Origin of the sequence: Plantactinospora sp. CA-290183, from assembly GCF_050936375.1 — a bacterium.
Classification (GTDB): Bacteria; Actinomycetota; Actinomycetes; order Mycobacteriales; family Micromonosporaceae; genus Plantactinospora.
Window position 1 is genome coordinate 565356 of sequence record NZ_JBNJMX010000001.1, and the last position, 227244, is coordinate 792599.

210 protein-coding genes, 4 tRNA genes, 6 pseudogenes and 1 riboswitch (2 of these 221 running past the window's edge) are annotated in these 227244 nt (G+C 71.9%); of the genes and pseudogenes, 156 read left to right on the plus strand and 64 right to left on the minus strand.

Annotated elements, in window-relative coordinates; genetic code table 11:
- From ACQEUR_RS02710 to ACQEUR_RS02735, 6 genes are all read left to right on the plus strand, one after another.
- Positions 1-25, plus strand: partial view of a DUF3152 domain-containing protein gene (locus ACQEUR_RS02710; protein ID WP_433024659.1) — the 3' end only. Its footprint begins 869 nt before the window's first position; 25 of the gene's 894 nt are visible here — the last part of the coding sequence; its start codon lies beyond the left edge, outside the window; the stop codon is at positions 23-25.
- Between the two features lie 115 nt (positions 26-140).
- Positions 141-1019 carry a DUF3152 domain-containing protein gene (locus tag ACQEUR_RS02715; protein WP_433024661.1) on the plus strand — a complete coding sequence of 293 codons (879 nt, stop codon included), beginning with the start codon at positions 141-143 and terminating at the stop codon, positions 1017-1019.
- A 150-nt stretch (positions 1020-1169) separates the two neighbouring features.
- The gene (gene moeZ / locus ACQEUR_RS02720; RefSeq protein ID WP_433024663.1) at positions 1170-2351 is read left to right on the plus strand and encodes an adenylyltransferase/sulfurtransferase MoeZ; all 1182 of its coding nucleotides are present in this window, start codon (positions 1170-1172) and stop codon (positions 2349-2351) included.
- 241 nt (positions 2352-2592) lie between these two features.
- Positions 2593-3477 (plus strand): ABC transporter ATP-binding protein, encoded by an 885-nt coding sequence (locus ACQEUR_RS02725; RefSeq protein ID WP_433025906.1) that lies wholly within the window; start codon positions 2593-2595, stop codon positions 3475-3477.
- A gap of 58 nt (positions 3478-3535) precedes the next feature.
- Positions 3536-4387: an ABC transporter permease gene (locus ACQEUR_RS02730; RefSeq protein ID WP_433024665.1), complete on the plus strand. Its 852-nt coding sequence runs from the start codon at positions 3536-3538 to the stop codon at positions 4385-4387.
- Entirely contained in the window at positions 4387-4629 is a 243-nt protein-coding gene (locus ACQEUR_RS02735; RefSeq protein ID WP_433024667.1) for a helix-turn-helix transcriptional regulator, read from the plus strand. Before ACQEUR_RS02730 ends, ACQEUR_RS02735 begins: the two co-directional genes overlap by 1 nt.
- A 7-nt stretch (positions 4630-4636) precedes the next feature.
- Here ACQEUR_RS02735 and ACQEUR_RS02740 read toward each other — a convergent pair whose 3' ends face one another.
- Positions 4637-5881, minus strand: a complete 1245-nt coding sequence (locus tag ACQEUR_RS02740; RefSeq protein ID WP_433024668.1) for a glutamate-5-semialdehyde dehydrogenase — start codon at positions 5879-5881, stop codon at positions 4637-4639.
- 84 nt (positions 5882-5965) lie between these two features.
- A complete protein-coding gene (proB, locus tag ACQEUR_RS02745) occupies positions 5966-7201 on the minus strand; it encodes a glutamate 5-kinase (protein ID WP_433024670.1) in 1236 nt (411 codons plus the stop codon).
- A 13-nt stretch (positions 7202-7214) separates the two neighbouring features.
- Between proB and ACQEUR_RS02750 the strand changes: the two genes are divergently transcribed.
- The gene (locus ACQEUR_RS02750) at positions 7215-7523 is read left to right on the plus strand and encodes an MGMT family protein (protein WP_433024672.1); all 309 of its coding nucleotides are present in this window, start codon (positions 7215-7217) and stop codon (positions 7521-7523) included.
- A gap of 64 nt (positions 7524-7587) precedes the next feature.
- Here the strand turns inward: ACQEUR_RS02750 and ACQEUR_RS02755 are convergent, their stop codons facing one another.
- Positions 7588-8238, minus strand: a complete 651-nt coding sequence (locus ACQEUR_RS02755; RefSeq protein ID WP_433024674.1) for a hypothetical protein — start codon at positions 8236-8238, stop codon at positions 7588-7590.
- Between the two features lie 130 nt (positions 8239-8368).
- Here ACQEUR_RS02755 and ACQEUR_RS02760 point away from each other — a divergent pair, with 130 nt between their 5' ends.
- The gene (locus ACQEUR_RS02760) at positions 8369-9334 is read left to right on the plus strand and encodes a TAXI family TRAP transporter solute-binding subunit (protein ID WP_433025909.1); all 966 of its coding nucleotides are present in this window, start codon (positions 8369-8371) and stop codon (positions 9332-9334) included.
- 58 nt (positions 9335-9392) lie between these two features.
- Here ACQEUR_RS02760 and ACQEUR_RS02765 read toward each other — a convergent pair whose 3' ends face one another.
- Both ACQEUR_RS02765 and ACQEUR_RS02770 read right to left on the minus strand, forming a co-directional pair.
- Positions 9393-10769: an ATP-binding protein gene (locus ACQEUR_RS02765; protein ID WP_433024676.1), complete on the minus strand. Its 1377-nt coding sequence runs from the start codon at positions 10767-10769 to the stop codon at positions 9393-9395.
- Positions 10770-10782: 13 nt separating this feature from the next.
- Complete coding sequence (locus ACQEUR_RS02770; RefSeq protein ID WP_433024678.1) at positions 10783-11439, minus strand: response regulator transcription factor; 657 nt, start codon at positions 11437-11439, stop codon at positions 10783-10785.
- Positions 11440-11663: 224 nt separating this feature from the next.
- Here ACQEUR_RS02770 and ACQEUR_RS02775 point away from each other — a divergent pair, with 224 nt between their 5' ends.
- A complete protein-coding gene (locus tag ACQEUR_RS02775) occupies positions 11664-14258 on the plus strand; it encodes a M14 family zinc carboxypeptidase (RefSeq protein WP_433024680.1) in 2595 nt (864 codons plus the stop codon).
- A 117-nt stretch (positions 14259-14375) separates the two neighbouring features.
- A complete protein-coding gene (locus tag ACQEUR_RS02780) occupies positions 14376-15092 on the plus strand; it encodes a TMEM175 family protein (RefSeq protein ID WP_433024682.1) in 717 nt (238 codons plus the stop codon).
- Between the two features lie 41 nt (positions 15093-15133).
- Here ACQEUR_RS02780 and ACQEUR_RS02785 read toward each other — a convergent pair whose 3' ends face one another.
- From ACQEUR_RS02785 to ACQEUR_RS02795, 3 genes are all read right to left on the minus strand, one after another.
- A complete protein-coding gene (locus ACQEUR_RS02785) occupies positions 15134-15982 on the minus strand; it encodes a hypothetical protein (protein WP_433024685.1) in 849 nt (282 codons plus the stop codon).
- A gap of 1 nt (position 15983) precedes the next feature.
- Positions 15984-16556 (minus strand): SigE family RNA polymerase sigma factor, encoded by a 573-nt coding sequence (locus ACQEUR_RS02790; protein WP_433025912.1) that lies wholly within the window; start codon positions 16554-16556, stop codon positions 15984-15986.
- Positions 16557-16666: 110 nt separating this feature from the next.
- On the minus strand, positions 16667-17665 hold the full coding sequence (locus tag ACQEUR_RS02795; protein WP_433024688.1) for a hypothetical protein: 999 nt from the start codon (positions 17663-17665) through the stop codon (positions 16667-16669).
- Between the two features lie 266 nt (positions 17666-17931).
- Between ACQEUR_RS02795 and ACQEUR_RS02800 the strand changes: the two genes are divergently transcribed.
- From ACQEUR_RS02800 to ACQEUR_RS02815, 4 genes are all read left to right on the plus strand, one after another.
- Positions 17932-18678 (plus strand): lytic polysaccharide monooxygenase, encoded by a 747-nt coding sequence (locus ACQEUR_RS02800; RefSeq protein WP_433024691.1) that lies wholly within the window; start codon positions 17932-17934, stop codon positions 18676-18678.
- A gap of 176 nt (positions 18679-18854) precedes the next feature.
- Positions 18855-19439 (plus strand): DUF305 domain-containing protein, encoded by a 585-nt coding sequence (locus tag ACQEUR_RS02805; protein ID WP_433025915.1) that lies wholly within the window; start codon positions 18855-18857, stop codon positions 19437-19439.
- A gap of 51 nt (positions 19440-19490) precedes the next feature.
- Entirely contained in the window at positions 19491-20069 is a 579-nt protein-coding gene (locus ACQEUR_RS02810) for an NADH-quinone oxidoreductase subunit B (protein WP_433024694.1), read from the plus strand.
- 15 nt (positions 20070-20084) lie between these two features.
- Positions 20085-21401 carry a DUF2252 domain-containing protein gene (locus ACQEUR_RS02815; protein ID WP_433024697.1) on the plus strand — a complete coding sequence of 439 codons (1317 nt, stop codon included), beginning with the start codon at positions 20085-20087 and terminating at the stop codon, positions 21399-21401.
- Positions 21402-21406: 5 nt separating this feature from the next.
- Here ACQEUR_RS02815 and ACQEUR_RS02820 read toward each other — a convergent pair whose 3' ends face one another.
- Positions 21407-22453, minus strand: coding sequence for a glucose 1-dehydrogenase (locus ACQEUR_RS02820; RefSeq protein WP_433024700.1), 1047 nt, complete (start codon positions 22451-22453; stop codon positions 21407-21409).
- Between the two features lie 121 nt (positions 22454-22574).
- Between ACQEUR_RS02820 and ACQEUR_RS02825 the strand changes: the two genes are divergently transcribed.
- From ACQEUR_RS02825 to ACQEUR_RS02870, 10 genes are all read left to right on the plus strand, one after another.
- Positions 22575-23315 (plus strand): NADH-quinone oxidoreductase subunit C, encoded by a 741-nt coding sequence (locus tag ACQEUR_RS02825; protein WP_433024703.1) that lies wholly within the window; start codon positions 22575-22577, stop codon positions 23313-23315.
- Positions 23315-24280, plus strand: a complete 966-nt coding sequence (gene nuoH / locus ACQEUR_RS02830) for an NADH-quinone oxidoreductase subunit NuoH (protein ID WP_433024706.1) — start codon at positions 23315-23317, stop codon at positions 24278-24280. Before ACQEUR_RS02825 ends, nuoH begins: the two co-directional genes overlap by 1 nt.
- Before the next feature lie 371 nt (positions 24281-24651).
- Positions 24652-25206: a NuoI/complex I 23 kDa subunit family protein gene (locus ACQEUR_RS02835; RefSeq protein ID WP_433024709.1), complete on the plus strand. Its 555-nt coding sequence runs from the start codon at positions 24652-24654 to the stop codon at positions 25204-25206.
- Positions 25203-25706, plus strand: coding sequence for an NADH-quinone oxidoreductase subunit J family protein (locus ACQEUR_RS02840; RefSeq protein WP_433024712.1), 504 nt, complete (start codon positions 25203-25205; stop codon positions 25704-25706). Before ACQEUR_RS02835 ends, ACQEUR_RS02840 begins: the two co-directional genes overlap by 4 nt.
- A complete protein-coding gene (gene nuoK / locus ACQEUR_RS02845; RefSeq protein WP_433024715.1) occupies positions 25703-26113 on the plus strand; it encodes an NADH-quinone oxidoreductase subunit NuoK in 411 nt (136 codons plus the stop codon). Before ACQEUR_RS02840 ends, nuoK begins: the two co-directional genes overlap by 4 nt.
- Entirely contained in the window at positions 26110-28023 is a 1914-nt protein-coding gene (locus ACQEUR_RS02850) for an NADH-quinone oxidoreductase subunit 5 family protein (protein WP_433024718.1), read from the plus strand. The genes nuoK and ACQEUR_RS02850 overlap by 4 nt, the downstream gene beginning before the upstream one ends.
- Complete coding sequence (locus tag ACQEUR_RS02855) at positions 28020-29561, plus strand: complex I subunit 4 family protein (RefSeq protein ID WP_433024721.1); 1542 nt, start codon at positions 28020-28022, stop codon at positions 29559-29561. The genes ACQEUR_RS02850 and ACQEUR_RS02855 overlap by 4 nt, the downstream gene beginning before the upstream one ends.
- A gap of 16 nt (positions 29562-29577) precedes the next feature.
- On the plus strand, positions 29578-31128 hold the full coding sequence (locus ACQEUR_RS02860) for an NADH-quinone oxidoreductase subunit N (protein WP_433024724.1): 1551 nt from the start codon (positions 29578-29580) through the stop codon (positions 31126-31128).
- Between the two features lie 130 nt (positions 31129-31258).
- Positions 31259-32140, plus strand: coding sequence for a zinc metalloprotease HtpX (htpX, locus tag ACQEUR_RS02865; RefSeq protein ID WP_433024727.1), 882 nt, complete (start codon positions 31259-31261; stop codon positions 32138-32140).
- 221 nt (positions 32141-32361) lie between these two features.
- Positions 32362-33630: an MFS transporter gene (locus tag ACQEUR_RS02870; RefSeq protein WP_433024730.1), complete on the plus strand. Its 1269-nt coding sequence runs from the start codon at positions 32362-32364 to the stop codon at positions 33628-33630.
- A 14-nt stretch (positions 33631-33644) separates the two neighbouring features.
- Here ACQEUR_RS02870 and ACQEUR_RS02875 read toward each other — a convergent pair whose 3' ends face one another.
- The gene (locus tag ACQEUR_RS02875) at positions 33645-34139 is read right to left on the minus strand and encodes a YajQ family cyclic di-GMP-binding protein (protein ID WP_433024733.1); all 495 of its coding nucleotides are present in this window, start codon (positions 34137-34139) and stop codon (positions 33645-33647) included.
- 145 nt (positions 34140-34284) lie between these two features.
- On the opposite strand from ACQEUR_RS02875, the gene ACQEUR_RS02880 reads away from it, so the two are divergent.
- A tRNA-Tyr gene (locus tag ACQEUR_RS02880) sits at positions 34285-34368 on the plus strand.
- 657 nt (positions 34369-35025) lie between these two features.
- On the opposite strand, the gene ACQEUR_RS02885 is transcribed toward ACQEUR_RS02880, so the two are convergent.
- From ACQEUR_RS02885 to ACQEUR_RS02900, 4 genes and pseudogenes are all read right to left on the minus strand, one after another.
- A complete protein-coding gene (locus tag ACQEUR_RS02885; protein ID WP_433024736.1) occupies positions 35026-36414 on the minus strand; it encodes a tyrosine-type recombinase/integrase in 1389 nt (462 codons plus the stop codon).
- The gene (locus ACQEUR_RS02890; protein WP_433024739.1) at positions 36411-36620 is read right to left on the minus strand and encodes a helix-turn-helix transcriptional regulator; all 210 of its coding nucleotides are present in this window, start codon (positions 36618-36620) and stop codon (positions 36411-36413) included. Before ACQEUR_RS02890 ends, ACQEUR_RS02885 begins: the two co-directional genes overlap by 4 nt.
- Entirely contained in the window at positions 36617-36814 is a 198-nt protein-coding gene (locus tag ACQEUR_RS02895) for a hypothetical protein (protein WP_433024742.1), read from the minus strand. The genes ACQEUR_RS02890 and ACQEUR_RS02895 overlap by 4 nt, the downstream gene beginning before the upstream one ends.
- A 338-nt stretch (positions 36815-37152) precedes the next feature.
- Positions 37153-37851: pseudogene (locus tag ACQEUR_RS02900) on the minus strand (DUF3987 domain-containing protein); the annotation flags it as partial.
- On the opposite strand from ACQEUR_RS02900, the pseudogene ACQEUR_RS02905 reads away from it, so the two are divergent.
- Together ACQEUR_RS02905 and ACQEUR_RS02910 are read left to right on the plus strand one after the other, a co-directional pair.
- Positions 37844-38347 (plus strand): annotated as a pseudogene (locus tag ACQEUR_RS02905) (GntR family transcriptional regulator); the annotation flags it as partial. The pseudogenes ACQEUR_RS02900 and ACQEUR_RS02905 sit on opposite strands and share 8 nt — an antisense overlap.
- The gene (locus ACQEUR_RS02910; RefSeq protein ID WP_433024745.1) at positions 38344-39036 is read left to right on the plus strand and encodes an HAD family hydrolase; all 693 of its coding nucleotides are present in this window, start codon (positions 38344-38346) and stop codon (positions 39034-39036) included. The pseudogene ACQEUR_RS02905 and the gene ACQEUR_RS02910, both read left to right, overlap by 4 nt.
- A 38-nt stretch (positions 39037-39074) precedes the next feature.
- Here the strand turns inward: ACQEUR_RS02910 and ACQEUR_RS02915 are convergent, their stop codons facing one another.
- The 5 genes from ACQEUR_RS02915 to ACQEUR_RS02935 all read right to left on the minus strand — a co-directional run bounded on the left by ACQEUR_RS02915 (position 39075) and on the right by ACQEUR_RS02935 (position 46845).
- A complete protein-coding gene (locus ACQEUR_RS02915; RefSeq protein ID WP_433024748.1) occupies positions 39075-39260 on the minus strand; it encodes a helix-turn-helix transcriptional regulator in 186 nt (61 codons plus the stop codon).
- A 543-nt stretch (positions 39261-39803) separates the two neighbouring features.
- Complete coding sequence (locus ACQEUR_RS02920) at positions 39804-40943, minus strand: hypothetical protein (protein ID WP_433024751.1); 1140 nt, start codon at positions 40941-40943, stop codon at positions 39804-39806.
- Between the two features lie 47 nt (positions 40944-40990).
- Positions 40991-43567 carry an ATP-binding protein gene (locus ACQEUR_RS02925; RefSeq protein ID WP_433024754.1) on the minus strand — a complete coding sequence of 859 codons (2577 nt, stop codon included), beginning with the start codon at positions 43565-43567 and terminating at the stop codon, positions 40991-40993.
- A gap of 729 nt (positions 43568-44296) precedes the next feature.
- Positions 44297-45532 (minus strand): low temperature requirement protein A, encoded by a 1236-nt coding sequence (locus ACQEUR_RS02930; RefSeq protein WP_433024757.1) that lies wholly within the window; start codon positions 45530-45532, stop codon positions 44297-44299.
- A gap of 185 nt (positions 45533-45717) precedes the next feature.
- Entirely contained in the window at positions 45718-46845 is a 1128-nt protein-coding gene (locus ACQEUR_RS02935; RefSeq protein WP_433024760.1) for an aminoglycoside phosphotransferase family protein, read from the minus strand.
- Between the two features lie 81 nt (positions 46846-46926).
- Here ACQEUR_RS02935 and ACQEUR_RS02940 point away from each other — a divergent pair, with 81 nt between their 5' ends.
- Positions 46927-48150, plus strand: coding sequence for a PP2C family protein-serine/threonine phosphatase (locus ACQEUR_RS02940; RefSeq protein ID WP_433025918.1), 1224 nt, complete (start codon positions 46927-46929; stop codon positions 48148-48150).
- Here ACQEUR_RS02940 and ACQEUR_RS02945 read toward each other — a convergent pair whose 3' ends face one another.
- Positions 48151-48474 carry an STAS domain-containing protein gene (locus ACQEUR_RS02945; protein WP_433024763.1) on the minus strand — a complete coding sequence of 108 codons (324 nt, stop codon included), beginning with the start codon at positions 48472-48474 and terminating at the stop codon, positions 48151-48153.
- 240 nt (positions 48475-48714) lie between these two features.
- Between ACQEUR_RS02945 and ACQEUR_RS02950 the strand changes: the two genes are divergently transcribed.
- From ACQEUR_RS02950 to ACQEUR_RS02960, 3 genes are all read left to right on the plus strand, one after another.
- Positions 48715-49140: an ATP-binding protein gene (locus ACQEUR_RS02950; protein WP_433024767.1), complete on the plus strand. Its 426-nt coding sequence runs from the start codon at positions 48715-48717 to the stop codon at positions 49138-49140.
- 316 nt (positions 49141-49456) lie between these two features.
- Entirely contained in the window at positions 49457-49927 is a 471-nt protein-coding gene (locus ACQEUR_RS02955) for a hypothetical protein (protein ID WP_433024770.1), read from the plus strand.
- A gap of 154 nt (positions 49928-50081) precedes the next feature.
- Positions 50082-50396 (plus strand): hypothetical protein, encoded by a 315-nt coding sequence (locus ACQEUR_RS02960; protein ID WP_433024773.1) that lies wholly within the window; start codon positions 50082-50084, stop codon positions 50394-50396.
- Positions 50397-50522: 126 nt separating this feature from the next.
- Here ACQEUR_RS02960 and ACQEUR_RS02965 read toward each other — a convergent pair whose 3' ends face one another.
- Positions 50523-51380: an SDR family oxidoreductase gene (locus tag ACQEUR_RS02965; protein ID WP_433024776.1), complete on the minus strand. Its 858-nt coding sequence runs from the start codon at positions 51378-51380 to the stop codon at positions 50523-50525.
- 122 nt (positions 51381-51502) lie between these two features.
- Here ACQEUR_RS02965 and ACQEUR_RS02970 point away from each other — a divergent pair, with 122 nt between their 5' ends.
- Positions 51503-51892, plus strand: a complete 390-nt coding sequence (locus tag ACQEUR_RS02970; protein ID WP_433024779.1) for a winged helix-turn-helix transcriptional regulator — start codon at positions 51503-51505, stop codon at positions 51890-51892.
- Positions 51893-52000: 108 nt separating this feature from the next.
- Here ACQEUR_RS02970 and ACQEUR_RS02975 read toward each other — a convergent pair whose 3' ends face one another.
- Both ACQEUR_RS02975 and ACQEUR_RS02980 read right to left on the minus strand, forming a co-directional pair.
- Positions 52001-52663: a class I SAM-dependent methyltransferase gene (locus tag ACQEUR_RS02975; protein WP_433024782.1), complete on the minus strand. Its 663-nt coding sequence runs from the start codon at positions 52661-52663 to the stop codon at positions 52001-52003.
- Positions 52664-52773: 110 nt separating this feature from the next.
- Positions 52774-53706, minus strand: a complete 933-nt coding sequence (locus ACQEUR_RS02980) for a dCTP deaminase (RefSeq protein ID WP_433024788.1) — start codon at positions 53704-53706, stop codon at positions 52774-52776.
- 944 nt (positions 53707-54650) lie between these two features.
- Between ACQEUR_RS02980 and ACQEUR_RS02985 the strand changes: the two genes are divergently transcribed.
- From ACQEUR_RS02985 to truA, 57 genes are all read left to right on the plus strand, one after another.
- A complete protein-coding gene (locus ACQEUR_RS02985) occupies positions 54651-54851 on the plus strand; it encodes a hypothetical protein (RefSeq protein WP_433024791.1) in 201 nt (66 codons plus the stop codon).
- A gap of 40 nt (positions 54852-54891) precedes the next feature.
- Positions 54892-57426: a putative bifunctional diguanylate cyclase/phosphodiesterase gene (locus ACQEUR_RS02990; RefSeq protein ID WP_433024794.1), complete on the plus strand. Its 2535-nt coding sequence runs from the start codon at positions 54892-54894 to the stop codon at positions 57424-57426.
- A gap of 137 nt (positions 57427-57563) precedes the next feature.
- A tRNA-Thr gene (locus ACQEUR_RS02995) sits at positions 57564-57636 on the plus strand.
- Between the two features lie 26 nt (positions 57637-57662).
- Positions 57663-57735 (plus strand) — tRNA-Met (locus ACQEUR_RS03000).
- 130 nt (positions 57736-57865) lie between these two features.
- Positions 57866-58033: a 50S ribosomal protein L33 gene (gene rpmG / locus ACQEUR_RS03005; protein WP_067301359.1), complete on the plus strand. Its 168-nt coding sequence runs from the start codon at positions 57866-57868 to the stop codon at positions 58031-58033.
- A 213-nt stretch (positions 58034-58246) separates the two neighbouring features.
- On the plus strand, positions 58247-58693 hold the full coding sequence (locus ACQEUR_RS03010) for an FAS1-like dehydratase domain-containing protein (RefSeq protein ID WP_433024798.1): 447 nt from the start codon (positions 58247-58249) through the stop codon (positions 58691-58693).
- A gap of 1 nt (position 58694) precedes the next feature.
- Positions 58695-59087, plus strand: coding sequence for a MaoC family dehydratase (locus tag ACQEUR_RS03015; protein WP_433024801.1), 393 nt, complete (start codon positions 58695-58697; stop codon positions 59085-59087).
- 140 nt (positions 59088-59227) lie between these two features.
- Positions 59228-59300: transfer RNA gene (locus ACQEUR_RS03020), tRNA-Trp, on the plus strand.
- A gap of 277 nt (positions 59301-59577) precedes the next feature.
- Complete coding sequence (gene secE / locus ACQEUR_RS03025; RefSeq protein ID WP_433024804.1) at positions 59578-59970, plus strand: preprotein translocase subunit SecE; 393 nt, start codon at positions 59578-59580, stop codon at positions 59968-59970.
- A gap of 38 nt (positions 59971-60008) precedes the next feature.
- The gene (gene nusG / locus ACQEUR_RS03030) at positions 60009-60731 is read left to right on the plus strand and encodes a transcription termination/antitermination protein NusG (protein WP_433024807.1); all 723 of its coding nucleotides are present in this window, start codon (positions 60009-60011) and stop codon (positions 60729-60731) included.
- Positions 60732-60886: 155 nt separating this feature from the next.
- The gene (gene rplK, locus ACQEUR_RS03035; protein ID WP_433024810.1) at positions 60887-61318 is read left to right on the plus strand and encodes a 50S ribosomal protein L11; all 432 of its coding nucleotides are present in this window, start codon (positions 60887-60889) and stop codon (positions 61316-61318) included.
- 82 nt (positions 61319-61400) lie between these two features.
- Positions 61401-62114 carry a 50S ribosomal protein L1 gene (rplA, locus tag ACQEUR_RS03040; protein ID WP_433024813.1) on the plus strand — a complete coding sequence of 238 codons (714 nt, stop codon included), beginning with the start codon at positions 61401-61403 and terminating at the stop codon, positions 62112-62114.
- A 90-nt stretch (positions 62115-62204) separates the two neighbouring features.
- Complete coding sequence (locus tag ACQEUR_RS03045) at positions 62205-63002, plus strand: ATP-binding cassette domain-containing protein (protein WP_433024816.1); 798 nt, start codon at positions 62205-62207, stop codon at positions 63000-63002.
- Positions 62999-63688, plus strand: coding sequence for a hypothetical protein (locus ACQEUR_RS03050; protein WP_433024819.1), 690 nt, complete (start codon positions 62999-63001; stop codon positions 63686-63688). Before ACQEUR_RS03045 ends, ACQEUR_RS03050 begins: the two co-directional genes overlap by 4 nt.
- A 325-nt stretch (positions 63689-64013) precedes the next feature.
- Positions 64014-64556 (plus strand): 50S ribosomal protein L10, encoded by a 543-nt coding sequence (gene rplJ, locus ACQEUR_RS03055; protein WP_433024822.1) that lies wholly within the window; start codon positions 64014-64016, stop codon positions 64554-64556.
- Positions 64557-64615: 59 nt separating this feature from the next.
- Entirely contained in the window at positions 64616-65002 is a 387-nt protein-coding gene (rplL, locus tag ACQEUR_RS03060) for a 50S ribosomal protein L7/L12 (protein ID WP_433024825.1), read from the plus strand.
- Between the two features lie 660 nt (positions 65003-65662).
- The gene (locus ACQEUR_RS03065; protein WP_433024828.1) at positions 65663-69103 is read left to right on the plus strand and encodes a DNA-directed RNA polymerase subunit beta; all 3441 of its coding nucleotides are present in this window, start codon (positions 65663-65665) and stop codon (positions 69101-69103) included.
- Between the two features lie 119 nt (positions 69104-69222).
- Positions 69223-73110, plus strand: coding sequence for a DNA-directed RNA polymerase subunit beta' (locus ACQEUR_RS03070; RefSeq protein ID WP_433024831.1), 3888 nt, complete (start codon positions 69223-69225; stop codon positions 73108-73110).
- A gap of 96 nt (positions 73111-73206) precedes the next feature.
- Positions 73207-73560 (plus strand): hypothetical protein, encoded by a 354-nt coding sequence (locus ACQEUR_RS03075; RefSeq protein ID WP_433025921.1) that lies wholly within the window; start codon positions 73207-73209, stop codon positions 73558-73560.
- A 159-nt stretch (positions 73561-73719) separates the two neighbouring features.
- Positions 73720-74622 (plus strand): phage holin family protein, encoded by a 903-nt coding sequence (locus tag ACQEUR_RS03080; RefSeq protein WP_433024834.1) that lies wholly within the window; start codon positions 73720-73722, stop codon positions 74620-74622.
- Positions 74623-75110: 488 nt separating this feature from the next.
- Positions 75111-75485 carry a 30S ribosomal protein S12 gene (gene rpsL, locus ACQEUR_RS03085; RefSeq protein ID WP_101368150.1) on the plus strand — a complete coding sequence of 125 codons (375 nt, stop codon included), beginning with the start codon at positions 75111-75113 and terminating at the stop codon, positions 75483-75485.
- A gap of 1 nt (position 75486) precedes the next feature.
- A complete protein-coding gene (gene rpsG / locus ACQEUR_RS03090; protein WP_433024837.1) occupies positions 75487-75957 on the plus strand; it encodes a 30S ribosomal protein S7 in 471 nt (156 codons plus the stop codon).
- A gap of 90 nt (positions 75958-76047) precedes the next feature.
- Positions 76048-78144, plus strand: coding sequence for an elongation factor G (fusA, locus tag ACQEUR_RS03095; protein WP_433024840.1), 2097 nt, complete (start codon positions 76048-76050; stop codon positions 78142-78144).
- 236 nt (positions 78145-78380) lie between these two features.
- Positions 78381-79574, plus strand: coding sequence for an elongation factor Tu (gene tuf, locus ACQEUR_RS03100; RefSeq protein WP_433024843.1), 1194 nt, complete (start codon positions 78381-78383; stop codon positions 79572-79574).
- Between the two features lie 344 nt (positions 79575-79918).
- Positions 79919-80227: a 30S ribosomal protein S10 gene (rpsJ, locus tag ACQEUR_RS03105; protein ID WP_007073037.1), complete on the plus strand. Its 309-nt coding sequence runs from the start codon at positions 79919-79921 to the stop codon at positions 80225-80227.
- Positions 80228-80238: 11 nt separating this feature from the next.
- Entirely contained in the window at positions 80239-80904 is a 666-nt protein-coding gene (gene rplC / locus ACQEUR_RS03110; protein ID WP_433024846.1) for a 50S ribosomal protein L3, read from the plus strand.
- Positions 80901-81554, plus strand: coding sequence for a 50S ribosomal protein L4 (rplD, locus tag ACQEUR_RS03115; protein ID WP_433024848.1), 654 nt, complete (start codon positions 80901-80903; stop codon positions 81552-81554). The genes rplC and rplD overlap by 4 nt, the downstream gene beginning before the upstream one ends.
- Positions 81551-81853: a 50S ribosomal protein L23 gene (gene rplW / locus ACQEUR_RS03120; protein ID WP_433024851.1), complete on the plus strand. Its 303-nt coding sequence runs from the start codon at positions 81551-81553 to the stop codon at positions 81851-81853. The genes rplD and rplW overlap by 4 nt, the downstream gene beginning before the upstream one ends.
- Positions 81854-81865: 12 nt before the next feature.
- Positions 81866-82705: a 50S ribosomal protein L2 gene (gene rplB / locus ACQEUR_RS03125; RefSeq protein ID WP_433024854.1), complete on the plus strand. Its 840-nt coding sequence runs from the start codon at positions 81866-81868 to the stop codon at positions 82703-82705.
- 15 nt (positions 82706-82720) lie between these two features.
- Complete coding sequence (rpsS, locus tag ACQEUR_RS03130) at positions 82721-83002, plus strand: 30S ribosomal protein S19 (RefSeq protein WP_067359615.1); 282 nt, start codon at positions 82721-82723, stop codon at positions 83000-83002.
- Between the two features lie 38 nt (positions 83003-83040).
- Complete coding sequence (rplV, locus tag ACQEUR_RS03135) at positions 83041-83550, plus strand: 50S ribosomal protein L22 (RefSeq protein ID WP_433024858.1); 510 nt, start codon at positions 83041-83043, stop codon at positions 83548-83550.
- The gene (rpsC, locus tag ACQEUR_RS03140) at positions 83550-84422 is read left to right on the plus strand and encodes a 30S ribosomal protein S3 (protein ID WP_433024861.1); all 873 of its coding nucleotides are present in this window, start codon (positions 83550-83552) and stop codon (positions 84420-84422) included. The genes rplV and rpsC overlap by 1 nt, the downstream gene beginning before the upstream one ends.
- Positions 84423-84425: 3 nt before the next feature.
- On the plus strand, positions 84426-84851 hold the full coding sequence (gene rplP / locus ACQEUR_RS03145) for a 50S ribosomal protein L16 (RefSeq protein ID WP_192765393.1): 426 nt from the start codon (positions 84426-84428) through the stop codon (positions 84849-84851).
- Positions 84851-85087, plus strand: a complete 237-nt coding sequence (rpmC, locus tag ACQEUR_RS03150; protein ID WP_433024864.1) for a 50S ribosomal protein L29 — start codon at positions 84851-84853, stop codon at positions 85085-85087. Before rplP ends, rpmC begins: the two co-directional genes overlap by 1 nt.
- Positions 85084-85362, plus strand: coding sequence for a 30S ribosomal protein S17 (gene rpsQ / locus ACQEUR_RS03155; RefSeq protein ID WP_433024866.1), 279 nt, complete (start codon positions 85084-85086; stop codon positions 85360-85362). Before rpmC ends, rpsQ begins: the two co-directional genes overlap by 4 nt.
- A gap of 112 nt (positions 85363-85474) precedes the next feature.
- Positions 85475-85843 (plus strand): 50S ribosomal protein L14, encoded by a 369-nt coding sequence (rplN, locus tag ACQEUR_RS03160; RefSeq protein ID WP_007465279.1) that lies wholly within the window; start codon positions 85475-85477, stop codon positions 85841-85843.
- 2 nt (positions 85844-85845) lie between these two features.
- Complete coding sequence (gene rplX / locus ACQEUR_RS03165; RefSeq protein WP_433024869.1) at positions 85846-86160, plus strand: 50S ribosomal protein L24; 315 nt, start codon at positions 85846-85848, stop codon at positions 86158-86160.
- Positions 86157-86726, plus strand: a complete 570-nt coding sequence (rplE, locus tag ACQEUR_RS03170; RefSeq protein ID WP_433025924.1) for a 50S ribosomal protein L5 — start codon at positions 86157-86159, stop codon at positions 86724-86726. The genes rplX and rplE overlap by 4 nt, the downstream gene beginning before the upstream one ends.
- A gap of 1 nt (position 86727) precedes the next feature.
- On the plus strand, positions 86728-86913 hold the full coding sequence (locus tag ACQEUR_RS03175) for a type Z 30S ribosomal protein S14 (protein ID WP_007073023.1): 186 nt from the start codon (positions 86728-86730) through the stop codon (positions 86911-86913).
- Positions 86914-87058: 145 nt separating this feature from the next.
- On the plus strand, positions 87059-87466 hold the full coding sequence (rpsH, locus tag ACQEUR_RS03180) for a 30S ribosomal protein S8 (protein WP_067301438.1): 408 nt from the start codon (positions 87059-87061) through the stop codon (positions 87464-87466).
- Positions 87467-87482: 16 nt separating this feature from the next.
- Positions 87483-88025 (plus strand): 50S ribosomal protein L6, encoded by a 543-nt coding sequence (gene rplF, locus ACQEUR_RS03185; protein ID WP_433024872.1) that lies wholly within the window; start codon positions 87483-87485, stop codon positions 88023-88025.
- Positions 88022-88411 (plus strand): 50S ribosomal protein L18, encoded by a 390-nt coding sequence (gene rplR / locus ACQEUR_RS03190; RefSeq protein ID WP_433024875.1) that lies wholly within the window; start codon positions 88022-88024, stop codon positions 88409-88411. The genes rplF and rplR overlap by 4 nt, the downstream gene beginning before the upstream one ends.
- Before the next feature lie 32 nt (positions 88412-88443).
- On the plus strand, positions 88444-89058 hold the full coding sequence (gene rpsE, locus ACQEUR_RS03195) for a 30S ribosomal protein S5 (RefSeq protein WP_433024878.1): 615 nt from the start codon (positions 88444-88446) through the stop codon (positions 89056-89058).
- The gene (rpmD, locus tag ACQEUR_RS03200; RefSeq protein ID WP_007465262.1) at positions 89058-89240 is read left to right on the plus strand and encodes a 50S ribosomal protein L30; all 183 of its coding nucleotides are present in this window, start codon (positions 89058-89060) and stop codon (positions 89238-89240) included. Before rpsE ends, rpmD begins: the two co-directional genes overlap by 1 nt.
- Positions 89240-89683 carry a 50S ribosomal protein L15 gene (gene rplO / locus ACQEUR_RS03205; protein ID WP_433024881.1) on the plus strand — a complete coding sequence of 148 codons (444 nt, stop codon included), beginning with the start codon at positions 89240-89242 and terminating at the stop codon, positions 89681-89683. The genes rpmD and rplO overlap by 1 nt, the downstream gene beginning before the upstream one ends.
- Positions 89684-89919: 236 nt before the next feature.
- The gene (secY, locus tag ACQEUR_RS03210; RefSeq protein ID WP_433024884.1) at positions 89920-91251 is read left to right on the plus strand and encodes a preprotein translocase subunit SecY; all 1332 of its coding nucleotides are present in this window, start codon (positions 89920-89922) and stop codon (positions 91249-91251) included.
- The gene (locus ACQEUR_RS03215) at positions 91252-91905 is read left to right on the plus strand and encodes an adenylate kinase (RefSeq protein WP_433024887.1); all 654 of its coding nucleotides are present in this window, start codon (positions 91252-91254) and stop codon (positions 91903-91905) included.
- Positions 91906-91914: 9 nt separating this feature from the next.
- On the plus strand, positions 91915-92766 hold the full coding sequence (gene map / locus ACQEUR_RS03220) for a type I methionyl aminopeptidase (protein ID WP_433024890.1): 852 nt from the start codon (positions 91915-91917) through the stop codon (positions 92764-92766).
- 90 nt (positions 92767-92856) lie between these two features.
- Positions 92857-93408: a DUF1707 SHOCT-like domain-containing protein gene (locus ACQEUR_RS03225; protein ID WP_433024893.1), complete on the plus strand. Its 552-nt coding sequence runs from the start codon at positions 92857-92859 to the stop codon at positions 93406-93408.
- Between the two features lie 215 nt (positions 93409-93623).
- Positions 93624-93845 carry a translation initiation factor IF-1 gene (gene infA / locus ACQEUR_RS03230; protein WP_123554963.1) on the plus strand — a complete coding sequence of 74 codons (222 nt, stop codon included), beginning with the start codon at positions 93624-93626 and terminating at the stop codon, positions 93843-93845.
- A 133-nt stretch (positions 93846-93978) separates the two neighbouring features.
- Positions 93979-94092, plus strand: coding sequence for a 50S ribosomal protein L36 (rpmJ, locus tag ACQEUR_RS03235; protein WP_012184307.1), 114 nt, complete (start codon positions 93979-93981; stop codon positions 94090-94092).
- A 231-nt stretch (positions 94093-94323) separates the two neighbouring features.
- Positions 94324-94704, plus strand: a complete 381-nt coding sequence (rpsM, locus tag ACQEUR_RS03240) for a 30S ribosomal protein S13 (protein WP_433024897.1) — start codon at positions 94324-94326, stop codon at positions 94702-94704.
- Between the two features lie 119 nt (positions 94705-94823).
- Positions 94824-95231: a 30S ribosomal protein S11 gene (gene rpsK, locus ACQEUR_RS03245; protein ID WP_433024900.1), complete on the plus strand. Its 408-nt coding sequence runs from the start codon at positions 94824-94826 to the stop codon at positions 95229-95231.
- A 16-nt stretch (positions 95232-95247) separates the two neighbouring features.
- On the plus strand, positions 95248-95874 hold the full coding sequence (gene rpsD / locus ACQEUR_RS03250) for a 30S ribosomal protein S4 (RefSeq protein ID WP_433024903.1): 627 nt from the start codon (positions 95248-95250) through the stop codon (positions 95872-95874).
- A gap of 115 nt (positions 95875-95989) precedes the next feature.
- Entirely contained in the window at positions 95990-97012 is a 1023-nt protein-coding gene (locus ACQEUR_RS03255; RefSeq protein ID WP_433024906.1) for a DNA-directed RNA polymerase subunit alpha, read from the plus strand.
- A gap of 68 nt (positions 97013-97080) precedes the next feature.
- Positions 97081-97647, plus strand: a complete 567-nt coding sequence (rplQ, locus tag ACQEUR_RS03260) for a 50S ribosomal protein L17 (protein ID WP_433024909.1) — start codon at positions 97081-97083, stop codon at positions 97645-97647.
- A 73-nt stretch (positions 97648-97720) separates the two neighbouring features.
- The gene (gene truA / locus ACQEUR_RS03265; protein ID WP_433024912.1) at positions 97721-98587 is read left to right on the plus strand and encodes a tRNA pseudouridine(38-40) synthase TruA; all 867 of its coding nucleotides are present in this window, start codon (positions 97721-97723) and stop codon (positions 98585-98587) included.
- Between the two features lie 24 nt (positions 98588-98611).
- Here the strand turns inward: truA and ACQEUR_RS03270 are convergent, their stop codons facing one another.
- Positions 98612-99295, minus strand: a complete 684-nt coding sequence (locus tag ACQEUR_RS03270; protein ID WP_433024915.1) for a hypothetical protein — start codon at positions 99293-99295, stop codon at positions 98612-98614.
- A 2243-nt stretch (positions 99296-101538) separates the two neighbouring features.
- Between ACQEUR_RS03270 and ACQEUR_RS03275 the strand changes: the two genes are divergently transcribed.
- The 5 genes from ACQEUR_RS03275 to ACQEUR_RS03295 all read left to right on the plus strand — a co-directional run bounded on the left by ACQEUR_RS03275 (position 101539) and on the right by ACQEUR_RS03295 (position 107225).
- Positions 101539-102144 (plus strand): class I SAM-dependent methyltransferase, encoded by a 606-nt coding sequence (locus tag ACQEUR_RS03275; RefSeq protein WP_433024918.1) that lies wholly within the window; start codon positions 101539-101541, stop codon positions 102142-102144.
- A gap of 82 nt (positions 102145-102226) precedes the next feature.
- Positions 102227-103906, plus strand: a complete 1680-nt coding sequence (locus ACQEUR_RS03280; RefSeq protein ID WP_433024921.1) for an ABC-F family ATP-binding cassette domain-containing protein — start codon at positions 102227-102229, stop codon at positions 103904-103906.
- A 68-nt stretch (positions 103907-103974) separates the two neighbouring features.
- Positions 103975-105024, plus strand: a complete 1050-nt coding sequence (locus ACQEUR_RS03285; RefSeq protein WP_433025927.1) for a lysylphosphatidylglycerol synthase domain-containing protein — start codon at positions 103975-103977, stop codon at positions 105022-105024.
- A gap of 15 nt (positions 105025-105039) precedes the next feature.
- Positions 105040-106308 (plus strand): glycosyltransferase, encoded by a 1269-nt coding sequence (locus tag ACQEUR_RS03290; RefSeq protein WP_433024924.1) that lies wholly within the window; start codon positions 105040-105042, stop codon positions 106306-106308.
- The gene (locus ACQEUR_RS03295; protein ID WP_433024927.1) at positions 106305-107225 is read left to right on the plus strand and encodes a class I SAM-dependent methyltransferase; all 921 of its coding nucleotides are present in this window, start codon (positions 106305-106307) and stop codon (positions 107223-107225) included. Before ACQEUR_RS03290 ends, ACQEUR_RS03295 begins: the two co-directional genes overlap by 4 nt.
- Before the next feature lie 25 nt (positions 107226-107250).
- Here ACQEUR_RS03295 and ACQEUR_RS03300 read toward each other — a convergent pair whose 3' ends face one another.
- Positions 107251-108831, minus strand: coding sequence for a hypothetical protein (locus ACQEUR_RS03300; RefSeq protein ID WP_433024930.1), 1581 nt, complete (start codon positions 108829-108831; stop codon positions 107251-107253).
- 10 nt (positions 108832-108841) lie between these two features.
- Entirely contained in the window at positions 108842-109828 is a 987-nt protein-coding gene (locus tag ACQEUR_RS03305) for a glycosyltransferase family 2 protein (RefSeq protein ID WP_433024933.1), read from the minus strand.
- A 296-nt stretch (positions 109829-110124) separates the two neighbouring features.
- Here ACQEUR_RS03305 and ACQEUR_RS03310 point away from each other — a divergent pair, with 296 nt between their 5' ends.
- Both ACQEUR_RS03310 and ACQEUR_RS03315 read left to right on the plus strand, forming a co-directional pair.
- Positions 110125-111069 carry an aldo/keto reductase gene (locus ACQEUR_RS03310; protein ID WP_433025930.1) on the plus strand — a complete coding sequence of 315 codons (945 nt, stop codon included), beginning with the start codon at positions 110125-110127 and terminating at the stop codon, positions 111067-111069.
- A gap of 131 nt (positions 111070-111200) precedes the next feature.
- Positions 111201-112115 (plus strand): bacteriocin fulvocin C-related protein, encoded by a 915-nt coding sequence (locus ACQEUR_RS03315; protein WP_433024936.1) that lies wholly within the window; start codon positions 111201-111203, stop codon positions 112113-112115.
- Between the two features lie 24 nt (positions 112116-112139).
- Here the strand turns inward: ACQEUR_RS03315 and ACQEUR_RS03320 are convergent, their stop codons facing one another.
- From ACQEUR_RS03320 to ACQEUR_RS03330, 3 genes are all read right to left on the minus strand, one after another.
- Entirely contained in the window at positions 112140-112778 is a 639-nt protein-coding gene (locus ACQEUR_RS03320) for a hypothetical protein (RefSeq protein ID WP_433024939.1), read from the minus strand.
- A gap of 99 nt (positions 112779-112877) precedes the next feature.
- Positions 112878-113429, minus strand: coding sequence for a hypothetical protein (locus ACQEUR_RS03325; RefSeq protein ID WP_433024942.1), 552 nt, complete (start codon positions 113427-113429; stop codon positions 112878-112880).
- A gap of 97 nt (positions 113430-113526) precedes the next feature.
- Positions 113527-119382 (minus strand): ThuA domain-containing protein, encoded by a 5856-nt coding sequence (locus ACQEUR_RS03330; protein WP_433024945.1) that lies wholly within the window; start codon positions 119380-119382, stop codon positions 113527-113529.
- 343 nt (positions 119383-119725) lie between these two features.
- A riboswitch (TPP riboswitch) is annotated at positions 119726-119836 on the plus strand.
- Between ACQEUR_RS03330 and thiE the strand changes: the two are divergent.
- From thiE to thiC, 7 genes and pseudogenes are all read left to right on the plus strand, one after another.
- Positions 119831-120448, plus strand: a pseudogene (gene thiE, locus ACQEUR_RS03335) (thiamine phosphate synthase); the annotation flags it as partial. It overlaps the preceding riboswitch by 6 nt.
- Positions 120449-120552: 104 nt before the next feature.
- The gene (gene thiO / locus ACQEUR_RS03340; RefSeq protein ID WP_433024948.1) at positions 120553-121695 is read left to right on the plus strand and encodes a glycine oxidase ThiO; all 1143 of its coding nucleotides are present in this window, start codon (positions 120553-120555) and stop codon (positions 121693-121695) included.
- Positions 121686-121886 (plus strand): sulfur carrier protein ThiS, encoded by a 201-nt coding sequence (gene thiS / locus ACQEUR_RS03345; protein ID WP_433024951.1) that lies wholly within the window; start codon positions 121686-121688, stop codon positions 121884-121886. The genes thiO and thiS overlap by 10 nt, the downstream gene beginning before the upstream one ends.
- Positions 121887-121891: 5 nt before the next feature.
- Positions 121892-122689, plus strand: coding sequence for a thiazole synthase (locus ACQEUR_RS03350; protein WP_433024954.1), 798 nt, complete (start codon positions 121892-121894; stop codon positions 122687-122689).
- 17 nt (positions 122690-122706) lie between these two features.
- Positions 122707-123342 carry a thiamine phosphate synthase gene (locus ACQEUR_RS03355; protein WP_433024957.1) on the plus strand — a complete coding sequence of 212 codons (636 nt, stop codon included), beginning with the start codon at positions 122707-122709 and terminating at the stop codon, positions 123340-123342.
- Complete coding sequence (gene thiD, locus ACQEUR_RS03360) at positions 123339-124157, plus strand: bifunctional hydroxymethylpyrimidine kinase/phosphomethylpyrimidine kinase (RefSeq protein WP_433024960.1); 819 nt, start codon at positions 123339-123341, stop codon at positions 124155-124157. The genes ACQEUR_RS03355 and thiD overlap by 4 nt, the downstream gene beginning before the upstream one ends.
- 20 nt (positions 124158-124177) lie before the next feature.
- Positions 124178-125770, plus strand: a complete 1593-nt coding sequence (thiC, locus tag ACQEUR_RS03365; RefSeq protein ID WP_433024963.1) for a phosphomethylpyrimidine synthase ThiC — start codon at positions 124178-124180, stop codon at positions 125768-125770.
- Between the two features lie 6 nt (positions 125771-125776).
- On the opposite strand, the gene ACQEUR_RS03370 is transcribed toward thiC, so the two are convergent.
- From ACQEUR_RS03370 to ACQEUR_RS03390, 5 genes are all read right to left on the minus strand, one after another.
- Positions 125777-128890, minus strand: coding sequence for a hypothetical protein (locus ACQEUR_RS03370; RefSeq protein WP_433024966.1), 3114 nt, complete (start codon positions 128888-128890; stop codon positions 125777-125779).
- 102 nt (positions 128891-128992) lie between these two features.
- On the minus strand, positions 128993-129790 hold the full coding sequence (locus ACQEUR_RS03375; protein WP_433024969.1) for an ABC transporter ATP-binding protein: 798 nt from the start codon (positions 129788-129790) through the stop codon (positions 128993-128995).
- Positions 129791-129872: 82 nt separating this feature from the next.
- Positions 129873-130658 (minus strand): ABC transporter permease, encoded by a 786-nt coding sequence (locus tag ACQEUR_RS03380; protein ID WP_433024971.1) that lies wholly within the window; start codon positions 130656-130658, stop codon positions 129873-129875.
- The gene (locus tag ACQEUR_RS03385) at positions 130655-131494 is read right to left on the minus strand and encodes a class I SAM-dependent methyltransferase (protein ID WP_433024974.1); all 840 of its coding nucleotides are present in this window, start codon (positions 131492-131494) and stop codon (positions 130655-130657) included. Before ACQEUR_RS03385 ends, ACQEUR_RS03380 begins: the two co-directional genes overlap by 4 nt.
- Before the next feature lie 85 nt (positions 131495-131579).
- Positions 131580-132605, minus strand: coding sequence for an ABC transporter substrate-binding protein (locus ACQEUR_RS03390; RefSeq protein ID WP_433024977.1), 1026 nt, complete (start codon positions 132603-132605; stop codon positions 131580-131582).
- Positions 132606-132931: 326 nt separating this feature from the next.
- Between ACQEUR_RS03390 and ACQEUR_RS03395 the strand changes: the two genes are divergently transcribed.
- Together ACQEUR_RS03395 and ACQEUR_RS03400 are read left to right on the plus strand one after the other, a co-directional pair.
- Positions 132932-133840 (plus strand): polysaccharide deacetylase family protein, encoded by a 909-nt coding sequence (locus tag ACQEUR_RS03395; protein WP_433024980.1) that lies wholly within the window; start codon positions 132932-132934, stop codon positions 133838-133840.
- Positions 133837-134721 (plus strand): fumarylacetoacetate hydrolase family protein, encoded by an 885-nt coding sequence (locus ACQEUR_RS03400; protein ID WP_433024983.1) that lies wholly within the window; start codon positions 133837-133839, stop codon positions 134719-134721. Before ACQEUR_RS03395 ends, ACQEUR_RS03400 begins: the two co-directional genes overlap by 4 nt.
- 71 nt (positions 134722-134792) lie before the next feature.
- On the opposite strand, the gene ACQEUR_RS03405 is transcribed toward ACQEUR_RS03400, so the two are convergent.
- Positions 134793-135971, minus strand: a complete 1179-nt coding sequence (locus ACQEUR_RS03405) for an ABC transporter substrate-binding protein (protein ID WP_433024986.1) — start codon at positions 135969-135971, stop codon at positions 134793-134795.
- Between the two features lie 449 nt (positions 135972-136420).
- Between ACQEUR_RS03405 and ACQEUR_RS03410 the strand changes: the two genes are divergently transcribed.
- The 4 genes from ACQEUR_RS03410 to ACQEUR_RS03425 all read left to right on the plus strand — a co-directional run bounded on the left by ACQEUR_RS03410 (position 136421) and on the right by ACQEUR_RS03425 (position 141034).
- Complete coding sequence (locus ACQEUR_RS03410) at positions 136421-139591, plus strand: sensor histidine kinase (protein WP_433024989.1); 3171 nt, start codon at positions 136421-136423, stop codon at positions 139589-139591.
- Entirely contained in the window at positions 139588-139998 is a 411-nt protein-coding gene (locus ACQEUR_RS03415) for a roadblock/LC7 domain-containing protein (protein WP_101368105.1), read from the plus strand. The genes ACQEUR_RS03410 and ACQEUR_RS03415 overlap by 4 nt, the downstream gene beginning before the upstream one ends.
- A 63-nt stretch (positions 139999-140061) precedes the next feature.
- Complete coding sequence (locus ACQEUR_RS03420) at positions 140062-140430, plus strand: DUF742 domain-containing protein (RefSeq protein ID WP_433024992.1); 369 nt, start codon at positions 140062-140064, stop codon at positions 140428-140430.
- Positions 140411-141034 (plus strand): GTP-binding protein, encoded by a 624-nt coding sequence (locus ACQEUR_RS03425; RefSeq protein WP_433024995.1) that lies wholly within the window; start codon positions 140411-140413, stop codon positions 141032-141034. Before ACQEUR_RS03420 ends, ACQEUR_RS03425 begins: the two co-directional genes overlap by 20 nt.
- A 70-nt stretch (positions 141035-141104) precedes the next feature.
- Here the strand turns inward: ACQEUR_RS03425 and ACQEUR_RS03430 are convergent, their stop codons facing one another.
- From ACQEUR_RS03430 to ACQEUR_RS03450, 5 genes and pseudogenes are all read right to left on the minus strand, one after another.
- A complete protein-coding gene (locus tag ACQEUR_RS03430) occupies positions 141105-142193 on the minus strand; it encodes a uroporphyrinogen-III synthase (protein WP_433024998.1) in 1089 nt (362 codons plus the stop codon).
- 71 nt (positions 142194-142264) lie between these two features.
- Positions 142265-142597 (minus strand): annotated as a pseudogene (gene nirD / locus ACQEUR_RS03435) (nitrite reductase small subunit NirD); the annotation flags it as partial.
- Between the two features lie 14 nt (positions 142598-142611).
- A complete protein-coding gene (gene nirB / locus ACQEUR_RS03440; RefSeq protein ID WP_433025001.1) occupies positions 142612-145191 on the minus strand; it encodes a nitrite reductase large subunit NirB in 2580 nt (859 codons plus the stop codon).
- A gap of 112 nt (positions 145192-145303) precedes the next feature.
- Complete coding sequence (locus ACQEUR_RS03445; RefSeq protein ID WP_433025005.1) at positions 145304-146770, minus strand: FAD-dependent oxidoreductase; 1467 nt, start codon at positions 146768-146770, stop codon at positions 145304-145306.
- Between the two features lie 101 nt (positions 146771-146871).
- Positions 146872-149001, minus strand: a pseudogene (locus ACQEUR_RS03450) (molybdopterin oxidoreductase family protein); the annotation flags it as partial.
- 214 nt (positions 149002-149215) lie between these two features.
- Here ACQEUR_RS03450 and ACQEUR_RS03455 point away from each other — a divergent pair.
- The 6 genes from ACQEUR_RS03455 to glmM all read left to right on the plus strand — a co-directional run bounded on the left by ACQEUR_RS03455 (position 149216) and on the right by glmM (position 154084).
- The gene (locus ACQEUR_RS03455) at positions 149216-149473 is read left to right on the plus strand and encodes a DUF6364 family protein (protein WP_433025008.1); all 258 of its coding nucleotides are present in this window, start codon (positions 149216-149218) and stop codon (positions 149471-149473) included.
- Positions 149463-149756: a type II toxin-antitoxin system PemK/MazF family toxin gene (locus tag ACQEUR_RS03460; protein ID WP_433025011.1), complete on the plus strand. Its 294-nt coding sequence runs from the start codon at positions 149463-149465 to the stop codon at positions 149754-149756. The genes ACQEUR_RS03455 and ACQEUR_RS03460 overlap by 11 nt, the downstream gene beginning before the upstream one ends.
- 139 nt (positions 149757-149895) lie before the next feature.
- Complete coding sequence (locus tag ACQEUR_RS03465; RefSeq protein ID WP_433025014.1) at positions 149896-151332, plus strand: nitrate/nitrite transporter; 1437 nt, start codon at positions 149896-149898, stop codon at positions 151330-151332.
- A 338-nt stretch (positions 151333-151670) separates the two neighbouring features.
- Positions 151671-152114, plus strand: a complete 444-nt coding sequence (gene rplM, locus ACQEUR_RS03470; RefSeq protein WP_433025017.1) for a 50S ribosomal protein L13 — start codon at positions 151671-151673, stop codon at positions 152112-152114.
- A 20-nt stretch (positions 152115-152134) separates the two neighbouring features.
- Positions 152135-152590, plus strand: coding sequence for a 30S ribosomal protein S9 (rpsI, locus tag ACQEUR_RS03475; RefSeq protein WP_433025020.1), 456 nt, complete (start codon positions 152135-152137; stop codon positions 152588-152590).
- A gap of 135 nt (positions 152591-152725) precedes the next feature.
- The gene (gene glmM, locus ACQEUR_RS03480) at positions 152726-154084 is read left to right on the plus strand and encodes a phosphoglucosamine mutase (protein ID WP_433025023.1); all 1359 of its coding nucleotides are present in this window, start codon (positions 152726-152728) and stop codon (positions 154082-154084) included.
- A gap of 26 nt (positions 154085-154110) precedes the next feature.
- On the opposite strand, the gene ACQEUR_RS03485 is transcribed toward glmM, so the two are convergent.
- Together ACQEUR_RS03485 and ACQEUR_RS03490 are read right to left on the minus strand one after the other, a co-directional pair.
- Positions 154111-155301, minus strand: a complete 1191-nt coding sequence (locus ACQEUR_RS03485) for a pyridoxal phosphate-dependent aminotransferase (RefSeq protein ID WP_433025933.1) — start codon at positions 155299-155301, stop codon at positions 154111-154113.
- Between the two features lie 105 nt (positions 155302-155406).
- Positions 155407-156483, minus strand: a complete 1077-nt coding sequence (locus ACQEUR_RS03490) for an MmpS family transport accessory protein (protein WP_433025026.1) — start codon at positions 156481-156483, stop codon at positions 155407-155409.
- 167 nt (positions 156484-156650) lie between these two features.
- Between ACQEUR_RS03490 and glmS the strand changes: the two genes are divergently transcribed.
- The 7 genes from glmS to ung are packed head-to-tail and all read left to right on the plus strand — an operon-like array spanning position 156651 to position 163926.
- A complete protein-coding gene (gene glmS, locus ACQEUR_RS03495; RefSeq protein ID WP_433025029.1) occupies positions 156651-158567 on the plus strand; it encodes a glutamine--fructose-6-phosphate transaminase (isomerizing) in 1917 nt (638 codons plus the stop codon).
- A gap of 58 nt (positions 158568-158625) precedes the next feature.
- Entirely contained in the window at positions 158626-158994 is a 369-nt protein-coding gene (locus tag ACQEUR_RS03500; RefSeq protein ID WP_433025031.1) for a holo-ACP synthase, read from the plus strand.
- Positions 158991-160460: an NAD(P)H-hydrate dehydratase gene (locus ACQEUR_RS03505; protein WP_433025034.1), complete on the plus strand. Its 1470-nt coding sequence runs from the start codon at positions 158991-158993 to the stop codon at positions 160458-160460. Before ACQEUR_RS03500 ends, ACQEUR_RS03505 begins: the two co-directional genes overlap by 4 nt.
- A 39-nt stretch (positions 160461-160499) precedes the next feature.
- Positions 160500-161618 carry an alanine racemase gene (gene alr, locus ACQEUR_RS03510; RefSeq protein WP_433025037.1) on the plus strand — a complete coding sequence of 373 codons (1119 nt, stop codon included), beginning with the start codon at positions 160500-160502 and terminating at the stop codon, positions 161616-161618.
- 59 nt (positions 161619-161677) lie between these two features.
- A complete protein-coding gene (locus ACQEUR_RS03515; RefSeq protein WP_433025936.1) occupies positions 161678-162751 on the plus strand; it encodes an alpha/beta fold hydrolase in 1074 nt (357 codons plus the stop codon).
- Positions 162748-163221, plus strand: a complete 474-nt coding sequence (gene tsaE / locus ACQEUR_RS03520; protein ID WP_433025040.1) for a tRNA (adenosine(37)-N6)-threonylcarbamoyltransferase complex ATPase subunit type 1 TsaE — start codon at positions 162748-162750, stop codon at positions 163219-163221. Before ACQEUR_RS03515 ends, tsaE begins: the two co-directional genes overlap by 4 nt.
- 18 nt (positions 163222-163239) lie before the next feature.
- The gene (gene ung, locus ACQEUR_RS03525) at positions 163240-163926 is read left to right on the plus strand and encodes a uracil-DNA glycosylase (protein WP_433025043.1); all 687 of its coding nucleotides are present in this window, start codon (positions 163240-163242) and stop codon (positions 163924-163926) included.
- Here the strand turns inward: ung and ACQEUR_RS03530 are convergent.
- Positions 163856-164638 carry a helix-turn-helix domain-containing protein gene (locus tag ACQEUR_RS03530; protein ID WP_433025046.1) on the minus strand — a complete coding sequence of 261 codons (783 nt, stop codon included), beginning with the start codon at positions 164636-164638 and terminating at the stop codon, positions 163856-163858. The two genes, ung and ACQEUR_RS03530, sit on opposite strands and share 71 nt — an antisense overlap.
- 216 nt (positions 164639-164854) lie before the next feature.
- On the opposite strand from ACQEUR_RS03530, the gene tsaB reads away from it, so the two are divergent.
- The 8 genes from tsaB to ACQEUR_RS03570 all read left to right on the plus strand — a co-directional run bounded on the left by tsaB (position 164855) and on the right by ACQEUR_RS03570 (position 172817).
- Complete coding sequence (gene tsaB, locus ACQEUR_RS03535; protein ID WP_433025049.1) at positions 164855-165541, plus strand: tRNA (adenosine(37)-N6)-threonylcarbamoyltransferase complex dimerization subunit type 1 TsaB; 687 nt, start codon at positions 164855-164857, stop codon at positions 165539-165541.
- A gap of 13 nt (positions 165542-165554) precedes the next feature.
- Positions 165555-166010, plus strand: a complete 456-nt coding sequence (gene rimI, locus ACQEUR_RS03540; RefSeq protein WP_433025052.1) for a ribosomal protein S18-alanine N-acetyltransferase — start codon at positions 165555-165557, stop codon at positions 166008-166010.
- Positions 166011-166013: 3 nt separating this feature from the next.
- Positions 166014-167060, plus strand: coding sequence for a tRNA (adenosine(37)-N6)-threonylcarbamoyltransferase complex transferase subunit TsaD (gene tsaD, locus ACQEUR_RS03545; protein ID WP_433025055.1), 1047 nt, complete (start codon positions 166014-166016; stop codon positions 167058-167060).
- 43 nt (positions 167061-167103) lie between these two features.
- On the plus strand, positions 167104-167358 hold the full coding sequence (locus ACQEUR_RS03550) for a hypothetical protein (RefSeq protein ID WP_433025939.1): 255 nt from the start codon (positions 167104-167106) through the stop codon (positions 167356-167358).
- 64 nt (positions 167359-167422) lie between these two features.
- Entirely contained in the window at positions 167423-169126 is a 1704-nt protein-coding gene (locus tag ACQEUR_RS03555) for an ABC transporter ATP-binding protein (protein ID WP_433025058.1), read from the plus strand.
- A gap of 16 nt (positions 169127-169142) precedes the next feature.
- On the plus strand, positions 169143-170897 hold the full coding sequence (locus ACQEUR_RS03560; RefSeq protein ID WP_433025061.1) for an ABC transporter ATP-binding protein: 1755 nt from the start codon (positions 169143-169145) through the stop codon (positions 170895-170897).
- Between the two features lie 41 nt (positions 170898-170938).
- Positions 170939-171517, plus strand: coding sequence for a helix-turn-helix domain-containing protein (locus tag ACQEUR_RS03565; protein WP_433025064.1), 579 nt, complete (start codon positions 170939-170941; stop codon positions 171515-171517).
- Positions 171510-172817 carry an MFS transporter gene (locus tag ACQEUR_RS03570; RefSeq protein WP_433025067.1) on the plus strand — a complete coding sequence of 436 codons (1308 nt, stop codon included), beginning with the start codon at positions 171510-171512 and terminating at the stop codon, positions 172815-172817. Before ACQEUR_RS03565 ends, ACQEUR_RS03570 begins: the two co-directional genes overlap by 8 nt.
- Before the next feature lie 73 nt (positions 172818-172890).
- Here the strand turns inward: ACQEUR_RS03570 and ACQEUR_RS03575 are convergent.
- The 7 genes and pseudogenes from ACQEUR_RS03575 to ACQEUR_RS03605 form a co-directional block, all read right to left on the minus strand.
- A pseudogene (locus ACQEUR_RS03575) lies at positions 172891-173484 on the minus strand (copper homeostasis protein CutC); the annotation flags it as partial.
- Between the two features lie 70 nt (positions 173485-173554).
- Positions 173555-174736, minus strand: a complete 1182-nt coding sequence (locus ACQEUR_RS03580) for an ROK family transcriptional regulator (protein ID WP_433025070.1) — start codon at positions 174734-174736, stop codon at positions 173555-173557.
- 100 nt (positions 174737-174836) lie between these two features.
- On the minus strand, positions 174837-176099 hold the full coding sequence (locus ACQEUR_RS03585) for a sugar ABC transporter permease (RefSeq protein WP_433025073.1): 1263 nt from the start codon (positions 176097-176099) through the stop codon (positions 174837-174839).
- The gene (locus tag ACQEUR_RS03590; RefSeq protein WP_433025077.1) at positions 176096-176941 is read right to left on the minus strand and encodes an ATP-binding cassette domain-containing protein; all 846 of its coding nucleotides are present in this window, start codon (positions 176939-176941) and stop codon (positions 176096-176098) included. The genes ACQEUR_RS03585 and ACQEUR_RS03590 overlap by 4 nt, the downstream gene beginning before the upstream one ends.
- A gap of 203 nt (positions 176942-177144) precedes the next feature.
- Positions 177145-178233 carry a sugar ABC transporter substrate-binding protein gene (locus ACQEUR_RS03595; RefSeq protein ID WP_433025080.1) on the minus strand — a complete coding sequence of 363 codons (1089 nt, stop codon included), beginning with the start codon at positions 178231-178233 and terminating at the stop codon, positions 177145-177147.
- A gap of 323 nt (positions 178234-178556) precedes the next feature.
- Positions 178557-179036, minus strand: a complete 480-nt coding sequence (gene ybaK, locus ACQEUR_RS03600) for a Cys-tRNA(Pro) deacylase (RefSeq protein ID WP_433025083.1) — start codon at positions 179034-179036, stop codon at positions 178557-178559.
- A gap of 11 nt (positions 179037-179047) precedes the next feature.
- Positions 179048-180262: a THUMP-like domain-containing protein gene (locus tag ACQEUR_RS03605; protein ID WP_433025086.1), complete on the minus strand. Its 1215-nt coding sequence runs from the start codon at positions 180260-180262 to the stop codon at positions 179048-179050.
- Between the two features lie 249 nt (positions 180263-180511).
- Between ACQEUR_RS03605 and groES the strand changes: the two genes are divergently transcribed.
- The 3 genes from groES to ACQEUR_RS03620 all read left to right on the plus strand — a co-directional run bounded on the left by groES (position 180512) and on the right by ACQEUR_RS03620 (position 184446).
- Positions 180512-180826, plus strand: a complete 315-nt coding sequence (gene groES / locus ACQEUR_RS03610; protein ID WP_433025089.1) for a co-chaperone GroES — start codon at positions 180512-180514, stop codon at positions 180824-180826.
- Between the two features lie 80 nt (positions 180827-180906).
- Positions 180907-182538, plus strand: a complete 1632-nt coding sequence (gene groL / locus ACQEUR_RS03615; RefSeq protein WP_433025092.1) for a chaperonin GroEL — start codon at positions 180907-180909, stop codon at positions 182536-182538.
- Between the two features lie 240 nt (positions 182539-182778).
- Positions 182779-184446, plus strand: a complete 1668-nt coding sequence (locus ACQEUR_RS03620) for a molybdopterin-dependent oxidoreductase (RefSeq protein ID WP_433025095.1) — start codon at positions 182779-182781, stop codon at positions 184444-184446.
- A gap of 96 nt (positions 184447-184542) precedes the next feature.
- Here the strand turns inward: ACQEUR_RS03620 and ACQEUR_RS03625 are convergent, their stop codons facing one another.
- Positions 184543-184923, minus strand: coding sequence for a WhiB family transcriptional regulator (locus ACQEUR_RS03625; RefSeq protein WP_433025098.1), 381 nt, complete (start codon positions 184921-184923; stop codon positions 184543-184545).
- Positions 184924-185179: 256 nt separating this feature from the next.
- On the opposite strand from ACQEUR_RS03625, the gene ACQEUR_RS03630 reads away from it, so the two are divergent.
- Complete coding sequence (locus tag ACQEUR_RS03630; RefSeq protein ID WP_433025101.1) at positions 185180-186244, plus strand: helix-turn-helix domain-containing protein; 1065 nt, start codon at positions 185180-185182, stop codon at positions 186242-186244.
- Positions 186245-186253: 9 nt separating this feature from the next.
- Here the strand turns inward: ACQEUR_RS03630 and ACQEUR_RS03635 are convergent, their stop codons facing one another.
- Positions 186254-186661 (minus strand): DUF5319 domain-containing protein, encoded by a 408-nt coding sequence (locus ACQEUR_RS03635; protein WP_433025104.1) that lies wholly within the window; start codon positions 186659-186661, stop codon positions 186254-186256.
- A gap of 215 nt (positions 186662-186876) precedes the next feature.
- On the opposite strand from ACQEUR_RS03635, the gene guaB reads away from it, so the two are divergent.
- The 4 genes from guaB to ACQEUR_RS03655 are packed head-to-tail and all read left to right on the plus strand — an operon-like array spanning position 186877 to position 192527.
- Positions 186877-188424 carry an IMP dehydrogenase gene (gene guaB / locus ACQEUR_RS03640; RefSeq protein WP_433025107.1) on the plus strand — a complete coding sequence of 516 codons (1548 nt, stop codon included), beginning with the start codon at positions 186877-186879 and terminating at the stop codon, positions 188422-188424.
- Between the two features lie 43 nt (positions 188425-188467).
- Positions 188468-189586 carry a GuaB3 family IMP dehydrogenase-related protein gene (locus ACQEUR_RS03645; protein ID WP_433025110.1) on the plus strand — a complete coding sequence of 373 codons (1119 nt, stop codon included), beginning with the start codon at positions 188468-188470 and terminating at the stop codon, positions 189584-189586.
- Between the two features lie 20 nt (positions 189587-189606).
- Entirely contained in the window at positions 189607-191022 is a 1416-nt protein-coding gene (locus tag ACQEUR_RS03650; RefSeq protein ID WP_433025113.1) for a M1 family metallopeptidase, read from the plus strand.
- A 47-nt stretch (positions 191023-191069) separates the two neighbouring features.
- Positions 191070-192527 carry a M1 family metallopeptidase gene (locus ACQEUR_RS03655; RefSeq protein ID WP_433025942.1) on the plus strand — a complete coding sequence of 486 codons (1458 nt, stop codon included), beginning with the start codon at positions 191070-191072 and terminating at the stop codon, positions 192525-192527.
- A gap of 75 nt (positions 192528-192602) precedes the next feature.
- On the opposite strand, the gene ACQEUR_RS03660 is transcribed toward ACQEUR_RS03655, so the two are convergent.
- A complete protein-coding gene (locus ACQEUR_RS03660; RefSeq protein WP_433025116.1) occupies positions 192603-193763 on the minus strand; it encodes an LCP family protein in 1161 nt (386 codons plus the stop codon).
- A gap of 167 nt (positions 193764-193930) precedes the next feature.
- On the opposite strand from ACQEUR_RS03660, the gene ACQEUR_RS03665 reads away from it, so the two are divergent.
- Positions 193931-195667, plus strand: coding sequence for an FAD-dependent oxidoreductase (locus ACQEUR_RS03665; RefSeq protein WP_433025119.1), 1737 nt, complete (start codon positions 193931-193933; stop codon positions 195665-195667).
- A 54-nt stretch (positions 195668-195721) separates the two neighbouring features.
- Positions 195722-197275 (plus strand): glutamine-hydrolyzing GMP synthase, encoded by a 1554-nt coding sequence (gene guaA / locus ACQEUR_RS03670; protein ID WP_433025122.1) that lies wholly within the window; start codon positions 195722-195724, stop codon positions 197273-197275.
- A gap of 7 nt (positions 197276-197282) precedes the next feature.
- Here the strand turns inward: guaA and ACQEUR_RS03675 are convergent, their stop codons facing one another.
- Positions 197283-197636 carry a PspC domain-containing protein gene (locus ACQEUR_RS03675; protein ID WP_433025125.1) on the minus strand — a complete coding sequence of 118 codons (354 nt, stop codon included), beginning with the start codon at positions 197634-197636 and terminating at the stop codon, positions 197283-197285.
- 143 nt (positions 197637-197779) lie between these two features.
- On the opposite strand from ACQEUR_RS03675, the gene ACQEUR_RS03680 reads away from it, so the two are divergent.
- The 3 genes from ACQEUR_RS03680 to ACQEUR_RS03690 all read left to right on the plus strand — a co-directional run bounded on the left by ACQEUR_RS03680 (position 197780) and on the right by ACQEUR_RS03690 (position 201003).
- Entirely contained in the window at positions 197780-198727 is a 948-nt protein-coding gene (locus tag ACQEUR_RS03680) for an NUDIX domain-containing protein (protein ID WP_433025128.1), read from the plus strand.
- A 100-nt stretch (positions 198728-198827) separates the two neighbouring features.
- A complete protein-coding gene (locus ACQEUR_RS03685) occupies positions 198828-199736 on the plus strand; it encodes an NUDIX hydrolase (RefSeq protein WP_433025131.1) in 909 nt (302 codons plus the stop codon).
- A gap of 262 nt (positions 199737-199998) precedes the next feature.
- Positions 199999-201003: a CDP-alcohol phosphatidyltransferase family protein gene (locus ACQEUR_RS03690; protein WP_433025134.1), complete on the plus strand. Its 1005-nt coding sequence runs from the start codon at positions 199999-200001 to the stop codon at positions 201001-201003.
- Between the two features lie 66 nt (positions 201004-201069).
- Here ACQEUR_RS03690 and ACQEUR_RS03695 read toward each other — a convergent pair whose 3' ends face one another.
- From ACQEUR_RS03695 to ACQEUR_RS03705, 3 genes are all read right to left on the minus strand, one after another.
- Entirely contained in the window at positions 201070-202323 is a 1254-nt protein-coding gene (locus ACQEUR_RS03695; RefSeq protein ID WP_433025137.1) for a phosphatidylserine decarboxylase, read from the minus strand.
- A gap of 159 nt (positions 202324-202482) precedes the next feature.
- Positions 202483-202899: a hypothetical protein gene (locus tag ACQEUR_RS03700; protein ID WP_433025140.1), complete on the minus strand. Its 417-nt coding sequence runs from the start codon at positions 202897-202899 to the stop codon at positions 202483-202485.
- The gene (locus ACQEUR_RS03705; protein WP_433025143.1) at positions 202896-204698 is read right to left on the minus strand and encodes a PspC domain-containing protein; all 1803 of its coding nucleotides are present in this window, start codon (positions 204696-204698) and stop codon (positions 202896-202898) included. Before ACQEUR_RS03705 ends, ACQEUR_RS03700 begins: the two co-directional genes overlap by 4 nt.
- Before the next feature lie 202 nt (positions 204699-204900).
- Between ACQEUR_RS03705 and ACQEUR_RS03710 the strand changes: the two genes are divergently transcribed.
- From ACQEUR_RS03710 to ACQEUR_RS03740, 7 genes are all read left to right on the plus strand, one after another.
- A complete protein-coding gene (locus tag ACQEUR_RS03710) occupies positions 204901-206148 on the plus strand; it encodes an ATP-binding protein (RefSeq protein ID WP_433025945.1) in 1248 nt (415 codons plus the stop codon).
- Between the two features lie 5 nt (positions 206149-206153).
- Complete coding sequence (locus ACQEUR_RS03715; protein WP_433025146.1) at positions 206154-206837, plus strand: response regulator; 684 nt, start codon at positions 206154-206156, stop codon at positions 206835-206837.
- Between the two features lie 390 nt (positions 206838-207227).
- Complete coding sequence (locus tag ACQEUR_RS03720; protein WP_433025149.1) at positions 207228-208862, plus strand: peptide ABC transporter substrate-binding protein; 1635 nt, start codon at positions 207228-207230, stop codon at positions 208860-208862.
- A 182-nt stretch (positions 208863-209044) separates the two neighbouring features.
- Positions 209045-209971 carry an ABC transporter permease gene (locus ACQEUR_RS03725; RefSeq protein WP_433025152.1) on the plus strand — a complete coding sequence of 309 codons (927 nt, stop codon included), beginning with the start codon at positions 209045-209047 and terminating at the stop codon, positions 209969-209971.
- Positions 209972-210143: 172 nt separating this feature from the next.
- Positions 210144-211073: an ABC transporter permease gene (locus tag ACQEUR_RS03730; protein ID WP_433025155.1), complete on the plus strand. Its 930-nt coding sequence runs from the start codon at positions 210144-210146 to the stop codon at positions 211071-211073.
- Positions 211074-211080: 7 nt separating this feature from the next.
- Complete coding sequence (locus ACQEUR_RS03735; protein ID WP_433025158.1) at positions 211081-212127, plus strand: ABC transporter ATP-binding protein; 1047 nt, start codon at positions 211081-211083, stop codon at positions 212125-212127.
- 76 nt (positions 212128-212203) lie between these two features.
- Positions 212204-213202 (plus strand): ABC transporter ATP-binding protein, encoded by a 999-nt coding sequence (locus ACQEUR_RS03740; protein ID WP_433025948.1) that lies wholly within the window; start codon positions 212204-212206, stop codon positions 213200-213202.
- Between the two features lie 187 nt (positions 213203-213389).
- Here ACQEUR_RS03740 and ACQEUR_RS03745 read toward each other — a convergent pair whose 3' ends face one another.
- Positions 213390-213707, minus strand: coding sequence for a chorismate mutase (locus tag ACQEUR_RS03745; RefSeq protein ID WP_433025161.1), 318 nt, complete (start codon positions 213705-213707; stop codon positions 213390-213392).
- A 297-nt stretch (positions 213708-214004) separates the two neighbouring features.
- Between ACQEUR_RS03745 and pcrA the strand changes: the two genes are divergently transcribed.
- Positions 214005-216410: a DNA helicase PcrA gene (gene pcrA / locus ACQEUR_RS03750; protein ID WP_433025164.1), complete on the plus strand. Its 2406-nt coding sequence runs from the start codon at positions 214005-214007 to the stop codon at positions 216408-216410.
- Position 216411: 1 nt separating this feature from the next.
- Here the strand turns inward: pcrA and ACQEUR_RS03755 are convergent, their stop codons facing one another.
- The 3 genes from ACQEUR_RS03755 to ACQEUR_RS03765 form a co-directional block, all read right to left on the minus strand.
- Entirely contained in the window at positions 216412-216591 is a 180-nt protein-coding gene (locus tag ACQEUR_RS03755; protein ID WP_433025167.1) for a hypothetical protein, read from the minus strand.
- Between the two features lie 72 nt (positions 216592-216663).
- Positions 216664-217578, minus strand: a complete 915-nt coding sequence (locus ACQEUR_RS03760) for a M23 family metallopeptidase (RefSeq protein ID WP_433025170.1) — start codon at positions 217576-217578, stop codon at positions 216664-216666.
- A gap of 273 nt (positions 217579-217851) precedes the next feature.
- A complete protein-coding gene (locus ACQEUR_RS03765; protein ID WP_433025173.1) occupies positions 217852-218574 on the minus strand; it encodes a M23 family metallopeptidase in 723 nt (240 codons plus the stop codon).
- A gap of 446 nt (positions 218575-219020) precedes the next feature.
- Here ACQEUR_RS03765 and ACQEUR_RS03770 point away from each other — a divergent pair, with 446 nt between their 5' ends.
- The 4 genes from ACQEUR_RS03770 (at position 219021) to ACQEUR_RS03785 (ending at position 223483) form a co-directional block, all read left to right on the plus strand.
- Positions 219021-219425, plus strand: a complete 405-nt coding sequence (locus tag ACQEUR_RS03770) for a cobalamin B12-binding domain-containing protein (RefSeq protein WP_433025176.1) — start codon at positions 219021-219023, stop codon at positions 219423-219425.
- A 468-nt stretch (positions 219426-219893) separates the two neighbouring features.
- Positions 219894-221072: an ADP-forming succinate--CoA ligase subunit beta gene (sucC, locus tag ACQEUR_RS03775; RefSeq protein ID WP_433025179.1), complete on the plus strand. Its 1179-nt coding sequence runs from the start codon at positions 219894-219896 to the stop codon at positions 221070-221072.
- Between the two features lies 1 nt (position 221073).
- A complete protein-coding gene (gene sucD, locus ACQEUR_RS03780; RefSeq protein ID WP_433025182.1) occupies positions 221074-221961 on the plus strand; it encodes a succinate--CoA ligase subunit alpha in 888 nt (295 codons plus the stop codon).
- Positions 221962-222097: 136 nt separating this feature from the next.
- Entirely contained in the window at positions 222098-223483 is a 1386-nt protein-coding gene (locus ACQEUR_RS03785) for a cell division protein PerM (RefSeq protein WP_433025184.1), read from the plus strand.
- 117 nt (positions 223484-223600) lie between these two features.
- Here ACQEUR_RS03785 and ACQEUR_RS03790 read toward each other — a convergent pair whose 3' ends face one another.
- Positions 223601-224209 carry a DUF4190 domain-containing protein gene (locus tag ACQEUR_RS03790; RefSeq protein ID WP_433025187.1) on the minus strand — a complete coding sequence of 203 codons (609 nt, stop codon included), beginning with the start codon at positions 224207-224209 and terminating at the stop codon, positions 223601-223603.
- 25 nt (positions 224210-224234) lie between these two features.
- Positions 224235-224540, minus strand: coding sequence for a CD225/dispanin family protein (locus ACQEUR_RS03795; protein WP_433025190.1), 306 nt, complete (start codon positions 224538-224540; stop codon positions 224235-224237).
- A 227-nt stretch (positions 224541-224767) separates the two neighbouring features.
- Here ACQEUR_RS03795 and purH point away from each other — a divergent pair, with 227 nt between their 5' ends.
- On the plus strand, positions 224768-226966 hold the full coding sequence (purH, locus tag ACQEUR_RS03800; RefSeq protein ID WP_433025193.1) for a bifunctional phosphoribosylaminoimidazolecarboxamide formyltransferase/IMP cyclohydrolase: 2199 nt from the start codon (positions 224768-224770) through the stop codon (positions 226964-226966).
- A gap of 23 nt (positions 226967-226989) precedes the next feature.
- On the opposite strand, the gene ACQEUR_RS03805 is transcribed toward purH, so the two are convergent.
- Positions 226990-227244, minus strand: partial view of a hypothetical protein gene (locus ACQEUR_RS03805; protein WP_433025196.1) — the 3' portion only. Its footprint extends 240 nt past the window's final position; only the last 255 of its 495 coding nucleotides appear in the window; the start codon falls outside the window, past its right edge; the stop codon is at positions 226990-226992.

The following is a 227244-nucleotide window of genomic DNA, read 5'->3' on the forward strand; positions in this document are numbered from 1 at the left end:
GCGCTACGCCGGTCCGGGGCTCTGAGCCGGCCGGCGCGGACGGGTTCCGGAGCGGCCGGGCGGATCCGGTGGGTCGGGGAAAAACATCGGCGTGGGCCGCTGTCGCTCACCCGGGACGGCGTGGCAGGCTGAATCCCGCCATGACGAACCCGGCGAATCCCCCCGACTTCCACCCCTCCGGTCCGGACGGCTCCGGCTCCGGGCGGTCCGGGCCCCGATCCGGGGGCCGGTTGGAACGGCAGCGCATCGCCGCCGCGCGGGTCCGCCAGCAGCGCCGGCGTACCGTCGCGCTCGCGCTCTTCGCGGCGACCGTCGGGCTCGTGCTGGTGGCCCTGGTGCAGAGCCGGCCCGGCGGCCCGGGGGCGGACCTGACCGTGGCCGCCGGACGCGACGGTACGGCGGCCGGCGCGAGCGCGGGGCGCAGCGGCCCGAGGACCGACCCGGGCGCCGAATACCCGACCACCGGTCCGGGCACCTTCGGGTACGCCGGTGGCGGCCCGGTGCTCGGCGCCGGTGGCAGCCTGCGCCGGTACCGGGTGGCGGTGGAGCAGGGGATGGGGCAGGACGTCGGCGCCTTCGCGGCGGCGGTGGACGCCATCCTCGGCGACCCGCGCGGCTGGACCGCCGGCAAGCGCCACCGGTTCCAGCGGGTGGCGAAGTCGACGAAGGCGGAGTTCACCGTCTTCCTGGCCACGCCGGGCACCTCGGAGAAGATGTGCGCGACGGGCGGGCTGCACACCGAGCGGTTCAACTCGTGCCGGCTGCCGGGCCAGGTGATCGTCAACGTCGGCCGGTGGCTGGCGGGGGTGCCGGACTACGGCGCGCCGCTGGAGGTCTACCAGGCGTACGCGGTGAACCACGAGGTGGGCCACGAACTCGGCCAGGGGCATCAGGGCTGCCCCCGGCCGGGCGCCCCGGCGCCGGTGATGCAGCAGCAGACGTACGGCCTGAAGGGGTGCGCGCCGAACGGCTGGCCGTACGTGGACGGCAAGTCGTACGCGGGTCCGCCGATTCCGTAGGGTCCGTCCGGTCTATTCCCGCTCCCGAACTTCGCCGCGGGTGTTCCACCTCATGGCCGATGACCGGGTCGGCGAGCGACAATGGCCGGACTGCACTGTCGATGCGCTCAGCCACGCCGCTGAGCGAGGATCGGAACCGGGGAGTCCACCGTGTCGTTGCCCCCGCTCGTCGAACCCGCCGCCGAGCTGACCGTTGACGAGATCCGCCGCTACTCGCGCCACCTGATCATCCCCGACGTCGGGGTCGAGGGGCAGAAGCGGCTGAAGAATGCCCGGGTGCTCTGTGTCGGGGCCGGCGGCCTCGGCTCGCCCGCCCTGATGTACCTGGCCGCCGCCGGGGTCGGCACCCTCGGCATCATCGACTTCGACACCGTCGACGAGTCGAACCTCCAGCGGCAGATCATCCACGGCCAGTCGGACGTCGGCCGGCCGAAGGCCGAGTCCGCCGCCGACACGGTGCGGGAGATCAACCCCCTGGTCGACGTGGTTATCCACAACACCGCGCTGGACCGGGACAACGTCAAGGAGATCTTCAGCCAGTACGACCTGATCGTCGACGGCACGGACAACTTCGCCACCCGCTACATGGTCAACGACGCGGCGGTGCTGCTCGGCAAGCCGTACGTCTGGGGGTCGATCTACCGCTTCGACGGCCAGGCGTCGGTCTTCTGGGCCGAGCACGGTCCGTGCTACCGCTGCCTCTACCCGGAGCCGCCGCCGCCCGGGATGGTCCCCTCGTGCGCCGAGGGCGGCGTGCTGGGCGTGCTCTGCGCGTCGATCGGCGCGATCCAGGTCACCGAGGCGATCAAGCTGCTGACCGGGATCGGCGAGCCGCTGGTCGGCCGGCTGACGGTCTACGACGCCCTGGAGATGTCGTACCGGAAGATCAAGGTCCGCAAGGATCCGGCCTGCGCGCTCTGCGGTGAGAACCCGACCGTCACCGAGCTGCTGGAGGACTACGAGGACTTCTGTGGCGCGGTCTCGCCGGAGGCGGAGGCGGCCACGCTGGACGCCACCATCACCGCCCGGGAGCTGAAGGAGTGGCAGGACGCCGGGAAGGACATCTTCCTGGTCGACGTCCGGGAGCCGGCGGAGTACGAGATCGTCCGGATCCCGGGCGCCACGCTGATCCCGAAGGGCGACATCCTCTCCGGGACGGCGCTGTCCCAGCTTCCGCAGGACCGGCAGGTCGTGCTGCACTGCAAGTCGGGCGTGCGTTCCGCCGAGGCGCTGGCCGCGGTGAAGGCGGCCGGTTTCCGGGACGCGGTGCACCTCCAGGGCGGGGTGCTCTCCTGGATCAAGCAGGTCGATCCCTCCCTGCCCGCCTACTGAGTCGATCCGAGCCACCGCAGCGGGGCAGCTCCCACCCGGGAGCTGCCCCGCTGCCGTTGGTCCGGGCCCCCGCGCCTCGGAACGCAGGGGTACACCTAGATGTAGTACTTCTGCTATCTTCCCTCCTAGGGATCGGACGAGGGGGCAGAGGTCTATGACGACGGAGCAGGCGGCGGAACGGACGGTCGGATCCGTCGGGCCGCCGGGGGAGCGGCCCGTGCTGGCGGTACGCGACCTGCGGATGCGCTACGGCACGACGGACGTGCTGACCGGGGTCAGCTTCACGGCACGCCCCGGCGAGGTGCTGGCGCTGCTCGGCCCGAACGGCGCCGGCAAGACGACGACGATCGAGATCCTGGAGGGGTTCCGGATGCGGTCGGCCGGCGAGGTGACGGTGCTCGGCGTCGACCCCGCGCACGGTGACGAGCAGTGGCGGGCCCGGGTCGGCGTCGTGCTCCAGTCCTGGCGAGACCATGCCAAGTGGAGGGTGCGCGAGCTGCTGCGCCACCTCGGCTCGTACTACGTTCCCTACTCGACCGACCGGATCCGCCGCCCCTGGGACGTCGACGAGCTGCTGGCCGCGGTCGGGCTCACCCCGCACGCCGGCAGTAAGGTCGGCCAGCTCTCCGGCGGGCAGCGCCGCCGGCTGGACGTCGCGATCGGCATCGTCGGCCGGCCCGAGCTGCTCTTCCTCGACGAGCCCACCGCCGGCTTCGACCCGGAGGCCCGCCGCGAGTTCCACGACCTGGTGCACCGGCTCTCCGACCTGGAGCACACCACGATCCTGCTCACCACGCACGACCTGGACGAGGCGGAGAAGCTGGCCGACCGGATCCTGATCCTGGCCGGCGGGACGATCATCGCCGACGGGTCGGCCGACCAACTGGCCCGCCGGATGCCGTCGGAGGCCGAGGTGCGGTGGAGCCGCGACGGCGAGCGCTTCGTGCACGCGAGCACCGACGCGACCCGTTTCGTCCGCGAGCTGTTCCAGCAGTACGGCGATTCCGTCGCGGACCTGGAGGTCCGGCGGGCCACCCTGGAGGACACCTACATGGCCCTGGTACGCGAGTTCGAGGCGGGCCGGCGGGACGCGGCGGTCCGCGAGTTCGAGGAGGTGGCCCGGTGAGTGCGAGGAGTGAGCCGGGTTTGCGAGCCCCGCAGTCACGAACGGAAGGTGGGACCCGGTGAACACCAATGTGCTTGCCCTGCGGGCCGGGGTGGTACGCGGCGGCATCGAGCTGCGGCAGACCCTCACCAACGCCCAGGACCTGTGGAACTACCTCTTCCCCAACGTGATCTTCCTGGTCGTCATGGTCTTCATGCGGGACGCCACCGTGCCCGGCACCACCTTCTCGCTCGGCGCCCGTACGCTGCCGAGCGTGCTCGGCGGGGGCCTCGCCTTCGGCGCGCTGGTGACCCTGATGATGACGCTCACCGTGGAGCGCGAGGACGGCACCCTGCTGCGGGCCAAGGCCGTCCCGCACGGCATGGTCGGCTACCTGGTCGGCAAGGTCGTGCAGGTCGCCGGGATGAGCCTGGTCAGCTCCGCGCTGCTGGTGATCCCGGGGCTGTTCCTGGTCGACGGCCTGACCGCCACCGGCGCCGGGTCCTGGCTGACCCTGGTCTGGGTGGTGCTGCTCGGCCTGGTCGCCTGCCTGCCGCTCGGCGCCGTACTCGGGTCGCTCTTCTCCAACCCGCGCAACGTCGGAATGATCACGCTGCCTATCATGGCCCTCGTCGGCACCTCCGGGATCTTCTATCCGATCACGACCTTCCCGGCCTGGGTGCAGGGGATCGCGCAGGCCTTCCCGATCTACTGGCTCGGCCTGGGGATGCGTTCGGCGCTGCTCCCCGACGAGCTGGCGGCGGTGGAGATCGGCGGCTCCTGGCGGCACCTGGAGACGTTCGCGGTGCTCGGCGCCTGGGGCGTGCTCGGCCTGGTCCTGGCGCCCCTGGTGCTGCGCCGGATGGCCCGGCGGGAGTCCGGTTCGAGCGTGGCCGCCCGCAAGGAGAAGGCGATGCAGAGGATCACCTGATGAGCGAGGCCATCTACAACCGCATCTCGATGTTGCGCGCGGAGCGGGGCATCTCGCGCCGGGACCTCGCCGACGCGCTCGGCGTCCACTACCAGACGGTCGGCTACCTGGAGCGGGGAGAGTACAACCCGAGCCTGCACCTGGCGCTGCGGATCGCCCGGTACTTCGAGGTGCCGGTGGAGGTGGTCTTCTCCACCGAGCCCTTCCCCCGGATCGGCAGCACCGAGCGCGTGGTGGCCTGAGACCGGGTCAGCCCCGCAGGTGGCCGTCGCCGGTGACCACGTACTTGGTCGAGGTCAGCTCGGGCAGCCCCATCGGCCCGCGGGCGTGCAGCTTCTGGGTGGAGATGCCGATCTCCGCGCCGAAGCCGAACTCGCCGCCGTCGGTGAACCGGGTCGAGGCGTTCACCATCACCGCCGCCGAGTCGACCCGGGCGACGAACTGCCGGATCGCCGACGCCGAGTCGCTGACGATCGCCTCGGTGTGCCCCGAGCCGTACCGGCGGATGTGCTCGACCGCGGCGTCGAGCGAGCCGACGACGGCGGCCGAGATGTCCGCGGACAGGTACTCGGTCCCGTGGTCCTCCTCGGTCGCCGGCACCACCTCGGGCGAGTACGCGGCCACCTCGGGCGAGCCGTGCACGGTGACCCCGGCGTCGTGCAGCGCCGCCAGCGCCCGGGGCAGGAACGCGTCGGCGATGTCGGCGTGCACCAGCAACGACTCGGCGGTGTTGCAGGTGGAGAGGCGCTGGGTCTTCGCGTTGAGCAGGATCGCGACCGCCTTGTCCAGGTCGGCGGCGGCGTCGACGTAGACGTGGCAGTTGCCGACCCCGGTCTCGATCACCGGCACTGTCGACTCCTCGACCACGGTACGGATCAGCGAGGCGCCGCCGCGCGGGATCAGCACGTCGACCAGGCCGCGGGCCCGCATCAGCTCCTTGACCGAGTCCCGGGAGGAGGCGTCCACCGCCTGGACCGCGTCGGCGGGGAGCCCGACCCCGGTCAGGGCGTCCCGGAGCACCGCCACCAGCGCCGCGTTGGACCGGGCGGCCGAGGAGGAGCCGCGCAGCAGCGCCGCGTTGCCGGACTTGAGGCAGATCCCGGCCGCGTCGACGGTCACGTTGGGGCGGCCCTCGTAGATGATCCCGACCACCCCGAACGGCACCCGGACCTGCCGCAGCTCCAGCCCGTTGGGCAGGGTCGCGCCGCGGACCACCTCGCCGACCGGGTCGGGAAGCGCGGCCATCTCGCGCAGCGCCCCGGCGATCACCGCCACCCGCGCCTCGTCGAGGGCGAGCCGGTCCAGGATCGCCTCGGTCAGCCCGGCCTCGCGGCCGGCCGCCAGGTCCGCCTCGTTCCCGGCCAGGATCTCCGGGGTACGGGCGACCAGCGCGTCCGCCATCGCGTGCAGCCCACGGTCCTTCTCGGCCCGGGTGGCCGTGGCGAGCGCGTTCGCCGCCGCGCGGGCCCGCCGGCCCAGTTCGGTGACACCCATCTCCAGCTCCTCACCAACTGTCGCTGTCCAAGCTGTTAGGAGGGGGCCCTTCCTATACAAAAAGCGATAAGAAGGGGCCCTTCCTTACAGCAGTACGAGGTCGTCGCGGTGCACGACCTCGCGTTCGTAGGCCGGGCCCAGGGCCGCGGCGAGTTCCCCGGTGGAGCGGCCCAGCAGGCCGGGCAGCTCCACCGCGTCATAGTTGACCAGTCCCCGGGCGACCGCCGCCCCGGCGTCGTCCACCAGGTCGACCGGATCGCCCGCCGTGAAGGCGCCGTCGACGGCGGTGATCCCGGCGGGCAGCAGCGACTTGCGGCGGGCCACCACGGCCTGCACCGCGCCCGGGTCGAGATGCAGCCGGCCCCGGGGCGAGGTGGCGTGGGCGAGCCAGAACAGCCGGGCCGCCGGACGCTGCCGTACCCGGTGGAAGAAGGTGCCGACCGGCTCCCCGGCGAGCGCCCCGGTGGCCAGCGGGGCGGCGGTGAGCACCACCGGGATGCCGAAGCCGGTGGCGATCCGGGCCGCCTCGACCTTGGTGACCATCCCGCCGGTGCCGACCCCGGCCCGGCCGGCCCGGCCGATCGCCACCTCGGCGAGGTCCTGCTCGTCGCGGACCTCCTCGATGCGTACCGTGTCGGGGCGGGCCGGGTCGCCGGTGTAGAGCGCGTCGACGTCGGAGAGGAGTACCAGCAGGTCGGCGTGGACGAGGGCGGCCACCAGCGCGGCCAGCCGGTCGTTGTCGCCGAACCGGATCTCGTCGGTGGCGACCGTGTCGTTCTCGTTGACGATCGGCACCGCACCCAGGTCGAGCAGCTTGCGCAGGGTCCGGTACGCGTTGCGGTAGTGCGCCCGCCGGGTCACGTCGTCGACGGTGAGCAGGACCTGCCCGACGGTGTGCCCGTGCCGGGCGAAGCCGGCCGAGTAGCGGCCGATCAGCAGCCCCTGTCCGACACTGGCGGCGGCCTGCTGGGTGGCCAGGTCGCGGGGGCGGGTGGAGAGCCCGAGCGGCGCCAGCCCGGCGGCGATCGCCCCGGAGGAGACCAGCACCAGCTCGCGGCCGTCCGTCGGGCCGCCCCGCCGACGGCCACCGCCGGCCGGTCGGGGATGCCCGCCGTCGGTCCCGCCGCCGGCCGGCCCACCGGCCAGCCAGCCGGCGAGTACGTCGGCGAGGGCGTCGACCCGCTCCGCGTCCAGCCCGCCGGCCGCGGTGGTCAGCGACGACGAGCCGACCTTCACGACGATCCGGCGTGCTGTGGTGACTGCTTCCCGCACCCGCCCATTCTGCGCGGGTCGGCGGGGTGGACGGCGCCGGGCTCCCATATCGTGGCGGTTCGTGACGCCGGAGGAGTACGTCGAAGCGGTGCTCGGGGTCGTTGAGCGGATCCCGCCGGGGCGCGTGATGTCGTACGGGGCGATCGCCGACTACCTGGCCGAGCGGTCCGGCCGCTCCTCCGCCCGGCTCGTCGGCTCGATCATGGCCCGGTACGGCGGCGGCGTGCCGTGGTACCGGGTGGTCAACTCCGTGGGGCGGCTGCCACCGGGCCACGAGGTGCGGGCACGGGCCCGGCTGGCCGCCGAGGGGACGCCGCTGCGTGGCGCCGGCGTGGACCTCGCGGCGGCGCAGTGGTGGCCGCCCGACTGAGCGGCGTACCGCCTCGCCGGGGACGGGCGAGTGCCGCCGACCGTCCCGGGCCGGGGCGCTGCGCTCAGCCGACGATCGATGCCGGCAGGGCGCTGTGCCGGACGATGCGTTCCTTGTCGGCGCCGCCGGGCACGGTGACGAGCAGGCAACCGCTGCGGGGCGCGACGGTGGCGGCGGAACCGAGCAGGTGGGCGCCCCGGACCAGCACCGCCGCGAGTTCGGTGTCGTAGAGGCGTACCCCCAGGATGTGGGTGCGGACGTGCCGGCCGGCCGCGAGCAGCGCGGCCCGCCAGGCGGCGGAGGCCAGGGCCCGGCGGCGGGCGTGCCGGGGCGTCGAGGCGCCGACGGCCGACGGGTCGAGGACGGCCGCCCGGCCCCGGTGCCATCCGGTGCCGAGCACCGCCGACGGTTGTCCGGGCTCCGTGGCGTGCAGCCGGTGCAGCTCGTAGCGGCGGCGGACACCGGCGGTGAGCCGTTCCGGCCGGGCCGGGGTGCCCAGCCGGTCCAGCAGTTCGCCGAGGCGGGCGGCGGCGGCCGCCGAGCTGAACTCCGCGACCAGCGTGGACGGCTGCCGCACATTGTCCAGCCGGGTGCACCGGATGAGGCACGCCGCCTCGAACGCGTCCGGTAGCGAGGCCCGATCCAACAGGGCGGTGCCGCCGGGCGCCCGTGGTGGGGGCCGGTCGAGGTCGTACATCCCGGTGCTCCAGATCATCCTGCCGCCCCCCGCAGCCGCGACAAATACCTGAACCAACGGTGGCCGCTACATCGCCGGCGCGGTAGACATCGGTTGCAGGATTGAGCAAAACTTGCGTTCGACGTTGATCTTCGTCGGGGGTGGTGGGGTGGGTGGGGCCGGACCGTCGGGGCGGGCGTGCCCCCGCTCGCCCGGGCGGCGGCTGGTCGTGGCGGTCGCCGTGCTCTCCTCGGCGCTCTCCTCGGCCTGTACGTCGCCGCCCGCCGAGCCGACCAGGTTACGGATCGCCACCGGCAGCGCCACCGCGGTCTACTACGCCTTCGGCCAGTCCCTGGCCACCATCCTCAACCGCGAACTGTCGGACGTCACGGCCAGCGTGGTGGTGACCGCCGCCTCCGAGGAGAACGTGTCGCTGGTCTCCGGCGGCCAGGCCGAGCTGGGTTTCACCCAGGCCGACATCCTGCCCGCCCGGCTGCCGGACGGCGCCGGGTTGCGGGCGGTGGCCCGGGTCTACGACGACCTGCTGCACCTGGTCACCCTGGCGACGAGCCCGATTCGCCGGCTGGAGGACCTGCGGGGCAGGCGGGTCGCGATCGGAGCACCCGGCTCGGGTACGGCGGTGACCGCCGGCCGGCTGCTCGCGGTGGCCGGGGTGGCGGACCAGCTGGCCGAGACGGCGCGGCTCGGCGTCGACGACTCGGTGGCGGCGCTGCGGACCGGCGAGATCGACGCGTTCTTCTTCTCCGGCGGGTTGCCGGTCAAGGCGGTCGCGGACTTCGCCGCCGAGACCCCGGCCCACTTCGTCGACCTGGGCGAGTGGGTGGAGCCGCTGCGCCGCAGCTACCGCGAGGTCTACGTCGGGCGGGACATCCCCACCTCGGCGTACGGCACGGAGCCGGTGACCACGGTGGCGGTACCGAACTACCTGGTGGTTGACGCCGCCCTGCCCGAACAGCTGGTCTACGAGCTGACCCGGCTGCTGATGCAGCGGCGCGAGGAACTCGCCGGCGCCCACCCCGCGGCCGCCCGGCTGAACACGCAGTCGGCCATCACCACCACCCCGCTGGCGCTGCATCCCGGGGCGGCCCGCTACTACCGGACCCACAAGCCGTGACGTCGGCGGTTAGGCGGGGGCCCTTCCTATACAAAAAGCGATAACAAGGGGCCCTTCCTTACACCGGGGCGGTTCGGAAGGACACCTCGGCGACCAGCCCGGTCGGCTCGGCCCGGTGCATGGTCAGCCGGCCGCCGGAGGCGTCCACCAGCACCGCCACGATGGTCAGGCCCAGCCCGGCGCCGTCGATGTTCTGGGTGTCCGGGGCCCGCCAGAACCGTTCGGTGGAGCGGGTCAGCTGCGTCTCGGTCATGCCGGGGCCGTCGTCGCTGACCCGGACGACCGCCTCACCGTCCCGCTCGTCGACGGCGACCTCGACCCGGCCGCCGGGGTGACCGAACTTGACCGCGTTGTCGATCAGCGCGTCCAGCACCTGGTCCAGCGCCGTCCGGGCGGTGTGCACGTACGCCGGCCCGGTGGTCGGGGCGAGGGCGAGCGTGATGTTCCGGTGGTTGGCCAGCGGCTGCCAGGCGGCGACCCGGGAGGCGGCCACCGCGGCGGCGTCCACCACCACCAGGTTGTGCTGGCCCCGTTCGGCCCGGGCCAGGGTGAGCAGGCCGTCGAGCACCTGGGCGAGCCGGTCGGTCTCCTCCAGCGCGAGCCTGTGCTCGTCGCGGCCGTACTCGTCGGTCACGCTGTGGCCCAGCTCCTCGACCCGCAGGCGCAGCGCGGTGAGCGGGTTGCGCAGCTGGTGGCTGGCGTGCGCGACGAAGGCGCGCTGCCGGTCCAGCGCGTCGGCGACCGCGTCGGCCATCTCGTTGAAGCTGGTGGCGAGCCGGCGCAGCTCCGGCGGCCCCTGCTGGGTCGGCACCCGGGCCTTGCCGTCCCCGGCCGCGATCTCGTGGGTGACCACGTCGAGCACGGTCACCGGCCGGAGCACCCAGCCCGCCAGCCGGAACGCGGTCATCACCCCGGCGGAGACGGCGAGCAGGCCGGTCATGGCGAGCACCGCCCACCAGACGCTGACCGTCCGGCGCACCCGGGAGGTGTCGGAGACGGTGACGACGGCGCCGATCACCTCGCCGCCGTCGTTGACCGGTACCGCCACCACCAGCGGGCCGTGCTGCCAGGGCCAGACCACCTCGGGCAGGGTGAGCTGCCGGCCGGCCAGTGCCCCCCGGACCACCGACCCGGTCGGCTCGGGCGTGAGGTCCACCCCGCCGGTCGCGACGACCCGGTCGCCCTCCCGGTCGACGACGGCGGCGGCGATCCCGTACAGCTCGTGGTAGCGGCGCAGCTCGTCGGTGATCGCGCTGACCGTGTCGCTGCGCAGGGCCGGACCGGAGAGCGAGGCGAACCGGTTGGCGTCGGCCAGCCGGTCCGCGCGGATCCGCTCGGTCTCCCGGTTGGCCAGGGTGACGGCGAGCGGCGTCTCCAGGGCGAGCAGCACCAGGATCACGAGCAGCGAGTAGCTGAAGACCAGGCGGCGGGTCACGTAGGGCTCCGGTCTACTCGGTCCGGAGCCGGTAGCCGACGCCGCGCACGCTCTGCACCAGGTCGGGGTCGCCCAGCTTGCCGCGCAGCGACCCGACGTGCACCTCGACGGTGTGCCGGGCGGCCCAGGTGGTCGGCCAGACGTCGAGCAGGATGCGCTCGTGCGGCACCACCGCGCCCGGCTGCCGGGCCAGCGAGACCAGGATGTCGAACTCCTTGCGGGTCAACCCGACCTGCCGGCCGTGCAGCGTGACCAGGCGGGCGGCCACGTCGATCCAGAGCGGCCCGACCTCGATGGTCCCCGGACCCGGCTCGGCGCCGCCGGCCCGGCGGAGCACGGCGACGATCCGGGCCTCCAGTTCGGCCATCGAGAAGGGCTTCACCACGTAGTCGTCGGCGCCCATCCGCAGCCCCAGCACCCGGTCCCGCTCCTCGCCCCGGGCGGTCACCGCGATGATGCCGAGCCGCGCGCTGCGCTGCCGCAGCACCCGGCAGACCTCGACCCCGTCGCCGTCGGGCAGGGTGAGGTCGAGCAGCACCAGGTCGCAGGGGGCGGCGGCGAGGGCGGCGGCGGCGGTCGGGGCGCGCTCCACGTCGTACCCCCGGCGAGAGAGTGCCGAGGCCATCGCCCCGGCCACCCGGGCGTCGTCCTCCACCAACAGGATGCGCATGCCCGCCCGCTCCTCGTTCCCGCACGATCTCCGCGATCATCCCGCATCGGTGTCACCGGACGCACCGTCGGCGGACCGGCCGGAGTCTCAAGTTTGCCTCAACTTCCGTGGATCGATGTTCCTCAAGCTGCGCCGGTAGCTGTTAGATCACAGTCATCCGAGCTGGCGCGGCCGCCCCTGTCGGACCCTTTTCCGTCGTACAACGTCGTATGGAGGGGTACCAGGTGAAGCGAAGACTGTCCCGGACGGCACTGCCGGTCGCCACCGCACTGGCACTGGTGGGCACGCCCGCGCTGACGTCCGCGACCGCGGGCGGTGCGACCGCCGCGCAGCGGGTGCCGAAGCCGCAGTCGGTGATCGGCTGGGAGCCGTGCACCGACTACAAGCTGGCGACCTACGAGCAGATCGCCGACTACTACGCCAAGCTGGACAGGGCCAGCGAGCGGATGAAACTGGTCGAGATCGGGAAGACCAGCGAGGGCCGGCCGCAGCTGATGGCGATCGTCTCCTCGGAGGAGAACCTCAGGGAGGAGAACCTCAACCGCTACCGGGAAACCTCGGTGCGGCTCTCCCAGGGTGACGGGCTCTCCGAGTCGGTGGCCCGCGGGCTGGCCCAGAGCGGCAAGGCGGTCGCCTGGGTCGACTTCGGCATCCACTCCACCGAGGTGGCCGGGCACCAGACCGCCCCCCGGTTCGCGTACGACCTGGTCACCAGCGAGACGCCGGAGGCGCAAGCGATCCGGGACAACGTCGTCACGCTGCTGGTGCCGAACACCAACCCGGACGGCGGCACCAAAGTCGCCGAGTGGTACCGGCAGAACCTCGGCGGGCCGTACCAGGACGCCGGCTATCCGGAGCTGTACCAGAAGTACGCGGGCCACGACAACAACCGCGACTGGTACATGTTCAACCTCCAGGAGACCCGGAACGTGGGGCGGCAGCTCTTCCACGAGTGGCTGCCGCAGATCATGCACAACGTGCACCAGACCGCGGTCTTCCCGGCCCGGATCAGCATCCCGCCGTTCGAGGACCCGCTGAACCCGAACATCCACCCGCAGGTGGTCCGGGGCGTCAACCTCGTCGGTGACGCGATGGGGCAGCGGCTGGAGCGCGAGGACAAGGTCGGGGCGCTGGCCCGCCAGTCGTACGACATCTGGTGGAACGGCGGCGCGCGGACCGCGCCGTACTACCACAACCAGATCGGCATCCTGACCGAGACCGCGCACGCCTCGGCGACCCCGCGGGTGTACGACCCGAAGGACTTCCCCGCCACGTTCGCGGACGGCACCTCGACCAGCCAGCCGTCGGTGTTCTACCCGAGCCCGTGGCAGGGCGGCGAGTGGCACCTGTCGCAGAGCTGCGACTACATCTCGACCGCCTCCTGGGCGATGCTGCGGCTGGCCAGCGACGACCGCGAGGGCTGGCTCTACGGCGCGTACCAGATGGCCCGGGACGGTTCCCGGGACGGCGCCCGGACCACCTACGTGATCCCGGCCGACCAGGCCGACTTCCCGACCGCCACCAAGCTGGTCGACAAGCTGCGCTGGAACAACGTCCGGGTCGAGCGGGCGCTGGCACCGTTCAAGGTGGGCAAGCGGACCTATCCGGCCGGCAGCTACCTGGTCCGGGAGGCGCAGCCCTACCGGGCGGCCGTGCGGGACCTGCTGAACCCGCAGGTCTACCCGGACCGGCGGCTCTACCCGGGCGGCCCGCTGGAGCCGCCGTACGACATCACCGGCTACACCCTGTCGTTCCAGATGGGTGTCACGGTGGACAAGCTGGACCGGACGGTGCCGGTGAGCACCGCCGAGGTCGGCTGGCCGACGGTGCCGACCGGGGTGGTGGCCGGCGCGCCGAAGCAGGCGTACGCGCTCGACCCGCGGGTCAACGACAGCGCGGCGGCGGTGAACGCGCTGCTGGCGGCGGGGGAGAAGGTGGCCCGCAGCACCGGCGAGGTGACCACCCGCAGCGGGAAGCTGCCGGCCGGCACCTTCCTGGTCACGCCCGGCCCGCAGACCGGTGACCGGGTGACCGCGCTCGCCACCGAGCTGGGGCTCAGCGTCGCGGCGGTGGACACGGCGCCGGCGGCGGTGACCGCGCTCGCCGCGCCCCGGATCGGCCTGTACGACGGCTTCAACAACTACGACGAGGGCTGGACCCGGCTGATCCTGGAGCAGTTCCGCTTCGGTCACCAGAAGCTGACCAACGCGATGGTGCGTGGCGGTGACCTGCGGGCGAAGTTCGACACGATCGTGCTGCCCGACGCGACGTACGCCTCGATGCGCAACGGCCGGGCGGCCGGGACGCTGCCGGCGGAGTACACCGGCGGGATGACCGACGCGGGTGTGGCCAACCTGAAGGCGTTCGTCGAGGCGGGCGGCACGGTGGTCACCCTGAACCGGGCGGCCCAGTTGCCGATCGAGGCGTTCGGGGTGCCGGTGCGCGACGTCACCGCCGGGGTCGAGGAGACCGAGTACAACATCCCGGGCTCGGTGCTGAACCTCGACGTCGACCCCGGCGACCCGGTCGCGGCCGGTTTCGCGCCGACCGCTTCGGCGTTCGTCGCCGACGGGCCGGCGTTCGAGGTGGCCGAGGGTGCCGAGGGCGTCTCGGTGGCGGCCAGCTGGCCGACGGAGAACCTGCTGAAGAGCGGGTTCCTGCTCGGCGAGGACGTGATCGGCGGCAGGGCGGCCGTGGTCACCGCGCAGGTCGGTGAGGGGCAGGTGGTGATGATCGGCTTCAAGGCGCAGCACCGGGCGCAGTCGCACGGCACGTACCGGCTGCTGTTCAACGCGATGTACCTGGGTGGTCAGCGCTGACGACCTGAGGTGCGGGTCGTGGTGGCCGGACGGCGGCGGTACGCCGATCGGCCACCACGACCGCACCGGCTCCGCCGACCACCGGCGAGCCGGTGACCAGATAGCTACGCTGTGTCAATGGCCGACCGGGACGATCCGCCGAACCGGCCCGGTTCGCCGGGCGTGGTGGCCGGGGTGTCCGAGACGGACCGGGTGAAGGCGTTCAGCGACGGCGTCTTCGCGATCGTCATCACCCTGCTGGTGCTGGAGCTGCGGGTACCGGAGCACGAGCCGGGCGGCCTGCTCCACGGGTTGCTCCAGGAGTGGCCCGCCTATCTGGCGTTCGTGGTGTCGTTCGTCTACGTCGGGGTGATCTGGCTGAACCACCACGCGCTGCTGCGGCTGGTCGCCGGCATGACCCTCGCGCTCAACTGGATCAACCTCGCGGTCCTCCTGGGCGCGGTGATCGTCCCGTTCTCGACCAGCGTGCTCGCCGCCGCGTTGGCACCCGGCAGCGACGACCGCGACCGGCGGGTGGCGGTGGTCCTGTACGCGGTCGCCGCCGCGCTGATGTCCGCCCCCTGGATGGTCCTCTTCGGCTACCTGCGCCGCCGTCCCGAGCTGCTCAGCCCCGGGGTGACGCGCCGGTACATCCGCAGCCAGGCCTTCCGCCCGCTCACCGGGCTGCTGCTGTACGGCCTCAGCGGGCTGCTCGGGTGGTTCGTCAACCCGGTCGTCGGGCTGGTCGGCATCATCGTGATGATCTGCTATCACGCGTTGACCAGCGAGGGACTGCGGGAGGGCCCGTTGGGGCGGCTGCTCGGCCGAGGGTCGGCGGGACGCCCGGCCAGTTGAGCAACCGGTGCGGGCCGGCCGGGCCGGGGTCGGTCCGCCGGTCACCCGCCGGAGAGGTGTACCCGCACCGAGACGCTGTTGTCGGCCGGCGTCCGGTCGGTCAGGTACTCGCCGTCGAGGGCGCTCAGCGCGGTGATCCGGAAGCCGTCGACCGTCCGGGTACCGGGTGCCGGCGCCACGGCGGCGGTGATGGTCATGGTGACGTTCTGCGCACCGCCCGCCGGGACGTTGCTGAACAGGTGGCAGTCCAGCATCCGGGTCTCGGTGTCCTGCTCGCCGAAGTTGCAGGGGCCGGCGTCGTCGCCGATGAGCCGGATGTCCAGCTCCAGCGGTTGCACCACCCGCAGGCCCGTGAACTCGTACGGCTGCCGGCCCCGGTTGTGGACGGTGAACGTGATCGAACCCGCGTACCGGTCGCCGGAGGGCGACAGGTTGACCTCGGTCGGGGCGGAGACCGCCAGGTCGGTGGGGCGGCCCGGGCCCGCTGGCGGCGCGTCCGGTGCGTCGCCCGGGTTGTCGCGGGCCGGGGTGGTCGGAGCGGCCGGGAGGGACGGCGTCGCGGACGGGCTGGCCGGCGGGGTGGGTGTCGGTGTCGTCCCGGCGGTCGGGCCGACCGGCGGGGAGGGCCGCGCGGTGGCGGTGGCGGGCGGCGGATCGGTGGCGGGTGGGGCGGGCGGGCGCGGGTCGTTGCCGATCACCGCGGCGACGCCGCCGGCCAGGACGACCGCCGCGAGCGCCCCGGCGGCGGTGACCCGGTTGCGCAGCCGGCGGTGGGCGATCCGGCGGACGACGTCCGGGTCCGGCGGGATCATCCGGTCCAGCGCGTCGGACCGGAAGCCGGCGAAGGCCGCGTCCAGCCGGTGACCGGTGCGCGGGTCGAGGTCGTCCATGTCAGTTCACCTCCGTTCCGGACGGGCGGAAGCTCGGCTTCCGGGGCACCCCGCCGGGCGGCGGCGTCTCCGGGTCGGTCTCGGTCAGCCGGGCGGCGAGCGTCAGGCGGGCCCGGTGCAGCCACGACTTGACCGTGCCGGGGGCGACGTCGCACTCCAGGGCGATCTGGTTCACCGACAGGTCCGCCAGGTGGTGCAGGACGACCGCGCGGCGCTGGTTGGCCGGGAGGGTGGCCAGCGCGGCGGCCAGCGCCACCCGGTCCGGGCCGGGGCCGTCGACGTTCTCCGGGCGCTGCCGCTCGGCGAAGAGCCGGGCCGTCCGCAGTCGCCGCCACCGGCTGGTCGCCGCGTTCCAGGCGACCCGGCGCACCCAGCTCACCGGGTCGTCGTAGCGGGCGATCTTCTCCCACCGGGGCCAGGCCCGGCTGAAGGCCTCCTGCACCAGGTCCTGGGCCTCGGTCATGTCTCCGACGTACGCGTACAACTGCACCACAAGGGACTGGAAGTGCGAGCGGTAGACATCGTCGAACCGCGGCGCCAGGTCCTCCGCCTGCACTCTCGTCCCTTCGATCATGGGTGGGGCGTTCACCGTACGCGGTTCGGTCGATCCCGGGGTGCCGCCCGGCTCCTGGAAGGTCAGGGGCCGGGCGGCCGCGATGGTCATGCGCGTCGGTGTGCTGGTGGTTATGCGGCGTCGACGGCGTCGACGTCGAACGAGGCGGTGTTGTCGGACGGGTCGACGTCGGGGATGTCGTCCACGAACAGCGACGTCGTCAGGGAGAGGGTGCCGGTGCCGAGCTGCCCCGCGGTGGTGCCGGTCGGGGCGCTGAACAGCAGCTCCACCGTCCGCTCCTCGCCGGCCGCGAACGAGTCGCCGGGGATCGCGCACCAGTTGCCGGCGCACACCTCGGTCGGCTCGATGCCCTCGATCTGCACCCCGTCCGGCAGGGTGAAGTCGACCGAGAGGAAGTCGTTGCCGGCGTCACCGGCGTACCTGATGGTCACCGGCAGGCGTCCGGCGTAGCTGCCGTCGGCCTGCCGGAGCAGCCGGGCGGTGCCGGCCGTGACGGTGGCGTCGGTCTCGGTGTCCTGCACGTACGGCCGGGGGTTGCGCAGCGAGCCGGTGGTCGACCGGAACAGGGTGTCGAACGGCTTGGTGACGCCGTCGGCCGGGTCGTCCGAGTACACCGAGACCTCTCCGCCGGCGAGCGACATGGCGTGGTCGCGCGGGGCGGTCGGTGCCCAGAAGTCGACCGTGAAGCTGCGGCGCTCCCCGGGCGCCAGCGCGCCGTCCGGTACCCCGCAGTGGATGCTCCGCCGCCGGCCGTCCGGCGCCCAGCCGAACAGGCAGGCATCGTTCGGGGTCAGGCCCTCGAAGGATCCGGCGACCGGCTCGACGACGGTGAGGTTCAGGTATCCGGGTTCGGTGCCCCGGTAGGTCACCGTGACCGGCAGGCTGCCGAGGTGACCCCGGTCGGTGGGCTCGAACACCAGCCGGCCGACCGAGACCGCGGCGTCCCGGGGGGCGACCGATCCCGTCACCGCGGCGGTCGCGGCGCCGGGCCGGGACGGCGCCGTCGGTGCCGCGGGCGCGGCCTGTGCGGCGGATGCCGCGGCGAGCACCGCGAGAGCGCCGCCCAGGACACCGCCGAGCAGTCGGCGAGGGGTGGGTGTCGTGGTCATTGCAGGTCCTCCGGATCCCCGTGGTGGACGGCGGACGGTCCGCTCGTCCGGTGTTGCGGCCAATACACGTGCGTTCCGGGGGTCCGGTTGCAGCCAAGATCAGTCAGGTAGCTGACAGCACCGGCCGGGCCGCCGCGGCGTCGGTCGGGCAGCCGCCCGTGCCCGCCCGCCGCAGGACTTATCGACGAATGTCTGGCTGTGTATTTACTGTTAACAATCTTTACCTTATGTTGAGGAGACCTTCCCGATGACGTAAGGAGCCCACGATGCGAAGAAGCGTGGTCCTGGTGGTGACGACGGTCGCCGCCGTCCTCTCCGCGCTCGTCGTGGCCGCGCCGGCCGCCCAGGCGCACGGCTACATCTCCTCACCCCCCAGCCGCCAGGCCCTGTGTGCCCAGGGACGGGTGCCCAACTGCGGCCAGATCCAGTACGAGCCCCAGAGCGTGGAGGGCCCGAAGGGGCTGCGCAGCTGCCACGCCAACATCGCCCACTTCGCCGTACTCAACGACGACAGCCGCAACTGGCCGGCCACCTCGGTCGGCAACACGGTGACGTTCAACTGGGTGCTCACCGCCCGGCACGCCACCAGCACCTGGGAGTACTTCATCGGCGGCAGCCGGATCGCCGTCTTCGACGACGGCGGACGCCAGCCCGGCGCCACCGTCTCGCACAGCGTCAGCATGGGCGGCCGGACCGGCCGGCAGAAGCTGCTGGCCGTCTGGAACATCGCCGACACGGCGAACGCCTTCTACGCCTGCGTCGACCTCCAGATCGGCGGCGGCGGAGGCAACCCCAACCCGAACCCCACCCCCACCCGTACGACGAACCCGCCCACCCCGCCGCCGGCCACCACCGCACCGCCGCCGGCCAGCGGAACCTGGCGATCCGGTACCGCGTACCAGGTCGGCAGCCAGGTGACCTACGGCGGCGCGACGTACCGCTGCCAGCAGGCGCACACCGCCATCCCCGGCTGGGAACCCCCGAACGTCCCGGCCCTCTGGCAGCGCCTCTGAAGCACCGCTGACGGGTGTCCACCCGTCTCCGGGTCCGGACCCGTACCCCCTGCGGGTCCGGACCCACACCCCTGCACCCGCGTCCCCTCGGACCCCCGCATCCCCTTCGGCGCACCGGAGACGAGGCCATGACCCGCCACCGCCGTACCCTGACCGCCGTGACCCTGCTGGCCCTGGTGGCCGGCTGCGGCTCCGGCCCCGGCGGCACCTCCGCCGCCCCGCCCGCGCCGGCCGGGACCGCCGCGTCCCCGACCCCGAGCACCACGCCCGGCGGCTTCAACGCGGCGGACGTGATGTTCCTGCAGATGATGGTGACCCACCACGGACAGGGCCTTGAGCTGGTACGGCTGGCGGAGAGCCGGGCCCGCCGCGACGAACTGCGGACGCTGGCCGCCGCCATCGACGTCACCCAGGCGGCCGAGCGGGAGACCATGCGGGCCTGGTTGCGGGGCTGGGGCCGGGCCACCGAGGCGGACCCGGACGCGCATGCGCACGCCGACCACGGCGGGCTGCCGATCACCGGACCGGAGCAGATCGCCGCGCTGGCCGGTGCCACCGGGGCCCGGTTCGAGACCGACTTCCTCAACCTGCTGATCGGGCACCAGCACAACGCCGTCGAACTGGCCCGCACCGAGCTGCGCTCCGGCACGAACCCGGAGGTGAAGGAGCTGGCCCGGCGGATCGAGCTGTCCCGGACCGCCCAGATCGACCAGATGCTCAAGCTGCTGCCCACCGGCGGGACGGCCGACGGCGGGGGCTGAGCCGGCGCCTGTGGTTCACTGTCGGGTGGACCCCGGGAGAGGAGGAGAGCCGTGCAGTTGCCAGCCGTGCTCGGTGAGCCGATCCGGTTCGTGCTCAACTGGGGGCGGCGCTACTCGCTCTGGGTCTTCAACTTCGGGCTCGCCTGCTGCGCCATCGAGTTCATCGCCACCAGCATGGGGCGGCACGACTTCATCCGGCTCGGCGTGATCCCGTTCGCGCACGGTCCGCGCCAGGCGGACCTGATGGTGGTCTCCGGCACGGTCACCGACAAGATGGCCCCGGCGATCAAGCGCCTCTACGACCAGATGCCCGAACCGAAGTACGTCATCTCCTTCGGTGCCTGCTCCAACTGCGGCGGGCCGTACTGGGACTCCTACTCGGTGACCAAGGGCGTCGATCAGATCATCCCGGTCGACGTCTACGTGCCGGGCTGCCCGCCGCGCCCCGAGGCCCTGCTGCACGGCATCCTCCTGCTCCAGGAGAAGATCGCCGCCGAGCGCTCCGGGATCGGCGGTGTCGCCCGGCCGGACGCGCTGGCCTCCCCGGCCGACCGCCCCGGCGCGCCGCCCGCCCGCAGCGTCTCCTCGCTGACCGCGCCGGTCGTAGCGCCACCGGGCGAGCGTCGCTGACGTACCCTTTCGATCATGACTGTGACCAGTTCACGGCGGGCGGAGTGGCTGGTCGATGTCCTGGTCGCCGAGTTCGGCGAATCGATGGCCGTCGACCCGACCGCGTTCCGGCGGAAGTTCCGGAAGATGGCCGCCTCGCCGTTCGCCTTCTACCGGGGCAGCGCCTCGGTCTTCTACGCCGACCTCGTCGGCGACTTCTCCGACGACCGGTTCCTCGACCGGCTCACCAGCCGGGTCTGGATCCACGGTGACCTGCACGCGGAGAACTTCGGCACCTACATGAACGGCTCCGGCCAGCTCGTCTTCAACGTCAACGACTTCGACGAGGCGTACGTCGGGCCGTTCTCCTGGGACCTGAAGCGGTTCGCGGCCAGCGTCGCCCTGATCGCGTACGGCAAGGCGCTCTCCGACTCGGCGATCACCGGGCTGGTCACCCGGTTCGCCACCGCCTACCTCACCGAGCTGCGCGCCATCGCCGCCGGCGGCGACGACGCGATCGGCTCGATCAGGCTGGACAACGCCGACGGCGTGCTGCGCCGGGTGCTCCAGCGGGCCCGGCTCAGCACCCGGGTGGACCTGCTCGCCACGCAGACCACCATCGACCAGTACGAGCGCCGGTTCTCGCTCGGCGACGGGGTGTACGAGATCGACGCCACGGTCCGGGCCGCGGTGATCGAGGCGTTCGAGGGCTACCTCGGCACCCTGCCCCCGGCCAGCACGACGGCACCGCCGGTGTCCGCGCACATCAAGGACGTGGTGCTGCGCAAGGGCGTGGGCATCGGGTCGGCCGGGCTGCCGTCGTACAACCTCCTGCTGGAGGGGCACACGCAGGCGCTGGAGAACGACGTCGTGATCTACATGAAGCGGGCCCAGGTGCCGGCGGTCGCCCGGCACGTCGCCGACGAGGGCGTCCGCGGCTACTTCCGGCACCAGGGCCACCGTACGGCCGAGTCGCAGCGGGCCCTCCAGGCGCACGCCGATCCGTGGCTCGGCTTCACCGAGCTGGACGGGCACGGGCAGCTCGTCGCCGAGGTCTCCCCGTACGCCGCCGACCTGGACTGGGCCGACGTGAACGAGCCGGAGGAACTGGCCGGGGTGATCGGCGACCTGGGGCGGGCGGTGGCCCGGATGCACTCGGTCGCCGACGACGAGTCCAGTCACGACCTGGTCGACTTCTCCACCGAGGAGGCGATCGTCGCCGCCGTCGACGCCGACGAGGGCGGCTTCGTGGCGCACCTGGTCGAGTTCGCCCACGCGTACGGCGCGCAGGCCCGGGACGACCACCAGATCTTCGTCGACCTGTTCCGCAACGGCCGGCTGCCCGGCGTGTAGTCGGCTCAGAGCTGGAAGTCGAGCACGACCTTGATGTCGTCGGGCTCCGGCGTGTACGCCTGCGCGTACGACCGGACCGGAACGCGCCGGGTGATCAACGAGGCGAGCCAGTTCGGGTCGGCGGCGCGCAGCGCCTCGGCGGCCATGTCCCAGTGCCGCCGGTTGGCGTTCACGGTGCCGAACACCACGTTGTTCTCCAACACCAGCGCCCGGTTGAGCGCACCCGCGTCGAAGTCGATGCTCCGCCCGCCCGAGGAGACGCCGGTCAGGCAGACGATGCCGTTCGGCGCCGCCTTGCACATCAGGTCGAGGACCACCGGCGGGGCGCCGGTGCACTCCAGCGAGATGTCCGGCTCGATTTCCAGCTCCGGCACCGTACCGGTGTGGAAGTGCGCGCCGAGCGCGCGGACCAGCCCCGGCTTGGCGCCGCTGGCCGACCGGTTCAGCACGTGCACCTCGTACCCCCGCTGGGTGGCGAGCAGGGCGGCCAGCAGGCCGATCGGTCCGGCACCGGTGACCAGCACGGTCCGCGGTTCCCAGGCGGCGCGGGCACCGATCCGCTCGATGTGGTCCCAGGCCTTCGCCAGCACGCTGGTCGGCTCCAGCAGCATGCCCAGCTCGGCCAGCTTCGGATCCAGGCGTACGGCGAACTTCGGGGGGATCCGCCACCGGTCCCGGGCGAAGCCCTGGAGCCCCTTGATGCCGTGCTCGGTGTACCGCCCGTTGCGGCACATGTCCCACTCCCCGGCGGCGCAGTTGGTGCAGGGCACCGGGTCGGGGTGCCGGACGATGCCGGCGACCAGGTCGCCGGGGGCGAGGGTGCCGGTCGGGTCCTCGATCACCCGCCCCAGCGACTCGTGCCCGATCACCAGCGTCTTCTCGCCGGGCGCCGCCTCGCCGTAGTCACCGTGGATGATCTCGTGGTCGGTGCCGCAGATGCCGACCGCGAGCGCCTCGACCAGCACCGAGCCCTCCTCGGTGGCGGGCTCGGGAAAGTCCTCGACCAGCCGCAGGGAGTCCGGGGTGCCGGGGGTGACGGTTATCGCGCGCACCCGGTCATTCTTCCCCGCCGCGCCGTCCGGTACGCCCGAACGGGGTTTTCGCGGTCCGGCGGGCCCGGGTCGGGCGGTCGGGACGCGCCGGGGCGGCCGGCGTGGCCATAGGATCGCGGGCATGACGCCGGAAGAGGTCGGTAGCCGGTTGGGCACGCTGCTCGCGGACGCGGAGGTCACCGTCGGCCGCTCCGGCGGCGAGGCGTACGCCCGGGCGACCGTGGACGTGCCGCCGGCCAGGTGGCGGGACGCCGTACGGGCCGCCCGGGACGATGCCGAGCTGACCTGTGACTTCTTCGACTGGCTCTCCGCCGTCGACGAGCTGGCGGACGGTTTCGACGTGGTGGCCCACCTGTGGTCGACCACCCGCCGGCACGGCGTGCTGCTGCGTACCCGGATTCCCCGGTCGGCGCCCACGGTCGCGTCGGTGGCGGACCTCTTCCCCGGCGCGGGTTGGCACGAGCGGGAGACGTACGAGATGTTCGGCATCGACTTCGACGGGCATCCGGGGCTCACCCCGCTGCTGCTGCCGCCGGAGTTCGAGGGGCATCCGCTGCGCAAGGAGTTCGTGCTCGCCTCCCGGGTCGCCAAGGCCTGGCCGGGGGCGAAGGAGCCGGGCGAGTCCGAGGCCGGCACCTCGCGCCGGCAGGCGATGCGGCCGCCGGGCGTACCGGCTCCGGGCGAGTGGGGGCCGGCGGCGGCCGTACCGGGAACGGAGAGCCCGCCGGAGCGGCCCGCCCGGCGCCGACCCACGGCCGGCCCGCCGGGGTCGCCGTCCCGACCGCCGGTCTCGGGCCCACCCGGCACCGGCCCGGACTCGCCGGCCGAACCCGGCACGACCGACGGGACCGGTGGTGCGTGATGCCGCTCTGGCTGGAACTCCTCGTCCGGGTCGGCGGCGTGGTCGTCGCCTTCCTCGTCCTGCCGCTCGTCGTCGGCCAGGCCGAACACAAGGTGATGGCGCACATGCAGGGCCGGCTCGGTCCGATGTACGCGGGCGGCTTCCACGGCTGGGCCCAGCTGATCGCCGACGGGGTCAAGTTCGTGCAGAAGGAGGACATCACCCCGCGCGAGGCGGACCGGGCGGTGTTCCGGCTCGCCCCGGTGGTGGCGCTGGTGCCCTACCTGCTCGTCCTGCTGGTCATCCCGCTCGGGCCGAACGACCTGGTCGGGCAGCCGCTGGACATCGGGCTCTTCTTCGTGCTGGCGGTGGTCGGCGTCGGCGTCGTCGCGGTGCTGATGTCGGCCTGGGCGTCGGCCAACAAGTACAGCCTGCTCGGTGGGATCCGGGGCGCGGCCCAGCTGCTCGGCTACGAACTGCCGCTGGTGCTCGCGGCGGCGAGTGTGGCGATGGCCGCCGGCACGTTGAGCCTGCCCGGCATCGTCGAGGCGTGGCAGCCGTGGTGGCTGCTCTGGCAGGCACCCGCGATGATCGTCTTCTTCCTCGCGGGGCTGGCCGAGATCCGCCGGCCGCCGTTCGACATGCCGATCGCCGACTCCGAGCTGGTCTTCGGCTACCTGACCGAGTACACCGGACTGCGGTTCGCGTTCTTCCTGCTCGCCGAGTACGTCGGCATCGTGGTGATCGCCGCGCTGACCACGGTGCTCTTCCTCGGCGGCTGGCAGGGCCCGTTCGGTGACGACTACCTCGGTTGGCTCTGGACGCTGCTGAAGGTCTTCGCCGTCTCGTTCGTGATCATCTGGTTCCGGGTGAGCTATCCCCGGCTCCGCGAGGACCAGCTCCAGCGCCTCTGCTGGCTCGTCCTGGTCCCCGTGGCCCTGGCCCAACTCGTCCTAACCACCGCCGTAAAACTCACCCTCCCCTAACCCCCCGCCCCCAAGATCGCCGTGATCAGGGAACGGTTCCGCGTGTCGTACGGCGTGTCGCCGTACCACTCCCTGATCACGCCGATCTTGCCGGTGGGTTCGCCCTGGGACTGGTCGGGGCCGGCGGGGGATGGGGTGCACGGGGCTGTAGACCTGGGTGCACAGACGGGGCAGCGGCACCCGTTGCCTGGCCGGCGGTGGGATCCGGTGGGCGCACCAGCGGGGCAGGTCTACAGGCTGGAGAACCCCCACTCGTCGCCGGCCAAGCGAAGGCGTGACGGTGGCGCCGCCGCGTCACGCGGAGGCGCCGTACCGTCCCAACCGGGCGGGGGTGGTCGCGCCGGGACGGCCGACACGGCAGGATATGGCGCATGAACATCCCCGGCGAGGGGTTGGCGAAGGGGCTGGCCGTCACCCTCAGGACGATGACCCGCCCCTCGCACACCCAGCAGTACCCGGACGTCGCGCCCGAGCTGCCGCCGCGCTCCCGGGGCGTGATCGCGCTGCTGGAGGAGAACTGCACGGTCTGCATGCTCTGCGCCCGGGAATGCCCGGACTGGTGCATCTACATCGACTCCCACAAGGAGGAGATGACCGTGCCGGGGGCGGCCAGAGCGCGCCAGCGCAACGTCCTGGACCGCTTCGACATCGACTTCTCGCTCTGCATGTACTGCGGCATCTGCATCGAGGTCTGCCCCTTCGACGCGCTCTACTGGTCGCCCGAGTTCGAGTACGCCGAGTACGACATCAAGAACCTGCTGCACGACAAGGACCACCTCGGGGAGTGGATGGCCACCGTCCCGCCACCGCCCGCGCACGACCCGCTCGGCGAGCCGGCCAAGGAGGAGACGGCCGCCGCGCGCAAGGCCGCCGCCCCACCCCGCCCCGCCGCCGAAGGCCCGGCCGCGGATGAGGGACCGCCGTGAGCGCCGCCGACGTGCTGATGCTCGCCCTGGGGGCGGTGGCGGTCGGCGCCGGCGTGCTGGTGGTGGCCACCCGGCACCTGGTCCGGGCCGGGCTCTACCTGGTGGTCTGCCTGGGCGCGGTGGCCGGCCTCTTCCTGGTGCTCACCGCCGAACTGGTCGCCTGGGTACAGCTGCTGATCTACGTCGGCGCGGTCGTCGTGCTGCTGCTCTTCGCGGTGATGCTGACCCGGGCGCCGATCGGCGCCGCCGACGACCTCGACCGACCGGGCTGGCCCGCCGCGCTGATCGGTGGCGGAGCCGGGCTGGGGCTCAGCGCCCTGCTGGTCGACGCCTTCCGCTGGTCCAGAGTGGAGCTGCCCGCGCCCGGCACCGCCGAACGGCTGGGCACCGAACTCTTCCAGGGCTGGGTACTGCCGTTCGAGGTGCTCTCGGTGCTGCTCCTCTCCGCCCTGGTCGGCGCGATCGCGATCAGCGTACGGATCCCGGGGCGCCGGCAGTGAGGCCCGCCATCCCGTACGTCATCGCCGCCCTGCTCTTCGGGCTCGGCGTGTACGGCGTGCTGCGGCGGCGCAACGCCGTACTGGTGCTGATGGCGGTCGAGCTGATGCTGAACGCGGTGAACCTGCTCCTGGTCACCGCGAACGCCGCCCCGCTGCACGCCGCCCTCGGCCGGCCGGCGGCGGCAGCCGGAACCGCCGCCGCGCTGCCCTTCACCGGGCAGGCGTTCACGCTCTTCGTCATCGTGATCGCCGCCGCCGAGGTGGGGGTCGGACTGGCGATCGTGCTCCAGCTCTACCGGCTGCGCGGCACCGTGGCGGTGGACGAGGTACGCCTCGACGCGCACACCCCGGACACCGCCCCCCGGGCGCTCATGGATGCCCCACCGGCGGGGACGGCGGCCCGGTGAGCGGCGCCCAGACGCTCGGCGCGCTGCTGCCGGCCGTACCGCTGGGACTGGCCCTGGTCGGACTGTTGCTGCCGCAGCGGTCCCGGGCCGTCGCGGCGGCCCTCGGCATCGGCGGCGCGGCGGTGGCACTGGCGGTCGCGGTCGCGCTGGTCGTCACCCTGGACGGTGCGGCCACCGACGCGGCCGCCGGATGGGCCGACTTCGGCGGGCTGTCGGTGAGCCTCGCGCTCCGGCTCGACCCGGCCGCCGCGCTGGTCGCGGTGGCGGTGGCGGCGGTCGCGCTGGCCGTGCAGGTCTACTCCGTCGGCTACCTGCACGACGACGACCGGTACGCCCCGTACGCGGCGCAGATCAGCCTCTTCACCGCCGCCATGCTGCTGGTGGTGGTCGCCGGTGACCTGATCCTGCTGCTGGTCGGCTGGGAGGTGATGGGCATCTGCTCCTACCTGCTCATCGCCCACGACCGCCGGCTGCCGGAGGCGCCCGCCGCCGCGGTGAAGGCATTCCTGGTGACCCGGGTCGGCGACGTCGGTTTCCTGCTCGGCATCGTGCTGCTCGGCATCTCCGCCGGCACTTTCCGGATCGCCGACGTGCTGGCCCACGACCACGACGCCGGTACGCTCACCGCCGCCTGCCTGCTGCTGCTCGCCGGGGTGGCCGGCAAGAGCGCCCAGTTCCCGCTGCACACCTGGCTGCCGGACGCGATGGCCGGCCCGACCCCGATCTCCGCGCTGATCCACGCCGCGACCATGGTGGCGGCCGGGATCTACGCGGTGACCCGGCTCTTCCCGCTCTTCGACCGGGCGCCCGCCGCGCTCGCGGTACTCGGCGTGATCGGCGCGGTCACCCTGCTGCTCGGCGCGCTGGCGGCCACCGCCCAGGACGACATCAAACGGGTGCTCGCCTGGTCGACCGTCTCCCAGCTCGGCTACATGGCCGGGGCGCTCGCCGTCGGTTCGCCGCCGGCCGCGCTGTTCCACCTGCTCAGCCACGCCGCCTTCAAGGCGCTGCTGTTCCTCGCCGCCGGTGCCGTGATCCACGCGGTCGGCAGCAACCTGATGTCGGCGATGGGCGGGCTGCGCCGGGCGATGCCGGTCACCTTCTGGTGCACCGCGATCGGGCTCGGCGCGCTCGCCGGAGTGCCGCCGCTGGCCGGCTTCTGGAGCAAGGACAACGTCCTGGTGGTCGCCGAGCAGGCGGCCCGGCACCCCACCGGCCCCACCGCCGCCTGGGTGGGCTGGCTGGTCTGGATCACCGGGCTGGTCGGGGTCGCCCTCACCGCCTGGTACGCGGCCCGGCTGCTGCTGCGCACCTTCTTCGGGGCGTCCCGCGCGGTGACCCACCCGATGGACGCGGTCAGCGGCGACGCGCCGGCCACCACACCCGCACACACCCCCGCCGGTGCCCCGCACGACCCGCCCGGGGTGATGCGCTGGCCGGTACTGCTGCTCGCGGTGCCGAGCGCGCTGCTCGGGTTCGCCATCTTCGTCGGCCCGTTCCGGTCCGCGCTCGCGCTGGACGAGTCGCACCTGGACGCGTTCGTGATCCTGCCGGTGGCGCTGCTGCTGCTCGGCGCCGGCCTGGCCTGGGCGCGCTGGCGGGCCGACCCGGCCGCCGATCCGGCGACCGGGCTGGGTCCGCTCCGGCCGGCCTTCGCCCGGGCGTTCTGGCTCGACGAGGTCCAGCACGCCCTGGTGGTACGGCCGGCGCGGGCGCTCGGCCGGCTCGCCCGGCGTACCGACGAGCGGGTGCTGGACGGGGCGGTCGAGGGGACCGGCCGGGGCACCACCGGGCTCGGCGGTGCGCTGGCGGTCCTGCACCGGGCCGGCGTACCCCGGGCGGTGGCCGCGGTGCTGGCCGGTGCGCTGCTGCTCGGCGTCGCCGCACTGGCCTGGGGAGGCGCGACATGAACCTCGACTCGGCCGACCGGCTCGGCGCGGCGGCGCTCGTCGCCGTCCTGGCGCTGCCCGCGCTCGGTGCGCTGCTGCTCGCCCTGCTGCCGGGCCGGCTGGACCGGGCCGCCCGGCTCACCGGCACGGTGTTCGCGGCGGCGACCTTCGGGCTCAGCCTGCTGCTGGCGCTCGGCGGGAACGACACCTGGTTCGGCTACCGGCCGGCGGACGCGGGCGCCGCCGGCGTACGGCCGTGGCACGACCTCGACGTGGCCTGGGTACCCGGACTGGACCTGCGGTTCCACCTCGGCGTCGACGGGGTCTCCTATCCGCTGGTGGTGCTGACCGCCCTGCTGACCCTGCTCTGCTGCGGCTACACCCTCTGGCGGGTGCCGGCGCCGGGCCGGGGCCGTACCCTGGTCGCGCTCCTGCTGGTCATCGAGGTCGGCATCCTCGGCACCTTCCTCGCCCTCGACCTGGTCCTCTTCTTCCTCTTCTTCGAGGTCGTCCTGCTGCCGATGTACGCGGTCATCGCGATCTGGGGCGGCGAACGGCGGCGGCACGCGGCGCGGAAGTTCGCCCTCTACACCCTCTTCGGCTCGGTGCTGCTGCTGGTCGGCGTCTTCACCGTGGTGACTGCCGCCGGCAGCGCCGACCTGGTGGAGCTGACCGGCGGCGCGGGACTGTCCCGGGGCACCCAGTTGGCCGCGTTCACCCTGCTGGCGATCGCGTTCGCGGTGAAGAGCCCGCTCTGGCCGCTGCACACCTGGCTGCCGGACGCGCACACCGAGGCGCCGACGGTGGGCAGCGTGATCCTCGCCGGGGTGCTGCTGAAGATGGGCACGTACGGGCTGATCCGGGTGGCGGTCGGGGTCGCCCCGGAGGGGGCCCGCTGGGCCGCCCCGGTGCTCGGGATCCTCGCCGTCGCCGCGATCATCGTCGGCTCCCTGGTGTGCCTGGCGCAGAGCGACCTGAAGCGGCTGATCGCGTACTCCAGTGTCGGGCACATGGGTTTCGTGCTGCTCGGCATCGCCACGCTGACCGTCACCGGCATCCAGGCGGCGCTGATCGGCAACATCGCGCACGGTGTCATCACCGGCCTGCTCTTCTTCCTCGCCGGGGCGATCAAGGACCGGGTGCACACCGGGGCCCTGGCCGAGCTGGGCGGGCTGCGGGACAGCGCGCCCCGGCTCGCCGGGCTGCTCGGCTTCGCCGCGATCGCCTCACTCGGGCTGCCGGGGCTGGCCGGGTTCTGGGGCGAGGCGTTCGCGGTGGTCGCCGCGGTGCAGGTGGGCGGGGCGCTCTGGACCACGCTGGGCGTGCTGGCCGCGCTCGGCGGCGCGCTCACCGCCGCGTACCTGCTGCGGCTGCTCCGCCGGGTCACGCACGGCTCGGCCAGCCCGGCGGTGCTGACCCTGACCCCGAAACTGGCCGGGGCCGAGCTGGTCGCCTGGGGGCCACTGGTGCTGCTCGCGCTGGCGATCGGACTGGCCCCGAACCTGGTGCTCGGGGTCGCGGAGGGGCCGGTCCGGGCCCTGCTGGAGGCGATCCGATGAGCGTCGGGCGGGCGTCATGATCCAGACCGTGGACAGCGTCGCGCTGCTGCCGGCGTACCTGGCCGCCGGCACCGCCGTACTCGTGCTCCTGACCGACCTGCTGGTGGGCCGGCGCGGCGCGACGGTGGCGACCTTCACGGCCGGGGCCGCCGCCACCGCGCTGGCCGCGGTGCTGGTCGGGCGGCTGGGGGAGCGCCGTACCTTCTGCGTCGGCGAGGCCTGCTCCTACCAGGCGAGCGGGCGGTCCGCCCTGGTCGGCTGCGTCTTCGCGCTGCTCACCCTCGGGGTGCTGGCGCTCTCCGCCCCGCTGCTGCGCTCCGGGCAGGTGCCGCCGGGGGAGTACTGCTTCCTGCTCGCCTGCTCGATGACCGGCGGCGTGGTGCTGGGCGCGGCCGGCGACCTGATCACGTTGATCGTGGCGTTGGAGACGCTGACCCTGCCGCTGTACGTGCTGGTCGGGCTGCGGCACCGCAGCGTGGCCGGCGCCGAGGCCGCGCTGACCTTCTTCGTGGTCAGCGTGGTGGCGACCGCGGTGACCCTGCTCGGCGCCGCGCTGCTCTACGCGCTCACCGGGGTGGTGCACCTGACCGCGCTCGGCGCCACGTTCGCCGCCGGGCCGGAACTGCTGGACCTGCCGCTCGGCGTCGTCGCGGTGGCGCTGGTGCTGCTCGGGCTGGCCTTCAAGGTGGCGGCGGTGCCGTTCCACGCCTGGGCCCCGGCCACCTACGACGGGGCGCCGGTGCCGGTCGCCGCGTACCTCTCCACCGCCTCGAAGCTCGGCGGGGTGGTGGCGCTGCTCGCCGTCACCACGGTCGCGCTGCCGGCCACCGTGGCCGGGCCGGTGCTCGCCGCCGTCGCCGTCCTGACGATGACCGTCGGCAACCTGGTCGCGCTGCGGCAACGGCGGATGGTACGGCTGCTCGCCTGGTCCTCGGTGGCGCAGGCCGGCTACATCCTGGCCCCGCTCGGCGCGCTGGCCCTGGCTGCCGGTCGGACGCCGGAGGCACTGGCCACGGCGGTCGCCGCCGCGGTGGCGTACACGGTCTTCTTCGTGCTGCTGGAGCTGGCCGCGTTCGCGGCCGTGGTCGCGCTGCGGCCAGCGGCGGCCGACGGCGGGGAGATCGACGACTACCGGGGCGCGGCCCGGCGCCGGCCCTGGGTCAGCGCGGCGTTCGTGCTCGCGCTGGTCGGGCTGGCCGGGCTGCCGCCCGGACTGGCCGGTCTCTTCGCGAAGATCACCGTCGTGCGGTCGCTGCTGGCCGGGGGAGCCGGCTGGCTCGCCGTGGTGGTGGCGCTGAACGCGGTGGTCGGGCTCGCCTACTACGTACGGGTGGCCGCGACGCTCTACGCCCCGGAGCCGGCCGCGGCGCGGGCCGGGGAGGCCGCCGCCGCGCCGGTCGTGCCGACCGTGCCGGCCGAGCCGGTCGCGCCCGCCGGTGCCGGTGCCTCCGGTCCGGGCCCGGTCCGGCCGGCCTGGGCGGTCGTCGCCGCGCTGGCCGTGGTCACCGCGATCGCGGTGGTTGTCGGCTTCGCCCCGCAACTGATCCTGGACGTCGCCGGACAGTGAGATCGGTCGCGTTGTTGTGACAATGGGGCCCTTTCTCAGCTAACTCTCAGTCATAACCGGATTGTTGAGGGGGAACCCGGTTGTTGAACCGGTCAGCGGGTCCACCTACCCGCGCACCGAAGGAGTTGCCGTGCATAGCCATCACAACCGGCTCAAGACAGCCGCGCTACTTGGCCTGCTCACCGCTCTGATCATCGGCATCGGTTTCTGGTTCGGCGGCAGCGGCGGCCTGGTCTTCGCCGTGATCATCTCGCTGGCCATGAACGCCGCCAGCTACTTCTGGTCCGACAAGCTCGCCCTGCGCTCGATGCGGGCGAAGCCGGTCAGCGAGGCGGAGTTCCCCGAGCTCTACCGGATGGTCCGGGAGTTGGCCACCGAGGCCGGCCAGCCGATGCCCCGGCTGTACGTCAGCCCGACCATGCAGCCCAACGCGTTCGCGACCGGACGCAACCCCCAGCACGCGGCGGTCGCCGTCACCCAGGGGATCACCCAGATCCTGGACTACCGGGAGCTGCGGGGCGTGATCGGGCACGAGCTGTCCCACGTCTACAACCGGGACATCCTGATCTCCAGCGTGGCCGCCAGCCTGGCCGGCATCATCACCTCGCTGGCCTACCTGGCCTGGTTCGTCCCGTTGGGCGGCGGGGACGACGAGGACTCGGCGAACCCGGCCGGCCTGCTGCTGATGCTGATCCTCGGCCCGCTCGCGGCCTCGGTGATCCAGTTGGCGATCAGCCGGAACCGCGAGTTCCAGGCGGACGCCTCCGGGGCGACCCTGACCCGCGATCCGCTGGCCCTGGCGAGCGCGCTCCGGAAGATCCACGCCGGTACGCAGCGGATGCCGCTGCCGGCCGACAACCGGCTGACCAGCACCGCCCACCTGATGATCGACAACCCGTTCCGGGGTGGCGGCATGGCGAGCCTCTTCTCCACGCACCCGAAGATGGAGGAGCGGGTCCGCCGGCTGGAGCAGATGGCCGCCAACAGCGGTCCGGTCCAGTTCCAGCGCTGACAGCCCGGTAGTACGTCCACACCCCGGGGTTCACGGTCGACCGCCGCGAACCCCGGGGTCCGGCGTCTGCGGGGTCGCGGCTCCTGGGGGCGTCCACGGCGCCGGTCGGGTGGTGACGTTCGCCTAAACAGGTGTCGTCCCTCGCAGCGGTCACGTTAGGGTCGGTGGGTCTTCTGCCCGTTACATCCTTCCGTTCTGTGACCCCCTGAGGAGGCGGACCCGTGGCCGCGCTGCGTCAGTACCTGGGAGTGTGGCGAATCCCCGGTGCGCCCCTGCTGCTGGTCGCCGGGATCGTCGGTCGGCTCGGCATCGGGATGACCCCGCTGGCCCTGCTGCTTGTCGTCGAGCAGGTCACCGGCCGGTACGCGCTCGCCGCCGTGGCCGGTGGGGTCTACGCGCTCGCCGGGGCGGCGCTCAGCCCGATCGCCGGCCGGATCGCCGACCGCCTCGGGCCGAGCCCCGTACTCCTGCTGACCGCGGTCGCCCATCCGGTGGCACTGATCGGACTGCTCTTCGCCAGCCGCGCCGGGGAGGACGCCCTCCTGGTGATCCTGGCCGCCTCCGCGTTGGCCGGTGCGACGTACCCGCCGCTGACCGCCGCCATCCGGGGTGCCTGGAACGACCTGACCGACCCCGCCTCCGGCCGGTACGCGCTGCGCAACACCGCGCTGGCCGCCGAGACCTCCCTCTTCGAGCTGGTCTTCGTGCTCGGGCCGGTGCTGGTCGCGGCGTTCGTGCTCTTCGCCGACGCCGCCGCCGCGCTGATCGGGGCGGCCGTGGTCACCCTGGTCGGCACGGTGCCCGTCGCGCTCGGTCGGGTGATGCGGGGCTGGCGGTCACACCCGCGGGACTCCCACGCCAAGGGGCTCGGCCCGCTGCGGGTCGGCGGCTTCCCCGCCCTGCTGTTCTGCGTGGCCGGGCTCGGGATCGCGTTCGGCGCCGCCGGGGTGGCCGTCCCGGCGTACGCCTCGGCGCACGACGTCGGCAACCCGGAGAGCGTGGCCGGCGTCCTGCTCGCGATGTGGGGCACCGGCAGCGCCATCGGTGGCATCTGGTTCGGCACCCGCCACCCCGCGCGCAACGCCGCCCGGCAGTTCGCCCAACTCCTCGGTCTGCTCGCGGCGACCTTCGTCGTCTTCGCGCTGATGCCGAACCCGGTGGCGCTCGGCATCGCGCTGGTCGTCGGCGGGGCGACGATCGCGCCCGCGCTGACCCTGGAGAACACCATGGTCGGGCGGATCGCGCCGACGAGCATGCTCAACGAGGCGTACACCTGGGTGGTGACCGTGGCGGTGGCGGCCAGCGCGGGCGGTGGAGCCGTGGCCGGCGTGCTGGCCGACCAGGTCGGCGTGCCGTGGGCCTTCGTCTTCGCCGGCGTTGCCGTGGCCGGCGCGGCGGCCGTCGCGGCACTGCCGACCGGATCGATCGCCCGGGCCGAGGCGTTGGCGGAGGTACGGATGGAGCGCGCCCTCGCCACCGAGCCGATGTAGCGGGGCGGCTGCCCCTACCGGTAGTTGGTGAACTGCAACGCCACCCCGAAGTCCTCGTTCTTCAGCAGGGCGATCACGGCCTGCAGGTCGTCCCGCTTCTTGCCGGTGACCCGCAGCTGGTCGCCCTGGATCTGCGCCTGTACGCCCTTGGGCCCCTCGTCGCGGATCTTCTTGCTGATCGCCTTGGCCTTGTCGGACTCGATGCCCTGGATGACCTTGCAGTCGATCTTGTAGGTCTTGCCGGAGGAGCGCGGCTCGCCGCAGTCGAGGGACTTCAGCGAGATGTTGCGCTTGACCACCTTCTCCTTGAAGACGTCCAGGGCCGCCCGGACCCGCTCCTCCGTCTCGGCCTGGAGGCTGACCGCCTCGTCACCGGCCCAGGAGATCTCGGCACCGGTGCCGCGGAAGTCGAAGCGGGTCGAAAGCTCCTTCTCGGCCTGCCGAAGGGCGTTGTCGATCTCCTGCCGGTCGACCTTGCTGACGATGTCGAACGACGGGTTGGCTGCCATGATTTTCGCTCCTGCGGTATGGGACATGGGTGTGCTCAGGGGCGCCGGACGCGGCGCGACATGCCGACCGTACCCGGTTGCGGTACCGCCCGGTGCAACCGCTATCCTTGCTTCCGCTGCCGCGCTTCGCGTGGCGGCACGCCCTGGCGGGTTGCCCGAGCGGCCAATGGGAGCGGACTGTAAATCCGTCGCGAAAGCTACAGAGGTTCGAATCCTCTACCCGCCACCAGGTGCACAAAGAGGCCCCTGACCAGCTTGAACGCCGGTCAGGGGCCTCTTCCGTGAGTCCCGCTCAGTCCCGCTGTAGCTCGCTCGATCTTGCTGGCTGTGTCGTATACGTGTCGCCGGCAGGTAGCTAGAGGAACAGCCGCAGAAGACCCGTCACGGCCCCGATCAACATGGCGAGGGCAATGAGTAGTCCTGGCAGCGCCTTCACCCAGTCGGTCGGGTAGCCGTACCGCCTCTTGTTCCGGTGACGCTGTGTATTGCTTCGAACCACCGGTCTTGCTAGCTTCGGCACGCGGCCTCCTTGCTCTGAAGTCCTCAGCAGGGCATTCCGAAGCAGAGAGCCGAAGCGGCATCCGGGTCCAGCCGGGTGCCGCTTTTCGTGCCTTGACCTTGCTAGCTCTCCGTTTCGCTCATTGATTGCAGCGTGTTCGCATCTGCGTCGCAAGTACGGAGAGTATATATAATGATACCCGATTATGTACGGAGAGTTACCTAAAGTCGTCCGATTCGGGCTGATATTGATCGTCAAAACCGCTTGATCGGCGCTGCCGCGATGCGATAACGCTTCGCTGCATCGCGGCAGCATAGTTGGGTCGACTGACGGAACTCTGAGTGACGCGCCGTAAGTCAATAGTGATGTCAGACACATTTTGAGCGGTCAGCCCGTTCCGAGGGCGGCCTCGATTCGGCGGCGGGCTGCCTCTTCCTGGCCGTAGACGCATTTCGCGTAGACCCGCATTAGGACGTGCACGCTGTGTCCGGCCCATTCGGCCACCTGGGTCGCCGGTACTCCGGCGTTGAGCCAGAGCGACACGGCGGCGTGCCGTAGGTCGTAGGGCCGGCGTGCCAGCGGGGAGCGCTGCTGAGTCGGGGTGAGGATCTTTGCCCGCGCGTCGCGCCACGCCTTGCCGTAGGTGTTGTTCGGGATCGGCTGGCCGGCGGTCGGGACGTAGCGACCACCGGGACCGCGACGGGTGACGAACAGTCGGCCGTCCGGTCCCGGCGGGTACTCCTTAATGTGGCGATCAAGGAGGCGCACCAGCGGGGGTGGCGCGGGCACGTCCCGGGTAGCCGCCTTTGCCCGGTGCTTGAGTCCACGGCGTTCCGTGGTGCCGTCCCCGTCGCCCCAGTCGCGCCCTACGGCGACCGTTGAGCCGGTCAGGTGCAGCACGCCCCACCCGCCACGCCGTGCGGGCCGTTCGTACTCGTCTTCGCAAAGGTGGAGGACTTCTTCCGGGCGTAGTGCCGAGTAGTACATGCACCCAAAGAACGCCTCCAGTTCGGGCACGCTGTGCCCCACCTCGGCGAGCAATGCCCGTGCCTGATCCGGGTTGACCACGGCCCGTCGGTCGATCTCATCGGCCGTCTTCGGAGCCGTCCAGCTCACCAGGGACATCGGGTGGGCGTCGAGTAGCCGCAGTTCCACGGCGTACTTAAGCGCGCCGGAGAAGACGGCCCGCTTTCGGGCGATCGTGCTCGGCGACGCGGGCGCGCCGTCCATCCTCAGCGAAAGCGTGTCGAGTGCCTTGCGGACCAGCGCGGCATCGGTGAGCGCGGCCAGGTCGACCGTGTTGGCCTTGAGCCAGCGCACGGCGGCGGCCAGGTCGGCGGGCGGCTCTCCGGCGTCCCGACGGGTCTTGTTAAACACCCACCCGTAGAGCGCGGCGCGTAGTGCCTTTTCGTTAGGCACGCCCCGATCTGTCGCTAGCAGGGCCGGCGTGACAGTGGCCAGCGTTTCGGCGATGCCCTTACGGTGCTTGGCCGATGACCGGGGCCACTTCATGTCGACGTATGCCACGGCGTGCTCGTACCACGATCGGGTGTTGAGTGCCCGTGCCATTGGCTCGGGGAGACCGCTCGTTTTATCGAACGCGACGCCTTCCCGCTGGGCAACGACGAGCTTGGACCGGAAGCTCTCGGCCAGAGCGCGAGTCGCGAACGTCTTGCGGAATGCTTGCCCGGCCACTTTCCACCGGACCACGTAGGAGTAACCCTTGGCGAGTTGGTTTTTGAGAATGCCGTGTACCCGTACGTCGTAGGTGCTCAAGCGGCCTCCTCGTGATCGTTGAGCCAGGTGTCGAGGTCGCGGCGGCGGACGTATAGAGCGCCGTTGGGGTATTTGATGGTTCTGGGCGCGCGGCCGGTGGCCTTCCAGCGGAAGAAGGTGGATCGGGGTACGCGGAGTTCGTCGAGGACTTCGGCGAGGGTGAGCAGGTTGCCGGTGGGGGTGGTGCGCTGCGGTCGGGCGGTCATTTGGGGGGCGTCCTCCTCGGGGTGGCGTCGAGGTAGATGCGCTGGAACATGGGGGATTGGCGGTCGGGGTAGGGCCGGGAGACGAAGCGGATGCGCAGCACCGTGGCGATGGCGGCCGGTACTGCGGCTGTTTCAGCGCGTGTGCCGTGCAGCCTGATTCGCATCGTGGGGGCCGTCCGGTCGATGAGGATCACTTGTGGAGGATCAGGGAGGGATCACCACAGAAGGACGCATAGCGGCCCGCTGACAGTCCCGTAGAGCCAAGATCTGAGGCGCCCTGGTACTACGGCGTAGGGCCGATCCGTCTCGGGGCTCTCAGCGGGCCGAATCAGGGGCGCCCGGCGGGGCCGGTTGGAACCGGTGGGCGTTGGCGACAGGCCGGGAGGCGTTGACACGTTGACAATCGGCCGCTGGTCGACTGTTTCCGCTGGTGGTGGCCGGTGTGTGAGTGTCAACGCCCCCCGTTGACAGGCGTTGACATCGTTGACACCGGGCGGGCCGGTGGTGGGTTGTCAACAACCGTCAACGGCTGTCAACGCTCCCCGTTGACACCCTCTGGCGTGGCCTGAGCTGCGGAAACGTTCCCGCTGGGAGGCGCTGTCAGCGTGTCAGCGCCTTCCGGCCCCTCGGCTGTGGCGCGGGGGTGCAGCTCGTAGCGGCCATCCGCCCCGTGGCGGACCCATCCGAGGGCGACCAGTTCGGCCAGCACCGCCGACACCTCATCGGACTTGGGCAGTCGGCGGGACACGCGGCGGTGCAGCTCCCGGCGGGTGAAGCTGGTCATGCCCTTGGTGGTGAGCACCCCGAGCACGTAGCGGGCGTGTTCCATGGCGGTGTCGGTGCCGATGGTGGTGAGTGCGGCCCGGTAGTGCGCGGCGAAGAACTCGGCCAGCCTCACGGCGTCGGCCATGCGGCCGGCGTCGACGGGGCGTCGCCATGCGTCGGCGGGGTGGTGGGCGACGTGCAGTAGCCCGGCCAGCCGCAGCGTGGCGCCGGACAGCTTGTTGCCCCATTCCCGCATGTCGTAGAGGCTCCCGCCGGGCCGTAGCTCAGCTTCTACCTGCTCGGCGGCGGCCCGGCGCACCTTCCCGGCCTCGGGGGTGAGGGTGACCACGGCCGGATCCGTCCATTCGGCGAGCATGGCGGCCAGGTCGTGCACCCGATCGCGGTAGCCCGCGGTGACCTGCTCGGGCACCGGTGGCGTGTCCACCACCCGGTAGCCGGCTGAGGCGCTGGACAAGGTGCGGGTCGGACGGCTCGCACCGGAGACGATCGCCGTTCGGGTCCTGATCTCCGATATGACCGTGCCGATGGCGCTGCCTGCGCGGGCGGAGACCCAGGCTGACGACCCGGCCGTACGTGAGCGCGCAGAGCGCATCGCCCGGCGGGCGGCGGACGGGATCATTGACCAGGTCACGGAGCTGGGCGACCTCGGTCTGATCCGGTCGACCACCGTCGAGGTACGGATGCACCGGGCGTCCCCGCTGTTCAAGCTCTACATCCTCAACGGCGAAGAGGTCTTCTACGGCTTCTACCCGGTCGTGGAGCGCACCGTGGCGATCAAGGGTGAGCCCATGGCGATCTACGACCTGATGGGCAAGGACGTGCCGTTGTTCCACTACGCGGTGACGGACGATGACACCTCGCACGGCACGCAGTTCGTTGAGGCGTCCCGCCAGTGGTTCGACTCTGTGTGGTCGACCATCGCCTACCGGTACGACGGATGAGCGCCGACCTCGGCCGGCTCCTGGTCGACGGCGGGCCGGTACTGCTCGACTTCGACGGACCGGTGCGCAGCGTCTTCTCCGGCTATCCCGCCCCGCAGATCGCGGCCGAGCTGGTCGACATACTCCGGCGTCGGGGCGTCGAGCTGCCGGCGAATCTCGTCAGCGAGCCGGACCCGTTGGAGGTGCTGCGCTGGACCGGCGCGACCGGCGACCAGGAGGCCACGAAGTCGGTCGAGGAAGCGCTCTGCGTCGCTGAGCGGCGTGCCGTGTCGACCGCGGAGCCCACGCCCTACGCCCGTGAGGTGATCGTGGCCGCCCGGCAAGCCGGGTCGCCGGTCGCGGTGGTCAGCAACAACTCCGCCGGCGCTGTGAATGCCTACCTGACAGCCCACCGGCTGAGCGGGCACGTCGCCCCGGTCATCGGACGGGCGTACGCCGAGCCGGACCGCATGAAGCCCAACCCCGAACCCATCCTGCGCGCCGTGCATGCCCTCGGCTCGGCACCGCCGAACTGCGTGCTGGTGGGCGACTCCCTGTCAGACATCGAGGGGGCGCGGCTGGCCGGCGTGCGGGTGATCGGTTACGCCAACCGGCCATGGAAGGTGGAAGCCTTCCGAGAGGCCGGAGCGGATGAGCTGATCACCAGCATGCGGGGGATAGCGGATGCCCTGCTGGAACGGCTGGCCTAGAAGGGCTCGGATCTCTGACTGCCGTGCGTCGAGGGCGTCTATTCGGCAGCCTGCCGGTTTTTGATCCACTCTTCAACGTCGCGTTTCCGCCACACTTGCCCCATCTTCAACTTCTGAACCGGGGCAGGGAAGTCTCGGTGGCTGGTGATCACGTGTACCCGCTGTCGGGACAGGTTGCCGCCCAACATGTCCCGGATCTCGGCGACCCCAACCAACTCGTCCACGAGATCGACGCTAGGCAACGACGGTTGCTGTTGACGTCGACAACTACGACGTCAACACTTAGGGGATGAGCTTTCCGGATCAGTTCCCGATCTCCGACCGCCCGACTCCGTACCGGCTCAGGCCACACCAGCCCCGCCGGCCGCTCTGGCACTGCTCGGGCTGCCCCGGCCGGCCCTGGCCCTGTGGACCGGCTAGATTGCTATTGAAGGCCGAGTTCCAGGGCGCACCCGTCGGACTGGCCGTCTATATGGCGGCGCAGCTCATGGTGGCGCTGCAAGATCTCTACACACTGAATCCGCAACCTGAACCAGACCCGAAGGTGTTGTTTCAAAGGTTCGTGGCTTGGACTGCGAGGGAGCCCCTTGCGTAGGGCGCGCAGGTGCCGCAGGCAGGATCGTAAGAGTGAGGCCCGAGATCTGTGTGGAGCGCAGCCGTCGCCACCGGCGTTGCCCCGGGCCGCCATGTGCTGCCAAGTTGCCGGCTGGTTCGTAGACATCGCTACCAGGAGGGCGCATCCGTGGCGGAGCGCTCAGATTTCGGATTCATTTCTTTGCGAAGCGCAGGATAGTTTCCGTCCTCATGCGTTGTTGTAGTGCCGCACCACCAAGATGCTGCGGTGGAGGCAGATATCGACGCTCAGACGGAAGCGTCCGCTCATGCTCACTAACCTTCACCAGGCCTTGAAATTGAGCTGCCACAGTAGCCGCCCTGTCGTTCCTCAAAAATGCCCCTCGCAGAGCAGAGTTGCCTATCACGGTGACTGCCTTCCCGCCGGATCGAAGGAGCCTCGCCTGCTCTCGATAGAGATCTAGCAGATCAAGCAGGAAGCGGTCAACCATACGCATGTGCCGGGATGAAAGCGAAGAAAAATTGCCGAGCGAAGCCCGCATATCCTTAAGTTGTTGGGAGGAACCTGCCTCTACCCCTCGCTCTGCACCTACTGACTCACCTCGGATGCGACGAATGTGTGCGACCGAATATCCTAACCAAACTAGAGATAGCCGATGCCCTCTCAGGTAGTCGATCGCATTGAGGTACGGTGGCGAGGTGATTACAAGGTCCGCGCATGAATCACGGAGGCAAACTGATCTTGCATCGCCAAGGAAAGCGTTTGCAGTGCCGGTAAGCATCGTCTCGCCCAGCACCTTCGCCAACCTTGCCGAAGTCCGCTCAAATTGCAGCAGTACATCGAAATCATTCTCGGTCCTGACTCGGTGGGGGCGACTATGGCTCACGTCTCTACCGAGCGATGCCCCTTTGTCTTTGGTGATGATCAGCCTGCTAAGAGCGACTTTCAAAGCCGCCCTGACCGACGTGTTACGGATCTTTGTTATCAAGATCGATAACGCTCTCAAATCACGTTGCTGAGATTCAGCGAACCAGAAGTTGACAAAGGCTCGCGTCTCATTGTCCTGATCTATAGAAGCGATCTCACGCGAGCCGTTGAATGCGATGGCGCGGGCGACAACCGTATTCGCTGTGTCGAGAAGACTGTCGACGTCTATCGGCGTTGTGCGAACACGGCTCATCAGAATTGCCAAAGGATCTACATCGGTTCCGATTGCGGTGCACCCAGCTTTTGCCGCAGCGTGAATAGTAGTGCCGGACCCAACCATCGGATCAACCACAACAGATCCTGGCCTCAGTGACGAGCACTCTTCAAGGGCGATCTCAGGCGCCATCCTCGCAGGAAAGGGATGGACGGCCTTGTACACGCTCCGCGTCGAGCTCACGCGGGATCAACCATGTCGAAATCAGCACCAAACTTGTAGGCGGAGGGGAGTAGTGCAAGCTGCTTGAGGATCACTTCGCGTAGCTTATCAGGTTTGGCACCCAAAAATACATTGTCGCCTGCCACTCGGACTAAGTGTGGAGCTAACATGGAAAGGCCCGAGAGGACTGCGGCTACGTCCTTCTTAGTTGGGCTGTTTGGATCACCTGACATGTCACGGATGACTTTGGCAATAACTGGGGTTGTGAGGACGTCCGGCCCGTTGAACCCAATCTCTTCAAGAGCCGCAAACAAGTGCACATAGCTAAAAGTTCGTTTTCCAGCGAGCTCCTTGCCCAGAATGTCAATAAAGTCTCGGACATCTTTTTCCGTGTAGAGCTCAAACATTCCCTTAAGTCGCATCAAATCGATAGGGCCATGCGTGGCGCTTAGGATAACCAGTGTGCCTAGGTCCGTAGCCGTCATGGGAGTCACCCGCTGCTGGGCGCATTCTTGCTGGAGCGCCCCCTCGGCGAACGCTGGCCCCACAACAAGCGTATGGTCAGCTTTGTGATCGGTGCGGTGTCTTACGAGGCCTGCGATACCGACATTATGTGCAGGCACCTTTTTGTTGATTGATGATTTAGCATCATAAGTGAAGGAGTATGCGACTTCCTTTTTGCCGGGCGTCACGGGAGCCTTGGCCACTCCCTCCGGGTTTCCGCTGCCACCCATACGCTCGACTACAAATCCGAGGCTTTCGATAGCGTCTCCCAAAATAACTTCGAGTGCCCGATCCTTCTTGTTGAAGGAGGCTGCTTCCAGCAGTTCGGCGATCTGGAATCCGCTGGTCCGTCGAAGTCGCGCTACGAGGCGAAGGGCTTGATCCCTGTACAGATTGATCTGGCCGAGAGTAGCTTCGTCGACACCTACCTCCAACATATATGCCTGGGTAAGAAGCTCCACCATTGCGGTGTCGCGAAGTACCAATTGCTGTTCGTGAGTAGCTCCATGTTCCCGGGTAAATGGGTGGTCCTCGTTCACCACGATCTGCCGAGCATCAAGGTCGTAGGTAACCAGTGGTTCGTCTACGCCTAATTTTTCAAAGGTTACGTCCGTGATGACATCCGCTGCCGTCTCAACTTCGTTCCAGCTATTAATTGCAGCATCCGAGGCGGCATCCTCTCTGCCCGCTACAAACGACGGCAATGAACCGGAAGTTAGTCCGTCCTCGATAGCCCGCTGCAGTGGAGCCAAGGGAACTGTGCCCCAAGCCTCGGTAAGTACGTCCCCGGCGTCCGGCCAGCTCGCCTTCGCCGCCTTATCATGCGTGGACCGGACTAGGTTGAATAGTGCTCTAAGCAGTACCCGGAAATTCGTGATCTCCGGCCCGGAAACCACTCCTTCTCGGTTGATAGCGAGTGACTTGTTTAGCGAATCACACCGAACCGCGGCGCGGAACTTCGCCCAAGCCGTGTGGTTCATATTGGTCAGACCAAAGTAAGAGTCTTGCAGATTCACCACACGGCCTAGAATATTAACCAAAAAACCGTTCGATTTGGCGAGCTCCTGACTTTTTCCTCCGGAGATAGAGTCGACGTATAGGCTAACAGTGCCAGTTACCTCGCCTACGCCCTCCACGATTATGTGAGGGTACGGACTATTCGACTTTACAACGGCTAGCGTTTTCCCATCGGGAAGCTGTATTGAGTCGATCGGCAAGCCTGGCCCGAGGACCCATCTATCTGCTACCTCCACGGAGACCTTCGACGATTCAAGTGGCTCGCCGTTGAAGGCAATGCCGATTGAGGTGCCTAGAGGCAGGCTTGTCATCAGCATTCTGCGGATGCGGCCTGTTTGCATCCGGTGTCCGGCGTCTTTGAGGGATGTGAGAACCGCGATGGTCCAAGTCACAGAACGGCCGATGTCTGCAGGCTTGGCACCTCCGAATTCATCAGCTTCCCGCCATCTGCGCACATGTCGATGCTCCTTGATCTTTTCGAGATCCTGCAGCATACGATTACCGTCACGAAGCTTGGCGAGAAGAGTTCGGACGTCGTTGTCATTTAGCGATCGGACCGGGAGAGGTAGTGGAGCAATATGTAGACGGCCTTCCTCCCGCCCGATCCTCCTGTAGTCCATCGATACGCCGCGAATCTTCCCATCGGCAGCCTTGCATATATAAGTCAGCTCGTGTGCCAAAACGTATGTCGCTAGTTTCCCAATACCGAACTTTCCGATCTGCGGGCGGCCATCAGTACGCGTTCCCTTTGTCGATTGCGCGACGGACCAGAGACGCCGAAACCCCTCCACGTCCATAGACTCACCGTTGTCGGCAACCCAGACCGCGGCATCGGCGCTGCGGAGATTTTCAGACATTCCGACGAATACGTCAGTAGCCCCCGCGTCCCAGCTATTCGATACCAATTCTTCGAAGGTCTTGTTGGGTGAGGTGTACAATTGCTCGCTGAAAAGTTCAAGGAATTGAGGTCCGATGGTCACGTTGACCCCGGCATCATCAATAGGGTCACCCGCGCTGTCGATTGCAAACGAGTCCGCCACGTCTGATTCTCTCTCGGTCGACCGATCGCCCATCGGGACCTCATCTCATTGACTACCGCGAGTGAGAGCAGGCTAGCTCAGGGTGGTGATCAACTTAAGGGGCCGAAGGGTTGACCTTCGGCGTCGTGCGCGGGATGGGGAGTGGGAAGTCTTCGAGCTGGTCAGCGTTTGCCTGACGATTGATTCTGTGTCGGACTTGTGTCGGCGCCGCAAGCGGCAGCAACGGACGACCAGGTCAGCGCCTTGGTGTTGGCGCTCTGTAAATCCGTCGCGAAAGCTACAGAGGTTCGAATCCTCTACCCGCCACCAGGTGCACAAAGAGGCCCCTGGCCAGCGAGAACGCCGGTCAGGGGCCTCTTTCGTGGGTCCCGCTCTAACCCGCTTGATCTCGCTGGCTGTGTCACAGGCGTGTCGCCGAGATCATCGGGCGACGGAGCCCTCGTCAGCCCGTTCGTCGAGCGAGTCGGTGGCGGATCCGTTAGTGGCCGGCGGCAGGCCGAGCGCCGCCGCTACTCGTCGGCGGGCGGCCCTCCTCCTGCCCGTAGACACACTTCGCGTAGACCGCATCAGGATGTGCACGCTGCGCCCGGCCCACTCGGCGGCCTGGGGACCGGTACCCCGGCGTTGAGTCAGAGCGAGACGGCCGCACCTTCCTGCGCGGCGTCGAGCGAGTGCTGCACACTCATGCCGCGTCCGATCCCGCCGACAAGACAGTGAGTTGGTACAGCTTCGGGCGACGGAGCGCTTCAGGTAGCCGCGCGATCACGCCTCGGACCCGTGCTTGCCGGGCGTCTCCCGCCCGATCGGCGAGCCGGAATACTCCAGTGGCCGCTGCCGACTTCGCCACGCGTCAAGCAGCGCGACAAGGGCCAGCACTCCGGCCACCACGCTCAGTCCGACCATCGGCGACCAGCGGGTCAACGCTGCCGCGACCAGCAGCAGGACTACCAGGCCGATCACCCGCGACCGGGAGACCCGGCCGAAGATCTCGTAATCCAGCCGCACCCGGGCGAGGAGGAAGAGCGCCGGACCGCCCACCACGAACAGAAGCCACGCCGGCCGTAGCGGCCCGTACGGATCGTCGATCACCAGCTCGTAGCCGACCGCGGTGACGAGCACGCTGAGCACGATCAACCCATGCGTCCGTTCCGTCGCCGCACCCAACTGGCCGGGCATCCGCGCCCGGCCCAACGCCTCGGTCAGCAACAGACCGGCGCGGTGAAAGTAGATCCGCCACAGCAGCGCGCTGGTGGCGAACGCGACCCCGAAGGCGGCGGCCCGCTCCGCGGAGTAGTCCACGCCACTGGACACGATGGCGATGATCGAAATCGATTCGCCGAGCGCGATGAGGAACATCTGCTGGTGACGTTCGGCCAGATGCTCCCCGGCGATCCGCCAGCGACCCACCGCCGCGGCCCCCAGCCACGGCAGCGGCCAACCCAGAGCCCAGGCGAGGTAGTCCACGGCAAGCGCGGCGGCCCACAGCGGCAGGCGAAGCGAATCCGGGCCCAGCGCGCCGATCAGCCAGAGCGGCGCGGCCACCGCCGCCCATGCGGCGAGCCGAAACGGCACCAGCCGTCGAGGATGGCCACGCAGCGCGGCAGCGACCACGAGCGGCCGCACCACCATCACCATCAGGTACGCGACCGCGAACGGCAACGCCCGCTCCTCCATCGCGCGCGGCAGCGTCACCGCCATCACCAGGGCGGCGAACATGGTACCGACCACGACCGCCTGAATGGTCGATCGCTCCGGCTCGTAGCGACTGGTGATCCAGGTGGTGTGCGACCAGACCAACCAGAGCGCCAGGAACAGCAGCAGGGTACGACCGAGCCCGGCGACGAGCTCCCAGCCGGTGTCGCTGCCGACGTGGGCGAACCGTTGCGAGACCCGGGTGAGGGCGACCACGAAGGCCAGGTCGAAGAAGAGCTCCAGGAACGTGGCGCGCCCCGAACTCGTCGCAGAGCGCAGCAGCCCGGCACCGCGTCCCGCCACCATCGTCCCGCCCCTGTCCGCCCCTGCCCCGCCCTGTGGCACCAACGAGTCGGCCGTCAACGGGGTTGCGTGAGCGCCTGCCGGCGTTCGCCTCGAACTCGCCGAGCCGGACGCGCAGCCGGGCGAGTGGGCGGCCCGGGGGTCGTGCCTCGCGTCGCGGCAGGTGGTCCTGGTATGGCGTGGGGGCGTCAGGATGCCCGTGAGTCGGCGATGACCTCGTCGATCGTGTACGTGGCCTCGGCTGCCAGGGTGGGTTCGATGTCCCGGTAGTAGTGCAGCCCGCCGAGTGCTATCGACAGGGCGCGGGCATGCGCTCGCGCCCAGCCGGCGTCATCGCCTCCGAGGCTCGACCGGAAGGCCCGTCGGACGCTGGCGGGCAGCACGGTCCAGGCGACGATCAGGTCGCATGCCGGGTCACCGATGCCGACGGTCGCGAAGTCGATGACCGCACTGAGCCGACCACCCAGGGTCAGGATATTGCCGGGTAACAGGTCCGCGTGGACCCAGGTGGGCGGGCCGTCCCAGGTGGGAATCTCCAGCGCCTCGTCCCAGATGGCGCTGGCCGCGTCGGTGTCGATCATGCCGGTCAGTCCCGCAATGGCGCCTCGGGTCTGCCCGTCCAAGCGCGCCAGTGGCCCGCCCCGGTAGGCCCCGGGTCCGTCGGGGATGCCGATGGTACGGAAGGCGCTGACGAACTCGGCCAGCTCCTCGGCGAGCGTGGCGGGCGCGGCCAGGTTGCCGGGCACCGGGTTCGTGCCGGGAAGCCAGCGCAGGATCGACCAGGTCCAGGGGTACTCGTCGGTGGGCTGGCCCACGGCCACAGGGGCGGGGATGGCGACGGGCAGGTAGGGGGCCAGCTGCCGCAGCCATCGTTGCTCCTCGGCCTCGTCGCCGGCGGCCCACGGCACCCGGCACAGCCGCACGACCAGGTCCGGTCCCAACCGGAACAGCGCGTTGACCGTGCCGGTCGAGGGCACTCGTCGCAGCGGGAGGCCCGCCCAGTGGGGAAACTGTCCGGCGATCAGCCGTACGACCGTGCCGACCGAAATATCGATCTCATCGGCGTGCATCTTCCGAGCGGGCAGAACACCCTCCTGATGAATGCGCGGTCGTGGCGCTGAGCGTTTCCGATATGCGATCCCGAGGCAACCGAATTCCGGCTCAAAGACAGGAACCACCGGTTCCGCCAGATAGGTCCAGGGACCCTCCCGGGTCGTGCAGGGCGAGTCGTCGGCCGCAGCCGAGCCGTGGTCGTGCGGCGACGTCCGGTCGTAGACCTTAGATTTGGACCTTGGGGCAGCCGACGCGGCCGTCACGATCGTCGTGTCCCGGTGATGACCGGCCGCGTCTCGTAGGCTCCGATGGTGGAAATCGGTCGAGGATGGATCGTGGTCGATATGTTGGAGGCGGCGGAGAACGCCTCGCCGGTCGAGGCGGTCGAAGCGGTCACCCGGGAACTCGGTGCGGCGCTGGGGGCGCAGGCCGTCGCGTTCCTGATCGCGGACCTCAGTGGCCGGGCCCTGGTCCGGCTGGCCCACGTGCCCCTGCATGGTGCGGGTCAGGAGCGCCGGGACGGTGAGGAGGTCGCCACCGTGCTGCCGTTCGACGGCGGCCCCGCCGAGCAGGCGCTCCGTACCCAGACGGTGCAGGTTGTGGGGCAGCCCGGCAGGTGGACGGTGTTGGCGCCGGTGACCGACCGCGGTGAGGTGATCGGTCTGCTGGAGATGATTCTGCCGGACGAGCCCGCTCCGCCGGTGCTGGCGGAGATCGCGCGCACGGCGCACATGTTGGCGTTCGTGGTGATCGCCAACCGGCGGTACACCGATCTTTTCGAGTGGGGGCAGCGCACGACCCCGTTCACGCTGTCCGCGGAGATACAGCGCCGCCTGCTGCCCGCCTCGTTCACCTGCGAGGCCAGTGCTTTCACCGTGTCCGGCTGGCTCGAACCCGCCGCGAGCATCGGCGGGGACACCTTCGACTACAGCCTCGCCCGGGACGTGCTGCACTTCAGCGTCACCGACGCGATGGGGCACGGGGTGGCCAGCGCGCTGACGGCCACCCTCGGCGTGGGCAGCCTGCGCAACAGTCGCCGCCGCGCGGCCGGGCTGGTGGAGCAGGCCGACGCGGCGAATGCCGCCGTGGCCGAGCACGCCGCGGTGCCCGGCAGTTACGTCACCGCGGTGCTCGGCCGGCTCGACCTGCGTACCGGAGTGTGCGCGCTGCTCAATGCCGGGCACGTGCCGCCGATGCTGGTACGCGACGGGGACACCCGGGTGCTGTCGCTACCGGGCAACTTTCCCCTGGGCATGTTCCCCGGGGTCGGTTACCGCGCCGGCGAGCTCACGCTGCGGCCCGGCGACCGTCTGGTGGTGGTCACCGACGGTGTGCGGGAGCGCAACGCCGCCAGCCTGGATCTACCCACCCTGTTCCGGTCGATCGCCGATCTGCACCCGCGCGAGGCTGTCCGGGCGTTGGCCGACGCCGTGCTCGAGGTCAGCGGACCGACCCTGGCCGATGACGCCACCCTGCTGATCCTGGACTGGCACGGCGGACACGGCGAGGAACGGCGCACGAGCGCCGGCGCCGACCAGAAGCGTGCCAGCACCGCGCTGCCCGACTGACTACCCGCCTGTCGCGCCGTTCCCGGACGGCAGATCCGCTTCAGCCGCGGGCACACTGTCATAGACATGGATCACTCGATCCACCGAGGTGACTGTCAGGACGCTGCGCACGGCGGGCTGCACCGCGGCGAGGCACAGCCGACCTCCGACCTGACCGAACGTCTTGAACATCATGACCAGCGCGCCCAGCGCGCTGGAGTCCATGAACCCGACGCCGGCCAGATCCACCACCACCCGACGGTCACCGGCGTCGACCAACCGTTGCAGACCGTCGCGCAACTGCGGGGACGTCGCCATGTCCAGCTCGCCGCGCACCTCGAGCACGGTGCAACCTTGACCCGGTCGGGCCGACAACAGCAGATCCACAACAACCTCCCCACGCCGATGATCCCCGGTTACCCTATGCGTCCGCTGGGCGAACCAGCGCCGGACGTACCCGAGTCGCCAGCCGCACCGTTTCACCCCAGCAAGCCGGGGTAGTGCTGATCACAACCGGAGGATCCCGCCTTAGGGTGTGACACAGCAGTCCGGCGGGTCACGCACGGGCCGGGGAGGAGCTACGCAATGCGGGTGAGCATGACGCTGTCGCTCCCACGGCAGCCGTCCTCGGTGACCCGCGCCCGCCAGGTACTCACCACCTTGCTGAGCCTCACCGACGCCGCCGAGGACTCCTGCGGCCACCTCGCCGTGCTGATCAGCGAGGCATGCGCCAACGCGGTGATGCACGCCGATCCGGACAGCACCGTCGACATCACCATCGTCATTGACGACCAGGTCTGCCTGATCGAGGTCGGCAACCGTGGCAGCACCCCCAACGGCGGCGGCGGACTCGATGCTGGCCTCCCCGCTCCGCTCACCGTCGGCGGCCGGGGACTGCCCTTGATCGCCGCGCTCGCCGACACCGCCGCCTTCGTCGCCGGGCCACCCGATCACGTGCTACTGCGCATCACCAAGCACCTCACCGACGTACCGACATCATCGGTCCGATGACCGGGAGCGCCGCGCCGGCGCTCAGCCTGTCGGTATGACGGTGCGGGCGGACCCGGTCCACCCAGGCAGCTGGGGTCGTTGCGCGGGAATCACCACCACCTCGGCGGATGCGCGGAGATGGTGAGCAGGGACGTGAAGACCCTGGGAGCACCGGCCGGCTCCACCGACCGGCACGGCCGCCGTGCGCGGTGGGACGGCACAATCCATCGGTACGCACTCCTGCCCCCGAACCTGGATCGGAGCGACGGATGGTCCGTCTACGAACCTCCTCTGCCCGGCCGCTCTCCGTCACCGGCCACGCCGCCGGAGGTGTCCGATGACGAACCTGCATAGCGGCTATCACCTGACCAGTGCCGCCGCCCGCTGGCTGACCGCCAAGTACGGCACGGACATCCAGCGGGAACACGAGATCGCGATGAACGACGGTGACGCGCTGAACGCCGTCTCCACGGCGGTGCTGGCCGAACTCGGCGGCAGGGACTACCGGAGCGCCGCACCGGCGGACCGCGACGACTGTCTGGCCGCGCTCTGCCTTGCGGCCGGCGCCCGCCGGCAGGTCGACCACGACGAGCTGGTCGCGATCGAGGGAGCGCGCGCCAAGGGCGCCTCCTGGCAGGAGATCGGCGTGGCGCTGGGCCACAGCGCGCAGATCGCCGAACAGGCCGCGCAGACGCGGCATGCGGACCTGCTCCGCCGGTTCCCCCGTTACCAGCCGATCGAGGTGCCGGACCCGAGTTCGACACACACCACGTCACTCGTGCCCCGGCGGCCCGGGACCCGGCCGTGAACCGTGCCGGAATGGGCGCTGGACCTTCGGCGGGCCGGGCGCTGGTGGTAGGCAATGGCGGGCCGGGACTGAGCGATTCCGGGGTTGACCACCCATCGACCCTTGTGTAATCATCTCGGGTTGTTGATCTATGTAATTCACGGGGAGCTGATCTATGCGTAAGAAGACTCTTGTCGCAATAGCCGGCGCTGCGGCCATCGCGGCGTCCATGGCGGTTGCCACTCCGGCCCAGGCGGCGTTCGTGAAGAACTGCGATCTGTACGCCATCGGCGATACCGGGTTCGGAACGTGCTCCGGAGCCACAATCGACAGTGGCAGGTACATCCAGTGGCGCATCAAGGTGGACTGCGCGTGGTCCACCGATGTCTATTCGAACTGGTACTACCTCAACGGCACTCCCCGGACGGTCTCCGCGTCCTGCGGCGGCTTCGCGGCGCGCGGTGCCGAGTTCCAGCACCAACTGGTCTAGCAACCGATCGACCATTTGACAACGCCGGGGCTCGTCCGCGACGAACCCCGGCGCTGTCCGGACCCGGCCCGCTTCCCGCACGATCGCTGGGAGGCGGGCCGTCCTCGTTCGGGTCCGCGCGACCGCTCAGCCCCGCAATGCCTCGGCGACGGCGGTACGCAGTGACGTGGTGGGCCGGCCGAGCAGTCGGGGCAGGTCGCCGCTGTCGGTGAACAGGTCACCACGCGCCGTCCCGACCCGGGTGTCCGCGTAGACGTCCGCCAGGGCCGGCGGCAGGCCGGCGTCGACCAGGAGGCCGGCGTACTCGGCCGGTGGGAGATCCTGGTAGACGACCGTACGGCCGCTCTGGCGGCTCAGTTCCTCGGCCAGTTCGGTCATCGTGAAGGCCGGCTCGCCACCGAGTTCGTACACCTTGTTCTCGTGCCCCTCGGTGGTCAGCACCGCAGCGGCGGCCCCGGCGAGATCGGGCCGGGTCGCGGCCGACAGGCGGCCGTCACCGGCGGCGTCCACGATGGACCCGCGTGCCAGGGCCCGGTCGAAGTCGGCGGTGTAGAGCTCCAGGTAGAAGCCGTTGCGCAGGAGCACGAACGGCAGGCCGGACTCCCGGATCATCGCCTCGGTCGCCTTGTGCTCCTCGGCCAGCACCATCCGGGTGGTGTCCGCGTTCAGGATGCTCGTGTAGGCCAGCAGTGCCGGGCCGGCGGCCCGGGCGGCGTCGACGACGTTGCGGTGTTGGCGCACCCGCTGTCCGACCTCGCTGCCGGAGACGAAGAGCAGCTTGTCGACGCCGGTGAACGCGGTGGCCAGGCTCTCCGGGTCGTCGTAGTCCGCCCGCCGTACCTGTACGCCGAGTTCCGCCAGGCCGGCGGCCCGCTCCGGGCTGCGAACGGCGGCGACGATCTCGCTGGCCGGCACCGCTGCGGCCAGCAGGTCCTTGATGACCAGGGTGCCCAGGTGCCCGGTGGCCCCGGTGACGACGATCATGGATAGCTCCCTACGACGCGGATAGGCTGTCTCGTCAGCATGCACTAACTTATCGAAAGCGCCGAACACTTAGTTGGCACCATCACGAAGGTTGGTGCCCCGCCGGCGACTACCGTAGGGACATGGCAGCGGCGGCGGACGGGTACGACGATGACGACGCGATGGTCGCCGACGTCTTCGCCCGCGACTGCTCCTCGCGCCGGGTGGTGGAGAACATCGCCGGCAAGTGGGGGCTGCTCGCCCTGGCCGCGCTGCACGACGGCTCCTACCGCTTCAACGCGCTGCGTCGGCGGGTCGAGGGCGTCAGCGAGAAGATGCTCGCCCAGACCCTCCAGGGGCTGGAACGCGACGGGCTGGTCCACCGGGACGTGCACACCACCATCCCACCCCACGTGGAGTACAGCCTGACCCCGTTCGGCGAACGCGTCGCGGCGAAGATCGTCGACCTGATGGAGCTGGTGCAGTCCGAGGTGAACTCCGGCCGCAGGCCGCCGTCGCCCGACAGTGGCTGACCCGGTGGCGACCACCCGGCGAACCACAGCTCGCGGTGATCAGGGAGCCGTACCTGCGACGCGCCGACGACACGCGCGAACAGGCCCCTGATCACGGCGATCATGCGGCTAGGGGGCGGTCTTGCGGAACGCGGCGAGGTAGAAGACGTGGCGTCGGTCGGAGCGGTCGATCGAGGTGAGGTGGTTCGGGCCGGGGCGCCAGCGCAGGTCCGAGAAGCGCAGCCGGGCCGAGCGGGTCAGCGCCAGGCCGTTCTTCTGGGCCGTCGCGGTCAGGTCGTCGAGACCGTGCCGGTACGGAACCAGGGACGCCGGGTGGTCCGCGCCGAACAGCCGGGAGAACTCCATGACCCGGTAGTCGTGCTCGGGGTCGACGTCGCTGACGATGAGGGATCCGCCGACGGTCAGCACCCGGCGGGCCTCGGCCACGAAGAGATCCGGATCCTGGACGTGGGACAGGACGCGGGTGGTGACGATCCGGTCGAACGAACCGGTGGCGAAGGGCAACCCGGTGGCCGAGGCCACGACCCGGGAGACCCCCGGGTGCCGATGCCGCAGTACGCCGAGCATTCCCCAGCTGATGTCGATGCCGACGAGCCGCTCGCTGTGTGCCCGATGCACCGGAACGTACGCCCCGGTCCCTATTCCCACGTCGAGCGCGAGCCGGACGACCGGTTCGGCCGCGAGCAGCTCGGTGATCAGCGGCCGTTCGTTGCGCCGCCAGAACTCCTGCCAGGACCAGCCCTCGTAGCGGCCGGCGACGCGGTCGTACACCTCGGCGACGGTGCGCCAATGTTCGTCTATATTCGGTGGTTCACAACCCAGGCGACTGTCTTCCATCACACCGTACGGAGTCGTCATGGCGCTTTCGCCCATCGCGGATCTCATTTCGACCCCGCCTTTTCCGCCTCGGCTTCGAGTTGCGCGACGCGGCGACGCAGCTGTTCCACGTCATCGACGTTCCCGGACACCGACAGACGTTCTGTCAGCGTGTTGTTGACCTCTTTCCTGATTTCCGAGGACAGGTCGGGCCTCACCATACCCTGCAACCAGGGCAGGAACGTGGTAGCCGCGACGACCAGCGTGAAACCAATTGCGGCCGCGCCGAGCACCTTCCGGATCAGCGATTTGGAATCGTCGGCGAACTGGTCCCGCCCCTCGGTCTTCAGCTTCGCCGCCTCGTCCGCCAGCTCGTTCTTCATCCGCCGCAGCTCGGCCTCCATCTCCTGGATCGCCTCCGCGCGCCTGCGGTCGAGACCGAACTCGATGTTTCCCACGTCGAGGAACGTGACCGGTGCACCCATCGCCGCCCGTACGATCGACCGGTCGTACGAGATCTCCGACCGGTTCTCGCTGAACCGTTCCTGTACGGACCGGCTGAGCCGGGAGAAGACCAGCTTGGCGACGACCGTGTCGGGATCGATGGTGACCGGCTTGTTGCCGAAGTTGACGAACAGGCAGGCCAGCGGACCCCGGTACCCCGGCTCCACCATGCTCATGTTCACCAGCATCAGTCCCTGCCGGGAGAGCCGGTTGGTCTGCCACCAGAAGCCGCACAGATCGTGCGGCATGGACACCTTCTCCAGGGTGCGTATCCAGACCAGTTCGCCCGGTTGGATCGCGTGGACATCCCTGAAGTCACCATTTCCGCCGGTCCAGTCCTTCGCGCAACGATCGTCCACCTCCCGGCCGGTCGATATGACCATCCCTGGCCGAAATTCATATGAACAGGCGAAGACACGTTCGCTGGCGGCGCCCTCGATGAGGTTCGCCTCGGTAATCAGCTCGCTTATCTCGTAGTCGCTGAGAACAGACATCTGCGTCTCCCAACTCAGATCGAAGCTGTTGCTGTTCGGAACGATCGTCGATGTGCGGTGCCGGAAGTGGGCGGTGCCGGAAGCGTGCGCTGCGTGCAGAAACGGAGGGCTGACGGAGCGTGCGAGGGGTCGAGGCCGTATGTAACTGAGAAGCCGCATGCGGAGGCTGCGGAAGTCGGCCGACCGGCCGGGAAGCCCTGTCCGGACGAGGGAGCCACCGGCCGGGTGGCTGGACAAAACCCGTTGGCCAAAGGTCATGGGGAAGGGCCGGCCGGCGGGCGGCTGCGCACCGGCCAACCGTACCTGCCGGGTGGGTCTCCGGTCGGCCCCGACGGACCCGGCCGAAGCGGGTGCGACGCCGCGGGACCGGGCTCCGGCGGGCTCGTCGGGGCGGGCCTTCACGAAATGCGACCACCGGAGCACGAAGAGTTCTATCCGTTTCGGATGCTCACTGAATGTGCCCGGCTATTCCGACATCCTGCTCCGCCCACATCGGAGGGTGCGCCGTCCCGTCCGACTCCCCGCGCCCGGCGGCGGCGTACGGACCCGGCCCGGACCGTCCGGTCGCTGGCGGTGACGCGGGTGCCGAGGATCCGGCGACGGCCGACGTCCGGTGGATGCAAAGGCCCGTCGGGCGGTCGAACACTGTCCGAATTGAGGGGAGATGTAGGGCTGGGGAATTTTGGTCGAAATCTATCGACCATGGCGTTTGGTGTGACTGTTCAGTTTCAGCATGCCGAGTCGTATTAAGCGATGAGCGAATCGTGTCAGGCTTCTGCGGGGCGGTGGGGTTGCGCCCGGCCGGGGGAGGCGTAGCTACCGAACGGTTAGACTTCACCGGATCCACGGTTCAACAGCCATCGGACCGCTTTGCCGACCAGATGGACTGTGGCACCATCATGGAACATCTAGTTTTCTCATCGCCATCTCGACGGGAGCAACCAATGCCTGCACGGAGGCTGGGCCGACTCGTAGGCTCCGTCCTGCTGCTCGCGGTGCTCGCCATAGGCAGCTACGCCGCCAGCGCGGGCGGACTTGCGGAGTCTGGTCAGCGATGGGTCGCGGATTCCGCCGCCCCGGTCACGGTGGCCCCGCCACCCGCCACCGACGGCGTGGTCGTCGCGGGCGACTGGAGCTGGGTCTAGGCCACCGTCTCCCGGTGGGACCCCGAACGTCGGGAGAGCCATGCCTGATCGCCCAGCGTCACCGCGTCGGTCCTCCGAGCAGGCCTGGCTGATCACCGGGCCACTCGCGATGCTGGCGGTCGTCCTGACGGTCGCGCTCGGTGTGCTGGAGCACGACCCGCTCCGCAACTGGCCGTTCGCGATCGGCCTGCTGGGGCTGGTGCTGCTCGCCGAACGGCCGATGTTGCAGATCGTCATCCGGCGGCAGGCCACGGTCATCTCGTTCACCGAGATCTCCCTGCTCTTCGCGCTCTACCTGTTGCCTCCGCTCACCGTGGCGGTGGTCTTCACCCTCAGCGCGCTCATCACCAACCTGCGGCGCCGGTCGGTACCCACGAAGTTGTGGTTCAACGTGGCCCGGGCCGCGGCGGCCGTGTCGGTGGCCGGCCTGGTCCTGCTCGCGCTGCCGGACATGCGGGGGTTCGGGCCCGGCACCTGGGCCATCCTCACCGCTGCCGTCGGCAGCCATTCGCTGGTCACGCTGGCCGCGGTGGCCGCCGTGTTCGCGGCGATGCACGGTGCGCAGGCCGGTTGGGAAACCATCCGGACCTCCGGTCCGGGCATGGTGACCGTCGCGATCAACGTCGCGGTCGGGTTGGTCGTCGTCATCTGCCTCCGGGCCACCTGGTGGTCCGCGCTGCTCCTGCTGGCGCTGGGCGGTGCGGTGCTCCTGCTCTACGGCTCCTACGGGCAGTTCTTCCGGCAGCACCGCGCCCTCGCCGACGTCTACGAACTGACCAAGGCGATGAGCGAGAGCAGCCAGGACGGGACCCTGGCCGACGCTTTGCTGGGCCGGGCCCGGGCGCTCATGCGGGCCGAGTACGCCACGCTCTGGCTGCCCGCCCAGGGTCGGCACCCCGAGGTGCTGCTCACCGCCCGGGTCGACGACCCGGGGCTGCTCGACCTCTCCCGGACCCCGGTGGCCGTCCGGCAGAGCGCCCACGACCAGGGCCGGACGGTCGCGGTGGGCAGCCGGCTCGGCGGCGACCTGGCGCTGCGGGAGGCGTTGCGCGAGGCGCACGTCAACGAGGTCATCGTCACGCCGTTGCGCTCCGGCCAGGCGGTGATCGGGTCGCTGGAGGTCGTCAACCGGATCGGCGGCCGGCCCATCGGCCACTTCACCCCCGCCGACGTGCCGATCTTCGAGACGATCGCGGCGCACGCCGCCGTCGCGCTGGAGAACTCGCGACTGGTCGACCGGCTGCGCTACGACGCGTACCACGACGGGCTGACCAACCTCGCCAACCGCCGGCGGGTGACCGCGGCGCTGGAGGAGGCGGTCCGGGCCCGGGCACCCGGCGAGGTCGTCGCCGTACTGCTCTTCGACGTCGACTCCCTGCGTCAGGTGAACGAGTCGGTCGGGCACGCGGCCGGTGACCGGGTGCTCGTCGAGGTCGCGAACCGGCTGCGCTCGTCCGCCCCCTCCGCCGCCCTCGTCGGCCGGATCGGCAGCGACGAGTTCGTGGTTACGCTGCGGCTGGAGAGCGTCGACGCGGCACTCGCGCTGGCCGCCGAGATCCGCGACCAGCTCCGCGACCAGATGGTCTTCGACGCCCTGGTCCTCGACGTCGACACGGCGGTCGGCGTCGCCGTGCACCCCGACCACGGTGCCGACGCCGCCGTCCTGCTGCAACGCGCGGACCTGGCGGTCACCATGGCGAAGTCGGCGCCGGACAGCATCCAGCCGTTCAGTCCGGGGATGGAGTCGCGTTCGTCACGTCGACTGGGCCTCGCCGGTGACCTGCGGCGGGCCCTGGACCATGCCGAGGTGGAGGTCTACTACCAGCCCAAGGTCACGTTGACCGACCGCCGGCTGGTCGGGGTCGAGTGCCTGGCCCGCTGGGAACACCCGGCGCACGGCGCGGTCGCACCCGAGGACTTCGTCGCGGTGGCCGAGCACACCGGACAGCTCGACCGGCTGACCGAGCTGGTGCTGGGGGAGGCGCTGCGGCGCAGTCGCGACTGGAGCATCGGCCGGGACCCGTTGCCCGTCGCGGTCAACCTCTCCGTGCGTACCCTCGCCGACCAGCGGTTTCCGATCCGGGTCCAGGAACTCCTCACGGAGTACGACGTGGCGCCCGAGCTGCTCACCTTCGAGATCAAGGAAGTCGGGGTGCTGGACGGCACCGAACGCGCGGTGCCCGGCCTGCGCCGGCTGCGCGACATCGGGGTACGGCTGGCCGTCGACGACTTCGGCACCGGTCACTCGTCCCTGTCCTACCTACGGCGGCTCCCGGTCAACGAGGTGAAGGTCGACCAGTCGTTCGTGCAGGGGATGGCGACCGACCCGGTGGACCTGGCGATCGTCAACGCGGTGGTGACGCTCTCCCAGCAGTTCGGGCTGGCGGTGGTCGCCGAGGGCGTGGAGAGCGAGCTGACGCTCGAACTGCTCCAGGACATCGGCTGCCAGATCGGCCAGGGCTACCTGTTCAGCCGTCCGCTGCCGTACGAGCGCCTGGAGGCGTGGTTCGGCGCCCAGATGGAGTCCGAGGCCCACCCGCCGGGCGACGTACGGCGGCTGCGCGCGGTGCCCTGAGCCCGGCCACGCCGACCGCCCGGCGAGCCCGGAACCGCGGCCTGACCGGGCGGCGAAAGGCTGCCGGGGATCCGATTTCACCTCCCGGAGGTCGCCGTGTACTCTTACCTCTGCGCGCCCACGGGAAGATCGCGTGCGCCCCCTTAGCTCAGTCGGCAGAGCGTCTCCATGGTAAGGAGAAGGTCTACGGTTCGATTCCGTAAGGGGGCTCAGAGGGTTCAGCTGGACCCGTCCACGGCGGTGTAGCTCAGATGGCAGAGCAAGCGGCTCATAATCGCTGTGTCGCCGGTTCAAGTCCGGCCACCGCTACTCTCGGCCACCGGGCGTACCCCGGCGACCGACGCGAGAGGGGCGCCCCCGGCGCCCACTTTGCATGTCCGCGTAGCAGGCGTCTACGCTGGTCTGGTTGTTGTTCCGTTAACGAGGAAGGCGCCCCGCCGTGGCCAAGGCGACCGATGTCCGTCCCAAGATCACTTTGGCGTGCGTGGAGTGCAAGGAGCGCAACTACATCACGCGAAAGAACCGCCGTAACGACCCGGACCGCATCGAGCTGAAGAAGTTCTGCCCCCGGGACGGCAAGCACACGATCCACCGCGAGACCCGCTGACCCGCGCCGGCGACGCCGGCTGATCGACCTTCCAGTCGCCGTTCCGACCCTCGCGAAAGCGCCCTGGTGCGCTTCCGCCGGGCGGGGCGGCGACTGTGCTGTCCGACCCCGGACGAACGGGCGGGGACTCCCGCCGTCCAGCCCGGCCGCCGGATCGGTGTGGGGCCGATGTGGTGGGCGGGGCCGGCGTGCCGTCCCGTGTAGGTTCGCGGCATGCCCTTGGACCCGTCCTTCGTCGGCCGTACCTATCCGCCGACCGCGCCCTACCAGGTGGGGCGAGAGAAGATCCGCGAATTCGCCACCGCGATCGGTGCCGCCGATCCGGCGTACCACGATCCGGAGGCCGCCCGGGCGCTCGGGCACGGCGACGTGGTGGCGCCGCCGACCTTTCCCGTCGCGATCACGATGGCGGCCAGCCGGCAGATCATCGACGATCCCGAGCTCGGCATCGACTACAGCCGGGTCGTCCACGGTGACCAGCGGTTCCACTACACCCGCCCGGTGGTCGCCGGCGACGAGCTCGTCTGTGTCAACAGCGTCGAGGAGGCCACCTCCCGGGGCGGCCACGACTTCCTGACCACCCGTACCGACGTCAGCACGACCGCCGGCGAGCCGGTGGTCACCGTCTGGTCCAAGCTCGTCGTACGCGGGGAGGGCTGAAATGGATCTCTCCACCCGCACCTTCCGGGTGACCCGGGCGGACCTGGTCCGCTACGCCGGGGCCTCGGGGGACTTCAACCCGATCCACTGGAGCGACCGGTTCGCCACCAAGGTCGGCCTGCCCGGGGTGATCGCGCACGGGATGTTCACGATGGCCCTGGTGGGTCGGGCCGTGACCGACTGGGCCGGCTCCCCGGACGCCGTGCTGGAGTACGGCGTCCGCTTCACCCGCCCGGTGCTCGTGCCCGACGACGACGAGGGGACCGAGATCGAGGTCAGCGCAGTGGTGCGGGAGGTGACCGAGGACGGGCTGACCCGCCTCGACCTGACCGCCACCTGCCGGGGCGAGAAGGTGCTGGCCCAGGCCCGCGCCGTGATCCGACCGTCGCGCTGACCGCCGGCCGGGGCGACGCGGCGGAACCGTCCGGGGACGGCCGGTTGGGAAACTCGTGCCTCTACCCGTACACTGGTCCGCCGTGGGGCAAGTGACCCCTGCTCAGGCGTGCGCACCTGAGTGGGTTCGGTTGCCCGCACAGGGGTGTAGCTCAATTGGCAGAGCAGCGGTCTCCAAAACCGCAGGCTGCAGGTTCAAGTCCTGTCACCCCTGCGCCTACGGCCTGACCGATCCCCGGGATCGGCGTCGCCAGCACCAGTGGTGACCGGCCCGTGTTGGTGGTATCGGCGGGGACGACCCGAGGCGGTGCACCCGCCCGTGGTTCGTTCCCACCGGCTCCGCCGGCCGCGGGTCATCCCGGGGACGGTGGTTCGGGGGCTCGACCGAGGGCGGTCAGCGCCCGCGGTGGAGATCCCGGATCCGGCCGGCGTGACCAGCGCAGCGCGCGTTCACCGACGCGCGTACCAACCACCCGGCGACGGAGGTCGAAGTGGCCGAGAGAAATCGGCGCGACGAGGACGACGCGGACGACCGTCTCGACAACGAGGCGATCGACGACGCGGTCGACGATGACGCCGACGACGTGGAGGACGAGCCGGTCTCGCGTGGTGGCACCGCCACCGTGGCGCGTACCAAGGCCGATTCGGCGGACAGCCGGAAGGCTCGGACGGAAACCGGCCGGGTCGGAATTTTCGGCCGGCTTGCCCGGTTCTTCCGCGAGGTCGTGGCGGAGCTGCGTAAGGTCATCTGGCCGACCCGCAAGGAGCTGCTGACCTACACCGCAGTGGTGGTCGTGTTCGTCGCCGTGGTGCTGACGATCGTGGCCGGGCTGGACTTCGCGTTCGCGAAGGGCGTGCTGTGGGTCTTCGGCGGCTCCAGCTGACCACCTGCCCCAGCTGATAGTGACGGAAGTGAGCGAGCGTGCCTGAATACGACGAGACCGCCGAGACCACGGACGAGCAGTCCGCGGTGGCGACGGCGGGCGGTACCGAGTCGGTCGAGGCCGCCAGCGAGCCTGAGTTCGCGACCGTCGAACCGGCGCCGGACGAGGACTACGACCCGGTGGCCGAGCTGCGGCAGAAGCTGCGCTACGCACCGGGTGACTGGTACGTGGTCCACTCGTACGCCGGCTACGAGAACAAGGTCAAGACCAACCTGGAGACCCGGATCACCAGCCTCGACATGGAGGAGTTCATCTACCAGGTCGAGGTGCCGACCCGGGAAGAGGTCGAGGTCAAGAACGGCAAGCGCCTCCAGGTGCAGAACAAGGTCTTCCCGGGTTACATCCTGGTCCGGATGGAGCTGACGCCGGAGTCGTACTCCTGCGTGCGCAACACCCCCGGTGTGACCGGCTTCGTCGGTGCGACCGACCGGGCCGACCGGCCGGCGCCGCTCTCCCTCGACGAGGTGCTGAAGTGGCTCGCGCCGGCCGTCGAGACCGAGACCAAGAAGGCCAAGCCGGAGATCAAGGTCCTCGACTTCGAGGTCGGCGACTCGGTGACGGTGACCGACGGCGCCTTCGCCTCGCTGCCGGCGACGATCAGCGAGATCAACGCCGATCAGCAGAAGCTCAAGGTGCTGGTGTCGATCTTCGGCCGGGAGACCCCGGTCGAGCTCAACTTCAACCAGGTCGCCAAGATCTGACCGCCGGTCCCGGCCCGGGGGCGACCTCGGCGGAGCCTCGACGCCGTACTGCGCTACTCTTGAACGTCGCCCGCACGCGGCGCGCTTGACCGTGCGCGCCGGCGCCGGCGGCGTCAGGCGTACGTTCCCCGTTTCAAGCCAGCCCAGGAAGAGACATGCCTCCCAAGAAGAAGCTCGTCAAGACGTTCACGCTTCAGCTGCCGGCGGGCCAGGCCACCCCGGCGCCACCGGTCGGCCCGGCGTTGGGTCAGCACGGTGTCAACATCATGGAGTTCTGCAAGTCGTACAACTCGCAGACCGAGTCGCAGCGCGGTGACATCGTGCCGGCCGAGATCAGCGTGTACGAGGACCGGACCTTCACCTTCGTGCTGAAGACCCCGCCCGCCGCCCGGCTGCTGATCAAGGCTGCCGGTGTGCAGAAGGGCTCCGGCGTGCCGCAGAGCGAGAAGGTCGGCTCGGTGACCCGGGCCCAGCTCCGCGAGATCGCCGAGAAGAAGATGGCCGACCTCAACGCCAACGACCTGGACCAGGCCGAGAAGATCATCGCCGGCACCGCCCGGTCGATGGGCATCACGGTCAAGGAATAGGTTCCACCTCCCGCACCAGCGGATCCCATCGTGGGAGGGTCGCGTACCGGCGGCCCGCCATAGACCACAGGAGTATTCAGACATGCAGCGCGGCAAGAACTACCGCAAGGCGGCCGAGGTCATCGACCGGGCCAAGCTCTACACGCCCAACGAGGCCGTCAAGCTGGCCAAGGAGGCGAGCACCGCCAAGTTCGACGCCACGGTCGAGGTCGCGATGCGCCTCGGCGTCGACCCCCGCAAGGCGGACCAGATGGTCCGGGGCACGGTCAACCTGCCCCACGGCACGGGCAAGACCGCCCGCGTGATCGTCTTCGCGGCGGGCGCCAAGGCCGAGGAGGCGACCGCGGCCGGTGCCGACGTGGTCGGCACCGACGAGCTGGTGGCCCGGATTCAGGAGGGCTGGCTCGACTTCGACGCCGCCATCGCCACCCCCGACCAGATGGCCAAGATCGGCCGGATCGCGCGGATCCTGGGCCCGCGCGGTCTCATGCCGAACCCGAAGACCGGCACGGTGACCATGGACGTCACCAAGGCGGTGTCGGACATCAAGGGCGGAAAGATCACCTTCCGGGTGGACAAGCACTCCAACCTGCACCTGATCATCGGCAAGGCCTCGTTCTCCGAGACGCAGCTGGTCGACAACTACGCCGCCGTCCTCGACGAGGTGCTGCGTTCCAAGCCGTCCGCGGCCAAGGGCAAGTACCTGAAGAAGGTCACCCTGACCACCACCATGGGGCCGGGCGTTCCGGTCGACCCCAACGTGGTGAAGGGTCTGCGGGAGGGCTCGGAGGACTGAGCCCCCGGCACTGCCTTTCGGTACCCGCGACGCGGGGCGCTCCCTGACGGGGGCGCCCCGCGTCGGCGTTGGTGTGGCAGGCTTCACGCCGTGCGCCTCGATCGGATCTGGCTGCGGTACGGCCGCGGTGGCCCGTGGGTACTGCGCGAGGTGGAGCTGACCCTCGCCCCGGGCCGCGCCGCCGTCGTGCTCGGCCGCAACGGTGTGGGCAAGTCGACGCTGCTGCAGATCGCCGTCGGGGTCCTGCGACCGACCCGCGGCGCCGTACGGGAGCGGCCCGAGGTCGTCGGCTGGGTCCCCGAGCGGTTCCCGGCGGACCAGCCGTTCACCGTCCGGCAGTACCTCACGGCGATGGGCCGGCTGCGTGGACTTTCCGGCCCGGCGCTGCCCCGCGCGGTGGACGGGTGGGTCGAGCGGCTGGGCGTCGGCCCGTACCGGGACGTGCGGCTGCCCGCGCTGTCGAAGGGGACGGCGCAGAAGGTCGGCCTCGCGCAGGCCCTGCTCCGGCCGCCCGGCCTGCTGGTCCTGGACGAGCCCTGGGAGGGCCTGGACGCGGCGGCCCGGGAGCTGGTCCCGGAGCTGATCCGGGAGGTCCTGGCGGCCGGCGGCACGGTGCTGGTCAGCGATCACCGGGGCGAGACGGTCCGGTTGCCCCGAGCCGAGCGCTGGACGGTCGCCGAGGGCGGGGTCTCGGTCGCCGTCCCCGCCGGGGCCGACGGACGTCGCGACGGGCACGGACCGGTCGTCGACGAGCTGTCGGTGGTGGAGGTCGCGGTGCCGACCGCCCGCGCCGCCGACACCGCCGCCGCCCTGCGCGCCGCCGGTCACCACGTCCTGGGGGTACGGCCACACCTGCCCTCGGCGCGGGGCGCGGGGAGTGAGCCGTGATCGCGCTGGCGTCGATGCGGCTGTTCGCCTTCCTGCGTACCGGACGGGCGCTGCCGCCGTTGATCGCCGCGCTGGTGGTGCTCGGCGTGCTCTACGGCGGCGGACGCGCCCAGGCCGCCGAGGCGTACGGCGTCTCGGCCGTTGTCCTCTTCCCGGTGTTCGCCTGGCAGGCGAAGCTGCTGCTCGACGCGGAGCCGGACGTCCAGCGGCGGCTGGCCCTGGTCGCCGTCGGCCGGCGGCGGGAACTGGCCGGCGGGCTGCTCGCCGCCGGTGCGGCCGGTGCGGCGATGATCCCGGCGGCGCTCGCCCTGCCCTGGCTGATCGGCGGGGTGACCGGCCCGGAGGGCCCCGGTGACCTGTCGGTCGCCGCGGGGATGGCGGTCGGTGTCTGGGCGCACCTGCTCGTCCTGCCGGCGGCCGTCGGGCTCGGCGCCCTGGCCAGCCGGGCGGCGACCGGCAGCGCCCTGTACGGAGTCGCCGTCCTGGTCGGGGGCGTGGTCGGCGCGCTCGTGTTCGGCCTGAAGGATTCGGTGCTGCCGTGGCTCGCGCCACCGGTGCTGGCGGCGGCCCGGGCCAGCACCGCCGGACCGGCCGGTACGACCGTCGCGCTGCTGACCGGGCACGCGCTGGCCTGGAGCGCGGTGGCGCTCGCCGGCTACGCGTGGCTGCGGCGCCGCCGGGCGTGACGTGGGCCACCGGCGGTGATTTGGTGGTCACGGGTGGCGTCCCGTAGGCTCTTACTTTGGCTCGCTCAGTGAGCCAGTGTTACGTACCACCCAGAGACCGCTGGTCACCGTGCCCCGGCACGGTCGAAGGTCCCGCTCGACGGGCGGCCCGCGCAGGGAGGACGGTAGTGTGCCGGTCATGTCCGCATGACCCTGCCCGCCCCGTGCGCCCTGCGCCGGGGCGTTTCTCGTTGTGGCGGTGCCTCCGACGCCGGTCCGGGGTCGTCGAGTCCGACAGTCGTCGACCTCGCCGGTGATCAGCCTGGAGCAACGAGAGAGGAGGGACATGGCGGACAAGCCGGTTCGGGCCGACAAGGCCACTGCCGTCGCCGAGCTCACCGAACACTTTCGCAAGGCCGGAGCCACCGTGCTGACCGAGTACCGCGGTCTGACGGTCGCCCAGCTGACCCAGCTGCGCCGCACGCTCGGTCGGGACACGACCTACGAGGTGGCGAAGAACACGCTGGCCAAGCGTGCCGCGACGGATGCTGGCATTGCCGGACTCGACGAGCTGTTCACCGGTCCTACCGCGCTGACCTTCGTCTCCGGAGACGTGGTCGAGGCGGCGAAGGGTCTGCGGGAGTTCGCGAAGGCCAACCCGAAGCTCGTCGTCAAGGGCGGCGTCTTCGAGGGCCGGGCGATCACCGCGGAAGAGGTCAACAAGCTCGCCGACCTTGAGTCCCGTGAGGTCCTGCTGGCCAAGCTGGCCGGCGCGATGAAGGGCAACCTGAGCAAGGCCGCGGCCCTGTTCCAGGCGCCGCTTGCGCAGACCGCGCGCCTGGCGGCCGCGCTGCAGGAAAAGCGTGAGAAGGAGGGGCAGGCCGCCTGACGCGGTCAGCCCTGGTGCACCCCGATATTCGTGTAGGGAAACAGGAAAGGACGCCAGACATGGCGAAGCTCAGCACCGACGAGCTGCTCGACGCGTTCAAGGAGATGACGCTGATCGAGCTGTCGGAGTTCGTGAAGCAGTTCGAGGAGACCTTCGAGGTCACCGCCGCGGCGCCGGTCGCGATCGCCGCCGCGGGTGGCGGGGCTGCCGCCCCGGCCGAGGCCGAGCCGGAGCAGGACGAGTTCGACGTCGTCCTCGAGGCCGACGGCGGCAAGAAGATCCAGGTCATCAAGGTCGTGCGTGAGCTGACCGGCCTGGGCCTCAAGGAGGCCAAGGACCTGGTCGAGGCCGCGCCGAAGGCCGTCCTGGAGAAGGCCAACAAGGAGGCCGCCGACAAGGCCAAGGCCAAGCTCGAGGCCGAGGGCGCCAAGGTCACCCTCAAGTAGTTCGCTCCACCTCACCCTTCCGCCTCCCGCGGGTCCGGCCGTGCTCCGCCGAGTTCGGAACCCCCGGTGCGCGGTGTCGGCAGGGTGAGCGCGTCGGATCAGTCAGTGATCTGACGCACAGTCTCCGCCGAACGGGCGGCGACCCGGCGCCGGGTCGCCGCCCGTTCCGGTCCGCTGACTGGCTGCAACCATCGGTGATCAGGGCTTTGGTGCCTCCGGCGGGCGCGGCCCCGCCCCCCGGGCGGCCATCCGGGCATGGCGAGGCGGGTAAAGACGTCGCCCGACCCGGGCATCAGCCCTTGACGCGGCACGAACCGGCAGGCACGCTGACATCAGCAAGACCCTCCGCGCTTGCGAGGGCCAGCACCCGGGTAAGTGCAGCGGCAGCACCATCAGCCGCTGGTCCGGATGGCCTAGCGGGTTGCGTGCGGGACCGTGGGGACGCGCCGGGCGCTTGCGGCTGAGCGCCGCGCGACACGTTCCGCAACGCCCTGCTGTGGTGGGCTGGACAGCGGTTAGCCGCTCGGCTACACTGCTAGTTTGCGCTGCCTTCCGACTTGACCCCTGCTCGGAATGTCCGGTTATGGATATTTGGAGTGGGGCCATTGGAGTGCACGCGTTACAGCCGTTCTGCAGCACCGGTCCTCGGAAGGACGCATCTTGGCAGCTTCCCGCCCTGCGAAGACCAGTCGTACGTCGAGCGCTTTCGCGCCCCGCCGAATCTCCTTCGGCAGGATTACCGAACACCTCGAGGTCCCCAACCTCCTCGCCATCCAGAACGAGTCGTTTGACTGGCTGGTCGGCAACGAGGCTTGGCAGGGCCGGTCGGCCGACGACCCGCACGCTCGATCGGGTCTCGCCGAGATCCTCGAAGAGATCAGTCCCATTGAGGACTTCTCCGGCACTATGTCGCTGTCCTTCTCCGCACCGCGCTTCGACGAGGTCAAGGCCTCGATCGAGGAGTGCAAGGAGAAGGACCTGACCTACTGTGCCCCGCTGTTCGTGACCGCGGAGTTCACCAACAACACCACTGGCGAGATCAAGAGCCAGACGGTGTTCATGGGTGACTTCCCGATGATGACGCCCAAGGGCACCTTCATCATCAACGGCACCGAGCGCGTGGTGGTCAGCCAGCTCGTCCGGTCCCCGGGCGTCTACTTCGACAAGCAGCCGGACAAGACCTCCGACCGCGACCTCTCCAGCGTCAAGGTCATCCCGAGTCGGGGTGCCTGGCTGGAGTTCGACATCGACAAGCGCGACACCGTGGGTGTCCGCATCGACCGCAAGCGCCGGCAGGCCGTCACGGTCCTGCTCAAGGCGATCGGCTGGACCGGCGAGCAGATTCGCGAGCGGTTCGGCTGGTCCGAGCTGATGATGACCACCCTGGAGAAGGACCACATCGCCGGGGTGGACGAGGCGCTGCTGGACATCTACCGCAAGCTGCGGCCGGGTGAGCCGCCGACGCGGGAGAACGCCCAGACCCTGCTCGACAACCTCTTCTTCAACCCGAAGCGGTACGACGTCGCCAAGGTCGGTCGGTACAAGTTCAACAAGAAGCTCGAAGTCGACGTGCCGATCAACAAGGGCACGCTGACCGAGGACGACATCGTCGCCACCGTGGAGTACCTCTGCCGGCTGCACGCCGGTGAGGAGGGCTACGAGGCCGACGACATCGACCACTTCGGCAACCGTCGGCTGCGCACCGTGGGTGAGCTGATCCAGAACCAGGTTCGGGTCGGCCTCTCCCGGATGGAGCGGGTCGTCCGCGAGCGGATGACCACCCAGGACGTCGAGGCGATCACGCCGCAGACCCTGATCAACATCCGCCCGGTGGTGGCGGCGATCAAGGAGTTCTTCGGTACGTCGCAGCTGTCCCAGTTCATGGACCAGACCAACCCGCTGGCGGGCCTGACCCACCGGCGCCGGCTGAGCGCGCTCGGCCCGGGTGGTCTGTCCCGGGAGCGGGCCGGCTTCGAGGTCCGGGACGTGCACCCGTCCCACTACGGGCGGATGTGCCCGATCGAGACGCCGGAAGGCCCGAACATCGGCCTGATCGGCGCCCTGTCCACCTTCGGCCGGGTCAACCCGTTCGGCTTCATCGAGACGCCGTACCGGAAGGTCGTCGAGGGTCGGGTCACCGACCAGATCGACTACCTGACCGCGGACGAGGAGGACCGCTTCGTCAAGGCGCAGGCCAACACCGCCGTGAAGAGCGACGGCACCTTCGCCGAGGAGCGGGTCCTGGTCCGCCGGAAGGGCGGCGAGGTCGACTACGTCGCTCCGAACGCGGTCGACTACATGGACGTGTCGCCGCGCCAGATGGTGTCGGTCGCCACCGCCATGATCCCGTTCCTGGAGCACGACGACGCCAACCGGGCACTGATGGGCGCGAACATGCAGCGCCAGGCGGTGCCGCTGGTCAAGGCCGAGGCGCCGCTGGTGGGCACGGGCATGGAGTACCGGGCCGCGGTCGACGCCGGTGACGTGGTCGTCGCCGAGGTCGGCGGCGTGGTCGAGGACCTGTGTGCCGATTACGTGACGGTGCACCAGGACGACGGCCACCGGCGTACCTACCTCCTGCACAAGTTCCGCCGCTCCAACGCCGGCTCCTGCGTCAACCAGAAGCCGGTCGTCTTCGAGGGCGACCGGGTGGAGGCGGGCCAGGTCATCGCCGACGGGCCGTGCACCGACGACGGTGAGATGGCGCTCGGGCGCAACCTGCTCGTCGCGTTCATGCCGTGGGAGGGTCACAACTACGAGGATGCGATCATCCTGTCGCAGCGCCTCGTGCAGCAGGACGCCCTCACCTCGATCCACATCGAGGAGCACGAGGTCGACGCCCGGGACACCAAGCTCGGCCCGGAGGAGATCACCCGCGACATCCCGAACGTCAGCGAGGAAATGCTCGCCGACCTCGACGAGCGCGGCATCATCCGGATCGGTGCGGAGGTCGTCACCGGCGACATCCTGGTCGGCAAGGTCACGCCCAAGGGTGAGACCGAGCTGACTCCGGAGGAGCGGTTGCTCCGGGCGATCTTCGGTGAGAAGGCGCGGGAGGTCCGGGACACCTCGCTCAAGGTTCCGCACGGCGAGACCGGCACGGTCATCGGCGTACGGACCTTCTCCCGGGAGGACGGCGACGAGCTGCCGCCGGGGGTCAACGAGCTGGTCCGGGTCTACGTGGCCCAGAAGCGGAAGATCCAGGACGGCGACAAGCTCGCCGGGCGCCACGGCAACAAGGGCGTCATCTCCAAGATCCTGCCGGTGGAGGACATGCCGTTCCTGGAGGACGGCACGCCGGTCGACATCGTGCTCAACCCGCTGGGTGTGCCGAGCCGGATGAACATCGGCCAGGTGCTGGAAACCCACCTCGGCTGGGTCGCCAAGACCGGTTGGCAGGTCCAGGGCGACGACGCCGACTGGAAGCGGGCGCTGCGCGCGATCGACGCCGACTCCTCCGAGCCGGACACCAACGTGGCGACGCCGGTCTTCGACGGCGCCAAGGAGGAGGAGATCTCCGGTCTGCTCTCGTCGACCCTGCCCAACCGGGACGGCAAGCAGCTGATCGGCGCGAGCGGGAAGGCGCAGCTGTTCGACGGTCGGTCCGGCGAACCGCTGCCGGATCCGATCGCGGTCGGCTACATCTACATCCTGAAGCTGAACCACCTGGTCGACGACAAGATCCACGCTCGGTCGACCGGCCCGTACTCGATGATCACGCAGCAGCCGCTGGGTGGTAAGGCGCAGTTCGGTGGCCAGCGTTTCGGCGAGATGGAGTGCTGGGCGATGCAGGCGTACGGAGCCGCGTACGCGTTGCAGGAGTTGCTGACGATCAAGTCCGACGACGTACTCGGTCGGGTGAAGGTCTACGAGGCGATCGTCAAGGGCGAGAACATCCCCGAGCCGGGCATTCCGGAGTCGTTCAAGGTGCTGCTCAAGGAGCTGCAGTCGCTGTGCCTCAACGTCGAGGTGCTCTCCAGCGACGGCGTGGCCCTGGAGATGCGCGAGACCGACGACGAGGTGTTCCGGGCCGCGGAGGAGCTCGGCATCGACCTGTCCCGGCGTCCTGGTGAAGGCGTGAGCAGCGTCGAGGAGATCTGAGGTGGTGGAGTCGGGGGGCGGCTCCCGCTCCGGTGGTCGGTTCCGACCCCGTGGCGGGCGCCGCACCCCGACTCCCCTTCCGCTGAGCCGGCAATAGTTACGAACACGAGGGATATAACGTGCTCGACGTCAATTTCTTCGACGAGCTGCGCATTGGCCTGGCCACCGCCGACGACATTCGTCAGTGGTCGCACGGCGAGGTCAAGAAGCCTGAGACGATCAACTACCGCACCCTCAAGCCGGAAAAGGACGGACTCTTCTGCGAGAAGATCTTCGGTCCTCAGCGGGACTGGGAGTGCTACTGCGGTAAGTACAAGCGGGTCCGGTTCAAGGGCATCATCTGTGAGCGCTGCGGCGTCGAGGTGACCCGGTCCAAGGTCCGCCGTGAGCGCATGGGGCACATCGAGCTGGCCGCGTCGGTGACGCACATCTGGTACTTCAAGGGTGTGCCGAGCCGGCTGGGCTACCTGCTCGACCTGGCGCCGAAGGATCTCGAAAAGATCATCTACTTCGCCTCCTACGTGATCACCAGCGTGGACACCGAGTCGCGGCACCGCGACCTCTCCACGGTGGAGAACGAGATCCTCGCCGAGAAGCGGCAGGCCGAGAACAGCCGTGACTCGGAGATCGAGAAGCGGGCCGCCAAGCTCGAGGCCGACCTGGCCGAGCTGGAGGCCGAGGGTGCCAAGGCGGACGTGCGGCGCAAGGTCAAAGAGGGCGGCGAGCGTGAGATGCGCCAGATCCGCGACCGGGCGCAGCGTGAGATCGACCGCCTGGACGAGGTGCTGGACACCTTCCGCAAGCTGGAGCCGAAGCAGCTGGTCACCGACGAGCTGCTCTACCGCGAGCTGCGGGACCGCTTCGGTGAGTACTTCACCGGCGGCATGGGCGCCGAGGCGATCAAGGCGCTGGTCCAGAACATGGACCTGGACGCCGAGGCCGACAACCTCCGCGAGATCATCCGGTCCGGCAAGGGCCAGCGGAAGATCCGGGCGCTCAAGCGGCTGAAGGTCGTCGCGGCGTTCCTGAACACCCGCAACTCGCCGCTCGGCATGGTGCTCGACTGCGTACCGGTCATCCCGCCGGACCTGCGCCCGATGGTGCAGCTCGACGGTGGCCGGTTCGCGACCTCGGACCTGAACGACCTGTACCGCCGCGTGATCAACCGGAACAACCGGCTCAAGCGGCTGATCGACCTGGGCGCTCCCGAGATCATCGTCAACAACGAGAAGCGGATGCTGCAGGAGGCCGTCGACGCGCTGTTCGACAACGGCCGCCGTGGCCGGCCGGTGACCGGTCCGGGTAACCGCCCGCTGAAGTCGCTCTCCGACATGCTCAAGGGCAAGCAGGGCCGGTTCCGGCAGAACCTGCTGGGCAAGCGGGTCGACTACTCCGGTCGGTCCGTCATCGTGGTCGGTCCGCAGCTCAAGCTGCACCAGTGCGGCCTGCCCAAGCAGATGGCGCTGGAGCTGTTCAAGCCGTTCGTGATGAAGCGGCTGGTCGACCTCAACCACGCGCAGAACATCAAGTCCGCCAAGCGGATGGTCGAGCGGCAGCGGCCGGTCGTCTGGGACGTGCTGGAGGAGGTCATCGGCGAGCACCCGGTTCTGCTGAACCGGGCGCCGACCCTGCACCGGCTGGGCATCCAGGCCTTCGAGCCGCAGCTGGTCGAGGGCAAGGCGATCCAGATCCACCCGCTGGTCTGCACCGCGTTCAACGCGGACTTCGACGGCGACCAGATGGCGGTGCACGTGCCGCTGTCCGCCGAGGCGCAGGCCGAGGCGCGGATCCTGATGCTCTCGTCCAACAACATCCTCAAGCCGGCGGACGGCAAGCCGGTCACCATGCCCACCCAGGACATGGTCATCGGCCTGTACCACCTCACCCACCTCACCCCCGGTGAGATCGGTGAGGGCCGGGCGTTCAGCTCGGACGCCGAGGCGCGGATGGCCTTCGACAACGGGGAGCTGCACCTGCAGACCCCGGTGAAGATCCGGCTGCGGGACGTCACCGAGGTGGACAACGGTGCCGGCGCGGCGCCGTGGACCGCCCCGGAGGGGTGGACCGCGGGCGAGCCGCTGACCGTGGAGACCACGCTGGGCCGGGTGCTGTTCAACGAGACGCTGCCGAAGGGCTACCGTTTCGTGAACTACGAGATCCGCAAGGGCCAGCTCTCCGCGATCGTCAACGACCTCGCCGAGCGGTTCCCGAAGGTGGCCCTGGCCGCGACGCTCGACGGGCTCAAGGAGGCCGGTTTCCACTGGGCCACCTGGTCCGGCGTGACGATCGGCATGGAGGACGTCATCGCGCCGCCGCGCAAGCGGGAGATCCTGGAGCGGTACGAGAAGGAAGCCGAGCGGATCGACAAGCAGTACCAGCGTGGCCTGATGACCGCCGAGGAACGCCGCGGCGAGCTCATCGAGATCTGGACCAAGGCGACGAACGAGGTCGCCAAGGAGATGGAGACGGCGCTGCCGCAGGAGAACCCGCTGTGGAAAATGATCAACTCGGGTGCCCGCGGTAACCTGCTCCAGCTCCGCCAGATCGCCGCGATCCGTGGTCTGGTGGCCAACCCCAAGGGCGAGATCATCCCGCGGCCGATCAAGGCCAGCTACCGGGAGGGTCTCTCCGTACTGGAGTACTTCATCTCCACGCACGGTGCCCGGAAGGGTCTCGCGGACACCGCGCTGCGGACCGCCGACTCGGGTTACCTGACCCGTCGTCTGGTGGACGTGTCGCAGGACGTGATCATCCGCGAGGAGGACTGCGGCACCGACCGGGCGATCTCGATGCAGATCGCCGAGACGCTCGACGGCACGCTGGTCGCGCACGAGCACGTCGAGACCGGCGTGCACGCCCGTACCCTGGCCGACGACATCAAGGGCCCCGACGGCAACCTGGTCGCGGAGCGGGGTGCGGACCTCAACTCGATCCTGGTCGACCGGATCGTCGGTGCCGGGGTCGACACGGTGCGGGTCCGCAGCGTGCTGACCTGCGAGTCGAAGCTGGGCGTCTGCGGTGCCTGCTACGGCCGTTCGCTGCCGACCGGCAAGACCGTGGACGTCGGCGAGGCGGTCGGCATCATCGCCGCCCAGTCGATCGGTGAGCCGGGTACCCAGCTGACCATGCGTACGTTCCACACCGGCGGTGTCGCCGGTGAGGACATCACGCAGGGTCTGCCCCGGGTCCAGGAGATCTTCGAGGCGCGGGTCCCGAAGGGCAAGGCGCCGATCGCCGACACCCCGGGCCGGATCCGGATCGAGGACGGCGAGCGGTCGCGGAAGATCATCGTTGTGCCGGACGACGGCACCGACGAGATCGTCCACGACAAGATCTCCAAGCGGGTCCGGCTGCGGGTCCACGACGGAGACCACGTCGAGGTCGGCGAGAAGCTCACCGAGGGCACCATCGACCCGCACGAGCTGCTGCGGATCCTCGGCCCGCGGGCGGTCCAGGTCCACCTGACCCAGGAGGTCCAGGAGGTCTACCGCTCGCAGGGTGTGCTCATCCACGACAAGCACATCGAGATCATCATCCGCCAGATGCTCAAGCGGGTGACGGTGATCGACTCCGGCGCGACCGAGTTCCTGCCGGGCGTGCTGGTCGACCGGGCGCTCTTCGAGTCGGAGAACCGTCGACTCGTCTCCGAGGGCGGCGAGCCGGCGGCCGGCCGGCCGGTGCTGATGGGTATCACCAAGGCGTCGCTCGCCACCGACTCGTGGCTCTCGGCGGCCTCCTTCCAGGAGACCACCCGGGTGCTCACGGACGCGGCGATCCACGCCCGGAGCGACTCGCTCATCGGTCTCAAGGAGAACGTCATCATCGGCAAGCTCATCCCGGCCGGTACGGGCATCAGCAAGTACCGCAACATCCGGGTCGAGCCGACCGAGGAGGCGAAGGCCAAGGTCTACTCGATGACGGGCTACCCGGAGACCGACTACGGGTTCGGGCCGGCCAGCGGCCAGGCGGTTCCGCTGGACGACTTCGACTTCGGGTCGTACCGCTAGGGTTCAACCGTTGAGGCGCCCCGCACACCGTCCGGTGTGCGGGGCGCCTCGCGTTCTGCCCGTACCCCGGCTTTGTAGGCTGTCGGGGTGGAGACGATGCCGGCCGCCGGTCCTGGCTCGGCGCTGCGCCATCCGTTCGACCCGGACCCGGTGCGCTCGACCAAGTCGCGGGCGGTCTTCGTGCTCGGTCTGGTGGCGATGCTGACCGGGCCCTTCGTCGGGGGCGTCGTGCCGGCGACGGTCGCGCTGTTGCTGGCCCGGCAGGCGCGCCGGGAGGCGTACGCCTCGGGGGGTTACCTGACCGGGGCCGTCTGGCTGCGTCGGGGCGAACGGTTCGCCTGGACCGGCATCGTGCTGGTGGCGACCGTCGTGGTCGCCGCGACGGTGATCGGCGTGCTCAACCTGGCCAACGCCCCGCTCGGGCAGGACTTCGCGCCCGGGGTGGACTAGCCCGGGAGGAAAGGGCCGTGGGCCGGTCTCCGCTCGCCGGCGGCGGCCTCCGGCTGGACGTACGGCGGTAGCCTGACGCTGGCGTGCCGCGCGCGGTCGCCCGGCCGGCGGGCGCGTGGCCCTTGGTACGCGGTGTCAGGTGGGCGGAGGGGGAAGTTCGTGACGGAAGAGGCGCAGCCACCGGCTGTGGACCGGACGGCGGAGCCGGCGCCGGACGCGCCCGCCGGGTACCGGCCCGGCTACCTCCAGCCCTCCTACGAGCTACCCGGCGCGCGCTCGGACCAGCCGGCGGTACCGGTCAGCGAGTGGGCCCGTCCGGCCGGCGAGGCCGGGACCGCGCGGCCGACCGGATTGTCCGGAGTGCCGGGGCAGGACCCGCCGGCCTCCACTCCCACCGTCACCGGATACGGCCAGCCGCCGGTCGCGTTCCACGGTCAGGCCCAGGGCGGGGCTCCGGCCCAGGGTCCGCCCGGGTACCCGCCGCCGGGCGGCCGGCCGTCCGCCGGACCGGGGTACGCACCGGCCAGCGGCCCGCCCTTCGGGGCGTACCCGCCGGGCAATGCGCCGGTGTCGGCGTACCCCCTGGGTGCGGCGGCCCCGGGCGGACCGGGACCGGGCGCCGGCCGGCCCGCCGCGGTCCCCGCGCCGCCCCGGGAGTCGTGGCGACCGCCGCGCCGGATCGACCCGGTCCGGGGTACGCCGTTCGGTGTCGCATATCTCGACGTGCCGCCGGTCACCTCGGGACCGGCGGTGGGTGCGCTGGTCACCGGCATCGGCGCCGTGCTCGTCTCCCTGGTCGTGGGCTGCTTCGGCCTCCTCGGCGCGACGGGCGGGTGGGGTGGCTGGGCCGCGGGCGCCTTCGCGCTGCTGGCGGTGCTGCTCGGCGTCGCCGGCCTGGTCCTGGGTCAGCTCGGCCGGCGGCAGACGGCGCCGGCGGCGACTCCGCCGACGGTGCGCGCGACCGGCCGGGGCCTGGCGATCGCCGGGATGGTCTGCGGCGGGGTGGGGCTCGGGCTGACCGTGCTGGCGTTCGCGGCGGCGGTCCTGCTCCAGTTGCCGTAGCGCCGGCGTCCCCGTGCGGTGCCCGCCGGCCCGCGGTTGACCGGCCCGCCGAGCCGTTCCCGGGGAGAGCCGGTACACTTGACCGTGGTAGTGCTTGCTGAGAGTGCCTCGACGACGCGGGCCGGCAGGAAGGTTGGCGCACAACCTTCTCCAGACCCATTTTGACGTGTGCACTTACGGTGGGTACTCTTTCCTCTCGTGCCCGGGCATGCCCGGGCAACTCGTGCGTGCGCCCGAGCCGACGACGGCGACGGAGTCGCGCCACGACTCAAGTCAAGAACAGGTCGGCCCGTTCACGTGCGCCGGCCGGTGGGATTCCGACGCGGGCCAGTGGTGTCGGAAACCGTGAGCGGGCGACACGCCCGACCGCGGGTGCCGGGAGCGCCACGAGGTGGTCCTGGTTGGAAGGTAAGAGGGTCAGCCCCGCCAGGGGTGGCCATGACTACGGCGCGGTCGCGACAGGCGGCCGAAGGGAGCGGAGAAACCCGGTGCCCACGATCCAGCAGCTGGTCCGCAAGGGCCGACAGGCGAAGACGAGCAAGACCAAGACGCCAGCGCTGAAGGGGAGCCCCCAGCGGCGCGGCGTGTGCACGCGCGTGTACACCACCACCCCCAAGAAGCCGAACTCCGCGCTCCGCAAGGTCGCTCGTGTGAAGCTCAGCAGCCAGATCGAGGTGACCGCCTACATCCCCGGTGTCGGGCACAACCTGCAGGAGCACTCGCTCGTGCTGGTCCGGGGTGGCCGGGTGAAGGACCTCCCGGGCGTTCGCTACAAGATCGTCCGCGGTTCGCTGGACACCCAGGGTGTCCGCAACCGCAAGCAGGCCCGCAGCCGTTACGGCGCCAAGAAGGAGAAGAGCTGACATGCCGCGTAAGGGCCCTGCTCCGCGCCGTCCGCTCGTCGCGGACCCGGTTTACAACTCCCCGCTGGTCACCCAGCTGGTGAACAAGATCCTGATGCGCGGCAAGCGGCAGCTCGCCGAGCGCATCGTGTACGCCGCCCTGGAGGGCTGCCGCGAGAAGTCCGGCACCGACCCGGTGGTCACCCTGAAGCGGGCGATGGACAACGTGAAGCCGACCCTCGAGGTCCGCAGCCGCCGTGTCGGTGGCGCGACCTACCAGGTGCCGGTGGAGGTGCGCCCCGCGCGGGCCACCACGCTCGGGCTGCGCTGGCTGGTCAGCCACTCCAAGGCCCGCCGCGAGAAGACCATGGTCGAGCGGCTGATGAACGAGCTGCTCGACGCGAGCAACGGTCTTGGTGCCGCCGTCAAGCGGCGCGAGGACACCCACAAGATGGCCGAGTCCAACAAGGCCTTCGCGCACTACCGCTGGTAACGACCAGTCGGGTTCCGGCGCGGTCCGCCGCGCCGGGACCCGGTCCCGGTCGCGAATACGCCGACGAGACGACGATAAGTAGGGATTGAAGTGGCCGCCGCAGACGCGCTCGCCAAGGTACGCAACATCGGCATCATGGCGCACATCGATGCTGGTAAGACCACGACCACTGAGCGGATCCTGTTCTACACCGGCATCACGTACAAGATCGGTGAGGTCCACGAGGGCGCCGCCGTCATGGACTGGATGGAGCAGGAGCAGGAGCGGGGGATCACCATCACCTCCGCCGCCACGAAGTGTGAGTGGAAGGGCCACACGATCCAGATCATCGACACGCCCGGCCACGTCGACTTCACGGTCGAGGTCGAGCGGTCGCTGCGGGTGCTCGACGGCGCGGTGGCGGTCTACGACGGCGTGGCCGGTGTGGAGCCGCAGACGGAGAACGTCTGGCGTCAGGCGGACAAGTACAACGTCCCCCGGATGTGCTTCGTCAACAAGCTCGACCGGACCGGTGCGGACTTCAACCGCTGCGTCCAGATGATGATCGAACGCCTCAACGCCACGCCGCTGGTGCTGCAGATTCCGATCGGCCTCGAAGGCGACCACATCGGTGTCGTCGACCTGATCGGGATGCGCGCGCTGACCTGGCGCGGCGAGACCCAGAAGGGCGAGGACTACGCGGTCGAGGAGATCCCGGCCGACCTCGCCGAAGCGGCCGCCGCGGCGCGCGACAAGCTGATCGAGACCCTCGCCGACGTCGACGACTCGGTGATGGAGAAGTACCTCGAGGAAGCGGAACTCTCCGTCGAGGAGATCAAGGCCGCGATCCGGCGGGCCACCATCGCCGGCAAGGCGAACCCGGTGCTCTGCGGATCGGCCTTCAAGAACAAGGGCGTCCAGCCGATGCTCGACGCGGTGGTCGACTTCCTGCCGTCGCCGCTGGACGTTCCGGCGATCGAGGGTGTCGCGACCGACGGCGAGACCCCGATGCTGCGGAAGCCGGACAAGTCCGAGCCGTTCTCCGGCCTGGCCTTCAAGATCCAGACCGACAAGCACCTGGGCAAGCTCACCTACGTGCGGGTCTACTCGGGCACGGTCGAAACCGGTTCACAGGTGATCAACTCCACCAAGGACCGCAAGGAACGGATCGGCAAGATCTACCAGATGCACGCCAACAAGCGGGAAGAGCGCGGCTCGGCCCAGGCTGGCGACATCATCGCGGTGCAGGGGCTCAAGCAGACCACCACCGGCGACACCCTGTGTGACCCGGCGAACCCGGTCATCCTGGAGTCGATGACCTTCCCGGAGCCGGTCATCGAGGTCGCGATCGAGCCGAAGACCAAGGCCGACCAGGAGAAGCTCGGTACCGCCATCCAGCGGCTCGCCGAGGAGGACCCGACGTTCCGGGTCAAGCTCGACCAGGAGACCGGCCAGACGGTCATCTCCGGCATGGGCGAGCTGCACCTGGACATCCTGGTCGACCGGATGCGCCGCGAGTTCAACGTCGAGGCCAACATCGGTAAGCCGCAGGTGGCGTACCGGGAGACGATCCGCCGCAAGGTGGACAAGCTCGAGTACACCCACAAGAAGCAGACCGGTGGATCGGGCCAGTACGCCCGGGTCATCGTCAGCGTCGAGCCGCTGCCGCTGGACAATGACTCGCCGACGTACGAGTTCGCCAACGCGGTCACCGGTGGCCGGATCCCGCGGGAGTTCATCCCCTCGGTGGACGCCGGCGCGCAGGACGCGATGCAGTACGGCATCCTCGCCGGCTTCCCGCTGGTCGGGGTGAAGCTGACCCTGCTGGACGGCCAGTACCACGAGGTCGACTCCTCGGAAATGGCCTTCAAGATCGCTGGCTCGATGGTGCTCAAGGACGCGGCCCGCAAGGCCGACCCGGCACTGCTCGAACCGATGATGTCCGTCGAGGTCACGACGCCCGAGGAGAACATGGGCGACGTGATCGGCGACCTCAACTCCCGTCGTGGCATCATCCAGGCGATGGAGGAGCGCAGCGGCGCTCGCATCGTCCGGGCCCTGGTGCCGCTGTCGGAGATGTTCGGCTATGTCGGCGACCTGCGGTCGAAGACCCAGGGCCGGGCTAGCTACAGCATGCAGTTCGACTCCTACGCCGAGGTTCCCGCAAGCGTGGCGAAGGAGATCATCGCGAAGGCGACGGGTGAGTGAGCGCGTAAGCGTCACCCACCCGGCGCCGGGCCGGTGATACCGCGAGGGTCGCGGGCGGGTAATCTCGCCCGCGGCGTTCACGGGCCGGGCTGCGAGACCGGGCCTGAAGGTTTCACCGCCGCAAGACCCAAGTACTTCCCGGCCGGGGAGACCCGGGCGGAAAGGCTGTCGACAGAGTCCTGAACGCCAGATGGCGTGCCGGGCGTACGAACCAAGAAGTCCACAGGAGGACACCAGTGGCGAAGGCGAAGTTCGAGCGGACTAAGCCGCACGTCAACATCGGCACCATTGGTCACATCGACCACGGTAAGACGACGCTGACGGCGGCCATCACCAAGGTCCTGCACGACAAGATGCCCGACCTCAACCCGTACACGCCGTTCGACGAGATCGACAAGGCGCCGGAGGAGAAGGCCCGCGGCATCACGATCTCGATCGCACACGTCGAGTACCAGACCGAGGCGCGGCACTACGCACACGTCGACTGCCCCGGTCACGCCGACTACATCAAGAACATGATCACCGGTGCCGCGCAGATGGACGGCGCGATCCTGGTGGTCGCGGCGACCGACGGCCCGATGCCGCAGACCCGCGAGCACGTGCTGCTGGCTCGCCAGGTCGGCGTTCCCTACATCGTCGTGGCGCTCAACAAGAGCGACATGGTCGATGACGAGGAGCTGCTCGAGCTGGTCGAGCTCGAGGTCCGCGAGCTGCTGTCGGCGCAGGAGTACCCCGGCGACGACCTGCCGGTCGTCCGGGTCTCGGCGCTCAAGGCGCTCGAGGGCGACCCGGAGTGGACCGACAAGCTCATGGACCTGATGAGCGCGGTCGACACCGCGATTCCGCAGCCGGAGCGGGAGACCGAGCGGCCGTTCCTCATGCCGATCGAGGACGTCTTCACGATCACCGGTCGGGGCACCGTGGTGACGGGTCGTGCCGAGCGCGGCATCCTCAAGCCGAACGAGGAGGTGGAGCTCGTCGGTATCCGCGAGAAGTCGCAGAAGACGGTCTGCACCGGCATCGAGATGTTCCGCAAGCTGCTCGACGAGGCCCGTGCGGGTGAGAACGTCGGTCTGCTGCTGCGGGGCATCAAGCGCGAGGACGTCGAGCGCGGCATGGTGGTCGTCAGGCCTGGCACCACCACCCCGCACACCGAGTTCGAGGCGACGGTCTACATCCTCTCCAAGGAGGAGGGCGGCCGGCACACCCCGTTCTTCCAGAACTACCGTCCGCAGTTCTACTTCCGGACCACGGACGTCACCGGCGTCGTCACGCTGCCCGAGGGCACCGAGATGGTCATGCCGGGCGACAACACCACGATGACCGTGAAGCTGATCCAGCCGATCGCGATGGAGGAAAACCTCAAGTTCGCGATCCGCGAGGGCGGCCGTACGGTCGGCGCGGGGTTCGTCACCAAGATCCTCAAGTAAAAAGAAGTAATCAAGGTAACCCGATTAGCGTTGCCGTGCGGTAGTACGGCATACTGGTCAGGTTGCGTACCGGCAGGGTGGCTGGCTGCCCGGCAGTCAGCCACCCTTGCTGGGCGTCCGGGGCGTGGCGAGCTACCTCCGGCGCCACCGATTCCCGCAATGGGCGGGAGCCGCCTCGGATTTCCGGGGCGGAGTCTGGCCCCGGGGTGCGACACGCCCGACCGCGGGGGTCGGACAACACGGGAAGTCGGCAGCGCCCGGTCCCCGGCATGGAACACCCCGCTCCCGGTGGGCGGGCTCCGCTGCGGACGGACACACGAGGCGAGAGAAGGAACAGGGGCACCATGGCGGGACAAAAGATCCGCATCCGGCTCAAGGCATACGACCACGAGGTGGTCGACTCCTCGGCGCGCAAGATCGTTGAGACGGTGACGCGTACCGGGGCTCAGGTTGCGGGCCCGGTGCCGCTGCCCACGGAGATCAACCGCTTCTGCGTGATCCGTTCTCCGCACAAGTACAAGGACTCGCGCGAGCACTTTGAGATGCGCACGCACAAGCGTCTGATCGACATCATCGACCCGACCCCGAAGACGGTCGACTCGCTCATGCGCCTCGACCTGCCGGCTGGCGTCGACATCGAGATCAAGCTGTAGGGACCGGACTAATGGACAGGCAAGTGAAGGGCATCCTGGGCGCCAAGCTCGGCATGACCCAGGTCTGGGACAACAACAAGGTTGTCCCGGTGACGGTGGTGCAGGCCGGGCCGTGTGTCGTCACCCAGATCCGCACCGCTGACAAGGACGGCTACACGGCGGTCCAGCTGGCGTTCGGCGTGGTTGACCCCCGCAAGGTCAAGAAGCCGGTCAGCGGTCACTACGCCAAGGCGCAGGTCGCGCCGCGCCGGCACATCGTCGAGCTGCGGACCACCGACGCCGGCGACTACGAGCTGGGTCAGGAGGTCACCGTCGGCGCGTTCCCCGTCGGCGGGACGATCGACGTCACCGGCCGGACCAAGGGCAAGGGCTTCGCGGGTCCCATGAAGCGGCACGGCTTCCACGGCCTGCGCGCCAGCCACGGTGTCGAGCGCAAGCACCGCTCGCCCGGCTCGATCGGCGCGTGCGCGACCCCGGGTCGGGTCTTCAAGGGCACCCGGATGGCCGGCCGGATGGGTGGGGTGCGCTTCACCGTGCAGAACCTGACCATCCAGGCGGTGGACCCGGAGAACAACCTCCTGCTGGTCCGCGGTGCCATCCCCGGTCCCAAGAACGCACTGGTGCTGGTCCGCTCGGCGGCGAAGGCAGAGGCGAAGAAGGGCGGTGCGGCCAAGTGACCACGGTTGACGTTCTCAACACCGAGGGCACCAAGAGCGGCTCCGTCGAGCTGCCCGCCGAGATCTTCGACGTGCAGGCGAACATCGCGCTGATGCACCAGGTCGTGGTCGCCCAGCTCGCCGCCGCCCGCCAGGGCACGCACAAGGTGAAGACGCGGGGCGAGGTCGCCGGTGGCGGCAAGAAGCCGTACAAGCAGAAGGGCACCGGTCGGGCCCGGCAGGGCTCGATCCGCGCGCCGCAGTTCGCCGGCGGTGGCGTGGTGCACGGCCCGGTGCCGCGGGACTACAGCCAGCGGACCCCGAAGAAGATGAAGGCCGCCGCGCTGCGCGGCGCCCTGTCGGACCGGGCCCGCGGCGGCCAGGTGCACGTGGTGGAGAGCTTCGTCGACGGTGAGAAGCCGTCGACCAAGGGCGCCCTCGCCACGCTGCGCAAGGCGACCGGTGCCCGTCGGGTGCTGGTGGTGCTGAGCAGCACCGACGAGCTCAACTGGTTGTCGCTGCGCAACGAGCCGAGCGTGCATCTGCTGGAGGCGGGCCAGCTCAACACGTACGACGTGCTGGTCGCCGACGACGTGGTCTTCACCACGGAGGCCCTGGACGAGTTCCTGGGTGTCCGCGGTGGGGCGCAGGGTGAGGAGAGCGAGAAGTGACCACGATCGCCGATCCGCGAGACATCATCTTCGCGCCGGTCGTCTCGGAGAAGAGCTACAGCGAGCTCAACAAGAACTGGTACACGTTCCTGGTGCACCCGGACGCGAACAAGACCGCGGTCAAGATCGCGATCCAGCAGATCTTCAACGTCCGGGTGATCACGGTCAATACCCTCAACCGCGAGGGCAAGCGCAAGCGGACCCGCACCGGGTACGGCAAGCGCAAGGACACGAAGCGGGCGATGGTGAAGCTGGCCGACGGTGATCGCATCGAGGCCTTCGGCGGCCCGGTCAGCTGAGGGGTATAGACAATGGCTATCCGTAAGTACAAGCCGACGACGCCGGGCCGGCGTGGCTCCAGCGTCGCCGACTTCGCTGAGATCACCCGGTCGACACCGGAGAAGTCGCTGCTGGCTCCGCTGCCGAAGAAGGGCGGGCGTAACGCCCACGGCCGGATCACCACGCGGCACCACGGCGGTGGGCACAAGCGCCAGTACCGCCTGATCGACTTCAAGCGGGTCGACAAGGACGGCGTGCCGGCGAAGGTCGCGCACATCGAGTACGACCCCAACCGCACCGCGCGGATCGCGCTGCTGCACTACGCCGACGGCGAGAAGCGGTACATCATCGCGCCGAAGGACCTGAAGCAGGGCGACGCGGTGGAGTCGGGGCCGGGCGCCGACATCAAGCCGGGCAACAACCTGCCGCTGCGCAACATCCCGGTCGGTTCCACGGTGCACGCCGTGGAGCTGCGGCCGGGTGGCGGAGCCAAGCTGGCCCGTTCGGCCGGCGTCGGCATCCAGTTGCTGGGCCGCGAGGGGGCGTACGCCACCCTGCGGATGCCCTCCGGCGAGATCCGGCGGGTCGACGTGCGCTGCCGGGCCACGATCGGCGAGATCGGCAACGCAGACCAGTCAAACATCAACTGGGGCAAGGCCGGCCGGATGCGCTGGAAGGGCCGTCGCCCGACCGTCCGCGGTGTCGCCATGAACCCGGTCGACCACCCGCACGGTGGTGGTGAGGGCAAGACCTCCGGTGGTCGGCACCCGGTCAACCCGCAGGGTAAGCCCGAGGGCCGTACCCGTCAGAAGGGCAAGGCGAGCGACCGGCTCATCGTCCGCCGCCGCTACGCCACCCGTAAGCGCGGCTAAGGGAGTTAGGTAGACATGCCTCGCAGCCTGAAGAAGGGCCCGTTCATCGACGACCACCTGCTCAAGAAGGTGGAAACGCAGAACGAAAAGGGCTCCAAGAACGTCATCAAGACCTGGTCGCGGCGCTCGACGATCATCCCCGACATGCTCGGGCACACGATCGCCGTGCACGACGGGCGCAAGCACGTCCCGGTGTTCGTCACCGAGGCGATGGTCGGGCACAAGCTCGGTGAGTTTGCGCTGACCCGCACGTTCAAGGGTCATGAGAAGGACGACCGCAAGAGCCGCCGGCGCTGAGTCGCCGACCACGGATTAAGGATCAAGGGGTTTCAGCGATGCCAGTAAAGGGCGACGCTCCGGTGCTTCCGGGCGCGCGGGCGGTTGCGCGACACGTGCGCATCTCGCCGACCAAGGCGCGCCGGGTGGTCAACCTCGTCCGCGGTCTGCCCGCGAAGGAGGCGCTCACGGTGCTGCAGTTCGCGCCGCAGGCGGCGAGTGAGCAGGTCTACAAGGTGCTCGCGAGCGCGATCGCCAACGCGGAGAACAACGAGCGGCTGGACCCCGACGCGCTGCTCGTCAGCGAGGCGTTCGTGGACGAGGGCCCGACGATGAAGCGGTTCCAGCCGCGGGCACAGGGCCGGGCGTACCGGATCCGCAAGCGGACCTGCCACATCACCGTCGTGGTCGAGGCGGTCGCGCCGTCGACGCCGGCGAAGCGGACCGCGGCCAAGAAGGCCGCCCCGGCCAAGTCGACCGCTGCGGGAGAGTCCGCCGCGCCGGCCGAGACCGCGGCCGAGACGCAGGGCAAGGGCGACACGCAGAGCAAGACGGAGGGTGCCGAGTAATGGGGCAGAAGGTTCACCCGCACGGGTTCCGGCTCGGCATCTCGACCGACTGGAAGTCGCGCTGGTTCGCGGACAAGCTCTACAAGGACTACATCGGCGAGGACGTGAAGATCCGCCGGATGATGTCCAAGGGTCTGGAGCGGGCCGGTATCTCGAAGGTCGACATCGAGCGCACCCGCGACCGGGTCCGGGTCGACATCCACACCGCGCGGCCGGGCATCGTCATCGGCCGTAAGGGTGCGGAGGCCGACCGGATCCGCGGCGAGCTGGAGAAGCTCACCGGCAAGCAGGTCCAGCTCAACATCCTCGAGGTGAAGAGCCCGGAGTCGGACGCGCAGCTGGTCGCCCAGGGCGTGGCCGAGCAGCTCTCCAGCCGGGTCAGCTTCCGGCGGGCGATGCGCAAGGCCATGCAGTCGGCGATGAAGAACCCGATCGTCAAGGGCATCCGGGTTCAGGTCTCCGGCCGGCTGGGCGGCGCCGAGATGAGCCGTACCGAGTTCTACCGCGAGGGTCGGGTCCCGCTGCACACGCTGCGGGCCAACATCGAGTACGGCTTCTTCGAGGCCCGGACCACCTTCGGCCGTATCGGCGTGAAGGTCTGGATCTACAAGGGCGACGCCGTACCCGGTCGCGAGGCCCCGGCCGAGGCGGGCCCGGCGCGTCCGCGCCGCGGCGAGCGGGGCGACCGTCCCGAGCGGCCGCGTCGTGGCCGGTCCGGTTCCTCCGGCACCACCGCGGGCGGCACCGAGGCCGGACGGGCGGCGGCAGCCGGCCTGGGGCAGAGCAGCGGTGACACCCCGACCGGTGAGTCGATCGACAACGCCGCGGTCGCCGCGGCGCCGGCTCCCGCAGAACCACAGCAGGAGGGCTGACACATGCTGATGCCGCGCAAGCCCCCGAAGGGCTTCCGCAAGCCGCACCACCCTGACCGCCACGGCGCGGCCAAGGGCGGCACCCGGGTGGTGTTCGGCGAGTTCGGGATCCAGGCGCTGGAGTCCGCGTATCTGACCAACCGGCAGATCGAGGCGGCCCGTATCGCGATGACCCGCCACATCAAGCGTGGTGGCAAGGTCTGGATCACGGTCTTCCCGGACCAGGCCCTGACCAAGAAGCCGGCCGAGACCCGGATGGGTTCCGGTAAGGGCTCCCCCGAGTGGTGGGTGGCCAACATCAAGCCGGGGCGGGTCCTCTTCGAGATGTCCTTCCCCAACGAGCAGATCGCGCGAGAGGCGATGCGCCGCGCGATCCACAAGCTCCCGATGAAGTGCCGCATTGTGACGCGCGAAGTGGGTGAAAGCTGATGGCCGCTGGCGTGAAGGCTGCCGAGCTGCGTGAACTCTCCGAGGAGGAGCTGGTCGCGAGGCTGCGGGAGGCCAAGGCGGAGCTGTTCAACCTCCGCGTCCAGGCCGCGACCGGTCAACTGGACAACAACCGTCGGTTGCAGATCATCCGTCGGGAGATCGCCCGGATCTACACGATCATGCGTGAGCGCGAGCTGGGGCTTTCGGCCGCGCCGACTGAGGTGACTGCATCATGAGTGAAGAGACCACCACCGCGGAGTCGCGGGCCCAGCGCAAGGTTCGCGAGGGGCTCGTGGTCAGCGACAAGATGGAAAAGACCGTGGTCGTCGAGGTTGAGGACCGGGTCAAGCACGCGCTGTACGGCAAGGTCCTGCGCCGCACCAGCAAGCTGAAGGCCCACGACGAGCAGAACGCGTGTGGCGTCGGCGACCGGGTGCTGCTCATGGAGACCCGCCCGCTGTCCGCCACCAAGCGTTGGCGGGTCGTGGAGATCCTCGAGAAGGCCAAGTAAGAGCCGTACGGCGGGCTCATGGTTCCGCCAAGCTCAGCCGGCCCGGGACTCCGGTCCGGTGTACGGGTCGGGGAAACGGCCGGCTGAGAACTGGCAGACATAGGAGATAGACGTGATTCAGCAGGAGTCGCGACTGCGCGTCGCCGACAACACGGGTGCCCGGGAGATTCTGTGCATCCGGGTGCTCGGCGGCTCCGGTCGGCGCTACGCGAGCATCGGCGACGTCATCGTGGCCACGGTCAAGGACGCGATCCCGGGCGCGGGTGTGAAGAAGGGCGACGTCGTCAAGGCGGTCGTCGTCCGCACCGCGAAGGAGAGGCGGCGGCCGGATGGTTCGTACATCCGGTTCGACGAGAACGCTGCCGTGATCATCAAGGATGGTGGCGACCCGCGCGGTACCCGCATCTTCGGCCCAGTCGGCCGTGAGCTGCGGGACAAGCGGTTCATGAAGATCATCTCGCTCGCACCGGAGGTGTTGTAACCGTGAAGGTCAAGAAGGGTGACACGGTTGTCGTCATCGCCGGTAAGGACAAGGGTGCCAAGGGCAAGGTCATCGCGGCCTACCCGCGGCAGGACAAGATCCTGGTCGAGGGCGTGAACCGGGTCAAGAAGCACACCCGCATCCGTACCACCCAGCGCGGCGCCAAGACCGGCGGCATCGTCACGCAGGAGGCTCCGATCCACGTCTCGAACGTGCAGGTCGTGGACTCCGACGGCAACCCGACGCGGATCGGGTACCGGTTCGACGAGAGTGGCCAGAAGGTCCGTGTCGCGCGCAGCACCGGTAAGGACCTCTGATGACGTCGACCGAAACCAAGACGATGCCGCGGCTCAAGGAGCGGTACCGCAACGACATCGTGGCCCAGCTGCGCGAGCAGTTCGGCTACGGCAACCCGATGCAGGTGCCCGGCCTGGTCAAGATCGTCGTGAACATGGGCGTCGGCGAGGCCGCGCGGGACGCGAAGCTGATCGACGGCGCGGTGCGCGACCTGGCGACCATCTCGGGTCAGAAGCCGCTGGTGCGGCGGGCCCGCAAGTCCATCGCGCAGTTCAAGCTCCGCGAGGGCATGCCGATCGGCGCCAAGGTGACCCTGCGCGGTGACCGGATGTGGGAGTTCCTGGACCGGCTGCTCTCCATCGCCCTGCCCCGGATCCGCGACTTCCGCGGCCTCGACGGGCGGAAGCTGGACGGCCACGGCAACTACACGTTCGGCCTGACCGAGCAGTCGGTGTTTCACGAGATCGACCAGGACCGGATCGACCGCGTACGGGGCATGGACATCACGCTGGTCACCACCGCCACGACCGACGACGAGGGCCGGGCGCTGCTCAAGCTCCTGGGCTTCCCGTTCAAGGAGAACTGAGATGGCCAAGAAGGCGCTGATCCTCAAGGCTGCCGCGAAGCCGAAGTTCTCGGTTCGCGCGTACACCCGCTGCCAGCGGTGCGGACGGCCGAAGGCGGTCTACCGCAAGTTCGGCCTCTGCCGGGTGTGCATCCGGGAGATGGCCCACCGCGGTGAACTGCCCGGTGTGTCCAAGGCTTCCTGGTGACAGCCGGTCCCCGTCCGACCGCGGTGCGGGGACCGCAACCTGGCAGAGCCCAGCCCCGTCCCGACCGGTGGTCGGGGCGAGGAACGCAACGCCGTAGGCCCGGGCACGGCCTCGGGAACCCCGGCGAGAAAGGCTGACGAGATCCATGACGATGACCGACCCGATCGCAGACATGCTCACGCGTCTGCGTAACGCCAACCAGGCGTACCACGACCGGGTGACGATGCCCTACTCGAAGATCAAGGCGAACATCGCCGAGGTCCTCAAGGCCGAGGGTTACATCGCCACCTGGTTGGTCGAGGAGCCCGAGGAGGGCGCCGTCGGCAAGCGACTGGTCGTCGAGCTGAAGTACGGCCAGAACCGCGAGCGGAGCCTGGCCGGCATCAAGCGCGTGTCCAAGCCCGGTCTGCGGGTGTACGCCAAGTCGGACGGGCTCCCTCGGGTGCTCGGTGGGCTGGGCGTGGCGATCATTTCGACGTCCCAGGGGCTGCTCACCGACCGGCAGGCCCGCAAGCGGAGCGTTGGCGGGGAAGTCCTCGCCTTCGTCTGGTAACGGGAGACAGGTAGAAATGTCGCGTATTGGACGTAAGTCGATCCCGGTGCCGGCCGGCGTCGAGATCACCATCGACGGCCAGACCGTAAGGGTCAAGGGGCCGAAGGGCGAGCTGTCGCACACCCTGGCCGAGCCGATCACGGCGGAGCGGGGCGACGACGGCCAGCTGCACGTCAGCCGGCCCAACGACGAGCGGCGCGCCAAGGAGCTGCACGGGCTCAGCCGCACCCTGGTGGCGAACATGATCGTCGGGGTGACCGAGGGCTACCGCAAGACCCTGGAGATCGCCGGTACCGGTTACCGCGTCACCGCCAAGGGCAGCGACCTCGAGTTCGCGCTCGGGTTCTCGCACCCGGTGCAGGTACCGGCTCCGCCCGGCATCACCTTCACGGTCGAGCGGCCCACGATGTTCCACGTGGCCGGCATCGACAAGCAGCAGGTCGGCGAGGTCGCCGCCAACATCCGGAAGATCCGTCCGCCGGAGCCGTACAAGGGCAAGGGCGTCAAGTACCAGGGCGAGATCATCCGCCGCAAGGCTGGAAAGGCAGGTAAGAAGTGACCGCCACGCTGCTCAAGCGCCGCCGCGGCGTCGCCGCCCAGCGCGCCATCGGGCGGGCACGCCGGCACTTCCGGGTCCGCAAGACCGTCACCGGTACGGCCGAGCGCCCGCGTCTGGTCGTCACCCGTTCGCTGCGGAACATCACCGCCCAAATCGTGGACGACGGCCGGGGACACACCCTGGTCTCCGCCTCGAGCCTGGACGGGTCGATCCGGGGCGGGGAGGGCGACAAGAGCGCCCTGGCCGGCAAGGTGGGTACGCTGCTAGCCGAGCGGGCCAAAGCGGCCGGCATCTCCCGGGTCGTCTTCGACCGCGGTGGCAACAAGTACGCGGGGCGGATCGCCGCGCTTGCGGATGCTGCCCGCGAAGCCGGGCTCGAGTTCTAGAACCCCGTCACGAAGAGAGAGGAAGGCTGCTGATGCCAGGTCAACAGCGCCGTGGCGGCGGGTCCGGTGGCAACGAGGGTGGTCGCCGCGACAACCGCCGTGAGGGCGGTCGCGGAAACGCGCCCGCCGAGAAGACCCCGCACCTCGAGCGGGTCGTCGCGATCAACCGCGTCGCCAAGGTCGTGAAGGGCGGTCGTCGCTTCAGCTTCACCGCCCTGGTGATCGTGGGCGACGGCGACGGCACCGTCGGTGTGGGCTACGGGAAGGCCAAGGAGGTGCCCGCGGCGATCGCCAAGGGCGTCGAGGAGGCCAAGAAGCACTTCTTCAAGGTGCCCCGCATCGCCGCCTCGATCCCGCACCCGGTGCAGGGCGAGGACGCCGCCGGCGTGGTCCTGCTCAAGCCGGCCAGTGCCGGTACGGGTGTCATCGCGGGTGGTCCGGTGCGTGCCGTACTGGAGTGCGCGGGCATCCACGACGTGCTCTCCAAGAGCCTCGGCTCGTCGAACCCGATCAACATCGTGCACGCCACGGTCGCGGCCCTGAAGGGGCTGGAGTCGCCCGAGGCGGTCGCGAAGCGTCGGGGTCTGCCGGTCGAGGACGTCGCCCCGGCCGCCATGTTGGCGACCCAGGCGGGGGTGACCTCCTGATGGCACGTCTCAAGGTGACCCAGCTCCGGTCCGGGATCGGGACCAAGCACAACCAGCGCGAGTCGCTGCGTTCGCTCGGTCTCAAGCGGATCAACGACGTGGTGGTCAAGGAGGACCGTCCCGAGATTCGGGGCATGATCTTCACCGTGAGCCACCTCGTGAAGGTCGAGGAGGTCGAGTAATGACGATCAAGGTCCATCACCTCCGTCCGGCCCCCGGTGCCAAGACCGACAAGACCCGGGTGGGTCGCGGTGAGGGTTCCAAGGGGAAGTCCGCCGGTCGGGGTACCAAGGGTTCGAAGGCCCGCAAGAACATCTCGGCGGCGTTCGAGGGTGGGCAGATGCCCATCCACATGCGCCTGCCGAAGCTGAAGGGCTTCAAGAACAAGTTCAAGGTCGTGTTCCAGGTGGTGAACCTGGACCGGCTGGCCGAGCTGTTCCCGCAGGGCGGTCAGGTTGGTCCGGCGGAGCTGGTCGAGGCCGGCGCCGTCCGCAAGGGCCAGCCGGTGAAGGTTCTCGGTGACGGCGACCTCGGTGGGATCGCCCTCCAGGTGTCGGCGCACGGGTTCAGTGCGTCGGCCAAGGAGAAGATCGCCGCCGCCGGTGGCTCGGTCACGGAGCTGTAAGACGACGTGGTCGCGGCGCTCGCCCAGTTCTCGCAACTGGCGGGCGCCCCGGTCTGCTCCAGGGGCGCGAGCCCCGGTTAACATCGGAAACGGTGAATGTTCCCCGGGCACACCTGCCCGGGAGCGCGCCGGACTGTTAGAGTCCGATCCCAGCTATGGGTATCGGGTCGTTCGCCCGACAGCCACCCCGTCCCGCCACGCACCATCGGCGGCCCGCCTCGCGCAGGAGGAAGAAGTTGCTCTCCGCCTTTCTCAGTGCGTTCCGCACGCCTGACCTGCGCAAGAAGCTGCTGTTCACAGTAGCCATCATCGCGGTCTACCGGCTCGGTGCGACGCTGCCCAGCCCGGGCGTCTCCTACGGAAACGTGCAGAAGTGCATCAACACCATGGAGAGCGGCGAGGGCAACGGTGTCTTCAACCTGCTCAACCTGTTCTCCGGTGGCGCGTTGCTGTCGCTGTCGGTCTTCGCGCTGGGCATCATGCCCTACATCACGGCCTCGATCATCCTGCAGCTGCTCACCGTGGTCATCCCACGGCTGGAACAGCTCCGCAAGGAGGGTCAGTCCGGCCAGGCGAAGATCACCCAGTACACCCGTTACCTGACGCTCGGCCTGGGCATCCTGCAGGCGTCGGCGTTCGTCGCACTGGCCCGTTCCGGCCAGCTCTTCAACGGGATGTGTGACGAGTTCCCGATCATCCCCGAGAACACCGGGCTGCCGGTCTGGCTCACCGTCACCGTGCTGGTGATCACGATGACCGCCGGCACCGGCGTGGTGATGTGGCTCGGTGAGCTGATCACCGACCGGGGCGTCGGCAACGGCATGTCGGTCCTGATCTTCACCTCGATCGCGGCCCGGCTCCCCAGCGAGGGCTGGACGATCAAGAACAACAAGGGTTGGGGCATGTTCGCCCTGGTCCTGGTCCTGGTCCTGGTGGTCATCACCGCGGTGGTCTTCATCGAGCAGGCGCAGCGCCGGATCCCGGTGCAGTACGCCAAGCGGATGATCGGGCGCCGGATGTACGGCGGCACCTCGACCTACATCCCGCTGAAGGTCAACCAGGCGGGTGTCATCCCGGTCATCTTCGGCTCGTCGCTGCTCTACCTGCCGACCCTGCTGCTCCAGTTCTTCGACCAGAACAACCTGAACAGCTGGCAGATGTGGGTGCAGAACCACCTGGTCCAGCCGGACAGCCCGACCTACATCAGCGTCTACTTCCTGCTGATCATCTTCTTCACGTACTTCTACGTCTCGATCACGTTCAACCCGACCGAGGTCGCGGACAACATGAAGAAGTACGGCGGGTTCGTGCCGGGCATCCGGCCGGGCAAGCCGACGGCTGACTACCTCGACTTCATCCTCAGCCGCATCACCCTGCCGGGTGCGCTGTACCTGGGCGTCATCTCGATCCTGCCGAACTTCTTCTTCATCTGGCTGGACAACCAGCAGTTCCAGAACTTCCCGTTCGGTGGCACCGCCGTACTGATCATGGTGGGTGTCGGGCTGGAGACGGTGAAGCAGATCGAGAGCCAGCTCATGCAGCGGAACTACGAAGGGTTCCTGCGGTAGATGCGACTCGTTCTGGTTGGTCCCCCCGGGGCGGGCAAGGGGACCCAGGCCGAGTTCATCGCCGCCCACCTGGCCGTGCCCAAGATCTCGACCGGGGACATCTTCCGGGCCAACGTCACCCAGGGCACCCCGCTGGGTGTGGAGGCCAAGCGTTACATGGACGCCGGCAAGCTGGTTCCGGACGAGGTGACCATCAACATGGTCCGGGACCGGCTCGCCGAGGCGGACGCGGGCGAGGGGTTCCTGCTCGACGGCTTCCCGCGGACCACTCCGCAGGCGGCCGCGCTGGACAAGCTGCTGGCCGACCTCGGCACCGCCCTTGACCTGGTCATGGAGCTGGTGGTCGACGACGACGAGGTCATCCGGCGCCTCTCCGGCCGGCGTACCTGCCGGGGCTGCGGCAAGGTCTGGCACATCGAGTTCGACGCGCCGACCGTGGTGGGGGTCTGCGACCGGTGCGGGGCGGAACTCTTCCAGCGGGACGACGACAAGGCCGAGACCATCGCCGAGCGGCTGCGCGAGTACGCGGACAAGACCGCCCCGTTGATCGACTACTACGGTGCCCAGGGCAAGCTGGTCGGGATCGACGCCACCGGGCCGGTGGAGGACGTCACGGTGCGGGCTATCGACGCTCTGCGCTCCTACGGCGGATAGGCTGATCCCATGCGCCGTCCCCAGCTGGACATCCAGCTGAAGACCCCGGAGCAGATCGACAAGATGCGCGCCGCTGGGCTCGTTGTCGCGGCGGCCCTGGCCCGGATGCGTACGGCGGTCGCGCCGGGCGTCACCACGGCCGACCTCGACGCGATCGCCGAGTCCGTGATCCGTGAGGCGGGCGCCGTCCCCTCGTTCAAGGGCTACCACGGCTTCCCGGCGTCGATCTGCTCGTCGGTCAACGAGCAGGTCGTGCACGCCATCCCGGCACCGTCGCAGGTGCTCCGGGAGGGCGACCTGATCTCGATCGACTGTGGCGCGGTGCTGGACGGCTGGCATGGCGACGCGGCGATCACCGTCGGCGTCGGCGAGGCGCGGCCGGAGCTGCTCCGGATGGCGACCGTCGCCGAGGACGCGATGTGGGCCGGGATCGCCGCCGCCGCCCAGGGCGTACTGAGCGGGCGGGGCCGGCTCACCGACATCTCGTACGCGGTCGAGCGCGCCGTCCGGGCCGGTGGCCGGTACGGCATCGTCGACGGCTACGGCGGCCACGGCATCGGCACCGAGATGCACCAGGACCCGCACGTGCTCAACCACGGCCGACCCGGTCGCGGTCCCCGGCTCTTCGTGGGGATGGCGCTGGCGATCGAGCCGATGATCACCATGGGCTCGCCGCGCACGGCGGAGCTGGACGACGGCTGGACGGTGGTGACCCGGGACGGCTCGGTCGCCGCGCACGTCGAGCACTCCATCGCGCTGCTGGACGACGGGGTCTGGGTGCTGACCGAGCCGGACGGCGGCCGGGCGCGCCTCGGCGAGCTGGTCACCTCGCGGGAGCCGGCGAACTCCTCGTCCGGTTAGCATCCGCCCGGCCGGTTGGTCCGGTGCCGGCGTGGATCGGGCCGGTGACGAGGCTCGCCAGGCTGGACCGGTGGTGGCATCCTCGAAGCCATGCAGGAGCGGGCCGGAATGCGGGCGGGGGACTCCGACCGGGCGGTGGTGGCCGAGCGACTCCGGCTGGCGCTGGAGGAGGGGCGGCTCGACCTTCACGAGTACGACGAACGCCTTCAGCGGACCTACGCGGCGAAGACGTACGGCGATCTCGACGGTCTGTTGGACGACCTGCCGGCCACCGTGCCGCCGGGTCAGGCCCGGTTGGCGCCGCTCGGCGAGGCCGGCGTGCCGGTGCCGGCCGCCGAGGTGCCGCACCCGCACGCCGTGCGGGGTTGGCTAGTCGACACCTGGGACGGCTATTTCGGCACCGTCGCGACAGTCGTGGGCATCTGGGCGGTGCTGTGCGTGATGTCCCAGGAGCTGCTCTACTTCTGGCCCGGCTGGGTGGCCGGGCCCTGGGGCGTCGTGCTGCTGGTGCTCACCGTGACCGGGCTGGTCAACGGCGAACCGCAGCGGTGGGCGGCGAAGCGGGCCGGTAAGCGGCAGGCGAAGGCCGAGAAGCGGAACCGCCGGCGGATCGAGCGCTCCGGGGACCACGAGGCTGCCTGATATAGTCGGCTTCGTCCGATCAGTCAACCCGGGGTCCCTCGGGTTGGCGCTGCTGCCCAGGCGCGCGTACACTGGCTGATCGGCGCACAGCGTCCACTCCAGCATGCCCACCCGCGCTTCGGTGGGTGCTGGAGCCGCGGCTGGCTCGGGTGGGCACCACCCGGGAAAGGCGTTGTGGGCCGTCCGGAGTAACCGACGTCAGGACAGCGGAGGACATGCCGAAAAAAGACGGAGCCATCGAGATGGAAGGCCGGGTCATCGAGCCTCTCCCGAACGCCATGTTCAGGGTGGAGCTCGCCAACGGCCACAAGGTGCTGGCTCACATCAGCGGCAAGATGCGGCAGCATTACATCCGCATCCTGCCCGAGGACCGGGTCGTCGTCGAACTCTCGCCGTACGACCTGAGCCGCGGGCGGATCGTCTACCGCTACAAGTGAACATCGCCGGGACCCTTCACGGTCCGGGTCGGGTTCGCTGATCGCCTGATGACGGCCGGGTGTTCCGTGTCCGTCCTCGAGGTCCGAACGCGCCGTACGGCGCCGCCGGGCACAGATGGGAAGTAAGGCAACCGTGAAGGTCAAGCCGAGCGTCAAGAGGATCTGCAACAAGTGCCGGGTGATCCGCCGGCACGGCCGGGTCATGGTGATCTGCACCGACCCGCGCCACAAGCAGCGCCAGGGCTGATCCACGTCCGCCGGCCGGGCCCGAACAGGTCGGTCGGCGGGGAAGGGACGGTCCGGGCCGCAGGTCCGTACAACAACACAAGCTCGTCCCAGCCGCGGGCGCGCGTCGGTCACCCAGGGTGACCGCGCTCGTGGCCGACCCCCGGTCGGAGGCCGGGGCCCGCCGGTTAAGGGCAGGCGGGGTGGGGCGGGTCCAGACCTCCGCGAGAAGACACGAGGAGTACGCCCGCACATGGCACGGCTAGCCGGCGTCGATCTTCCCCGCGACAAGCGGATGGAAATCGCGCTCACCTACATCTTCGGGGTCGGTCGGACCCGGGCGCTTGAGACGCTCGTCGCCACCGGCATCTCTCCGGACAAGCGCGCCAAGGACCTCACGGACGAGGAACTGGTGCAGCTCCGGAACCACATCGAGGGCAACTACAAGGTAGAAGGCGACCTTCGCCGCGAGGTCGCCGCCGACATCCGCCGCAAGGTCGAGATCGGCTGCTACGCGGGCATCCGGCACCGCCGGGGTCTGCCCGTCCGTGGTCAGCGGACCCGTACCAACGCCCGGACCCGCAAGGGCCCGAAGCGGACTGTCGCCGGCAAGAAGAAGCCGGGCAAGAAGTAGATCTGAATCGGAATCCGCGCCGTTCTCCGTAGAGAGCGGCCGGACTCCCACCAGAGACGTGGAATCCGGTCGGCCTCCGTCGAGATCGCCGGAATCACCAATAGGAGCGCAGCAGACTTATGCCACCGAAGGCTCGTGCCGGAGCCGCCGTCAAGAAGGTCCGGCGCAAGGAACGCAAGAACGTCGCCCACGGGCAGGCGCACATCAAGAGCACCTTCAACAACACCATCGTGTCCATCACGGACCCGAACGGTGCGGTCATCTCCTGGGCCTCCTCGGGCCAGGTGGGCTTCAAGGGCTCCCGCAAGTCGACTCCGTTCGCCGCGCAGCTGGCCGCCGAGGCCGCCGCGCGCCGGGCGATGGAGCACGGCATGCGCAAGGTCGACGTGTTCGTCAAGGGCCCCGGCTCCGGCCGGGAGACCGCGATCCGTTCGCTGCAGGCTGTCGGGCTGGAGGTCGGCCAGATCGCCGACGTCACGCCCCAGCCGCACAACGGGTGCCGTCCGCCGAAGCGTCGTCGGGTCTGAGAGGTAGAGAAGGAAGATGGCTCGTTACACCGGTCCCGACTGCCGTCGCTGCCGTCGGGAGAAGATGAAGCTGTTCCTCAAGGGCAGCAAGTGCGATGGCCCGAAGTGCCCGTTCGAGTCCCGGCCGTTCCCGCCCGGACAGCACGGCCGTGGGCGTACCAAGGAGACCGAGTACCTGCTCCAGCTGCGGGAGAAGCAGAAGGCCCGCCGGGTCTACGGCGTGCTGGAGAAGCAGTTCCGCGGGTACTACGAGGAGGCTGTCGCCAAGAAGGGCAAGACCGGCGAGATCCTCCTCCAGATCCTCGAGTCGCGGCTCGACAACGTCGTCTACCGGGCCGGCCTCGCGAAGTCGCGGGACCACGCCCGGCAGCTCGTCAAGCACGGGCACCTGACGGTCAACGGACGCAAGGTCGACATCCCGTCGTACCGCGTCAAGGAGCACGACATCGTCGAGGTCCGGGCGAAGTCCAAGGAGATGACGCCGTTCATCGTGGCGCAGGCCGAGGCCGGCTCCAAGACGGTGCCAGCCTGGCTGGAGGCCATCCCCACCCAGATGAAGGTGCTGATCCACTCGCTTCCGGCCCGGGGCGTCATCGACACCCAGGTCCAGGAGCAGCTGATCGTCGAGCTCTACTCGAAGTAATTTCCGGCCTCCCGGTGGGGGTTCCCGCACGCCGCGCGGCGTTGGGGGACCACCGCCGGGCACCGGAGGAGTCTGGGCATCAAATAGTGGGTGCCCCGAACGAAAAGAGAAAAGAATGCTCATCACCCAGCGGCCGACCCTCACCGAGGAGTCGATCAGCGAGACCCGGTCCCGGTTCACCATCGAGCCGCTCGAGCCGGGTTTCGGTTACACCCTGGGCAACTCGCTGCGTCGTACGCTGCTGTCGTCCATCCCGGGCGCGGCCGTGACGTCGATCAAGGTCGACGGTGTGCTGCACGAGTTCACCACGATCCCCGGCGTCAAGGAGGACGTGGTCGAGCTCGTCATGAACGTCAAGGAGCTCTGCGTCAGCTCCGACCACGACGAGCCGGTCAGCATGTACCTGCGCAAGCAGGGCCCCGGCGACGTGACCGCCGGTGACATCCAGCCCCCGGCCGGTGTCTCCGTGCACAACGCCGACCTGAAGCTCGCCACCCTCAACGGCAAGGGCCGGCTCGACATGGAGCTGACCGTCGAGCGGGGTCGCGGCTACGTGACCGCGGCGCAGAACAAGCAGGCCGGCGCCGAGATCGGCCGGATCCCGGTCGACTCGATCTACTCGCCGGTCCTCAAGGTCACCTACCGGGTCGAGGCGACCCGGGTCGAGCAGCGTACGGACTTCGACCGGCTGATCATCGACGTCGAGACCAAGGCGTCGATGGGGCCCCGTACCGCGCTGGCCTCCGCCGGCTCCACCCTGGTCGAGCTCTTCGGGCTGGCCCGGGAGCTGGACGAGAGCGCCGAGGGCATCGACATCGGCCCGTCGCCGCAGGACGCGCAGCTCGCCGCCGACCTGGCCCTGCCGATCGAGGAGTTGGACCTGACCGTCCGCTCGTACAACTGCCTCAAGCGCGAGGGCATCAACACGGTTGGCGAGCTGATCGGGCGTACCGAGGCCGATCTCCTCGACATCCGGAACTTCGGTCAGAAGTCGATCGACGAGGTCAAGATGAAGCTCGCCGGCATGGGGCTGGGCCTGAAGGACTCGGCGCCCAACTTCGACCCGGCGCACGTCGTGGACTCCTTCGGCGAGGCGGACTACGACACCGACGACTACCGCGAGACCGAGCAGCTTTGATCCGGGGCTAGCCGGAGATCCGGCCACCCACTGGAGATCCGGCCACCCACTACTGAGGAGCACCAAGAATGCCCACGCCCACGAAGGGCGCCCGCCTCGGCGGCAGCCCCGCCCACGAGCGGCTGATCCTGGCCAACCTGGCCACCGCGCTGTTCCAGCACGGCAAGATCACCACGACCCAGACCAAGGCCAGGCGGCTCCGCCCGCTCGCGGAGCAGCTCATCACCAAGGCCAAGCGTGGCGATCTGTCGTCGCGCCGCCGCGTGCTGGCCGTGGTCCGGGACAAGGACGTGGTCTACAACCTGTTCGACCAGATCGCGCCCCGGTTCGCCAACCGCAACGGTGGCTACACCCGGATCGTGAAGACCGTCCCGCGCAAGGGCGACAACGCGCCGATGGCCATCATCGAGCTGGTCGAGGAGCTGGTCGTGGCCCCGGCCGCGCCCGTGAAGAAGACGGCCGCCCGCAAGGCGGCGCAGCAGGACAAGGTCGAGGCGCTCGCGCCCGACGAGGAGCCGAACCGGCCGTCGTCCGACGAGGGCGCCGACCAGGACGCCGAGGCGCCGGAGTCGGTCTCCGGGGACACCGGGGCGGCCCGGGAGGACACCGACGAGGCGGACACCTCCAAGTCCTGAACACGGCAATGTCCGGCCCGGCATCCCGCAGGGGTGTCGGGCCGCGGCATTTGTGGGATTGGTGGAGCGGAAGATGGACGTGGCGCAGGAGACCGTCGCGGGGCAGGTCGCGGACGACACCACCCGGGTACGGCTGGACGTGGCCTACGACGGCACCGGATTCTCCGGCTGGGCGGCCCAGCCCGGTCGCCGTACCGTCGCCGGGGTGTTGACGGAGACGCTGACCCGGATTCTCGGGCCGGGTCGGGCGACCGGGCTGACCGTGGCCGGGCGTACCGACGCCGGGGTGCACGCCACCGGGCAGGTCTGCCACCTCGACCTGTCGACCGGGGCGTGGCGGCAGGTGTCGGCGACGCTGCTGCGCCGGCTCGCCGGACTGCTGCCCCCGGACGTCCGGGTCCGCGCCGTGGCCGAGGTGCCCGCCGAGTTCGACGCCCGGTTCTCCGCCACCTTCCGCCGGTACGAGTACCGGGTCACCGACGCGCCGTACGGGGCCGAGCCGCTGCGCCGGCACGAGGTACTGGCCTGGCCGCGTCCGCTGGACCTGGCCGCCCTGGGGCGTGCGGCGCAGGGCCTGGTCGGCGAGCACGACTTCGCGGCGTACTGCCGCCGCAAGGAGCACGCCACGACGATCCGGGAGATCACCCGGCTCGACTGGCGGCGTGACCCGGACGGCGTACTGGTGGCGACGGTGCAGGCCGACGCGTTCTGCCAGTCGATGGTGCGGAGCCTGGTCGGCGCCATGCTGGTGGCCGGCGACGGGCGACGCCCGGTGGAGTGGCCGGGCGGGCTGCTCGGCCGGCGGGAGCGGGCCAGCGAGGTGAGCGTCGCGCCACCGCACGGGCTGACGCTGGTCGAGGTCGGCTATCCGGCCGATCCCTCCGGGTACGCCGAGCGGGCCGCCCGTACCCGCCGGTTGCGCCTCACCGCGTCCTCCTGAGCCGGTTCCGGCGCCCGTTCGGGATCAGTTCGAGGGCTCGCCGGTCGGGCTGGCCGGCACCGTCGCGCGCCGTTCGAGAACCTTCCCCCGCAGGTACGCCTCGATCATGTCGGAGAGCACCTGCCGGGCGAACGGGTCGTCGGCACCGATCGTCTCGCCGTCCACCCGGGCGACGACGCAGTAGACCAGGAAGTGTCCGCGTACGTGCCAGCCGGCCTGTGCCGAGGGGCGGGTGACGGGTTCGGTGCTCTGACCGGCGGCCATGCCGAGGAAACGCCCGTCCTCGCCGTCCACGATCGGCTTGATCCGCTGCCGTGCCGAGTCCGCGCCCGCCGCGTCGGCCAGGTTCACGATCCCGGCGGTGGCGAGATAGGACCCCGTCGGCGACCGCACGGTGCCGCGGACGAACTGGTTGCAGCCCAACTCCTTGAGCAGCGCGCCGAGTTGACCACTGGCGGCGAGACCGCAGTCCTGCGCCCCCTGTGTCTTGAGCACCTGGTACGCCGACTCTTCGGACTCGATGACGATCTGGTCGCCCGGGAAGACCTCTTTGACGGTGAGCGGGGCCGGGTCGGCGGCCCGGGAGCTGATGTCCCGGGCAAGGGTGGTCGGCACCGGGGCGGCACCGGTGGCACCGGTCTTCGGGCCCCGCTCGTCGACCATGACGAAGTACGAACTCAGGCCGCAGATGCCGAAGAGCACCAGCACCCCCAGTAGGCCGACGACCAGCTGCCAGGTCCGCTTGGAGGAACGGAGCGGAGCGGCGTCGCCATCCGCCGGGGCCGGAGTCGGAGTCGGGGTGCGGGTCGGGCCGGGCTTGCCCGAGGGGGCGGTGGCCGGCGCGGTGAGCGGTGGACGATCGGCCGGCCCCGTCCGGGCGGGTCCGGCGGGTCGCTGCGCCGCCGGTGGGGCGGAGCGGGGTCCGGCGGGTGGGGCGGAGCGTGGGTCGGCGGGGTTTGGGCGTGCGCCGGGGGGTGGCCCGGAGCGGGGCCGGGCGGGTGGTGCGGAGCGTGGGTCGGCGGGGTTCGGGCGCGCGCCGAGGGGCGGCCCGGAGCGGGGCCCGGCCGGTGGTGCGGAGCGTGGGTCGGCGGGGTTCGGGCGTGCGCCGGCGGGTGGGATGAAGCGCGGGTCGGCCGGTGGGGCGGAGCGTGGGTCGGCCGTCGTCGGGCGTGCGCCCGCCGGTGGCGCCGAGCCGGGGACGGCGGATGATCCGGGCCGTGGCCGGACCGGTGGGCCGGATCGGGGATCGACGGGTGAGGCCGGGCCACGGTCGCCGGGCGCGGGGCCGACCGGTCCGGCCGGGCGGCGCGGGTCGGGCGGTCCGGGACGCTGCCCGGCGGGTGGTGGCGGGCGTTCCCCGGAGGGCGGCGCGGGGCGTCGCCCCAGGGGCGGTGCGGGGTGCTGCCCGGGAGGTACCGCTGCGGAACGGCGGCCGACGGGCGGTGCTTCCCGCGCCGGCCGGCCGGTCCCACCGGCCGTCCGCGCCGGAGGGTCGGGTACCGGAGGGGTGGCCCGCCCCGGCCCACGTGGCGCCGGCACCACACCCGGCCGAGCGGGTCCAATGCCGCCGCCCACCTCCGCCTCGCCCGGAGCCGGTTCGGGCAGCCCTCGTCGACCCGGCGCCCGCGACCGTGGCTGATCCGGCCCGGCCGGCGCTCCCGGGCGCCGTCCCGGCGGCGTTCTCGGCGGCGCCGGGTCGCCGAAACGCTCGGGCGGAGCGTTGCCGGCCAGCCCGGCACGGTCGGGCGCGCCGCGGCGGCCGCCCGGGTGAGCCCCCGGTTCCGCCCGGGCGGACCGGGCGCCGGAACCGGGCGGCACCTGCTCGGCAGGTGGCGGGGGACGGTCGGCCCGGGACCGTGCTCGCTCGGCCCGTGGCGGCGCGCCCTCGGCCCGTGGCGGCACCCGCTCCGCCCGTGACGACAGTCGGTCGGAACGGGGCGGCAGCCGGTCGGAGGGCGAGGGCAGTTGGTCGCCGCGACCGGGCGCCGCGGCGGGCCGGGCCGGCACCTGACCGGAGCGGCCCGGTACCGGGGGCGGAGACAGGCCTGGGCCGGCCGGTGCGGAGGAACCCGTTCGAGGCCGGGGTACCCGGGCCGGCCCCGGGTCCGGCCGGAACGGATCGTCCGGGCGTACCGGATCGGGTTGGGCCTGTCGTCGACCACCCGGCGCCCGGTCCCGGGGCTGGCCAGCGGGGGCCGGAGGAGCCGCCGGCGATGCCGGCCGGGACGATCCGTCGAGCGGGCCCGGTCGACCGGCCGGAGCCGACCGGCGGCCCGGAACCGGTCCGGCCCCCTCGGCCGGCCGGCCGAGCGGCGGCACCTGGTCGCGAGGGGTCCCGAGGTCGGCCGGGCGCGGGCGGTCCCGCGGTCCCGGCTGGTCACCGGCACGCGGCCGGCCCGTCCTGTGTGCACGGTCGCGGGGGTCCGCCGGGTCGTCGTGATCGGCGAGGTGACGTCCGCCGGCTGCGGAGCGTGACCCTCGGCCGCCACGGCCGGGGGGCGGATAACCGTCGCCCGGCCCGGCGTCCTCCGGGTCGGGCAGGCCGTGCCGGGCCCGACGGGAGCGGGCCGGCCCGTCGACGGGGCGGCCGTGGGCACCGGAGGAGGGGGCGGACTCCCAATTGGACGGATCGCGCCCGGCGGGGGACGCGGGCTCGTCCGGACGGTCGACGGGGTAACGGCGGCGGCCGGCCCGTTCCTCGGGCGGACCGGCCGACGGGTGTGGGTCGCCCGATGGCTCGTCGGCGGGATCACGTCGAGACCGGGGCGGCCCTTCGCCCGGTCCAGGTCCGCGCCCGTAAACCATGTCGCACAGGGTAACGGAAATGCCTGAGCGTGTGCCTCCGCCAGTGAATCACTGTTAATGAAAGAGCAGGCAATTACCACTTAACGGTCCGGAGCCCGGGATGACCACCTCCGGGACGGCAAACGCGGTACGGAAGAATGCGTGGCGTGACCGGCGACCACTATTTCAGCACCGAACCGGCGGCGATCGCCCACCGGCGGGACGTGACCTTCACGGTGGCGGGACGCGAGTACCGCCTCGCCTCGGCCACCGGGGTCTTCTCCGCGGCCCGGCTCGACCCCGGCACCGCCGTCCTGCTGCGCAAGGCAGAGCTGCCCGGGCCGGAGACCTCCGGGGACCTCCTCGACCTGGGTGCCGGGTACGGGCCGATCGCCTGCGTACTCGCCACCCAGGCGACCACGGCGCGGGTCTGGGCGGTCGACGTCAACGCCCGGGCCCGGGACCTCGCCACCGAGAACGCGCAGCGGCTCGGCGTCGCGGACCGGGTACGGGTCGCCGCGCCCGACGAGGTGCCGGCCGGGCTCTCCTTCGCCCAGCTCTGGTCCAACCCGCCGATCCGGATCGGCAAGGAGGAGCTGCACGCCCTGCTGGCCCGCTGGCTGCCCCGGTTGACCCCGGACGGGGTGGCCTGGCTGGTGGTGGCCCGGCACCTGGGCGGCGACTCGTTGCAGCGCTGGCTCACCGACGCCGGCTGGCGGGTGGACCGGCACGCCAGCCAGAAGGGCTACCGGGTGCTCCGGGTCAGCCGCTGACCCGTCCCCGCTGGTTAGGAGGGGGCCCTTCCTATACAAAAAGCGATAACCGGGGGCCCTTCCTTTCGGGCAGGATGCCGGGGTGGGATACGTGGACGTCGCCGGGGTCGGGCACACCCTGCCGGACGGCAGGGAACTTTTCGCCGAGGTGTCGTTCCGGGTCGGCGAGGGCGCGAAGGTGGCGCTGGTCGGTCCGAACGGCGCCGGCAAGACCACGCTGTTGCGGATGGTCTCCGGCGACCTTCCGGTACCCGCCGGTGCGATCGCCCGCTCCGGTGGACTCGGCGTGATGCGGCAGTTCATCGGCATGATCGGCGACGAGTCGACGCTGCACGACCTCGTACTGTCGCTGTCACCGCCGGCCCTGCGTGCCGCGGGGGAGCGGCTGGGCGCGGCCGAGGCGGCGCTGCACGCGGCGGAGGTGCGCGGCAGGTACGGCAACGCCGCCGAGCGGGCCCAGCTGGCGTACGCGGCGGCGCTGGCAGGATGGGGCGAGTCCGGCGGGTACGACGCCGAAGTGCTCTTCGACACAGTCTCCACCACCGTGCTGGACCTGCCCTGGGAGCGCAGCCGGACCCGGCCGGTGCGTACCCTCTCCGGCGGGCAGCAGAAGCGCTTCGCGCTGGAGCTGCTGCTGCGCGGCACCGACGAGGTGCTGCTGCTCGACGAGCCGGACAACTTCCTCGACGTGCCGGGCAAACGCTGGCTGGAGGGGCGGCTGCGGGAGTCGGCGAAGTCGGTGCTCTACGTCTCGCACGACCGGGAGCTGCTGGCCCGTACCGCCGACCGGGTGGTCGCGGTCGAGGGTGGCAGCGCCTGGGTCCATCCGGGCGGGTTCGACAGCTGGCACGCCGCCCGGGTCGCCCGGCACGACCGGCTGGAGGAGCAGCGCCGTCGCTGGGACGAGGAGCACCAGAAGCTGCGCGAGCTGATGCTGATGTACAAGCAGAAGGCGGCGTACAACGACGGTCTCGCCTCGCGGTACCAGGCGGCGCAGACCCGGTTGCGCAAGTTCGAGGAGGCCGGGCCGCCGCCCGTACCGCCGAAGGACCAGGACATCCGGATGCGGCTGACCGGCGGACGGACCGGCAAGCGGGCGGTGGTCTGCGAGCAGTTGGAGCTGGAGAACCTCACCTTCCCGTTCGACCTGGAGGTCTGGTACGGCGACCGGGTCGCGGTGCTCGGCGCCAACGGGACGGGGAAGTCGCACTTCCTGCGCCTGCTCGCCCGGGGCGGCACCGATCCCGACCCGGCGAACGGACCGGTCGACGCCGCCGTGGCGTTGGCGCCGGTGAAGCACGGCGGGGTGGCCCGGCTGGGCGCCCGGGTCCGGCCCGGCCACTTCTCCCAGACGCACGACCGCCCCGAGCTGACCGAGCGGACGCTGGTCGAGGTGCTGTGGCGGGGCGACGAGCACCGGGCCGGGATGGACCGGCACGCCGCGATGCGGGTACTGAACCGCTACGAGCTGGCTGGTCAGGGCGACCAGCGGTTCGGCACGCTCTCCGGGGGGCAGCAGGCGCGTTTCCTCGTACTGCTGCTGGAGCTATCCGGGGCGACGCTGCTGCTGCTCGACGAGCCCACCGACAACCTCGACCTGGCCTCCGCCGAGGCCCTGGAGACCGGCCTGCGGGCCTTCGAGGGAACGGTGCTGGCGGTGACCCACGACCGGTGGTTCACCCGCTCGTTCGACCGTTTCGTGCTCTTCCGGGGCGACGGCGAGGTGGTCGAGACACCGGAGCCGGTCTGGGACGTCGGCTGACCGGTCGGCCGGGCGACTCAGCGCGGCTGGCCGGTCACCCAGGCGGTCGGAGGTAGGGTCCGGCTGTGATGCCGCGCACATTCAGCCGGCCGCCGCTGCGCCGGGCCGGGCAGGTCGCGGTCACCGCGGCGTTCCTCGGCTTCCTGGGTTGGTCGCTGGCCGGGCGGTGGTCCGAGGTCCGCGAGGTCGCCGACGACCTCTCCGGGCCGGTGGTGGCGCTCGCCGGGGTCGCCGCGGCGGTGGCGGGCGGGTGCGGCTTCCTGGCCTGGCGTGCCGTCCTGGCGGACCTCGGTGCGGTGCCGCCGGTCACCGGGGCGCTGCGGATCTTCTACGTGGGACAGCTCGCCAAGTACCTGCCCGGCAAGGTGTGGCCGATCGTCGTACAGGCCCGGCTGGGCCGGGCGTACCGGGTGCCGGGGCGGGCGTCCGCCGCCGCCGCGATGCTGGTCATGCTCGTCACCCTCGGCACCGGGCTGCTGCTGACCGCGCTGCTGCTCCCGGTGCTCGGTGGCGGGGCCCTCGACCGGTTCTGGTGGACGCTGCTGGCCCTGCCCCCGGCCGCGCTCGTACTATGGCCGCCGCTGGCGAACCGGGTGATCACCCGGCTGCTCCGGTTGGCCCGGCGGGAACCGCTGCCCCGGCCGCTGACCGCGCGCGGCATCGTCCGGGCCGCCGGCTGGTCGGTGGCGACCTGGCTGGCGTACGGGGTGCACCTGTGGCTGCTCCTGCGCGACGTCGGCGCCGGCGGCGGTACGGAGCTGCTGCTCCGGTCGGTCGGCGCGTTCGCCGGCTCCTGGTCGGTGGGGTTCCTGCTGGCCGTCGCGCCGGCCGGGTTGGGCCCGCGTGAGGTGGCGCTGCCGCTCCTGCTCGGCGCGACCGTCGGCCAGCCGGCGGCACTGGTCGCCGCGGTCGTCTCCCGGCTGCTGATGACCATCGTGGACCTGGCGGCCCCGGCGGTCGCGGTGGCGGCCGAGCGGTTCCGGCGCGGCGCGTCGGCCCGGCCCGGTGCACTGCCCACCGGCACACCCCCGCCGTCCGTGCCGGCGCCGTCCGTGCCGGCGTCGGGCCCGTCGTCGTCCGCTCCGTCGTCGGTGGAGTCCGCGACTCGCCAGCCGTGACCACGCAGCGTGCTGATGGCGGTGCGACGCGCTACGCTGCTCGCCGTGCGCTGGCTGGTGTTCGGCAGCTACGACGTGCGGCGACATCCCCGGGTCGGCGTACTGGTCCAGGGTCTGCGGGCGGCGGGTGACGACGTCGACGAGGTGAACGTGCCACTGGCCCTGGACACCGCCGCTCGGGTGGCGATGCTCCGCCAGCCGTGGCGGCTGCCCGTACTCGCCGGCAGGCTGGCCCGCTGCTGGGCGCTGCTCGTCCTGCGGTCCCGCCGGTACCGGGCCGGGGCGCCGGTGGACGCGGTACTGGTCGGCTATCTCGGTCACTTCGACGTCCGGCTGGCCCGGCGGCTGTTCCGGAGCACCCCGATCGTGCTCGACCACCTGGTATCCGCCGCCGGTACCGCCCGGGACCGGGGACTCGCCGGTGCCGGCGGGCTGCGGGCCGGGGTGCTGCGGGCGATCGACGCGGGCGCGCTGCACCGCGCCGACGTCGTCGTGCTGGACACCGCCGAGCACCTCGCGGCGCTGCCGTCGCAGGCCCGGGAACGTGCTGTCGTCGTACCGGTCGGGGCGGGCGCGGAGTGGTTCGCGGCCGGAGCGGAACGGGCCCGGGCCGTGCCGGAGATCCCGCCGGACGACGACCCCGCCGGCCGGCGTACCCGGCCCGGCGGATCGGCCGGACCGCTCCGGGTCGTCTTCGTCGGGCTCTTCACCCCGCTGCACGGCACCCCGACGATCGGCGCCGCGCTGGCCCGCCTCGCCGACGAGGAGCGGATCGAGGTGACCATGGTCGGTACCGGCCAGGACCATCCGGCCTGCCGGGCAGCCGCCGCCGGCAACCCCCGGGTCACCTGGCGCGACTGGGTCCCGGCCGACGAGCTGCCCGGCTTCGTCGCCGGGTTCGACGTCTCCCTCGGGATCTTCGGCACCACCGAGAAGGCGCTCCGGGTGGTGCCGACCAAGGTCTTCCAGGGCGCGGCGGCGGGCTGCGCCATCGTCACCTCCGACACCGCCCCGCAGCGGCAGGCGCTCGGCGACGCCGCCGTCCTCGTCCCGCCCGGCGACGCCGAAGCGCTCGCCGCCGCGCTCCGCGAGCTGGCCGACGACCCGGACCGGCTCGCCCGGTGCAGGGACGCGGCCCGGCGCCGGGCGGTGCGGCGGTTCCGGCCCGCCGTGGTCGTCGAGCCGCTCCGGAGCCGGGTCGGCGGCACGGCCCCGGTCGAGCTGCCCCCGCCCGGGGTGCCGGCGACGGGAGACCCGGCGGAGCCGTCGGGGGTGGCGCGGTGAGCGTGGCGGACCGGCCCGGCACGGCGGGCGGGCGGCGGGGCGTGCCACCACTGCCACCGCGCGCCGCGTTGCGCTGGCACGTGGTACGCCGGATCGTCGCCCACCTGCGCCCGGAGAGCGTCCTGGAACTCGGTTGTGGACTCGGCGCCGTCGGCATGCGGCTGGCCCGGACCACCCGGTACGCGGCCGTCGAGCCGGACGGGCGCAGTTTCGAGGTCGCGTACCGGCGGATCACCCCGCTGGGCGGGACGGTGCACAACGGCGACCACCGGCAGGTGCCGGAAGGCGGCCCGTACGACCTGGTCTGCGCCTTCGAGGTGCTGGAACACCTCGCCGACGACGCGACGGCGCTGGCCGAGTGGCTGCCGCTGGTACGACCCGGCGGGCACCTGCTGCTCTCGGTGCCGGCGGACCCGGACCGGTTCGGGCCCTGGGACACCCTGGTCGGCCACTATCGACGGTATTCCGCCGCGCAGCTGCGGCAGCGGCTGACCACGGCCGGGGCGGTGCCGGTGCAGATGATCCACTACGGCTGGCCACTCGGCTACCTGCTCGACTCGGTACGCGACCGGTTGGCCGCCCGCCGCGACACCGCGGTCGCCCCGGCGGCCGGCGCGGTCGTCCCGGCAGCCGAGGCAGTCATCCCGACAGCCGGCGGATCCGGAACGGCGGAGCGGGCCGGAACGGTGGACCGGGCCGCGACGGCGGCGACACCCGAGGAGCGCACCTCCTCGTCCGGCCGGATCCTGCAACCGGCCGGCGTCCTGGCCGGCGGGGCCATCCGGCTCGCGGTCGCCCCGTTCGCGCTGCTGCAACGGATGCGGCCCGACCGGGGGCCGGGGCTGGTCGCGCTGGCCCGCCGGCCCACCGACGACCCTTCCGACCGGCCGGCGACCTCGCCCGCGCCGCCGGGCTAGCGCCGGACGGACACCGGGTCGCAGGTCAGACGCCGGCCAGGGCTCGCAGGTCGCCGGCCCGGAAGAGCGCGTAGTGGCCGGCGCGGGCCACCGCCCGCTGGCCGAGCGCCCCCGCCGGTAGCCACTCCGGCGGCAGCCGCATGTCCATCAGGACCAGGTCGTCCGCCCGGGCTTCCCCGCTGCCCAGCGCCGGCGGGGTCAGGGTCCGGGGGGTCAGCCGCCAGTGGTAGGCGAGCCAGCGGGGCGTGGTCACGCCGCTGCCGGCGATCCAGCCGTACCGCTGGCCGGGGGGCGGCCGGTGGTCGGCGGCGAGCCGGCCGGCCTGCCCCGGCTCGGTCACCAGCTCCCGCTTGACCGGTCCGAGGACAACCACGCAGAGGTACGCGGCCAGTGCGCTGCCGATCACCGTGGCGGCCACCGTCCACGGGGTGAGCCCGGCGGGAACCCGGCTCCGCGCGGCGAACCGGCGGGGGAGCCGGGCGCCGAGCGGGCCGGAGAGCCGGTCCAGCAGGGCCGCCATGCCGACCAGCCCGACGACGAGGACCGGATAGGACCAGTAGGAGTGGACGTACGCGCCGTTGTTCAGCGCCAGCACCCAGCAGAGCGTGAACGCGGTCGCCATCGCCAGGTAGCCCCGGGTGCGCCGGTCGAGCAGCCCGGCGAGCACCCCGAGGCAGAGCGCGCCGAGATACCAGAGCGGGAGCAGGGCGGAGACGAACCACCACTGCCGGCGGAGGAACCGCACGACGCCGTACGAGCCGCCGGTGCTGCGCAGCTCCGCCTGCTCGCCCAGCAGGTCCATCCCGGTGATGCCGACCACGAAACCGAGGCTGAGCAGCACCCCGACCAGCATGCTCCCGCCGAGAAGGACCGTCACCCGGTCGACCCGGCGGGCGGCGAGGAGCCAGAGCCCAAGCGCCGCGGCGAAGGCGATGCCCGGCCAGGAGACCAGCGTGGTCAGCAGCCCCGCGACACAGGCGAACACGACGAGCCGGCGCGGTGGCTCCGGGCTCCCGCGCAGCCGTACGACGGCGGCGGAGAGGGCCAGGATCGGCGCCAGGTCGAACATCAGGGGGCTGTGCACCCAGTAGAACGGGGTGGCCGCCATCATCCCGAGGGCGAGCAGGGTGGCGGACCACCGGATGCCGAGCCCGCGCAGCAGCCCCGCCCCGGCCGGGACGACCAGCAGGGCCAGCAGGTACGGCGCCAGCCGCACCTGGTAGCCGGCGTCGCCCGGCAGCAGGCCGCCGGCGGCGGTGAGCAGGTTCAGCAGCGGCGGATGGTGGGCGTACGGCGTCGCGGCGTACGGTGCCCAGTCGGCGCCGAGGTGCGAGCCGAGGAGCCCCTGCTCCGAGAGGTTCCGCAGGTGCAGCGCGTACCGCCCGATGATCCGGCCGACGTGGTCGTCGCCGAACGGCGCGCCGAGCAGCGGTGCCCAGGTCAGGGCGATCAGGCCGGTCAGCGCGGCGACACCCCACCAGCCACGCCGCTCGGTACGCCGGGCGCGCCCCGGGTCGCCGCCGAGGACCGGTCCGGCGGTGGCGGCCGGAGCCGGCGTACCGGAGGGGGGTGTCGCGGGGGCCGCCGGAGCGAGTTCGGCACTCATCGGAACGTCCTCAGGAACGGTTCGCCGGCGGCCAGTCCATCCGGGACCGGACGATCAGGTCGGCGAGCAGCGCGACCGCTCCGATGATCAGACCGGCGCAGAGCAGAAGCACGGTGTTGGTCGCTATCCGGACCGGATGCGCCACTACGTCGTAGACCACTTTTCCCGAGCCGAGGAACACCATCACCAGCGACGGCGGCATCAGCACCTTGAGCGGGTTGAAGTACATCACCATGCGGAGCACCTGGAGGATGTACCGGTACGCGTCGCGGAGGAAGTGGAACTTCGACGAGCCGGACCGGCGCGCGTAGTCGATCGGCAGGTAGTGCACGTCGTGCTGGTTGTGCAGGAACGCCATGGTGATGGTGGTGACGCAGGAGAAACCGGGCGGAAGCAGTCGCAGGTAGGGCAGTGAGACGTCCCGGCGGAACGCCCGCAGGCCCGAGTTCAGGTCGGGGATGCGGGTACCGCTCAACCGCTCGGCGATCTTGCGGATGAGCCACTTCGCGGGCACCCGGAGGAACTTGTGCGTACCCTGCTCGCTGGTCCGCGCCCCGACCACCTGGTCGATGCGGTGGTCCTGCCGGAGCAGCCGGACGAACTCGGGGATCCGCTCGTTCGGATAGCTCATGTCGGCGTCCGTCCAGACCACGATCTCGCCGCGGGCCTGTTCGGTGCCGATCCGCCGGGCGGTGCCGGAGCCGCCGTTGCGGTGGAAGGCGAGCACCCGCAGCTGCGGAGAGCGGGCCTCGGCCTGCCGCAGGAGTTCCAGGGTGCCGTCGGTCGACGCGTCGTCGATGGCGAGCAGTTCGTACCGGTAGCCGCTGGCGTCCATCGCCGCGCTGATCCGGTCGATTTCGGTGAGTACGTGGTCCTGCTCGTTGAAACAGGGCAGCACGATCGTCACGTCTGTCGGCGTGCCGTTTTCTCGGGAGACCTGTGCGGGGACGAACGGCACGTCCGCGCCGGATCGGTCGAATCGGCCGGTCACCGCCATGTGAACCCACGCCTCCGAGAGTCGCGCGGCGACCATCAACGGCGCGAAAGGCGCACCGGTCGCCGATTCGTGCCCACGATATAGCAGCTCTCCCGCTTTGCAAGCGACCCGCCGGCCATTCGTTCGGTTATGGCGGAGCCAATTTCGTGGAATCAATTTCACGAATGGTGGTGAATTGTTTTCGGGTGCGGCCCGAAAGGAGCGGATCGAAGGCGGGCGGCCGGACGGGACGGGGAGGCGGCCGATCCGGCACCGCCGGACCGGCCCGGCGGCCTAGAGTTGATCAGGTGACTGAGATGACCTATCGCCGGTTGGGTGACTCCGGGCTCGTGGTGTCCGTGGTGGGGATCGGCTGCAACAACTTCGGCCGCAAGCTCGACCTCGACGGCACCCGGGCGGTGGTCGACGCCGCACTGGAGGCGGGTATCACCCTCTTCGACACCGCCGACATCTACGGCGAGCCGCACGGTGCCTCCGAGGAACAGCTCGGCGCGGCGCTGCGCGGTCGGCGCGACGACGTGGTGCTGGCGACGAAGTTCGGCATGGACATGTCCGGGATGAACGGGCCGGACCACGGCGCCCGGGGCGCCCGCCGGTACGTGGCGCGGGCGGTGGAGGCGTCGCTGCGCCGGTTGGGCACCGACCACATCGACCTCTACCAGCTGCACCAGCCGGACCCGGGTACGCCGATCGAGGAGACCCTGAGCGCCCTCGACGACCTGGTCCGGGCCGGGAAGGTCCGCTACCTCGGCAACTCCAACTTCGCCGGCTGGCAGATCGCCGACGCGGCCTGGACGGCGCGGACCCGGGGCTGGGCGCCGTTCGTCAGCGCGCAGAACCAGTACAGCCTGCTGCACCGGGACGCCGAGACCGAGGTGGTGCCGGCGGCGCGGCGCTTCGGCCTCGGCGTGCTGCCGTACTTCCCGCTCGCCAACGGGCTGCTCACCGGCAAGTACCAGCGGGGCGCCACGCCGCCGCAGGGCAGTCGGCTCGCCGGCGGCGGCCGGTACGCGCAGCGGCTCGCCGCCGCACCGTGGGACCGGATCGAGGCGATCGAGCGGTACGCCGCCGAGCGCGGGCTCGGCATGCTGGACGTGGCGATCGGCGGGCTGGCCGCCCAGCCGGCGGTGACCTCGGTGATCGCCGGCGCGACCACCCCCGAGCAGGTACGCGCCAACGCGAACGCGGGCGGGTGGCGGCCCTCGCCGGCAGATGTCGAGGCCCTGCGCGCCCTCCTCTGACAACTGCCTGATCGCGCGGTCTCCACCCGCGGGTGGCAGGGCGCTGAGAGGGCGATGACAGGGCGCTGAAAGGACACCGGAATAGCGTTCCCGCCGTCAGTCCCGTTGGTACCCACACTGTTGGAGTGGTCATGTCCGAGTGGCTGTTGGCGTTCGACGCAGGTTGTGGATCGTGCAGTGACGTGATCGACCGGATCGGCGCGGTGGTGAGCGACCGATTGACCGTGGTCGGTCTCGGCGAGGAACGGGTCCGTACGCTGCGCAGGCAGGCGCTGGGCGACAACCCTCCGTTCGCGCCGACCCTGCTGAAGGTGGACGGCGACCGGGTGCGGGCGTGGACCGGGCTGGGACTGTCGATGCGGCTGGCCCGCCTGCTCGGCCCGTCCCGCTCGCTGGCGGTGGTACGCGCGCTGAACCGGGCCGACGTGATCGTCCACGGCGGCCGGCGCCGCTTCCTCACGGCGGTGCCCGCCGTGGCGTTCGGCGCGTTCGTCGTCTCCGGCGGGCTCGCCGGACCGGCGATGGCCGCACCGGGCCGCCGGATGACGGCCGCCGAGGCGCGGGAGTGGGCGGCCGGACTGCGCCCGCTGCCCACCGGCTACCGGGAGGTGACCGCGTTGCCGATGGTGCAGCGCCGGGCCGTCTACGACCGCCTGCCCCCGCGGGTCAGGGCAGACCTGTGGCTGGAGCATCTCCGGCGGTACCGGCTCGCGCGCGAGCAGCCGACCGCGACCGAGTGGGCGCTGTTCGACCGGACCGCCCGAGCCGTACCGGTGATCGTCGGGGCGTCCGCCGGCGCCGCGACCACGCTGCTCGACGAGCTCCGCGAGGCGGCGGTCGCCACCCTCGGCCGCCACGAGGCGGTCGCGGCCTTTGGCACGCTCGGCCCGGCAGAGGCGGCGAGCGGGCGGATCCCGTACACCTGTGACTGCAACCCCGACCTCACCCCGTGCAGCTCCTGCGGGAACTCGGTGCCCTGCGACCCCACGCCCTCCGGGTGCGGATGGTTCTACCAGCAGCCGTGCGTCGGTGGCTGTGGGGGCTGACCCGGCCCGCGCGTGGCAACGAGGTCACACCCCGGCCGGTCTCGTCCGGCGGCTACCGGCCCAGCGCGGTCGGCGCAGCAGGCCGACGGCGAGCAGCATCAGGGACAGCAGCGGCAGCGGGTGGCCGATGACGAGGGCGAGTGCCAGGTCGGCGAGGCCACCCAGGACAGCGGCCACGAAGACCCAGCGCGGCCCGGTGCCCGCCGGGGTGCGCCGGCGTCCGCGCACCGTGCCCCACGGCTTCGCCACGGACAACCAGCCCTGGAATGCGATCGCACTCGCCATCAGCGCCGTCCCGACCACCTGCGTCAGCGAGGGCCCGATGGTCACGGAGTCGGTGAGCGCCGGCGAGAGCAGGAAGATCCCGAGATAGAGCTGGACGAGGGTGACCGTGAACTTGATCAGCACCCACCAGTGCCGGAAGAAACCCCACGGGGTGGCGGCCGCGAGCATGATGCCGGTGAACGCCGACGCGTCGGCCATCGGCCCGACCAGGCGACCGTCGACGGCGTGCGCCATGGAGGTCGCGGCGTCGCGGACGGGAAGCTCGTCCGCGGCCAGACCGACGGCGAGGAGTACGCACAGCGTCATGGCCTGCGCCATCCAGCCGACCGACGTCAGGATGTGCAGCCACACCGTCAACTGACGCCAGCGCTTCACCATGCGTCCGATGGTCACAGCGTCCGCCGGGGAGAGGCCATCGGAGGAAACCCGGAATCGGCCGCCGGGGTTTTCCCGGACCGGTGGGCGGGTCGGCGAGGCTCAGGTGCGGCGGCGGGCGCGTACCAGCAGGGCGCCGAGCGTGGTCGCGGCGGCGAGCGCCAGCGCGGCCCCGGCCAGCCACCAGAGCCAGCGGGTGGAGCTCGTCGCCGGCGGTTCGGCGGCGACCGGCGCGGGCGGCGGGGCGGCCTGCGCGGCGCGGGCCTCCACGACGACGCGTACCTCGGCGGCGGTCGGCTTCGGCGCGGCGACCGTGACCTGCCAGCGGCCCGGGGTGAGGACCGGGCCGGTGCTGTAGAAGCCCCGGCCCTCGCCGGCCGGGTCGAGCTGGAGCGGGCCGACGGTCCGGCCGCCGTCGGCGGTGGCGGTCACCACCAGCCGGGCGCCGGTGTCCAGCGGGTGGCCGTCGGCGTAGCTGGCTTGCACGGTCACCCCGGTGGCGCCGTCGCCGGCCACCGCGAGCTTGATCTTGGTGCCGTGCGCGGCGGCCGGCGCCGCCGGCGCCAGGCCGACGGCCAGCGCCAGGGCGACGAGCAGGGGTACGAGCGTCCGGGCGCCGGGCCCGCGCCGGGGTGACCGCGTCAAGAGTCGCATCGGGGGTGCTCCTTCCCGGCGGAGCGCCGCCGGACGTGTGCGGGGGCGGCCACCGGCCGGTGACCGCCCCCGCGTTGCCGTTACCTGGTTACCCGAACTACAGCTTCCCGCCCCGCTTCACCCGGGTCGGGTCCTCGACCAGCCGGCCGGTGCCCTGCACCGGCTTGCCGTCGTTGGCCCGGACCCCGGTGGCGCTGGCGGTGCCGCCGAGCCGCACGGTCATCGCGTCGGCGTCCCGGACCAGTACGTCCCGGACCTCCGCCTCGGTGACCAGGGCGGTGTCGGCGGCGAGCGCCTTGAACGCGGCCAACTGCTGCACCGCGCGCCGGTCGTCGCCGGCCGCCTCCGACGCGCGGACCGCGTCGAGCTTGTTCGACAACTGCCTGTGCGCCTTCGTCGACAGCCGACCCGTCGCCGTGAACCGGTCCAGCAGCGACTGCATGTCCCGGAACGAGGTGGTGACGAAGAACCGGACGGCCGAGGTCGTCGTGTTGCCGGCCCGGTCCGTCGCGGTCACGGTCAGCTCGTGCAGGCCGAGCGGCAGCTCGTACATCGCCTGCAGGGTGTTCGACTGGTACGACCGGCCGTCCAGGGTGCCCACGGTTGCCTTGATCCCGGAGGTCGGGTCGACCGCCGTGAAGGAGACCCGGACATCCTGGCTGTCGCCGTAGAGCTGCCCGTCGGCCAGTCCGGAGACCAGCACGGTCGGCTTCACCCCGTCGATCTTCACGATCGCCGACTTGAGCGTCTCGGCGTTGCCGGCGGCGTCGGTGGCCCGGTAGAGCAACTCGTGCTGCCCGTCCCCGGTCACGTTCACCGGCTCGGTGTACGCCGTCCAGGCGCCGCCGTCGAGCGACCACTCCAGCCTGGCGACCCCGGACCCGGCGTCGGTCGAGGCCAGCGTCACCGGGATGGTGCCGCTGTGCCAGCCGTCGTCGGTCGGCGGCGCGAACGAGGCGGTGCTGACCGGCGCGGTGGCGTCGATCTTCACCTCGACGGACTTCGTCTGCTCGACGTTGCCCGCCCCGTCGGTCGAGCGGAACCGCACCTCGTGGGTGCCGTCCCCGCTGACCGCCACCGGCCCGGTGTACGCCGTCCAGGCCGTCGCACCGTCCAGCTGGTATTCCGTGCCGGCCACCCCGCTGCCGCCGGTGTTGTCGGTGGCGGCGAGGGTCACCGTCACCGGACCGGTGTGCCAGCCGGCGGTCGGGGTCCCCGACACGGTGGCGGCGGTCACCGGAGCGACCTCGTCGACGGTCTCCGTGCTGAGCCGGAAGTAGTCGAACGAGACCGTCTTCGAGGCGGTCTGGGCGGCGCCGAGGCTGAACAGGCCGACGCGCGGGGTGGCACCCAGCGCGGCGTTGGTCAGCGGCTCAAACTCCGTCCAGGTCGTCCCGTCGGCCGAGTACGCCGCGGTGTACGTGTCGCCGGCCCTGGCCAGCCGCAGGTGCCACACCGACTCGGTGAGGTCGACCACCTGGGGCTGCGGATCCTGCACCACGGCGGCGATCTCGCTGCGGAACTCGATCCGCCGGGTCACCGGCTGGCCCACCACGTTGTCGGCGATGAAGTCCAACTTCAGGTAGTTGTCGTCGTCGCCGTACACGATGAGCCCGGCCTGCTGGTACTGCTCGTCCAGCCGGCTGCCGTCGACCTTCGTCTGGATCGTCCAGTCGCCTTCCGGGGCGGACTGGAGGACGAAGTTCGTCGGCCCGGTGTTGTTGCCGGTGTAGATGTCGCCGTTCGGCACGTCGACGTGCAGCGCGCCGTCCGCGACCCGGTAACCGGTCGGGTCCTCCCGGACGATCCCGTCCCACCGGCACTTGTCCAGCGCGTCACCGGTGAACTCGTCGGACGGGGTGACCGGTCCGGCCGGGGAGTCCGGCGTGATCTGGAACCAGTCGAACGCGGCGTCGACCACCGGGGCGGTGGAGCCGCCGTTCAGGGCGAAGAGCCCCACCTTCGGCTCGTCGATGCCGGCCAGCGCGGCCGACCGCCCGACCGGGGTGAAGGTGGTCCCGTCGGTCGAGTACGCGGCGGTCAGGTTGCTGCCGTCGCTGGTCAGCCGCAGGTAAATCGAGTCACCGGCCGGTGCGGCCGTCGAGTCGCCCGCCTCGTTGCGCGGGGTGCCGGCGGTCTCCCGGATGAACTCGACCCGAGCGCTGCCGCCGTACAGCAGGTCCAGCTTGGCGTAGTTGTCGTCGTCGCCGTACACGATCAGGCCGGCCTGCTGGTAGTCCACGGTCGCCGCCAGGCTCACCCTGGTGGTGGCCTGCCAACTGCCGTCCGGCGCCGGTTGCAGCACGACGTTGGTGGCGTCGTTGCGGGTGCCGTAGAGGTCGCCGACCCCGGTGGGCAGGACCAGGGCGCCGTCCCGCACCGAGTAGAGCTGGTTCTCCCGGACCACCGTCGACCACCGCGCCCTGTCCAGCGCGGTGCCGGTGAAGTCGTCCGAGCGGGCCCCGAAGCAGGAGGTGTTGGGTGCCTCCACCTTCACCGTGACGTACGCGGACGACTGGGCGCCGCGCGCGTCGGTCACGGTCAGGGTCGCGGTGAACGTCCCCGGGCCGGTGTACGTGTGGTTGGCGTCCAGGCTGCTCGCCGTCCCACCGTCACCGAAGTCCCAGGAGTACGTCAGCGGGGTATCGCCCTCGGCGTCGGTGGCGGTGCCGTCGAAGCTCACCGCGACCGGCACGGTGCCGGTGGTCGGGGTGGCGGTGGCGGTCACCGTCGGCGGGGCGTTCTCGGTGACGCCCCGGCCGAGGAAGTCGACCCAGTTGACGTTGAGGATCGCGCCGGTGCCGGTGGCACCGACCGGGTTGCGCGCCACGAAGTACAGAGCACCGCTCGCGGTGCTCAATTCGGCCAGCTCCGCCGTGGCGTTGGTGAAGGTCTGCCAGCCGCCGGTGTCCGGCACGGTGGCGGTGGCCAGCACCGGCCCGTCGACCGCACCGGCGCGTACCTCGATCCGGGCGCCGCCGCCGGCCGAGGAGGCCCGGAACCGGAACCCGGTGATGCCGGTCAGGTTGGTCGGGTCGAAGGTCCAGTAGTCGCCGTCCTCGATGAACCCGATGTTCTCGAAGCCGCCCTCGACGTCGGTGGTGGCCTGGGTCTGCACGCCCGGGTCACCGGTGCCGACGCCGTCCGGCGCCCGCCCGGTGCCGGCGAAGTACTCCGCCTGCTTCCGCTTCGGCTGGAGCTGCTCGATCGCCCGGCCGGTCAGCGCGTTGGAGCCGCCGGCCCCGCCGCCGTCGGTGTAGGTGGCCTCCAGGACCGCGAACACGTTGGCGTCGGCGCCGTGGCTGGCGGCCAGCGAGGTCTGCACCACGCCCTCGCAGCCGAACTGCTCGCCCATCGGGTGGGCGTGCTCGTCGTGGCCGAGGAAGTACTGCAACTTCACCCGGTCGCAGTCGATCGTCCCGTCCTCCGGGTCGGTCACCGTGACGGTGTACTTCACCTGGTCGCCCCAGTCGAAGAACCCGCCCTGCGGCGGGAACTCGATGGTCACGGTCGGGGCGGTGTTGCCGACGGTCACCGGCACGTTCGCCACCGCGGTCCGGCCGGTGTCGCCCGTGACGGTGAGCTGGGCGGTGTAGTTGCCCGGCGCGCTGTAGGTGTGCGTCGGGTTCGGCTCGGTCGAGGTGCCGCCGTCGCCGAAGGTCCAGGCGTACGTGATCGGGCCGCCGTCCGGGTCCCGGGAGCCCTCGCTGGAGAACGCCACGGTCAGCGGGGACGCCCCGGAGGTCGGGTCTGCGCTCGCCTGGGCGATCGGCGCCCGGTCACCGGCGATGTACTCGATCCGGTAGATCCCCGAGTTGTCGTTGTTGCCGCCGAAGCCGCTGCCCCACTCGATCAGGTACAGCGCGCCGTCCGGGCCGAACTCGAAGTCCATCGGCCGGATGAAGGTCATCCCGGCGAGCAGCTGGTTGATGTCCACCAGCGACGTGCCGTCCCCGGAGACCTGGAACGCGTACATCTTGCTCTGGTTCCACTCGCCGAACATGGCCTTGCCGTCGTAGTACGCCGGCCACTTGCGCTCGGACGGGTTCTCCGGGTCGTACCGGTAGACCGGCCCGCCCATCGGGGCACCGCCGCCGCCGATCTCCGGAAACAGCGGGTTGCCGCTGTAGTCGTAGTCGACGGTCGCCGGGATGGCCGGCGGCAGGTCGGTCAGCCCGGTGTTGTTCGGCGAGTTGTTCACCGGCGCGGCGCAGTCGAACTTCGCCCCGCTCGGCCCGGACGGGAACGGGTAGTCGTTGTACGCGTAGTTCGCGCCGTGGCAGTACGGCCAGCCGTAGTTGCCGGGCTGCCCGACGATGTTCCACTCGACGGTCCCCTCCGGGCCGCGGGTCGGGTTCGCCGCTCCGGCGTCCGGGCCGTAGTCGGCGACGTACAGGGTGTTCGTCTTGGGGTCGATGCCGATCCGGAACGGGTTCCGGAAGCCCATCGCGTAGATCTCCGGCCGGGTCTTCGCGGTGCCCGGGGCGAAGAGGTTGCCCTCCGGCACGGTGTAGCCGCCGTCGTCCTCCGGGTGGATCCGGAGCACCTTGCCGCGCAGGTCGTTGGTGTTGGCCGAGCTGCGCTGGGCGTCGAAGTCCTGCCGGCCCGGACGCTCGTCGATCGGGGTGAACGAGTTCGACTCGAACGGGTTGGTGTTGTCACCGGTGACCAGGTAGAGGTTGCCGGCGCTGTCGAAGGTCATGCTGCCGCCCGCGTGGCAGCAGGTGTTGCGCTGGGTGTCGACCTGGAGCACCACCTTCTCGCTGGCCAGGTCGAGGGTGTCGCCGGTGACCGTGAACCGGGAGAGCTGGTTGCGCGGGCCGCCGCCGTTCGGGGCGTAGTAGAGATACACCCAGTTGTTGGTGGCGAAGTCCGGGTCGAGCCGGATCCCGATCAACCCGTCCTCGTTGCCGGTGAAGACGTCGAGGTCGCCGGCGGTGACGGTGGTGCCGGTGTCCGGCTTGATGATCTGGACCCGACCGTCCCGCTCGACGTAGAAGACCCGCCCGTCCTCGGCGATGTCCAGCTCCATCGGGTTGTTGGTGTTGCTGTCCAGCGTGATCTTCTCGAAGCTGCTGGTCAGCGAGGCGGAGCAGTCCGCCTCCACCGCACCGGCCGCGGTCTGGATGCCGCCGAGCAGGTGGGTCAGGAACTCGGGCTCCGCGTACGACTGCTGGGTGTGCCCACCCGCCGTGTACCAGGCCCGGCCGCCGTCGTAGTCCTGGCACCAGGCGAACGGGTGGTCGTGGCCCATCGCGCCCGCGCCGGGGGCGTAGCTGGTCTCGTCCAGCGACGCCAGCACGTGTACGTCGGCGCGCGGGTTCTCCCGGAAGTTGTACCACTCGTCGTACCGGGACCACTCGTCCGGCAGCCCCTCGGTGGACGGGTGCGCGTGGTCCTCGACCTTGACCGTGGCCTGCTGGTTCGCCGGGTGCGAGGCGAAGTACGCCCCGACCAGGTCGCCGTACCAGGGCCAGTCGTACTCGGTGTCCGAGGCGGCGTGCACGCCGACGTATCCGCCGCCGGCCTGTACGTAGCGCTCGAACGCCGCCTGCTGGTCGGAGTCGAGTACGTCGCCGGTGGTGGAGAGCCAGATGACGGCCTGGTACCTGCCGAGGTTGGCGTCGGTGAACGTCGCCGCGTCCTCGGTGGCGTCCACGGTGAAACCGTTCTCCGCGCCGAGTTTCTGGATCGCGGCGATGCCGGCCGGGATGGAGTCGTGCCGGAAGCCGGCCGTCTTGGAGAAGACCAGCACGGCGAACGGATCCGCCTGGACCTGCGCGGGTGCCTGCCCGAGCGGGCCGGCCGGCGCCGCCGAGGCGGGGTGGGGGGTGGCGACCAGCGCGGTCGTGCTGAGGGCTACGGCCGCGGCCGCGCTGAGCAGGTTACGGGTGAGTCTGCCGCCGGGGCGGCGGTGCGGGGAAAGGCCGCGGAAGCGGCGATAACTGGACACGAAGGATCTCCTTCGTCCGGTGAGGACAGCGGGGATCCCGGGTCGGTTCGCCGAAGAGCCGTCTCGGGGTGCGGGGGAACGGTCGTGACCCGCCGAGGCCACGACCGCAGAATTCTGTCTTGTCGTTGAACAAATTAGGGCCGCTGCCGGGCCGGCCGGAATACGACGACGAGGTTAATTCAGGTAACGGTTCCGTAACACGGCGGACCGATCCGGATAGGACAGACATTCCGCCGGTGACCACGTGGGAGCCCACGGATTGCCGTTCCGTGGTCGGACGTTGACGCTGTGCGATGCGTCACGGCTCTTTACGGCGCCGTCACAGGCCGCGTACAGTCGCCGACAAGTAACCCACGGGAGCCCGGTGGACCGGGCTGAGAGGGGGGCTACGCAGCCCCCGACCGTCGAACCTGATCCGGGTAATGCCGGCGCAGGGAGGAGCGTTGCCGTGCCATCTCTCGGACGACTTCACCTCATCACCGACGCCCGCCCCGGGCGTGACCCGCTCGCGGTGGTCGAGGCGGCCCTCTCGGTCGCCGGCCCCGAACTCGTCGTGCAGGTCCGGGTCGAGGACGACACCGACGACCGGACGGCGTACGAGCTGGCCCGCGCGATAGGCGCGCGATGCGCCGCCGTCGGGGCGTCCTGCCTGGTCAACGACCGGTTGCACGTCGCCCTGGCGGTCGGTGCGGCGGGCGCACACGTCGGCGCCCGGGACCTCCCGGTGGACGCCGCCCGCCGGGTGCTCGGCCCGGCGGCGGTGCTCGGCGCCACCGCCCGGGATCCGGCGACGGGCACGGCGGCGGTCGCGGCCGGAGCCAGCTACCTCGGCGTCGGCCCGTGCCACGCCACCTCCACCAAGGACGGTCTGCCCGAGCCGATCGGTGCCGAGGGCGTCCGGCGGGTGGCCGACGCGGTGCCCGTACCCGTGATCGCGATCGGTGGCGTCACCGCCGGGCGGGTCCCCGCGCTGCTCGCCGCCGGCGCGTACGGGGTGGCCGTGGTCGCGGCGGTCGCCGGGGCCGCCGATCCGGCCCGGGCCACCGCCGAACTCCTCGCCGCACTGCGCGACCCGTCCACCGCCCCGGCCGGCCGGACCGGCCCCTGGACGACCGGGCGGGCCGGTGAACCGGACCGGCGGGTCGGCGGGCGAGCGGCCGGAGCGGCGGGATGCTAGGCGCCGGTCGCCCGGACGTGACGGTGGTGGGCGCCGGCCCCATCGGCCTGGCCACCGCCTGGCGCTGCGCCGCCCGGGGGATGCGGGTCACCGTGTACGACCCGGAGCCCGGCTCCGGCGCCTCCGACGTGGCGGCCGGGATGCTCGCCCCGGTCGCCGAGGCGCACTTCGGCGAGCGGGCACTGACCGGACTGCTCGCCGAATCGGCGGCCCGCTGGCCGGCCTTCGCCGCCGAGCTGGCCGAGTGCACCGGCCTCGACCTGGGCTACCGCACCGAGGGGACGCTCACGGTCGCGCTCACCGGCGACGACCTGGCCGAGGCGGAGCGGCTCTGGACGTACCAGCGGGAACTCGGACTGCCGGTCACCGCGCTGCGGCCGGCGGAGCTGCGGGCCCGCGAACCGTTGCTGGCGCCCCGGCTGCGCGGCGGCGCGCTCGCCCCCGGCGACCACCAGGTCGACCCGCGCCGGTTGGTGGCCGCGCTGCGGGTCGCGGCCGAGCGGGCCGGGGTGACGCTGGTGCCCCGCCCGGTCCGCCGGCTCTCCGAGCTGGACCCGGGCGCCACGGTGGTCGCGGCCGGCTGCGGTACGGCGGCCCTGACCGGCCTGCCGGTCCGCCCGGTGAAGGGACAGATCCTCCGGCTGCGGGCGCCCGGCGGCGCCCCGCCCGGCTTTCGGCACGTGATCCGGGGCCACGCCGACGGCCGGGGCGTCTACCTGGTGCCCCGGGCCGACGGCGAGGTGGTGCTCGGCGCCACCGTCGAGGAGCGCGGCGACCTCCGCGTCACCGGCGGGGCGGTACTGGAACTGCTCCGCGCCGCGACCGACCTGCTCCCGGAGATCGCCGAGTACGAGCTGGTGGAGGCCCGGGCCGGGCTGCGCCCCGGCACCCCGGACAACGCGCCGCTGCTCGGCGCGCTGCCCGACCGGCCGGAGGTGGTCGTGGCGACCGGGCACTACCGGCACGGCATCGTGCTGACCCCGGTCACCGCCGACCTGATCGCCGAGCTGCTGGCGACCGGGTCGCCGGATCCGGCGATCGCGCCGTTCTCCCCGGGCCGGTTCGCCCGCCCGGCGGCGGGCGGGGCAGGAATGGACAACGGACCAACCAGGGTGGGGAGGACACGGTGGAGCTGACCGTGAACGGGGTCGGGCAGCGGCTGCCCGGCGAACTGACCGTGGCGGACCTGGTGGACCGGGTCTCCGGAGCGCACCGCGGCGTGGCGGTCGCGGTGAACGGCGAGGTGGTGCCGCGGGGCGGCTGGCCGGCCCGGCTGCTCCGGGACGGGGACCGGGTCGAGGTGCTGACCGCGGCCCAGGGCGGGTGACCGGGATGCCGGTCCAACTCGCGGAGACCGATGCGGACCTCCTGCTCGGCGGCGAGAGGTTCACCTCCCGGCTGATCCTCGGCACCGGCGGGGCGAGCAGCCCGTACGCGCTGGAGCAGGCGATCCGGGCCAGCGGCACCGAGCTGGTCACCGTCGCACTGCGCCGGATCGACAGCACCGCCACCATGGGCGGCGGCCTGCTGGACGTACTCACCCGGTGCGGCGTACGGCTGCTGCCGAACACCGCCGGCTGCCGTACCGCCGCGGAGGCGGTCACGGTGGCGCACCTGGCCCGGGAGGCGTTCGACACCCCCTGGGTGAAGCTGGAGGTGATCGGCGACGAGCGCACCCTGCTGCCCGACGCGGTCGAGCTGGTCGCCGCCGCCGAGCGGCTGGTCGCGGACGGGTTCACCGTGCTGCCGTACACGACCGACGACCCGGTGCTGGCCCGGCGGCTCGCCGACGCCGGCTGCGCGGCGGTGATGCCGGCCGGTGCCCCGATCGGCTCCGGACTCGGCATCGGCAACCCGCACAACCTGCGGCTGCTGCGGCAGAACGTCGAGGTGCCGGTGATCCTCGACGCGGGGATCGGCACCGCCTCCGATGCCACCCTGGCGATGGAGCTCGGCTGCGACGCCGTGCTGGTGGCCAGCGCGGTGACCCGGGCCGCCGACCCGACCCGGATGGCGGCGGCGATGCGGCACGCCGTCGAGGCGGGCCGGTTGGCCGCCGGTGCCGGGCGGATACCCCGACGCTTCCACGCGCTGGCGTCCACCCCGGACGAGGGGCGGCCGGACCTGTGAGCCGGCCCGGTCCGAACGTGGACACGCCGGTACCGGCCGACGGCGTGCCGCGCGGGGTGGTGGTGGTCACCGACCGCAGGCAGAGCGCCCGGCCCCTGGTCGACGTGGTCCGGGCGGCGGTCGACGGCGGTGCGCGCCGGGTGCTGCTGCGGGAACGGGACCTGCCCCGCGAGGAGCGGCTGGATCTCGCCGGTCGACTCCGGGCGGTCCTCGCCCCGGTCGGCGGCACCCTGCTCGTCGCCGGAGGAGACCCGCTGGGCGGCTACGCGGTGCACCTCGCCGCCGCCGGCCCGTACCCACCGCCGGCGCTGCCGCTGGTCGGCCGCTCCTGCCACGACCCGCACGAGCTGGCGCGGATTTCCACAGAGGACTACGTGACGCTCTCGCCGGTCTTCCCGACCCCGTCCAAGCCCGGGTACGGGCCACCGCTGTACCCCGTCGGACTGGCCCGGCTGGTCGCCCGCAGCCCGGTGCCGGTGCTCGCCCTCGGCGGGATCGGCACGCCCGAGCAGGTCCGGGCCTGCGTCAACGCCGGCGCGGTCGGGGTGGCGGTGATGGGCGCGGTCATGCGGGCCGCCGATCCGGCCGCCACGGTCCGCGCGCTCTGCGCGGCGGCGACGGTCGAGGCGGCGGCCGGGCGGTGGGACCGGTGACGCCGCCGGTCGTGCTGACGGTCGCCGGCTCCGATTCCGGCGGAGGAGCGGGGATCCAGGCCGACCTGAAGGTCTTCGCCGCGCTGCGGCTCCACGGCACCTCGGTGATCACCGCGATCACCGCGCAGAACACCCGCGCCGTACGCGGGGTCCACCCGGTACCGGCCGAGATGGTGACCGAGCAGATCGCCGCCCTGGTCGACGACCTGCCGCCGCTCGCGGTCAAGACCGGCATGCTCGGCGGCGCGGCGGTCGCGGACGCGGTGGCCGCCGCCGCCCGGGCCGGCCTGCTGCCGAACCTGGTGGTCGACCCGGTGCTCGTCTCGACCAGCGGGCACCGGCTGGGCGTGGTCGGGGCCGTCGAGCGGCTCCTGCCGTACGCCGTGGTGGCGACGCCGAACCGGGCCGAGGCCTCGGCGATCCTCGGCTGGCGGGTGTCGACGCCGGACGAGATGGCGAAGGCGGCCACCGAACTCGCCGCCGGCGGCCCCGAGTACGTGGTGGTGACCGGCGGCGACGCCGACGGTGCCGACCCGGGCGGGGAAGGGCCGGCGGGCGGGGGCGGTGCCGTCGACGCGCTCTGCGGCGGCGGCGAGGTACGGCTGCTGCCCGGACCGTGGTTCGACACCCGCAACACGCACGGCACCGGATGCTCGTTCTCGGCCGCGATCGCCGGTCGGCTCGCGCTCGGCGACGCGGTACCGGACGCGGTGCGGTTCGCCAAGGAGTACGTCGCCCGCGCGCTGCTCGGGGCACGCGCGTGGCAGTTGGGCGGCGGTCACGGACCGCTGGACCACTTCGGTTGGTCCAGCTGACTCACCCAGGAGGTTGTCTGATGGAGGCTCGTCGCAAGGTGTACGTGGAAGGGCCACGGCCGGACATCCGGGTGCCGTTCGCAGAGGTCGAGCTGAGCGGGGCGGAACCACCGCTGCGGCTCTACGACACCTCGGGACCGGGCAGCGACCCCGAGGTCGGCCTGCCCGCGCTGCGCGGTCCGTGGATCGCCGAGCGGGGCGACGTGGCCCCGGTGCGCGGCGCGGGCACCCCGCTGGCCGGCGCCGACGGCCGGCGGCCCACCCAGCTGGCCTATGCCCGGGCCGGTGTGATCACCCCGGAGATGCAGTTCGTCGCCCTCCGCGAGCAGGTGCCGGCCGAACTGGTCCGGGACGAGATCGCCGCCGGCCGGGCGGTGCTGCCGCTCAACGTCAACCACCCGGAGTGCGAGCCGGCGATCATCGGCAAGGCGTTCCTGGTGAAGGTGAACGCCAACATCGGTACCTCCGCCGTCACCTCGTCGATCGCCGAGGAGGTGGAGAAGCTGACCTGGGCGACCCGCTGGGGTGCCGACACGGTGATGGACCTCTCCACCGGCAAGCGCATCCACGAGACCCGGGAGGCGATCGTCCGCAACGCGCCGGTCCCGATCGGTACGGTGCCGATCTACCAGGCACTGGAGAAGGTCGGCGGCGACCCGGTGCAGCTGAGCTGGGAGGTGTTCCGGGAAACCGTCATCGAGCAGGCCGAGCAGGGCGTGGACTACATGACGGTGCACGCCGGGGTCCGGCTGGCGTACGTGCCGCTGGCGGTGAACCGGGTCACCGGCATCGTCTCCCGGGGCGGCTCCATCATGGCCGCCTGGTGCCTGGCCCACCACGAGGAGAACTTCCTCTACACCAACTTCGCGGAGCTCTGCGAGATCCTCGCCCGGTACGACGTCACGTTCTCCCTCGGCGACGGGCTGCGTCCGGGGTCGATCGCGGACGCCAACGACGAGGCGCAGTTCGCGGAGCTGCGTACGCTCGGCGAGCTGACCTCGGTGGCCTGGGAACACGACGTACAGGTGATGATCGAGGGACCCGGCCACGTGCCGATGCACAAGATCAAGGAGAACGTCGACCTCCAGCAGGAGCTGTGCCACGAGGCGCCGTTCTACACGCTCGGCCCGCTCACCACGGACATCGCCCCGGCGTACGACCACATCACCTCGGCGATCGGGGCGGCGATGATCGGGATGTTCGGCACCGCGATGCTCTGCTACGTCACCCCGAAGGAGCACCTCGGCCTGCCCGACCGGGACGACGTCAAGGCGGGTGTGATCGCGTACAAGATCGCGGCGCACGCGGCGGACCTGGCCAAGGGGCACCCCGGGGCCCAGGCGTGGGACGACGCGCTCTCCAAGGCGCGGTTCGAGTTCCGCTGGGAGGACCAGTTCAACCTCTCGCTCGATCCGGAGACCGCCCGCGCGTACCACGACGCGACGCTGCCGGCCAGCCCGGCCAAGACGGCGCACTTCTGCTCCATGTGCGGGCCGAAGTTCTGCTCCATGAAGATCACGCAGGAACTCAAGGAGTACGCGGCTAAGGGGATGCGGGAGAAGTCGACCGAGTTCGTGGACTCGGGCGGCAAGGTCTACCTGCCGCTGGCCTGAACCGGCTCACTCGGGGTCACGGTCGGGCGGCCGCAGACTACGCCGTCCGCCGTCACCCGGGTCCTCCTCGGGGTCGGGCGCACTCAGCCCGCTCACCCAGTCGACGTACTCCTCGTCGTGCGCCGGCAACGGTTCCTCGGCCCGGCCGCGCCCCTTCGGCTCCCGCTGTGGGGGTGCGGCCGGCTCCTTCTCGGTCTCCCCGGCCGGCTCCGCGCCCCGGTCGGAGCGGTTCCGCCGGAACAGGCCACGCCGGACCCGACCGAGCTTGCCCGTGGGCTCCGACTCGCCGGTCTCGGCGGTGCTGCTGCTCTCGTCCGTACCGCTCTCGGGCCCGCCGGTCTCGGGTGTGCTGGCCTCGGGTGTGCTGGTCTCGGCGGTCCCGCTCTCGGGCGTGCCGGTCTCGGCCGGGCCCCTGCGGATCACGGTGGTCCCGACGTCCTCGCCGCGCCGGGTGCCGGCGATCCCGCCGGCGACGTACCCGGTGTCGGCTCCGCCCGCCGCGACGCCGGTCCAGGTCGGACCCTCCGCCGCAGTTCCGTCCGGTCCGGTGCCGTCCGGTTGGGCGCCGCCGCCGGCGTCGTCGCCGCCGGACACCGGTCCCGTCGTTGCGGTGCCGGTCTCCCCGGCGCGGCCGGCCGCGGTGGTGGCCCCCGTCGCGTCGTCCCGTCCGGACTGCTCGACGTTGGTACGGGCGCCGTTGTCGTCCGGCCCGGTCTTCCTTCGCGCGGCCTCGGTCCGCTCGGCCTCGTCCGGGCCGGCCGGCACGAACGCGTTCCAGCGTTGGTCCATCCAGCGGGATTCGGTCGAGGAGAGCGGGGTTCCCGGCGGGTCGGTCAGCCCGGCGATGTTCAGGTTGGGCAGGGTCGGTGGCTCGGCGACCGGTGCCGGCCGGGTCACCGGCGGCACCGTGGGCAGGACGTACGGAGCCGGTGCCGCCGGGACGACGGGCGCAGTGGCGGCCGGTTCGGCGCCCGCCGGCCGATCGACGCTGGCCGGCGTGGTGCCGGTGGTTCGCTCGGTGCTGGCCGGTGGCGCGCTCGTCGGTCGCTCGACGCTGGCGGGTCGCTCGACGCTGGCGGGCGGGGTGCTGGCGGGACGCTCGACGTTGGCCGGCCGGTCGACGCTGGTCGGTCGCTCACCGCTGGCCAGCGGGGTGCTGGCTGGCGGGGTGCTGGCTGGCGGGGTGCTGGCGGGACGCTCGGTGCCGGCCGGCGGTGCCCCGGCGGTGGCTGGTGGCTCTGCCGTCGGTGCGTCGCGCAGCGGGGCATCGGTGCCGGGTAGCTCGGCGACCGGTGGGTTGACGACCGTCGGCCAGAAGTCGGCGGTGGTGGGCCGCCAGGCCGGCATCTCGGGCGAGGCGGAAGCGGCCCCGGTCCCGGCGTCGGCCCGCGCGGGCTCGTCCGCCGCCCCGGCCGGCGCCGGGCGATCGACGGACGCCGGGCGATCGAGGGACGCCGGGCGATCGAGGGACGCCGGGCGATCGAGGGACGCCGGGCGATCGAGGGACGCCGGAGGCTCGACGGGCGCCGGAGGCTCGATGGGCGCGGGACGCTCGCCGGACGCCGGACGCTCGACGACAACCGGAGGCTCAGGTACGACCGGAGGTTCGGGAGCGGTCGGAGGTTCGGGAGCGGTCGAATCTTCCACGGCAGCCGGCCGCTCGACCGGAATCGAGGGCTCGACGGAGGCCGGCGGCACGTCCGGCGCGGGGCGGACGGGGGGAGCCGGCGGTACGGCGGGGGCCGACCGCTCGACCCGAGCCGGCGGTGCGGCCGGGACGCCGAAACCGGCCGGAACGGTCGGTCGGGGCGCGGCCGGCCGCTCCGGCGGGACGGGCGGCTCGGCCGGTCGGTCGTCCTCGGCGGCGCGGTGCCGGGCCACGGGCTGGCGTTCCGCGAATCCCGGGCGCGGGTCCGACCCCTGCTGCCCGGCCAGGACGAACCGCCCGGTGCCCCCGAGTTCGGCGCTGCGGGTGAATTCCTGGGTACGCGCGGCCGGGTCGACGTCGGCGAACCGCTCGGTCGAGGTACGGGAGGCCGGCACAGCCGGTGCGGTGAGCACCTGCCCGTCGAGGCGTCGGCTCTCGGCCTCCAGCGCCGAGGTGTGCGGGTTCGCCGCGTAGGCGTTCGAGGCGTAGACGGTCGAGGCGCGCGAGGTCGAGGCGCTCGGGTCGGCGTCCGGGCTCACGGCGTCCCGTACCGGCGGGTGGATGAGGGTCGTCGCCGCGGGGTCGGCGCCGCCGGCCGGGCCGGACGGGGTGCCGCGGTTCCCCGTCAGGGGCCAGCGGGCCAGCGCGGCCAGCACCGAACCGAGGGCACCGGCGGCGACCGCGATCAACGCACCCCAGTACGGCGCCACCTGGTACTGGTCGACCGAGCCGGCCGGGCCGGCGACGAGATAGGCCACCGCGAGCATCGCGGGCCCGACGAGCCCCGACGCGGCGACCACCGGGACCGACCGGTCGAGCCAGCGGGCCAGGGCTCCGGTGGCGGCACCGGCGACCAGCGCGAGCGCCGGCATGGTGACCACGGCCAGGCGCTGCGCGGTGTCTCCGGCCAGCCAGGTCGGATCGGGTACGCCGAGGCGCACCGCGGGCAGCGGGTCGCTGGAGCCGAGCGACGACAGCACGGAGACCAGGGCGAGGAACCAGACGGCGCCGACCAGCGCGGCGACGTTCCAGCCCAGCGGCCGCTGGCTGAGCACCGCCACGGCGGCGAGCAGCCCGACCACCGCCCCGATCAGCACGACGACGCTGATCGTCGGCACCGGGGCGACCCCGTCGACCTCGGCGGTACCGGCCGGCCGCATGGCCAACGGCGCGACGACGAGTGCGCCGAGGGCGGCCGAGGCGGCGAGGGCGGCCCGGGTGGCCAGCGGCGGCCGGGGGCCGTACCGGCAGGCCAGCCGCTCCGCGACCACCGCGCCGGCCACCGTGGCGACCATGGCGAACCAGCCCAGCCAGGCCAACTGGGCGGCCCACTGGCTTTCGGCGGACGCGGCTGAGGCGCGCCCGAAGCGTAGGAGACCGAGGCCGTACGCGAGGCCCAACTGGCCCGCGCCGGTCAGCAGGCCGAGGCCGGCCGCGGCGAGCAGCCTCCTGCTCCAGGAGTGGAAGGTCACGCGGGGCAGGTTACGACGCGGCTGCCCCGGCCGCCACCCGCGGCCCACCCCGTACGCCTCGGGAGGCCCCCGAACACGCTCTGCCGGGCATCGGATCCGTGCTCAGCCGGCCGTCGGCGCCGGCTCGGCCGGTTGCGCCCGCGTCTCGTCGGTGTTCATCAGCAGCTCGTGCAGCTCGGCGGAGCAGACCGCGACCTCCTCCAGGTGCGCGTTGTGTCCGAACGAGCGCGGCCGGGGGATGTCGACGGTCACCAGCTTGCGCATCCGGCCCGGTCGCGCGCTGAGCACCGCGACCCGGTCGGCCAGCAGCACGGCCTCCTGGATCGAGTGGGTGACGAAGAGGATCGTGGTGCCCAGCTCCATGTGGATGCGCTGCAACTCGACGGCCAGCTCCTCCCGGGTGAGCGCGTCCAGCGCGGAGAAGGGCTCGTCCATGAGCAGGACCTTCGGCTGCTGGATCAGCGCCCGGCAGAGCGCGACCCGCTGCTGCATGCCGCCGGAGAGCTCGTGCGGCAGCTGCTTCTCGAACCCGGTCAGGCCCACGATCTCCAGCAGCTCCTGGGCCCGGCTGCGGTGCTGTGCCCGCTTCCACCCGAAGATCTCCACCGGCAGGAGTACGTTGTCCAGCACCGACCGCCAGGGCAGCAGGGCCGGGCGCTGGAACATCATCGAGATGTCCCGGCGCGGCCGGGTCACCGGTTCCCCGTCGATGGCGACCCGGCCGGACGTTGCCGGGATCAGGCCGGCCACCAGCCGCAACAGGGTCGACTTGCCGCACCCGGAGCGGCCGATGATCGCCACGAACTCCCGGTCCTCGACGTTCAACTCGATGTTGCGCAGCGCCTCGACCGGGCCGGTACGGCCGCTGAATGTTCGGGAGAGTCCGGTCATTTCGATCATGTCACGTTCCTTCGATGCGATTGTCGCCGGGCGGTTCGGGCGAGGTGTGCGGGATCGGGGCGGCCCGATGGCCTGGCCGGGCTCAGGCGGTGATTTCCCGGGCCCAGGGGAGCACCAGCCGTTCCACCGCCACCACGATGTAGTAGAGGCTGACGCTCATGGCCGCGAGCAGCACGATCGCGGCGAACGCCTTCGGGGTGTCGGCCGCGCCGATGGCGATCGCGACCACCGCGCCGAGCCCGCCGTTGGGGTTGTAGACCTCGGCGACGACCGCGCCGATCGGGGCCAGCGACATCGCGACCTTGAGGCCGACGAAGATCTGCGGCAGCGCCCACGGAATCCGTACCTTCAGGTAGGTCTGCCACCACGAGGCGCTCAGCGAGCGGGACAGCTCGCCCAGTTCGGCGGGGGTGGAGGCCAGCCCGGACATGGTCGCGACCACCAGCGGGAAGAAGCAGATCAGCGCCGCCATGAAGATCTTCGGTTCCGAGCCGAAGCCGAGCCAGAACACCAGCAGCGGCGCGATCACCACCTTGGGCACCGCGTTCAGGGTGATCAGCAGCGGCAGTATCGCCCGCTCGACCGGCGGTAGGGCGCCGAGCACGATCGCCACGATCACCGCGGCCAGCACGGCGATGCCGTACCCCGACAGGATCGCCACCAGGGTGTTCCAGGCCTCGCCGAACAGGTAGTCCGGCTGTGTCACCAGGCGGTCGATGATCTCCGGGGGCTTGGGCAGGAAGATGGTGCGGACCTCGAAGACGACGGCCGAGCCCCACCAGATGGCGATCACCGCGATCGCGCCGATCAGCGGCGGCCCCACCTTGCCCAGCGTGGTCCGGGGCCGCTCTGTCTCGGTGCTGCTCATTCGTCGTCACTCCCGCGTCGGCCCGAGGTGGAATAGGTGAAGTTGCCCCGCAGCACCAGCCGCGGATCGGTCACCAGCCGGCACAGCTCGGTCAACTGGGCGTCGGTGAAGCCGTGGGCCAGCAGTTCGGTGCGGACCTGTGCGATGTTCGCGGCCACGATCAGCGCGCCCGGGCTGCCACCCGGCCAGGAGCGGGAGTGGATGACGGTCTCCACGTCGACCAGTCCCGCGTCGAGCATCGCCGCGTGCACCTGCGCGGCCCAGGTCGGGTCGTTGCCGTGGGCGGGCAGGATGCGCTCGATCAGCGTGCTCGCGTAGGCGTCGAAGAGGGCCGCCGAGTCGGCGTCCGGCGCCGCGAGCACCAGCTTGTTCAGCGAGGTCAGCCAGTCCTCGACCACCAGCGTGCCGCCGGGGGCCAGCGAGCCGGCGAGGTGGCGCAGCACCTCGTGCCGCTCCGGGACGTGCAGCAGCACCAGCCGGGCGTGGATGAGGTCCCACGGTCCCTGCGGCACCGGGTCGGTGCTGAGGTCGTGCCGCAGCACGGTGTATCCGGGATGCGGGGGGATGTGCCGGGGGTTGAGGTCGGTGGCGAGCACCCGGCCGGTGGGGCCGGCCCGCTCCGCCAGCCAGCGTGCCACGCTGCCGCCGCCGGCGCCGAGTTCCAGGCACCGCCGCCCGGTCAGGTCGCCGAGCGCGGCGAGCCGGGCGAAGGTGGGCCCGTCGAGCATCGCGGCCAGGTGGTTGTGCCGGTCGACCGCCTCCGGGTCGTCGTTGTCGAAGGAGTACGACGGTTGGCCCGGCTCGGGCGGCACCGTCGGGTGGACGGACGCGGTCATGCGGACTCCAGGTGCGGCGTGGAGCGGGGAGGACCGTGGCCGGTGTCGCCGGCGTACGGCCCTCCCCGTCGTCCTCTGTGGGCTGTCAGGCCTTCGGCGTGAGGTCGAAGGCGACCACGGACTCGGGCGTCAACGGCTCCTTGACCAGCCCGGAACCCTGCATGATGGCCAGGGCCTTCGCCACCCGCTGCTCGTCCATCGAGCCGATCGGGGCGCCGCCGGCCGGGGCCACGTACGGGGTCATCGAGGTGATCTCACCCTTGGCGGCCGCCACGTTGGCAGCCGGCTGGGCCTTGAAGAGGATCTCCGCGGCCTCGTCCGGGTGCTCGATGGTGTACTGGAGGCCCTTCATCAGCGCCTCGCGGAACCGCTTGCACAGGTCCGGGTTGTCGTTGACCACGGAGGTCGTCGCGGCGATGCCGTTGCCGAACAGGTCGCTCAGGTAGTCGTTGTACGGCAGCAGCACGGTCTTCTTGCCGGCCGCCTTCTCGATGCCGGAGCGGCTGATCAGGAAGGTGCTGACCGCGTCGACCTGTCCGCTGGCCAGCAGGCCGGGGACCTGCTGCGGCGTGCCGTTGATCCACTGCACGGTCTTGTTGTCCACGCCGGCGAGCTGCGCGTACGCCGGGAAGAGCAGCTGGTTGACGGAGTTCGCGGCGGCGCCGATCTTCTTGCCGGCGAGGTCACGCGGCGAGGTGATCCCCGAGCCCTCCAGCGCGAAGATGGCGACCAGGGACTGCTGGTGCACCGCGGCGATCGTCTTGAACTTGTCCTTGTACTCCGCGTTGGTGCCGGCCAGGATCCACGCCCCGATCAGGTCGAGGTTGGCGAACTGGGCCTTGCCGGCGGTGAGCGCCTTGACGTTCTCGCCGGTCGCGGAGCCGAGCTGGATGTCGACATCGATGCCGGCCTCCTTGAAGTAGCCCTTCTCCTTGGCCACGAACGCGAACGCGTCCCGGCCGGAGGCGCCGAACGTCGTCAGGTAGGTCACCTTGTCCGCCGTGCCTCCGGCGGCATCGCCTTCGCCGTCGTCGGAACCGGTGCAACCGCTGGCCGTTATCAGGACCGTGGCCAGCAGGCCTGCGGCCAGCACACGGGTACGCCTGAACATGTAAGTCTCCCTCTGCAAAGCCTGATGGGCTGACGATGCCTGGCGCCGCGCTGTGTCGCGAGTGGATGGTCTGAGCGCGCATTCGACGTGCTGGGCGGGCGCCGGGCCGGGGTCCGCAGGTGATCGTAATCTGATCCGGTCCGCCTTGGTACCGTCTCGAACGTGAAGTTCCCACCTCGGCGCGATGTCCCTTAGCTGCCGTTTCACCCTCTCTGTTCGTCCGGGCCGGCCGGATCCGCAGTGGATCCCGCGGCTGGTTCGGGCTTCGTCGCCGAGGGGCGGGACACCAGTCGTGGCCGACACCGGCCAGCAAGGGGAGTGACTCCATGTACGACGACAGGGACGTCGTCGCCCGGGACGTACGGGTCCGGCGCCTCGGCGACGACTTCCGCTGGCCGGGTGGCCGGCACGTGGCGGTGGTCTTCAACGTCGCCTTCGAGGCGTGGTCGGACGGGCGTGCCCCCGGAGTCGGTCCGATGGGGAACGTGCTCGCGCCCGGGACCTTCGACACCAACGCGCTGATGTGGGGCCACTACGGCGCCGCCCGGGGGATGCGGCGGCTGCTGCGGGTGCTGGACCGGGTCGGCACCCGGGCCAGCGTGATGGTCAGCGGGGTGCTGGCCGAGCGGGACCCGGAGCTGGTCTCGGCGATCGCCGGGGCGGGACACGAGATCGTCGCGCACGGGTACGCCCAGGAGATCGTCCCGGCCGGCCTGTCGGCGGACGCGGACCGGGACAACATCTCCCGGACGACGGAGCTGCTGCGGGCGGCCACCGGCGAGTCCCCCCGGGGCTGGATCAGCCCGCGCGGCACCCCGGGCGCGGAGACCGCCCGGGCGCTGCTCGCCGCCGGGTACGCCTGGCACGGTGACGTCTTCGACGACGACCGGCCCTATCTCCAGCTCTTCGGCGAGGGCCGGATCGTCGGCATCCCGCTGACCATGGAGATCAACGACCTGCCGCACGCGATGCGCTTCGGCCGCTCGCCACGCCAGTTCGTGGAGAACTTCGACGACCTGCTCACGGCGGCGCTGGCGGACCCGGAGGAGGCGGTGCTGATCGACGTGACCGCGCACGCGCACTGCTACGGCCGCCCGGCCGGCGCGTGGGCGTACGAGGCGATCGCCCAGCGGGTGCGGGACCGCCGCGACGTCTGGGTCGCCACCCGGGCGGAGATCGCCCGGCACGTCGAGGAGACCTGCCCGGAGAAGACCGAGCGGGAGGGCGGGCGATGAGGATCGTGGCGTTCGAGGTGGACGGTGCACGGCGGCTCGGTGTCGTCGTCGGGGACGAGGTGGTGGACCTGCGCGAGGCGGACCCGGCCGCCCCGGTGGAGTTGCGGGACTGGCTCGCCGCGTACGACGGCGACCTCGGCCCGCTCGCCGAACTGGCGGCCTCGGCGCCGGCCCGGGCCGTACGCCCGCTCGACGGGCTGGACCACGCGCTGCCGGTCGCCGCGCCGGGCAAGGTGGTCTGCCTCGGCCTCAACTACCTGGAGCACGTCCAGGAGGGCCCGATGCGGGACAACGTGCCGCGGTTCCCGACGATCTTCCTGCGGGCCGCCACCTCGCTGGTCCCGCACCAGCGACCGATCATCCGGCCGCTGGCCTCGGAGACGCTGGACTACGAGGCCGAGCTGGCGGTGGTGATCGGCCGGCGGGCGCGGCACCTGTCGGTCGCGGACGCGCTCTCCTGCGTCGCGGGATACTCCTGCTTCAACGACGGCAGCGTGCGCGAGTACCAGCGCCGGACCAGCCAGTGGGACATCGGCAAGAACTTCGACCGGACCGGCGGGTTCGGGCCCTGGCTGGTCACTCCCGACGAGCTGCCGGCCGGCGCGCGCGGGTTGAAGATCTCCAGCCGGCTCAACGGCGAGGTCATGCAGTCGGACAACACCGACAACATGATGTTCCCGATCGCCGAGACCATCGCCGACGTCACCCGGGCGATGACGCTGGAGCCGGGGGACGTGCTCGTCACCGGCACGCCCTCCGGGGTCGGCCACGCCCGGCGCCCGCCGGTCTGGATGCGCCACGGCGACGTCTGCGAGATCGAGGTGGAGGGGGTCGGCGTGCTCCGCAATCCGGTACGGGACGAGGAGCCGGCCGCCGGATAGCCGGCGGGGAGACGGCGCGGGGGTGGGATCGCGGCGCAACCCCACCCCCGGCGGTTGACTCCGCCCGGCCGTCAGCCGCCGGCGAGCCGCCAGCGCCCGCCCCGGGCGACGAGCATGGTCAGCGCCTGCGGCATCAGGCCGGAGTGGTTACTCGGGGTGATCCGGATCAGCCCGGAGAGACCGTCGAGCTGCGAGGTCTCCAGGACGGTCCGCAGCCGCTCCCGGTCCACCCCGTCCGCCTCGCGTACGGCGTTGACGATCATCTGTACGGCGTCCGCCGCGAACGACGCGAAGCCGTGGTAGCTGCCGTACCGGGCGGTGTAGTCGCGGAACCACTGCTTGCGGGACGCCTTCGCCGGGGTGGTCGCGATGACGTCGTCGATCACCATCGTCTGGGTGAAGACCAGGGACGCGTTGTCGACGGACCGGGCCGTGGCGTCGTCCAGGAACAGCGAGCCGGCCGCCGCGGCGTCGAAGAAGAACTGCCCGGTGTATCCGGCGTCCCGGGCGCTGCCGGCGGCGAGCAGGGCCTGCTCGGCGGAGGTCCAGAGGACGAGGGCGTCCGGCTCCGGCTCGACGAGCGATTCCACGGCCTGGCTGACGTCGGTCGCGGTGGTCTTCACCTGTTGCATCTCGCTGGTCTCGATGCCGAGTTTGGCCAGTTCCCCGCGGAGCGCCAGGGCGCCCTCCCGGCCGTACCCGTCGTCGGTGCGCAGCAGTCCGACGTCCTTTATCCGCTTGCGCTTGAGCTCGACGGCGAGGGCGGCGGCGGTGTCGGCGGCGTTGGGGCCCAGTTTGAACATGTAGCGCCGGTCGGCGGCGGGGCTCGCCACCGCGCTGGCGGCGGCCAGCGCGATGGTCGGTATCTTCCGGTCGTTCACCGTCTTCACCGCGCCGATCGCGCAGTCGTTGCAACTGCCCATGATGATCGCGGTGATTGCCGGGTTGTTGGTGAATTCGCTGATGTTCCGGAGCGATTCGCTGGAGTCGGAGCGGTTGTCCTGGACATCGAGTCGGATCGTGCGGCCACCGAGCGCACCGGACTCGTTGGCCTGCTGGACCTTCAGCTCCAGGGCGCGTTGGTAGGCCTTGCCGGTGGCCGCGGCGGCACCCGAGAGTTCCAGGTCGGCGCCGATGACGATCTGGCCGGTCGCCTGCGCGTCGTCGTCTCCGAAGGAACATCCGGCGAGCGTGCCGGCCAGGCAGACCGACGCGAGCGCCAGAGCGGTGGCGGATCGGATGGGCCTCAACTCACGTCCTCCATCTGGGCGCGCGGGCTCCCGCTGGCGCCCTGCCGACGACTGTCCTGATTGGAGACTCGCACGCGGATTACCGTACGGTGTGCGCGGAGCTTACAGACCCGCAAACCTTGCCAACGGCCGGGCGGTCTGGTCAAGTAGCACCGTCCGATCTTGTGGACGGTGCTACCCGGCTCGTACGGGAGGGCGTCGACAAATTTTTACCTTACCGATGGGAAACCGGATCGGCCACATTTGCGCTGTTCAGCGCCGTGTGACGGCGATGGGATCCGGTGCGCGGAGTTGTGGGCGATTGCCCCGGCGCTGTTTCGGCTCTCCGCACAGCTTCCCAAACGGGTCTTGATCTGATGAAATCGCGGCCGTGCCGCGTGTGGCGCCGCCCGTTGCAGACAGGCTCCGGTCGGGAGGCCAGGCGTGGAGAAAACGACGGAGGCAATGTCGTGAGCACCGGAGGAACGTCCCTGCCCGAGAGTGGACTGCCGGCGCGCAGCGACCGGCGTCGCTGGTTCCCCCGTTTGCGGGACGCGCGGATCCGGTCGAAACTCGCGCTGATCCTCGTCGTGCCGGTCGTGGCGGTACTGGCCCTCGCCACCGTCCGGCTCGTCGACGTCGGCCAGCGGGCGTACGACGCCAGCATGATCCGGTCACTGACCGCGCTCTCCGCGGAAGTGTCCGGACTGGTGCAGGACGTCCACAAGGAGCGGATGGCCGCGGCGGCCCTGCTCGCCGTCCCCAATGCGAAGCCCGACTCCTTCAACGGCTACGTCCGGGCCACCGACGACCGGATCAACCGGTACCGGGAGGGGCGCGAGGGACTCGGCGGCATTCCGGACGCGATCGACAGCCGGCTGCGGGCCATCGACGCCCACCTCGTCACGCTGAACAGCACCCGGCAGGAGGTGCTCGACCGCGAGCAGATGCCGGTCGCCGAGGCGGTGCTGCGCTACGGGGTGATCCTGACCGACCTGGTGTCCTACGCCGAGACGCTCGGCCAGCTCGCCGGTGAGGGCGGCGTCGCCGAGGACCTGCGCGCGGTCGCCGCGTTCGCCAAGGCGAAGGCCGCGATCGCGGAGGAGGAGGCGGTCGCCTACGCCGCGCTCTCCGTCGGCCGGATCGCCGACGAGCAGTTCTCCTCGTTCGTGGCGACCCTCACCAGCCAGCAGGAGGCGCTGCTGGCCTTCTCGCTCACCGCCTCCGAGGCCCAGCGGGTACTGGTGGACCGGACCGTCACCGGCGACGCGGTGGCCCTCGCCGACCGGATCGCCGCCGACATCAGCCGCTCGACGAACGTGTCGACGCCGCTGGTCACGGCCGCCCAGGCGACGAGCGCCATCGGCGCCGTCAACGACCTGATGCGCTGGGCGGAGATCAGGCTGGAGACGGACCTGCTCGCCCGCGCCGACCAGGCCCGGTCGGACGTGCTGCGGCAGGCACTGGTCGAGGCGGGGCTGGTCATCCTCACCCTGATCGTCGCGATCGTGCTCGCCGTGGTGCTGGCCCGCTCGCTGAACCAGTCGCTGCGCCGGCTCCGCGAGGGCGCGCTCTCGGTGGCCAACCACGACCTGCCGGAGGCGGTCAAGCGGCTGCGCGACGTCGGCAACGTCGGTGACGGCGGCGTCGAGGAGATCGTCCGGCAGGTCCGCGACCCGATCCGGCTCACCAACAAGGACGAGGTGGGCCAGGTCGCGCTGGCGTTCAACGTGGTGCACAGGGAGGCCGTCCGGATCGCGGCCGAGCAGGCGGCCCTGCGTACCAGCGTCTCGGCGATGTTCCTCAGCCTGGCCCGGCGCAGCCAGACCCTGGTCGACCGGATGATCGGCGAACTCGACACGATCGAGCGGGGCGAGGAGGACCCGAAGCGGCTGGCGAAGCTCTTCGAACTCGACCACCTCGCCACCCGGATGCGCCGCAACGACGAGAACCTGCTCGTGCTGGCCGGTGCCGACTCCACCGCCCCGCGTCGTGAGGACGCCCTGCTGATCGACGCGTTGCGCGCGGCGCAGTCCGAGGTGGAGCTCTACAACCGGATCGAGTTCGGCACGGTCGACATCGACATCTCCGTCGCCGCCCACGCCGTCAACGACGTGGTCCGGCTCCTCGCCGAACTGCTCGACAACGCCACCCGGTTCTCCCCGCCGCACACCACGGTGGTCGCCGACGCGCGGCGGATCCGGGACTACGTGCTGGTTCAGGTGGAGGACCGGGGCCTCGGGCTCAGCGACGAGCAGATGGACGCGCTCAACCGCAGGCTGGCCGCGCCACCAACGGTGGACGTGGCGGCGTTCCGGCTGATGGGTCTGGCCGTGGTCAGCCGGCTGGCCAGCCGGCACGGTATCCGGGTCGACCTGCGGCGCAACGTCGAGGGCGGCACCGTCGCCCAGGTCACGCTGCCGGCGAGCACCGTCGTACTGCCGGTGCCGCGCGGCCGGGACCAGATCCTCAGCCGGCCGCGCCAGCCGCTCGCCGTCGAGCCGGCACCCACCGCGGCGCCGTCCTCCGTACCGTCGACGGGCCAGGGCTGGTCGGACACGCTGGCGCCGGCGGGTGCCTCCCGGGCCACCTCGGCAACCCTGACCGAGCAGTGGCGCAGCGTGGCGCCGGCACAGTGGCAGCCGGCCGCCGAGCCGGCCGCGCCGGTACCGGTGAACGCGGCGACGAACCTGGCGAGCAACCAGTACTCGCCGGTACCGACGTACCAGCCCGCGAGCCCGGTCGCCCAGAGCGCGGCCCCGGCGCCGACCGCACCGCCACCGGCGCACCCCGGCCTGGCCGAGTTCGGCGGCGCCTCGCCGACCATGGCGTACCCGACGGTCGCGGGAGCCCTGCCGCGCCGCGGCTCGGGCGGTGGCCAGGCCGCCGCACCCGCCGCCGCGTCGAGCCACCTGCCGTCCGGCCCGGTCGCCGGAGCCCCGGCAGCCCCGGCGGCCGTGGCGCCCCGGCTGGAGGACAGCGGCGAGGCACCGATCTTCCGGGAGATGGAGGCGGTCTGGTTCCGCTCGCACGGGCAGGACTCGACGGCGATCTTCACCGTCCCGCCCGGCGGGTACCAGACGCCTCCGCCGCCGGCGGCCACGAGGACGGTCACCCCGCCGGCCGAGCCCCCGCCGCCGGCCGCTCCGGCACCCAGCGCCGCGGCGCCCACCTCCCAGGCCGGCGCGGGCACCCCCGGGCGGGTTCCGCTGGCCACCCGTACGCCGGGCAGCAACGTCCCGCCGCCGGCCCCGTACGCACCCCCGTCGGTGCCGGCCCCGGCCCACGTCCCCGCGGCGGCGCCGGCGCCGGCGGCCAGCCCGGTGGCGCCCCCGCCCCCGGCCGGCACCTCTCGGCCCGAGGGAGGCTGGCGGACGGCCGCCGACGAGGGTTGGGCCCTGGCCAGCCGGGCGGCCGAGCCGGCGGCCGGCGGGACCACCCGATCCGGCCTGCCCAAGCGGGTACCCCAGGCGCAACTGGTGCCGGGTGGGGTTGAGCCCAGGAGCGGGCGGGAACCGACCCGGCGCACGCCGGATGAAGTACGCGGTCTGTTGTCGGCCTACCACCGCGGTGTACAGCGCGGCCGGTCGGCCGGCATGGAGCAGAACGGCACCATCTCGACCAAGGAGACGAGCGGATGAACAGGCCAGCAGCTATGCAGGACATGGGTTGGCTGCTCAGCAACTTCGCCGACAGTGTCGCGGGCATCGCGCACGTCGTGGCGGTCTCGGCCGACGGCCTGCTGCTCGCCTCCTCGCGGGACCTGCCACCGGACCGGGCCGACCAGCTCGCGGCGATCACCTCGGGTGTGGTCAGCCTGACCGACGGGGCGTCCCGGATGTTCAGCGCGGGCGGGGTGTTGCAGACCGTGATCGAGATGGACAGCGGGTACCTGTTCCTGATGTCCATCAGCGATGGTTCGTCGATGGCGGTACTCGCCGCCCGTAGTTGTGACGTCGGACAGGTGGGCTACGAGATGGCGCTCCTGGTGGAGCGCGTGGGCGCGGCGCTGGTGCCGTTGCCGCGCGAGGCCGTTTCGCGCCCGTAACGCCTGCCGATCAAGGATGGACCCGGTGACACCGCAGCTCGACCAGGAGGAGGTGACTACGGCATGGACGGCCGACGGGAAGACCCGCGCGGTGCACTCGTCCGGCCGTACGCGGTCACCCGCGGTCGCACCGAACCTCGTCAGGACATCGCCCTGGAGGCGGTGCTCGTGGCGAGCCCGGCCGCGGTCGTCGAGTCCCGGTTCGCCGGTCATGACAAGCACCGCATCGCCACCATCTGCGAGGGTCGGGCGCAGTCGCTGGCGGAGATCGCCGCGTACACCCGGCTGCCGCTGGGTGTCGCCCGGGTGCTGGTCGCCGACATGGTGGCGGACAGCCTGCTGACGCTGCACAATGCCGCTCCTCCTTCGGAGGCGTACGAGGAGCGGATGGAACTGCTTGAGAGGGTGCTAAGTGGACTTCGCAGGCTATGACCCGGCCCAGGCCCGTCGCGGCGGAGAGATCACGTCCGCGAAGATCGTCGTCGCCGGCGGTTTCGGGGTCGGCAAGACGACGCTCGTCGGCGCGGTTTCGGAGATCACTCCGCTGACCACGGAGGCGGTGATGACGGCCGCCGGTGTGGGCATCGACGATCCATCCTGGGTCCCGGGCAAACAGACCACCACGGTGGCCATGGACTTCGGCCGGATCACGATGGCCCAGGACCTGATCCTGTACCTGTTCGGTACCCCCGGACAGACCCGGTTCTGGTTCATGTGGGACGAGATCATCCGGGGTGCCGTCGGTGCGGCCGTGCTGGTCGACACCCGGCGGATCACCGACGCGTTCGCGCCGCTGGACTACTTCGAGAACCGGCAGCTGCCGTACGTGGTGGCGTTGAACCGGTTCGACGGTGCGCCGCAGTACGAGGCGGAGGAGATCCGTGAGGCGCTCGCCATCGCCCCGCACGTACCGCTGGTGATGTGCGACGCGCGGCACCGCGACTCGGCCAAGCACGTGCTGGTCAACGTGGTGCAGCACGCGATGGAGATGCTCCGCGCGGAGCACGGCCGGGGCCGGCCCACCCCGGTGGGCTGACCGTGCAAGGAAGGGCCCCGTCCTATCGTTTTCTGCATAGGAAGGGGCCCTTCCTAACCGGGCTGACCGGTCAGTCCACCGGCAGCCGGTAGCCGCGCTTCACCACGGTCTGCACCACGCCCGGCGCCCGCAACGCGGCCCGCAGGCGGGCCACCGCCATCTCCACGGCGTGCTCGTCGGCCCCCCGGGGCAGGGTGCGCAACAGGGCGGCCCGGGACATCACCCGGCCGGGGGTGGCGGCCAGCGCCCGCAGCACCGCCATCGGGGCCGGCGCCAGCGGCCGGAGTTCCCCGTCCAGGATCGCCGCGTGGCCGCGCAGGGTCAGCAGGTGGCCGGCGACCTTCACGCTGACCGCCCGGGGCGGGAGTTCGTCGACGATGGTCCGGACCAGCGCGCCGAGCCGGGCCCGGCCGGGTGCGACCACCGGCACGCCCTGCCGGCGCAGCGGGGCGGCGGTGACCGGGCCGACGCAGGCGGCCATCACGTCCGCGCGCAGCGCCTCCAGCACCGCGTCGGTGCCGGGGCCGGCGGCGCGCAGCAACGCGTCCACGGCCGGTGCGGAGGTGAAGGTCACCGCGTCCACCAGCCGGCCGGCGATCAGGTCGACCAGCCGGTGCAGCGGGGCGGGGTCGGTCGGCGGCGCCCACCGGTATACCGGTACCTCGATCACCGTCGCGCCGGCCGCCTCCAGGGCGGCGGTGCACTCCGGCTGCCGGTCGCCGTGCAGTTGCATGGCGATGAGCCGACCGCTCACGCCGCGTTGCCGGAGGTGCTCGATCACCTCGTCGCAGCTCTCCGAGGCGGGCGACCACTCGTCGTGCAGCCCGGCCGCCCGGATCGCGCCGCGCGCCTTGGGACCCCGGCTGACGATGTAGGCCCGGGAGAGCACCGAGCGCAGCGGCTCGGCCAGCCCCCAGCCCTCGGCCGCCTCCAACCAGCCGCGCATCCCGATCCCGGTGTTCGCCATCAGGATGTCGGGCGGGTTGTCCAGGCAGGCGCGGGTGGCCGCGCGCAGTTCGGTGTCGTCGGCCAGCGGCACGATCCGCAGCGCCGGGGCGAGCACCACCCGGGCACCGCGCCGCCCGAGCAGGGCGGCGAGTTCGTCGCGGCGCCGGTCCGCGGTCACCCCGACGGTGAAGCCGGACAGTTCGTCGGACATCAGCGGTCCTGGCCTGGCTGGGGCCGCCCGGCACGGGCGCCGGCCGCCGGCACCGCGCCGGCCGGCCGGTCCCGCGCGCCGACCTCCACCATGCCGTCGCGGCAGCGCACCGGGTAGGTCGGCACCGCCACGCCGGGCACGTCCAGACACTCCCCGGTACGCAGGTCGTAGACCTGCTTGTGCAGCGGTGAGGCCACCGTCGGGGCGTCGCCGCGACTGCCCACGATGCCGCGGGCCATCACGTACGCCCGGGCGATCGGGTCCTGCTGGCCGATGGCGAAGAGCTGGTCGTCGTGGGTCCGGAAGATGGCCACCTGTTCGCCGCCGACCAGTGCCGCGACGCCCCGCTCCGGCTCCAGCAGCCGGTACGGGCAGACCGCCGTCCAGTTCACCGCCCTGGTCATCGTGCTCTCCGCAGTCAACTCGGTACCCCCATGGTCGTTGGAAGGCCCAGCGGCACCGGGCGGCGCTCCCCGCCGGCCGGGATCGGCTGCCCGCGTTCCACCTCGAAGGTGATCGACGGGTCCGGCACGTCGGGGGCGTTGACGAACGAGGTGAACCGGCGGAGCCGGTCCGGGTCGTCGAGGGTGTCGCGCCACTCGTCCGAGTACGACCCGACGTGCCGCCCGATCGCCGCGTCGAGTTCGGCGCAGAGCCCGAGTGAGTCGTCGACGATGACGGCGCGCAGGTGGTCGAGCCCGCCGTCCATCGCCTCGACCCACGCGGCGGTGCGCTGCAACCGGTCGGCGGTACGGATGTAGAACATCAGGAACCGGTCGATGTAGCGGACCAGATCCTCGGTGCAGAGGTCGGTGGCGAAGAGTTCGGCGTGCCGGGGCCGGAACCCGCCGTTGCCGCCGAGGTAGAGGTTCCACCCGTTGTCGGTGGCGATCACGCCGAAGTCCTTGCTCCGGGCCTCGGCGCACTCCCGGGCGCAGCCGGAGACCGCTGACTTGATCTTGTGTGGCGCGCGCAGTCCCCGGTAGCGCAGTTCGAGCGCGATCGCGAGCCCGACCGAGTCCTGCACCCCGTACCGGCACCAGGTGGAGCCGACGCAGGACTTGACCGTGCGCAGCGCCTTGCCGTACGCGTGGCCGGACTCGAAGCCGGCGTCGACCAGCCGGCGCCAGATCTTCGGCAGCTGTTCGACCCGCGCGCCGAAGAGGTCGATCCGCTGCCCGCCAGTGATCTTGGTGTAGAGGTTGAAGTCGCGGGCCACCTCGCCGATCACGATCAGCTTCTCCGGGGTGATCTCCCCGCCGGGGATCCGGGGCACCACCGAGTAGGTCCCGTTCTGCTGGATGTTGGCCAGGAAGTGGTCGTTGGTGTCCTGCAACGACGCCTGCTCGCCGTCGAGCACGTAGCCGTTGCCCAGCGAGGCGAGGATCGAGGCGACCACCGGCTTGCAGATGTCGCAGCCCCGGCCCCGGCCGTGCTCGGTGACGAGCTGGGAGAAGGTGCTGATGCCGCAGACCCGGATGATCTCGAAGAGTTCCTGCCGGCTGTGGTCGAAGTGCTCGCAGAGCGCCTTGCTGAGCTGCACGCCGGAGACCGCGAGGAGCTGCTTCAGCATCGGTACGCAGGATCCGCAGCTCGTGCCGGCCCGGGTGCACGCCTTCAGCGCCGGTACGTCCGCGCAGCCCTCGGCGATCGCGCCGACGAGCTGGTCCTTGGTCACCCCGTTGCAGGAGCAGACCTGGGCCCCGCCGGGCAGCGCGGCGATCCCGGAGCCGGTGCCGCCCTCCTGGCCGGGCGGTGCGAGCAGCGCCAGCGGCGGGCCGGGCAGCGGCCCGCCCACGCTGGCCCGCAGCGTCGGGTAGGCGGTGGCGTCGCCGACCAGCACCCCGCCGAGCAGGGTCTGCGCGTCGTCGGAGAGGACCAGCTTGGCGTAGACCCGGGTGGCCGGGTCGGTGAAGGTGACGTCCAGGCAGCCCGGCGTCCGGCCGTGCGCGTCGCCGAACGCGGCCACGTCCACGCCGAGCAGCTTGAGCTTGGTGGAGAGGTCGGCGCCGGGGAAACTCGCGTCGCCGCCGAGCAGCCGGTCGGCCACCACCTCGGCCATGGCGTAGCCCGGCGCGACCAGGCCGTAGCAGGTACCGTCCACGGCCGCGCACTCGCCGACCGCCCAGATCCGCTCGTCGTCGGTCCGGCAGGTGGCGTCGACGCGTACCCCGCCGCGTTCGCCGACCGGCAGTCCGGCGGCGCGCGCCAGATCGTCGCGGGGACGGATCCCGGCGGCGACCACGACCAGGTCGGTCGCCACCCAACTGCCGTCGGAGAGGGTGAGCCCGGCCAGCCCGCCGTCCGGGCGGGACCGGATCGCGGTGGTGGCCACCCCGAGGTGGGGGGTGACACCCAGCTCCTCGACGTACCGGCGCAGCATCGCCCCGCCGGCCTCGTCCACCTGCACCGGCATCAGCCGGGGCGCGAACTCCACCACGTGGGTGTTGAGGTCCAGCAGGCGCAGCGCGTTGGCGGCCTCCAGCCCGAGCAGCCCGCCGCCGATCACCGCCCCGCTGCGCCGCCCCTTGGCGAAGTCGCGGATCGCCGCGAGGTCGTCGAGGGTGCGGTAGACGAAGACGCCGGGGCGCAGCGCCGGGGTCGGGCCGAGCGCGTCCGGACCCGCATCGACGTACGCGCCGTCGATCGGTGGCACGAACGGGTACGACCCGGTGGCCAGCACCAGCGCGTCGTAGGGATACTCGCCGGCTCCGGTGCGCACCACGCGGCGGTCCCGGTCGATCGTGACGACCGGCTCGCCCAGCCGCAGGTCGACGCCGTCGTCCGGGCGGTGCAGGTTGAGCTCGTCGGCGTCGGCGCCGTCGAAGAACGCCGACAACCGGACCCGGTCGTACGCCGGCCGGCCCTCCTCGGCCAGCACGGTGACCCGCCAGCGTCCGGCCTCGTCCCGGGCCCGCAGCGCCTCGACGAAGCGTTGCCCCACCATGCCGTTGCCGACCACCACAACGTTGCCGCCGACGGTTCCGTCGATCGTCATGACGCGCCCACCTCCCGCTCGTGACCGCGGGGCTCGCACACCCGGCCCACTGTTCGCACCCGCCGGGCCACCTCGCCCCGCTCGCCTGGCCGGCCACGTCGCTGGGGCCCGTTCATGCCGCCACCTCTTCCGCCGCCAGCCCGGGGGAGTCCACCGTGGACAACCAGTCGAGGATCCCCTCCACCGCGTCCCGGCAACTGCCGCAGCCGGTGGTGGCCCGGGTGGCGGCGACCACCTCGTCCATGGAGCGCGCCCCGGCACGCCAGCAGCGCACCAGCGCGCCCTTGCGTACCGCGTTGCACTGGCAGACCGTCGCCGCGTCCGGCATCAGCGCCGGGGACTCGACCGGCGCCGGTGCGGCGGCGTCGCGACTGCGACCGAGCAGCAGCGCGCGCCGGTCGACCGGCACCGGGGCGCCCCGGTCGAAGAGCTGGATCACCGTGCCGATCGCCGGGTTGTCGCCCAGCATGATCGCCCCGGTCAGCCGCTCGCCGACGATCCGCAGCCGGGCGTACGTGCCCCGGACCGGGTCGGAGAAGCTCAACTCCTCCACGTCCGCGCCGAACTCCGGGCCGGGCGTCGTCTCGCCCATCGCGGCGAGGTCGATGCCGGCCGCCTTGAGCCGGGTCACCGCCGGCCGGGGCTGGTAGCGGGCCCGAGGGTCCTCCCCGGCCAGCACCTGGGCCAGCACCCGGGCCTGCTCCCAGGCCGGTGCCACGAGCCCGGTCACCACCCCCGCGTGCTGGGCGCAGTCGCCGAGCGCCGAGATGCCCGGGTCGCTGCTGCGCAGCCGGTCGTCGACCACCACGCCGCGCTCCACGGTGAGTCCGGCGGCGCGGGCCAGCTCCACGTCGGGTCGTACCCCGCAGGAGAGCACCAGCAGGTCGGCGTCGAGTTCCCGGCCGTCGGAGAGGGTGAGGCCGACCCGGTCGGCCCGGGCGTCGACCGCGCTGGCCGAGACGTCCAGGTGGGTGTGCACGCCGAGCCCCGCCAGCGTCCGCACCAGCACCGCGCCGGCCGCCGGGTCGAGCTGGCGCTCCATCAGGTGCCCGACCGGGTGTACGACGTGCACCTCCAACCCCCGGGTGGCGAGCCCGCGGGCCGCCTCCAGCCCGAGCAGGCCACCGCCGAGCACCAGGGCCCGGCGGGCGCCCCGGGCGGCGGCGAGGATCCGCCGGCAGTCGTCCAGAGTGCGGAACACCGCGACCCGGTCCGGCAGGCGGTCGGCGTCGAGTCCGGGCAGCGGCGGCACCAGGGCCCGGCCGCCGGTCGCCAGCACCAGGTGGTCGTACCCGATGGCGTCGCCGCCGGTGGTCCGTACCGTGCGGGTGGCCCGGTCGACGGCGGCGACCTGGACGCCGGGACGGACGTCGATGCCGTGTCCGGCCGCCTCGGTGAGCTCCACCCCGAGCTCGTCGACCTTGCCCGCGAGCAGGCTCGACAACATGATCCGGTTGTACGCCCGGTGCCGCTCGGCGCCGAGAACGGTGATCTTCGCATCTCCCGTCCGGGCCACCAGCTCGGCCGCCAGCCGGGCACCGGCCATGCCGTGACCGACGATGACGATGCGGTTGCTCATGCCTTCTCCACCTCGACCGCCCCTTCGACCTCGACCGCCTGCTCCGCTCCGAGCGCGTGCTCGACCCTGGCCACCGCCGGCCCGGCCCGGACGGCCTTCTCGACCCGGACCGCCTTCTCGACCCGGACCGCGCAGACCTTGAACTCCGGCATCCGGGAGATCGGGTCCAGGGCGTCGCTGGTCAGCGAGTTGGCCCGGGCGACGCCGGCCCAGTGGAACGGCGCGAAGACCGTGTCCGGCCGGATGGCCGGGCTCAACCGGGCCGGCGCGCGCATCTCACCCCGGCGGCTGGTCACCCGTACCTCGTCGCCGTCGTCCACCCCGAGCCGGGCAGCCAGGTCCGGATGCAGTTCCAGGAACGCGTTCGGCGCCGCCCGCCGCAGCGGGGCGATCCGCCGGGTCTGCGCCCCGGACTGGTACTGCGCCAGCACCCGCCCGGTGGTGAGGTAGAGCGGATAGTCCGGGCAGACCTCCTCGGCGACCGGACGGTGCTCGACCGGCAGGAACCGGGCCCGGCCGTCCGGTGTCGGGAACGTCTCGGCGAAGAGCCGCGGGCTGCCCGGCCCCTCGGCGGTGGGGCAGGGCCAGAAGACCCCGTCCTCGGCGTCGATCCGCGGATAGCTGATCCCGGCGTAGTCGGCGATGCCGCCCGCCGAGGCGCGGCGCAGCTCCGCGAAGACCGCCCGGGGTTCCACCGGAAACCGTGGGTCGGGGCCGGCGGTCGTCCCGTCGAGCCGGCCGGCCAGTTCGGCCAGGAGCTCCAGGTCGGTGCGGACGCCCGGCGGCGGCGGGCGCAGCGCGCGGCGGCGGAGCACCCGGCCCTCCAGGTTGGTCATCGTGCCGTCCTCCTCGGCCCACTGGGCGGTGGGGAACACGACGTCGGCGATCTCCGCCGTCTCGGAGCGGACGAAGTCGGCCACCACCAGCAGGTCCAGGCTGCGCAACCGCTCGGTGACCCGGCCCGCCCGGGGCGCCGAGACCACCGGGTTGGAGCCGAAGACCAGCATCGCCTTCGGCCCGTCCGCCGTGCCCAGCGCGCTCAGCAGCTCGTACGCGGAGACACCCGGTCCGGGCAGCTCCTCGGGTCGTACGCCCCAGACGCCGGCCACGTGTGCCCGCGCCGCCGGGTCGTCGATACGGCGGTAGCCCGGTAGCTGGTCCGCCTTCTGCCCGTGTTCGCGGCCACCCTGGCCGTTGCCCTGCCCGGTGAGGCAGCCGTAGCCGGAGCCGGGCCGGCCGGGCAGGCCGAGCGCGAGGGCGAGGTTGATGAAGGCGGTCACCGTGTCGACGCCCTTGGCGTGCTGCTCGGCGCCGCGCGCGGTCAGGATGATCACCCGTTCCGAGGTGCCGAGCGCCCGTGCCGCCGCCTCCAGGTCGGCCACCGGGACCCCGGAGAGCCGTTCGACCAGGGCCGGCCAGTAACCGGCGACGATCCGGCGCACCGGGTCGAAACCGGTGGTCCGGCCGGCGATGTAGTCGGGGTCGGTCCACCCCTCGGCCAGGGCGATGTGCAGCAGCGCGTTCGCCACCGCCAGGTCGGTGCCGGGGGTGGGTTGCAGGTGCAGGGTGGCGTGCCGGGCGGTGGCGGTGGCCCGGGGGTCGACCACGATCAGGTTGCCGCCCCGCTGGCGTTGCTCCAGCAGGTAGCGGACCAGCGGCGGCATGGTCTCGGCGACGTTGGCGCCGACCAGCAGCAGGGTGTCGGCCGTACCGAGGTCGGCGAGGGGAAAGGGCAGTCCCCGGTCGACCCCGAAGGCGCGCATCCCGGCGGCCGCCGCCGAGGACATGCAGAACCGGCCGTTGTAGTCGATGTTGCGGGTGCGGAGTGCGATCCGGGCGAACTTGCCGAGCGCGTACGCCTTCTCGTTGGTCAGCCCGCCGCCGCCGAAGACGGCGACCGCGTCGCGGCCGTGCGCCGCCTGGATCCGGCGGATCTCCGCCCCGACCCGGTCCAGCGCCTCCGCCCAGGTCGCCGGCCTCAGCTCGGCGCCGGGGCGGTCCCGCAGCAGCGGGGTGGTCAGCCGGTCGGGGTGGTCGAGCAGTTCGGCGGCGGTCCAGCCCTTCTGGCAGAGGCCGCCGCGGTTGGTCGGGAACTGGCGGGGCAGCACCTCGACCCGGCCGGCCGTGTCGCGCAGGGTCATGCCACACTGCAACGCACAGTAGGGGCAGTGGGTGGCGACGTCTCGGGACGAAACCCCCGAATGCGTCGCAACCCGTGCACCGTCTGTCATGTTCGGAAGCGTGCCGGCGCCCGGTTTCACCGTCGGGTCCCACTTGTTTCGGGCCTGTCAAGAGCCGCTCACACAGCCGATGGGCAGCGCGCTGGCCGCATCCGGGCCGCTCGATCCGGCTGGCCCTCACCTGAGGACGCCGGCCGGCGCTGCCGGGATGAGCACCCGTACGGTTGGGACGACGGCCGGTCATACCGGCGGTAGGCTGACCGGCATGACCGCCAAGGTGACCCTCTCGTTCTCGGACGACACGATCGAAGAGGCGCGACGCTTCGCGAAACGCGAGGGGATGTCCCTCTCCGCCTGGATCGACCAGGCCGCCCGCGAGAAGGCGTTACGGGAGGTCTTCGCCGCGCACGCGGCGGCGGTCGGTCGCGCCGGCCTGGACATCGAGGCCGCCGCCCTGGCCGACGCCCAGGAGGCGGAGCAGGTCGACGCGGTGTTCCTCGGCAGGCGTCCGAGTGCTGCGTAGGGGCGAGATCTGGCGCATCGACGGGGCGCGGTCCCGGCTGGGCCTGGTGATCAGCTCCGACGTCTACAACTCCACCGAGGTGCCGATCGTGATCGTCGCCGAGGTGGTCCAGGAAGAGCTGCTCCGCGACTCCCCGCTCGCCGTCGCGATGGGGGAGTTCGTGATCATGCCGGACCGGTTGTCGTCACCGATGAAGAAGTGGTTCGCCGAACGCGTGGACGTCGCCGACAGCGACACCATGTTCCGGGTCAGCCGGGCCCTGCGTATCCTGCAGAGCGTCTGAGCCCGGCGGGCAGCGGCGTCGACCCGGCGCGCGGGATCGACATCTCACCGTCCGGCGGGGCGGCTCGTGCGCCGACCGTTGCCGGCCCGACCCCGATCGCGAACTCCGGCGAAACCACCCGTTCCTACGTTCGGGCAGCATGAGCACCGCTGCTGACGCCGTAACAACCACCGCCGTAGCCACCGCGGACGCCGCCACCACGATCGTCACCCCGCCGGCTGCCGGTGCCGAGGCCACCCGGCCGACCCGGGGGCACCAGCTCGACGACTGGCGGCCCGAGGACCCGACCTTCTGGCGCACCACCGGGGCGCCGATCGCCCGGCGCAACCTGATGGTCTCCATCGCATCCGAGCACATCGGTTTCTCCGTGTGGAGCCTCTGGTCGGTGATGGTGCTCTTCCTCGGCCCCTCGTACGGCATCGATCCGGCCGGGAAGTTCCTGCTGACCGCCGTACCCACCCTGCTGGGGTCGGCGCTGCGGCTTCCGTACACCCTCGCCGTCGCCCGGTTCGGCGGACGGAACTGGACCATCGTCAGCGCGCTCCTGCTGCTGCTGCCGACGATCCCGATGGCGATCCTGATCGAGCCCGGGGTGTCGTACGGCACACTGATGGTGCTGGCCTGCCTCGCCGGGGTCGGTGGCGGCAACTTCGCCTCGTCGATGGCGAACATCAACCTCTTCTATCCGCAGCGGCTCAAGGGCTGGGCGCTCGGGCTGAACGCGGGTGGCGGCAACATCGGCGTCGCCGCCGTGCAACTCGTCGGGCTGGCGGTACTGGCCACGGCCGGCGCCGCGTACCCCCGGCTGGTGCCGATGGTCTACATCCCGCTGATCGTCCTGGCCGCGATCGGCTCGGCCCGCTACATGGACAACATCACCGGCGCGCGCAACGAGAAGGGCGCGATCCGCGAGGCCGCCCGGGACCCGCACACCTGGATCATGTCCCTGCTCTACATCGGCACCTTCGGGTCGTTCATCGGGTTCGGCTTCGCCTTCGGGCAGGTGCTACAGGTCCAGTTCAGGGCGCAGTTCGCCACCCCGATCGACGCGGCCTACCTGACCTTCCTGGGGCCCCTGGTCGGCTCGTTGATCCGCCCCGTCGGCGGCTGGCTGGCCGACCGGTTCGGGGGTGCCCTGGTGACCCTCTGGAACTTCGCGGCGATGGCGACCGGTGCCGGACTGGTGTACTTCGCCTCCCGGGAACGCTCGCTCCCGCTCTACCTGATCGGGTTCATCGGGCTGTTCGTCTTCTCCGGCGTCGGCAACGGGTCGACGTACAAGATGATCCCGGCGATCTTCCGGGCCAAGGCGGCCTCGGCGGTGGCCTCGGGGAGGCTGGACGCCGAGGCCGCGCAGCGGCGGGCGTGGCGGCTCTCCGGTGCCCTGATCGGGATCGCCGGGGCGGTCGGGGCGTTCGGCGGCGTACTGGTCAACATCGCGTTCCGGCAGTCGTTCCTGACCTATCAGACGGCCGACGCCGCCTACCTCACCTTCATCGTCTGGTACGCGATCTGCCTGGCGCTGACCTGGGTGGTCTACCTGCGGCCCTCCCGGCACCGGCTGGCCGGGGTGTGACCTGGCGGACATGACCCGCGTCCCCGCCGGACCGCAGCCCGGCGGGGACGCCGTGTTTCCCCTCCGGCCGGGCCTCCCGGGAGTCTCGGTGGCGCCCGGTGTATCGGTCCGGGGCGGTACTCGGGTAGCGTCTACCCTGCGGCCGATGTCGCGGTGCGTCGGGGTGTCGTCCCGTTTTGACCCCGGGACCGGCCACCGGGTATCGTTGCCTGCTGTTGTGTGACAGCCAAGCTGGCATGCGGCAACCGAAGGCGTGCCTTCTGGGGTGCGCTCGGTCGTTTGTGCGCGCCTGGTGACCGGTGCGTGATCCCAGACCGACGACGAGACAAGGTAGACCTGTGCGTACGTACAGCCCGAAGCCGGGTGAAATTGAGCGTCAGTGGCACGTCATCGACGCCTCTGACGTCGTGCTGGGCCGACTGGCCACCCACGCCGCCACGCTGCTGCGGGGCAAGCACAAGCCGACTTTCGCGCCGCACGTCGACACCGGTGACTTCGTCGTCATCGTGAACGCGGGCAAGGTGGCGCTGACCGGCAACAAGCGGCAGCAGAAGATTGCCTACCGGCACTCCGGTTACCCGGGTGGTCTGAAGCAGGTCGGTTACGACGTGCTGCTCAGCACCCGTCCGGAGCGCGCCATCGAGCTGGCCGTCAAGGGCATGCTCCCGCACAACAAGCTCAGCCGTCAGCTGATCAAGAAGCTGAAGGTCTACGCCGGTGCCGAGCACCCGCACGCCGCGCAGCAGCCGGTGCCGTTCGAGATCAAGCAGATCGCGCAGTGAGCGCGGGCGAAGGAAGCAGCATGACCGACACCATCGCGACCACCGAAGCCCCGGTGGTGCCCGCCCCGGTGGTCCGGGCTCCCCGTGGCGACCGCCCGATCCAGACCGTCGGCCGCCGCAAGCAGGCCATCGTCCGGGTCCGGATCGTCCCCGGCAGCGGCAAGATCACCTGCAACGGCCGGGAGCTGGAGGCGTACTTCCCCAGCAAGGTGCACCAGCAGCTGATCAAGGAGCCGCTGGTGACCGCCGAGAAGCCCGAGGCGTTCGACATCGTCGCGAACCTGCGCGGCGGCGGCACGACCGGCCAGGCCGGCGGGCTGCGGCTGGCGATCGCCCGGGCGCTCATCACGAACGACCCCGACGACCGCCCCGCCCTGAAGAAGGCCGGCTTCCTCACCCGGGACGCCCGGGAGAAGGAAAGCAAGAAGTACGGTCTCAAGAAGGCCCGCAAGGCGCCTCAGTACTCGAAGCGCTGATCAGCGACACCTTGCACGTCTGACGGACGGCCGGGACCGCCCCCCTCACGCGGTGGCGGTTCCGGCCGTTCGGTTTTTCCATCTGATGCGCTCCGCGGAGCGTTCTCACCTGTGGGCTTCTCGGAGGTTTCGGGCATGGGTCGGCTGTTCGGTACTGACGGCGTACGCGGGCGCGCGAACGCCGATCTGACCCCCGAGTTGTCGCTCGCGGTGGCGGTGGCCGCCGCGCACACCCTCGCCGATTCCGACCGGAGCCATCCCCCGTTGGCGGTGGTGGGCCGGGACACCCGGGCCAGCGGCGAGATGCTGGAGGCCGCCGTGGTGGCCGGGCTCACCAGCGCCGGCGCCAACGTGATACGGGTCGGGGTGCTGCCCACGCCCGGCGTCGCGTACCTGGTCAGCGAGGCCAAGGCCAACTTCGGCGTGATGCTCTCGGCGTCACACAACCCGATGCCGGACAACGGGATCAAGCTCTTCGCGGCCGGTGGGCACAAGCTGCCCGACGACGTCGAGCTGCGGATCGAGGCCGCCATCGAGGCAAACGGCGCGGCCGGCTGGCAACGCCCCACCGGTGCCGGCATCGGCCGGGTGCACGACCTGCTGGACGGCGCCGACCACTACGTACAGCACCTGGCGGGCACCGTCCCACACCGGCTCGACGGGCTGAAGATCGTCGTCGACTGCGCGAACGGCGCCGCCTCGGAGGTGGCACCGGTGGCGTACCGGGAGGCCGGCGCGGAGGTCATCGCGATCCACGCCGAGCCGGACGGGCTCAACATCAACGACGAATGCGGCTCCAACCACCTCGACGCGCTCCGGGCCGCCGTGGTCGAACACGGGGCACACCTCGGGGTCGCCCACGACGGCGACGCCGACCGCTGCGTCGCGGTCAGCGCCGACGGCGCGGAGGTGGACGGCGACCAGATCATGGCCATCCTCGCCCTCGGCATGCGGGAGGCCGGCACGCTGACCCAGGACACCCTGGTCGCAACGGTGATGAGCAACCTCGGCCTGCGGCTCGCGATGTCCGCCGCGGGCATCCGGCTGATCGAGACCAAGGTCGGCGACCGGTACGTGCTGGAGGAGCTGCGGGCCTCCGGGCTGGCGCTCGGCGGCGAGCAGAGCGGACACCTGGTGCTGCCCGCCTACTCCACCACCGGCGACGGGATCCTCACCGGCCTGCACCTGATGGCCCGGGTGGCGGCCACCGGCAAATCACTGGCCGAACTCGCCGCCGTGGTGCGGAAGCTGCCCCAGGTGCTGATCAACGTGCCGGTCGGCGACCGTACCGTCGGGGCCGGGGCGCCGGCCGTACTCGGCGCGGTGCAGCGGGCCGAGGCCGAGCTGGGGGAGACCGGCCGGGTGCTGCTGCGACCGTCCGGGACCGAACCGCTGGTCCGGGTCATGGTCGAGGCGCCGACCCAGGAACTCGCCCAGACGGTGGCGGAGCGGATCGCCGCCGAGGTACGCGAGGCGAGCCCCGCCGAGGCCTGACGCCGACGGCGTGGACGCGAGCCCGGTCAGCCGGCGGTGACCCGCAGGGCGCCCAGTCGGTCGACCGCCTCGGCCAGCACCTCCGGCCGCTTGCAGAAGGCGAACCGGACCAGGCGGCGCCCGGCCTCGGCGTCGTCGTAGAAGACCTGGGTCGGTACGGCCACCACACCGCACCGCTGCGGCAGCGTCCGGCAGAACTCCACCCCGTCCCGCCCGCCCAGCCCGGTGATGTCCGCCGTGACGAAGTACGTCCCCTCGGGGACCAGCACCTCGAAACCGGCCTCGACCAGCCCGACGGAGAGCAGGTCCCGGCGCGCCTGGAGGTCGGCGCGGAACCCGTCGTAGTAGCTGTCCGGCAGCGCCAGCGCCACCGCGACAGCCGGCTGCAACGGGGCCCCGTTGACGAAGGTGAGGAACTGCTTCACCCGCATCGTCGCGGCGACCAGCGGGGCCGGCCCGCTGGCCCAGCCCACCTTCCAGCCGGTGCAGGAGAAGGTCTTGCCAGCCGACGACACCCGCAGGGTGCGCTCGCGCATGCCGGGCAGGCTGGCCAGCGGGATGTGCGGGCCGCCCGCGTCGGTGAAGACCAGGTGCTCGTACACCTCGTCGGTGACGGCGTAGGTGTCGTACTCCTGGCACAGTTCGGCGACTAGTCCGAGCTCCTCGGCGGTGAACACCTTGCCGGTCGGGTTGTGCGGCGAGTTGAGCAGCACCAGGCGGGTGCGGGGTCCGAAGGCGGCCCGCAGCTGTGCCGGGTCGAAGGCGTAGCCGCCGCCCGGGGCGGGGCGGAGCGTGACCGGCCGCCGGACGCCGCCGGCCAGCGCGATGGAGGCCGCGTACGAGTCGTAGTACGGCTCGAAGCAGACCACCTCGTCGCCCGGCTCGACCAGACCCAGGATCGCGGCGGCGATCGCCTCGGTCGCGCCCGCCGTGACCAGCACCTCGCCGTCCGGGTCGTAGTCCAGTCCCCAGAACCGGCGCTGGTGCTCGGCCACCGCCGCGCGCAGCGCCGGAATGCCCGGACCGGGCGGATACTGGTTGTGCCCGCCGCGCAGTGCCTCCGCCGCGGCCGCCAGCATCTCGGCCGGGCCGTCCGTGTCCGGGAAACCCTGCCCCAGGTTGACCGCCCCGGTGCGCACCGCCAGCGCCGACATCTCCGCGAAGATGGTGGTGCCGAACGGGCGCATCCGGTGCACCAGCGGGTCGTCCGTGCTCATCGTCACGCTGTCACCCTAGGCTCGTCCGCCGGCTCGCCCAAGAGCCGAAGCTCCGCCAGGCGCCGGAGCGGCCGGGCCGGGCTCCGCCGGGGCGTCACTGTCCAGTCAGAAGCTGCCGACGCAGCTCACCACCCGGGACGGGTCCGTGGCGGTCCGGGTCGCCACCTCCTCGCCGTCGACCGTGATCCGGCAGCTGAGGTTCCCGCTCTCGGTGCCCACCCGCACCGCGATCAGGCTCACGGCCGGGGAGCCGGGCTTGCCGACCTCCACCCGCCAGGGCAGCTCGGCCCTGGTCACCGCCTTGGACTGACCGCTGCTGTCGGTGTAGCTGATGGTGGCGGAACCGGCGCCGGTCACCTCGTAGACCACCCCGCGGCCGCTGTCGGCCGGACGGCCCGTCGCCGGCGCCGACGCGTTCGGCTCGCCGGAGAGCGGCTGGTTCGCACTCTCCTTGACGAGGTTCTGCACCTGCCAGACCCCGGCGAGCGGGCCCGCGCAGAGCACGCCACAGGCGACCAGCATGAGCACCACCCCCACGATGACCAGGATGATGACGGTCTTGTTCACGCCCTTCCTGGCGGGCGGGGGCGGCGGGAAGGGTGCGCCGGGCGGGACCGGACCGCCGTACGGGGGCTGGTTCGGCGGCTGGCCGGGGTAGCCGGGACCGTACGGCTGCTGCGGGTACGCCGGCTGCTGGGCGTACGGGGGCTGCTGGGCATACGGGGACTGCGGCGGGGGTGGTGGTGGCGGCTGCTGCGGCGCGTACGGGTTCGGCGCGCCGCTGGTCGGGTATGGCGGTGCGGGAGTGCCGCTGGTCGGGTACGGCGGGGTGGGGATCCCGCTGGTCGGCGGCAGGCCGTACGGCGGTTGCGCCGGTTGTCCGTAGGTGGGTGGTTGTGGGGGCTGGGGTGACGGTGGCTGGGATGACGGGGGCTGGGGCGGACCGAACTTCGTCGTCGTCGGTTCCTCGTCCGCCGGCGGCTCGTCCCGGGGCGGCTGCGGCGGCGGCCCGTACTTCGTCGTCGGCGGCTCGTACGCCGGGTCGTACGGGTCGTGCGACGAGGGGGGCGGCGGCGAGTCGGTCATCGGGTCTCTGCGCTCCAGGGCTGGCGGCGGAGGGGGCACGTCGGCGGCGTCGGCGGCTGGCGCCGACGGCGGTATGGCGGCCGGCGCGTCGGTCACGGTACCCCGTCCCCGCTGCCCGTGATGTCCCGGCGAGCGGCGGCCGGAGCGCCCCGGGGCGGAGCCGTCCGAATGGTCCCCGGCTCTCCCGTACCGAGCAGGAGGGTTGATCGAACGGGCACCTTTCAATCACGCGGATTGAGCGAACTTAGGTTAGGCTGCGGGCCATGTGTGGAATCGTGGGGTACGCCGGCGCCAGGCCGGCGCTCGGCATCGTGCTGGACGGACTGCGGCGGCTGGAGTACCGCGGCTACGACTCGGCGGGTGTCGCGGTCGTCTGCGACGGCGACCTGCTGACCGAGAAGAAGGCCGGCAAGCTGGCCAACCTGGAGAAGGCGCTGGCCGAGCGCTCGGCGGGCGACCCCGCCTCCTGCGCGGCCGGCCCGGCCCGCGGCATCGGCGACGGCGCCACCGGGATCGGGCACACCCGCTGGGCGACCCACGGCGCCCCCACCGACCGCAACGCCCACCCGCACCAGGCCCGGGACGGCCGGGTCGCCGTCATCCACAACGGCATCATCGAGAACTTCGCCAGGCTCCGCGCCGAGCTGGAGGCCGAGGGCGTCGAGTTCACCAGCGACACCGACACCGAGTGCGCCGCGCACCTGCTCGCCGGTGAGCTGGCCCGGCTGCGCTCCGCCGGCGGGGCCGACGGGCCGGCGCTGCTGGCCACCGCGATGCGGCACGTCTGCCAGCGGCTGGAGGGCGCCTTCACCCTGCTCGCCGTCGACTCGGCGGTCCCCGGCGCGGTGATCGGGGCCCGGCGCAACTCGCCGCTGGTGGTCGGGCGCGGCGTCGGGGAGAACTTCCTCGCCAGCGACGTCTCCGCGTTCATCGAGCACACCCGCGAGGCCGTCGAGCTGGGCCAGGACCAGGTCGTACTGATCACCGCCGACGCCATCGAGATCACCGACTTCGACGGCCAGCCCGCCGCCGGCAGGGACTTCCACATCGACTGGGACGCCTCGGCCGCCGAGAAGGGCGGCTACGACAACTTCATGCTCAAGGAGATCGCCGACCAGCCGCAGGCGATCGCGGACACCCTGCTCGGCCGGCTCACCGAGACCGGCGAGATCACCCTCGACGAGGTCCGCCTGACCGACCAGGACCTGCGCGACGTCGACAAGGTGTTCATCGTCGCCTGCGGCACCTCGTACAACTCCGGCATGGTCGCCAAGTACGCCATCGAGCACTGGACCCGGATTCCCTGCGAGGTCGAGCTGGCCAGCGAGTTCCGCTACCGCGATCCGGTCCTCGACCGCTCCACGCTGGTGGTGGCGATCTCCCAGTCCGGCGAGACGATGGACACCCTGATGGCGCTGCGGCACGCGAAGCAGCAGAAGGCGCGGGTCCTCGCCATCTGCAACACCAACGGCTCCACCATTCCGCGCGAGTCCGACGCGGTCCTCTACACCCACGGCGGCCCCGAGGTGGCGGTCGCCTCGACCAAGGCGTTCCTGACCCAGCTGGTGGCCTGCTACCTGATCGGCCTGCACCTGGCCCACGTGCGCGGCATCAAGTACGCCGACGAGGTCGGCGCCGTGGTGGCCCAGCTCCAGGAGATGCCGGACAAGCTCCGTACGCTGCTGGCCGGCATAGAGCCGGTCCGGGAGCTGGCCCGCGAGCTGAAGTCGGCGCCGACCGTGCTGTTCATCGGCCGGCACGTGGGCTTCCCGGTCGCCCTGGAGGGGGCGCTCAAGCTCAAGGAGCTGGCGTACATGCACGCCGAGGGGTTCGCGGCCGGCGAGCTGAAGCACGGCCCGATCGCGCTGATCGACCAGGGCACCCCGGTGGTCTGCGTGGTTCCCTCCCCGGCCGGCCGGGGCATGCTGCACGACAAGATCGTCTCCAACATCCAGGAGGTCCGGGCCCGGGGCGCCCGGACCATCGTGATCGCCGAGGAGGGCGACGAGGCGGTCGTGCCCTACGCCGACCACCTGATCTACGTGCCGCGTACGCCGACGCTGCTGGCCCCGCTGGTGACCACCGTGCCGTTGCAGGTGCTCGCCTGCGAGATCGCCAGCGCCCGGGGGCACGACGTCGACCAGCCCCGCAACCTGGCCAAGTCGGTAACCGTGGAGTGAGCCGGTCACCTGGGCGGTGGCCGGTCGCCCCACCCGGCAGGGCCGTTAGGGTGAGGTGGTGATCGTCGCAGTGGGCATCGATGTGGTCCTGGTCGATCGGTTCGCCCGGGCGCTCGCCCGTACGCCGTTGCTCGCCGACCGGCTCTTCACCGAGGCCGAGCGGGTCACCACGTCGGGCAACCCCCGCTCCGTCGAGTCGCTCGCGGCCCGGTTCGCGGCGAAGGAGGCGGTGGCCAAGGCGCTCGGCGCACCGGCCGGGCTGAGCTGGTACGACTGCGAGGTCGTCGCCGACCCCGACGGCCGGCCCTGGCTGACCGTCTCCGGCACGGTCGCCGCCGTGGCCACCGAGCGCGGGGTGCAGCGGTGGCACCTGTCGTTGTCGCACGACGGCGGTATCGCCTCGGCGATGGTGGTGGCGGAGCGGTGAGGCAGGTCTGGCGGGTCGCCGACGTACGGGCGGCGGAGCGGGCCCTGCTGGGCACGCTGCCGCCGGACACGCTGATGCTGCGGGCGGCCGGTGGACTGGCCGCCCACTGCGCCCGGCTGCTCGCCGGCTCCGGCGGCGTGTACGGCGCCCGGGTGCTGCTCCTCGTCGGCTCCGGCGACAACGGCGGCGACGCCCTGTACGCCGGTGCCCGGCTGGCCGGCCGGGGTGCCGCCGTCACCGCCCTGCTGCTCACCCCCGAGCGGGCGCACCCGGGCGGGCTGGAGGCGCTCCGCTCGGCCGGCGGGCGGATCGGGCAGCGCCTGCCGGACCGGGCCGACCTGGTGCTGGACGGCATCGTCGGGATCGGCGGCTCGGGCGGGCTACGCGAGCCGGCCGCCCGGATCGTGTCGGAGCTGCCCCGGCTGCGCGCCCGCACCGGGGACCGGCCGCCGGTGGTCGCCGTCGACGTGCCGAGCGGGGTGGCGGTGGACACCGGGGACGTACCCCGCGCCGACGGCCTGCCCACGGCGGTGAGCGCGGACCTGACGGTCACCTTCGGCTGCCTGAAGCCGGCGCTGGTGGTCGGCCCGGCAGCCGCCCGGGCCGGTCGGGTCGAGCTGGTCGACATCGGCCTGCGACCGTGGCTGCGGGGCACCCCGGCGCTCGGCGTACCCGAGTGGTCGGACATCGTCGACTGGTGGCCGAGGCCGGGGCCCGAGGCGGAGAAGTACACCCGCGGAGTGGTGGGACTGGCCACCGGTTCGGCGACGTACCCGGGTGCCGCGGTGCTCTCGGTGGGTGGCGCGCTCGCCGGCCCGACCGGCATGGTCCGGTACGCCGGCGGCGCCCGCGCCGAGGTGCTGCGCCAGCACCCGTCCGTGGTCGCCACCGACCGGGTCGCCGACGCGGGCCGGGTGCAGGCCTGGGTCTGCGGTTCGGGGCTCGGCACCGGCGAGTCGGCGGCCACCGAGCTGCGCTGCGTGCTCGCCGCGCCGGTACCGGTCGTGCTGGACGCCGACGCGCTCACCCTGCTGGTGGACGGGTCGATGGCGGAACGGCTGCGGGAGCGGGCCGCGCCGATCGTGATCACCCCGCACGACCGGGAGTTCGCCCGGCTCGCCGGAGAGCCGCCGGGCGCGGACCGGGTCGGTGCGGCGCTGCGGCTGGCCACCTGGATGAACGCGGTGGTGCTGCTGAAGGGGGACCGGACGGTCGTCGCCACCCCGGACGGCCGGGCGACGGCGAACCCGACCGGCACCGCGGCGCTGGCCACCGGCGGTACCGGCGACGTGCTGGCCGGACTGCTCGGTTCGCTGCTCGCCGCCGGGCTGCCCGCGGACCGGGCCGCGGTCGCGGCGGCGTACCTGCACGGGCTGGCCGGCCGGGAGGCGGCCCGGCACGGCCCGGTGACCGCCCCCGACGTGGCGGCCGCGCTCCGCCCGGTGCTGGCGGAACTGCCCCGGTAGCGGGCCGCCTCGATCAACCGGGAAAGTAGGCTGGGGCGCATGTGGCAGGCCGAGGCACGCGTCGACCTCGACGCGATCCGCGAGAACGTGGCCCGGCTGCGCGCCGGGACCAGCGCCGAGCTGATGGCGGTGGTGAAGGGCGACGGGTACGGCCACGGCATGCTGCCCGCCGCCACGGCGGCGCTCGACGCCGGCGCCGACTGGCTGGGGGTCTGCACCCTCGACGAGGCGCTGAACCTGCGCCGGGCCGGCCTCACCGCCCCCGTGCTGGCCTGGCTGCTCGCCCCCGGGCTGCCCCTGCACGAGGGGGTGGCGGCCGACGTCGACCTGGCCGCGGCGACGGTGGGGCAGCTCGCCGAGCTGGCCGCCGCCGGCGAGCGCGCCGGGCGGGCGACCCGGACCCACCTCAAGATCGATACTGGCCTCTCCCGGGGCGGCGCGACGATCGACGACTGGCCCGACCTGCTGGAGGCGGCCGCGAAGGCGCAGGCCGACGGGGTGATCGAGGTGGTCGGAGTGTGGAGCCACTTCGTGCACGCCGACTCCCCGGGCCACCCCACCACCGACCGCCAGTTGGCGGTCTTCCACGAGGCGCTGGCGATGACCGAGCGCTCCGGCCTGCGCCCGCGCCACCGCCACCTGGCCAACTCGGCGGCGACCCTGACCCGGCCCGACACCCACTTCGACCTGGTCCGGCCGGGCATCGCGATCTACGGGCTGTCACCGGTGGCCGGCGAGCGATTCGGGCTGCGGCCGGCGATGACCGCCCGGGCCCGGGTCGTCCTGACCAAACGGGTACCGGCCGACACCGGGGTCTCGTACGGGCACACGTACCGGACCGAGCGGGAGACCACGCTGGCGGTGGTGCCGCTGGGCTACGCCGACGGGGTGCCGAGGCACGCCTCCAACGTCGGCCCGGTGCTGCTCGGCGGGCGGGTACGGACCATCGCCGGCCGGGTCTGCATGGACCAGATCGTGCTGGACTGCGGCGACGACCCGGTGGCGGCGGGGGACGTGGCGACGCTCTTCGGCAGCGGCGCCGACGGCGAACCGACCGCCGACGACTGGGCCGCCGCGATCGACACGATCAACTACGAGATCGTCACCCGGTTCGGCAGCGCCCGGGTGCCCCGGGTCTACGACGGGCAGGTGCCGTGACGGCCGATCGGAAGGTGACTGCGGCGCGGGTACCGGCCCAGCGCCAGCTCGCCCGCCGGCTGCCCGCCCGGTCGGCGCTGCTCCGGGCGGCCGGCATCATCGGCGCGGCGGCGGGGGTCGCGGCGGCCGGGATCGCCGCCGGGGTGGCCGCCGAGCGCGCCGTGGTACGCCGCACCAAGGGCGTGCCCGGCGACCGGTACGCGGACGAGAAGTTCGGCGAGCTGCCGTACGACGAGGCGTGCGTGATCGAGATTTCCGACGGTACGGACATCCACCTGGAGCTGGTCGGGCCGCCGCCCGCACCGGACCGGCCGACGCTGGTCTTCGTACACGGCTTCTGCCTGGACATGGGGACCTTCCACTTCCAGCGGAAGGTGCTCACCGGGCGCGGCGAGGACCGGATGGTCTTCTACGACCAGCCGGGGCACGGCCGGTCCGGCCGGCTGGAGTCGGGGGAGTACCGGCTGTCGGCACTCGCCGAGACGCTGCGCGCGGTCATCGACCGGGCGGCACCGACCGGCCCGCTGGTGCTGGTCGGTCACTCCATGGGCGGGATGACCATCATGGCGTTCGCCGAGCGCTACCCCGAGCTGTACGCGGAGCGGGTGGCCGGCACGGTGCTGATGGCCACCTCGGGCGGACTGGTGGCGGAGACGAGGTTCGGGCTGCCGGCGATCGTCTCCAAGGCCGGCGTACCGCTGCTGCCGGTGGTCGACAACGCCACCCGGCTGACCGGCACGATGATCGACCGGGCCCGCCGGGCGTCGGCCAACCTGGCCTGGCTGCTCACCCGGCGGTATGGCTTCGGCAGCCCCGCCCCGAGCCCGGCGCTGGTCTCGTACGTGGAGCTGATGAACTCGCGCACCTCGACCGAGACGGTGGCCCGCTACCTGCGCACGATCTACACCCACGCCCGGTTCCCGGCGCTCGCCGCGCTGCGGGGCACCCCCACGCTCGTCATCGTCGGCGAACGCGACATGATCACGCCGGTGACCCACTCCGAGGAGATCCTGCGCCGCCTGCCCGAGGCCGAGTACGTCAAGGTGCCGGACAGCGGGCACGTGGTGATGCTCGAACACGCCGACGAGGTGAACGAGGCACTGCTGAACTTCCTCGATAGGTTGCCCCGGTGAACGAACTGCCCACGATCGCCGACACCCAGGACTTCGGGCGGCGCCTCGGTGCCCTGCTGCGCGCCGGTGACCTGCTGGTCCTCACCGGCCCGCTGGGCGCCGGCAAGACCGCGCTGACCCAGGGGATCGCGGCTGGCCTGGGCGTACTCGGCGACGTCACCTCGCCGACCTTCGTGATCGCCCGGGTGCACCGGCCGGACCCGGCCCGGGGCGGGCGGGTGGCGCTGGTGCACGCCGACGCGTACCGGCTGGGGGACGCCGCCGACCCGCGCGCCGAGATCGACGACCTGGACCTGGACGCGTCCCTGGACGACGCGGTCACCGTCGTGGAATGGGGTGAGGGCATGGTGGAGCACCTGGTCGACGCCCACCTGCGGGTCGGCATCGACCGGCGGGACGACGACACCCGGCTGATCGAGCTGGTCCCGGTCGGCGGGGACTGGGCCGACCGGCTCGCCGCGCTGCGCTGACACCGAAAGGCCCTACCGATGACCCTGGATCTTCCGGCCCTGCTGCCCCCGTCCTGGCGGGCGGCGCTGGCGCCGCACCTCGACCCGGCCCGCACCGCCGCGCTGGCCGACTTCGTCGCCGGAGAGTACGCGACGCAGACGGTCTTCCCCCCGCTGGAGGACCTGTTCACCGCCTACCGGCTCTGCCCGCCCGAGAACTGCCGGGTGCTGATCCTCGGCCAGGACCCCTACCACCGGGCGGGGCAGGCGCACGGGCTGAGCTTCAGCGTGCGGGACGGGGTCGCGGTGCCGCCCTCGCTGCGCAACGTCTTCAAGGAGCTGGCCGAGGACCTGGGCGTGCCGCCGTCGCGCAGCGGCAACCTGACCCGTTGGGCGGCGCAGGGCGTACTGCTGCTCAACGCCGTGCTGACCGTCCGGCAGGGCACCCCGCAGTCGCACGCCAACCGGGGCTGGGAGGACTTCACCGACGCGACGATCCGGGCCCTCGACGCGCGCTCCGAGCGGGTGGTCTTCCTGCTCTGGGGCGGGTACGCCCGGAAGAAGGCCGTGCTGGTGACCAACCCGGCGCACGTGGTGCTGGAGGCCGGGCATCCGAGCCCGATGAATCCGCGCGGGTTCCTCGGCAGTCGCCCGTTCAGCGCCGCGAACAAGGCCCTGGCCGACGCCGGGCTGCCGACGATTGAGTGGGACCTGTCAGCCGGCTGACGCCGCACCGGAGCGCGCGGCGGCGTACCGGGTGCGGTGGCGGCGCAGGAGTTCCGCCGTCGCCGGCTCGGTGACCTCCACCAGCGCCAGCGGCACCACCCGGTAGCCCCGGTCCCCGCGGGCGGACCTCGATCGCCGGGGGTGGCTCGTCGCACATGGTGGCCCGGATCACGCCGCCGATGACGCGCCACCGGTGCTCCCCGGGGTCCCGTGGATGGGTCCGGAGATGACCGAACTCCTGCCACGCCGGATGCCACCGCTGGGCGTGGTGGCGGTCCAGCCAGTCGGCGAACCGGTCCGCGTCGCCCCACGCCACGGCGATCTCCACGTCCTCCGCCGGCAGCGGCGCGCCCTGGAGCAGGGCGGCGGTGGTGCCGGTCAGCACGTACGGCAGGTCGCCGAGCCGTCCCATGATCCGGTCGAGCCCGAGGTGGTGGATGTGCTCGTCGATCGGCCGGTCGCGCAACTCGTCGATCCGCGCGTCGAGGTGCGCGTCGAGTGGCTCGACGCCGACGGTGAGCTGGAGGCCGAGCGCGGCGAAAAGCCGCACCAGCATCGGGACGCTCGGCGCGCGGGTGCCCTGCTCGATCCGGGCGATCGTCGACTGGTTGATCCCGGAGCGCTCGGCCAGGGCGTGCTGGCTGAGGTCGCGCAGCTCACGCTGTCGTCGCAGCGTCGAGCCGAGCAGCGCGCCGAGGTGGCTGTCGGGCATCCTCCGAGCATGCGGACATCGGGCGGGTGCCGGGCCGCTGGGTCATGAACACGACTCACGGGGTGGCCGGACAGTAGATATCCGATCGAGCGTGATGCCTCCGGGGCATAAATATGCCTCAGAGGCATCACGGGAAATCGCGTAGTTGGTTCCCGTCGGGTCGGGACCGGGCCGGGTCGCGGCAGGGGGTGATCGGCGCCCGGTTAGGGTGCCTATGTGCTCGTACTCGTGGTGGACTCGTCGACCCCGGCGGTGACGGCGGCGCTGGCGGAGGTCACCGCCGAGACCGTGCTGCCGCGTGCCGAGCGGAGCGTGGTGGACGCGCGCGCCCATGGTGAGCTGCTCGCGCCCCAGATCACCCAGGTGTTGACCGAGGCCGGCGCGCGGCCGGCGGACCTGGGGGCGATCGTCGCCGGCGTCGGCCCCGGGCCGTTCACCGGGCTGCGGGTCGGCCTGGTCACCGCCGCCAGCATGGGGCAGGTGCTCGGCATTCCGACGTACGGCGTCTGTTCGCTGGATGCCCTCGGTCACGCCGCCACCCGCCCGGCGGAGGTCGGGCCGGTGCTGGCCGCCACCGACGCCCGGCGGCGGGAGATCTACTGGGCGGTCTACGACGCGGCCGGCGCGCGACTGGTCGACCCGGGGGTGGACGCTCCGGCCGTCGTGGCCGAGCGGGCCCGCGAGCGGGGCGTCCGGGTCGCGGTGGGAGAGGGGGCCCGGCGCTACGCGGACGTCCTCGGCCTGCCACCGGGCACCGGACCGGACTACCCGCCGCCGTACGCCCTGGCGGAGCTGGCCGCCGCGCGGATCCGGGCCGGCGCCCCCGGCGACCGGCTGACCCCGCTCTACCTGCGCCGGCCGGACGCGGTGGCGGCGGCGGGCCGCAAGCCGGTACTCCAGTGAGACCGGCGCTGCCGTGACACTCGCCCGATTCCGCTGGTGGCACATCGAGGAGGCGCTGCCGATCGAGGCCGACCTCTTCGGGGCCGAGCGCTGGTCGGCGGCGATGTTCTGGAACGAGCTGGCGAGCGGGCACCACTACCTCGCGGCGCTCGACGACGGCACCGGTGCGCTGGTCGGGTACGCGGGACTCGCCGTCGCGCCGCCGGACGAGGCCTGGGTGCAGAACGTGGCGGTCCGGCGGGACCGGCAGCGCGGCGGCATCGGGCGGGCCCTCGTCACCGAACTGCTCGCCGAGGCGACCCGGCGCGGCGTGCGGAGCGTGCTGCTGGAGGTGGCGGTCGACAACGCGCCGGCCCAGCGCCTCTACGCGACGTACGGCTTCGAACCGGTCGGGGTGCGCCGGGGCTACTACCAACCGACCAACACCGACGCGCTGGTCATGCGCGCCGAGCTGGCACAGAACAGGTAAGAGATGGCTGACGAACCCCTGATCCTCGGCATCGAGACGTCCTGCGACGAGACCGGCGTCGGGATCGTCCGCGGGCACACCCTGCTCGCCGACGCGCTCGCGTCCAGTGTGGAGGAACACGCCCGGTTCGGCGGGGTGGTGCCGGAGGTGGCCAGCCGGGCCCACCTGGAGGCGATCGTCCCGACCATGCGCCGGGCGCTGGACACCGCCGGGGTGACCCTCGCCGACGTCGACGCGATCGCGGTGACCGCCGGTCCCGGACTGGCCGGTGCGCTGCTGGTCGGGGTGGCTGCCGCCAAGGGCTACGCGCTGGCCGCCGAGAAACCCGTGTACGGCGTGAACCACCTGGCCGCGCACGTCGCGGTGGACACCCTGGAGCACGGCCCGCTGCCGGAACCGGCGGTGGCGCTGCTGGTCTCCGGCGGGCACTCCTCGCTGCTGCTGGTGGACAACCTGGCGACCGGCGTCACCCCGCTGGGCGCCACCATCGACGACGCCGCCGGGGAGGCGTTCGACAAGGTGGCCCGGCTGCTCGGGCTGCCCTTCCCGGGCGGCCCGCCGATCGACCGGGAGGCCCGCAACGGCGCGGCGGACGCGATCGCCTTTCCACGCGGCCTGACCGCCCCGAAGGACCTCGCCGCACACCGCTTCGACTTCTCCTTCTCCGGGCTGAAGACCGCGGTGGCCCGCTGGGTCGAGGCACGGCAGCGGGCCGGTGAGCCGGTGCCGGTCCCGGACGTGGCCGCCTCGTTCCAGGAGGCGGTCTGCGACGTGCTGACCACCAAGGCGATCCGGGCGTGCCGGGACCGGGGCGTCGAGACGCTGGTGCTCGGCGGCGGGGTGGCGGCGAACTCCCGGCTGCGCGCGCTCGCCGAGGAGCGGGCGGCCAGGTACGGCATCCGGGTCCGGGTGCCCCGGCCGAAGCTCTGCACCGACAACGGCGCGATGGTGGCGGCGCTCGGCTCGCACCTGGTCGCGGCCGGGGTGGCGCCCAGCCGGCTGGACCTGCCCGCCGATTCCGCCATGCCACTGACGACCGTCAGCGTGTAGTGTTCCGGCGGCACCGCGGACGGCGGGAGGAGAGATGACCGACGTGATCGTGCGGATGTGGGAGGTACGGGCGGAGCCCGCCCGGTTCGCCGAGCTGATCTCGTGGGTCTGCGACACGGCACTGCCCGAGGTCGAGCACAACCCGCTGCACATCACCAGCGAGGTCTTCTCCTCCACCGACAACCGGGTGGTGGTCATCTCCAAGTGGCGCGGCAGCCCCCTGCCGCTGCCCGACCCACCCACCCGACTGGTCGCCCGGCCCCCGCACTCCTGGGACTTCGCCCAGGTCGACCGCTGACCTGACTCCGACGCCGGGGAAAACCGGTGGTGATCGTGGTGATCGGCCCCATACCGTTCCCGCGATGCGGTCCCTTCCAGTACCCGATCCTGGCGTGGCGGATCAGCGGTCGGCGACCAGATTCCTGCTGTGGCACGCCGCGCGGATCTGGCCGACCCTCGCCGCGGGAATGGCGCTGGCCGTGGTCTCCTACGGCGGCCAGTCGCTGATGCCGGCGGTACTCGGCAAGGCGATCGACGCCGGGGTCACCACCAGGGACCCGGCCGACCTGCTGCGCTGGGGACTGGTCCTGCTCGGGCTCGGCGCCTTCCAGGCGGTCGCCGGGGTGATCCGGCACCGGTTCGCCACCTTCAACTGGCTGGCCGGCGCCTACCGGACGGTCCAGCTCACCGTCGACGCGGCCAACCGGCTCGGTGCGACCCTGCCGAAGCGGCTCGCGACCGGCGAGGTGGTCAGCATCGGCACCGCCGACATCAACCACATCGGCAGTGCCCTGGACATCCTCTCCCGGGGCACCGGGTCGCTCGTCGCGGTCGCCGCCATCACCGCGATCCTGCTCGCCACTTCCGTGCCGCTCGGCCTGGTCGTGGTGCTCGGCGTGCCGGTGCTGATGGCGGTCGTCGCCCTCCTCATCCGCCCGCTGCACCGGCGGCAGGAGACCTACCGCGACCAGATCGCCGGACTGACCACCCGGGCCAGCGACATCGTGACCGGGCTGCGGGTACTGCGCGGGGTCGGCGGCGAGGCGGTCTTCTCGGCGCGCTACCGGGCCGAGTCGCAACGGCTGCGGCACACCGGGGTACGGGTGGCCCGGGTGGAGGCCCTGCTGGAGGCGACCCAGGTGCTGATGCCCGGCATCTTCCTGGTGCTGGTGATCTGGCTCGGCGCCCGGTTCGCGCTGCGCGGCGAGATCACCGTCGGGCAGCTCGTCTCCTTCTACGGCTACACGGTCTTCCTGATCTCCCCGCTGCGGGTCCTGACCGAGGTGATCGACCGGATCACCCGGGGGCACGTCTCCGCCCGTCGGGTGGTCGCCATGCTCCGCATCGCGCCGGAGCTGACCGAGCCGACCCACCCGGCCCGGGTGCCCGAGGCCGGCGGGGTGCTGGTCGACGTCGCCTCCGGGCTGAGCGTACGGCCGGGTCGGCTGACCGGGCTGGCCGCCGCCGTACCGGCCGACGCCGTCGCCATCGCCGACCGCCTCGGCCGGTACGCCGACAGTGAGGCGACGCTGGCCGGCGTACCGCTGCGGGACCTGCCACTGGCGACGGTCCGGCGGCGGATCCTGGTGGCCGACAACGACGCGCGGCTCTTCTCCGGCCCGCTGCGGGCGGAGCTGGACCCGCACGGCCGGGCCGACGACGCGGCGGTCGAGGCGGCCCTGCTGGCGGCGAGCGCCACCGACATCGTCGAGGCGCTGCCGGAAGGGCTGGCCGGGCGGGTCGCCGAGCGGGGTCGGGAGTTCTCCGGCGGCCAGCAGCAGCGGCTGCGACTGGTCCGGGCGCTGGTGGCCGACCCGGAGATCCTGATCCTGGTCGAGCCGACCAGCGCGGTGGACGCGCACACCGAGGCGCGGATCGCCGAGCGGCTCGGCCCGGCGCGCGACGGCCGGACCACCCTGGTCTGCACCACCAGCCCGCTGGTGCTGGACCGGGCCGACCACGTGGTCTTCGTCGAGGACGGCAAGGTGGTCGCCGAGGGCCGGCACCGCGAGTTGCTCGACACGGAACCGCGCTACGCCGCCACGGTCACCCGGGCGGAGGACTGATGGCAGGGGAGCGAACATGAACGCCGCGTTGCCGGTCGCGGACGCCACCGCGGTCCGGCGGTACGCCCGCAGCCTGATCCGTCGGCATCCCCGGCCGCTGGCCACGGTGCTCGGCCTGCACGCGCTGGTCGCGGTCACCGGGCTGGCCGCGCCGCGGCTGCTCGGCGACCTGGTCGAGGGGATCTCCCGGGGCACCTCGACGGTCACCGTCGACCGGATCGCCCTGGCGATCGGCGGATTCGTGGTGGCGCAGGCGGTGCTGATGCGCTTCGCCCACCTCGCCTCGGCGCGGCTCGGCGAACGGGTGCTGGCCGAGCTGCGTGAGGAGTTCGTCGACCGGATCCTGGCCATCCCGCTCTCCACGGTGGAGCGGGCCGGGACCGGGGACCTGCTCACCCGGACCACCCGGGACGTCGCCGCGCTGGCCAAGTCGGTCCGGTTCGCCGTACCGGAGATGCTGATCGCGGTGGTGACCGCGTTCTTCATCGTCGGCGCGGTGCTGCTGACCGATCCGCTGCTGATCCTGCCCGGCCTGGTCGCGGCGCCGGTGCTCGTGCTCTCCACCCGCTGGTACCTGCGCCGGGCGACCGCCGGCTATCTGGCCGAAAGTGCCGCCTACTCGGACATCACCGACGGGATCAGCGAGACCGTCGACGGGTCGCGGACCACCGAGGCGCTCGGCCAACAGGCGCGCCGCCGGGCCCGCACCGACGCCGACATCGCCCGGTCGTACCGGGCGGAGCGGTACACGATGTTCCTGCGGACGGTGTACTTCCCGATCGCCGAGACCGGGTACGTGCTGCCGGTGGTGGCGACGGTGGTCGTCGGCGGCTGGTGCTACCTCCAGGGCTGGGTGGGCCTCGGCGAGGTCACCGCCGCCACCCTCTACGTGCAGCAGTTGATGGACCCGATCGACCGGCTGCTCTCCTGGATGGACGAGGTGCAGGTCGGCGGGGCGTCGATGGCCCGGCTGCTCGGGGTGGCCCGGTCCCCGCTGGACGGGGTGCGGGCCGGGGCGAGCGCGGACCACCCGGCCGACCAGCGGCTGGCCGCGCGGGACGTCCGGTACGCCTACCAGCCGGGGCGGGACGTGCTGCACGGGGTCGACCTGGAACTGGCGCCGGGGGAGCGGCTGGCCATGGTCGGCCCGTCCGGCGCCGGCAAGTCCACCCTGGGCCGGCTGCTGGCCGGCATCCACCGGCCCCGGGCCGGGTCGGTCACCGTGGGCGGCGTCGCGCTCGCCGACCTGCCCCTGGCGCAGCTGCGCACCGAGGTCGCGCTGGTCACTCAGGAGCACCACGTCTTCATCGGTACGCTGCGCGACAACCTCACGATGGTGCGGCCGGACGCCACCGACGAGCGGGTACGGGAGGCGCTCGCCGCCGTCGACGCGCTGGACTGGGCGGAGCAGTTGCCGGACGGCCTGGAGACGGTGGTGGGCTCGGGCGGGCATCCGCTGCAGGCCGCCCAGGCCCAGCAGCTCGCGCTCGCCCGGCTGGTCCTGGCCGATCCGCACACGCTGGTGCTGGACGAGGCGACCTCGCTGCTCGACCCCCGGGCTGCCCGGCACCTGGAGCGGTCGTTGGCCGCGGTGCTGCGCGGCCGTACCGTCATCGCGATCGCGCACCGGTTGCACTCCGCGCACGACGCCGACCGGGTGGCGGTGGTGGAGGACGGCCGGATCACCGAGCTGGGTCCGCACGCCGAGCTGGTCGCCTCGGGCGGCTCGTACGCGGCGCTGTGGCGCTCCTGGCACGGTGACCGGGACTGAACCGGTTGCAAAGGAGTCTTTGCAAGGATAGCTTTGCCAACATGTCCGGTGATGAGGTACGACTCGATCCGACGTCGCTGCGCGGCATCGCCCACCCGCTGCGGGTCCGGATGCTCAACCTGCTCCGCGAGGACGGTCCCGCCACCGCCACGCTGCTCGCCCAGCGGCTCGGCCAGTCCACCGGCGCCACCAGCTACCACCTGCGGCAACTCGCCCAGTACGGCTTCGTGGCCGAGGAGACCGGGCGCGGATCCGGCCGCGAACGGTGGTGGCGGGCCGCCCACCGGAACACCGTCTTCGAGGGCGAGATCCGCCGGCAGGTGCCGGCCGAGGCCGACACCTACCTGCGGGCCGTCGCGTCGACGTACGCCGAGCGGGTCGACCGCTGGCTGAACGAACTGCCCGCCCTGCCCGAGGAGTGGCGGGCCTCCTCCACCCTCAGCAACTGGCGCCTCCGGTTGACCTCCGCAGAGGCGCGGGAGTTCCACGACGCGCTGCACGAGCTGCTCGGCCGGTACCGGCGCGACGATCCCGACGCGCCGGCGCCCGGTGACGCCGAGTCCTACGTGGTGCAGGCCCAGCTCATGCCGTTCCTCCGGCGGAGCGGGTCCGATGGCTGACCGCCGGCCGCTGGTCGGGCTGCTGACCGCCGAGGTGGTCTCCCTGGTCGGCAGCCGGATGAGCATGGTCGCGCTGCCCTGGTTCACCCTCGTCGTCACCGGCAGCGCGGCGAAGACCGGCGTCGTGGCGTTCGCCGAGATGCTGCCGTACGTGCTGGCCTGCGCCCTCGGCGGGCCGCTGATCGACCGGATCGGCGCCCGGCGCACCAGCATCCTCGCCGACCTCGGCAGCGCGGTCGCGGTCGCGGCCGTACCGCTGCTGCACCTGACCGACCGGCTCGGCTTCGGTACGCTCCTCGGCCTGGTCGCCGTCGCCGGGCTGCTGCGCGGGTTCAGCGACACCGCCAAGCGGCTGCTGTTCCGGGAGGCGGTCGAGGCGGCGGGCACCCCGATGGCCCGCGCCACGAGCGTCCACGACGGACTTGCGCGGCTCGCCTCGCTGCTCGGCGCCCCGCTGGCCGGTGTGCTCATCGCCGCCCTCGACGCCCCGCTGGTGCTGCTCTTCGACGCGGCGACCTTCGCCGTCGGGGCGGCGCTGGTGGTGTTCCTCGTACCCGCCGGGAGGTTCGCCGGCACCGAGCCGGCGCCGTCGGAGGCGGACCAGCCCTATCTGGTGGCGCTCCGGGCCGGCCTGCGCTACCTGCGCCACGACCGGCTCGTGCACGGCATCCTGCTGCTGCTCCTCGTGACCAACCTGGCCGACGCCGCCTACACCGCGGTCTTCGCGCCGGTCTGGGCGGCCGAGATCGTCGGGTCCCCGGTCGCGCTCGGCCTGCTCTCCGCCGCCTTCGCGACCGGCGCCGTGCTGGGCAACGCGGTCTTCACCGTCGTGGCGCCCCGGGTGCCGCGGTTCGCGGTCTTCGCGGTCGGCTTCCTGATCGCCGGGGCGCCCCGCTTCGTGGCGCTCGCCGTGGCGGACCGGCTCTGGGTCGTCTACCTGGTCGCCTTCGTGGCCGGGGTGTCGGTCGCCGGGGTCAACCCGATCCTCAGCGCGGTCTCCTACGAACGGGTCCCCGAGCGGCTCCAGGCCCGGGTGCTCGGGCTGACCCACGCGGCCGCCTGGGCCGGGATCCCCCTCGGCGGCCTGCTCGGCGGGCTCGCCGTACAGCGGTTGGGGCTGCCGGCCGCCTGCCTGCTCTTCGGATCCGCGTACCTGGTGGTGACGCTGCTGCCGTTCGTCATGCCCGTCTGGCGCGAACTGGACCGGCGGCCGGCACCGGACCCTGACCCCGTACGGCGCCGATCACCAGGTCGATGCGCTCCTGCGAGGTCTCCGAGCGCTGGTACTCGGGGCGGGTGAGCACCCCGCCCAGCACCGGTACCGGGTTGCGGTGGACCGCCGGGCTGTCCGAGGTGACCAGGGCGGTGAAGTGGAACTCGTCGGCGCCGGTCTCCGCGACCACCCGGGAGATGGTGCGCTCGTTGATCCCGCCCCCGGGCATGACCACGATCCGGCCGCCGGCCCTGCGGACCAGTTCGGCGATGAGCGGCGCACCGGCCAGCGCGTTGTTCTCCTGACCGGAGGTGAGCACCCGGTGCACGCCCAGCTCGACCAACCGCTCCAACGCCTCGAACGGCCGCCGGACCATGTCGAACGCCCGGTGGAAGGTGATGCTGGTCCCGCCCGCCGCCCCGATCAGCCGGCGCGCGGTCGGTACGTCCACGTCGCCGGCGGGGGTCAGCGCGCCGATCACGATGCCGTGCGCGCCGGCCGCCACCGCCGCCTCGACGTCGCGCACCATCGCGTCGACCTCCAGCGGCGAGTAGATGAAGTCACCGCCCCGGGGCCGCACGATGACGTGCACCCGGATCCGGCTCACGCTGCGCAGGGCCACCTCGATGGTGCCGATGCTCGGGGTCAGTCCGCCGTCGAACAGCGCCGCGCACAGCTCCACCCGGTCGGCGCCGGCCCGTTCCGCGGCCAGCACCCCCTCGACGCTGTCGACGCAGATCTCGAACGTGGTCATCCTGTTCTCTCTCCTGTTCGGCAGGGTGGGCAGGGTGGGCGGGGCGGGCGGGGCGGGCGGTGCCGGCCGGTCAGGTCGCGTCGAGGGGGTCGGCGAGCAGTTGCTCGAAGGCCAGCTCGGCCGCGCCGATGAGTGCCGCGTCCTCGCCGAGCTGCGGGGTACGCAGCCGTACCTGCTCCCGGGAGGCGGGCAACGCCATCGAGTTGAGCCGGCTGCGTACCCGGGCCGCCGCGGCGAGGTAGACCTCCCGGAGCGTGCCGCCGAAGATGACCACCCCCGGGTTGAGGATGTTCACCAGGTTGGCCACGCCGAAGCCGAGCCAGTCGCCGATCTGCCGCACCGCGGCCTGGGCGTTGGCGTCCCCCCGTGAGGCCGCGTCGATCACCCGCAACGCGGCGTCCCGACCGGTGTCCTCGCCCGCACCGGCCGACTCCAGCAGGGCGTACTCGCCGATCTCCGTTTCCCAGCAGCCGTACGACCCGCAGCCGCACGGCCGCCCGCCGGGACGCACCACCATGTGGCCCACCTCGCCGCCGTGGCCGCCCTGCCCGGTCAGTCGCCGGCCGCCGACGATGATCCCCGCGTCGATGCCCACGTCCCGGTGCAGGTAGATCACGTTGTCGTAGCCGGTGGCCGCGCCACGGGCGTGCTCGGCGACCGCGCTCACGTCGGCGGCGTTGCTGACCAGCACCGGGCGGTGCGGAAAGAGCACCTCGCCCAGCGCCTCGCCCAGGGTCCGGTCCACCCGGTCGCCGTCGGGGCGCACCTGCACCGCGCCGTCCCGGCGCCGCAGCCGCCCGCAGACCGCCACGCCGCTGCCGACGTAGACCGAGTCCTCGGCGACCGACTGGTGCATCTCCTTCGCGAAGCCGGCCAGCAGCGGCAACGTGTCCGCCGCCGCCAACCCCGGCGGCCGTTCGCCCTGCCGCCGGTCCAGCACCACACCGCCGAGGCCGATCCGGGCCACCCGCAGCCGGTCCACCTCGATGCTGTAGGCGTACGCGTAGACCCGGGCGGACTCGGGCCGGACGACCAGTGAGGGCCGTCCGGCCCGGCCGGTCTCCCGGGGGGCCCGCTCGCTGACCAGGCCGGCGGCGGCCAGCTCGGCGGTGAGCGCCCCGATGGTGCTGCGGTTGAGCCCGAGCGAGGTGGTCAGCTCGGCCCGCGAGGTGGCGCCGCGCAGGTGTACGTACCGCAGCAGCGCGCCGAGATTCTGCCGGCGAATCTCCTCCTGGCTCGGCCCCGCACGCATGCTGCCCCTTATCGCCTCGCCGGTGACGTCGTCGTCACCGGTCGCGTTGTCGCCGCACCGGCCCGCGTCGCACCGGTCCCTGTCCTCGCCCGCGGTACCGCTATCGGTGGCCGGTCGCGGCGGCCCGCCGTCGGGACAGCGCGTCGACGCTGGCGGCGAGGAGCAGCACCGAACCGGTCACCACGAAGGTGACGCCCGAGGTGTAGCCCAGCAGCCCCATCCCGTTGTCGATGACCGCGATCACCGCGCCGCCCAGCACCGCGTCCACGATCCGGCCCTTGCCACCGAAGAGGCTGGTACCGCCGATGACCGCGGCGCCGACGGCGTAGAGCAGCACCTTGCTGCCGCCGGTGTTGGCGTCGACCGAGGCGGCCCGGCTGGCCGCCACGATGCCGCCGACCGCCGCCATCGAGGAGCAGATCACGAAGACCGAGATGCGGATCCGGTCCACGTCGATGCCGGCCCGGCGGGCCGCCTCCCGGTTGCCGCCGACCGCGTAGACGTGCCGGCCGTACGCGGTCCGCTGAAGCACGAAGGTCCAGACGATCAACAGTACGGCGATGATCGGCACCACGATCGGCACACCCCGCAGCGAGACCAGCAGGGTACGGCTGCGCTCCAGGTTGAGGATGTAGACGGCGGCGCCGAGCAGCACGGCCAGCGTGCCGATCCGGAGCAGCACCACCAGCACCGGCTCGGTCACCAGCCCCCGGGCGGTACGGGTGCGGTAGCGGATGAGCTGCACCGCGGCGTACCCGGCGACGCCGAGCAGGGTCAGCGTCCAGCCCAGCCACGGCGGCATGTTCCGGTTGGCGATCGCGACCAGCACGCTGTCCCGGATGGAGACGTTCGTGCCGCCCTTGATCAGCAGCAGCACGGTGCCCTGGAAGGCGAGGAACGCGGCCAGCGTCACCACGAAGGAGGGGATGCCGACCTTCGCCACCAGGAAGCCGAGCGCCAGCCCGATCACCACACCGGTGACGATCGCGGCGCCGGCCGCGACGTACCAGGGAAAGCCGTGCAGGGTGGCCAGTTGGGCGAGCACCGCGGCGCAGACGCCGCTGGCGAAGCCGGCGGAGAGGTCGATCTCGCCGAGCAGCAGGACGAAGATCAGCCCCATCGCGATCAGCGTCACCGCCGCGCCCTGGGTGAACAGGTTCGCGAAGTTGCCGGCGGTCAGGAAGTTGGGTCGCAGCGCGGCGAAGACCGCGCAGAGCACGATCAGCCCGAAGACGGCGGGCAGGGCGCCCATGTCGCCGCCGAGCACCCGGGCCAGGTAGTCCCGGAAGTGGCTGCCGACCGTGGGCACCGGCGCGGCGGGTACCTCCACCGGCTGCGCCACTGTCGAGGTGGGGGCGCTCATCTGTCGGCTCCTGCGCTCGTGGTCTCGGTGGGTTCGGTGCCGGGCTGGCCGGTGCCGACGGGTTCGCCGGCGCCGTTGCCGTCCTCGACGGTCAGGCCGAGGCCGCCGGTCCGCCCGGCGGTGATCAGCTCGACCACCTGGGCGTGGGTCACGTCGGTGGTCTTGAGCTGGGCGACCATGCGGCCGAGGTAGAGCATCGCGATCTGGTCGGAGACCGCGAAGACGTCGTTCATGTTGTGCGAGATGAGCACGACGGCCAGCCCGTTGTCGGCCAGCCGGCGGACCAGTTCGAGCACCTGGGCGGTCTGTGCGACGCCGAGCGCGGCGGTCGGCTCGTCGAGGATGACCACCCGGCTGTTCCAGAGCACCGCCTTGGCGATGGCGACCGTCTGGCGCTGGCCGCCGGAGAGGCTGGAGACGTGCTGGCGCAACGACTTCACCGTACGGACGGAGAGGCCGGCGAGGGTCTCGGCGGCCATCTGCTCCATGGTCGGCTCGTCGAGTACCAGGCCGCTGCGCTTCTCCCGGCCGAGGAACATGTTCTGCACGATGTCGAGGTTGTCGCAGAGCGCGAGGTCCTGGTAGACGACCTCGATGCCGAGCCCGGCGGCGTCGCGGGGGCCGCTGATCTGCACCGGCCGGCCGTCGAAGAAGATCTCGCCGCCGTCCGTCGGGTAGATGCCGCTGATGCACTTGACCAGCGTGGACTTGCCGGCACCGTTGTCGCCGACGAGCGCGGTCACCTCGCCGGGGGCCACCGAGAGGTCGACGGCACGGAGGACCTGGACGGGACCGAAGCTCTTGTCGATCCCGCGCAGTTCCAGCAGGGGTGTGGCGGACACGTGTGTCTCCTTCGTGGGTGTCCGATCGCGGGTTCCGATCGCGGGTCCGCCTCCAGCGTCCCGACGCGGGTACGCGCCGGGCGCGCCGCCGGGGGGCGGGCCGGGCGCGTACCCGTCGGCGGTGCCGGGCGCCGCCGGTGTGTGTCGCACACCGGCGGCGCGGCGGCGGGCCAGCCGAGCGAGCCGACGGGGAGTGGGTCGGGTCAGCTCACGCCGGCCTGGGTGCAGAGCGCGGCGACGGCGGCCGTGCAGAGTTCTTCCTTGGTGACGTAGCCGTCGGTGACGACGTCCTTGACGTTCTCCTTGTAGATCGCCTTCGGTTCGAGCAGGACCGACGGTACGTCCCGGCCGGTCTGCGGGTCCTTCACCGTCTGGTCGGTGCTCTTCCGCTCGCCCTTGGCCAGCGCGATCGCCAGCTCGGCGGCGGCGTCCGCCTCCTGCTTGACGGCCTTGTAGACGGTCATGCACTGGTCGCCGAGGAGGATGTTCTGCAGGCCCTGCGCGCTCGCGTCCTGGCCGGTCACCGGCACCTTGCCGTTGAGCTTGTTCTTCTTGAGAATCGAGATGGCCGCGTTGCCCAGCGTGTCGTTCGCGGCGAGGACGCCGTCGATGTCGTTGTTGGTCTGGGTCAGCATCTGCTCGAAGATGGTGCTGGCCTGGGCGCCGTTCCACTCCGGCACCCACTGGTCCGGACCCTTGACGTATTCCTTGGCGTCGTACTTGGTCTTCAGGACGCCCTCGTAGCCGTTCTTGAACAGGGTGGCGTTGTTGTCGGTCTCGGCGCCGTTCAGCGTCGCGATCACCGGGTTCTTGACGTTCTTGTCGGTCAGGCACTTGACCAGGCCCTCGCCCTGGAGCTGGCCGACCTTCTCGTTGTCGAAGCTGACGTAGTACTCCGCCGAGCCGCCCAGGGTCAGTCGGTCGTAGTCGATGGTCAGCACGCCCTGGCTCTTGGCCTTGTCCAGCACCGCCTTGCCCGTGCCGGAGTCCAGGTTGACGATCATGAGCACGTTCACGCCGTCGGTCATCATCTGCTCGGCGATCGTCTGGAACTGCGCCTTGTCGTTCTGGGCGTTCTGGATGATCGACTCGACGCCCGCGGCGTCGAAGGCTTCCTTCAGGTACTTGCGGTCCGCGGTTTCCCAGCGGTCGGAGGAGGCGCTGTCCGGGAGGATGACGCCGATCTTCGGCTCCGCGGTCGCACCGCCGCTGCCGGAGTCGTCACCACAGGCGGCGAGGCCACCCGTGGTCAGCAGGCCGACTGTGGCGATGGTGAGGATCCCTCTGCGCATTGCACGGGTCCTTTCGGGGTGGGTGATGTCTCGGGTCGGTTCGTGCGGTGGAACCCGGTGCTTCGGCCGCCGGTCCGATGGGGTGTGGCGACCCCGGCAGCGTACTTTTGTTGTGTCCGGCAACGTATTGCGCGGCGAAGCCGGGACACAAGGGCGCCGAGGTCATGAGTTTGTTGTCGCCAATAACAATTCGGCAACGCGCCCGACATCCGACTTCGACCGTCCATTGTGGCTGCTTGGTGAATCGAGATTGATGCCCTGGAATGCCCTGAAATGCGGGGTAATCGGCGCGAGTCGTCGTCCGGGCGTCCGGCGATCCGGTGTCAGGCGGCGGCGATCGGCGCCGTGACGGCGTCGGTGAGCCGGATCAGGTCGTCCGGCGCCAGTTCGAGCTGGAGCCCGCGCCGGCCGGCCGAGACGTAGACCGTCGGGAAGCGCCCGGCGGAGGCGTCGACCACGGTGGGCAGCCGCCTGCGCTGACCCAGCGGGCTGATCCCGCCCCGGACGTAGCCGGTGGTCCGCTCCGCCAGCGTCCGGTCGGCCAGGGCCGCACGCTTGCCGCCCACCGCCGCCGCCAGCGTCCTGAGGTCCAGCTCGCCGGTGACCGGTACGACCGCCACGGTCAGCGCCCCGTCCACGGCGGCGACCAGCGACTTGAAGACCCGCTCTGGAGGCACCCCGAGGGCGGCGGCCACCTCGGCGCCGTAGTTCGGGGTGTCCGGCGCGACGTCGTACGGGTGCAGCGTGTGCGGTACCCGCTGCCGGGTCAGCAGCGCCGTCGCCGGTGTTCCGTTACCCGCCACAGTGCCGCACCCTACCCCCGGCCCGGCACCGGGTGGCAGAGCAGCACCGTCGGCGCGTCCGCCACCCGGGTGAGCACCAGGCTGAGCGGCCGGGTGCCGGTCAGCCGCAGGTCGCGGCGGAGCCGTTCGGGTTCGAGCGCCGAACCGCGCTTCAGGATCTCCACCCGGCCGATGTCGCGCCCGCGCAGCAGGGTGCGCAACCGCTTCAGCGAGAACGGCAGGGTGTCCACGATCTCCAGACACCGGGCGAACGGCGTGGCCACGGGCGCGTCGGAGTAGACGTACGCGATGTCGGGGTCGGCGAGGCCGCCGCGCACGGTGTCGGCGAACTCGGCGACCAGGTGGGCCCGGACGACCGCCGGGTCGGGGTCGTACAGGTAGCGGCGGAGCGGACCGACCGGGGCGCGGGCGGCGCCGGAGCCGGTGAGTTCGTGCACCGCCGCCCCGGCCAGCACGGTTGCCCGGCGCGGCACCGCCGCCAGCGGGCCGCACCAGAGTGCGGCCTCGACCAGGTCGCCGTCGACGCTCACCCACTCGGCCTCGGCGTCCGCCGGCAGCAGGGCGTGGTCGATGCCCGGGGCGATCTTGAACACCGCCCGCGGGACCCGCCCGGCGAGGTCGAGCAGGAAGTTCCACGGCGGGGAGTAGTCGGCGGGATTGAAGACCCGACGCCCGGTACCGGCCCGCCGTCGCGCCGGATCGCAGAAGACCGCGTCCACCCCGCTGCCGGCCCCGTCGGCGTCGGCCGGGTCGAACCGGGTGGCGTCGGCCAGGCTCACCGTGAACAGGTCCGGCACGCCGACCGCCGCCGCGTTCGCGCCGGCCATCGCCGCGGTGAGCGGGTCGGCCTCCACGCCGTACACCCGGATGCCGGCCCGGGCGGCGGCGATCGCGTCCGCGCCGAGGCCGCAACCGAGGTCGGCCATGGTGCGCACCCCGGCGGCGCGCAACCGGGCGGCGCGGCGGGCGGAGACGACGGCGCGGGTCGCCTGCTCCAGGCCGGCCCGGGTGAAGAACATCCGCGTCGCGGCCGGGCCGAACTTCGGCTCGGCGCGGCGGCGCAGCTCGGCCTGGGTGAGCGCGGCGGCGGCGAGCCCGGCGGGTACGCCCGGGGCACGCAGCGCGGCGGCCGCCGCCAGTGGATCGCCGCCGGCGAGTTCGGCGGCCGTGGCCAGTGCGGTCACCCCCGCGGGGGTACGCAGGGCGGCGAACTGATCGAGATCCACCTGCTCATTGTGGCCACCCGGTCCCGGCCGGGGCGTGTCGGGTTGGCACTCTCCTTGACGGAGTGCTAGCCGTCGGCATAACCTGCGGTTAGCACTCTCAGACCGAGGGTGCCAGCTTCCGGGCCTGTGTCCGGGGGCTGAACGCCAGGCGGACCGGCACCCGCGACGACGGTCCCGCCCGGTGGCATGTGGCAGATTGACGCTGGTCAGCCCGCTGGCCGGCACTGAAACCAAGTACCCCAGGAGGGTATGCCCGTGACTACCGCGACCAAGGTTGCGATCAAGCCTCTCGAGGACCGGATCCTGGTCCAGGCGAACGAGGCTGAGACCACCACGGCGTCGGGCATCGTGATCCCCGACACCGCCAAGGAGAAGCCGCAGGAGGGCACCGTCCTCGCTGTCGGCCCGGGCCGGATCGACGACAAGGGCAACCGGGTTCCGGTTGACGTCAACGTCGGCGACACGGTCCTCTACTCGAAGTACGGCGGCACCGAGGTCAAGTACGCCGGCGAGGAGTACCTGGTGCTCTCCGCCCGCGACGTCCTCGCCGTCATCGAGAAGTGATCTGACTGACTGATCAGTGACGCTGCCCCGGACCGGCCCCGCCGGGCCGGGGCAGCGCTGCGTGAAGGGACCAGTAATACATGGCGAAGATTCTGAGCTTCTCGGATGACGCCCGGCACCTGCTGGAGCACGGTGTCAACAAGCTCGCCGACACGGTCAAGGTCACCCTCGGCCCGCGCGGGCGCAACGTCGTGCTGGACAAGAAGTTCGGCCCGCCGACGATCACCAACGATGGTGTGACCATCGCCAAGGAGATCGAACTCACCAACCCGTACGAGAACCTCGGCGCGCAGCTGGTCAAGGAGGTGGCGACGAAGACCAACGACGTCGCCGGCGACGGGACCACCACCGCGACCGTGCTCGCCCAGGCGATGGTCCGGGAGGGTCTGCGCAACGTGGCCGCCGGTGCCGGACCGGCCGCGCTCAAGCGGGGCATCGACGCGGCGGCCGAGAGGGTCTCCGCGGCGCTGCTGGAGAAGGCCGTCGAGGTCGCCGACCGGCAGTCGGTCGCGCACGTCGCGACGATCTCCGCCCAGGACGCCACCATCGGCGACCTGATCGCCGAGGCGATGGAGAAGGTCGGTCGCGACGGTGTGATCACGGTCGAGGAGGGCTCGACGCTCGCCACCGAGCTGGAGGTCACCGAGGGCCTGCAGTTCGACAAGGGCTTCATCTCGCCCAACTTCGTCACGGACACCGAGGCGCAGGAGGCGGTGCTCGACGAGCCGCACATCCTGATCACCACCCAGAAGATCTCCTCGATCGAGGAGCTGCTGCCGCTGCTGGAGAAGATCCTGCAGACCGGCAAGTCGCTGCTGATCGTCGCCGAGGATGTCGAGGGCCAGGCGCTCTCCACCCTGGTGGTCAACTCGATCCGCAAGACCATCAAGGTCTGCGCGGTGAAGGCCCCCGGCTTCGGTGACCGCCGCAAGGCGATGCTGCAGGACATGGCGATCCTCACCGGTGGCGAGGTGGTCGCCCCCGAGCTCGGCTACAAGCTCGACTCGGTCGGCCTCGAGGTGCTGGGCAGCGCCCGGCGCGTGGTCGTGGACAAGGACAACACCACGATCATCGACGGCCGTGGCCGGGACAACGAGGTCGCCGACCGGGTCACCCAGATCCGCAAGGAGATCGAGGCGTCGGACTCCGACTGGGACCGCGAGAAGCTGTCGGAGCGGCTGGCGAAGCTCTCCGGTGGCATCGCGGTCATCAAGGCCGGTGCCGCGACCGAGGTCGAGATGAAGGAGCGCAAGCACCGCATCGAGGACGCCATCGCCGCGACCAAGGCCGCGGTCGAGGAGGGTACGGTGCCCGGCGGTGGCGCCGCACTGGCGCAGATCGCCACGGTGCTCGACGACGGCCTCGGCTTCACCGGTGACGAGAAGGTCGGTGTCTCGATCGTCCGCAAGGCGCTGGTCGAGCCGCTGCGGTGGATCGCCCAGAACGCCGGGCACGACGGCTACGTGGTCGTGCAGAAGGTCGCCGAAAGCGACTGGGGCACCGGCCTGGACGCCGCGATCGGCGAGTACGGCGACCTGGTCAGGTCCGGCATCATCGACCCGGTGAAGGTGACCCGGAACGCGGTCACCAACGCGGCGTCGATCGCCGGCCTGCTCCTCACCACCGAGACCCTGGTGGTGGAGAAGCCGGAGAAGGCGGAGCCCGCCGCCGGTGGTCACGGTCACGGCCACCAACACGGCCCCGGCTTCTAGCCACGTCCCACCAAGATCCGCGTAACCAGGTCCGCGTAACCAGGTCCGCGTAACCAGATCCGCGTGATCAGGGAGCGATTCTGGCGTGTCGTCGGCGCGCCGCCATCGCAACTCCCTGATCACGCGGATCTTTCGTTTCGCCCCTGGCGGTGCGGTTGGGTTGGCGCCGCTCTACCGCTGGGCGGGGCCGGGTGACGACACTGGTCGGGTGACGGATTTCCGGACGACGAGGTCGGGCTGATGAGCAGGCGAGCGGGATGGTTCGGGGCGCTGGCCGGGATGGCCTGCGCCGCCCTGGCCATCGGCACCGCCGAGGCGGTGGCGGTGCTGACCGGATCACGGTCCGCACCACTGGTCGCGGTGGGCGGAGCCGTGGTGGACCTCGCCCCGGCGCCGCTCAAGCAGTTCGCCACGGACGTCTTCTACGTCCACGACAAGATCGCGCTGCTGGCCGGTACCGCCGTACTCCTGGGTGGGTTCGCCGCACTCGTCGGGGTGGTGGCGACCCGGTCGCTGCGCCTCGGTACCGCCGGGATCGCGCTCTTCGGCCTGCTCGGAGCCGCCGCGGCGCTGACCCGGCCCGGCGCCGGTCCCGCCACGGCGCTGCCCTCGCTGGTCGGCGCGGGGCTCGCCGCCGGGCTGCTCTGGCTGCTGATCGCCGGCCCGCTGAGCATCCCGGCCGCCGGCCCGTCCGCGATCCCGCCGGCTGGTCCGTCCGGGATCCCGCCGGCCGACCCGTCCGGGATCTCGCCGGGTGACCGGCCCAAGATTCCGGTGATCAAGGGGTCGGAGTCCCGACACGCCGACGACACGCCCGCAAAGCTCCCTGATCACGGGGATCTTGGGGGGCGGCGGGGGTTTTTGCGGGGGGTGGGGGGTGCGCTGGGGGTGGCGGTGGTGACCGGGTTCGGGGGGCGGTGGGTGTCCACGCGGCGGGGGGTGGCCGAGGCGCGGTCGGCGGTCAGGCTGCCCGCTCCGGCCAGCCCGGCACCGCCACTGCCGGCGGGCGCGGACCTGGCACTGCCGGGGCTCGCCCCGTACGTCACGCCGAACCGGGACTTCTACCGGATCGACACCGCCCTGGTCGTCCCGCAGGTCGACCCGGCGGGGTGGAGCCTGCGGATCCACGGGCGGGTACGCAACCCGATCACGTTGACCTTCGCCGACCTGCTGGCCCGCCCGATGGTCGAACGGCACATCACCCTCGCCTGCGTCTCGAACGAGGTGGGTGGCGACCTGATCGGCACCGCGCGGTGGCTCGGCGTACCCCTCGGTCCGCTGCTCGCCGAGGCCGACCCGCTGGACGGGGCCGACCAGGTGGTGGCCCGCTCCGCCGACGGCTGGACCTGTGGGAGCCCCACGGCGGTGCTCCGGGACGGCCGGGACGCGATCCTGGCGGTCGGCATGAACGGCTCACCGCTCCCTGTCGAGCACGGCTTCCCGGTCCGCGTCGTGGTGCCGGGACTGTACGGGTACGTCTCGGCCTGCAAGTGGGTGGTCGAACTGGAGTTGACCAGCTTCGCGGACTTCGACGCGTACTGGGTGCCCCGGGGCTGGTCGGCGCGGGGCCCGATCAAGACCCAGTCGCGGATCGACACGCCCCGCGCCGGTCGGGCGGTGACCGCCGGCCCGGTCACCGTCGCCGGGGTCGCCTGGGCCCAGCACGTCGGCATCCGGCGGGTCGAGGTACGCCTCGACGACGGCGAGTGGCAGCCCGCGACCCTGGCCGCGACGGCCTCCTCGGACACCTGGGTGCAGTGGTCCTGGCGGTGGGCGGCCACCCCGGGCGAACACACCCTGCGGGTGCGCGCCATGGACGCCACCGGCGCGGTGCAGACCGGTGAGTCGCGCCCGGTCGACCCGGACGGCGCCACGGGATGGCACACGATGCGGGTCAACGTGCGGTGACCCGGCGCGGACCGGCTCAACCGGGCGGGCGAGGCGGGACGGACGACGTTGTCCGAGGGTCGGTGGGGCGCGGGGCGGAACGGAGGACGGGGGCGGTCAGGCCGAACGCTGGGCCGGAACGGCGACCTTGAAGGGGCGGCCCAGCCGGGCCTCCAGCCGGCGGATGTCGACCCGGTTCTGGTGGCGGTCGGCCAGGTCCTCCCAGCCCACGGCGAGCAGCCGGAGCCGCTCGGACTCGCTGAACCCGCCCCACACCCCGTACGGCTCGCGGACGGCGAGGGCGTGGGCGGCGCACTCGGCCCGGACCGGACACGTCACGCAGACCGCCTTGGCGCCGGCCTCCCGGCGGTTGCGGGAGGAGCCGCGCTCACCTTCCGGATGGAAGAACTGAGCGCTGTCGCGGCCCCGGCACGCGCCGAGCCGCTGCCACTCCCAGAGGTCGACGATGGGTCCGGGAAGCCTGCGTACGTTCGACATCAGCACCCTCCTTCCGCGCGGCGCCGCAAGATCACCTCGATGGGTCGGGGTCCGGGCGGCGGGCCGCGCAGGCGCACCGATCCGACCTGCGGACGTCGTACCCCGGGCGTCGGCGGCTCACACGTGCTTGATCGAGTCGTTATTCCCGGGGACGGCTCCGGTGGGGCGAATCGTCCAAAAAGTTTGTAGTTCATCCGCCGAAACTCATCATGATCATTCACCGCCGTGATCTGCTCGTTCCGGAGAGGAGACCACCGTGCGTACCGTTCTTGTCTGCGTCCGGACGCCGCTCGCGGCGCAGAACGTAGCGGCCGCCGCGGCCCGGCTCGGGTTGGCCGCCGCCGTCCGTACCGCCGTCTCCGATCCAGAGGCCATGCTCCGACTCGCCGAGCGACCCGCGGACGTGGTGCTCGCCGACACCGCGGTCACCCGGCCCGACACCGTGGGCTTCACCCGCCGCGTGCTGGCCCGGGCGCCGGGAGCGGCGGTGCTGCTGCTCGGCACGGAGGATCCGGGAGTGGCCGCGGCGACGATCGCCGCAGGCGCCCGGGGGCTGATCCAGGGTGGCGACCACGACCTGGTCAGCGTGGTCGCCAAGGCGATCCTGCTGCTCGGCACGGCCGGCCGGGCCAGCCGCGGCGGTGCGCTCGCCGGCGGCCAGGCCGGGGGCGGTTCCGCCGCTGCGGGCCGGACCGGAGAGGTCGGCGGTGCCGGCCGCGCGGCCGGCACCGGCCAGCGGATCGGCACCGTGCGGGCGCCGACCGGGCCCGGCGAGGGTGCCGGCGCGGCGGACCTGGCCACCCCGACCGACAGCCCCACCGGGGAACCGGCGCCCGGTACCGGCCGGACCACCGAACCGGCCGGGGGCGCGGCACCCGCCGGGCCGCGCGGCGTCTCCGGCGGTACGGCGGGCGAGCAGCCGGCCGTACCCGCGGTGGTACCCGCCCAGCGCGGCGACGAGGAGCCGGAGGGCGCGGCCGCCGACCCCGCCACCCCGGACCCGGGCTCCGCCGACCCCGGCCGGCCCGGCGGTACGGCGGATCGGGGCCGGGTCGGCTCGGGCCCGGCCGGTGGAGCCGGGGCGGGACGCTCCGGGGCGGATCAGGGCGGCGCCGGCCCGCGCCGGCCCGCGTTGACCGAGCGTGAGATGCAGGTGCTGGTCGGCATGGCCGACGGCAAGAGCAACGCGGAGATCGGCCGGGAGCTCTTCGTATCCGAGGACACGGTCAAGACCCACGCCCGCCGGCTGTTCCGCAAGCTCGGGGCCCGGGACCGGGCGCACGCCGTGGCCGCCGGCTTCCGCGCCGGCCTGGTGGCCTGACCGGGCGCGCTACTGCTCGGGGTCGTCCTCGTCGGCGGTCTCCGTCAGGGTGTCGTGCACCCCGTCCGCGTAGCCCCGGGCGTATTCCCAGGTCACATAGTGGTCGGGATCGGGGTCGTAGGCCGGCTCGTGGACCCGGGGCCGACCCGAGTTGAGGAGGTGCCGCAGGTTGCCCCGCAGCAGATCCCAGTCGAAGTAGTGCGGCTCCCGGCAGTCCTCGCACTCGATGACCAGGCCGCGGACGCCGCCCGGGGCCAGCAGCGCCTGGTAGATTTCCAGGTCGGCGAGGTCCTCGAGCACGTCCTGCCGCTCGACCTCGCTCAGCGGGTCGAGCTCGACCTCCTCGCCGGGGTCGTCCAGGCCCGCGGAGGGATCGGCGGGGTCGCCGTTGAACGGGTCGATCGGCTCCTCGTGCACCCCTCCACCGTAGTCCCAACAGCGCCCGGCGTGGTCACCCCGTTGCGGCCCGCGCCACGCTCGCGTACGCGCCTGCCGGCCGCGCCCGGCCGGATGGGTACGATGAAATCCGCGCCGCCAGCCTGGGTGAGCCGCCGAAGCGCCCACGGTGCGATCAGCCCGCCCGACCAGCCAGGGGACACATCGTGGAAAACCAACCCACCAACCATCCTTCGATGGGCCATCCTTCGACGGGCACCGAAACCGACCAGCTCGCCGGGCACCTGCCCGAGATGCCGGCCGGCTCGGCCCGGGTGGTGCCGCTCGGGTTGACCTTCGACGACGTGCTGTTGCAGCCGGCCGAGTCCGAGATCATTCCGAGCCGGGTGAACACCGTCACCCGGATGAGCCGGAACGTCAGCCTCTCCATCCCGCTGGTCTCCAGCCCGATGGACACCGTCACCGAGGCGCGGATGGCGATCGCCATGGCGCGGCAGGGCGGCATTGGCGTCCTGCACCGGAACCTCTCGATCGAGGACCAGGCGCTCCAGGCCGACCTGGTCAAGCGCTCCGAGGCGGGGATGGTCACCCACCCGGTCACCTGCGGGCCGGATGACACCCTGCGGGACGTCGACGCGCTCTGCGGCCGCTACCGGATCTCCGGGGTGCCGGTGACCGACGCCCAGGGCACGCTGGTGGGTGTGGTGACCAACCGCGACATGCGGTTCGTCACCGACGGGTCCACCCCGGTCCGCGAGATCATGACGCCGATGCCGCTGGTCACCGCGCAGGTGGGGGTCAGCAAGGAGGAGGCGCTGGGCCTGCTCCGCCGGCACAAGGTGGAGAAGCTGCCGATCGTCGACGCCGACGGGCGGCTGCGTGGCCTGATCACCGTGAAGGACTTCGCCAAGAGCGAGCAGTACCCGAACGCCACCAAGGACGACGCCGGCCGGCTCCGGGTGGCCGCCGCGGTCGGGGTCGGGGAGGACTCCTACAAGCGGGCCCGGACCCTGGTCGAGGCCGGGGTGGACGTGCTGATCGTGGACACCGCGCACGGGCACCAGCGGGCCGTGCTGGAGATGGTCCGCCGGCTCAAGAAGGACACCACCGTCGACGTCATCGGCGGCAACGTGGCGACGTACGCGGGGGCGCGGGCGCTGGTCGAGGCCGGTGCCGACGCGGTGAAGGTCGGTGTCGGGCCGGGTGCGATCTGCACCACCCGGATCGTGGCCGGGGTCGGGGTGCCGCAGATCACCGCGATCATGGAGGCGGCCCGGGCCTGCCGGCCGGCCGGAGTGCCGGTGATCGCCGACGGCGGCATCCAGTATTCGGGCGACATCGCCAAGGCCCTGGTGGCCGGCGGTGACACGGTGATGCTCGGCAGCCTGCTGGCCGGTTCCGAGGAGAGCCCGGGTGAGCTGCTCTTCATCAACGGCAAGCAGTTCAAGTCCTACCGGGGGATGGGCTCGCTGGGCGCGATGCAGTCCCGCGGCCAGGCCCGCTCCTACTCCAAGGACCGCTACTTCCAGGACGACGTGGTCAGCGAGGAGAAGCTGGTGCCCGAGGGCGTCGAGGGCCAGGTGCCCTACCGCGGCCCGCTGGCCCAGGTCGCCCACCAGCTCATCGGCGGGCTGCGGCTGGCGATGGGGTACGTCGGCGCGGAGACCATCCCCGAGCTGCACCGGCGCGGCCAGCTCATCCGGATCACGGCGGCCGGGCTCAAGGAGAGCCACCCGCACGACATCCAGATGACGGTCGAGGCGCCCAACTACCACACCCGCTGACCCCCGCCGGCCGCCGCCGGATCCTTCTACTCTGGAGTGACCCATGCGTGACGTGGTCGAGATCGGGATGGGCAAGACCGCCCAGCGCGGCTACCACCTGGACGACATCGCGATCGTGCCGAGCCGACGTACCCGGGACGTGGACGACGTCTCCACCAGCTGGCAGCTCGACGCGTACCAGTTCCAGATCCCCTGCGTCGGGCACCCCTCCGACGCCACCATGAGCCCGCGGTCGGCGGTCGCCCTCGGCCGGCTGGGCGGGCTCGGGGTGCTGAACGTCGAAGGGCTCTGGACCCGGTACGAGGACCCGGGCAAGATCCTGGAGGAGCTGTCCCGGCTCGACGAGGGCGCCGGCGCGACCCGGCGACTCCAGGAGGTCTACGCCGAGCCGATCCGTCCGGAGCTGATCGCCGAGCGGGTCCGGGAGATGCGGGAGGGCGGCGGCACGGTCGCGGTGCGGGTCTCCCCGCAGCACACCCTGGCGCTGGCCCCGGTGATCCTCGACGCGGGCGTCGACATCCTGGTCATCCAGGGCACGATCGTCTCCGCCGAGCACGTCTCCACCACCGACGAGCCGCTCAACCTCAAGGAGTTCATCGCCGACCTCGACCTGCCGGTCGTGGCCGGCGGCTGCACCGACTACAAGACCGCGCTGCACCTGATGCGGACCGGGGCGGCCGGGGTCATCGTGGGGCTGGGCGGCGACGAGTGGTCGACCACCGAGTCGGTGCTCGGCATCCGGGTGCCGATGGCGACGGCGATCGCCGACGCGGCCGCCGCCCGGCGGGACTACCTGGACGAGACCGGCGGGCGCTACGTGCACCTCATCGCCGACGGTGACCTCCAGACCTCCGGCGACATCGCCAAGGCGCTGGGCTGCGGTGCCGACGCGGTGATGCTCGGCGAGCCGCTGTCGCTCTGCGCCGAGGCGCCCGCGCAGGGCGCCTGGTGGCACCCGGCGGCCAGCCACCCGAAGCTGCCGCGCGGCGCGTACGGGACGGCCGGTGAGCCGCTGGGCTCGATGGAGAAGCTGCTCTACGGCCCGGCGGACGACCCCGAGGGGCAGCTCAACCTCTTCGGCGGGCTGCGCCGGGCGATGGCGAAGTGCGGCTACCGGGACCTCAAGGAGTTCCAGAAGGTGGGGCTCGTGCTCGACCGGTAGTCCCGCTCGTTGAAGCCTTGATGGCGAGGACGGGACGTGCGGCGCTGGCCGGCGGCGTGGTGGCGGTGTTCGTCGCGCTGTCGGCCGGCGGCTGTCCCGGCGGCCGGCCGGATCGGGCGGGCCAGGACTTCCGGCCCGGCGCACCCGGGCTCGGCGACCCGTACTTCCCGACCTCCGGCAACGGCGGCTACGACGTGGCGAACTACCGCCTCCAGCTGCGCTACGACCCGGCCACCGGCGAACTGCGGGGGAATGCCGCGATCGAGGCGACCGCGACGGAGAACCTGTCCCGGTTCAACCTCGACCTCTCCGGCCTGACCGTCGCCGAGGTCCGCGTCGGCGACGCCCCGGCCCGGCACGCCCGGGACGGCGCCGAGCTGGTCGTCACCCCGTCCACCGGCCTCGCCCGGGGCACCCGGTTCACCGTACGGGTGCGCTATGCCGGGAAGCCGACCCCGGTCGCCAGCCCCGAGCTGGGCACCGGCGGCTTCCTCGCCACCACGGACGGGGCGATCGCGCTCGGCCAGCCGGAGTCGGCGAGCACCTGGTTCCCGGTCAACGACCATCCGCTGGACAAGGCGGCGTACCAGATCGAGGCGACCGTGCCCGACGGCCTGGCCGCACTGAGCAACGGGGTCCCGGGCGGCACCGAGACCTCCGCCGGCTGGACCACCTGGCGGTGGTCGCAGCGGGCGCCGATGGCGAGTTACCTGAGCACGCTGGTGATCGGCCGGTACCGGGTGCGTACCGGCACCCACGCCGGAAGACCGCTGGTCACGGCGGTCGCCTCGGCCCTGCCGGCGGGCGGTCCGGCGGAGCGTTCGATCGCCCGCACCGGTGAGGTCGCGGACTTCCTGGCCGGCCGGTTCGGGCCGTACCCGTTCGACGCGTACGGGGGCGTCGCGGTCGCCGACGAGCGGATCGGGTACGCGCTGGAGACGCAGTCCCGCCCGGTCTACGGGCCGGCCTTCTTCTCCGCCGGTCCGAACCTGGGCGTGGTGGTGCACGAGCTGGCCCACCAGTGGTTCGGTAACAGCGTCTCGGTGCGGAGCTGGGCCGAGCTCTGGCTCAACGAGGGGTTCGCCAGTTACGCCGAGTGGCTCTGGGCGGAGCACGACCACGGCGAGTCGGTGCGGTCCACCTTCGAGCGGGAGTACGCGGCCACCGACTGGTCGAAGCCGGCGCTGGACCCGGGCCGGTCGGAGATCTTCGGCCGGGCGGTCTACCGGCGGGGCGCGCTCGCCGTGCACGCGCTGCGCCGCACCGTCGGTGACGAGGCCTTCTTCCGGATCCTGCGGAGTTGGACGGCGGAGAAGCGCGACGGCAACGCCGGCACCGCCGAGTTGGTCGCCCTCGCCGAGCGGGTCTCCGGCCGGCCACTGCGCCCGCTCTTCGACGCCTGGCTCACCGGTGCCACGGCACCGCCCGTGCCGTGACCTCCGCCGGCGGGCGCCGGCCGGTAGAGTCCGGCGGAATGATGGGGATGCGAGGTCACCGCGCTCGGCGCGGGTGGGTGATGCTCACGGTCGGCGCGCTGGCGCTGGCCGGCTGCCAGGGCGGTGACGGCAGGTCCACTGCGGCGCCGAGCCCGGCGCCGACCGCGAGCCACAACTTCCAGCCCGGCGCGGACGGTGCCGGCGACGCCTACTTCCCGACGTACGGCAACGGCGGCTACGACGTCGAGCGGTACGACGTGAAGGTCCGGTACGACCCGGACCGCGACGAGCTGACCGGCACCACGACGGTCGCGGCGAGCGCCACGGCGGACCTGTCGCGGCTCAACCTCGACCTGGCCGGGCTGACCGTGCGATCGGTGACCGTGGACGGTGCGCCGGCCACCCACGCCCGGCAGGGCAACGAGCTGGTCGTCACCCCGGCGGCCGGGCTGCCGGCCGGGGCCCGGTTCAGCGCCGAGATCACGTACGGCGGCAAGCCGGCCCCGCTGCACAACGAGAGCCTCGGCGACGGCGGTTTCCTGCACACCCCGGACGGCGCGATCGCGCTGGGCCAGCCGGAGTCGGCGAGCACCTGGTTCCCGGTCAACGACCACCCGGTGGACAAGGCGACGTACCGCTTCGAGGTCAGCGTGCCGAAGGGGCTGGTGGCGATCAGCAACGGCACCCCGGGTGGCAGCACCGAGGCCGCCGGATGGACCACCTGGAAGTGGTCCGAGTCGACGCCGATGGCGAGCTACCTGAGCACGCTGGTGATCGGGAAGTACCGGGTGCGGACCGGTGAGCACAAGGGACGACCGGTCTACACGGCGGTGGCGGACGCGGTGCCGCAGGGTGCCGCCGACACGGCCATGGCCAGCACCACCCGGGTCGCCGACTATCTGGAGACGGTCTTCGGCCCGTACCCGGTCGAGGCGTACGGCGGGGTGGTGATCTCCGACCAGCGGATCCGGTACGCCCTGGAGACGCAGAGCCGGCCGGTCTACTCGGCCGGGTTCTTCGGTCCCGGTGCGCAGAACCAGGTGGTCGCGCACGAGCTGGCGCACCAGTGGTTCGGCAACAGCGTGGCGTTGGCGAAGTGGCGGGACATCTGGCTGAACGAGGGCTTCGCCACGTACGCCGAGTGGCTCTGGGCGGAGCACTCCGGCGGCCAGCGCGCCCAGCAGGCGTTCGACCTGCGGTACCGCACGGCGAAGCAGTCGGTGTGGCAGGTCCCGCCGGGCGACCCCGGCGCGAAGAACCTGTTCAGCGAGTCGGTCTACCAGCGTGGCGGGATGACGCTGCACGCGCTGCGTACGGCCGTCGGCGACGAGGCGTTCTTCGACGTCGTGCGGACCTGGGCGGCGGAGAAGAGGAACGGCAACGCCACCACCGAGGAGTTCGTGGCGCTCGCCGAGCGGGTCTCCGGGAAGCAGCTCGACGACCTCTTTGCCGCGTGGCTGTTCGGCAAGCAGCGTCCGCCGGCCCCGCGACGGATTGCCGGTTGAGCGTGATGCCTGAGAGGCATCATCATGACTCTGAGGCATCACGCTCGTCGGGGTTACCACTTCCCGGCGGGAAGGTCAGCGCTTGACCACGAGTTCCGGGTTGGCCGCCAGGAACGCCTCGGCCCGGCCGGCCCCGAGTTCGGAGATGAACCTCCGGCTCAGCGTGGTGAGCTGCTCGCCCCGGTAGCCGCTGCCCCGGCCCACCCCCGCGCCGGGCAGGTCGACCAGGGTGATCGCCTCCGGGCGGAGCCGGCTGAGCGCGTACCCGAAGTCGACGATGTCCCGACCGTTGCCGTGGAAGGTCAGCGCGTCGTCCAACGCCGTCACCAGCTGGGTCAGCCGGGCCTCGTCCCGGACCATGTTCCGGTCGAGGATCCTGCCCACCAGGGCCTTGATGAGCTGCTGCTGGTGGCGCTGCCGGGTGTACCCGCCGCCGCTGGTGTAGCGCTGCCGCGCGTAGTCCAGCGCCTGCCAGCCGTTGAGGGTGCGCCGCCCCTTCTCGTAGATCATCTGCGGGCCGACGTAACCGCCGCCCCGGTGGGTACGGTGCACGCCGTCCGGCCGGCGGTGCTGGGAGACCACCCGTTGGTCGATGTAGAGCTCGACGCCGCCGAGCGCGTCGACCAGGTTGTCGAAGCCCCCGAAGGTGAGCACCGCGCCGGCGTCGAACCGTCTGATCCCGGTGTACTTCCGGACCGTGGTGGAGAGGAGTTCGAAGCCCTGCGCCGTACTCGGGGTCTTGTCCTTCCCCGGGACCCGGCTGCCGTAGCTCATCGCGTGGGTGAGCTTGGTGCGCTCGCCCGGGAACCGGGCCTTGGGAAAGGCCGGGACGTCCACCACCAGGTCGCGGGGGAGCGCGTACAGGTAGGCCCGGTCGAGTTCCCTGGTGACGTGCAGGATCAGCACCGCGTCCGCGTGCGGCTCCCAGCCGGGCACGCTGATCCGGGTGTCCACACCGACCAGCAGCAGGTTGAGCGGGCCGGTGATGTCGGCGCCCGGCTCCGGGGTGGGGCTGGGGGTCGGCGACGGTGTGCCGGACGGCGGGGGCTGGCCGGCCGGTCCGGCGGCGGAGTCCGCGCCGGAGCCGAGCAGCCGGGTGCCGGCGACGGCGGTGCCGGCCAGCAGTGCCAGTACGCCCACCGTGGCGACCAACCAGGTCCACCGGCGCCGCCCGCGTCCACCGCCGGCCGGTGCCGTGGGGTCGCCGGCGCCGCTGTCCGGTCCGTTGTCTGTCATCCCGTCCCACTTCCCCGTCACCGGTTGCCGCGCGGTCTGCCAGGACCGGCCGTCTCTCTTCAGACGCGTCGCGGGTGCTCGGACGTTGCACCGTCGACGCCCGGCAGCAGGATCATGGCGGGTTCCGCCCCTGGCGCGATAGCTACCGGTCGGTAATGATGACCGTCATGGTCGATGTGGCCGGGTTGGCCCCGGACTACGACGTGGCCGTGGTCGGCTCGGGCTTCGGCGGCAGCGTGGCCGCACTGCGGCTGGCCGAGAAGGGCTACTCGGTCGTCGTACTGGAGGCCGGGCGCCGGTTCGCCGACCACGAGCTGCCGGAGACCTCCTGGCGGCTCCGGCGGTTCCTCTGGGCTCCCGCGCTGGGCTGCTACGGCATCCAGCGGATCACCCTGCTCCGATCGGCCGGCCGCCGCGCCGGGAACGGTCCGGCGAAGCTGCTGGCGCTCTCCGGTGCCGGCGTCGGCGGCGGATCGCTGGTCTACGCCAACACCCTCTACGAGCCACTGCCCGCGTTCTACGACGATCCACAGTGGCGGGACATCACCGACTGGCGCGCCGAACTCGCCCCGCACTACGACCAGGCGAAGCGGATGCTCGGCGTCACCACGTACCCCCGGCAGACCGAGGCGGACCGGGCGATGCGGGCGGTGGCCGACGGGATGGGGGTGGGGCACACCTTCCACGCCACCCCGGTCGGGGTGTTCCTGGGCCGGCCGGGGGAGCGGGTGCCCGACCCGTACTTCGGCGGGGTCGGACCGGAGCGCACCGGCTGCCTGCACTGCGGCGGGTGCATGACCGGCTGCCGGTACGGGGCCAAGAACAGCCTGGTGAAGAACTACCTCTGGCTGGCCGAGCGGCTCGGTGCGCAGGTGCGCCCGCTGACCACGGTGACCGCGGTCCGGCCGGCGCGCTCGGGTGCCGGCTACGAGATCGAGACGGTACGCACCGGCGGTCGCCCCGGCCGGCACCGGCAACGGATCCGGGCCGGCCAGGTGGTCCTCGCCGCCGGTGCGCTCGGCACCCAGCGGCTGCTGCACCGGATGCGGGCCACCGGGGCGCTGCCCCGGCTCTCGCCCCGGCTCGGCGTGCTGACCCGGACCAACTCCGAGGCGATCCTCGGCGCCACCGTACCGCTGCGGGCGGCCCGCTCCCGGGGGGTGGACTTCACCGACGGGGTCGCCATCACCAGCTCCTTCCACCCCGACCGGCGCACCCACGTCGAACCGGTCCGGTACGGGCCCGGCGCCAACCTGATGGGGCTGCTCCAGTCGGCGCTGGTCGACGGCGGTCCGCGCCGGGTCCGGCGCTGGCTGGGCACGCTGCTGCGCCGGCCGGGGACGTACCTGCCGCTGCTCTCGGTCCGGGACTGGTCGCGGCGCACCGTGATCGCGCTGGTGATGCAGTCGCTGGACAACTCGGTGACGCTGCACTACCGGCGTACCTGGTCGGGGCGTGGCCGGCTGGCCACCAGCCAGGGGCACGGCGGGGCCAACCCGACCTGGATCCCGGCCGGCAACCGGGCGGTCCGGCTGCTCGCCGAGCGGATCGGCGGGATTCCCGGTGGGTCGGTGACGGAACCGTTCGACGTGCCGATGACCGCGCACCTGCTCGGCGGGGCGGTGATCGGCGCCACGGCGGCGGACGGGGTGGTCGACGCGTACCACCGGGTGTTCGGGCACCCGGGGCTGCACGTGCTGGACGGGGCGGCGGTGTCGGCGAACCTGGGGGTGAACCCGTCGCTGACCATCGCGGCGCAGGCCGAACGGGCGCTGTCGTTCTGGCCGAACCGGGACGAACCGGACACCAGGCCGCCGCTCGGCGAGCCGTACACCCCGGTCCGGCCGGTGCCGCCGGTGCGGCCCGCCGTCCCGGCCGCCGCGCCCGGCGCGCTGCGCTGGTAGCCGCCGGCCGGGGGTTTCGAGGGTGCGGTGTGCGGATGGGTAGGCTTCGTGCACATGAACACGCCGCGCCCGGTCCTGGTGGTGGACTTCGGAGCCCAGTACGCCCAGCTCATCGCCCGTCGCGTCCGGGAGGCCCGGGTCTACTCGGAGATCGTCCCGCACACCATGCCGGTGACCGAGATGCTGGCGAAGGACCCGGCCGCGATCATCCTCTCGGGCGGCCCGGCCAGCGTCTACGCCCCGGAGGCGCCGCAGGTCGACGCCAAGCTCTTCGACACCGGGGTGCCGGTCCTGGGCATCTGCTACGGCTTCCAGGCGATGGCCCGGGCCCTGGGCGGCACGGTGGCGCACACCGGCAGCCGGGAGTACGGCGGCACCGTCCTGCGGGCCCGGCCGGACGCGAGCGCGCTGCTCCGCGACCTCCCGGCCGAGCTGCCGGTCTGGATGAGCCACGGGGACTGCGTGACCCAGGCGCCGGAGGGGTTCACCGTGACCGCCGAGTCGCCGGGGGCGCCGGTGGCCGCGTTCGAGGACCTCGTCGGCCGCCGGGTCGGGGTGCAGTTCCACCCGGAGGTGGGGCACACCGCGCACGGCCAGGAGATGCTCTCGCGCTTCCTGCACGACGTGGCGGGCATCCAGCCGACCTGGACGCCGGAGAACATCATCGACGACCAGGTGGCCCGGATCCGGGCCCAGGTCGGCGACAAGGAGGTCATCTGCGGCCTCTCCGGCGGGGTCGACTCGGCGGTGGCCGCCGCGCTGGTGCACCGGGCCGTCGGCGACCAGCTCACCTGCGTCTTCGTCGACCACGGCCTGCTGCGGGCCGGTGAGGCCGAGCAGGTGGAGTCGGACTACGTCGCGGCGACCGGGATCAAGCTCAAGGTGGTCGACGCCGCCGACCGGTTCCTCGGCGCGCTGGCCGGGGTGACCGACCCGGAGCAGAAGCGCAAGATCATCGGCCGGGAGTTCATCCGGGTCTTCGAGGCCGCCGCCCGGGAGGTGGCCGCCGTCGGGGACGTGGAGTTCCTGGTGCAGGGCACCCTCTACCCGGACGTGGTGGAGTCCGGGGGCGGTTCCGGCACCGCCAGCATCAAGTCGCACCACAACGTCGGCGGTCTTCCCGAGGACCTGAAGTTCTCGCTGGTCGAGCCGCTGCGCACGCTCTTCAAGGACGAGGTACGCCAGCTCGGCCTCGCGCTGGGGCTGCCCGAGGCGATGATCTGGCGGCACCCGTTCCCCGGGCCGGGGCTCGCCATCCGGATCATCGGCGCGGTGGACCGGGAGCGGCTCGACCTGCTCCGCTCGGCCGACCTGATCGCCCGGGAGGAACTCACCGCCGCCGGCCTCGACCGCGACGTCTGGCAGTTCCCGGTGGTGCTGCTCGCCGACGTACGCAGCGTCGGTGTGCAGGGCGACGGGCGCAGCTACGGGCACCCCGTGGTGCTGCGCCCGGTCTCCAGTTCCGACGCCATGACGGCGGACTGGTCCCGCCTGCCGTACGACGTCATCGCCCGGATCTCCACCCGCATCACCAACGAGGTGCCCGAGGTCAACCGGGTGGTGCTCGACGTGACGAGCAAGCCCCCGGGCACCATCGAGTGGGAGTGACCCGGGCTCACCCGACGGTCGGCGGTGTCTGGCCGGCCGGCGGGGCCGGGGCGCTCGGGGGTGCCGGGGCGGCCTGCGGGGCCGCCGGATAGGCCGGGGTGCCCGGATACGGCGGCGTCGCGGCGTGCGGCCAGGCCGGGGCGTCGGCGGGCTCCTCGGGCATCAGGAACCACATCACCGGGTACGCCAGCAGGCCGAGACCGCCGGTCACCACCGCGAACCCGACGAAGAGCACCCGGACCAGGGTCGGGTCGACGTTGAGGTAGCGGCCCAGGCCGCTGGCCACGCCGGCGATCATCCGGTCCGTCGTCGGTCGGCGGAGCTGCTTGTACGGCGCTTGGTTGGGGTGTGTGTACGTCATGTGTCCACGGTCCGCCCCGAGGGCCCACCCGCCCTCGGTGACCGCCCGGATACCGACCCTGAGCGTCCCCGGACGGGGGCCAACTGTCAGGAATCCGACTCTTTTCGGCACCGGATCCGGCGATCAAGGGAGAATTTCCTCCCGTGACCCCCGCCCTGGAACCAATTCGCAAGATCGCCGCGTACGCGATCTGCACCGATTCGACGGATCGCGTGCTCCTGGTCCGGGCCTCGTCCCGATCGGGTACCCCCGGCGTCTGGTCCCTGCCCGGCGGGGCCGTGGACCACGGGGAGGACCCCAACCACACCGTCGTGCGCGAGACGGCCGCCGAGACGGGTCTCTCGGTCAGCGTGGTGGGACTGCGGGACGTCCTCGCCGACATGCGGTCCCTGCCGCACCGGGGCGTCACCATCCACACCGATCGCCTGCTCTACCGGGTCTCCATCCGGGGCGGCACGCTCTGCGACCGGGTCGGCCAGCCCACCGACCTGGCCCGGTGGCACACGGTGGCGGAGGCGGAGAAGCTGCTGCTGCGGCCGTTCACCGCCCGCGCCCTGGGGCTGCCGGCCGGACCGATCGACCTGCGTCCGGAGGAGCCGCCGGAGTTCCCCTCCTTCCACGCCGTACCCGGCCCGGACGGGTTGCACCGGGCACAGCGCTTCGCCGCGTACGCGGTCGCCACCGACCCGGCCGGCCGGCTGCTGCTGACCCGGGTCGCCGACGGATACCCGGGCGCCGGCTGCTGGCACCTGCCCGGCGGCGGGACCGACTACGGCGAGCAGCCGGGCGCGGCGCTGATGCGGGAGCTGGTCGAGGAGACCGGGCAGCGCGGCCGGCTGGTCGAGCTGATCGGCGTGGCGAGCCACCGGGACGCCGCGTCCCTCGGCCCGGAGGGCTACCCGATCGACTGGCACGGCGTGCGCGCCTTCTACCGGGTGGCCGTCGACACCCCGGCACCGCCGACGGTCGGCGACGTCGGCGGCTCCACCTCCGAGGCCCGCTGGTTCGGCCGCGAGGAGCTGGAGGCGCTACCCGCGGAGCGGCTGACCGAGGTCACCGCCGAAGCCGTGCAGGCCGCCCGGCTCGGCTGACGCCTCCACCGCGGCCTCCGCGCCACCCGACCGCCACCCGCCCCGGAAGCCGCCGGGACGCTGCCGGCATGATCGACGGCAGGCGAGGAAAGGGGCGGGGATGCGGCGGCGACGGATCGGGGCGTACGGCCTGTGTCGGGACGCCGACCGGGTGCTGCTCGTCCGGGGCTCGGCAACCGCCCCCTTCCCGGGTGTGTGGCGGCTCCCGGGCGGCGGTGTCGGGCAGGGCGAACATCCGGCCGCGGCCGTCCGGCGGGAGTTCGCCGAGGAGACCGGGCTGCCCGTCGAGGTGAGCGGCCTGCGTACCGTCGTCTCCGACGTGGCCCGGCTGGCGGCGGCGGACGCCGTGGTCGCCGAGCACACCGACCGGGTGCTCTACGACGTCGTCCCGGTCGGCGACGGCGACGGCGACGCTGCCCGGCGGCCCGACGTCGACCGGTCCGCCTGGGTCTCCCCGGCCGGACTGGCCTGCCTGACCCTGATGCCGTTCACCGCCGAACTGCTCGGCCGGCCGGTGAGCCCGCTCCCGGCGGGCGTCCTGCCCCGCTCCGGCGGACCCGCGTCGGCCCCCGTCGGTCTGCAGCGCTTCTCGGCGTACGGGCTGGCCACCGACCCGGCCGGTCGGGTCCTGCTCACGCTGATCGCGCCCGGGTATCCGGGCGCGGGCCACTGGCACCTGCCCGGCGGCGGGACGGACCACGGGGAGCAGCCCACCGGCGCGCTGCTGCGGGAGCTGGTGGAGGAGTCCGGCCAGCTCGGCCGGATCACCGAGCTGCTCACCGTCTCCCACCGGCACAACCCGGCGGCGCTCGGTCCGGAGGGGCGTCCGGTGGACTGGCACGTGGTGCGGGTGATCTACCGGGTGGTGGTCGAGTCGCCGACCGTGGCGACCGTCACCGAGACGGCCGGCGGATCGACGGAGCGGGCCGCGTGGTTCCCGGCCGCCGAGGTCGGGGCGCTGCCGCTCTCCGAGGTGGCCCGGGAGGCGACGGCCTGGCTGGCCGGCTGACGCCGCACGGGAACGACCGTGGTGACTGGTTCGGATAGAGTTGGGGGCAGGACCGTCCGGCCCGCGAGGGGGGACACCGCCCTTGATGGGAGGGTCTGGGTGCTTCAGGCGGTTTGCAGGAATTCTCCCTTGGCGCTATCGCCAATCCCTGCTGTCTGTGCAATGGTGTAGGCCGCAATCGCTTGCCGGCAGGCATTCCCGGCGCTCGATGGCCGGGTGACCGCCACGGTGGCGGCCACGTTGATCCGGTGATGGAGGAACCGTGCCGAGAGCCCCATGGCGTCGGCGTCGTACGTCGGACAGCCCGCGCCCCGGAGGGCGCCGCTGGGCGGGGCAGTTGCGCCGCAGCGGTGCGTTCGCCCGGCAGGTGCTGCTGGTCCGGGTCGGACGCCGCGACCACGAGTTGGGCGCCGCCAGGACCCTCGGGTTCGACGAGCGCCCCTACGGCGGCGGCTCCCGCCCGACCGACCCGTACGGCGTCGGTCGCCTGACCACGGCGGAGATCGAGTCGGTCCTCCCGGTCAGCCCGGCGCTGGGGCCGACCGACGCGGTCGACACCACCGGCCCGGCGATGGCGATCCCCCTGCTGCCCGGCGACCGGACGATGGCGCGCCGGGCCAAGTTCGCCGTGGTCAACGCCGTCACGCTGGCCAGCCTGACGCTCGGCCTGCTGGCGATCTTCCAGGCCATGCAGGGCGACATCCGGGTGGCGGCGGCCTGCCTGATCGCCTGCGTCGCCTTCGACGGCCTCGACGGGGCGCTGGCCCGACGGATGGGCGTCGCGAGCCCGTTCGGCGCCCAGATGGACTCGCTGGCCGACATGTGCTCGTTCGGCCTGGCCGCGCCGGTGGTGGTCTACGCCTCGCTGGCCGGCTCGGTCTCCACCCCGGCCGCCGCGGTCGCCTGCGCCCTGGTGGCCGCCTGCGCCGCCATCCGGCTCGCCCGGTTCAACGTCTCACCCAAGGACGGCCGGTTCTTCTGCGGCGTCCCGACCACCATGGCCGCCGCCGTACTCGCCATGGGGGTGCTGATCGGCCTGCCCGTCTCCGGCACGGTCCAGGCCGCCGGTGTCGGGCTGCTGGCCTTCGCCATGGTCTCCAGCTTCCCGTACGCGAAGCTGGCCCGGCTGATCAAACTGCCGCCCTGGGTGTGGCTGGTGCCGGTGGTCGGTGCCCTGGTCGACATCCGGATCACCTTCGCCGTGGCGGTGGTCGGCTACCTCGCCAGCGGTCCGCTGCTCTGGTTGCACCAGCGCCGCACCGCCTGACCCACCCCGCCCCCGGGTCGCACGAGCAGGCCCGGCCCGTTCCCAGGGCCGGGCCTTCGCCGTACGTCAGCGCCAGCGGGCGATCACCGAGGCGCCGCCGACGACCCGGTCACCCGCGCCGACCACCGGGTCGGCCGCGTCGGCGGGCAGGTAGACGTCGGTCCGCGAGCCGAACCGGATCAGACCGATCCGCTCGCCCCGGGCCAGCAGCGAGCCGATCGGCGCGCGCTGCACGATCCGCCGGGCGATCAACCCGGTCCGCTGGGCCACCACCACCGTGCCGTGGTCGGTGTCGAGCACCGTGTACGCGGCCACGTTGTGCTCGGCCGCCGTTTTCATCGCGGCGGCGAAACCGCCGTCGGCGACGAAGTAGTCGACCACCTTGCCGGCGACCGGCGAGCGGTTGACGTGCACGTCCAGCACCGAGAGGAAGACCGCGATCCGCAGGAACTCCCCGTCGCCGAAGCGCTCGTCCCGCAGGCGCTGCACCGAGAGCACCTGACCGTCGGCAGCGGCGACGACGGCCGAGGCGTCCTCCGGCAGGTCCCGCTCGGGGTCCCGGAAGAACGCCGCCACCGGGGCGGCGGCGAGCGCGGGCAGCAGCCAGAGCCGGGACTTCGGTCGGGCGATCCGGGCGAGGGCGGCCAGCCCCACCGCGATGGCGCCGGCGGCCACGCCGTTCGAGTCGATGTGCATGCCGCGGGTCAGCGGCACGCTCGACGTACGGTAGGCCGGGGCGAGCCGGGCGGCCACCGCGATCTCGGCGGGGGTGTACCGCAGCCGGTGTACCCGTACGGGTGGCTGGTTGACCAGGACGAGGTCGGTGCCGACGCCGAACAGCGCGCCCTGCCGGTCCAGTTCGGCGATCGCCCCGGCGGCCCGGCCGGACCGCGCGGGGACCGCCACGGTCAGCACGCCGCCGTCGGTCAGGTACTTCGCCAGCTCGTCCAGCCGCAGCCGCGTCTCGTCGGCGGTCCCGACCAGCGGCTGGGCGGCGACCACCACGTCGACCGCGTCCGCCTCGGCCAGCGAGTCGACCACCCGCACCCGGTCGGCGATCCACCGACCCTGCGCCGTGACGTGCTCCCGGAGGGTCTCCACCGCCAGCGGGTCGGCCGGTACGACGGTGAGCGCGTCGCCCGGCAACAGCGCGTCGATCGCGGCGGCCAGCACGGTCGAGTCGGTGGTGGCCCCGACCAGCAGCCCCGTCTTCGGACCCTGGTGCCGGGCCAACTCGGTGGTGAGGGCGCGGGCGGCGCGCTCGCCGACGTGGACCGGGCGGTTCGGACCGGTGCCGCGTACGGCGGGGGACTGGCTCATCTCGGGCGGGCTCCTCGCGAGGTCGGGACGGATCTGCGCCGCGAGCGGGGCGGTCCACGCGGCGGGGAGGGTTTCCGGCCCGGCGGTACGGATCGGCCGGCGGAGGCGGAAACCTCCGCCGGCCAGTGTATGCACCCCCCGAGCGGGGCGCACTGATCGTCAGGGCCGGTCGTCCACCCGGTCCGGATCGACCGGCCGGGGCAGCGGATCCGTCCCCGGCAGCGGCAGTTCGGCGGTGGCGGGCTCGGCCGGGTCGACCCCCGGCCGCCGGGCGGGGTCGATGGCCGAGGGGTCGGCGGAGGCGCCGGCCGCGGTGGGCCCGGCCTCCGACGGCACCCGCGACTCCTCCGACGCTGCCCGCGGCTCCTCCGACGCTGCCTGGTCGGGGCGGGTGCGGTTGGACCGCAGGGCGGCCAGCAGTCCCAGCGCGCCGAGCACGATCAGCGCCACGGCCAGGAACCAGCCGACGGCCGGCAGCGCCAGGTGCAGGAGCTGGGCGAGCAGCCACCAGGCCGCGATGCCCAGGAAGATCAGGGCGAACGTCAGCGACATGCCGTCGGTGCGGTGCGCCTTCATCGGACAACCTCCACAACGCCCGCGTCGACCGTCAGGGTGAGCCGTAGCCGGCCGCCGCCGGCGCCGTCGTCGCCGAGGTCGACCACCTCACGGTTCCGGGAGTCCACGCCGCTCCAGGTGTTGCCGAGCACCCGCGCGTCGCCAGCCCGGATGTCGACCCGCGTGGTCACGTCGACGTCCGGCGGCAGGATCACGGTCAGCTCGCCGACGTTGACCGCCGCGCTGATGTCGGCGTCGCGGTTGGTGAAATCCACGCCCGAGAGGTCGAGCGTGGCGTCGCCGAACCGGGTCTCGTACCGGTCGGCCAGGGCTTCGTAGCTGGCCGGCGCCCAGGTGACCGGCCCGTCGTCTTGAACCCGGTGCCAGGATTCGGCGAGGCTGGAGATGCCCAGCGCGAGTGCGGCCACCAGACCGAGCGCGATCAGCCAGCGGGCCCGGCCGAACCAGGTGCCGACCAGCAGCCCGAGCGCGATCGTCACCAGGACGCCCGCGAAGTAGGTGGACGGCCAGACCCGGACCAGGTTGGTCAGGTCCAGGATCGCGACCAGGCCCACCGCCACGAAGATCATGGAGAAGGTGGCGGAGCCCAGCCGGGACCGCTCCCGCGGCGGCTTGGGTGGCTTCGGCGGCCGGGCCGGCGGCGGCGCCAGCCGGGCCTCGGCGGCCGCGTACGGGCCGTGCGGCGCGAACGGTGGACGGTAGCCGCCGGGGGCGGTCGGCAGGTCCGGACGGGTGACCGCCGGCGGCGCGGCGGGGGCCGGACCGGTGGCCCAGGCCGGCGAGGGCGGCGGCGGTGCGAGGTAGCCCGGTCCGGCCGGCGCCGGCGCGGTCGGCGGGTACCAGGTCCCGTGGCCGGTGGCGGCACCCGCCGGCTGCCACGGCTGCCCCGGTGCCGGCTGGCCCGGCCCGCTCGGCGCCGCGCCGGGACCCGACGTCGGATAGCCCGGCCCGCCCGCACCCCAGGCCGGGTGAACCGGCCCGCCGGGTGGGTAGCCCGGCTCGGCGAAGGGACGGTGCGGTGCCGGCGGCGGGTACCCGGGCTGGTACGGGCCCGGACCGCCGAACTGCGGGTGGGGCATGGTCGGGAAGGCGCTGGTCGGGGGGGCGCCACCGGCCGGCTGCCGTCCGGCACCGGTCCGGCTCGACTCCCGGTTGACCAGCAGCGCGCCGACGATCAGGATCGCGACGCCGAGCAGGGCCGCGCGGAACGCGTCGGTGACGATGAAACCGAAGATCACCGCGAAGAGGATGCCGAGGATGAGCACGGTCGCCGGGGACATGCTCGACCGGCCCCGGCCCAGCATCGACTCCACCGGGGAGGCGGTGTCACCCTCGGCCGGGATGGTCAGCCAGGCCGCCACGTACACCAGGATCCCGATCCCGCCGAAGAAGCCGAGGACGGCGAGGATCACCCGCCAGAGGATCGGATCGGTGTTCGTGGCCCGCCCGATCGCGGCGCAGACGCCGGCCAGGTAGCGCCCCTGGGCCGGCCGCACCAGGCCGTACCGGGAGGTGAAGCGGAACCCCGGCGGCGGCCCGCCCGGTCCGGCCCACTGGCCGGAGGGTGGCGGGTTGCCGGGTCCGGGCGGTGGCGACGTGCCGGGTCCGGGCGGCGGCGGTGCGCCGGGCTCGGGCCAGGGGTCGGTGGGCGCGGTCCGCGGCGTCGGGTCGGACCGGTCACGCGCCTCTTCCCCGTCCGGACCGGTCCGCCCGGACGGGCCGGGCGGCCCGTCCGCCGGGGCGGGGGTGGCCGGCCCGGTGGGGTCGGCGGGTCCGCGGGCGGCAGCTTCGTCGGTCATGGTTCGATCCTTCTCCGTATCGCACCTGGTCGGCCTCAGGCGGCAACCCTGAGGGCACCCTGATATCTCCCGGCCGAATGTCCGGGCTCTCCTGATGGCCGGCGGGCCGGACCGCGTGTGACGATCGAAGCGTCGGTACCCAGGGACATCGTCCCGGTACCCTCCGGGCACGCCGCCACCCGGCACGGAAGGGAGCACTCCGATCAGCGCCACGGCCGAGTCACCCCGGCTCTACCGCGCCCGCGACCACCGCATGGTCGCCGGCGTGGCCTCCGGCATCGCCGGGCACCTCGGCGTCCCGGCGCTCCGGGTGCGGGTCGCGTTCGTCCTGCTGCTCGGGTTCAGCGGGCTGGGCCTGCTGCTCTACGCGGCGTTCTGGGCGGTCGTACCGCCGCAGCCGGGCAGCACCGAGCCGCCGCCCCGCCGGGACGTGCTGCAACTGCTGCCCTTCGTCGCCATCGGCCTCGGCGTGATCCTGATCGAGATGCTGGTGTTCGGCTCCAACGGCGTGGCCGGTACGGCCGGCTGGCTCGTGTCGATCATCGCGGTCGGTGCGGGCGTGATCTGGCACCAGTCGGCGCCCGAGCGGCGCTGGCAGTGGCGCGACTCGCTGCCCGTGCCGTGGCTCGGGGCGGTGGTGGAGGAGAGCGACCGGCGCGCCTTCGTACTGCGGTTCATCGGCGGCGGGGTACTGGTGGCGATCGGGATGATCGGCGTGGTCGCCGTCTACCGCCCGCAGGGGAACCTCGACGCGGTGATCAACGGGGTGATCTTCGCCCTGGTCGCGCTCGCCGGGGTCACCGTGGTGGCCGCGCCGGTCCTGTGGCGGACGTACAACCAGCTGCGGGCCGAGCGGGAGGGGCGCATCCGGGAGCAGGAGCGGGCCGAGCTCGCCGCCATGGTGCACGACCAGGTGCTGCACACCCTGGCCCTGATCCAGCGCAACGCCTCCGACGTCAAGACCGTGCAACGGCTGGCCCGGGGCCAGGAACGCTCCCTGCGCAACTGGCTGTACAAGCCCACCGGTTCGCCGACGGAACGCTTCGCGGCGGCCCTGGAGCAGGCGGCGGCCGAGGTGGAGGACACCTTCGCGATCACCGTGGAGACGGTGGTGGTCGGTGACCGGGAAACGGACGAACGGGTCGGCGCCCTGGTCGCGGCGGCGCGCGAGGCGCTGGTCAACGCGGCCCGGCACGCCAAGGTGCAGACCGTGTCGCTCTACGCCGAGGTCGAACCGGACCAGGTCAGCGTCTTCGTCCGCGATCGCGGTACGGGCTTCGACCCGTCTACGGTGGAGGACCACCGGCACGGGGTGCGAGGCTCGATCATCGGGCGGATGCGCCGGCACGGCGGCCGGGCCGAGATCCTGAGTACGCCGGGCGAGGGCACCGAGGTGCGGCTGTCACTGCCGCTGCCGCGCGAGGGAACGACAGCAGGGAAGGACAGGTAACGATCATGGCCGAGACGGTCGGGGCCGCCGAGGGCGGGACTCCGGTACCCCGGCGCCTGCGGGTGTTCCTGGTGGACGACCACGCGATGTTCCGGGCCGGCGTACGGGCCGAACTCGGTGCCCACGTGGACGTGGTGGGTGAGGCGAGCACGGTGGCCGAGGCGGTCGCCCGGATCGCCGCGACCGAGCCGGACGTCGTGCTGCTGGACGTACACATGCCGGACGGGGGTGGGCGGGCCGTGCTGGAGGCGATGCGGCGCAGCCATCCCCAGGTCCGGTTCCTGGCGCTGAGCGTGTCGGACGCGGCCGAGGACGTGATCGGGCTGATCCGGGCCGGCGCCCGGGGCTACGTCACCAAGACCATCTCTCCGGAGGAGCTGGCCTCGGCGATCCGCCGGGTGGCGGACGGCGACGCGGTGTTCAGCCCGCGGCTGGCCGGCTTCGTGCTGGACTCGTTCGCCGCCCGGCCGGACGCCCCGGTCGCGGACCCCGAGCTGGACCAGCTCACCAACCGGGAGCGGGAGGTGCTCCGGCTGCTGGCCCGGGGGTACGCCTACAAGGAGATCGCCAAGGAGCTGTTCATCTCCATCAAGACGGTGGAGACGCACGTCTCGAACGTGCTGCGCAAGCTCCAGATGTCCAACCGTTACGAGCTGTCCCGCTGGGCGGCCGACCGCCGGTTGGTCTAGACGGCGGGCCCGGGCTGACCGGCGGGCGGCCCGGCGCCGGTGGTCGGGCGCTGCCGTCGACCGTTCAGCCGGCCACGGTACCCGCTACGCCGGGTCGTATGGTCCGGTTGGGCAGACACGGCAAGTACTCGCTTGACGCCCGATAGTGCTTCGGTGGAGGCGTGGAACGTCACAGCGGCGCTAGAATGCATCGATGTCTATGGATTTCGCTACTAGCGGAACCGCTGGTCACGGGCCTCTTCTGGTGCCCGAGGGACCTGTCGCGGAGGAGTCGGGAGAGCGGCCGGCAACTAACGGGTTGATAACGGCACCTTTCCGCGCTAGGCAGCACAGTGTCACAGTGTCAGTCACCTCACAGTCCCTCGTGAGCGCCCTGAGGAGGCTCTACTCATGCGCGGGCAATTCCCGTTAAAGATGGCGGTCGGCGCGACCGCCATAATGTTGTTGGTGGCAGGCTGCGGTAGCGGCGGCGACGACGAGTCGGGCGCCGAGAACGCAGTGATCTCGATCGGCATCGCCGAGCCCCAGCACCTGATCCCCGCCAACACCACCGAGTCCAACGGCAACGAGGTGCTCTCCGCCCTCTTCAGCCCGCTCGTGGACTTCGACGCCGAGAACAACCCGGTCCTGGTGGCGGCCGAATCGATCGAGTCGCCGGACAACAAGGTCTGGACGATCAAGCTGAAGGACGGCTACACCTTCCACAACGGCGAGAAGGTGACCTCGGACAGCTACATCAACGCCTGGAACCACGGCGCGTACGGCCCGAACGGCAACGGTGGCGCCTACTTCTTCGAGCGCATCGAGGGTTACAAGGACCTCCAGGCCGAGGACCCGGACGGCGAGGAGGGGCCGCAGAAGGCCCCTGAGCCGAAGGCCAAGACGATGACCGGCCTCAAGAAGGTCGACGATCTGACCTTCACGGTGACCCTCAGCGAGGCGTTCTCCGGCTGGCGCTCGGTCATGGGCTACAACGTCTTCCTGCCGCTGCCCCCGGCCGCCTGGCAGTCCGAGGGTGTGCTCAAGGAGAGCTACGAGCAGGCCCCGATCGGCAACGGCCCCTTCAAGATGAAGGGCACCTGGCAGCACGACGCGAAGATCGAGGTCGAGCGTTACGACGCCTTCCCGGGTGAGAAGCCGAAGGTCGGCGGGATCAACTACAAGATCTACCAGGAGCAGACGGCCCAGTACGCCGACCTGGTCGGTGGCGCCCTGGACGTGGTCACCCAGATTCCGATCGAGAACCTGGCCACCGCGCCGGGCGACCTGGGCGACCGGTTCAAGACCAGCCCGAACTCCGTCTTCCAGTTCGTCGGGTTCCCGACCTTCCAGCCGGAGTTCGGCAAGGTCGAGGTGCGCAAGGCGATCTCCATGGCGATCAACCGCCAGGAGATCACCGACAACATCTTCCGGGGCTCGCAGACGCCGGCGACGTCCTTCGTCTCCCCGGCTGTGGCCGGCTACCGCGAGAACAGCTGCGGTGAGGCCTGCACCTACGACCCGGCCAAGGCCAAGGCGGCCTACGACGCCGCGGGCGGCCCGAAGCAGATCAAGCTGACGTACAACGCCGACGGTGGGCACAAGGCGTGGGTCGACGCGACCTGCAACCAGCTCAAGACCAACCTGGGCGTGGACTGCGTCGGCGTCGGCGAGCCGAAGTTCGCCGACCTGCTGACCAAGGTCGAGTCGAAGCAGCCGGTCGGCCTGATCCGGCTCGGCTGGATCATGGACTACCCGCTGATGGAGAACTACCTCGGCCCGCTGTACGGGACCGGCGGTTCGTCGAACTACTACGGCTACAGCAACGCCGAGTTCGACGCCCTGGTGAAGCAGGGTTCCGCCGCCAAGACGCCGGAAGAGGCGATCAAGATCTGGCAGCAGGCCGAGGACATCCTGGCCCGCGACATGCCGGTGATTCCGCTGCGGCTCGGCCAGAACGTCTTCGGCCACTCGGAGCGGGTCAAGAACGTCGAGGTCGACAAGTTCCAGAAGGTCGACATCCTGAAGATCGAGTCTGCGAGCTGACCTGACTGCTCCAACGTCGGACGGTCCGGTTCCACCCGGCCAGCCTGGGTGGAACCGGACCGTCCGTACGAAGCCTCACCGGCCGACCGCGTCCGGTGGGGCCGCGGTCGCCACCGTGCCCCGCACGGTCCGCTGCCCACCCCCGCAGTCACCCGACGCTCGTCTCGCAGAGGACTTGACATATGTTCCGCTACTTCGTGCGGCGCGTCCTGCAAGGCGTCCTGACGTTTTTCGGGGCCACCTTCTTCATGTACGCGCTCGTCTTCGCCAACCAGCAGGACCCGCTCCAGGCCTTGGCCGGCGAGCGGCCACTCCCCGAGAACGTGCGCCAGGTACTGACCGAAAGGTATCACCTGGACGAACCGTTCATCGCCCAATACGGGCACTACATGCGCGGGCTGCTCACCGGTGACTTCGGCACCTCGCTGACCAACCGGAAGATCTCCGACATGATGGCGGACGCCTGGCCGGTGACGATCCGGCTCGCCGTCCTCGCCGTCATCATCTCGGCGGTCATCGCGATCACCGCGGGCATCGTCTCCGGCATCCGCCGGGGTGGCCCGTTCGACACCACGACGCTGGTCATCACCCTGATCCTGCTCTCCCTGCCGATCGTCGTGCTGGCACCGCTGGCGCAGCTCATCTTCGGGGTGCAGCTCCAGTGGCTGCCCGCGACGTCCGGAGCGGATCCCGGGCTGTACCACCTCCTGCTCCCGGCGGTGGTGCTGGCCTGTCTGGTGATCGCCACCCAGATCCGGGTGACCCGGGCCTCCGTCGCGGAGAACCTGCGCTCGGACTACGTCCGTACCGCCCGGGCCAAGGGCCTGACCACCCGGCGGGTGATCGGCGTGCACGTGCTGCGCAACTCGCTGATCCCCGTGGTGACGCTGATCGGCGTCGACCTGGGCAACCTGATGGCCGGGGCGATCGTGACCGAGCAGGTGTTCAACATTCCCGGCGTCGGATTCAACCTGTCCCAGGGGATCCGGACGGAGGACGGCCCGCGGGTGGTCGGCTTCGTCACCATCCTGGTGATCGTCTTCCTGGTGGTCAACCTGGTGGTCGATCTGCTGTACGCGGTTCTCGACCCGAGGATTCGCTATGAGTGAGCGAAGCGGGCGCATCATCCGGCTCGGCGTCCATGTGCCTCATGGCGGCGCCGAGCGCAGCGAGGTGGCGCGGTGAGTGAGCGAAGCGAGCGCATCATCCGGCTCGGCGTCTACGTGCCTCATGGCCGCGCCGAGCGCAGCCAGGTGGCGGTATGAGTAAGCGAGGCGTCCGATGACCAACGTCGAATCTGTCACCCAGGCCGAGATCCCGAGCGGCGGCGGGGTGCCCGAGGCCGGGCCGGAGAAGCCGCGGAGTCTGGCCGGGGACGCCTGGGAGGACCTGCGGCACAACTGGATCTTCTGGGCGGCCAGCCTGCTGGTGGTCCTGATCGTCGCCATAGCGGCCTTCCCCGGCCTCTTCACCTCGTCCGATCCGCAGGCGTGCTCGCTGGCCCGGCAGCACGCGGGGCCGAGCGGCAGCGCCATCTTCGGGTACGACTTCCAGGGCTGCGACGTCTACGCGCGGACGATCTACGGGGCCCGCAACTCGGTCCTGATCGGGCTCTTCGCCACCCTGATCGCCGGCGTGATCGGGCTGGTCGTGGGGATGTCGGCCGGCTACTTCGGTGGCTGGGTCGACACCCTGCTGGCCCGCGGCATCGACATCGTGCTGGGCATCCCGACCCTGCTCGGCGCGATCGTGCTGGCCCGGCGGCTCTCCTCCGACCCGCAGGACTCGGGCTTCTACGCGGTGATCTTCACCCTCGGCGTCCTCACCTGGACCACCGGAGCCCGGATCATGCGCTCCTCGGTCATTTCGGCCAAGAGCCAGGACTACGTGGCGGCGGCCCGGATGCTGGGGGCCGGTCCCGGCCGGCTGATGCTCCGGCACATCCTGCCCAACGCCGCCGCGCCGTTCGTGGTGGTGCTGACCATCCTGCTGGGGATCAACATCTCGACCGAGGCGACCCTGACGTTCCTCGGCGTCGGCCTCAAGGGCGACGCGATCTCCTGGGGTATCGCCATCTCCGAGGCCGCACCGTTCGTGCGGGAGACCGCCCGCCCGCTGGTCTGGCCGTCGCTGTTCCTCGCGGCGACCGTGCTGGCGTTCATCATGCTCGGCGACGCGATCCGCGACGCCTTCGACCCGAGGCTGCGGTGAGCTGCACATGACCGATATCAAGGCAGAAGTCGACGTCCTACCCGGGTTGGACCCCCACGCGCGGTTGCTGGACGTCGAGGACCTGCACGTGGAGTTCCGCACCCAGGCCGGCGTGGCGAAGGCGATCAACGGGGCGAACCTCTACCTCGAACCGGGCGAGACGCTCGCCGTGCTCGGGGAGTCCGGCTCCGGCAAGTCCGTCACCGCCCAGGCCATCATGGGCATCCTGGACACGCCGCCCGGGTACGTCACCGGGGGCGCGGTCCGCTACCGCGGGGTCGACCTGCTCAAGCTCCGCGAGGAGCAGCGGCGCCGGGTCCGGGCCAACCACATCGCGATGATCTTCCAGGACGCGCTCTCCGCGCTCAACCCGGTCTTCTCGGTCGGGTTCCAGCTCGGTGAGCTGTTCCGGGTGCATCGCGGGATGTCCCGGCAGGAGGCCCGGAAGCGGTCGATCGAACTGCTCGACCTGGTCAACATCCCGGCCGCCCGCCAGCGGATCAACGACTATCCGCACCAGTTCTCCGGCGGCATGCGGCAGCGGGTCATGATCGCCATGGCGCTCGCCCTGGACCCGAAGGTGCTGATCGCCGACGAGCCGACCACGGCGCTCGACGTGACGGTGCAGGCGCAGATCATGAACCTCCTCGCCGAACTGAAGCAGGAACGGAACATGGGTCTGATCCTCATCACCCACGACATGGGGGTGGTGGCGGACGTCGCGGACCGGATCTCGGTGATGTACGCCGGCAAGGTGGTCGAGGAGGCACCCGTCCTCGACATCTACGCCCGGCCGGCGCACCCGTACACGAAGGCTCTGCTGGAGTCGATTCCACGGCTGGACATGAAGGGCCAGCAGCTCAAAGTGATCAAGGGTCTGCCGCCCAACCTGACCCGGATTCCGGCCGGCTGCCCGTTCAACCCGCGCTGCGCGTACGCCCGCGACGTCTGCCGGGCCGACCCACCGCCACCGCAGTACGACGTGGCGCCGGACCGGACCGCGCGGTGCCATTTCTGGACGGAGGTGGTGGGCGATGAGCCAGCCGTCAGGTGAGATCCCGAGCCAGCCGGTGGGCGAGATCGGACGGAAGCCGGCGGGCGACGGGGCGCAGCGGCCCTCCGGCGAGGTGGTGCTGGAGACCCGGGAGCTGGTCAAGCACTTCCCGATCACCCGGGGCATCGTGCTGCAGAGGAAGGTCGGCGCCGTACGCGCCGTGGACGGCATCGACCTGGAGCTGCGCCGGGGGGAGACCCTCGGCGTGGTCGGCGAGTCCGGCTGTGGCAAGTCGACCCTGGCCAAGCTGCTGGTCGGGTTGGAGAAGCCGACCAGCGGCTCGATCATGGTGCGCGGGCAGGACATGACCCGGCTCCGGGGCGCGGAGATGCGGCGTGCCCGGCGCAACATCCAGATGGTGTTGCAGGACCCGTACACCTCGCTGAACCCCCGGATGACCGTGGGCGACATCATCGGCGAGCCGTACGAGATCCACCCGGAGGTGGCCCCCCGGGGTGACCGGAAGACCAAGGTCCGGGAGCTGCTGGACCTGGTCGGGTTGAACCCGGAGCACATCAACCGCTATCCGCACCAGTTCTCGGGCGGGCAGCGGCAGCGGATCGGCATCGCCCGGGCGCTGGCGTTGCAACCGGAGATCATCGTCTGTGACGAGCCGGTGTCGGCGCTGGACGTGTCGATCCAGGCCCAGGTGATCAACCTGCTCGAACGCCTGCAGGACGAGATGGGGCTGTCGTACATCTTCATCGCGCACGACCTGTCGGTGGTGCGGCACATCGCCGACCGGGTCGCGGTGATGTACCTCGGCAAGGTCGTGGAGATCGCCGTCGAGGACGAGATCTACGAGGGGCCGACGCACCCGTACACCCAGGCGCTGCTCTCGGCGGTGCCGGTGCCGGACCCGACGCTGCGCGGGCAGCGGGACCAGATCGTCCTGGAGGGCGACGTGCCGTCGCCGGCGAACCCGCCGTCGGGGTGCCGGTTCCGCACCCGCTGCTGGAAGGCGCAGGACATCTGCGCCGAGGAGGTGCCGGCGCTCGTCGAACGGGAGCACTCCCGGCACCCGAGCGCGTGCCACTTCGCGGAGGAGCGGAACGTGGTACACGCGGTCGAGTAGGACCCTCAGGCGCCGGTGGCGGGCCTGACCCGGCTCGACCACCGGTGGAAGTAGAACGCCTCCTCATTGCCCGGGGCGCTGACCGCCATCCATGCGGTCGGCGTCCCGGGCGCGTTCCGGCCCGGTCCGCGTCGGCTCGGAGCAAGCCGCGGCCGCCCGAGCGCGTTCCGGCCCGGCCCGCGCCGGCTCAGAGCGGGCCGCGGCCGGCCCGCAGCAGCAGGAGCGCGACCTGGGTGCCGTCGGCGCCCAGCGCCTCGCGGAACCGGTCGAGGATCTCGCGTTCCCGGGACAGCACCAGCCGGGTGCCGCCGGACGCGAGCCGGGTCCGGCCGACCTGCTGGGAGAGGGCCGCCCGCTCCTGCCAGAGCGCGATCAGCTCCCGGTCGATCTGGTCGATCCGTTCCCTGAGCCCGAGGATGTGCTGGGCCGCGTCCGGCGCCGTGGTGCCGGTGTCGGGGCCGTCGCTGGTCGGCTCGGCGGGCTGTTCCGCTACCTCGGTGTCCATCGGGTCCTCCTTGGAAGTTCTGTCCCCGGTGTCCGGATCCCGACGCGAAAAGCCCCGGGCTCCAGGAGCCCGGGGCTTTTCGTAGGTCATTGATCAGGCGCGACCCACGGCAGCCGGACTCCCGGAGCCGTAGTAAAAGTAGAGATGCGCCTGGTAGATCACGGCTTGAGTATGCCCATCCGGCAGAGGTCTGGCAAGCATCTCGGCGATCCCCGGCGACAATCCGGCCGCCGGTCGGACTGTCGCCGGCGGAGCGGATCCGGGGTTGTCCCACCGGCGGCATAGACTCGCGGAGCGATGCATGCTCTCTTCGAACCCCCGCCGCCACACGCCCAGCCGACCCCGGCCGCCCCGCACCGCCGTCCGTCCGGGCTCGATCCGCAGGCCCTGCTGGCGGGGCTCAACGGGCCCCAGCGGGACGCGGTCACCCACACCGGCTCCCCGCTGCTCATCGTCGCCGGTGCCGGCTCGGGCAAGACCCGGGTGCTCACCCACCGGATCGCCTATCTGCTCGCCGCCCGCGACGTGCATCCGGGCGAGATCATCGCGATCACCTTCACCAACAAGGCCGCCGGGGAGATGAAGGAGCGGGTCGCCGCCCTGGTCGGGCCCCGGGCCCGGCTGATGTGGGTCTCGACGTTCCACTCCGCGTGCGTACGCATCCTGCGGGCCGAGCACGAGCACGCCGGCCTGAAGTCGACGTTCTCGATCTACGACGCCGACGACTCGCGGCGGCTGATGCAAATGGTCACCCGGGAGCTGGACCTCGACCCGAAGCGCTACCCGGCCCGGGGGTTGGCGGCCCAGGTCTCCAACCTGAAGAACGAGCTGATCGACCCGGAGGAGTTCGCCGGCCGGGCGAAGGGGCCCAACGAGCGCGCGCTCGCCGAGGCGTACACCCGCTACCAGCAGCGGCTCGTCGAGGCGCACGCGCTCGACTTCGACGACCTGATCATGGCGACGGTGCACCTGCTCCAGTCGCACCCGCACGTCGCGGAGAGCTACCGCCGCCGGTTCCGGCACGTGCTGGTCGACGAGTACCAGGACACCAACCACGCGCAGTACACCCTGGTGAAGGAGCTGGTCGGCGGCACCCCCGGCATCGAGCCGGCCGAGCTCTGCGTGGTCGGTGACGCCGACCAGTCGATCTACGCGTTCCGGGGCGCCACGATCCGCAACATCCTGGAGTTCGAACGGGACTTCACCGACGCCCGCACCATCCTGCTGGAGCAGAACTACCGCTCGACCCAGACCATCCTCAACGCGGCCAACGCGGTCATCGACCACAACACCTCGCGCAAGCCGAAGCGGCTCTGGAGCGAGGAGGGCGCGGGCGAGCAGATCGTCGGCTACGTGGCCGACACGGAGCACGCCGAGGCGGACTGGGTGGGCCGGGAGATCGACCGGCTCTGCGACGCCGGTGCCACCCGCCCCGGTGACGTCGCCGTCTTCTACCGCACCAACGCCCAGTCCCGGGTCTTCGAAGAGGTCTTCATCCGGGTGGGACTGCCCTACAAGGTGGTCGGCGGGGTCCGCTTCTACGAGCGCAAGGAGGTCCGGGACGCCCTGGCCTACCTGCGCGCCGTGGTCAACGACGACGACACGGTGAGCATCCGGCGCGTGCTGAACACCCCGCGCCGGGGCATCGGCGACCGCGCCGAGGCGTGCGTGGAGGCGCTCGCCACCCGCGACCGGGTCTCCTTCGGGGCGGCGCTGCGCCGGGCCTCGGACGCGCCGGGCATCTCCACCCGGGCGGCCAACGCCATCGCCGAGTTCGTCGGCCTGCTCGACGAGCTCCGTGAGCTGGCCGCGACCGGGCTGCCGGAGGAGGTGCTGGAGGCGGCGCTGACCCGCTCCGGCTATCTGAGCGAGCTGGAGGAGAGCCTCGACCCGCAGGACGCCGGCCGGGTGGAGAACCTCCAGGAGCTGGTGAGCGTCGCCCGCGAATACACCGAGCGGGTGGAGGCGCAGGCCGCCGAGGGGGACGGCGGTGCCACCCTGGCCGGCTTCCTGGAGCAGGTCGCGCTGGTCGCCGACGCCGACCAGCTGCCCTCCGACGATCCCGACCACCAGGGCGTGGTCACCCTGATGACCCTGCACACCGCCAAGGGCCTGGAGTTCCCGGTGGTCTTCCTGACCGGGCTGGAGGACGGCGTCTTCCCGCACCTGCGCGCGCTCGGCGACAACCGCGAACTGGAGGAGGAGCGCCGGCTGGCGTACGTGGGGATCACCCGGGCCCGCCAGCGGCTCTACCTGTCCCGCGCGGTCACCCGGTCGGCCTGGGGTCAGCCGTCCTACAACCCGCCGTCCCGGTTCGTGGACGAGCTCCCCGGCGACCTGGTGCGCTGGGAGCGCACCGACGCGGCGTACACGTCGTGGTCGGGCAGCGGCGGCGGGGTGGGCGGCCGGTCCGGCGCCGGGGACCGCTCCGGCGGCTACCGCAACGGGGGCTTCACCGGGGGGACCCCGAAGGCCGCGCAGCTCGCCCAGCGGCTGGGTGTGGACCCGAGCCGGCTCGCCACCGCGAGCGAGCTGCCACAGACACCCAAGGTCGCGGTCGGGGACCGGGTCAACCACCAGCGGTACGGCCTCGGCCGGGTGCTGGCCGTCGAGGGGCACGGCCCGGGCGCCCGCGCGCAGATCGACTTCGGCGACCAGACGCTGTGGCTGGTGCTGCGGCACGCGCCGATCGACAAGCTCTGAGTCAGCCGGCGGCGGGGCCGGTCCCGCCGGCCGGCTCCGGCCCGCCGCCGCGCGCGACGAGCGCGGCGAAACCGTCGAGCAGGGCCCGTAGCCCGGTCTCGAAGAGCCGGTCCAGGTCGAGGTCGTAGCCGGTCGGCGGGCCCGCGTCGGAGGAGTCGATGGCGCGGGCCAAGGACGCCATCTCCCTCGACCGGTGACCCGCGCCGGACACCGGCGGGCGCGGATCACCGACCGGTGGCCGGCGGTGCGGTGCTCAGCAGCCGAGGTCCACGCCGCGGGCCCGCATCCAGGGTGCCGGGTCGATCTGGTTCCAGAGCCCGTTGTGCACCTCGAAGTGCAGGTGGGGCCCGGTGGCGTCACCGGTGGCACCCTCGTACCCGATCACCTCGCCGGCGGCGACCCGCTGGCCGACGGAGACCGCGGTGCGGCTCTGGTGCGCGTAGTGGGTCAGGTAGCCGTTGCCGTGGTCGACGACGACCGAGATGCCATACCCGGTGTAGGCCCAGCCGGCCTCGACGACGGTGCCGGCGGCGGCGGCGTGGATCGGGGTGTTCTCCGGCATGGCGAGGTCGATGCCCGCGTGCATCGTGCCCCAGCGCGGGCCGAAGCAGGAGGTGACGGGGGCGCCCGGCATCGGGTTCACCCAGCCGGCGGCCCGCTTGGCCGCGCTCGACGTCGACCTGGTGGTGGCGGAGCGCTTGGCGGTGGCGGAGCGTTTGGCCGGGGCGGAGGTGGACGCCGAGGGCGAGGCGCTGGTCGGCGTTGGGGTGGCGGTCGGCGACGCGGTGGGGGCGGCCTCCCGGGCGGAGCGGTCCGCGCGCTGGGCGGCGGCCGCCCGCTCCGCCCGGTCGGCGGCGACGGTGACCGGGTCGGCGCCGTCACCGCCCGCGGTGCCCAGTGCCACCCCGGTCACCGCCAGGCCGAGCGCGGCGACCACTGCGGCGACCAGGTACGGGACGCGGCGGCCGGTGACGCTGCCCCGGAGCCGGTGTCGGGCCGGCGGCGCGGGCTCGGCCGGGCCGGACCGGGCCGGGTCCGGCGGACCGGGGTCGGCGGGGTCGCCGGGCTGTGCGGGGTCGGCCGGGCGGGCGTGGTGCGCGCCGGCACCCGGTTGTGCGTCGGGGTTCGGCGGTGCGAGGTCGGGCTCGGTCGGGTCGTTCGCCGGCACGGGCTGGTCCTCCGTGGATGGGGGGCGTGGACCCGGAAAATCCTGGTCGGCGCGCTGATACACCGGTCCGCCGGGTCGCCGGCGGAGCCGGAAGCGGTACCGGGTCCTCGGAGGATTCATCCGAATTCCAGGGATTTACCCGATAGGTTCGGCGCAGCCTGGTATGGCGTCGCTCACATCCGCCGCTGTGGCGCACGGAACTTGCGGCGGACCGGGCCAAAAGAAAACCGCCCAGACCCTCAGGGCCGGGCGGTGAGCGGGCATCACGGTGTGTCAGGAGGTGGCGACGTCTCCGACCAGGTCCTCGAGCTGCAGCTTGAGGTCGACGCCCCGCTCCTGGAGGTAGGGGATCGGGTCGATCGGCTTGCCGTCCACGTGCAGCTCCAGGTGCAGGTGCGTGCCGTAGGAGTAGCCGGTCATGCCCACCAGCCCGAGCTGGTCGCCGGCCTTGACCTCCTGGCCCTCGGTGACCAGCAGCTTCGAGGAGTGCCCGTAGACCGACTCGGTGCCGTCGGCGTGCGTGACGATGACGCAGTATCCGTAGCCGCCGAACCAGCCCGCCTTGGTGACCGTGCCGGAGTGGACCGCCACGTAGGGAGCGCCCTCGGGGGCGGCCAGGTCGACGCCGGCGTGCAACTCGTTCCACCGCATCCCGTACGGCGCGGTGAAGTCGTAGTCCTCCAGCGGCAGCAGCCAGACGTCGGGGGCGTCCGCCAGGGTCGATTCCAGGCTGCCGCGGTCCTCGGCCCGGGAGGCCCGATCGGCGTCGGCGGCCCGGTCCCGGACGTCGCTGCTGGTCGCGGCGGCCTTTTCCAGGTCCGCCAGGGCGGAGGGGCTGACCGCCTTGGCGTCCGGCATGCCGCCGGCGCCGAGCGCGACGACGCCGGCTCCGACGAAGGCGGTGGTGACGACTGCGGCGTAACGGCTGCGCGGGGGTGTGGGGACTCGGCGTCGCCCTCGATAGCGATCTGGCTCAGACGACAGGCGCTGGCGCACGCACACCCTCCGTTGTCGGGTCAGTGTTGCGACCGTGACCGGCGCTCTGAAACTCAGAATGAACGCCGGCTGACCGCGTCGCCACCCGGTCGTGGACCTGATGACAACCGTGGGCCACGGTAACCAACCCCTAGGCCTGTCACAAGTCGCAGCGCCATATTGATGTGTCGGTGTGCGCCTGTCCGTTGGGGAATGCCATATCTCGTTACCTTTTGCGGGCAGGCTCGTTAATTGCGCTCCGTCACCCTCTCTGCGACAGCTTGTTATCTTCGCGGGCGATGCCGAACCCCTCTCCGGGGTACCTCCCTAGGGGGATCGGAGCGGCGTTTCCCTAGGACCCGCCGTCCGGACCCCCGCCCCCGGCGTACCGGGAGTTCCGGCGCGGCGGCCGGCGGGTTACCGTTCGTTAAGGTGATCGGGCGAAGTCCCGGAAAGGTGTTGCGCTGATGAGTTCTCGAATCCGGGTCGTCGTCGCCAAGCCCGGTCTGGACGGGCACGATCGCGGTGCGAAGGTGGTCGCGCGGGCCCTGCGGGACGCCGGCATGGAGGTCATCTACACCGGGCTGCACCAGACGCCCGAGCAGATCGTCGAGACCGCGATCCAGGAGGACGCGGACGCCATCGGCCTGTCGGTGCTCTCCGGCGCGCACATGACGCTCTTCCGGCGGGTCATCGAACTGCTCACCGAGCGGGGCGCCGAGGATCTGGTCGTCTTCGGCGGCGGCATCATCCCCGACGCGGATCTCCCCGAGCTGGAACGGCTGGGCGTGGCCAAGATCTTCACCCCGGGGGCCACCACCCGGTCGATCGTCGACTGGGTCCGGGACAACGTGGGCCAGCCGGTCGGCTGAGCCGAGGAGGGCGGTCCCGGGACCGGGAGAGGGAATCCGGAAAAGGGGGAGGGGCCGGACGCACCCCTCACACGTCCGGCCCCTCTATGCGCGATGCCCCGCCGCCACCCCTCGACCGACAGGGCATCGGCCGTTCCGTCGCCGCGCTTTCCAGCGCTCCGACATCAGACTCAACGACGGCCTCTACCGGGGGTTACGCCGGCGGCGGGAAACTTTTCCGGCCGCACCGCCCGGCCGTCCCGGGCGGTCGCCACCGTGCCGCGACCCGTTCCCGCCCGGTGCGGCGGGTCGGCGCCGGTCAGCATTCCTGTGCCTTACCGCACACCGAGCACCCACGTGGATGCCGCCCGTGGTCACCTCGCTAGGCTGCGGCCGACGGCCTGTTTCTTTCCACGACGGGCGTCAACTCATCAGCACGCTGGCGGCGGTGCGACGGTGCGCCGCGGAGACGGGACGGGACGCGCAATCGTGGACCTGTACGAATACCAGGGGCGTGAGCTGTTCGAGCGGCACGGACTGCCCGTGCTCGCCGGCGGTGTCGCGACGACCCCTGAGGAGGCCCGCGCGATCGCCGAGCGCCTCGGCGGCCGGGTGGTCGTCAAGGCTCAGGTGAAGGTCGGCGGCCGGGGCAAGGCCGGCGGCGTCAAGCTCGCCGAGGGTGCCGACGAGGCGGTGGCCCGGTCCACCGACATCCTCGGCATGGACATCAAGGGCCACACGGTCAACCGGGTCATGCTGACCGTGACCGCCGACATCGCCGAGGAGTACTACTTCTCGTACCTGCTCGACCGGGCCAACCGCACCTTCCTCTGCATCGCCAGCGTCGCCGGCGGCATGGACATCGAGCAGGTCGCGGCGGAGACGCCGGAGCGGGTCGCCAAGGTGGCGATCGACGCGAACGTCGGCGTCGACGAGGCCAAGGCACGGGAGATCGTCTCCAGCGCCGGCTTCCCGGCCGAGGTGGCCGACCAGGTGGTCCCGATCGCGGTACGGCTGTGGCAGGCGTTCGTGGCCGAGGACGCGACCCTGGTCGAGGTGAACCCGCTGGCCCGGACGGCCGGCGGCGACGTGCTCTGCCTCGACGCCAAGGTGACCCTCGACGAGAACGCCGGCTTCCGCCACCCCGACCACGAGGCGCTGGTCGACCAGGCGGCGGTGGACCCGCTGGAGCAGCGGGCCAAGGAGAAGGACCTCAACTACGTCAAGCTGGACGGCGAGGTCGGCATCATCGGCAACGGCGCCGGCCTGGTCATGTCCACCCTCGACGTGGTGGCGTACGCGGGCGAGTCGCGCGGTGGCGTCAAGCCGGCGAACTTCCTCGACATCGGTGGCGGCGCGAGCGCCGCGGTGATGGCGAACGGGCTGGAGATCGTCCTCTCCGACCCGTCGGTGCGCAGCGTCTTCGTCAACGTCTTCGGCGGGATCACCGCCTGCGACGAGGTCGCCAACGGCATCGTCCAGGCGCTGGCCCTGCTGGAGCAGCGGGGCGAGCAGGTCACCAAGCCCCTGGTGGTGCGGCTCGACGGCAACAACGCCGAGGCGGGGCGGGCGATTCTCGACAGCGCCGCCAACCCGCTCGTCGAGCGGGTGGACACCATGGATGGAGCGGCCGAGCGGGCCGCCGAGCTCGCGGCTGCGGGGGTCTGACATGGCAATCTGGTTGACCAAGGACTCGAAGGTCATCGTCCAGGGGATGACCGGCTCCGAGGGTTCGAAGCACACCCGGCGGATGCTCGCCGCCGGCACCACCGTCGTCGGCGGGGTCAACCCGCGCAAGGCCGGCCAGACCGTCGACTTCGACGGCGCGGAGCTGCCCGTCTTCGCCGGCGTGGCGGACGCGATGGCGGCCACCGGCGCGGACGTGACGGTGATCTTCGTACCGCCGCAGTTCACCCGGGCGGCCGTCGTCGAGGCGATCGACGCGGGCATCCCGCTGGCCGTGGTGATCACCGAGGGGGTGCCGGTGCACGACACCGCCGCCTTCTGGGCGTACAACGTGGCGCACGGCGAGCGGACCCGGATCGTCGGCCCGAACTGCCCCGGCATCGCCTCGCCGGGTGCCTCCAACGCCGGCATCATCCCGGCCGACATCACCGGCGCCGGCCGGATCGGCCTGGTCAGCAAGAGCGGCACGCTGACCTACCAGATGATGTACGAGCTGCGGGACATCGGCTTCTCGACCTGCGTCGGCATCGGCGGTGACCCGATCATCGGCACCACCCACATCGACGCGCTCGCGGCGTTCCAGGCCGACCCGGAGACCGACGCGATCGTGATGATCGGTGAGATCGGCGGCGACGCCGAGGAGCGGGCCGCCGAGTTCATCAAGGCCAACGTGACCAAGCCGGTGGTCGGCTACATCGCCGGCTTCACCGCGCCGCCCGGCAAGACCATGGGCCACGCCGGAGCCATCATCTCCGGCTCCGCCGGCACCGCCGAGGCGAAGAAGGCCGCGCTGGAGGCGGTCGGCGTCAAGGTCGGCAAGACCCCGAGCGAGGCCGCTCGGCTGATGCGACAGGTCATGGCGGGCAACTGACCGGCCGGGAGCGGGCGGGGAGGATGGCCGAGGCCGACCTCCCCGCCCCCTCGTTTCGAGGTCGCGGAAAGCGGGCCCTCTCCCTACCGTGGTGTCGTGAACCGGCCGACCCGCAGCCGTGCCAGAGTAGGCGCTGATGCCACCCACCGCCCCTGACCAGCCCGGCCGTCCGGTCGCCGACGAGAGCGGGCCGGAGCAGCGCACCGGGCCCGGTGCGCGGCGGACGGACCAGCGGGCCGAGCGCCCGGAGTCGGAGCGGCGGGACCGGCCGGCGTCGCGTACCCCGGGGCCGGCGGACAGGTCCGGCGGACGCGGCCCGCGGGTGCCGGAGCAGCGCCCGGGCGGTCCCGCCCGCCGCGGCCGTGCGCCGCTCGCCGTGGCCGCCGCGGTGGCCACCGGATGGGCGGCGCTGCTGTCATACCTGCCGGTCGCCGTGGTGCTCGGGGCGGCCCAGCTCGCCGAGGACGCCGGCACCATCGCCGGGGCGGCCCGCACCGGGCTGGCCGGATGGCTGCTCGGACACGGCGTTCCGCTGAGCACCGAGGCCGGTCCGCTGGGCCTGCCGCCCCTGGCCATCGCCATGTTCGCCGCCTGGCGGGTGGCTCGGGCCGGTGTGCACGTCAGCCGCGCGGTGGGCGCGCGGGAGCATCCGACCCTGGGCCGGGCGCTCGCCGTCGCGGGCGCGGTCGGGATCGGGTACGGCGCACTCGGCGGGCTGGCCGCACTGCTGCTCCGGGTCGGCGGCGGGCCGGCCGCCCCGCCCCTGCGGGCGGTGCTCACGCTGACCCTCTTCGGCGGGCTGGCCGCACTGGTCGGCGCGTTGCGCACCACCGGGGCACTCGGCACGCTGGCCCGGAACACCCCGGCGGTGTTCCGCGACGGGCTGCGTACCGGAGTGGTGGCCGCCTTCCTGCTCCTCGGTGCCGGGGCGGGTGTCGCCGGACTGGCGGTCGCGACCGGCGGGGGCGAGGCCGGCGACATGATCGGGGCGTACCGCACCGGGGTGGCCGGTCAGGCCGGAATCACCCTGGTCAGCCTCGGCTACGCGCCGAACGCCGCGGTCTGGGCCGCCAGTTACCTGCTCGGTCCGGGCTTCGCGGTCGGCACCGACACCATCGTGCGGACCAGCGAGGTCTCCGTCGGCGCGCTGCCCGCCGTACCGCTGCTGGCGGGGCTGCCGCACGGCCCGCTCGGCGGGTTCGGCGATGCGGTGCTCGCCGTGCCGTTGCTGGCCGGCATGGCCGCCGGATGGCTGCTCGCCCGGCGGATGGCCCGGGTCGCCGTCGTCCGGAACCGGACCGCGCCGGGCTGGGCCACCGTGCTCGGCGCCGCCGCGGTCGGTGGGCCGGTCGCCGGGGTGCTGCTCGGCGGCGCGGCGTTCATGTCCGGCGGTCCGCTCGGCGACGGCCGGCTGGCCGAGGTCGGGCCGGTCGCCTGGCAGGTGTCGGCGGGCGCCACCGTCGTGATGCTGATCGGCACCCTGGTCGGGGCCGCCGCCGCCCGGGCCGTGGCCCCCGACTGAACCGTCGCCCCGTCGCCCCGCCGCCCCGCCGGGCAGCGGAAACGCGGCACGCGCGGGGTGTCCTCACCGGAACCCCGCGCGTGCCAGGAGTGCGTCTGTACGGATCTCGGCGCCTGGTCAGACCCCGTAGCCGAAGTTGCCGACCTGCAACACGACGGTCAGGATGAGCACGGCCACCCCGAGCACCGCGCCGACGGCGCCGCAGATGAGGCCCGCCAGGGCCTGACCCGCGTTGCTGGCCTCTCCCTGGCTGGCCTTGTTGCGCCCCATCACACCGAGCACCACGGCCGTGATGCCGGTCAGGATGCCGAGCGGCCAGCAGCACAACCCGAGCACGATCGAGATGATGCCGACGATCATGGCGATCAGGCCGAGGGTGTTGTTCTGCCCGCCGGGCGGGGCGTACCCCGAGGGCGGGAAGCTCGGCGGCGGGCCGTAGGGCTGGCCCGACGGGGGCTGGCCGTACGGGTCCGGGTACCCGGGCTGGCCCGAGGTGGGCTGGCCGTAGGGCTGGCCGGAGGTGGGCTGGCCGTAGGGCTGGCCCGAGGTGGGCTGGCCGTACGCGGGTTGACCCGAGGTGGGCGGCTGGCCGTACGGATCCGGGTACTGCGGCTGGCCGTACGCCGGCTGGCCCGAGGTGGGCGGCTGGGCGTACGGGTCCTGCGGCGCGTTCGGATCCGGCGGCTGTTGCCCGTACGGGTCCTGGCCTGGGTGGCCGGGCTGCATGCGAAGCTCCTATCCAGCGAGTGGGTCAGATGGACGAGCTGCCGCCGAGGGCTCCGCCGAGGATGGCGAACACGCAGCAGAGCACCGTCCAGAGCACGATCCAGGCGATGCCGATGATCAGGGCCAGCTTGGACCACTTCCGGGACTCGGCGGCCGCGGCCTGGGCTCCAGCGTAGTCGCCCTGCTGAAGCAGCGGGTTGACCTTGCTGGCGTTCATGATGGCCGGGATGGCGAGCGGCCAGAAGAGGAAGATCGCGACGATGGACATCGTCATGTTGTTATTGATCTGTTGCGGCGGCTGCTGCTCGTAGCCGGGGTAGCCGGGGTGCATGTGCGTCGGACTCCTTGATATTGCACTGATCGCGCATGAGGGATTACTCGGAGTCGATCCCCACCGGGTGATCCACGGCCCGAGCGTCCGGCAGCGTACCGAATCGACGCCAGCCCCGAGGTCCGTCCTTCCCGACATGCCGGCGCGCCCCGCCGCCGCCGGTGTCCGGGCGCGGTGTCGGCCCCGCCGCCGCAGAGCGGGCCTGAGCTGCCCGGTAGGGTGCGGTGGTGACTGAGCGCGTGTCGGCTGCCCGCATCGTCGTCCTCGTCTCCGGCTCGGGGAGCAACCTGCAGGCGCTTCTCGACGCGTGCGCGGACCCGGCGTACGGCGTCCGGGTGGTGGCCGTCGGCGCCGACCGCGACGGCATCGCCGGCCTGGACCGGGCCGTCGCCGCCGGCGTGCCGACCTTCGTCGACGCCGTCCGCTCGTACCCGACCCGGGAGGACTGGGACCGGGCGCTGACCGCGCACGTCGCGGAGCACCAGCCCGACCTGGTCGTCTCGGCCGGTTTCCTCAAGCTGGTCGGCCCGCACTTCCTGGCGGCGTTCGGCGACCGGTACGTCAACACCCACAACTCGCTGCTGCCCGCGTTCCCGGGCATGCACGGCCCGCGCGACGCCCTCGACTACGGGGTGCGGGTCGCCGGAGCCACCCTGTTCTTCGTCGACGCCGGCGTGGACACCGGGCCGATCGTGGCCCAGGTCGCGGTGCCGGTGCTCGACGACGACGACGAGGAATCCCTCACCGAGCGGATCAAGGAGGCCGAACGGCGCCAGCTCGTCACGTACGTCGGCCGGCTGCTCCGGGAGGGTTGGACGATCACCGGAAGGAAGGTAACGGTCGGAGTGAGCGAGTCAGGATCCGCGATGGAGGGCCGGCGGCCGATCCGGCGCGCGCTGGTCAGCGTCTACGACAAGACGGGTCTTCCCGAGCTCGCCGAGGCGCTGCACGCCGCCGGGGTGGAGATCGTCTCCACCGGCAGCACCGCGGCGACCATCGAGGCGGCCGGGGTGCCGGTGACCCCGGTCGAGGCACTGACCGGCTTTCCCGAGACCCTGGACGGCCGGGTCAAGACGCTGCACCCGAAGGTGCACGCCGGGCTCCTCGCCGACCTGCGGCTCGACCGGCACGTCACCCAGCTCGGGGAGCTGGGCATCGCCCCGTTCGACCTGCTGGTGTCCAATCTGTACCCGTTCAGCGAGACCGTCGCGTCGGGGGCGGACGACGACCAGTGCATCGAGCAGATCGACATCGGCGGGCCGGCGATGGTCCGGGCGGCGGCGAAGAACCACGCCTCGGTCGCGGTGGTGACCTCCGTGTCGGCGTACCCCTCGGTGCTGGCGGCCCTGGCCGGCGGCGGCTTCACCCCCACCCAGCGGCGCTCGCTCGCCGCGCGCGCCTTCGCCGACATCGCCGAGTACGACGTGGCCGTGGCGAACTGGTTCGCGATTCGGACCGGCCCGGCGGACCAGGAGTGGCCGACGTTCGCCGGGCTGGCGTTGAACGTCGCGCAGACCCTGCGGTACGGCGAGAACCCGCACCAGCAGGCGGCGCTCTACACCGACCCGTCGGCACCGGTGGGGCTGGCCCAGGCCGAGCAGCTGCACGGCAAGGAGATGTCCTACAACAACTACGTCGACGCGGACGCGGCCTGGCGGGCGGCGAACGACTTCGCCGACCAGCCGGCGGTGGCCATCATCAAGCACGCCAACCCGTGTGGCATCGCGATCGGCGCCGACGTGGCCGAGGCGCACCGCAAGGCGCACGCCTGCGACCCGGTCTCCGCGTTCGGCGGGGTGATCGCGGTCAACCGTCCGGTCTCGGTGGAGCTGGCCGAGCAGGTGGCGGAGATCTTCACCGAGGTGGTCGTCGCGCCGGGGTACGCCCCCGGTGCGGTCGACGTGCTCAGCGGCAAGAAGAACATCCGGCTGCTCCGCGCGCCCGCCTGGGCGCCGGCGCCGGCCGAGTGGCGCCAGGTCGGCGGCGGCGTACTGGTGCAAATGGCGGACCGGGTCGACGCGCCGGGCGACGACCCGAGCGGCTGGCGGCTGGTCACCGGGGAGCCGGCGGACGACGCGGTGCTGCGGGACCTGGCCTTCGCCTGGCGGGCGGTCCGGGCGGTGAAGAGCAACGCGATCCTGCTCGCCGCCGACGGTGCGACCGTCGGGGTCGGGATGGGCCAGGTGAACCGGGTCGACTCGGCGCACCTCGCGGTGAGCCGGGCCGGAGCCGACCGGGCGCGCGGGGCGGTGGCAGCCTCGGACGCGTTCTTCCCGTTCCCGGACGGGCTCAGGGCGCTGACCGACGCCGGGGTCCGGGCGGTCGTGCAGCCCGGCGGGTCGGTGCGGGACGACGAGGTCGTCGCGGCGGCGCGGGAGGCCGGCATCACCATGTACCTCACCGGTACCCGGCACTTCTTCCACTGACCGGTCCGATCGGGAGCGCGGGCTCAGCCGACCCGGAGGGCGAGGGTGCCGGCGGTTCCGCCGGCGCGGGTCGCGCGGACCGTCCAGCAGCCGGGGGCGGGGAACGTCCAGCCGGTGCCCCACTCGTCGCCGGGTCTGCTCCAGTTGCTGCCGCCGTGCGCGGTCGGGCCCCAGACCGGCTCGGCGGTGGCCCCGCCCGGACCGGTGGCCGCGATGGCGAAGTCACCCGAGCCGGTCATCCGCCAGACGATCTTCACCTCCGTGTCCGCCCGGACCCC

Coding starts and splice junctions, on each gene's coding strand:
- ACQEUR_RS02715 (WP_433024661.1), top strand. CDS start 141: ATGACGAACCCGGCGAATCCCCCCGACTTCCACCCCTCCGGTCCGGAC.
- ACQEUR_RS02725 (WP_433025906.1), top strand. CDS start 2,593: ATGCGCTACGGCACGACGGACGTGCTGACCGGGGTCAGCTTCACGGCA.
- ACQEUR_RS02735 (WP_433024667.1), top strand. CDS start 4,387: ATGAGCGAGGCCATCTACAACCGCATCTCGATGTTGCGCGCGGAGCGG.
- ACQEUR_RS02740 (WP_433024668.1), bottom strand. CDS start 5,881: ATGGGTGTCACCGAACTGGGCCGGCGGGCCCGCGCGGCGGCGAACGCG.
- proB (WP_433024670.1), bottom strand. CDS start 7,201: ATGGGAGCCCGGCGCCGTCCACCCCGCCGACCCGCGCAGAATGGGCGG.
- ACQEUR_RS02755 (WP_433024674.1), bottom strand. CDS start 8,238: ATGATCTGGAGCACCGGGATGTACGACCTCGACCGGCCCCCACCACGG.
- ACQEUR_RS02770 (WP_433024678.1), bottom strand. CDS start 11,439: ATGCGCATCCTGTTGGTGGAGGACGACGCCCGGGTGGCCGGGGCGATG.
- ACQEUR_RS02780 (WP_433024682.1), top strand. CDS start 14,376: ATGGCCGACCGGGACGATCCGCCGAACCGGCCCGGTTCGCCGGGCGTG.
- ACQEUR_RS02785 (WP_433024685.1), bottom strand. CDS start 15,982: ATGGACGACCTCGACCCGCGCACCGGTCACCGGCTGGACGCGGCCTTC.
- ACQEUR_RS02790 (WP_433025912.1), bottom strand. CDS start 16,556: ATGATCGAAGGGACGAGAGTGCAGGCGGAGGACCTGGCGCCGCGGTTC.
- ACQEUR_RS02795 (WP_433024688.1), bottom strand. CDS start 17,665: ATGACCACGACACCCACCCCTCGCCGACTGCTCGGCGGTGTCCTGGGC.
- ACQEUR_RS02800 (WP_433024691.1), top strand. CDS start 17,932: ATGCGAAGAAGCGTGGTCCTGGTGGTGACGACGGTCGCCGCCGTCCTC.
- ACQEUR_RS02815 (WP_433024697.1), top strand. CDS start 20,085: ATGACTGTGACCAGTTCACGGCGGGCGGAGTGGCTGGTCGATGTCCTG.
- ACQEUR_RS02825 (WP_433024703.1), top strand. CDS start 22,575: ATGACGCCGGAAGAGGTCGGTAGCCGGTTGGGCACGCTGCTCGCGGAC.
- nuoH (WP_433024706.1), top strand. CDS start 23,315: ATGCCGCTCTGGCTGGAACTCCTCGTCCGGGTCGGCGGCGTGGTCGTC.
- ACQEUR_RS02835 (WP_433024709.1), top strand. CDS start 24,652: ATGAACATCCCCGGCGAGGGGTTGGCGAAGGGGCTGGCCGTCACCCTC.
- ACQEUR_RS02855 (WP_433024721.1), top strand. CDS start 28,020: ATGAACCTCGACTCGGCCGACCGGCTCGGCGCGGCGGCGCTCGTCGCC.
- ACQEUR_RS02860 (WP_433024724.1), top strand. CDS start 29,578: ATGATCCAGACCGTGGACAGCGTCGCGCTGCTGCCGGCGTACCTGGCC.
- ACQEUR_RS02875 (WP_433024733.1), bottom strand. CDS start 34,139: ATGGCAGCCAACCCGTCGTTCGACATCGTCAGCAAGGTCGACCGGCAG.
- ACQEUR_RS02890 (WP_433024739.1), bottom strand. CDS start 36,620: ATGACCGCCCGACCGCAGCGCACCACCCCCACCGGCAACCTGCTCACC.
- ACQEUR_RS02910 (WP_433024745.1), top strand. CDS start 38,344: ATGAGCGCCGACCTCGGCCGGCTCCTGGTCGACGGCGGGCCGGTACTG.
- ACQEUR_RS02920 (WP_433024751.1), bottom strand. CDS start 40,943: ATGGCGCCTGAGATCGCCCTTGAAGAGTGCTCGTCACTGAGGCCAGGA.
- ACQEUR_RS02925 (WP_433024754.1), bottom strand. CDS start 43,567: ATGGGCGATCGGTCGACCGAGAGAGAATCAGACGTGGCGGACTCGTTT.
- ACQEUR_RS02930 (WP_433024757.1), bottom strand. CDS start 45,532: ATGGTGGCGGGACGCGGTGCCGGGCTGCTGCGCTCTGCGACGAGTTCG.
- ACQEUR_RS02940 (WP_433025918.1), top strand. CDS start 46,927: ATGTTGGAGGCGGCGGAGAACGCCTCGCCGGTCGAGGCGGTCGAAGCG.
- ACQEUR_RS02950 (WP_433024767.1), top strand. CDS start 48,715: ATGCGGGTGAGCATGACGCTGTCGCTCCCACGGCAGCCGTCCTCGGTG.
- ACQEUR_RS02955 (WP_433024770.1), top strand. CDS start 49,457: ATGACGAACCTGCATAGCGGCTATCACCTGACCAGTGCCGCCGCCCGC.
- ACQEUR_RS02960 (WP_433024773.1), top strand. CDS start 50,082: ATGCGTAAGAAGACTCTTGTCGCAATAGCCGGCGCTGCGGCCATCGCG.
- ACQEUR_RS02965 (WP_433024776.1), bottom strand. CDS start 51,380: ATGATCGTCGTCACCGGGGCCACCGGGCACCTGGGCACCCTGGTCATC.
- ACQEUR_RS02970 (WP_433024779.1), top strand. CDS start 51,503: ATGGCAGCGGCGGCGGACGGGTACGACGATGACGACGCGATGGTCGCC.
- ACQEUR_RS02980 (WP_433024788.1), bottom strand. CDS start 53,706: ATGTCTGTTCTCAGCGACTACGAGATAAGCGAGCTGATTACCGAGGCG.
- ACQEUR_RS02985 (WP_433024791.1), top strand. CDS start 54,651: ATGCCTGCACGGAGGCTGGGCCGACTCGTAGGCTCCGTCCTGCTGCTC.
- ACQEUR_RS02990 (WP_433024794.1), top strand. CDS start 54,892: ATGCCTGATCGCCCAGCGTCACCGCGTCGGTCCTCCGAGCAGGCCTGG.
- ACQEUR_RS03010 (WP_433024798.1), top strand. CDS start 58,247: ATGCCCTTGGACCCGTCCTTCGTCGGCCGTACCTATCCGCCGACCGCG.
- ACQEUR_RS03015 (WP_433024801.1), top strand. CDS start 58,695: ATGGATCTCTCCACCCGCACCTTCCGGGTGACCCGGGCGGACCTGGTC.
- rplK (WP_433024810.1), top strand. CDS start 60,887: ATGCCTCCCAAGAAGAAGCTCGTCAAGACGTTCACGCTTCAGCTGCCG.
- rplA (WP_433024813.1), top strand. CDS start 61,401: ATGCAGCGCGGCAAGAACTACCGCAAGGCGGCCGAGGTCATCGACCGG.
- rplJ (WP_433024822.1), top strand. CDS start 64,014: ATGGCGGACAAGCCGGTTCGGGCCGACAAGGCCACTGCCGTCGCCGAG.
- rplL (WP_433024825.1), top strand. CDS start 64,616: ATGGCGAAGCTCAGCACCGACGAGCTGCTCGACGCGTTCAAGGAGATG.
- ACQEUR_RS03075 (WP_433025921.1), top strand. CDS start 73,207: ATGCCGGCCGCCGGTCCTGGCTCGGCGCTGCGCCATCCGTTCGACCCG.
- rpsG (WP_433024837.1), top strand. CDS start 75,487: ATGCCGCGTAAGGGCCCTGCTCCGCGCCGTCCGCTCGTCGCGGACCCG.
- rpsJ (WP_007073037.1), top strand. CDS start 79,919: ATGGCGGGACAAAAGATCCGCATCCGGCTCAAGGCATACGACCACGAG.
- rplC (WP_433024846.1), top strand. CDS start 80,239: ATGGACAGGCAAGTGAAGGGCATCCTGGGCGCCAAGCTCGGCATGACC.
- rplB (WP_433024854.1), top strand. CDS start 81,866: ATGGCTATCCGTAAGTACAAGCCGACGACGCCGGGCCGGCGTGGCTCC.
- rpsS (WP_067359615.1), top strand. CDS start 82,721: ATGCCTCGCAGCCTGAAGAAGGGCCCGTTCATCGACGACCACCTGCTC.
- rplV (WP_433024858.1), top strand. CDS start 83,041: ATGCCAGTAAAGGGCGACGCTCCGGTGCTTCCGGGCGCGCGGGCGGTT.
- rpsC (WP_433024861.1), top strand. CDS start 83,550: ATGGGGCAGAAGGTTCACCCGCACGGGTTCCGGCTCGGCATCTCGACC.
- rplP (WP_192765393.1), top strand. CDS start 84,426: ATGCTGATGCCGCGCAAGCCCCCGAAGGGCTTCCGCAAGCCGCACCAC.
- rpmC (WP_433024864.1), top strand. CDS start 84,851: ATGGCCGCTGGCGTGAAGGCTGCCGAGCTGCGTGAACTCTCCGAGGAG.
- rpsQ (WP_433024866.1), top strand. CDS start 85,084: ATGAGTGAAGAGACCACCACCGCGGAGTCGCGGGCCCAGCGCAAGGTT.
- ACQEUR_RS03175 (WP_007073023.1), top strand. CDS start 86,728: ATGGCCAAGAAGGCGCTGATCCTCAAGGCTGCCGCGAAGCCGAAGTTC.
- rpsH (WP_067301438.1), top strand. CDS start 87,059: ATGACGATGACCGACCCGATCGCAGACATGCTCACGCGTCTGCGTAAC.
- rplF (WP_433024872.1), top strand. CDS start 87,483: ATGTCGCGTATTGGACGTAAGTCGATCCCGGTGCCGGCCGGCGTCGAG.
- rpsE (WP_433024878.1), top strand. CDS start 88,444: ATGCCAGGTCAACAGCGCCGTGGCGGCGGGTCCGGTGGCAACGAGGGT.
- rpmD (WP_007465262.1), top strand. CDS start 89,058: ATGGCACGTCTCAAGGTGACCCAGCTCCGGTCCGGGATCGGGACCAAG.
- rplO (WP_433024881.1), top strand. CDS start 89,240: ATGACGATCAAGGTCCATCACCTCCGTCCGGCCCCCGGTGCCAAGACC.
- ACQEUR_RS03215 (WP_433024887.1), top strand. CDS start 91,252: ATGCGACTCGTTCTGGTTGGTCCCCCCGGGGCGGGCAAGGGGACCCAG.
- map (WP_433024890.1), top strand. CDS start 91,915: ATGCGCCGTCCCCAGCTGGACATCCAGCTGAAGACCCCGGAGCAGATC.
- ACQEUR_RS03225 (WP_433024893.1), top strand. CDS start 92,857: ATGCAGGAGCGGGCCGGAATGCGGGCGGGGGACTCCGACCGGGCGGTG.
- infA (WP_123554963.1), top strand. CDS start 93,624: ATGCCGAAAAAAGACGGAGCCATCGAGATGGAAGGCCGGGTCATCGAG.
- rpsM (WP_433024897.1), top strand. CDS start 94,324: ATGGCACGGCTAGCCGGCGTCGATCTTCCCCGCGACAAGCGGATGGAA.
- rpsK (WP_433024900.1), top strand. CDS start 94,824: ATGCCACCGAAGGCTCGTGCCGGAGCCGCCGTCAAGAAGGTCCGGCGC.
- rpsD (WP_433024903.1), top strand. CDS start 95,248: ATGGCTCGTTACACCGGTCCCGACTGCCGTCGCTGCCGTCGGGAGAAG.
- ACQEUR_RS03255 (WP_433024906.1), top strand. CDS start 95,990: ATGCTCATCACCCAGCGGCCGACCCTCACCGAGGAGTCGATCAGCGAG.
- rplQ (WP_433024909.1), top strand. CDS start 97,081: ATGCCCACGCCCACGAAGGGCGCCCGCCTCGGCGGCAGCCCCGCCCAC.
- truA (WP_433024912.1), top strand. CDS start 97,721: ATGGACGTGGCGCAGGAGACCGTCGCGGGGCAGGTCGCGGACGACACC.
- ACQEUR_RS03285 (WP_433025927.1), top strand. CDS start 103,975: ATGCCGCGCACATTCAGCCGGCCGCCGCTGCGCCGGGCCGGGCAGGTC.
- ACQEUR_RS03290 (WP_433024924.1), top strand. CDS start 105,040: ATGGCGGTGCGACGCGCTACGCTGCTCGCCGTGCGCTGGCTGGTGTTC.
- ACQEUR_RS03300 (WP_433024930.1), bottom strand. CDS start 108,831: ATGAGTGCCGAACTCGCTCCGGCGGCCCCCGCGACACCCCCCTCCGGT.
- ACQEUR_RS03305 (WP_433024933.1), bottom strand. CDS start 109,828: ATGGCGGTGACCGGCCGATTCGACCGATCCGGCGCGGACGTGCCGTTC.
- ACQEUR_RS03310 (WP_433025930.1), top strand. CDS start 110,125: ATGACCTATCGCCGGTTGGGTGACTCCGGGCTCGTGGTGTCCGTGGTG.
- ACQEUR_RS03315 (WP_433024936.1), top strand. CDS start 111,201: ATGTCCGAGTGGCTGTTGGCGTTCGACGCAGGTTGTGGATCGTGCAGT.
- ACQEUR_RS03320 (WP_433024939.1), bottom strand. CDS start 112,778: ATGGTGAAGCGCTGGCGTCAGTTGACGGTGTGGCTGCACATCCTGACG.
- ACQEUR_RS03325 (WP_433024942.1), bottom strand. CDS start 113,429: ATGCGACTCTTGACGCGGTCACCCCGGCGCGGGCCCGGCGCCCGGACG.
- thiO (WP_433024948.1), top strand. CDS start 120,553: ATGCTAGGCGCCGGTCGCCCGGACGTGACGGTGGTGGGCGCCGGCCCC.
- ACQEUR_RS03350 (WP_433024954.1), top strand. CDS start 121,892: ATGCCGGTCCAACTCGCGGAGACCGATGCGGACCTCCTGCTCGGCGGC.
- thiC (WP_433024963.1), top strand. CDS start 124,178: ATGGAGGCTCGTCGCAAGGTGTACGTGGAAGGGCCACGGCCGGACATC.
- ACQEUR_RS03375 (WP_433024969.1), bottom strand. CDS start 129,790: ATGATCGAAATGACCGGACTCTCCCGAACATTCAGCGGCCGTACCGGC.
- ACQEUR_RS03380 (WP_433024971.1), bottom strand. CDS start 130,658: ATGAGCAGCACCGAGACAGAGCGGCCCCGGACCACGCTGGGCAAGGTG.
- ACQEUR_RS03385 (WP_433024974.1), bottom strand. CDS start 131,494: ATGACCGCGTCCGTCCACCCGACGGTGCCGCCCGAGCCGGGCCAACCG.
- ACQEUR_RS03390 (WP_433024977.1), bottom strand. CDS start 132,605: ATGTTCAGGCGTACCCGTGTGCTGGCCGCAGGCCTGCTGGCCACGGTC.
- ACQEUR_RS03395 (WP_433024980.1), top strand. CDS start 132,932: ATGTACGACGACAGGGACGTCGTCGCCCGGGACGTACGGGTCCGGCGC.
- ACQEUR_RS03400 (WP_433024983.1), top strand. CDS start 133,837: ATGAGGATCGTGGCGTTCGAGGTGGACGGTGCACGGCGGCTCGGTGTC.
- ACQEUR_RS03415 (WP_101368105.1), top strand. CDS start 139,588: ATGAACAGGCCAGCAGCTATGCAGGACATGGGTTGGCTGCTCAGCAAC.
- ACQEUR_RS03420 (WP_433024992.1), top strand. CDS start 140,062: ATGGACGGCCGACGGGAAGACCCGCGCGGTGCACTCGTCCGGCCGTAC.
- ACQEUR_RS03430 (WP_433024998.1), bottom strand. CDS start 142,193: ATGTCCGACGAACTGTCCGGCTTCACCGTCGGGGTGACCGCGGACCGG.
- nirB (WP_433025001.1), bottom strand. CDS start 145,191: ATGACGATCGACGGAACCGTCGGCGGCAACGTTGTGGTGGTCGGCAAC.
- ACQEUR_RS03445 (WP_433025005.1), bottom strand. CDS start 146,770: ATGAGCAACCGCATCGTCATCGTCGGTCACGGCATGGCCGGTGCCCGG.
- ACQEUR_RS03455 (WP_433025008.1), top strand. CDS start 149,216: ATGACCGCCAAGGTGACCCTCTCGTTCTCGGACGACACGATCGAAGAG.
- ACQEUR_RS03465 (WP_433025014.1), top strand. CDS start 149,896: ATGAGCACCGCTGCTGACGCCGTAACAACCACCGCCGTAGCCACCGCG.
- rpsI (WP_433025020.1), top strand. CDS start 152,135: ATGACCGACACCATCGCGACCACCGAAGCCCCGGTGGTGCCCGCCCCG.
- glmM (WP_433025023.1), top strand. CDS start 152,726: ATGGGTCGGCTGTTCGGTACTGACGGCGTACGCGGGCGCGCGAACGCC.
- ACQEUR_RS03485 (WP_433025933.1), bottom strand. CDS start 155,301: ATGAGCACGGACGACCCGCTGGTGCACCGGATGCGCCCGTTCGGCACC.
- glmS (WP_433025029.1), top strand. CDS start 156,651: ATGTGTGGAATCGTGGGGTACGCCGGCGCCAGGCCGGCGCTCGGCATC.
- alr (WP_433025037.1), top strand. CDS start 160,500: ATGTGGCAGGCCGAGGCACGCGTCGACCTCGACGCGATCCGCGAGAAC.
- ung (WP_433025043.1), top strand. CDS start 163,240: ATGACCCTGGATCTTCCGGCCCTGCTGCCCCCGTCCTGGCGGGCGGCG.
- ACQEUR_RS03530 (WP_433025046.1), bottom strand. CDS start 164,638: ATGCCCGACAGCCACCTCGGCGCGCTGCTCGGCTCGACGCTGCGACGA.
- tsaD (WP_433025055.1), top strand. CDS start 166,014: ATGGCTGACGAACCCCTGATCCTCGGCATCGAGACGTCCTGCGACGAG.
- ACQEUR_RS03555 (WP_433025058.1), top strand. CDS start 167,423: ATGCGGTCCCTTCCAGTACCCGATCCTGGCGTGGCGGATCAGCGGTCG.
- ACQEUR_RS03560 (WP_433025061.1), top strand. CDS start 169,143: ATGAACGCCGCGTTGCCGGTCGCGGACGCCACCGCGGTCCGGCGGTAC.
- ACQEUR_RS03565 (WP_433025064.1), top strand. CDS start 170,939: ATGTCCGGTGATGAGGTACGACTCGATCCGACGTCGCTGCGCGGCATC.
- ACQEUR_RS03570 (WP_433025067.1), top strand. CDS start 171,510: ATGGCTGACCGCCGGCCGCTGGTCGGGCTGCTGACCGCCGAGGTGGTC.
- ACQEUR_RS03580 (WP_433025070.1), bottom strand. CDS start 174,736: ATGCGTGCGGGGCCGAGCCAGGAGGAGATTCGCCGGCAGAATCTCGGC.
- ACQEUR_RS03585 (WP_433025073.1), bottom strand. CDS start 176,099: ATGAGCGCCCCCACCTCGACAGTGGCGCAGCCGGTGGAGGTACCCGCC.
- ACQEUR_RS03595 (WP_433025080.1), bottom strand. CDS start 178,233: ATGCGCAGAGGGATCCTCACCATCGCCACAGTCGGCCTGCTGACCACG.
- groES (WP_433025089.1), top strand. CDS start 180,512: ATGCCCGTGACTACCGCGACCAAGGTTGCGATCAAGCCTCTCGAGGAC.
- groL (WP_433025092.1), top strand. CDS start 180,907: ATGGCGAAGATTCTGAGCTTCTCGGATGACGCCCGGCACCTGCTGGAG.
- ACQEUR_RS03620 (WP_433025095.1), top strand. CDS start 182,779: ATGAGCAGGCGAGCGGGATGGTTCGGGGCGCTGGCCGGGATGGCCTGC.
- ACQEUR_RS03625 (WP_433025098.1), bottom strand. CDS start 184,923: ATGTCGAACGTACGCAGGCTTCCCGGACCCATCGTCGACCTCTGGGAG.
- guaB (WP_433025107.1), top strand. CDS start 186,877: ATGGGCCATCCTTCGACGGGCACCGAAACCGACCAGCTCGCCGGGCAC.
- ACQEUR_RS03645 (WP_433025110.1), top strand. CDS start 188,468: ATGCGTGACGTGGTCGAGATCGGGATGGGCAAGACCGCCCAGCGCGGC.
- ACQEUR_RS03650 (WP_433025113.1), top strand. CDS start 189,607: ATGGCGAGGACGGGACGTGCGGCGCTGGCCGGCGGCGTGGTGGCGGTG.
- ACQEUR_RS03655 (WP_433025942.1), top strand. CDS start 191,070: ATGCGAGGTCACCGCGCTCGGCGCGGGTGGGTGATGCTCACGGTCGGC.
- ACQEUR_RS03660 (WP_433025116.1), bottom strand. CDS start 193,763: ATGACAGACAACGGACCGGACAGCGGCGCCGGCGACCCCACGGCACCG.
- ACQEUR_RS03665 (WP_433025119.1), top strand. CDS start 193,931: ATGGTCGATGTGGCCGGGTTGGCCCCGGACTACGACGTGGCCGTGGTC.
- guaA (WP_433025122.1), top strand. CDS start 195,722: ATGAACACGCCGCGCCCGGTCCTGGTGGTGGACTTCGGAGCCCAGTAC.
- ACQEUR_RS03675 (WP_433025125.1), bottom strand. CDS start 197,636: ATGACGTACACACACCCCAACCAAGCGCCGTACAAGCAGCTCCGCCGA.
- ACQEUR_RS03685 (WP_433025131.1), top strand. CDS start 198,828: ATGCGGCGGCGACGGATCGGGGCGTACGGCCTGTGTCGGGACGCCGAC.
- ACQEUR_RS03695 (WP_433025137.1), bottom strand. CDS start 202,323: ATGAGCCAGTCCCCCGCCGTACGCGGCACCGGTCCGAACCGCCCGGTC.
- ACQEUR_RS03700 (WP_433025140.1), bottom strand. CDS start 202,899: ATGAAGGCGCACCGCACCGACGGCATGTCGCTGACGTTCGCCCTGATC.
- ACQEUR_RS03705 (WP_433025143.1), bottom strand. CDS start 204,698: ATGACCGACGAAGCTGCCGCCCGCGGACCCGCCGACCCCACCGGGCCG.
- ACQEUR_RS03715 (WP_433025146.1), top strand. CDS start 206,154: ATGGCCGAGACGGTCGGGGCCGCCGAGGGCGGGACTCCGGTACCCCGG.
- ACQEUR_RS03720 (WP_433025149.1), top strand. CDS start 207,228: ATGCGCGGGCAATTCCCGTTAAAGATGGCGGTCGGCGCGACCGCCATA.
- ACQEUR_RS03725 (WP_433025152.1), top strand. CDS start 209,045: ATGTTCCGCTACTTCGTGCGGCGCGTCCTGCAAGGCGTCCTGACGTTT.
- ACQEUR_RS03730 (WP_433025155.1), top strand. CDS start 210,144: ATGACCAACGTCGAATCTGTCACCCAGGCCGAGATCCCGAGCGGCGGC.
- ACQEUR_RS03735 (WP_433025158.1), top strand. CDS start 211,081: ATGACCGATATCAAGGCAGAAGTCGACGTCCTACCCGGGTTGGACCCC.
- ACQEUR_RS03745 (WP_433025161.1), bottom strand. CDS start 213,707: ATGGACACCGAGGTAGCGGAACAGCCCGCCGAGCCGACCAGCGACGGC.
- pcrA (WP_433025164.1), top strand. CDS start 214,005: ATGCATGCTCTCTTCGAACCCCCGCCGCCACACGCCCAGCCGACCCCG.
- ACQEUR_RS03755 (WP_433025167.1), bottom strand. CDS start 216,591: ATGGCGTCCTTGGCCCGCGCCATCGACTCCTCCGACGCGGGCCCGCCG.
- ACQEUR_RS03770 (WP_433025176.1), top strand. CDS start 219,021: ATGAGTTCTCGAATCCGGGTCGTCGTCGCCAAGCCCGGTCTGGACGGG.
- sucD (WP_433025182.1), top strand. CDS start 221,074: ATGGCAATCTGGTTGACCAAGGACTCGAAGGTCATCGTCCAGGGGATG.
- ACQEUR_RS03785 (WP_433025184.1), top strand. CDS start 222,098: ATGCCACCCACCGCCCCTGACCAGCCCGGCCGTCCGGTCGCCGACGAG.
- ACQEUR_RS03790 (WP_433025187.1), bottom strand. CDS start 224,209: ATGCAGCCCGGCCACCCAGGCCAGGACCCGTACGGGCAACAGCCGCCG.
- ACQEUR_RS03795 (WP_433025190.1), bottom strand. CDS start 224,540: ATGCACCCCGGCTACCCCGGCTACGAGCAGCAGCCGCCGCAACAGATC.